The following is a 225,282-nucleotide window of genomic DNA, read 5'->3' on the forward strand; positions in this document are numbered from 1 at the left end:
CTGACGCTCAAGAGTGAACCCAAGTCCAATTGTCCAGAAGCGAATGGCTTCTTCCAATGAACTGACTGCGAAGCCAATATGATCGACGGCATGCACCATGTGGTTAGAATTCATCAAATGATCCTTTAAAGGTTCACGGGCCAAATAGGGAGGTGAGCTTGCGCATCCAGCTGTTACGGCCAAAACACAGAAAATAAATGTGTGAGAGGTACGCATAATCAGGCCAATCCAAGAGAAGCAACATTTGCGATTTTTAGACATTGAGTATTCCTCTGACCGGTCTTATTCTCCATTAGGCATTCAGGATATGGCTACCTCGGATATGACATTGGATAACGTAAACCAGCCATGAACCGCGCGCTTATGCCACTGTTGGCGATAGAGCAACGCGACCGGGCGATCCGCGAAACGGCGCCTCACACTCATACGACAGGCCAACTAATCGCAAGCCTTGCCGGCCTGCTTTCCGTCAGCACTGACGGCGGCTCATGGGTAGTGCCGGCTACCCATGCCATTTGGATACCTCCCCGTGTCGCACACGCGATGATGTCACATGGCGCTTTTGCAGGAGCGATGGTCTATATCGCGGAGCAAGAGTGCGGGATCCTGCATCAAATGCCATGCACATTTAGGGTCAGCAGTTTGCTGCGCGAAGCGGTAAGCCGCGCTGCGTCGTGGGGACAACCCCCCCGCAACGAAATGGAGTCGCGGGTTGCAGCAGTCATCTTGGATGAAATTGCTACCTCACCCGCTGAACCCATCGGTCTGACGCACCCCAATGACCCGCGCTTGAGGCGTATCACCGATGCGATACTTGCTCAGCTTGATGACAATAGATCACTTGAGGATTGGGCTGCTTGGTCAGGTATGGCACCTAGAACACTTGCCCGGCGTCTGGTCGCTGAAACCGGTTTTAGTTTTTCTGAATGGCGACAACGTGCACGCACGTTGCGCGCTATTCAACTATTGGTCGAGGGGATGTCAGTGACGACAACGGCGATTGAGCTTGGCTACGAAAATATTAGTGCTTTCATTGCCATGTTCCGTCGGATAATGGGTGTTACGCCAGGACAATATGTGCGAGCGCAGACACTGATTAGCAAAGAGGCAATTTCTAGATCAAGTTGATGGGTGTACGCGAAGTCCATGCTTCGCCTAATTGTGCGGCGCCAAGTGCTAAGGTGCTTTTGTAGAGAGCGCTGCGCGCACCACGCGATAGCCTTGCGTACGCCGCAATGATGTCCATTGGGAAAAGAGAACAGATTTATTTCTCTGTTCTAAACGTCCGCTTCTGGCCGATTACTGCCGCTCGTGACGGGCAGCTATCGGCCAAGAGCCGCCAGTCGACGTCCCTTAAATAAGCGCTAAGCAGGGTAAATTTCGCGATGAAAAGCGGGATAGCTCATACGAAAATTAATGCGCTGTTAGGGGCTAGCACCTATACGTGAGGCCGAGCGCGCAGGGTTCGGGGATCGGCTCGGTTGTACTCGCACAGATTTTCGAAGCAGCGGATGCAGCTGCACTGCCGATCACAGTAGGTGCCCTCAAAGAAAGTGCCTGGAACCGTTTTACATCCGCCATGGCTTCGTGTTCGTCGAAAGCAGTGAATTCGACAATTATTATGACCGTCAGCACCTTACGCCGCGCTGTGCACCTTGCCAGCCAGGTGAAATGATTTGAATCCAGCGCCCGCCTTCTAGACAATCCCCGCCTTTGGCTCGAAAGGATGCGTGCGATGAAGTTCGAAGGGACTTTCCAATACATGGGCAATCACGGGATCGTGTTCAACGTCTCGCAGATCACCCTCACTGACAGCGAACGCGGGCGGCTGCGCGAGCTGCATTTTGGTGAGGCGAAGAGCGCGCACTACGAGGTCAACCGCAAGGTCGTCGAGGTGTACGACAAGATGCTGGCCAAGAACCTGCCGTGCCTGATGATGATCGGCATCTCCAAGCCGCTGACCCGGCAGCAGGGCGATGTGCTCAACGCCCAGCGCACCAGAATCGCCAACCTGGCGGCCTCGGCGTTCGCGGGCGCCACCTCTTACGTTGCCTCCCCCTACGTGGGGGCCCCCGTCGGCGCCGGTGTGCGCATGTACGTGAATGAAACCCTGCCCACCTATCATGCAGGCGACATACTGGTGAGCATCGAGGCGCAGGTGAACGGCGGTATCGGCCCGCAACGTACCGCCTCGACACTGATCATCAAGACCTGACGGGAGAAACCCATGTCTGACATTACCCAACTGGTCGCTGCTCTGGTGCTGTTCTTTCTGCTCGATCGGTTTCTGAAGTCGTACCCGCTTCGCAAGTGGTTAGGGGTACTGCTGGTGGCGATGGGGGCGGTCGGCTGCGTTGCGGCGAGCCACATCCGCTTGCTTGGATTTGACCTGGGGTTGCTGTCGATCTTTGCCGTTGCACTGGGGGTGGGGTTGTTCCTAAAGCGGCGGCGGTTCGAACAGATGGGTTGAAGGTGGCAGGGGTTCTCCGCGGTTTAGTGCTCCAATGCCTGTCATACAGGAAGCAGCGGCGCAAACATTTGTTGTGATGCTTACGGCAGCGCTCTCTCTGCGACAGCCCTCCAGCGCCCAACCCATGATCGTTCCCAAGCACCGCGTGGGAACGATCAGCATGGCGTTACGCCGTGGCGTGTGCTCCATCCACAACGACGTTATACGGCGCTTGCTCACGATCCCGCAGGCCGTAGTCACGAATGACCGAAGTCACGCGAACGCGGTAATCGTCGAAGATCTTGTCGCGCCCGGCGCGTTGTGCAGACAGGTGCGCGGTGACGTTGCGCCACTGCACCACGGCTTCCTCATCGCGCCAGGTGGTCACCGACATCACCTTCTTGGGGTTCAGCGTACTCTGAAAACACTCGACGGAGATAAACCCGTCCATGGGTTCCAGCAACGGGGTCAGCTTATTGACCAGGTCCACATAGGTCTCGCCCTGACCGGGCAGTGCCTGCAATTCGAATAACACGACGATCATGTTTGACTCCTCATCCTTGACGGTTTTTTTCAGGTGGTCTTAAACGGCGGCGGTTGCCCGCCGCCAGTGGGTTAACGGGGGCCCAGGTTGTTCAGCCAGGCGCGCATCACGTTGCCAGCGGCGCGGGTCAGGCGATCGCCCAGGCCAGCGGCCGTGGCGCGCAGTGCGACGACGTCGATGCCGGCGTGGGCGAGTTCGCTGGCGTGGCCAACCAGCCACTGTTCGATGTGGGGGGTGTTGGCTTCGAGATGAAACTGCAGGCCCAGAATCGTGCGGCCCACGGCAAACGCCTGGTGGGCGCCCACTGGTGTGCTGGCCAGCAATACGGCACCGTCGGGCACATCGAACTGGTCGCCGTGCCAGTGCAACACGGGCGTGTCCATCAGCGCGGCGAGCGGTGAGTCCTGGCCGGCCGGAGTCAAGGTCAACGCGGAAAAACCGATCTCCTTGACGCCCATCGGGTAGACCTTGGCATGCATGGCGCGGGCGATCAGCTGTGCGCCCAGGCAGATGCCCAACAACGGTTTGCCGGACGCCACGCGCTGGCGCACCAGCTCCAGTTCGTCGTGCAGAAACGGGTACAGGTCCTCGTCATACGCGCCAATCGGGCCGCCGAGCACAATCAGCAAGTCGGCCTGCAGCACCTGCTCCCTGTAGATGGTGTCCACGGTGGGGTCGAGGTAAATCAGGGTGTAGCCTTCATCGGCCAGCACCACATCCAGGGTGCCCACGTCTTCAAAATGAATGTGGCGCAGTGCAATAGCAGTTTTCATGGAAACACTCAGCGGTTGAAATAAGGGCCTGACGGTTTATGCAGTGGGGTTGAGGTCGACCTTGATCGTCCCCGATTGCGGGAAGGTGCAGCAGGCCAACGCAAAGCCTTCGCCCTTGTCCTTATCGGTCAGGCAAAAGTCGGGCTCGAGGGTGTATTCGCCCTCGGACAATTTGATCCGACAGTGGCCGCAGATCCCGGCGCGGCACAGGCTGCGCACTGCAATGCCGCTGGATTCGAGCATCTCCAGCAGGCTCTTGCCGGCGGGCGGTTCCAGCAACTCGTCGGTGTGGCTTATGTGCAGGCGCAGCGCAGCGCTGGTCGCAGGTTGCGCCTGCGCGGCCCTGACCGGCGGGGTGAAGGATTCGATCAGCAATTGGCTGTCCGGAAACAGCGCCAGCGTCTGGTCGCGCAAGCCTTGGGCAAAACGATGACTGCCGCAGATCACCACCGTGTCCGGGTTACCCAGCAGGTTCAGGTCGGCGGCGGTGGGGCGGCCGGCCCTGAAATGGCCGTTGCTGCGCACCGCTTCGCGGGTAATGAAGACCTGCAGCGAAAACCAGCGGGTGTTCAGTTCCAGGTCCAGCAACTCATGCAGGAAGGGAATGTCGGCCACCGTCGGCACACATAACAGCAGGCTTACCTCGGGCACCGCCAGGCCGCGTCGTGCGCGTTCCAGCAGGCCGCGCAGCAAGGCGATTGGCAAGGTGATGCCGATGCCGCCAGCGAGCATGCCGACGTGCTTGCAGCCGATGATCGACCCCAGGCTGATGTCCCCGGCCACAAACTCCACCGCGACCTGCGAGCCCTCCTGCAAGGTAGCGTGCAACTGGTCCGAGACCCCGCCATGGCCTTCGCGCTTGACCGCAATCTCGAACCCGTCGGCGCCTTGCCTGCGAGTGATCGAATACAGCCGTTGCTGCGGCGTGCCCGTAGTGTCCGGAAAGCGCAGCGCCACGTGCTTGCCGGGTTCCAGGCGGTCAAGGAACTCGGCGTGGGCGCCCACGGCGCGCAGGCTGAAGACGTTGATCGCAGCGGTTTCAATGGTCACGCGTTCGCAACGGGCCTGCAGTGGGGTCATGGCGTTCATGCGCGGGCCTTCTCGCTCAAGGTTTCGATGGCGTGTTCGGCGCTGCTAAGGCCTTTGCCGGTCAGGCCGATACGGTCGATCAGGGCCTGGAGCGAGTCGGTGTATACGCTGATTTCGTTGTTGTCGCCCACGTCATGCAGGATCTCGCTGGCATGCGGCATCTGCAGTATCGAGAACACCTTGGCCCATGCGCCCATTTCGTTGTTGGCGAACATCTGCACGGTGCACAGGATGATTGAGCGCAGGTACTCGCGCTCGGTGCGGCTCAGGCCATGAACGATGTCGGAGGCGACGAAACTGAACACGCTGGAATGGCTCCATTCATCGATGGCGTGGGTGCGTGTGACCTCGTGGCACACCGCCTGGATGCTGGTGTCTTCGGCCATGGTCTTGAGGTAATCGGTGATCAGCGTTTCACTCGCGCACGCCACACCAAAACGGGTCAGGCGGCGCTCCCATTCGGCCGTGCAGTTGGCCAGCAGGGCTTCGCGCCAGGTCACCAGGTTGAACGCGCTGAAATCCAGCGGGGTCAGTTTGCGCATGTCGTAGATGTAGTTGCAGGCCATGCTCGACATGCGCGTGTGCAGGGCTTCGTCCAGCAGTGCCTGGGACATCACGTCCTGCAGCAGGGCGCGGTTCTGGCTGTGTGGCGGGGTCTTGATGATGTCCTCGCAGGCGGGCACCACCACGTCGCATTCGATGTAGATCGTCTTGAGGTTGTAGATGCCCCACGCGTAGGACAGGCACTTGGATTGCAGGTCCTGCGGTGCTTCGAGCCAGGCCTGGTGATGACGGAACGGCAGCAGCGACAGGCTGAAATCCTGCTTCTTCGGGTCAAAGGCCAGGCCCCAGTAATCCGGTTGCGGATTGTTCACGGCAGCGCGGGTTTTCCAGAGCCCGGACAACTTGGCGAGCATGTTTTGTACCACGTCATCGGTACCACAATTCAAACGGTCCATGTTTTAACTCCAAAGAAAACAGCTATTGGTGTTCGGGTTATGAGTGCAGTCCTTTGCAAACATGACGGGGCCGCACAAGCGGGTTGCCGCGTAATAAATGCGGGACGTTGCCCTTCAAGTTTGCGCCAAAAAAAGCGGGGGATATTGCTCCAGGTCAGTTGAATTGCGGGTGTAATGCGGGCATTTTCCGGGCTTTGGCCAAGTGCCGTTCTTGCATCAGGGTCAGCGCGACCGTCAGGCCCATAAAGGCAGCAATGGCCCAGAAAATCGAGTTGTGGTGGCCTTGGTCGAGTAGCCAGGCGAACCCGACCGGGCCGAGGGTGCCGCCGATATTGAAGCCGGTGGAGACAATGCCGAAAGTCTTGCCTTCCGCGCCTTTCGGCGACGCTGCGCGCACCAGCATGTCGCGGGACGGCGCGATCACCCCGGTCAGGAAACCCGCTACACCGAGTACCAGCAGCAGTGCCAGCTCGCTCAAGTGCGCCGTGGCGACCAACAGTATCAACCCGCAGGCCAGGGCAAACGCGCTGGCGGCCACCACGCCATGGCGGCGGGTGCGGTCGGCCAGTGCGCCGCCTGCCAGCACGCCAAAGGCGCTGGCAAACAGGAACGCGGTGAGTGCCGAGTTGGCCCAGGTCAAGGCCACGCCCTGGCCTTGCATAAGGGCCGCGACCGAGAATTTTTCAATTGCGCCGGTGCTCAGGTTCAGCAGCACGAATAACAACGTCAGGCTCAGCACCATGGGCGACAGCAACGGGCGCCGACGCGTGTCGAGGGGCGCCGGGTCGGCCGCTGGCGACACATAATTGACTTGGGCCAGTGCCGCGCCAGGTATCGACAACACCGCCAGCGCGACAAACCCTACGCCTGCGGCGGCGGCAAACGCCATGGCCGGCGTGCTCGCCACGGCGATGCTCAACAAAAACACCGGGGCCACGGCGGCGCCGAGGAAGCCGGCGAAGGTGTGCACGGAGAATGCTTTGCCAATGTGGGCAGGGTCAATATGGCGGGACAGCAGGGCATAGTCGGCCGGGTGGTAAACCGCGTTGGCGACGCCGGCCAGCGCCATGCCGATCAGCAAGCAAAGGTAGTTGGGCACGAGTGCAATCAACAGGAAACTGCTACTGCCCACTGCCAGCGCGGCTAACAGAAGGCGCCGTGCGCCGAAACGGTCCACGGCAAATCCCATCGGCGCCTGCACCAGCGCGGTGACGATGTTGAACAGGCTCAGGGCCAGGCCCAACTGCACGTAATCGACGTCGAAAAAAGCCGCGAGGAGGGGAAACAACGCCGCCAGCACCATGATGTGCAGATGACTGACAAAGTGCGCGGCTGAGACCTGCGGCAGCAGTCCGATACGAAAAGACGTCATGGCAGAACCTGTGGAAATGGGGGTGACAAAACCGGCGCAGAGCTTAGTGGGGCGTTGGTCTTGCGGGATAGTCCAATGTTCAAAGGTTCACCAGACCACTTTGCAGCGCTACTGGTCTCGCGCCGTGGCGCCGCGCCGCGCAGTGGTCTGCAACGCTGGCGCAAACTGGTATACCGGCGCGGGCCGTGTGCCGCTAGGGTAGACGCCGTTTGCCAATCGACGTTTTCACAGGGAGTGACCATGCCGCATTTCGCTTATCGAGACGGGCACGCGCTGCCGGTGCTCAGTGGCGTCGCACTGGCCCAGGCGGACGGGGATGTGTGGCGTGCCATCGACGCCGAGCGCCAGCGCCAGATGCAGTCAATCGAGCTGATTGCTGCCGAGAATTTTGTCAGCCGTGCAGTGCTTGAAGCCCAGGGCTCGGTGCTCACCAACAAGCATGCCGAAGGGTATCCGGGGCGCCGTTATTACGCCGGCTGCTGCAACGTCGACGCGGTAGAAGAGCTGGCCAACGAGCGCGCCCGGCGGTTGTTCAACTGTGCCTACGCCAACCTGCAACCCCACTCGGGCAGCCAGGCCAATCAGGCGGTGTTTCTGGCGCTGCTGGCACCGGGCGACAAGATCCTCGGCCTGGACCTCAAGTCCGGCGGGCACCTGTCCCACGGTGCGGCGTTCAATATGTCCGGGCGCTGGTTTCAGGCCCTCAGTTATGGCGTGCATCCGCTGACCCATCGGGTCGACATGGACCAGGTCGAGCAGATGGCCCGCCAGGAACGCCCGCGATTGATCATCGTCGGCGCTTCGGCCTATTCACGGGCGCTGGACTTCGCGCGCTTTCGCGCAATTGCCGACGAAGTCGGGGCCTTCCTGATGGCCGACATTGCCCACGTCGCCGGACTGGTAGCGGGCGGTGCGTACCCGTCGCCGGTGCCGTTCGCCCACGTCACCACCATCAGCACCCACACCACACTGCGCGGGCCGCGCGGCGGGATGATCCTGTGCAACGAGCCGGGCATTGCGCAGAAAATCAATGCGGCGGTGTTTCCCGGCCTGCAAGGCGCGCCGCTGATGCACACGCTGGCGGCCAAGGCAGTGGCGCTCGGCGAAGCCTTGCAACCGGCGTTCAGCACCTACGCGCATGCGGTGATTGCGAACGCCCAGGCCTTGTGCGGGCGTTTGGCCGAAGGCGGGTTGTCGGTGGTCTCGGGCGGCACCGACTGTCACCTTGGCGTGATTGACCTGCGGCCGTGGGGCCTGGTCGGCAATGTCGCCGAACAGGCGCTGGAAGCGATCGGGATTACCGTGAACAAAAATATCGTGCCGGGCGACGAGGTCAAACCCAGTGTCACCTCCGGCATTCGCATCGGCAGCGCGGCCTGCACGTCGCGGGGCATGGGCGTGGATGAATTTCGCGAGATCGGCGACATGATCCTCGCCATGCTCGGCGGCGTGCGCAGCGGCGCCCTCGACAGTCGCACCGAGCGCTCGATTCGCGAAGGCATCGGCGAACTGACCAAGCGTTTCAAGCTGCCTTACTGAGCGGCTGCCTCTAGATTTTCAGCGCATTGGCCAGGCGCAGCATGGCGGCTTCGATTTCATACGCGGTCAACGACGAGTAGCCCAGCAGCCAGCCGTATTGCTGCGGTTCGCCTGCGTACAGCTTGCTGAGTCCGGACAATTGCACGCCGGCGGTGGCCGCCTGGCGGATGGTTTTTTCTTCGCTCCAGCCCGCTTTCAGCAGACAGGGAATCTGCAACCCGCCCGGCGGAAACTGGGCGGTGACGACCTCGCCCAGGTACTTGCCAATGGCGTCATGCATGATCGAGCGGCGCCCGGCATAGAGCTTGCGCATGGCCCGCACGTGGGCGTTGTAATGGCCGTCTTCCATAAACCGCGCCAGGGTCAGTTGCAGCACTTGCGGCGTATGCCCGTCCATCATGCTGCGTGCGTAGGCAAAGGGCTTGACCAGTTCGTGGGGCAGCACCATGTAGCCCATGCGCAAGCCGGGGTAGAGCGTCTTGCTGAACGTGCCGATGTAGAGCGTGCGCTGATACTTGTCCAGACCCTGCACGCAGGCGGTGGGTTGTCCGTCGTAATGGAACTCGCTGTCGTAGTCGTCCTCGATCAGCCACTTGCTTTTTTCCGCTGCCCAGTTGATCAACTCAAGGCGCCGTTCCAGCGGCAGCGTCACGCCGGTGGGGTATTGGTGCGACGGTGTGACGTACACGCAGTTGGCGCCGCTGCGGTCGGCGTACAACAGGTCGGTGCGGATGCCGCGTTCATCGACATCGATGGGCAGCACCTTGGCTTCAGCGATCTCGAAGGCTTTGCGTGCGCCGTAATAGCCAGGGTTTTCCAGCAGGATCGGCTTGCCGGCATCCACCAGCAGCTGCGCGCAGAGGTACAAGGCCTGGCGCGTGCTGCTCAGCACCAGCACCTGATCGGGCGAACACTTGGCCCCGCGCTCTAGGTTCAGGTAGGTGGCAATCGCCTTGCGCAGCGGCTCGGCGCCTTGCGGGTCGCCGTGCAAGAGCACGTTGGCGCGATAGTCCTTCATCACCTGGCGTTGCAGGCGTTCCCAGACATCCGTGGGGAAACTGCGGGTTTCCGGCAAACCGGTGGCGAAGGCCTTGATGACTTGCTGGTCGCTGACGCCGCCCGTTTCGAAGATCATCCGCCCTCGCTGGCTCAGCTCGGCGCCGGGTGCGGCGGCGTTGCTGCGCACTTCCTGGGCCTTGATGCGCCGGCGTGTGGCGCCGCGCAATTCGACGCCGACCGTGTCGCAGACGTAACTGCCAGCACCCTCGCGGCGTACGATAAACCCGTCCCGATGCAACTGCACGTAGGCGTTCTCGACGGTGTCGCGGGCGCACCCCAGTGACGTTGCCAAGACCCGTGTGGCAGGCAGTTTCAGGCCGGGGCCGAGGGCGCCGTCGAGGATCAGTGCGCGCAACGCCCGCTGGATGCGCTGGTGCAAGTCCAGCAGCTGAAACTCCACGTCGTTGAGGCGCATTTTCAGGGTTTCGAGCTCGAAGGTTTTTGCCATGCGGTCTGCTCCGTCCTTTGGAATTGGCCTGTAATGGCAGGCCAGTCTATCCGTAGAATCCAGCCCTCGCCAGCCCGGCCCCGGCGCGTGGCAAGCCCGCACGATGCGAGTGTTCTTGAACAGGAGTTACGCGACGATGGCCAGATCCCACAACTTCAGCGCCGGCCCCACGGCGGTGCCGCTGGAAGTGCTCACCCAGGCACACGAAGAATTTTTTGATTTTGCCGGCACCGGTATGTCGGTGATGGAGATCAGCCATCGCTCCCGCGTGTTCATGGACGTTGCCCGCCAGGCGGAGCAGGACCTGCGCAACATTCTCGGCGTGCCGGACGCATACAAAGTGTTGTTTTTGCAAGGCGGCGCCTCGCTGCAGTTCGCCCAGGTGCCGATGAACCTGTTGGGCGACAAAGGCACGGCGGACTACCTGCACACCGGCCTCTGGTCGGGTAAGGCGATTGAAGCGGCGCGGCGTTATTGCGATGTGCGAATCGCGGCCAGTGCCCGCGCAACCGGCTTCGACCGCGTGCCTGACGCAGCGAGCTGGCACCTCAATCCTGACGCCGCCTACCTGCATTACACCGAGAATGAGACGGTCCACGGCGTGCAATTCATCGCCCCGCCCGACAGCGCCGCGCCGCTGGTGTGTGATGCCTGTTCAAGCCTTTTGTCCAAGCCGATGGACGTCGCCCGGCACGACCTGGTGTATGCCGCCGCGCAGAAAAACATGGGGGTGGCCGGGTTGACGGTGGTCATCGTCGACTCCGCATTACTGGAACGCTCCCATGCCTTCACTCCGGACATTCTCAACTACGCCCACATCAGCGATGCGCAGTCGATGCTCAATACCCCGGCGACGTTTCCCTGGTACCTCACCGGCCTGACGCTCAAGTGGATCAAGCACAACGGCGGCCTGCCGGCCTTGCATGAGCGTAACCAGGCCAAGGCGCACCGGCTCTATCGCGCCATCGACGAGAGCGGCGGGTTCTACCGCAATCGGGTGCAGCCGGCGTACCGCTCGATCAACAACGTGCCGTTCGTGCTGGCGGATTCGACGCTGGAGAAGACCTTCTTGCGCCGCGCCGAAGCCGCCGGCCTTAACGGCTTGAAAGGCCACGCCAGTGTCGGCGGCCTGCGCGCCAGCCTCTACAACGCCGTCTCGTTAACCGCAGTCGAGGCGCTGACTGACTTTATGGCTGACTTCGCACGCGCACATGGGTAACCGCTCCTGCGCGAAAAGTGGTCTGGTCTGCTGCGCACAAGCGTAGGGGCAAACCCCACCATTCAACGGCTATAAATGACCGCCTGGCCACGGCCTGATCCATTGTCCAGCAAGGAGCCAAGACTTATGCCCTCTACTCAATCCCAGTCGTCCCTGCGTCTGCGGGATGTGCTGCACCCGGTGGTTGCCGGGCTGATTTCGGTGATCGTCAATTACGGCGGCACCTTCATTCTAGTGTTCCAGGCCGCCAAGGTTGCCGGCCTCAGCCCTGAGCTGACGGCGTCGTGGGTCTGGTCGGTGTCGATTGGCGTCGGTGTGACAGGGTTGTTCCTCAGTTGGGTGAGCCGCGAGCCGATCATCACCGCCTGGTCGACCCCGGCGGCGGCGTTCTTGATCGTTGCCCTGGCGACCACGCCCTACGCCGAGGCGATTGGTGCGTATTTGATTTCAGCGGCGGCGTTCGTGCTGCTGGGGGTATCCGGCTATTTTGAAAGGGCTGTGCGCCTGATCCCGCCTGGCGTTGCGGCGGGCCTGCTGGGCGGCATTCTCTTGCAGTTCGGCATCGGTGCATTCGCGAGCATGACGGTCGACCCGCTGTTGGTGGGGCTGCTCATCGGCGCCTACATCGTGTTCAAACGCTTGAGCGCACGCTACGCGGTGGTCGGCATTCTGGTACTGGGGCTGGGCTTTTTGCTGATGCAGGGGCGAGTGGATTTTTCCGGACTGGCGCTGGCGTTCGCCACACCGGTATTCACGCGGCCCGAGTTCTCGCTCAATGCGTTGCTGAGCGTGGCGTTGCCGCTTTTTTTGATTACCCTCACGGGGCAGTACATGCCGGGCATGCTGGTGCTGCGCAATGACGGCTTCAAGACCAGTGCCAACCCGATTCTCAGCGTGACCGGGCTGGGTTCGCTGCTGATGGCGCCGTTCGGCTCCCATGCGTTCAATATCGCGGCAATCACGGCGGCGATCTGCACCGGCAAGGAAGCGTCCGAAGACCCTTCCAAACGCTGGATCGCCGGGGTAGCGGCAGGGGTGTTCTACATCCTGGTGGGGATTTTTGGCGTAACCCTGGCGGCGGTGTTCATGGCCTTTCCGGCGACGTTCATTACCACCCTGGCCGGGCTGGCGCTGCTCGGCACCATCGGCGGCAGCCTGGCCAATGCCATGGCGGACGTCAAATCCCGTGAAGCCTCGCTGATCACCTTTCTGGCGTGCGCCGCCAACATCACCTTGCTTGGCATTGGCGGCGCGTTCTGGGGCTTGCTCATCGGCCTCGCGGCGTATGCGGTACTCAATGGGCAACTGCCACGTCGTGAAAAAACCACTGCGGTGACCACCAAGGGAGCGACCCGCTGATGACTGGGCAAGCCGAACACCTCACCACGCTCCACGCCGACCATGGTCGCTATCCGCAGGCGGTCAGCGTCGAGGACTTTCGTCGCAATCTTGCCGCTGTGCAGCAACGCATCATTGATGCCTGCCACCGCGTCGGGCGTGACCCGGCCACCGTGCGGTTGCTGCCGGTCAGCAAGACCTTCGACGAAGCCCATCTGCGCCTGGCCTATGCCGCCGGTTGCCGCCTGCTCGGCGAAAACAAGGTGCAGGAGGCCCAGCGCAAGGCGCAAGCCATGAGCGACCTGCACGACCTGCAATGGTCAGTCATCGGCCACCTGCAAACCAACAAGGCCAAGCAGGTTGCGCGTTTTGCCAGCGAATTCCAGGCGCTCGACAGCCTGCGCGTGGCCGAAGTGCTGAACCATCGCCTGCAGCTCGAAGGTCGGCAGATGGATGTGTTCGTGCAGGTCAACACCTCGGGCGAAGCCAGCAAGTACGGCCTGGCTCCCGAGGATGTGGCGGCGTTCATCGCGGCGCTGCCGGCATTCCCGGCGCTACGGGTTCGCGGGCTGATGACCCTGGCGCTGTTTTGCGCCGACGTGGTGCGGGTGCGCCCCTGCTTCGTGCGCTTGCGTGAATTGCGCGACCGCTTGCTCGCGCAGGTGCCCGAGGGCGTGTCGCTGCAGGAGTTGTCGATGGGTATGTCGGGCGACTTTGAAATTGCCATTGAAGAGGGTGCAACCGTGGTACGCGTCGGCCAAGCCATCTTCGGTGCCCGCGCCATGCCAGATGCCTATTACTGGCCCACGGCCGACGCCAGACCGCGCAACGACGACGAGTTGCCGGCGCTCGCCCCTTAACGTTGATTGATCTCTATAGGAGGCCTGCAATGTCCGCAGCACCCGCTTACCTGATGCACACCTCGTCCCGTCAGCCGGTCTCGTTCAGCCGAGGCCTGGGCGCTCGCCTGTGGGACACCGACGGCGTTGAATACCTGGATGCCATCGCCGGCGTGGCCGTGACGAGCCTGGGGCATGCCAACCCGGAAATTGCCACCGCCATCGCCGAGCAGTCCACGCAGTTGCTGCACACCACCAACATGTTTCGCATCCCGTGGCAGGAGCAACTGGGCGAGCGGTTGTGCCTGTTGTCCGGCATGGAGCGCGCGTTTTTCTGCAACTCCGGCGCCGAGGCCAATGAAGCCGCGCTGAAGCTGGCGCGGTTGCACGCCCATGCCCGAGGCGTGGCCCAGCCGCAGGTGCTGGTGATGGACAACAGCTTCCACGGGCGCACTCTCGCCACGCTGGCGGCCACCGGCAACCCGGCGGTGCACGCCGGTTTCGAACCGTTGATGCCCGGCTTTGTGCGCGTGCCGTACAACGACATCGAGGCGATTCGGGCGGTTGCGGCGCAGTCACCCAACATCGTTGCCGTGCTGGTCGAACCGGTGCAGGGCGAGGGTGGGGTGCATGCGGCGTTCGCGGGCTACCTGCAAGGGTTGCGCGCCCTGTGCGATGAACACGACTGGCTGATGATGATTGATGAAGTGCAAACCGGCATGGGCCGCACCGGCGCCTGGTTTGGCTTTCAACACGCGGGCATCGAGCCGGATGTCATCACCCTGGCCAAGGCACTTGGCAACGGCTACCCGATAGGCGCATGCCTGGCGCGGGGCAAGGCCGCCGAGCTGTTTTCCCCCGGTCACCATGCGTCCACGTTTGGCGGTAACCCGCTGGCCTGCCGCGTGGGGTGCACGGTGCTGGACATCATGCAGCGTGAGCACCTGCCACAACGCGCCGCCGCCAGCGGCCGACGCCTGCTGGCCGCGCTCAAGCTGGCGCTGGGCAACCATCCCGAGGTGGTGGCCATTCGTGGTATCGGCTTGATGGTCGGCGTCGAACTCAACCGCCCGTGCGGCGAGCTGGTCGACCGCGCCCGTGAAGAACAACGCCTGCTGATCACCGTCACCCGTGGCACCACCATGCGCCTGTTGCCCGCACTGATCTGCGATGACACACAGATCGACGAGATCGCCGCACGTGTCATTCGCCTGCTGTCGCCCGCTGTTTGAATTTGTTAACCAAGGACGCCCCCACCATGTATGACTCAACGCTCACCCTGGATGCTTTCGACCCTGAACTGCGTGAGGCGATTCATAACGAAGCGCATCGCCAGGAAGACCACATTGAGCTGATCGCGTCGGAGAACTACGCCAGCCCGCTGGTCATGCAGACCCAGAGCACGGTACTCACCAACAAGTACGCCGAGGGCTATCCCGGCAAGCGCTACTACAGTGGTTGTGAATACGTCGATGTAGCCGAGCGGCTGGCGATTGAGCGGGTCAAGACCCTGTTCAACTGCGACTACGCCAACGTGCAGCCTCACGCGGGTGCGCAGGCCAACGCGGCGGTGTTCCTCGCGTTGATCAACCCCGGTGACACGGTGATGGGCATGAACCTGGCCCAGGGCGGCCACCTGACCCACGGTAACCCGGCGAACTTTTCGGGCCGGCATTACAAGATCGTGCCCTACGGGCTGGACCCGAAAACCGGTTTTCTCGACTACGACGAGATGGAACGAATTGCCCTGCAGACGCGCCCGAAAATGTTGATCGGCGGCTTCTCGGCGTACTCGCGCTACAAGGACTGGGCACGCATGCGCACCATCGCCGACAAGGTCGGCGCCATATTCTGGGTCGACATGGCCCACGTCGCCGGGTTGGTCGCCGCCGGCGAATACCCGGACCCGCTGCCCCATGCGCATGTGGTCACCAGCACCACGCACAAAACCCTGCGCGGCCCACGGGGCGGTTTGATTCTGTCGAAGGGCCAGGACGAAGCCTTCTACAAAAAACTCGATTCGGCAGTGTTTCCCGGCGTGCAGGGCGGCCCGCTTATGCACCAGATTGCAGCCAAGGCCGTAGCGTTCAAGGAAGCGCTGACGCCTGAGTTCCGCGTCTACCAGGCCCAAGTGGTGATCAACGCCCGCGCCATGGCGGCGGTGCTGCAAAAGCGCGGCTACAAGATCGTCTCGGGCGGAACCGACAACCACATGATGCTGATCGACCTGTCCGACAAGCCCTACACCGGCAAGGACGCCGATGCGGCATTGAGCAGCGCCTACATCACCGCGAATAAAAACTCGGTGCCGAATGACCCACGCTCACCCTTCGTGACCTCCGGCCTGCGCATCGGCAGCCCGGCGGTGACGACGCGGGGCTTCGGTGTCGAGGCCTGCGAGCAAGTGGCAGGGTGGTTGTGCGACGTACTCGACACCCTGGAATATGGCGACAGTGACAAGGTCGGCCACCACGTGCGCGAACAGGTTGTCGCACTGTGCCGGCGTTATCCGGTTTATCGCTGAATGGGTTTGGGGGGGGGCCGTGTGGACGGCCCCTGATTCACGCCTTTACCCGAAAAGGACGCTCATGCAGCCTGCTTCCAGCGTTATCAGGCGTTCGATCTGGGGGAGTGGGTGCGTCGTGATGATCTGCCGAAGACTGATCCCGGTGAGCCCGAAAGTCACAGCCCAGGGCACGCCCCAAAAAATGATCTCGATTTGCTGGCTCACCGGGTCCTGCCGCTTCAACTGCGTGTTGGAAGTGGAATCAACTTTTCATGTGATCGTAATGGCGGGTGGTCAGGGTTACATCGTGCACGTTCGTAACGGACTGCTCTTAAAGCACTTCGGTGGTGATATTGAGAATTTGATCCGCATCCCGGAGCTGCGTAGCACCCTCGTTTCACATGGGCTGTGGCTTAGGCTTTTCAAAGGAGAGGCTGAGGTCTGGTGCACTGAGCGTTAGTCTTTAGATGGGATTAGGAATATCCAAGTCTCGCTCGCGGATGGGTTATTACGGGGGAGGGGTGGTACTCACCCAAAAAAGTAGTCAGGAATGACGGGCAGTAAGCGGCCAAAAAGAGACGGTGGCCATGTGGGCTGTGGGCACGATTTCAGCCTCAATGTAAGCAATGAGGCTAGCGCGCAGCCCCTGCAAATGTGGTGTCCATCGTATGTCGGTCGTATTCCAGCAGGTATGTATGATGCAGACGATACAACTGTGAAAGCAGATTTTTGTTGGGGCCGACCACATCCATACCTCTGTCGTCGTAGGGAAAAACCATAACGTGCCTCTTCAAATTGAAGAGGTATAAAACGCAGTTGGGTTTAGGCTGAATTGCGGCAAAGTCCCTAGCCAAAGCACACCAAAGAAATGCTTGAAGCAGAGTCGCAGGCGCTTCAAATGCGATGTTGATCCAATATTCCGGCTCCCTTTCGCAAAACCATTCCTCCGGATCTATTTCCTCACTCCAGACTGAGCACTCCGTGGGTATGTTAATGCCGGCAGATCGAAGGGCGTGAATCAGGGGCCGATGAGCAAATCGGTTGCTGCCAGAATGAATGCGCAGACAAGCAACAAGCGTCGCGTCCTCAAGAAAGATATCGCTGCAGATCTTTGTTGATTTTCGTAGTGCTGATAGAAATTGCTCAATCACTCCACCAGTTTCAGAGAGCTCAAAACGCAGACCTCCTGGATAGGAATAGAAAAGTGGCCTGTCAAATGCTTTACCCCCAAAGATCCTCTCAATTTCAAGTTGTAGATTCACTTGATCCCTTCATGGCTAATAGCCCGGCTCCATAGTTTGGGCGGTGCAGACGGATATTACTGTATACGTAAAATCTGAGCTAAGCCGCGAGCGTCCGCTTTTGGCCGTTTTCTACCTGTGGCTACTGGTTGAAAACGACCCATAGCGTCCGGTTAGCATTTACTGAAATCGAGCGGCTATTGCCTGTCGCTGCTATGCAATCTGCTGCTAAGCGAATTTGCCGACCGTCGTCAAGCTAGCCCAAGCACACACAGGTTCACGTCGCGAGCGCACTGCCAGCAAGCGTAGAGGTTCGCAAAGTCGTAAACCCCGTACTCCATTTTAATTTACCATTCGCAGGCGTTCCGTTCCGGCGCCGCTCAGCCTACGTCTGCACTCCGAATTTCCAATGGAAGGATCCCGCTTCATGTCCAATACTTTGTTCCGTACACTCGCCTTATCCAGCCTGTTAGTCCTCGCCAGCTGCTCCACTGCAACACCAAGCGTATCGACGCCTGTCACCTCCAAGGCGATCGAAGCCTTCGTCGAAATTTGTCTGAAGACCGCCCCCTCGTTCGCCGGTTCTGCTGAAGCGGCCAAGCGCTTCGGCATCAACGACCTCCAGGACATGGGTTTCACGCGCATCGGCTTCACCGCGGACAAAAACCTCTCCGTGCAACTTTCCGAAAAGGAATGCGTCGTTACCACTCCGAAGCAACCCGACGACAGTCTGACCCGCCAACTGCTGAGCGCCGCGCAGACTTACTCGCAAACGTCGGTAGCAGATCGCGTGCCATCGAAGGTGCGCATCCAGGACAACAACTTTATTCTTCAGCATGATCGCAACGGCGGTGAAGCGTATGTGCTACTGCGGAACAAGTAATTAGCACTTTTACCCCGCGTACGAAAGGGCCCGCAAAGGGGCTTTTCTCGAAGAAGAACAGGGGTCAGACCACAGAAGAACAGGGGTCAGACCACTATTATTAATCGTGGTCTGATCCCATTTTCACAGGCGGTTACCTTGGCTAAGCGAGTACGATTTTTCAGCAGAATCGGCCAAGAGCGGTCAGTCGACTGATTAGGTGGAGACGGCCCACAGGCGGACATAACATCAGGAGGATAAATAACGCTCGACTCTCGCTTCCAGCAGCTTGATCAAAGCAGGTGCCATATATTCGTAATCATCCGAAATATTCAGACAGATGATACGTTTATTGGCCAATGCCGAGGTGAAGCGAGCAGTCAGTTTCTTTCGATGGATTTGCTCCATAACAAAAATGAGATCGGCCCACCCTAGAAGCTCCTGGCTTACAGGCACATCCGCATCGTTATTGACACCAGCCGATGCTGTATCAACTCCCGACCAATCAGCAAAAATTTGCTCGGCGGTCGGACTACGTAGGCGGTTTTTGCCGCAGATGAACAACACATTCAAAGTGGGTTAGCTCCAAACTGTTCCGGAGATCCGAAGCTCAGGTTCGGATACGTTGGCGTACTCACAGCGTAGCTTCTGGGAATAAAAGGAATGTGTCCGTTCTGGCCGATTATTGCCTGACAACAAGGGCTGCTATCGACGTTCTCTGCCAGTCGCGCGAGATAGAAAGCGATCCAATATAGATAGTCCACGTCGAGCGCAACAAACTGTCGGGATGAATTACTCCCCGGATTGCAAGCGCTCGATAGCTTCGAGAAGCTGGCCGTCGAAGTACTCGGTTTCATCTCGTTCCTGATCTTTCATGTGGCGCTTCGCTTCAATCAGCAAGTGTTCCGTCGCGATATTCTGATTCAAAAAAGTAGCGACCATAAGATCATTCAAACTCTCTAAAGGTGTGTCCCATGCCTCCCTGCAACGCTGAATGATTCCTGTGGGGGTATCGCCACTCCATGGACCTAAAATATCCGACACTGCCAGGGTAGAGGTCATGAGGCTGCCTTTGAGAGAAATTGCAGAGCTGGTAATTTCGCACGCTCGGGAGATTGATGAATAGCGAAATCGGCCAGAAGCAGCCCTCCGATGCGTCTGCAAAACTCGAAGCCATTCCAGCGGCGATTGCGTATATCCAGAATATTTGCGAAAACCTCAGTAGATTGAACGCGGAGAAATGTATCTTCGCGCCACATTGCTATTTGATGGACGGACGTAATGCAGCACCTGGATCACTTATCCTTGCACTTGTTCATTCTGGTCTGTGAAGAGGGCACGATTGCAAGCGCCAGTGAGCGAGCATTTATGGCGCCCTCGGCGGTCAGCAAACGTATTTCCGACATTGAGGCGCGATTTGGTACGGCGCTACTAAAGCGCAGCAAACGCGGGGTTGAACCGACCCCGGCGGGGTTGGCGCTGCTTCGGCATGCTCGGTCTCTGACACGGGCGATGGAGCGGCTCGATAGCGAGCTTGGCGAATACGCTGAAGGCGCCCGAGGGCATGTACGGGTGTTGGCAAACATCTCGTCAATTATGGAGTTTCTACCCGAAGAGCTGTCTGACTTCATGCTTAAGCACCCTGGAATCCAGGCCGACATCGAAGAACGTTTCAGTCCCGATGTGGTACGAGGTGTGGCTGAAGGCAATGCCGATTTGGGCATTTGTCGACGATCAATGGCCATGGGCGATCTGGAGTTTCTACCTTATCGTCGGGATCATCTGGCCGTCGTCGTAGGCTCGAACCATTCCTTGGCCAATCGCCCCCGTATTGCGTTCGCAGAGACCCTGGCCTTTGATCATTTGGGGTTGTCCGCTTTCGCCACGTTGAATAACTTCATGCGTAATGAAGCGACTAAGGACGGACATGAGCTGCGGTTTCGCTCCTATGTTTCGTCGTTCGACGCCGCATTCCGCCTGGTGCAATTCGGCTTGGGACTTGCTGTATTTCCACTGGAGGCCGTGGCGCGGTATGCCCAGTTGTTTGACTTGCGCATTATTCCGCTGACCGACGATTGGGCACTGGGTGAGTTTGTTATCTGTGTGCGTGATCGGGATGCACTGTCGCTGTCCGCACGGCGCTTGCTGGATCATCTGCTTTTGCGCGCAAACACCGGTTGAGCCTTGGGGCTGATTGAATCCATCGCGGTTGACGATGGATCACCGCGTAAATGACGTCTTTTTGCTAAGCCAGCGGCTCTTTAATCTGAAGTTGCGCTTCAGCCTGTGAGAGCTTTTTCATGACAACAATAACAATCAATGAAGTCGGCATGCGTGATGGTTTGCAAAGCCTTCAAACCGTAATGCCTACCTCTGCCAAACGACAATGGATCGATGCCGCCTATGCTGCCGGCATGCGTTATATGGAAGTCGCGTCCTTTGTTCCCGCCAAACTGCTGCCGCAGATGGCCGATGCAAAGGAAGTCGTCGCCCACGCCTTGAGTTTTCCAGATCTGGTCGTAACGGTCCTGGCGCCTAACCTGCGCGGCTGTCGTGATGCGCTGGAGTCCGGCGCTCACCGTATCATTGCGCCTGTCTCCGTCAGCGCTGCCCATAGCCTGGCCAATGTGCGGCGTACGCCGCTGGAAATGGTCGAGGAACTGGCGCGGATGTGCGAACTACGGACCCAAATGGGTTTGCACAACGTTCAAATAATCGCCGGGATGTCGGTTGCATTTGGCTGCACCCGCCAGGGCGATGTGCCATTGAGCGACCTCTGCGAATTGACCGGTCGGGTGCTGGAAGCCGGCTGCGATCTGGTTTCGCTTGGCGACACCACTGGCTATGCCAATCCCGGCCAAGTGGCGACCACGTTGCAGGCGGTTCGCGCTATTGCCGGTGACAAACTCCGGGCTGCGCATTTTCATGACACCCGAGGTCTGGCGCTGGCCAACAGCCTGGTGGCGGTGCAGCAAGGCATCACCGAGCTTGATTCTTCCCTGGCAGGGCTGGGTGGTTGCCCGTTCGCGCCGGGCGCGTCCGGCAACACCGTGACCGAAGACCTGGTGTTCATGCTGCAAAGCATGGGCTATGACACCGGCATTGATCTGCCCGCACTGATCGCTTCAAGGGATCTGCTGCGCGCCGCCTTACCGGACGAAACGCTTTACGGCTGCATTGCCCGCGCAGGCCTTCCACTCAATTACACGCCAGTCGCCAACCGCGCTTGAGCCTGCTTGATCGAGGAAAACGCTAATGTCCAGACTTCCATTGGACGGCATTCGTGTCGTCGAAATTTCTCATATGGTGATGGGGCCGACCTGCGGGATGATCCTGGGTGACCTCGGTGCCGAGGTGATCAAGATCGAGCCGATCCAGGGCGACGGCACGCGCCGCCTGCTGGGCGCGGGTGCCGGTTTTTTTCGCACCTTCAACCGCAACAAACAGTGCATCGCCATTGACGTCAACACCCCTCAGGGGCGCGACGCTGTGCTGGAACTTATCGACACCGCCGACGTATTCATCGAGAACTTCAAACCTGGCCGCATGCAAGCGCTCGGCTTTGGCTACGCTGCGATTCGGGAGCGTAACCCGCGCATTATTTATGCCTCACACAAAGGCTTTCTGAACGGTCCTTACGACAATCGCCTGGCCCTGGATGAAGTGGTGCAGATGATGGCCGGTCTGGCCTACATGACAGGCCCTGTCGGTAGACCGCTACGTGCTGGCAGTTCCGTGAACGACATCATGGGCGGGATGTTCGGTGCCATCGGCGTGCTTGCCGCGCTCAACGAGCGCAACGTCACTGGGGCCGGTCGTGAGGTGCAAAGCGCGCTTTACGAAAACTGCGTATTGCTCGCCGCCCAACATATGCAGCAATACGCGGTGACCGGGCAGGCAGCCGCGCCGATGCCGAACCGCATCAGCGCCTGGGCCATCTATGACGTGTTCGAGTTCGCTGGCGGTGAGCAGATGTTCGTTGCTGCCACCGGTGAAGGCCAGTGGAACGCCTTGTGCCAGCTGCTGGGCCAGACGGTGTTGCTCGACGATCAGACTCTTGCCACCAACAACGACCGCGTTCTACAACGACCACGGCTGCTGGCCCATCTGGCTGAAGTCTTCGCGACCATGGATGCTCAGGCTCTGGCGCTACAACTCGAAGCCCACGGCATTCCATTCGCGCCGATTCGTCGTCCGGAAGAGTTGTTTGAAGATCCTCACCTGCTGAAAAGCGGTGGACTGGCAAATCTTGAACTCGAAGACGGATCGTTCACCGCCATGCCACTGCTGCCGTTGTCCCTGGATGGCGAGCGTCTTCAACCCCGTCGATCAATTCCACGCATCGGCGAGCACACCCACAAAGTCATGTGCGAACTGGGCTACAGCGACGAACACATTGCCGAGCTGTGTGCTGCCGGTGTGCTGAAAACTGATGCTCAGGCCTGAGGAGGAGCTGCCGTGGCTATCTATCAATATGACACGCTTATCCCCGCCATCCACGCCGAAACCTTCGTCGCGCAAGACGCTACCGTCATCGGCAATGTCACGCTGCAGCAGGGCGTCAGTATCTGGCCACATGCTGTTCTGCGCGGTGACAACGAGCCGATTTTCATCGGTCAGCACAGCAATGTGCAGGAAGGTGCGGTGCTGCATGCCGATCCGGGATTTGCGCTGACGGTAGGCAAGGGCGTCACCATCGGCCACCAGGCCATGTTGCATGGCTGCACCATTGGCGATGGTGCGCTTATCGGGATTCAGGCGGTTGTCCTCAATGGTGCGGTCATCGGCAAGAACTGCCTGGTTGGCGCCGGTGCGATTGTCACCGAAGGCAAGGTGTTCCCGGATAACTCCCTGATCCTGGGCGCACCTGCCAAAGTCGTGCGCGAACTGACGCCTGAAGCGATTGCCGGCATGCACCGAAACGCCGAGGACTATGTCGTCAAGGGTCAGGTTTACAAGGAAAAACTGATCCTGATCAGCTAAACCCGTTGAGCAAAGTTCCTGAAGGAACTTGCCTCTCTCCAATAATTACAAGAATGGAGAAACATCATGGTTGCCATGACTGGCGAAATCGCCCTTGCGCGCAGCGAAGAAACGATCAACGAATTGCTGCTGTATCGGCGCGTGGCCTGGCGCATCATGCCGCTGGCCATTATCTGCTTTCTGTTTTCCTATTTTGATCGGATCAACATCAGCTTCGCCAAGACCCAAATGCAGCATGAATTGGGTCTGAGCGACGCGGCATACGGTTTGGCCGCGAGCATGTTTTTTTTCGGCTACGTGCTATTCGAAGTGCCTAGCAGTCTTGGTCTCAAACGCTACGGGGCGCCGGCCTGGATCTGTCGGATCATGATCTCCTGGGGACTGGCGACGGCGGCTTTGATGTTCGCCTACACGCAATACACCCTGTACTTCCTGCGTTTTCTGATCGGCGTGATGGAAGCCGGTTTTGGCCCGGCGATCCTGTTCTACCTGGCGTGCTGGTTTCCCAAGAAGCACCTGGCAAAGATGAATGGCCTTTGGTTCCTGGCGGTACCTCTGGCAGGCGCCGTCGGTGGGCCGGCGGCGGGGATCCTGTTGGGCACGATGGACGGGGTGTTCGGGCTGGCAGGTTGGCACTGGCTGTTCCTGATGTCCGGACTCCCCTGTGTGGTACTCGGCCTGCTGGTGTTGTGGAAACTGGACCGAGACATCGAATCGGCCAAATGGCTAAGCCGTAGCGAGAAGGACCTGCTGGCGGCCAACCTGGCGCATGACAAAGTCAACCAGAAGCCGGTATTGGGATCGTTGTGGCGTGTGTTGCTGACCCGGGAAGTGGCGCTCATGGCGTTCATCTACTTTGTGATCAAGACCGCTGCTTATGGCCTCAACTTCTGGATGCCACACCTGATCAAATCCTCCGGTGTGCAGAGTCTATTCTGGATAGGGATGCTTTCGGCGTTGCCTTACATCGTGGCCTGTATCGGCATGATATGGCTGACCCGGCGTTCTGATCGTACAGGTGAACGCAAGACTTACCTTGTGTGGTGCCTGGTGGCGGCGGCAGTAGGCTACGTGTTGGCCTGCCTGTTCTCCGACTCGTCATGGGCGATGATGGCAGCACTCGTACTCGCTACTGCGGGCACCTTTATTGCGATCCCGATTTTCTGGACCATCCCGCAGTCGACCTTCTCCGGCCTGGCTATCGCTACCGGGACAGCAGCAATCAACTCCATCGGCCAATTGAGCGGCATGGTTGCACCTGTGATGGTGGGCAAAATCAACGATCTGTCCGGCTCTACCTACATGGGCATGCTCTCCATTGCACCGCTGATTCTAGTCGCTTGTTTCGTCGTCATGCGCTACGTCAAGAATCCCAGGTCCTGACGAAATTCTCACGAATGACCGGACTTGCTGATTGTTGAAGGGCTTGAATCGCGCAAGCGCTCTTGAACCGCTTTCACCCGTGGGGGCCTCTTTCCATTCCGAGAGCGTTCGTCGTTACAGACGCATAGGGCAAAGTCTATTTCGGCCGAAAGCGCCCCCTTTCTTTCACAACCGGTCTACCATGCCACCCCCGGCAGTGGTTCACGCGCTACCGACCTCATTCTTAAAAGGTACCGCAATGTCCATCGACCAAATCTCCCTTCCCAAAGGCGTAGGCCCTCACGCCATCAAGCTCCTCGAAGCCATCACTGGCGCTTCAACCCATGAAGAGCTCAATCGCGCCGGTGGCAAAGCTGAGGGGTTTGTGTTGGGGCTTGAGTCCACCAAAGCCATCAAGAGCCAAATCGCCGAGTCGTTGTATGTGGCCTACGACGATGCGGCGAGTAACCGGGCGGGTGAGTTGAAGGGCTAACCATCAGCCGGGGCAGGGTGCTTCGCGGTCAAGGAGTTTGGCCGTGAGCAACACGCCCAGTTCGCTCAGTTGGTGGATCGCCAGGGCGACGTCGCGGTGTTTGCCGGACAGGTCGAGCAGCAGCGTGTTTTGGGCTGCTGCGCAGCCCAACGGGAGCAAGCTCCCTCGCCACAGGGGTTAGGGGCGTTAGTAGCCTTGGCTCACGCTCACGCCGCGCATGATCGAGAAGCGCGGGTCGAGCAGTTTCAAGCCTTGTTCACCTTTCACCCGGCCCACGGTCACGTGGTAAGTCTTCGGCACGTCGGAGAGGTTTTCCGGGTTGCGCGCCAGTTTTTCTATCGCTGGGGTTTTGGCCCAGGCGGCGATGGGTTTCTGGCGGATGTCCACCGTCACGATCCAGGATTTATCCACGGCGGCGCCCATTGGGCCGGTGTTGGGGGCGATGTCCTTGATTTTGGCGATTTCATAGCCTTGTGAGTAACAAAAGCCAGATGCTTGTTCCACGTAGGCGGCGCGGCCAGGGTCGGTGAGGCTGTAGGTCTTGTCGCTTTTGGCGAGCAGGCCGGCGTCTGTCAGCGCATCGAAGGCGGGCGCGTTGCCGCTGGAGACGCCGGTGCTGAAGGTTGAGCTCAGCGTGACCGGGAAGCTTTTGAACATCGCTGCTGTCACGCAGGAAGCCCCTTCCAGCCGGGGTTGCAGTGCGGCGTGGATGTCGGTGTCCGAAGGGCTGTCGCTGCAAGCGGTGAGCAGCAGGGCGCTGGTGGCGGCGAGGGCCAGGGCGTTGATTCGCATCGTTTTATCCTTGACGATTGGGAGGGGGTGGCACTGAGACATTAACGTCGAGCAGATGTTTCCAGGCTGATGCCTTTGCCTTACCTTGACCTGCATCTGCCCACCTTGGGCATGGGGATGACGAACCAGGCGCGAGCAATGGGAGGCGTTTTTCCCGCGTTCAGGATCAGAACCGCCCTCCAATACGCTATAGAATTGCCTCCTGGAACAGGCCTCACAACGAAGGATTGAGCATGACATTGACTGTCGAAACCCTACTCCAACTGGCCATGGCCAACCCCATCAACGCCGAAATCACCGCACGCCTGCCCGACCTCGGCGTGGACCAATGCATGCTCACCGCCGGCTGTCTGTTCCAGGCAGTGTGGAACCATCAAGCGAATCTTCCCGCCGCTCAGGGCGTGAAAGACTACGACGTCTTTTACTTCGACACAGACATGTCCTACGAGGCGGAAGATGTGGTGATTCGTTCGGCCGAGGCGCTGTTCCAGGACCTGGGCGTGAATGTGGAGGTGAAGAACCAGGCGCGGGTGCACCTTTGGTACGGCGAGCGGTTTGGTCGGCCCTATCCGCAGTTGCACTCGGCCAAGCAGGGCGTGGATCGTTACCTGGTGGCAGGTACGTGCATCGGCTTGGATATCGCGACGGGCGAGGTGTACGCGCCCTATGGGTTGGATGACGTGGAGCACGGCGTGCTGCGCATCAACCCGCAGCATGCGGAGCCGGCCTTGTTCATGCACAAGGCCAAGAGTTATCAAGCGCGTTGGCCGTGGCTGAAGATTGTGGCGCCGGGTTCAGCCCAGTAACCCTCCCAGCACAGCGCTGGCGGCCACCACCAACCAGGGCGGCAGCTTCCAGACCATCAGCGCCACCAAAGCGGCCAGTGCCAAGCTGAAGTCCAGCGCAGTGAAGATCGCGCTGGTCCACACCGGCTGATACAGCGCCGCCAGCAGTAACCCCACCACTGCCGCGTTCACTCCGGCCAGCGCGGCCTGGGTGCGTGGGCTGCGGCGCAGGGTTGCCCAGAACGGCAGTGCACCCATCACCAGCAAAAAGGACGGGGCAAATATAGCCAGCAGGGCAATCACGCCACCCAGCCAGCCGTTCGGGGCATGGTTCATCGAGGCGCCAAGGAACGCGGCAAAGGTGAACAGCGGGCCGGGCACGGCTTGCGTGGCGCCATAGCCCGCGAGGAATACGTCATTGTTCACCCAGTGCGGTGGCACGACTTTGGCTTGCAGCAACGGCAGCACCACATGGCCGCCGCCGAACACCAGCGAGCCGGTGCGGTAGAAGGCATCTACCAAGGCCAGCGTGGGATTGGGCAGCCAGCCGGCCAGAATCGGCAGGCCCGCCAACAACACGAGGAACAGCCCCAGCCACAGGGCGCCCGCGCGGCGGCTGATGGCGACCGGCAGCGCGTCAGGCTCGGCGCTCGGCTCACGTTTGAACAGCAGCAGGCCGGCCACGCCTGCGGTGCAGATCACCCCGACCTGGGCCCAGGCGGACGGTTCCAGCAGCGCCAAACACGCCGCAATCAGCATCAGTATCACACGCGCCAGGCCTTGGCACAGGGAACGCGCCATGCCCCAGACGGCTTGGGCGACCACGGCCACGGCGACGACTTTGAGGCCATGCAGCGCGCCGTCGGGGAGGGCGCTGCCATAGTGGGACAGGCCCAGGGCGAACAGGATCAGCGCGATGGCTGACGGCAGTGTAAACCCGGCCCAGGCAGCAGCGGCGCCACGGTAACCGGCGCGGGACAGGCCCAGCGCGATGCCGACCTGGCTGCTGGCCGGGCCAGGGAGGAATTGGCACAACGCGACCAATTCCGCGTAACTGCGCTCGCTCAGCCAGCGTCGCCGTGTGACGAACTCCTCGCGAAAATAACCCAGGTGCGCAATCGGGCCGCCGAACGAGGTGAGGCCCAGGCGCAGGAAGATCAGGAATACCGACCAGGGGTTGCCGGGATGATCAGCACAGGAATGGGCCAAGGGGTGAGGTCTCATGAGGGGTTGCGCCACCTTAGCGAATTTTGATGACGTGAAGAAGAGGCCTCTGTTTACGCCAATTGCAACGCGTGATGGAATTTTTGCGCGCGCATTTGAGTCATTGAAAGATGCACGGAGAAAGCCTTCCCATCACTGATACTGACGACAGCAAGGACAGACGATGACCTTTTTTATTTTCCTGCTGGCCTGCGCGGCGGCTGCCAGCACCGGCATCATTTTCAAACCAGGCGCCTGGTACGAATCCCTCGTGAAACCCAGCTTCACACCGCCCAATTGGTTGTTCCCGGTGGCGTGGACCATCATATACCTGCTGCTGGCCTGGGCCGGTTACCGCCTCAGCCTGATCCCAGGCAGCGAAATGGTGTTGGCCCTGTGGGCGGCGCAGATTGCGTTGAACACGTTGTGGACGCCGGTGTTCTTCGGCGCCCATCGCATCTTGGCCGGGATGGTGATTATTACCGTGCTGTGGCTCACCGTAGCGGCGATGGTGGTGTTGGCGGTGCGCCTGGACTTGATCACCGGCTTGATCCTGTTCCCCTACTTGGCGTGGCTGTGTGTCGCGGCGGCGTTGAATTTCTCGATCCTGCGGAATAACCGCTGATGGCCCATACGCTCTGGCCCGCCAGTGAGCCTGAACTGGCCGAGATGCGCCGTTTCAATCAAAAGCTCGCGTGGATGCCGCGCTTTAAAATCCGCAATCGGGTTACACCGCGTCTGATTCAGGCGCTGTTGCGCGTCAGCCAAAAGGTCAGGAAAGGGCCGGATGCTGAGTGCAAGGTGGTCGATTCAGTGCCCGTGCGCATCCTGCGGCCGAGCGGCAAACCCAAAGGCGTGGTGCTGGATATCCACGGCGGCGGCTGGGTGATTGGCAATGCGCAGATGGATGACGACCTCAATCTGGGTATGGTCAACGCGTGTGACGTGGCGGTGGTGTCGGTGGATTATCGGCTGGCGGTCGACACACCGGTCGAAGGGCTGATGGACGACTGCCTCGCGGCCGCGCGATGGTTGCTGGCCACGGATGAGTTTACCGACCTGCCGGTGTTCGTCGTCGGCGAATCGGCGGGCGGGCACTTGGCGGCGGCGACACTACTGGCGTTGAAGCAGTGGCCCGATTTGCTCAAACGGGTAAGCGGGGCGGTGTTGTACTACGGCGTTTACGATTTGGCCGGCACCCCCAGCGTGCGCGCGGCGGGGCCCGAAACCTTGTTGCTGGATGGGCCTGGCATGGTCGAGGCGCTGCGCATGCTGACGCCGGGGTTGAGTGATGACGAGCGTCGGCAGGCGCCGTTGTCACCGCTGTATGGCGACTTCGGCGGGTTGCCGCCGGCGTTGATGTTTGTGGGCGAGTTGGACCCGTTGAAAGATGACACCTTGTTGATCGCTGAGCAGTGGCCGGGGGCTGAGGCGCATCTGTTGCCGGAGTCGGCCCATGGGTTTATCCATTTTCCGGTGGTGATGGGGGCGGGCGTGCTTGCCTACAGCCGCCAGTGGATCAGTCAAAGAATGGGCGGGGGAGTACTCAATCTTTCTTCGTCCGGGTAACCTTGCGCTCCCCCCATTCAAGCCAAGGACAGCACGTGAAGGTTCTTCAAGGATTCATCGGGTTATCGACGCTGTATCTGCTGGCCGGCTGTGAGCAAGTCACCGAGAAGACACTGCGCTTCGACGTGCCCTACGGCTACTACGAGACGGCCTTCCGCCAGGACGTCACGGGCAAAGGCCAGTTGACCTGCAAGGTCGCCACCGACACCCAGGACCGTGGCGAAAAGTGGATGCCTTCGGTCATTCTTGCGGCCGCCGAGGATGCTGCGGAAGACGATACGCTGTTCCTGTCCAGCTATACGCCCGCCGACAGCGACCAGCGGCTATTCGAGCTGCGCACGTTCAACAAGGCAAAGCCAGTCATCGATACCTTCTTCCATCGAGCTCCCGACCATAACGGCGTGTACACCCTACGGCTGACCTGGCAAGCAGATGGCACGATCGGCTATCAAGTCGAAAACGGCGGTGTCTGGGAAGAGAAGAAGCTTGTCGAGAAACCAGGGTTTGCCGTACGCCACGTGAGCGTGCATGCGTCGGGGATGAAGGGCGGTGCAGTCTGTGAGTTGCGCCAGTGAGTGGTACCTGTGACTTGGGGCCGTTGAAAGGCTGATTCATTGAACTAAAAACTTGATCAATGAGTCAGGTTAATCAGCTGCTCTTCTCTCATCATGAGGACTCCACCATGCGCCAATACACGCTCAACTACCGATTCAACGAAGAATTGCGCACCCATGTGTTCGAATTCAAGCAGCCCGAATTGCCGGTGCATGAGGCGGCGTTGCACTTGCTGCAATTGCATTTCGGCGATGCCGAGAATGGTTTGATCCTGCCCCCTGCGGATGCGACGCCGGAGGAGATTCTGGAACAGGCGCAGGTGGTGGGAATCACGCAGATTGAGGTTGTATGAGCGAAAACCCTCGGATTCAGGCGGTCACGACTGCGGATATTCCTGACGTACTGAGGTTTGTGCTGCAGGCCCGCGCCGAGCTGTTCCCGAAGCTCAGTGCGGCGGGAATGCCAGCGGACCTGGCGCAATTCGAGGCGATCTATCTACAGGGCGATGGGCAGTTTCTAATCGCTCGGGAGGCGGGCCGGATTGTTGCGGCCATTGGTTACTTGCCTTACGACGGGCGTTTTGCGCAGTTGAATTACCAGGGCCGCAATACGGTGGAAGTGGTGCGTCTGTTTGTGCTGCCGGCCTATCGCCGCTTTGGTCTGGCGGGGGCGTTGTATGGGGCGCTGGAGGCAATGGCGAAAGCGGAGGGGGTTGAGGTGGTTTACCTGCATACCCACCCGTTTTTGCCGGGGGCGATTGATTTTTGGGTGCGGCAGGGGTTCGAAGTGGTGGATGTAGACGCGGACCCGGTGTGGCAGACGACGCACATGCAGCGACTGTTGTAGACGTGAAACGCCGCAAATCAATGTGGGAGCAGGCAAGCCAGCTCCCACATGTGTATTGTGTGAAGCCTCTAGTTCGGGCGCAACCGCAGTATCTGCACGCCATCAAACGGGTCTGTCAGGTAGTGCGCCTGCACCCCAAACGTCTCCTGCAAGCGCTGCGGCGTCAGCACTTCCATCGGCTTGCCCAGCGCCACCAACTGTCCACGATCCAGTACCGCCAGCCGATCACAGGTCAGCGCTTGATTCAGGTCATGCAGCGCAATCAATGTGGTCACCGGCAGCCCTTGCACCCCCTTCAAGATCGCCAACTGGTGCTGGATATCCAAATGATTGGTCGGCTCATCCAGTAGTAATATCTGTGGCCGTTGCGCCAATGCGCGGGCGATGTGCACGCGTTGGCGTTCACCGCCCGAGAGGCTGCGCCAGGCGCGTTTGCTCAGGTGAGTGGCGTCGACGTCATGCAAGGCCTGGTTCACGATGGCATCGTCTTCGCTGGACCACGGGCTCAGCGCCGACAACCAAGGCGTACGGCCCAGCGCCACGGCGTCGAACACGCGGATGGCATCGTCCGTGTCAGCCTGTTGCTCAACCACGGCCAGTTGCTGTGCGATGGCGCGGCGGGACAGGTCGCCCAAAGGCTGGCCGCCCAACAATACTTCGCCAGATGCCGGCGCGCGCAAGCCTGCCAGCAGTTTGAGCAAGGTGGATTTACCGGAACCGTTTGGCCCGACAATCCCCAAGGTTTCACCCAGCTGCACGTCCAGGTGAATATCGCGTAATAACTCAGCCTCACGTACCTTGAAGCCCAACCCCGTGCAGCTTAAAACGCTCATCGCGCGTTCCTCCGGCCAATGAGGATCAGCGCAAACACCGGCGCACCGACCAGCGCCGTGACCACGCCGACCGGAATCACCTGGCCTTTGATCAGCGTGCGCGACAGCACATCCGCTGCAATCAAAAACAGCGCGCCGCCGAGCGCGCTGGCCGGCAGCAAGCGTGAGTGCCCGGTGCCGAGCAACAGACGCACGGCGTGGGGGATCACCAGCCCGACAAAGCCGATGGCGCCGACAATCGACACCATCACCGCCGTCACCAGTGCCGCGCAGCCCACCAACACAAACTGCACGCGGCGCACGGGGATACCGAGTGACGCCGCCGAGTCACTGCCAAAGGTGAACGCATCCAGCGCCCGACGATGCCACAGGCACACCGCCAAGCCCACGACCGCCACCGGCACCGCCAACCACACCGACGGCCAGCGCACGCCGCTGAGGTTGCCCAACAGCCAGAACATGATGCCGCGCGCCTGTTCGGAGCTGGCCGACTTGGTGATCAGGAACGCGGTAAGCGCATTGAACAGCTGCGATCCGGCAATGCCGGCGAGGATGATCTGGCCGGTGCCGCTCGACGAACCGCTGGCGCGCGCCAGCATAATCACCAGGGCAAACGCCGCCACCGCGCCGACAAACGCACCCGCCGACAACGAAATCAGCCCGCCGCCCACGCCCATCAACGCCACCAGCACCGCGCCAGTCGAGGCGCCCGCGCTGATGCCCAGCAGGTACGGATCGGCCAATGGGTTGCGCAATAACGACTGCAGGATCACCCCGCACGTCGCCAGCCCCGCCCCGCACGCGGCAGCGACCAAAGCGCGCGTGAGGCGGTAGTTCCACACCACGCCCTCATCGATCGGGTCCAGCACATAGCCGGCCGCCCACAGTTTGTTGGCGAGTACCTGGAGCACGACCTGCGGCGAGATGGCGGTTTCACCGATGGCCACGCCGGCGAGCACGGCGATCAGTAGCAAGGCCAGGGCAACTAGGGTCCGGATCACGCTGGCAGTCATTTGTGCAGGTCGTAGCCGTCGATGGCGGCCGCCAGTTGTTCAAGGCCGTCGAACGTACGAATGCTGGCCTGCAGCGCCATGGCATCAAGGATGATGATGCGGTTGTTTTTCACCGCGTCCATGTTGCGCGTGACCGGGTCGCTGCGCAAAAAGGCCAGTTTCTTTTCATGGTCGTCAGCCGGGTAACGGCGCCGGTCCATGCGTGCGATGACCAAAAAGGTCGGGTTGGCCTTGGCGATGGTTTCCCAGCCGACGGCGGGCCACTCTTCATCGGACTGCACCACGTTGGAAAGGCCGAGGGTTTGCAGCATGAACTCGGGAATGCCTTTGTGGCCGGCCACGTACGGGTCGCTGGCCATCTCGGAACTGGAGAACCACACCAACGCGCTGGCGTGCTTGAGGCCTTTGCTTTGCACAGTGGCGACCGACTTGGCCAGGCGCGCCTTGAGTTCGTCGTTCAATTGTTCGCCGCGGTCCTGTACGTCGAAAATCTGCGCCAGTTGGCTGATGCTTTTATAGATCGTCGCGATGCGGAAAGGCTCCAGCCGCGTGCCATCGGCGCCCACCAGGTTGTCTTTGCCTTCGCAGTCGGAGGGCAGCAGGTAGGTAGGGATCTTCAGCTCATGGAATTGCTCGCGGGTGCCGACCACGCCTTGTGGCCCGACCACCCATTCCAGCTCGGCGGCTACCAGTTGCGGGCGCTTGGCGATCACCGCTTCGAAGCTCGGCTCGTTGTTGGCCAGGCGCTCGATGCTGTCGTTCTGCGCCTTGAACTGCGGCAATACGCTGTTGAACCACAACGAAGTGCCCACCACCTTATCGCCCACGCCCAGCGCGTAAAGCATCTCGGTAGCCGCCTGGCCAATCGTCACGCTGCGCGCGGGAGCCTGCTGGAAGGTCAGGCGGCTGCCGCAGTTTTCCACGGTCAGTGGGTAGTGGGTGGGCGCGGCTTGGGCCAGGGCACAGAAGCTGACGCCGGCGAGCAGGGCGGTGACGCGTGGCAGCATGGGGCAATCTCCGAGTGAACCGTCGTGGAACTGGGGAGGTACGGTTCGGAAACACACCCTTGGGCACTGTGGTGGAGACAGGCAAGCGTGTCCTTCCCGGACACCCCGCCGGTTAGTGATTGAGCTTAAGCCGGCAGGTCTCCTGACTGATGCGTCGTCGCCACGCTCCAGCCTTCCCGGACGTGATCCAGTGGCATTAAGGAGCAGGCTCAGCACCTACAGTTGCGGGGGCAGTTCCGATTGGCGCGGGTGTAGCGCGCTTCGGATTCCCTATTAGTCCCGTTTGGGAACCGGCGCGGTATGGTAGTCGATCAGGCACCTTAGCGGGAGCTCCAAATACTCGAGGCGTGAACACGGTGGTAGCTCTCGCGGAGTTCGTCATCCTATGATGCGCATCCCATGGATAGTCTTCACACAAGGAAAGCACAGTGAAATCATTAATCGTCCTCGCCCTTATCGCCACGCTCGCCGGTTGCGCCACGCAGGGCAAATCTGAAAAGCAGATTCTTGACGAGGCCGCCACTGCGTACGTCAAGTCGATGCCCGCCGGGTCGGACAAGCTCCGTTTGCACACGATGAGCATCCCAAAAACCGGTTTGTTTGGCGATACGCTGGCAATTGCCATGGCCAGTGATCAAAACGCCGCCCACCTCAGGGGCGAATTGCTGAATGCAAAACGCATGGGCGATGTGTTCTTTTTGATTATCGGCGCCGGCAGCCCGGTCGACGTTGCTGTGATCAGCAAAGCGGTCGAAGGGCAGGATTTGAAAGGGATGCAGATTTACTACTCGGGCACCGACGCGCAGAAAGACACAGTGCGGGCGGCGGTCGAGAAATCGCAGGCGCAATTTCATTACATCAATGCGCAATGATTGCTCGCACTTTGAGCCGTCTGGGTGAACTGGCGATGTTGTTCCGCGTGTAGGCCGATGTTGGACGGAGTCGGCCAATTACCGCAGATCAAAATGTGGGCGCTGGCTTGTCGAACCGCTGCGACAGCCAGAAGTATCCACACATCTTGAGCGAGCGCTCTGCGTAGCAGCTGTCGAGCCCTGGCGAGGCTGCGTCAGCGGTGTGTCAGACAGACCGCAAACGCAGCCTCGCCAGGGCTCGACAGCTGCTACGCACTTTCACATTGAAAATATGTAGATACCTGTGCCGCCGTCTTCGCAGGCAAGCCAGCTCCCACACTTGATGTACGTCGTCCGTTCGGTCAGAGACGAATGTCTTCCGGACCTTGTATCAGCGCTTCAATCCGCGTGCCGGTGGCGCGTTCTTCGTTGCTGAAGCCGTCGTAGTCGGCGAGGTTGGCAAAACGGAGGCCGGTCAGCCGTTCTATCTGGACCACACTGCGTTGGTAGGTCCTGAGCTGGCCAAACACCAGCTCGAGCTGGCCCAATTCGCGGTTCTGGTCAATCATGTAGGCACTCGTGCGAGGCTTGCCGTCGTCGCCGAGGTAGGCGACGACTTTCCAGAAGGCCTTGGGGATTTTAACGCCCCGGTACACTCGGTCGTCGTCGGCAAACACCGGCCCGGTAAACACGGTGGCGCGGGCTTTCCAGCGTTGGGTGTTATCGAGAATATAGTCTTCGAGCTCCAGCCAGGTCTTCTGGTTGAACCCACTCATCTGCGGCGAGCAGTTGGTGAAGTGGAATGTGTCGAAGTTGGCGATTTTCGCCTCGTCGCCCCAATTGGGGTCCTGTCGGCGTACCAGGTGGCCGCGATCAAGGCCATTGCTGGCGTAGAGGTCTTCGCCCACCTGCGCGTCGATGGGCAGGCGGCCATCGTAGGCCCAGATGTCGTTGCTACGGGCAACGTCCACATGCAGCCCCCCGTCGATATTGGCGCCCACGTACAGCGCGAGGCGCCTTGAGCGTGACATCGTCACCGAGAAGTGCGTGTAGTCCAGGCGGTCGCCGCCCTCTTTCAGCGTCTGTACATCATCCGCAATCGCGTCCTCAACGGTGGGCCAGGGCACCACGAAGCTGCCGAGAAAATCCTCGGCGTAGCCGCTCCGGTCCTTGAGATCCTTGGCCGCAGTGACGCGTGGCGTCGCCGCCCTGGCCTCCAGCAGAGTGGGGCTCGGCGCGAGCAGCGGGCGCAGGTCGGCGAGCCGTGGGCGGTACGAAAGGTCGATTTTGGTTTTGCGTGCGGGCATCGTTCAGTCCTCCATGGATAAACACGACTGCAACATAGGTTAATGACAATTGATGACACGCGTTAACCCCAGGGGGCTATCCTGAGTCGATACCCGGACGTTGTCACATGCCAAATGGAGCCAGCCAATGTGTGTTCGCCAGCAGCATCGCAATCCGATTTTCTGCCTGATCCCGCCCTACATGCTCGACCAGATCGCCCGCAACGGTGATAAAGCGCAGCGGGAAATCGCGTTGCGCACCCGCGCCAAAGACAGCACGTTTCGCTCGCTGCGTATGGTCGCGGTGCCCGCCAAAGGGCCCGCTCACATGGCCCTGGCCATGGGCGCAGGCAAGCGGCGTTCGATCTACAGCGCCGAGGGCACCGACAGCCTGCCGGGAACGCTGGTCCGTGGCGAAGGGCAGCCCGCCAGCGGTGATGCGGCGGTGGACGAGGCCTACGATGGCTTGGGCGCCACCTTTGATTTTTTCGAGCAGGTCTTCGACCGCAACTCCATCGATGATGCCGGCATGGCATTGGACGCGACCGTTCATTTTGGCCAGAACTACAACAATGCGTTCTGGAACTCGGCCCAGATGGTGTTTGGTGATGGCGATGAGCAGTTGTTCAATCGCTTCACAGTGGCGCTCGACGTGATTGGCCATGAGTTGGCCCATGGCGTCACCGAGGATGAGGCCAAGCTGATGTACTTCAATCAGTCCGGCGCGTTGAACGAGTCGCTGTCGGACGTGTTCGGCTCACTGATCAAGCAATATGCACTGCAGCAATCGGCACAAGACGCCGACTGGCTGATCGGCAAGGGGCTGTTTACGCCAAAGATCAAAGGCACCGCCCTGCGCTCGATGAAAGCCCCCGGTACCGCGTTTGACGACGAACTGCTGGGCAAGGACCCTCAGCCTGGGCACATGGATGATTTTGTGCAGACCTACGAGGACAATGGTGGGGTGCATATCAATTCCGGCATCCCCAACCATGCGTTCTACCAAGTGGCGACGAAGTTGGGCGGGTTTGCCTGGGAGCGCGCCGGGCGTATCTGGTATGACGCGTTGCGCGATGCGCGGCTGCGGCCCAACTCGGGGTTTCTGCGCTTTGCGCGCATCACCTACGATATTGCCGGCCGACTCTACGGCGCGAACAAGGATGAGCAGAAGGCGGTCAAGGAAGGTTGGAAAGCGGTCGGCATTTCGGTCTGACGTGAGGAACAACCATGCAGATTTCGATCAAGGAAAACGGCGGACCGGCGTTTTTTCCCGGCTTGGCCCAGCCTCGTACGGTAAAGCTGGACGCTCTGCCTGAGCAGGATCAGCAGGAGTTGCGGCAACTGATCGCGGCTTCAGACTTTTTTCAGTTGCCGCAGAGCACCGTTCCGGAGTCCGGGAAGCCAGGCCAGGTGCATTACACCCTGACCGTGACAGAGGGCCAGCGCGAGCACACGGTGTGCGTGCTGGCGCCGGTGAAGTCCCAGGCACTGGACGGGCTGGTGCAGTGCGTGCGCAGGCATATTCGGTGTTGAGGCCGTTTTAGGTCTGCTGCGCAGTCCAGCGGGAGCAAGCGCCTTCGCCACAGGGAGTGCTCGGCTTATTTGCGGTCCAGCCACACGGTTTGCGCGTTGCAGAATTCGCGTACGCCGAAGTGCGACAATTCGCGGCCGAACCCACTTTTTTTCACGCCGCCGAACGCCACCCGAGGGTCGGAAACGCTGAAGGCGTTGACGAAGATCCCGCCGGTTTCCAACTGGTTGGCGATATCGCGTGCCTTCGCCGGGTCGGTGGTGAAGATGCTGGCGGTGAGGCCGAACTCGCTGTCATTGGCCAGGGCCACGGCGTGGTCGGCGTCGCGGGCGGTGATGATCGAGGCCACGGGGCCGAACAGTTCCTGCTTGAACGAGGTCATCTGGTCGGTGACGTCAGCCAGTACGGTCGGTTCGTAGAAGTTGCCGGCGCCGGGTACTTTGTGACCGCCCAGCAATAGGGTTGCGCCTTCTTCCAGGGTGGCCTGGACCTGGCCGTGCAGCTCGTCGCGCAAGTCAAAGCGGGCCATCGGGCCAATATAAGTGGCGGCTGAGGTGGGGTCGCCCATCGCCAAGGCGCGGCTGGCCTCCAGGAATTTGGCGGTGAATGTTTCCACCACGCCGGCCTCGATGATCAGGCGCTTGGCGGCGGCGCAGACTTGGCCGCTGTTCTGGAAGCGGCCGATCAGGGCGGCTTGCACGGCGGCGTCGAGGTCGGCGTCGTTGAGTACGATGAACGGGTCGGAGCCGCCGAGTTCCAGCACGCATTTTTTCAGTGCAGCGCCGGCCTGGGAGCCAATGGCGATGCCGGCACGCACGCTGCCGGTCAGGGTAACGGCGGCGATGCGTGGGTCGGCGATGGCTTTGGACACGCCTTCGTTGGCCACGTTGATCACTTCGAACAGCCCTTCGGCGAAGCCAGCCTTTTTAAACGCTTGTTGGATCAGATAGGCGCTGCCCATTACGTTCGGTGCGTGTTTGAGCACGTAGGTGTTGCCGGCAAGCATGGTCGGCACGGCGCCGCGCAGCACTTGCCATACGGGGAAGTTCCACGGCATGACGGCCAGGATAGGGCCGAGCGGGCGGTATTCGATCTGGGCGCTGCCGTTGTCCACCAACGTCGGTTCCGGGGCGAGCATGGCCGGACCGTGGGCGGCGTACCATTCGCTGAGTTGCGCGCATTTTTCGATTTCGGCACGGGCTTGGGCGATGGGTTTGCCCATTTCCAGGGTGATGGTCTGGGCCATTTCTTCGGCTTGGTCACGCAGGGCGTTGGCCAGGCTCAGCAGCAACTCGGCGCGCTGGCTCACTGGCTGGCGGCGCCAGGTGCGGAACGCGCTGGTGGCCCGATCGAGGGCGGCGTCCAGTTGCTGATGGGTTTCGTAGGGATAGCTGCCAACGGTTTCGCCGTTGGCCGGGTTAATCGAGAGGGCATGTGTGGTTGCGTTCATGGCGCCGTCCTGCTGAATGAATACGTTGAGTTCAGCCTACGGGGCTATCTCTTTTCTTGAAACTGAATAATATTAAGCAATACGTTCACGATTGGAGAATGATGTGGATCTGGTGCAGCTGGAAATCTTCAAGGCCGTTGCCGAGCAAGGCAGCATCAGCGCCGCCGCGCAGTTGATTCATCGGGTGCCGTCGAACCTGACCACGCGCATCAAGCAACTGGAGCAGGACCTGGGCGTGGAATTGTTTATCCGCGAGAAAAGCCGCTTGCGCCTGTCGCCGGCCGGCTGGAATTTCCTCGGCTATACGCGGCGCATCCTCGACCTGGTGCAGGAAGCCCGCGCGACGGTGGCGGGGGAGGAGCCCCAGGGCGCGTTTGCCCTCGGCTCGCTGGAGAGCACCGCGGCGGTGCGTATCCCGGCGTTGCTGGCGGCGTATAACCAGAAGCACACCAAGGTTGAGTTGGACCTGAGCACCGGGCCATCGGGCACGATGATTGAAGGCGTGCTGTCGGGACGGCTGACGGCGGCGTTTGTTGATGGCCCGGTGCTGCACAGCACCCTTGAGGGCGTAGCGGTATTTGAAGAAGAGATGGTGGTGATTGCGCCGCTGCATCACGCGCCGATTACCCGGGGGCAAGAGGTGAACGGCGAGAACATCTACACCTTTCGCTCGAACTGCTCGTACCGACACCACTTTGAGCGCTGGTTCTCACAGGACGGCGCGGTACCGGGCAAGATCTTCGAGATCGAGTCCTACCACGGCATGCTTGCCTGCGTCAGCGCCGGGGCCGGGGTGGCGCTGATGCCGCGCAGCATGCTGGAAAGCATGCCGGGGTTTGCGGCGGTGAGTGTGTGGCCGCTGACGGAGAGTTTCCGGATCTTGCACACCTGGCTGATCTGGCGCCGGGGCACGGTGTCGCAGAGTTTGAACAGCTTTGTGAAGTTGCTGGAGGAACGCGCTTTGGTAACGCAGTAGATCGAATGTGGGAGCTGGCTTGCCTGCGATAGCCACAGATATCTACACATTTTCAATGTGATAGTGCGTAGCAGCTGTCGAGCCCTGGCGAGGCTGCGTTTGCGGTCTGTCTGACACACCGCTGACGCAGCCTCGCCAGGGCTCGACAGCTGCTACGCAGAGGGCTCGCTCAAGATGTGTAGATACTTATGCTGCGATAGCATCAACTCGTTTTGCCTGATACACCGAGGTGCTGGCATCGCAGGCAAGCCAGCTCCCACATTTGATCGCTATCAGCCGCCGAATTGCAGGGTGCCCATCGCCAGTTTTGCCATTAACGCGGTCGCACCCAATTGCACCAGCCACAGTGCCAGGCCTCCGAGGAACACGCCGAGCGCTACCTGCAACACCAAGCTCTTCTGGCGCTTGGCTTGCGGCGCGCGTGGGGTGAAGTGGTCCAGCTCGTCGCGGTCGGCACGCAGGTCCAGGTCATCGTTTCTCATAAGGCTCTCACAGCAAAGGGGCAATCAGGGTTCAGTCTAGGGGAGCAGGGCATTTTCTGACAGGCATTAAAAAGGGAAGCCGTAGCTTCCCTTCTTGCGGCGCCGCCAGGTTATAGAACCTGAACAATCGCCTTTGTGACCGCATCAATGTTCGACTGGTTCAGCGCCGCCACACAGATACGCCCGGTATCCAGTGCGTAGATCCCAAACTCGGTGCGCAAGCGGGTGACTTGCTCAACGGTCAGGCCGGAGTAGGAGAACATCCCGCGCTGGCGGCCGACAAAGCTGAAGTCCTGGCCCGGAGCAGCCTTGGCCAGCTCGGCGACCATCTGCTCGCGCATGCCACGGATGCGCAGGCGCATTTCCGCCAGTTCGGCTTCCCACTGGGCGCGCAACTCAGGGTTGTTCAACACCGCTGCAACAATGGCCGCGCCGTGGGTCGGCGGGTTGGAGTAGTTGGTGCGGATCACACGCTTGACCTGGGACAGGATGCGCGCGCTTTCTTCCTTGGAGTCGCCAACGATGGACAGCGCGCCCACACGTTCGCCGTACAGCGAGAACGACTTGGAGAACGAGCTGGACACAAAGAAGGTCAGGCCCGACTCAGCGAACAGACGTACGGCAGCGGCGTCTTCGTGGATGCCGTCGCCAAAGCCCTGGTAGGCCATGTCGAGGAACGGCACCAGGTTCTTGGCCTTGACCACGTCCAGCACGTTCTGCCAGTCGGCCGGGCTCAGGTCGACGCCGGTCGGGTTGTGGCAGCAGGCGTGCAGCACCACGATGGACTGTGGCGGCAGGGCGTTGAGGTCTTCGAGCAGGCCGGCACGGTTTACGTCGTGGGTGGCGGCGTCGTAGTAGCGGTAGTTCTGCACCGGGAAACCTGCGGTTTCGAACAGGGCGCGGTGGTTTTCCCAGCTTGGGTCGCTGATGGCGACAACGGCGTCTGGCAGCAGTTGCTTGAGGAAGTCGGCGCCAATTTTCAGGGCGCCGGTGCCGCCAACGGCCTGGACGGTCACAACGCGACCCGCAGCCAGCAGTGGCGACTCAGCACCAAACAGCAGGGTTTGCACGGCCTTGTCATACGCCGCGATGCCGTCGATCGGCAAGTAGCCACGGGCGGCGTGTTGCGCCACGCGAATGGCTTCCGCTTCGGCAACGGCACGCAAGAGTGGAATCTTCCCCTCTTCGTTGCAGTAAACGCCCACGCCAAGGTTGACCTTGGTGGTTCGTGTATCGGCGTTGAATGCTTCGTTGAGGCCCAGGATAGGATCGCGTGGTGCCATTTCGACAGCGGAGAACAGGCTCATTTTGCGGCAGCTCTATGGGGGAAGGGAGGGACGTGTCGCGCTCCAGCCGAATGCACTAGAGCGGTGCACAAACGGGGAGCTAGTATAGAGGCCATCACGGCTGAGGGCGACAGCCGAAACGGCTTTTCGGCCAAGTTTTTCGGTTTATTTGCTGACCGTTAGTCTTATTGCAACAGGGATCGGAAGGGTCGCGTAGGACGATTGCCTTGAAACCCGGCGCACTCGCCACCACTTCTATGGCTATCATGGTTTTTTCCTACTATCCGCTCTGAATCTTCGCGGGTGGTGGTCTATTTCGTCCTCGACGGGTTTACAGTCTGGGGTGACTACACGAGGTATGTTATGTCGGATTTCCAACTCGTCACCCGCTTTGAACCCGCTGGCGATCAGCCGGAAGCCATCCGCCAGATGGTCGAGGGCATCGAAGCCGGCCTGGCCCACCAGACGCTGCTCGGGGTGACAGGTTCGGGCAAGACCTTCAGCATCGCCAACGTGATCGCGCAGATCAACCGGCCCACCCTGGTACTGGCGCCCAACAAGACCCTGGCCGCGCAGTTGTATGGCGAGTTCAAGGCGTTCTTCCCGAATAACGCGGTGGAATACTTCGTTTCCTACTACGACTACTACCAGCCCGAAGCCTATGTGCCGTCCTCCGATACCTTTATCGAGAAGGACGCGTCTATCAACGACCACATTGAGCAGATGCGGCTCTCGGCGACCAAGGCGCTGCTGGAGCGCAAAGACGCGATCATCGTCACCACGGTGTCGTGCATCTACGGCCTGGGCAGCCCGGAAACCTATTTGAAGATGGTGTTGCACGTTGATCGCGGCGACAAACTCGACCAGCGCGAGTTGCTGCGTCGCCTGACGAGCCTGCAATACACGCGCAACGACATGGACTTTGCCCGTGCCACCTTCCGCGTGCGCGGCGATGTGATCGATATTTACCCGGCGGAATCCGACCTGGAAGCGATCCGCATCGAACTGTTTGACGATGAAGTCGAGAGCCTGTCGGCCTTCGATCCGTTGACCGGCGAGGTAATCCGCAAGCTGCCGCGCTTCACGTTCTATCCGAAAAGCCACTACGTGACCCCGCGCGAAACCCTGATGGGCGCCATCGAGGGCATCAAGACCGAGTTGGCCGAGCGCCTGGAGTACCTGCGTTCCAATAACAAGCTGGTGGAAGCCCAGCGTCTTGAGCAGCGCACCCGCTTCGACCTGGAGATGATCCTGGAGCTGGGCTACTGCAATGGTATCGAAAACTACTCGCGCTATCTCTCGGGTCGTGATTCCGGGCAGGCGCCGCCCACACTATTTGATTACTTGCCGGACGACGCGCTGTTGGTGATCGATGAGTCGCACGTCAGCGTGCCGCAGGTCGGCGCGATGTACAAAGGTGACCGCTCGCGTAAAGAAACCTTGGTGGAATACGGTTTCCGTCTGCCGTCGGCGCTGGATAACCGGCCAATGCGTTTTGACGAGTTTGAGAGCATCAGCCCGCAGACGATTTTTGTCTCGGCCACGCCGGGTAATTACGAGGCCGAGCATGCGGGCCGTGTGGTTGAGCAGTTGGTGCGCCCGACGGGGCTCGTCGACCCGCAAATCGAAATCCGCCCGGCGCTGACCCAGGTCGATGACTTGCTCTCGGAGATCGGCAAACGTGTGGCCCTGGAAGAGCGGGTGCTGGTCACCACGTTGACCAAGCGCATGTCTGAAGACTTGACCGACTACCTGGCTGACCACGGCGTGCGCGTGCGTTACCTGCACTCGGACATCGATACGGTGGAGCGCGTGGAGATCATCCGCGACCTGCGCCTGGGCACCTTTGATGTGCTGGTGGGGATCAACCTGCTGCGTGAAGGTCTGGACATGCCGGAAGTGTCGCTGGTGGCGATCCTCGATGCGGACAAGGAGGGCTTCCTGCGTTCCGAACGCTCGCTGATCCAGACCATCGGCCGCGCGGCACGTAACCTCAATGGGCGGGCGATTCTCTACGCGGACCGCATTACCGGTTCCATGGAGCGGGCGATTGGCGAGACCGAGCGCCGCCGCGACAAACAGATTGCTTTTAACCTGGAGCATGGCATCACGCCCAAGGGCGTGTTCAAGGACGTTGCCGACATCATGGAAGGCGCCGTGGTACCGGGCTCGCGCAGCAAGAAGCGCAAGGGCATGGCCAAGGCTGCCGAGGAAAGCGCCAAGTACGAGAACGAACTGCGCTCGCCGAGTGAGATCACCAAGCGCATTCGGCAATTGGAAGAGAAGATGTACCAGTTGGCGCGGGACCTGGAGTTTGAGGCGGCGGCGCAGATGCGGGATGAGATTGGTAAGTTGCGTGAGCGTCTTTTGGCTGTTTGATCTGCGCTGACAGGACTGGCCTCATCGCAGGCAAGCCAGCTCCCATATTTTGATTTGTGAATACAGTCAAATGTGGGAGCTGGCTTGCCTGCGATGGCCGCGCCTCGGTCTCCCGGATTCACCCAGGCTGGAGCCCAACCACCCCAGGCTGTTACCATTCCCCCCTTGTTTCAATTTTCAGCTTTATCGCCCATTCGAGACCTGCCATGACCACCGTCCGCACGCGCATTGCGCCATCGCCTACTGGGGATCCCCACGTCGGCACTGCTTACATCGCCTTGTTCAACTACTGCTTTGCCAAGCAGCACGGCGGTGAATTCATCCTGCGGATCGAAGACACCGATCAACTGCGCTCTACCCGTGAGTCGGAACAGCAGATTTTCGATGCCCTGCGCTGGTTGGGCATTACCTGGGCGGAAGGCCCGGACGTTGGCGGCCCCCATGGCCCGTATCGCCAGAGCGAGCGCAGCGACATCTACAAGCAGTACACCCAGCAATTGGTCGACATGGGTCATGCGTTCCCGTGCTTCTGCACCGCCGAAGAACTGGACCAGATGCGCGCCGAGCAACAGGCCCGCGGCGAAACCCCGCGCTACGACGGCCGTGCGCTGCTGCTGTCGAAAGAAGAAGTCGCCCGCCGCCTGGCCGCTGGCGAACCGCACGTTATCCGCATGAAAGTGCCGAGCGAAGGCGTGTGCGTGGTGCCGGACATGCTGCGCGGTGACGTCGAAATCCCGTGGGACCGCATGGACATGCAAGTGCTGATGAAGACCGACGGCTTGCCGACGTACTTCCTCGCAAACGTGGTCGACGACCACCTGATGGGCATCACTCACGTGCTGCGCGGTGAAGAATGGCTGCCGTCGGCGCCGAAACTGATCCTGCTCTACGAGTACTTCGGCTGGGAACAGCCGCAGCTGTGCTACATGCCGCTGCTGCGTAACCCGGACAAGAGCAAGCTGTCCAAGCGCAAGAACCCGACCTCGGTGACCTTCTACGAGCGCATGGGCTTCATGCCGGAAGCCATGCTCAACTACTTGGGTCGCATGGGCTGGTCGATGCCGGACGAGCGCGAGAAGTTCTCGCTGCAGGAAATGGTCGACAACTTCGACCTTTCCCGCGTGTCTCTGGGCGGGCCGATCTTCGATATCGAGAAGCTGTCGTGGCTCAATGGCCAATGGCTGCGTGACTTGCCGGTGGAAGAGTTCGCCAGCCGCGTGCAGCAGTGGGCGTTGAACCCTGAGTACATGATGAAGATCGCGCCGCTGGTGCAGGGCAGGGTGGAAACATTCAGCCAGGTCGCACCGTTGGCCAGCTTCTTTTTCGCGGGTGGCGTGAACCCGGATGCCAAGCTGTTTGAGTCCAAGAAACTCTCCGGTGATCAGGTTCGCCAGTTGATGCAATTAATCCTGTGGAAGCTCGAAAGCCTGCGCCAATGGGAGAAGGATGCGATCACCGCGACCATCCAGGCGGTGGTGGAGTCCCTGGAATTGAAGCTGCGCGACGCCATGCCTTTGATGTTTGCCGCGATCACCGGGCAGGCCAGTTCGGTGTCGGTACTCGATGCGATGGAAATTCTCGGCCCGGACCTGACGCGTTTCCGTCTACGCCAAGCCCTTGATTTGCTTGGTGGTGTGTCGAAGAAAGAAAACAAAGAGTGGGAAAAACTGCTGGCTGCTATCGCCTAAGCAGGCTGCTGCAACGGTGAAACCCCGGTTTTCCGGGGTTTCACCGGTAAGTGATTGTTATCCCGGCAAAAAACTTTGGAAATTGTTGAAAATAAATTTGACACACTTCTAAACCGCCATTAAGATTCGCCCCGTCCTCACCGATGAGGGGCTATAGCTCAGCTGGGAGAGCGCTTGCATGGCATGCAAGAGGTCAACGGTTCGATCCCGTTTAGCTCCACCAATTTACAGGTTCAAGGTCTGGCCACACCGTCCTTGAGTTGATGTACAGAAGGTTTTGTCCCCTTCGTCTAGTGGCCTAGGACACCGCCCTTTCACGGCGGTAACAGGGGTTCGAGTCCCCTAGGGGACGCCAGTTTCAACAAGCAGTTCGAAAGGTCTGCTGCGTCGAGAGACGAAAAATCCGGGGCTATAGCTCAGCTGGGAGAGCGCTTGCATGGCATGCAAGAGGTCAACGGTTCGATCCCGTTTAGCTCCACCAATTTTACAGGTTCAAGGTTGCGGTCACTCGGTCCTTGAATCGATCAGTTCTCAGCGCTGATCAGTGTATAGAAGGTTTGTGTCCCCTTCGTCTAGTGGCCTAGGACACCGCCCTTTCACGGCGGTAACAGGGGTTCGAGTCCCCTAGGGGACGCCACGATTACCCGCTCTGCGGGATTTTTAAGGGTCATTCAATTATTGAATGGCCCTTTTGTTTGTCTGGCGTTTGGCCAATTCCTCTCTCAATTCCCTTTATATCTTCTGACCAATGGTCACGCCTGTCGCTTGCCAAATATTATTATGGTAATAATATTCAACCCATGAACATCGGAGGCAATGATGAGCGATAAAAAAGCGCAAACCCGCGAACGCATTCTGCAGGCTGCCAGCGCCGCGTTGATCCAGCGTGGCCCGGCAGAACCAAGTGTGGGTGAGGTCATGGGGGCCGCGGGGCTGACCGTCGGTGGTTTCTACGCGCACTTCGAAAGCAAGGACGCGCTGATGCTGGAGGCCTTTACACAGTTGCTGGCCAAGCGTCGCGCCTCGATCGACGACATCGATCCACAGCTGACCGGGGAAGAGCGCAGAAGCCTGGTGGCGGCGTTCTATTTGTCGCGCAAGCACCGTGACTCAACCGCCCAGGCATGCCCGATCCCGGCCACGGTGGGCGAAATGAGCCGTCTGCCGGATGAGTTCCGCCAGGCACTTAATGAGCACTGCGAGTTGATGGCTGCGCAGCTCGCCGCCAGCCCTGAAGACACTGACAAAGGCCTGGCTGACATGGCGCTGATGATCGGTGGCCTGGCCCTGGCCCGCGCGCTGGGTCCTGGTGAATTGTCTGACCGTGTGCTGCGCGCCGCCAAGTCGGCGGTGCGCTAGAAGAGGGCTCTCATGATGGGCACGCTAACCTGGACTCGTCGCTTCAACGGTACGCTGGGACACCTCGCTCCGCAAATGGTGGCCAACAAGATGCGTCGCGCCTTCATGACGCCGCGCCATCTACCGCCGCGCGATTGGGAGCTGCCGCTGCTGGCGCAATCGGAGCGCATTACCTTGCGTTTCGGTTTGTCTGCCTTGCGTTGGGGCCAGGGGCCTGCGGCGTTGTTGATGCACGGTTGGGAAGGGCGGCCCACTCAGTTCGCGAGCCTGATCACTGCGTTGGTCGACAATGGTTATTCGGTGATTGCCCTGGACGGTCCCGCCCATGGCCGTTCGCCGGGGCGCGAAGCCCATGTGCTGCTCTTTGCTCGCGCCATGCTTGAGGCGGCGGCAGAGTTGCCGCCGCTGCATGCCGTGATCGGCCATTCAATGGGCGGTGCCAGTGCGATGCTGGCAGTGCAGTTGGGCTTGCGTACCGAGGCGTTGGTGAGTATTGCCGCGCCGTCACGCTTTCTGGATGCGCTACGCGGCTTTACCAAGATGGTCGGTTTGCCAGCGCGGGCGCGTTCGGCGTTTATCCAGGAGGTCGAGTTGACGTTCGGCATGCCGCTCAAACACTTGGATGTGGCCCACTACCAGATGAATATCCCCGGCCTGATCGTGCATGCCGAAGACGATACGTTCGTCCCGGTCAAGGCGTCGCAAGCCATTCACGAAGCCTGGTTCGACAGCCGCCTGCTGCGCCTGGAGCAGGGCGGTCACCAGAAAGTGCTGGCCGATCCACGGGTGATCGACGGTGTGCTGGCATTGCTGGCCGGCTGCTGTCTACAGGAGCGGCAAAGCGCCTGATACACTCCTCCCGCCGACATTAATCGACTGGAGCAAGGCATGGGCTGGGATTTGGCAACGCCGTTTATCATCGATCTGCAGGTCGCCCCTGAAGACATCGACGGCCTGGGGCACGCCAATAACGCGGTGTATGTGTCTTGGCTGGAGCGCTGCGCCTGGCGCCATTCCCAGCGCCTGGGGCTGGACCTGACCGAATATCGTCGACTTGACCGCGCCATGGCCGTGGTGCGGCACGAGATCGATTACCTGGCCGCAGGCTACGAAGGCGATGAGCTGCAACTGGCCACCTGGATCGTCGACTGGGACCAACGCCTGAAGATGACCCGGCGCTTCCAACTGGTACGCCCGCGTGACGGCGTCACTTTGTTGCGCGCACACACCACCTTTGTCTGCATCGAGCTGTCCAGCGGCAAGCCCAAGCGCATGCCCGCGGAGTTTCTCGACGGTTATGGCCCCGCCCTGACAGGGGGTTAACGGTTGCTGTGGGAAACCCAGTAAACTGCGCCACGATTTTTGTTGAGTGTTTTCCATGCAAATTGCTTTGGCGCCCATGGAGGGGTTGGTCGACAACATCCTGCGGGACGTGCTGACCCGAGTCGGCGGTATTGACTGGTGCGTGACCGAGTTCATCCGCGTCAATGACCGCCTGCTCACCCCTGCGTATTTCCACAAGCTCGCCCCGGAACTGCTGCACGGTGCCCACACCGCCGCGGGCGTACCGCTGCGCGTGCAATTGCTCGGCTCCGACCCGGTGTGCCTGGCCGAAAATGCGGCCTTGGCCTGCGAATTGGGTTCGCAGGTCATCGACCTGAATTTCGGCTGCCCAGCCAAGACCGTCAACAAGTCGCGCGGTGGTGCGGTGCTGCTCAAGGAGCCGGAGCTGCTCAACCAGATTGTCGAACACGTCCGTCGCGCTGTGCCTGCCCATATCCCGGTAACCGCCAAGATGCGCCTGGGCTTCGACAGCCCGGACGGCGCCCTGGTTTGCGCCACGGCCCTGGCGGAAGGCGGCGCTGCGCATATCGTGGTGCATGCACGCACCAAGACCGATGGCTACAAACCGCCCGCCCACTGGGAGTGGATCCCGCGGGTGCAGGACGTGGTCAAGGTGCCGGTGTTCGCCAATGGCGATATCTGGAGTGTCGACGACTGGAAGCGTTGCCGCGAAATCAGCGGCGCCGAAGACATCATGCTGGGCCGCGGCCTGGTCGCGCGTCCTGACCTGGCACGGCAGATCGCTGCGGCGCGGGCGGGCGAGGACGTGGTTGAGATGACTTGGGCAGACATGCAGCCCATGCTCCAAGACTTCTGGACCCAGTCAGTGGCGCAACTGACCGAGCGCCAAGCGCCGGGGCGTTTGAAGCAATGGCTAGCGATGCTCACCCGCAATTACCCTGAAGCGGTGGAGTTGTTTACGTTGATGCGTAGGGAAACTGATCTGGAGCAGGTCGGACGTTTGCTGGGTATGCCCAGCCAGCGTGAGCGGTCGATGGCGTTGCAAGATTAGGTTTACATATATAAGTGTTTCATCTTTTGCTGTAAGGGGCGCCGAAAGGCGCCTTTTTTTGTCTGAAAAATAACGGTGTAGCGACAATGCGCCCTGTTCAGGGCAGTGTTCAGCCTGGATGGCGCTTGGAGGGTTGCCATGTTGTCGCGAGATATATGCAAATAAGCATGAGTGTCGGGTTCGACTGCTACGAGGTTTTAACAGGTTGGCCTTGATGGAAGGGTGTTGAAGTACTTGCGTGCGCGTTAGTTAGCATAAGTTGCGCGCGTCAAAAAGGTTTGTTGTTTTCCTGAAGTTACTTTCTGTCAGGGTGTTGCCTTTAGTGTCATATCTTGAGGCGCGCAGGCCGTACACCTTCGCGGTTTTATACTGGATGTCCATAGGCTAAATGCTCGACTGGTTATTTGGTTTCCTTATATAAGCCTCGATTTTTCGGAACTCGTTGCCGTTTCGCCCCACGAATCTTTCGAGTTTGTCGAACTCACCGTTGATTCACACTCCACATCAATAACTCGCTCTCCTGTCAGCGCAGGGTTGAGCGTGGTCTAAGGAATAGAAATATGTCTAATGTATCGACCAAACCGTTTGTGCCAATGAACGCAGAATATGCACACCTTAGTCAGCCGTCCGTACAGGTGAATAAACCGCTCGAACTATCTCCGGCGGCGGATAATGTAAGTAAGTTTCTGAAAGACAGCAGCCCGGCGCCCAAAGAAAATAATCTGACCGTTAATAAAGAATCGCTGGAAAAGTTGTTCGCCATGTTTGAGTTTGCGGTCAAGGCGATGCGAAGCATGCTTGCGGGTATGGGCGTACTGCCCAAGATGCCCGGTGAACTGGATGCTCAATCCCAACTGAAGCCTGGCCCTGATCCAAAGGTCGTTGCAGATACAAATGGTAAACCCAAGATGGAACCGCAAACGGATGCCAGGACGCCGGTGAAGCCTGGCTCTGATCCTAAAGTCATTGCAGATACAAGCGTTAAACCCAAGATGGAACCGCAAACGGATGCCAGGACGCCGGTGAAGCCTAGCTCTGATTCTAAAGTCATTGCAGATAAAAGCGTTAAACCCAAGATGGAAACGCAAGTGGATGCCAGGACGCCGGTGAAGCCTGGTCCTGATCTTAAAGTCGTTGCGGATACGAACGTTAAACCTGGGATCGAGCCGCTTGCGGATGCCAAGACACCGGTCAAGCCGGGCCCGGACGTGAAGGTAAAGCCGGATGGGCAGACCCAGATGACCATGACACCTGACGGCAAGCTCGCCGCAAAACCGACTATGACTTCAGTCACTGATACTGCGCAAAATAATAAGTTGTCTTCCGAAATCAACGTGACGGTGCAGGTCCAGGGCTGTCACTGCCCCCATACAGGCGAAAAAATTGCGCCACAGCCCGTGCTCACCCCTAAGGTCGATGTGCAGCCCGCGCTACCGGCATTGGTTACGCCAAAGGTCGATGCCCAACCCCAGCCGCCAACAGTGGTGAACCCGAAGGTCGATAAACAACCGTCGCTGACATCAACGGTCATTCCGAAGCTCGATACCTCGCCGTTGCTACAGCCTCAAGTCACTCCGGCGACCGTTAACAAACCCGAACCCAAAGCGCCTGCAACGCCGGTCGAACCTAACACGACCACGGCTGATCCGAAGCCTGAGACCCGGCCTGCTCCGGACCTTACAGCCCCCGCACCGGATGACTTGGTGAACGATTCCAGCAGGCACTCCCGGAGCCGATTCGACGACCATCGCGCTGCCAGGCCAAGCCTGCGTTCACGTTTCTGAGCCTGCTGTCTTGAAGCGTTGAACATAAATGTCCGTTCCCTGACCCGTTAGGTCAGGGAACACTCAAAGAGATTTGAAGCATGTCATCAATAAGCCATAGCCACGCTACGCAACCCACTATCAATCCTTACCGGGCACCTGACTATTCTGTTCGTGCCTCGTGTGATTCAGGGCTCCAGAATAACGTTCGTACCGCACCACCAGCCCCCCGCACAGAGATCAAGCCCGGTAGCTTCGCAAATAACCCCACCCCAATTGCCTTGATGGGCATGCTGACCGAACTGTTCAAGCAGCTCTTCAGCCAATTGCAGAGTCTTCTGCAGGGAGAAGTGCGCCCGCCGGAGCCAAAAAGCAACGACTTACCTCTACCTCAGCCGCGTGTGCAGCCCGCTCCCGATACGACACCCGTCAACAAGCCAAAAGAGCCCATTCCCGAACTGTCTAATAAGCGTAACGGTGCAAAACCCAACAACATCTGGAATGGCTTTAGGCAGGGAAGCAAAGGTAACTGCGTAACGGTCTCGGCGATCAAGGCGGCGATGGCGAAGTTTGGCCAAAGCCCAACGGACATCTATAAGTCTGTTGAGAAGGTTGCAGACGCTTATAAAGTTGTTATGCGCGATGGGTTCGCGTTGACGTTGAAAGAATCTGAGTTGGACAGCGCTATTCGCGGTGCCGACTTTGTTCGCATGAATGATCGGGAAATGCTCAAGGATGCACACTTCCTTTTTGCGTGCTCTGCCAAGCGTGCGCAAATAGAGAATAACGATGGATTCGCGAACAGAAGCTTTGATGCAGCCATAAGAAGTCTTAACGATCGAGAGGATGAAAGTGGGCCGGGGGAGGGCCTTAAGCGTTTGGGGTTAAAGGATCATATGCAACGCGTGTCGGCGCGTGACTTGGCCGACAGGTCGTTGATCGGTATGGTCAACAGACGCGGGCACTCGGTTGCGGTGGTGGATGGAAGTGAAGAGTATTACGGGCGCAGAGGTGGCCGGCCCACCGGTGGGCAGGCGATTGCGCTGGTCTGATAACGCCGATAACTGTCCGATTTGACCCATGTAGCCGCAAAGGGCTCACCACGGAATGTTCGCATGGATGCCACTTTAACTGTAGTTCGTGGTTTAGCACGTTGACCTGTATGCACGCTTTGAAAGGTTGAACGACTACGCACTTGTGAAGGCTTAGTTGTGTGATTCAACTGGCCGATTAATCTGCCGCAGGATCAACGTGCTTTTTTATTTCAGACACTGCTTTATAAAGTTTTAGCGTTTTTCGCTGTGGACGCGTCCACCTATTTCATTAAGCGTTAATGATATGAGTACGTCTGCCATTGAACCTTCTCCTCGCTTAATGCCCATGGTCACGACGAGTGTCCGCCCCCAGGCCGCCGCGGTGTTGCAGGGTTTCACTGAAACTGGTTTAAACCCGACCCTTGTCGGCGATCAACAGCTCCCTGAATCCGATCATCGGCAGTGGTCGGCTGTGCCAATAGCCTTGGTACAGATGGCAACCCAAGCCCTGCAGAAATGTCAGTTGATCCTGGGTTTCCACACCCTCGGCGATCACCACCAGGTTCAGGCTGCGAGCCATCGCCACAATGGCGCGGATGATCTCGGCGTCGTTGGGGTCGTGAGTGGCGTCACGCACAAAGGATTGGTCGATCTTCAGCGCATCCACCGGCAGGCGCTTGAGGTAAGTGAGCGATGAGTAACCGGTGCCGAAGTCATCCATCGCAAAGCTCACGCCGAGTTTTTTCAGGCGGCGCATTTTGCTGATGGTGTCGTCCAGGTTCTGAATCACGATGCCTTCGGTGATTTCCAGTTTCAGCAGGCTGAACGGCAATTGGTGCTGCTTGAGGCTGCGCTCCACCCGCTCCACAAAATCGTTCTGGCGAAACTGCCGAGGGCTGATGTTCACGCATAGGCTGAAGTTCAACGGGTCTACCAGGCCTTCCGCGATCAGTTGTTGAAAGGCCGCGCAGGCTTCATCAAGGATCCAGGTGCCAACTTCAAGGATCAGGCCGCTGTCCTCCAGTACCTTGATGAATTCGGACGGCGACTGCGCGCCCAGCTGCGGGTGCTGCCAGCGCACCAGCGCCTCGGCGCCGACGATCTTGTTGCCGCGTGCATCCACTTGCGGCTGGTAATGCACGCTGAACTCACCGCGCGACAGCGCCAGGCGCAAGTCGGTCTCCATGCGCAGGCGTTCGCTGGCGGTTTTTTGCATGCTGTTATGGAACATCTGCGTGGTGTTGCGCCCTGAGTCCTTGGCGCGATACAGGGCGATGTCGGCGCGCTTGAGCAAGTCCGCCGGCGTGGTGCCATGGTCGGGAATCAGCGCCACGCCAATACTCGGCGTGACCTGCAAACGATGGCCATCGAGGAACATCGGCTCCGAGAGTAATTCGCGCAGGGTGTCGGCCAGTTCTTGCACCTGATTGCTGACTTCCATGCGCGAACCGTCCAGCCCACTGAGCAGCACCACGAACTCATCGCCGCCCAGGCGCGCCACGGTGTCTTCCATGCGCACGCTGGCCTCCAGGCGTGCGGTGACGATCTTCAGCACCGAGTCGCCGACCGGATGGCCGAGGGAGTCGTTGATGTGCTTGAAGTGGTCAAGGTCCAGGAACAGCAGCGCACCGCGCAAATTGTGGCGCTTGAGCAGGGCAATCTGCTGGCTCAGGCGGTCCATCAGTAGGGCGCGATTGGGCAGGTTGGTCAACGGGTCGTGGTAGGCCAGGTGGCGGATCTGTGCCTGGGCGTTTTTCAGCAGGCTCACGTCCCGCGCCGTCAGCAGCAGGCACGGGGTTTCATTCAGGGTGATGGGCTCCACCGAGACTTCCACCGCCAGCAACTCGCCGCGCTTGTTGTGCCAGAGCATTTCCAGGTGGTGGATGCGCCCTTTGATCTGCAATTCGGCCAATAGCGCCGCGCGTTGGTTTTCATCGGCCCAGATACCGATCTGGTAAAGGGTCAGGCCTATGGCGTCCTCGGCGCGATAGCCGGTCAGGCGGCAGAAACCGTCGTTGACCTCCACATAACGGCCGGTGTCGCGCTCGGTGATGGAAATCGCGTCGGGGCTGGAGTGGAAGGCCTTGGCGAACTTCTCCTCGCTGGCTTTGAGTGCAGCTTCCGAGCGTTGTTGCTGAGTGATGTCCCGCAGCGTGGTGACGATGCATGGCTGGTCGCCGACCTTGATCAAACGGCTGGAAATCACGCACGTCAGGCTCTGTCCGTTTTTGTGATGCGCCACAATCGCCACATTGCTCAGCGTTTGCTCGCGGATTACCCGCTCGATTCGCTGCAGGCGTTTGCTCGACTCGTCCCACAGGCCGATCTGCTCGGCACTTTTGTCGATCACCTCGGCGGCGGTCCAGCCAAAGGTCTGGGTAAAGGCAGGGTTGATCTCCATAAACACGCCGCTGTCCAGGCAGGTCACGCAGATGGGGTCCGGGCTGGCCTGGAACAGGCTGGCGAATTTTTCTTCGGAGGCGGTCAGGCGTTGTTCGCGTTCCACTTGGTCGGTGATGTCCAGCAAGGTGCCGGCCATCCGCAGCGGCGCGCCTTTATCATCGCGGTACAGGCGGGCACGGCTTTCAAGGTAGCGCGAGCTGCCGTCTTCCATGGGCACGCGGTAGGTCAGTTGATAGTTGCCGGCCGGCCCCTCGCGCAGGGTGCGGTAGGCGTTGCGCATGCTTTCGCGTTCTTCATTGGGCATGCCTTCGAAAAACGCGTCGAAAGACTCATGGAACGGTTCGGGCGGCAGGCCGTGCAGTTGGGCGGCGCGCGCCGAGCCATAGAGCATGCCGGTGGGGATGTGCCAGTCCCAGGTGCCCAGTTGCGCCGAGTCCAGCGCGAGGTCGAGGCGTTCCTGGCTGTCCTTGAGGGCTTGCTCGGCGTTTTTGCGCTCGGTGGTATCGAGAAAGGTGCTGAGTAAATACGCCTCACCCTCCAGCTCGACCTTTTGCGCGCTGAGGGTGCCATCGTGGACCTGGCCGTTGCTGGCACAAAATTGCACCTCCATGGTGATGGGCCGGCCCTTGCGCTGCGTGGCCTTGACCAGCAACGCACGTTGCTCCGGGTGGCGCCACAGGCCGAGCTCCAGGGTGCTGCGGCCGATGGCATCGGCCAGCGGCCAGCCAAAGAGCATTTCGAAATACTGGTTGGCCTCGCTGATCAAGCCGTCGGACTGGCGGGTCAGCAATACCATGTTGGGGCACAGGTGGAACAAGGTGGCAAAGCGTTTTTCGGAGTGGCTGAGCGCGTGCTCGCGTTCGCGCTGGCGGGTGGTCTCGCGGATCACCCCGATCATGCGGCGCCGACCGGCTTTGTCTGGCGCCAGGCTGCCGTTGATCTCCAGCCAGTGATGGGTGCCGTCCGGCCACTGGATGTGGTGGTGCATGGCCTGCTCGAATGGCTCGCCGGCCAGTACGGCGTGAAAGGCCCGCACTACACGGGCGCGATCCTGCGGCGCCAGCAGGTCGAGATAGTCCAGGTCCTTGGCCAACGGTTGGCGCGGGTCAAAGCCGAACAGCGCCTGGGTGCCCCGCGACCAGCTTATCCTGCCGCTGTCGATCTCCCAGCACCATGCACCCAGCCTGGCGGCATTGAGCGCTGCCAGCAGTTGTGGGGCACTGTCCCAGCTTTGCTCCGCCTCTTGAGGATCAAGGGCGTAGATGCGGGGCAGGGGTGGCAGGGAATCGACGGGGTTGCGCATTATCAAAGGGCCTTGGCTCGATGGGCGTATAAGCGCGGTTTCTTTCAGACCTTGAGGCCGCACAGTGTCATGCCGGTATCCCTGGCAGATCGACCTGTGCATCCAATAGGCTCATGAAAGCCCGCGCAGCGTTCGACAGCGTCCTTTCGGTGTGCACGATATAGCCTAGCTGGCGACTGAGCTGTATGCCCGGCAAAGCGATACTTGCCACCTGCTCATCGAGCATGGTGCGCGGTAAAACGCTCCAGGCCAGGCCGATCGACACCATCATCTTGATAGTTTCCAAATAGTTAGTGCTCATTGCGATATTCGGCGTGAGGCCCTGGGCCTCGAATAGCCGGCTGACAATATGGTGAGTAAAGGTGTTGCCGCCCGGGAAAACCGCGGGGTGGCCGGCGATATCGGCCAGGTTGACGCGGCCATTGCTGATCAGGCTGTGCTCCGGCGCCACCACGAAATCCAGCGGGTCGTCCCACACCGGGGTAGCACGTACGAGATTGTGCGGATCCGGCGCCAGGGTAATGACCGCCACTTCGGCGCGGCCGTGGAGGATTTCTTCGTAGGCCACTTCCGAATCGAGGAACTGAATATCCAGCGCCACATTCGGGTATTCCCGGGTAAAGGTGCGCAGCACAGGCGGCAGGCGGTGCAGGCCGATATGGTGACTGGTGGCCAGGGTCAGGCGGCCGCTGACTTCGCCGGTCAGGTTAGTGAGTGCGCGGCGCGTGTCGTCCAGCACATTGAGGATCTGATAGGCGCGCGGCAGCAGGGCCCGTCCAGCTTCCGTCAGGCCGACTTCTCGGCCCAGGCGGTCGAACAATCGTACCTTTAGTTGTTGCTCCAGGCCGGCAATGCGTTTGCTGATGGCGGGTTGGGTCAGGTGCAGGCGTTCACCGGCGCCGGAGAAACTGCCAGTCTCGGCGATGGCGATAAAAGCATTGAGGTTGGCCAGGTCCATGGTGGTATTCCAGTTGGTAATCCAAAGCATAAAAAATATGAATTTGAGTTATTTAATGTAGCGCCATACCATCAGCCTCACAAGCCAAAGGGTTATTGAAAAGCCCGGCGTATAGAAGCACCGATGATGAGGACCGACTGATGGCCGGCAAAACGCTTTACGACAAGCTTTGGGATTCCCATGAAGTGAAACGGCGCGACGATGGTTCGTCGCTGATCTATATCGACCGTCACATCATCCATGAAGTGACCTCGCCCCAAGCGTTCGAAGGCCTGCGACTGGCCGGGCGCAAGCCCTGGCGCGTCGACTCGATCATCGCTACCCCGGACCACAACGTACCGACCACCCCTGAGCGCAAGGGCGGCATCGACGCCATCGTCGACACCGTGTCGCGTTTGCAGGTGCAGACCCTCGACGATTACTGCGACGAATATGGCATCACCGAATTCAAGATGAATGACGTGCGTCAAGGCATCGTCCACGTGATCGGCCCGGAGCAGGGCGCGACCTTGCCGGGCATGACCGTGGTTTGCGGCGACTCCCATACCTCCACTCACGGCGCGTTTGGCGCCCTGGCCCACGGCATCGGCACGTCCGAGGTGGAGCATGTGTTCGCCACCCAGTGCCTGGTCGCCAAAAAGATGAAGAACATGCTGGTGCGCGTTGAGGGCAAATTGCCGTTCGGCGTGACCGCTAAAGACATCGTGCTGGCGGTAATCGGCAAGATCGGCACCGCCGGCGGTAACGGCCATGCCATCGAGTTCGCTGGCAGTGCGATTCGCGACCTGTCCATCGAAGGCCGCATGACCATCTGCAACATGTCCATCGAAGCCGGTGCCCGCGTGGGCATGGTGGCGGCGGACGAGAAGACCGTCGAATACGTCAAAGGCCGTCCGTTCGCACCAGCAGGTGCTGATTGGGACGCTGCGGTCGAAGCCTGGAAAGACCTGGTGTCCGACGCCGATGCAGTGTTCGACACTGTGGTTGAGCTCGACGCAGCCCAGATCAAGCCGCAAGTCAGCTGGGGCACTTCGCCGGAAATGGTCCTGGCCGTCGACCAGAACGTGCCAGACCCGGCTAAAGAAACCGACCTGGTCAAGCGCGGCTCCATCGAGCGCGCCTTGAAGTACATGGGTTTGAAAGCCAACCAGGCGATTACCGACATCCAGCTGGATCGCGTATTCATCGGTTCCTGCACTAACTCGCGGATCGAAGACCTGCGCGCTGCAGCGGTGATCGCCAAGGGCCGCAAAGTTGCTTCGACCATCAAGCAAGCCATCGTGGTGCCAGGTTCGGGCCTGGTGAAGGCGCAAGCCGAGGCGGAAGGCCTGGACAAGATCTTCCTCGAAGCCGGTTTTGAATGGCGTGAGCCGGGCTGCTCGATGTGCCTGGCGATGAACCCGGACCGTTTGGAGTCGGGCGAGCATTGCGCGTCCACCTCCAACCGTAACTTCGAAGGGCGCCAGGGCGCCGGTGGGCGTACCCACTTGGTCAGCCCGGCCATGGCCGCTGCGGCTGCCGTCAACGGTCGTTTCATCGACGTTCGCGAATTGATCTGAGGAATACCCGATGCGTGCTTTTACACAACACACAGGTTTAGTCGCGCCGTTGGACCGTGCCAACGTGGACACCGACCAGATCATCCCCAAGCAGTTCTTGAAGTCGATCAAGCGCACCGGTTTCGGCCCGAACCTGTTCGACGAGTGGCGCTACCTGGACGTGGGCTACGCCTACCAGGACAACTCCAAGCGCCCGTTGAACAAGGATTTTGTGCTCAACGCCGAGCGTTACCAGGGCGCCAGCGTATTGCTCGCCCGGGAAAACTTCGGCTGCGGCTCCAGCCGTGAGCACGCGCCGTGGGCCCTGGAAGAATATGGCTTTCGCAGCATCATCGCGCCGAGCTATGCCGACATCTTCTTCAACAACAGCTTCAAGAACGGTTTGTTGCCGATCATCCTGACTGACGAAGAAGTCGACGAGCTGTTCAAGCAGGTTGAGGCTGATGTGGGCTACCAACTGACCGTCGACCTGGCCGCGCAAACCGTGACCCGTCCGGACGGTAAGGTGTATCACTTTGAAGTCGACGCGTTCCGTAAGCACTGCCTGATCAACGGCCTGGATGACATTGGCCTGACCTTGCAGGACGGGGATGCGATTGCGGCGTTTGAGGCCAAGCACCGGGCTAGCCAGCCTTGGTTGTTTCGTGATGCTTGATGTGAGGTAGGCCGTGCGGGCCCCATCGCGGGCAAGCCCGCTCCCACATTTTGACCTGTGAACACGGTCAAGTGTGGGAGCTGGCTTGTCGGGTCGCCGCATCGCTGCGATAGCGCCCGTACCAACACCCCAAAACCCAAGGAAAACCACCATGACCACCACCGCCCACACCCAAGTCGTGCAAAAACAATTCGGCGAGCAAGCCTCGGCCTACCTGAGCAGTGCCGTGCACGCCCAAGGCACCGAATTCGCGCTGCTCCAGGCCGAACTGGCCGGGCAGGGCAGTGCGCGACTGCTGGATTTGGGCTGCGGCGCCGGTCATGTGAGTTTCAATGTGGCGCCGCTGGTCAAAGAAGTCGTGGCCTACGACCTTTCCCAGCAGATGCTCGACGTAGTTGCCGGCGCAGCTGTAGAACGCGGCCTGGACAACATCCGCACCGTACAGGGCGCCGCTGAACGCCTGCCGTTCGCCGACGGCGAGTTCGACTTCGTGTTCAGCCGCTATTCGGCCCACCACTGGAGCGACCTTGGCCTGGCCCTGCGTGAAGTGCGCAGGGTGCTCAAGCCAGGCGGCGTGGTGGCCTTCGTGGACGTCTTGTCACCGGGCAGCCCGCTGTTGGACACTTACCTGCAAACCGTCGAAGTACTGCGCGACACCAGCCACGTGCGCGATTACTCCGCCGCCGAATGGATGCGCCAGCTCAGCGAAGCCGGTTTGCACGTACGCAACAGCAGCCGTCAGCGCCTGCGCCTGGAATACACCTCGTGGGTCGAGCGCATGCGCACGCCAGAGGTATTGCGCGCCGCAATCCTTGAGCTGCAAACGGCGATGGGCCAGGAAGTGCGCGACTATTACGAAATTCAAGCCGACGGCACCTTCAGCACCGATGTGCTGGTGGTCTGGGCTGAACGCTGATTGATTTTTCCCGACCTGCCCACGGGCGGGTCGCTTGATGAAATGAGGAACGCATGAGCAAGCAGATTCTGATTCTCCCTGGCGACGGTATTGGTCCGGAAATCATGGCCGAAGCGGTCAAGGTCCTGGAACTCGCCAACAGCAAGTACAGCCTGGGCTTTGAGCTGAGCCACGACGTGATCGGCGGCGCGGCCATCGACAAGCACGGCGTGCCGCTGGCCGACGAAACCCTGGACCGCGCCCGCGCGGCTGACGCCGTACTGCTCGGCGCCGTGGGTGGCCCGAAATGGGACAAGATCGAACGTGACATCCGCCCTGAGCGCGGCCTGCTGAAAATTCGCGCGCAACTGGGCCTGTTCGGCAACCTGCGCCCGGCGATCCTCTATCCGCAACTGGCCGATGCCTCGAGCCTCAAACCGGAAGTGGTGGCGGGCCTGGATATCCTGATCGTGCGTGAGCTGACCGGCGGTATCTATTTCGGCTCGCCACGCGGCGTGCGTGAGTTGGAGAATGGTGAGCGCCAGGCCTACGACACACTGCCGTACAGCGAGAGCGAAATCCGCCGTATCGCCCGTGTCGGCTTCGACATGGCCCGCGTGCGTGGCAAAAAGGTTTGCTCGGTGGATAAAGCCAACGTATTGGCTTCCAGCCAGCTGTGGCGCGAAATCGTCGAAGAAGTGGCCAAGGACTACCCGGACGTCGAACTGAGCCACATGTACGTCGACAACGCCGCCATGCAACTGGTGCGCGCGCCGAAGCAGTTCGACGTGATCGTCACCGACAACCTGTTCGGCGACATCCTGTCCGACCAGGCGTCGATGCTCACCGGTTCCATCGGCATGCTGCCGTCGGCGTCCCTGGACACCAACAACAAGGGCATGTACGAGCCTTGCCACGGCTCGGCGCCGGACATCGCGGGCCAGGGCATTGCCAACCCGCTGGCGACGATTCTGTCAGTGTCGATGATGCTGCGTTACAGCTTCAACCTGGGCGACGCCGCAGACGCCATCGAGAAAGCCGTGAGCCTGGTGCTGGACCAGGGTTTACGCACTGGCGACATCTGGTCGCAGGGTTGCACCAAGGTCGGTACGCAAGAAATGGGCGACGCAGTAGTCGCCGCGCTGCGGAATCTGTAATCTCTCGGGCCCGCTTGCAGTTGTTGCTGCAAGGCGGCCCACTTTTTAACAAGGTGTAGTTGCGATGAAACGTGTAGGTCTGATCGGTTGGCGCGGTATGGTCGGTTCCGTGCTCATGCAGCGGATGCTGGAGGAGCAGGATTTCGATCTTATTGAGCCGGTGTTTTTCACCACTTCGAACGTGGGTGGCCAAGGGCCGTCCGTGGGCAAGGATATTGCCCCGCTCAAAGACGCCTACAACATTGAAGAGCTGAAGACCCTCGACGTGATTCTGACCTGTCAGGGTGGCGACTACACCAGCGAAGTCTTCCCCAAGCTGCGCGAAGCCGGCTGGCAGGGTTACTGGATCGACGCCGCCTCGAGCCTGCGCATGCAGGATGATGCGGTAATCGTTCTGGACCCAGTGAACCGCAAGGTCATCGACCAGCAACTGGACGCCGGCACCAAGAACTACATCGGCGGCAATTGCACCGTCAGCCTGATGCTGATGGGCCTGGGCGGTTTGTTTGAAGCCGGCCTGGTCGAGTGGATGAGTGCCATGACCTATCAGGCGGCCTCCGGTGCCGGCGCGCAGAACATGCGTGAACTGATCAAGCAAATGGGCTCCACCCACGCAGCCGTCGCCGATCAACTGGCGGACCCGGCCAGTGCGATCCTCGATATCGACCGTCGTGTGGCCGAAGCCATGCGCAGCGATGCGTACCCGACCGAGAACTTCGGCGTGCCATTGGCTGGCAGCCTGATCCCATGGATCGACAAAGAACTGCCGAACGGCCAGAGCCGCGAAGAGTGGAAGGCCCAGGCCGAGACCAACAAGATCCTCGGTCGCTTCAAGAGCCCGATCCCGGTGGATGGCATCTGCGTGCGTATCGGCGCGATGCGCTGCCACAGCCAGGCGCTGACCATCAAACTGAACAAAGACGTGCCGATTGCCGATATCGAAGGGCTGATCAGCCAGCACAACCCATGGGTCAAGCTGGTGCCGAACAACCGTGATATCAGCATGCAGGAGCTGAGCCCGACCAAGGTCACCGGCACCCTGAATGTACCGGTGGGGCGTCTGCGTAAGCTGAACATGGGTACCCAGTACCTGGGCGCGTTCACCGTTGGTGACCAACTGCTGTGGGGCGCGGCTGAGCCGTTGCGTCGTATGTTGCGGATTTTGCTGGAGCGTTGATCGCTTGAGGCAAGATGAGAAACCCGCGTTCTGGTGACAGGCGCGGGTTTTTTATTGTTCTTTCGGGCGCTATCGCAGGCAAGCCAGCTCCCACATTTGATTGCATTTCAACTGACGAAACTCGGTCGAATGTTGGAGCGGGCTTGCTCGCGAAGGGGCCATCAGCCACACCACAAAAGCTGGGTTAATTGCCTCACCCCCCACCACCCGGTAAAGTGCCGCTCCCCCGCAATGCCCGAGGCAGCCCCCATGACCCAGACCTTTGATATCGCCGTAATCGGCGCCACCGGCACCGTTGGCGAAACCCTGGTGCAGATCCTTGAAGAGTTGAGCTTCCCGGTGGGCACCCTGCATTTGCTGGCGGGCAACAACTCGGCTGGCGCGTCCGTGCCGTTTCGCGGCAAGAACGTGCGGGTGAGGGAGGTCGATGAGTTCGACTTCAGCAAAGTGCAGCTGGCGTTTTTTGCGGCGGGGCCGGCGGTGACCTTGAGTTTCGCCCCGCGTGCCACGGCGGCGGGTTGCTCGGTGATCGACTTGTCTGGCGCCTTGCCGGCCGCGCAAGCGCCGCAAGTGGTGCAGGAAGCCAACGCCCATGTGCTTGATGGCCTGGTAAAACCGTTCCAACTCGGCAGCCCAAGCCCGTCGGCGACCAACCTGGCGGTGGTCCTGACGCCCTTGCGTGGCCTGCTGGATATCCAGCGCGTGAGCGTCACCGCCAACCTGGCGATGTCGGCCCAGGGGCGTGAGGCGGTCAGCGAGCTGGCACGGCAAACCGCCGAGCTGCTGAACATGCGCCCGCTGGAACCGACGTTCTTTGATCGTCAGGTGGCCTTCAATGTGTTGGCGCAAGTCGGCACGCCAGACGCCCAGGGTCATACAGCCTTGGAAAAGCGCCTGGTCCATGAACTGCGTGCAGTGCTGGAATTACCTTTGCTAAAGATTTCCGCAACGTGCGTTCAAGCCCCGGTGTTTTTTGGCGATAGCCTGACTGTGTCTCTGCAACTGGGCGCAGCGGTCGATCTCGCCGCCGTGACCCGCGCACTCGACGCAGCGCCAGGTATAGAGCTTGTGGACGAGGGCGACTATCCCACCGCAGTGGGCGACGCAGTAGGCCAGGATGTTATTTATGTAGGGCGGGTCCGCAGGGGCGTGGATGACCCGGCGGAACTAAATCTGTGGCTGACGTCAGATAACGTACGCAAAGGCGCCGCACTGAACGCCGTACAGCTGGCGCAGTTGTTGATAAAAGACCTTGTGTAAAAGATACTTGGCGGCAATTTGTAGATTGATTCTAGCCAGGCGCTATGCTTGGCCCAAAGCAGAACAGAAGCGCGTCGGTAACCTATCGGCTCGCCATGCCTTATGGCAGCGGTTACCAACCTTCTCGCAGGCCGGGGAGTGTTCAAACAAAGGATGAGGCTATGGTTCAAGTTCGCAAACTGGTGTTAGCAATAGCGGCCGCCTCGGCGCTGTCCTCCGGTATGGCGCAGGCGCTGCAGCTGGGGGAGATGACCCTCAAGTCGAAGTTGAACCAGCCGTTGGCGGTGGAGATCGAATTGCTCGATGTCGGTGGCCTCACGGCTTCCGAGATCACGCCGAGCCTGGCCTCATCCCAGGCGTTTGTGGATGCGGGCGTCGATCGCCAGGCGTTCCTCAATGACCTGACGTTTACCCCGGTGGTCAATCCCAACGGCCGCAGCGTGGTGCGTGTCACCTCAAGCAAGCCGCTGCCGGACTCCTACGTACGCTTCCTGCTGCAGGTGCAATGGCCCAATGGCCGTTTGATGCGCGATTACAGCGTATTGCTCGACCCGGCCAAGTTCGACCAGCCGGCACCGACGGCCGCCGCGCCTGCCCCGCGTGTGGCGGCGCCGGCCAGCACCGCGCCAGCCGTGAGCAAAGCGGCGCAGCACACCACCACCCCCCGCGACACCTTGTGGGAAATTGCCGCGAAGAATCGCAATGGCGGCTCGGTCCAGCAGACCATGCTGGCGATCCAGGCGCTCAACCCGGACGCGTTTATCGACGGCAATATCAACCGCCTGAAAACCGGCCAGGTCCTGCGCCTGCCGGATACCGTAGAAAGCACCGCGCTGCCACAACCTCAGGCGATAGCCGAAGTCCGCGCGCAGAATGCCGCCTGGCGCCAGGGCCGGCGCGTCGCCACCAACCCTGCGGCGGGCAAGCAGCAACTGGACGCCACCAAGCGCACCCAAGCTGGCAACGCGCCAGCGAGTACCAACGCTAAGGACAACCTGAGCCTGGTTTCGGCCGAAGCGGCCAAGAAGGGCGCCAAAGGCAAGGCTGGCGACAGCGCGGTACTGAGCGACAAACTGGCGATGACCCAGGAGCAACTGGACACTACCCGTCGCGACAACGAAGAGCTGAAAAGCCGCGCGGCCGACCTGCAAAGCCAGTTGGACAAGCTGCAAAAACTGATTCAACTGAAAAACGATCAGCTTGCCCGTTTACAGGCTGAAAAGGGCGCTCCGGTCGCTCCGGCCACTGCAGCAATGCCCGCTCAGTTGGCAGGTGAGCCGGCTGCTGCCCCGGCAGTGCCCGATGCAGCGACAGCAGCGCCTGTGCCAGCGGCTGAACCAGTCAAGACGGATGCTGCGCCTGCCACCACCGAGGGCAAATTCAACGACTTGCTGACGAACCCTGTCGTGCTCGGCGTGCTCGGCGGTGCGGCTATTTTGTTGGTGCTGTTGCTTCTGCTGCTGTGGGCGCGCCATCGCAATGCTCGCCGCGAAGAGGAAAAGCACCTGCGCATGGCGCGGGCCCTGGCTGAAGAGCCGGAGTTCACCTCCAACATTGACCACGACCTGCCGCCGGACAGTTTCGAAGGCCTGGAAGTGCCGCCGCCAAGCGTCAAGTTGGCCGCTGCTCCAGCGGCGGCCCCAGTCGTTGAGCCGGCAGTTGTTGTGCCGACCGTTGCCTCTGTACTTGCGCCGCTGGCTGTTGCTGTCGCCCCGGCAAACTCCAGCGATTCGCTGGCCCAGGCCCAATCCCATATCGACCGTGGCCACCTGAACCAGGCCGCCGATGTGCTGCAGCAGGCAATCAAGCATGAGCCCAAGCGCAGCGACCTGCGTTTGAAGCTGATGGAAGTCTACGGCCTGCAAAACGACAAGGACGGCTTCGTCACCCAAGAGCGTCAGCTGGTAGCCAATGGTGAAAACCACGCCCAGGTCGAGCAGCTCAAAAGCCGCTTCCCGGCCATGGCCGTGTTGGCGGCGGGCGTCAGCGCTGCGGTTGCCGCCGCCGCTCTGGACGCTCAATACGTCAAGGATTTGCTCGAAGACAAGCCGACTGAGCCTGCGCCAGAGGCCTTCGACACCGATTTCGATTTGAGCCTGGACGATCTGGAAGAGGCATCCCCGGCTGAGGTCAAGGGCGATCAGCAGACATTCGAGTCGCTTCTGCAGCAACAGACCGAAGCCAACGCCGCTCCGGATGACCTTTCGGACTTTGACCTGGACCTGCAACCTGATGCACCGGCTTCGGCGCAATCCGATGATGACTTCCTCTCGGGCCTGGAAGAGCAGATGAAGGACGTGCCTGCTGTCGAGCCGCCGACCCTGACCCCTGCGGCGCTGGACGATTTCGATCTGCCGGAAGATTTCGACCTGTCCCTGGCCGATGAGCCGCAAGCAAGCGCCAAGCCTGATGCTTTTGCGTCGGAGCTCGATGATGTCAATGCCGAGCTGGATCGCCTGTCCCAGAGCCTGGAACATCCGTCCATCGAGCCGTCCTTTACTGCGGAAGACGCTGCGCTGGGCGACGATGAGCCGGAATTCGACTTCCTCTCCGGCACGGATGAGGTGGCGACCAAGCTCGACCTGGCCCAAGCCTATATCGACATGGGCGATGCGGACGGCGCGCGGGACATCCTCTCTGAAGTGCTGACCGAAGGTGATGAGACCCAGCGTGGCGAGGCCAAGGAAATGCTCGGCCGGCTGGCGTGATCGTCAATTGTTAAAGCAGCGGCGCCCTTCGGGGCGCCGTTTTGCTTTTGTGGGCTCCCGCACAAACCGGCATAATGACCCCCTCTGCGCAACTCATCAGGCTCTCAGTTCTTGGCAAATATAGATAACGCGGCCGCCGAAATGGCGGCCGCAGGCTTTTACCGCATCGCCCTTGGCGTGGAATACAAAGGCTCGCGCTATCGCGGCTGGCAGCGCCAGGCCTCCGGTGTGCTGACGGTGCAGGAAACCCTGGAAAAGGCCCTGTCCAAAGTCGCCGATTCACCGGTATCGCTGATGTGCGCCGGGCGCACCGACGCAGGCGTGCACGCCTGCGGCCAGGTGGTGCACTTCGACACCCAGGCTGAACGGTCAATGAAAGCGTGGGTGATGGGCGCCAACATCAATCTGCCCCATGACGTCAGTGTCAGCTGGGCCAAGGTGATGCCGGCGCACTTTCATGCGCGCTTCAAGGCGATCGCCCGGCGTTATCGCTACGTGATCTACAACGACCAGATTCGCCCGGCGCACCTCAACGAAGAAATTACCTGGAACCACCGCCCGCTGGACGCTGAGCGCATGGCCGAAGCTGCGCAGCACCTGGTGGGCGTGCATGACTTCAGTGCCTTTCGTGCCGGCCAGTGCCAGGCCAAGTCGCCGATCAAGGAAGTCCACCACCTGCGGGTGACCCGACACGGCAAGATGATTGTGCTGGATATCCGCGCCGGGGCCTTCCTGCACCATATGGTTCGAAACATTGCCGGGGTGCTGATGACCATCGGCACGGGCGAGCGCCCGGTGGAGTGGGCCAAGGAAGTACTGGAAAGCCGCATCCGCCGCACGGGCGGGGTCACGGCACATCCGTTCGGCCTGTACCTGGTGGATGTGGAGTACCGCGACGAGTTCGAATTGCCGGAACGTTTCATCGGGCCACACTTCCTCACAGGTTTCAGCGAACTTGGCGGCTGACGCCCGGAAAAGCTTTTGTTACCATCCGGGACTTTCTGGTTCCAACCCCGAGGTTTTCACGACATGTCAGCCGTTCGCAGCAAGATTTGCGGGATTACCCGCATAGAAGACGCGCTGGCGGCAGTCGAGGCAGGCGCGGATGCCATCGGTTTCGTGTTTTACGCCAAGAGCCCGCGGGCGGTGAATGTGTTGCAGGCGCGGGCGATCATTGCCGCATTGCCGCCGTTCGTGACCACCGTGGGTCTGTTCGTCAACGCCAGCCGGTGTGAGCTCAACGAAACCCTGGATGCCGTACCGTTGGACATGTTGCAGTTCCATGGCGACGAAACGGCGGAAGAATGTGAAAGCTACCAGCGCCCGTATATCAAGGCGTTGCGGGTCAAGGCCGGGGATGACATCGCGGCGGCGTGTGCCGACTATGATGGCGCTCGCGGGATTCTGCTCGACACCTACGTCGAAGGCGTGCCCGGCGGTACCGGCGAAGCGTTTGATTGGTCGCTGATTCCCGAAGGTTTGAGCAAGCCGATCATCCTGGCTGGCGGGCTCAACCCTGCGAATATCGCGGCCGCGATCGAACAGGTTCGGCCTTATGCCGTGGATGTCAGTGGTGGGGTAGAGCAGGCCAAGGGCATCAAGGATCACAACAAGATTCGCGCATTCATGCGGGCCGTGCGCAACAGCGGTGGTGGGATGTGACGGCTGGCAGTCTGCCGCCGTCCATAACTACCACTGTGTAAAACAGCCCGGCGCCGCCTGTGGGTGGCTCGGAAATAAAGTGGCAACCCTGCGCTGGCAGGTTGTCTGGAAGGCTGAGGGTACATGCAGGAAATGGCCGGTCGAACGTCTGACCCCGTCCAGCATGTGTCATCGCCACATATGAATTTAGCTCAAGGGCATACGCGGGGCTGTGTTCAAGCCACCGGTACTGGAGAAAGAAAGCATGAGCAACTGGTTAGTAGACAAACTGATCCCTTCGATCATGCGTTCCGAGGTGAAGAAAAGCTCGGTTCCTGAAGGTCTGTGGCACAAGTGCCCATCCTGCGACGCGGTGCTGTATCGCCCCGAGCTTGAAAAGACCCTGGACGTTTGCCCCAAGTGCAACCACCACATGCGTATCGGCGCGCGCGCCCGCATCGACATTTTCCTGGATGCTGATGGCCGCAACGAGCTGGGCGCTGACCTGGAGCCGGTTGACCGTCTCAAGTTCCGTGACAGCAAGAAGTACAAGGACCGCTTGGTCGGTGCGCAGAAGCAGACCGGCGAGAAAGACGCGCTGATTTCCGTCAGCGGCAAATTGCTCGGCATGCCAGTCGTGGTGTCGGCGTTTGAGTTCTCCTTCATGGGCGGGTCCATGGGTGCCATCGTCGGTGAGCGCTTTGTCCGCGCGGCCAACTATGCCCTGGAAAACCGTTGCCCGATGATCTGCTTCGCCGCCTCCGGTGGGGCTCGTATGCAGGAAGCCTTGATTTCTCTGATGCAAATGGCCAAGACCTCCGCGGTACTGGCGCGTCTTCGCGAAGAAGGCATCCCGTTCATCTCCGTGCTCACTGACCCGGTCTATGGCGGTGTTTCCGCCAGCCTGGCAATGCTGGGTGATGTGATCGTTGGCGAGCCAAAGGCCCTGATCGGCTTTGCCGGCCCGCGCGTGATCGAGCAAACCGTACGCGAAAAGCTGCCGGAAGGTTTCCAGCGCAGCGAGTTCCTGCTGGAGCACGGTGCTATCGACCTGATCATCCCACGCAGTGAGCTGCGCCCGCGCCTGGGCAACCTGCTGGCGCAAATGATGGGCCTGCCGACGCCTGTCTACGTCGCGCCTAAAGTCGAGCCGATCGTGGTGCCGCCGGTGCCAGCAAACCTATGACCCAGCGCACCCTGGGCGAATGGCTTGCCTACCTTGAGCAGTTGCATCCGTCCGCCATCGACATGGGTCTGGGGCGCTCGCAACAGGTAGCGGCCCGCCTCGGGTTGGGCCGTCCGGCACCGCGCGTGATTACGGTAACCGGCACCAACGGCAAAGGCTCTACCTGTGCCTTTGTCGCGGCGCTGCTGCAGGCCCAAGGGCTGAAAGTCGGCGTCTACAGTTCCCCGCACCTGCTGCGTTACAACGAGCGGGTGCAACTCAATGGCGTCGAAGCCACTGATGCGCAACTCTGCGAAGCCTTCGCTGCACTCGATGCGGGCCGAGGCGAAACTTCCCTGACTTACTTCGAGATGGGCACCCTGGCGGCGTTCTGGCTGTTTGAGCGTGCGCAACTGGATGTGGTGGTGCTGGAAGTCGGTCTGGGCGGGCGTCTGGACACGGTTAACGTGGTGGATGCTGACCTGGCGCTGGTTACCAGCATTGGCGTGGATCACGCCGACTACCTGGGAAACACTCGTGAGTCTGTGGCTTATGAAAAAGCCGGGATCTTCCGCCAGGGCAAGCCTGCGCTGTGTGGTGACCTGGATCCGCCGCACACCTTGCTGGACAAGGTGCGCGAGCTGGATTGCCCGTTCTTCCTGTGCGGCCGCGAATTCAATCTTGAGATCGGTGAACAGCACTGGCAATGGCGTGGGCGCGATGCCCGTGGCCAGGCGGTGGAACTGCGTGACCTGCCGCTATTGAACCTGCCAATGGAAAACGCCGCGCTCGCGCTGCAAGCCTATCTGCTGCTGGATCTGCCGTGGAATGCCGAGCAGATTGCTGCCACATTGCTGGCTACCCGCGTGGTAGGGCGCCTGGATCGTCGTGCGTTCGAATGGCAGGGCAAGCGCCTGAACTTGCTGTTGGATGTGGGACATAACCCCCATGCGGCCGAGTACCTGGCGCGGCGCCTGTCACGCACGCCGCCGGTCGGTCGTCGCCTTGCCGTATTCGGTCTGCTGGCGGATAAGGACCTGGATGGCGTGGTCGCGCCCTTGTTGGGCAGTGTCCAGGCCTGGGCTGTGGCGCCGCTGGATACTTCGCGCAGTCGCCCGGCTGCTGAGCTGGAACTGGCCTTGCAGAACCTTGGTGCACCTGTGGCGTCATATGCAAGCGTCACCGAGGCCCTTGAAGCGCAGTGCGCCGTTGCCACACCCGACGATGAAATTCTATTGTTCGGGTCATTTTATTGCGTTGCCGAGGCGCTTGAGTGGTTAGCCCGGCGCTCCACGGAGGAAGCTGCACATGGCATTACTGGATAGCGCATACAAGCAGCGAATGGTCGGAGCCTTGGTTCTGGTAGCGCTGGCGGTGATTTTCCTGCCGATGCTGTTTTCTCGCCAGGACGAAGAGCGTCAGGTGGTGGTTGAGGCTCCGGCCGCGCCACAAGCCCCGGCGGTGCCGCAGGTTCAGGTTGAGCCGGTGGTCGTGCCTGAGCCTCAGGCGTTGCCGGAAGAAGAACCTGTGCCGACGGATGATGAAGTAGCTGCGCAGCAAGCACCGTCAATGCCGGTGCAACCCAGCGTGCCAGTGGTCAAGCCAGCACCCGCTGCGCCGGTCGCGGCTGCCAAGCCCGTCGCGCCTGCACCCGCGCCCAAGCCGGTAGCACCGCAACCCGCCGCACCAGGCAAGCCTGATGTGGGCCAGAGTCGTATCGACCCGAATGGCTTGCCGATCAGTTGGTCGATTCAAGTGGCCAGCCTGGGCAACCGCGAAGGCGCCGACGCGTTGCAAAAAAAGCTGCGTAGCCAGGGCTATAACGCCTATATCCGCAGCGCCGACGGCAAGAACCGCGTGTTTATCGGGCCGCTGATCGAGCGTGCAGAGGCGGATCGCCTGCGGGACTTGCTGGATCGCCAGCAGAACCTGAAGGGTTTTGTCACCCGTTTCCAGCCTGAGCGCGGCTGATACCGCCAGCCTCTGGTTGGAATGCAAGCCAAGTGTGGGGGCTGGCTTGCCTGCGATGACGGTGGGCTAATCAACAGAGATGTTGAATGTGCCGGCCCCATCGCAGGCAAGCCAGCTCCCACATTTGTTTTGTGGTGGCTTGAAATCGCGTTGGCTTGCCACAAACTATTGATTTGCAAAGCAGCCGCAATCACAGCTTACCGACAGCCCAGCGCTCTGCTAAAATGCGCCGCCTCATCTGTCCGTAGGCTGCACTGTGCCATTTACCTGGGTTGATTGGGCGATTGTTGCAATTGTCGCCATCTCCGCTTTGATCAGTCTAAGCCGCGGCTTCGTAAAAGAAGCACTGTCGTTGCTGACCTGGATCATCGCAGGAGTCGTAGCCTGGATGTTCGGCGGCTCATTGTCGGTCTACCTGGCCGGATACATCGAGACACCTTCGGCTCGCGTCATCGCGGGCTGCGCCATCATGTTCATCGCCACGCTGCTGGTGGGGGCAATGGTCAATTATCTTATTGGCGAGTTGATACGTGTCACCGGCCTCTCCGGGACCGATCGATTTCTCGGCATGGCCTTCGGCGCTGCGCGTGGCGCGTTGCTGGTGGTCGTGGCGGTCGGGCTGTTGAGCCTGGGGCCGGTACAGCAGGATGCATGGTGGCAGGAGTCGGTACTCGTGCCAAAATTTCTATTGGTTGCAGATTGGTCCAAGAACCTCATTCTGGGGTGGAGCAGTCAGTGGCTGGCCAGCGGAATCAGCGTACCCGCTGATCTTCCGTTCAAGGAACACCTCTTACCGGCCAAAACGCCTCAGTAAGTTGTGTTCAGTCAAGATTCATTAAGTAGGGGTTGCGTCGCATGTGTGGCATCGTCGGTATCGTCGGTAAGTCGAACGTCAATCAGGCGCTGTATGACGCGCTAACCGTCCTCCAGCACCGCGGCCAGGACGCTGCCGGTATTGTGACCAGCCACGACGGCCGGTTATTCCTGCGCAAGGACAATGGCCTGGTACGTGACGTGTTCCACCAGCGTCACATGCAGCGCCTGGTCGGGCACATGGGCATTGGCCATGTGCGTTACCCGACTGCCGGCAGCTCGACGTCGGCCGAAGCTCAGCCGTTTTACGTCAACTCGCCTTACGGCATCACGCTGGCGCACAACGGTAACCTGACCAACGTTGAACAGTTGGCCAAGGAGATTTACGAATCTGACCTGCGCCACGTCAACACCAACTCCGACTCGGAAGTGCTGCTCAACGTGTTTGCCCACGAGCTGGCCCAGCGTGGCAAGCTGCAGCCGACCGAAGAAGATGTGTTCGCTGCCGTGACTGACGTGCACAACCGTTGCGTCGGTGGTTACGCCGTGGTCGCCATGATCACCGGTTATGGCATCGTCGGCTTCCGCGACCCGCACGGCATTCGCCCGATTGTGTTCGGCCAGCGTCACACCGACGAAGGCGTCGAGTACATGATCGCCTCCGAAAGCGTGTCCCTGGATGTGCTGGGCTTCACCTTGATTCGCGACCTCGCGCCAGGTGAAGCGGTGTACATCACCGAAGACGGCAAGCTGCACACCCGCCAGTGCGCCGTGGCGCCGAAACTCACCCCGTGCATTTTCGAACACGTCTACCTGGCGCGTCCGGACTCGATCATCGACGGTGTTTCGGTGTACAAGGCACGCCTGCGCATGGGCGAGAAGCTCGCCGAGAAGATCCTGCGCGAGCGTCCTGAGCATGACATCGACGTGGTAATCCCGATTCCGGACACCAGCCGTACCGCTGCGCTGGAATTGGCCAACCACCTGGGCGTCAAGTTCCGCGAAGGCTTCGTGAAAAACCGCTACATCGGCCGTACCTTCATCATGCCGGGCCAGGCGGCGCGCAAGAAGTCGGTTCGCCAGAAGCTCAATGCGATCGAGCTGGAGTTCCGCGGCAAGAACGTGATGCTGGTGGATGACTCCATCGTGCGTGGCACCACCTGCAAGCAGATCATCCAGATGGCCCGCGAAGCCGGCGCGAAGAACGTGTACTTCTGTTCCGCCGCGCCTGCCGTGCGTTACCCGAACGTGTACGGTATCGACATGCCGAGCGCCCATGAATTGATCGCCCACAACCGTTCGACCCAGGACGTTGCCGACCTGATCGGCGCGGATTGGCTGATCTATCAGGACCTGCCGGACCTGATCGAAGCGGTCGGCGGTGGCAAGATCAAGATCGACCAGTTCGACTGCGCCGTGTTCGACGGCAAGTACGTGACCGGGGATGTCGACGAGGCCTACCTGAACAAGATCGAGCAGGCGCGTAATGACTCGTCGAAGATCAAGACGCAGGCGGTCAGCGCGATCATCGATCTGTACAACAACTGAGTGACAACCGGCCCTGAGGGGCCGGTTTTGTATCTTAAATAAAGAATTGAGTAAGGAGTGGCAGCATGAGTCAGGAATGGGATGCCGGTCGGTTGGACAGCGACCTCGATGGCGTAGCTTTCGATACCCTGGCTGTGCGCGCCGGCCAACACCGCACGCCGGAAGGTGAGCACGGTGATCCGATGTTTTTCACGTCCAGCTACGTGTTCCGCACGGCGGCCGACGCCGCTGCGCGCTTTGCTGGCGAAGTGCCGGGTAACGTCTATTCGCGTTACACCAACCCGACCGTGCGCGCGTTCGAAGAACGTATCGCGGCGCTTGAAGGTGCTGAGCAGGCGGTGGCCACGGCGACCGGCATGGCGGCAATCCTGGCGGTGGTGATGAGCCTGTGCAGTGCTGGCGACCACGTGCTGGTGTCGCGCAGCGTGTTTGGCTCGACCATCAGCCTGTTCGAAAAGTACTTCAAACGTTTTGGCATCGAAGTGGACTACGTGCCTCTGGCGGACCTGTCCGGCTGGGACGCGGCGATCAAGGCCAACACCAAGTTGCTGTTCGTCGAGTCGCCATCCAACCCTTTGGCTGAGCTGGTGGATATCGCCGCGTTGGCCGAAGTCGCTCACGCCAAGGGCGCGATGCTGGTGGTCGACAATTGCTTCTGCACCCCGGCGTTGCAACAGCCGTTGAAGCTGGGCGCGGACATTGTCGTGCACTCGGCCACCAAGTTCATCGACGGCCAGGGTCGTTGCATGGGCGGTGTGGTCGCCGGTCGCAGTGAGCAGATGAAAGAAGTCGTCGGCTTCCTGCGCACCGCTGGCCCGACCTTGAGCCCGTTCAATGCCTGGATCTTCCTCAAAGGCCTGGAAACCCTCAGCCTGCGTATGAAGGCCCATTGCGCCAACGCCCAAGCGCTGGCCGAGTGGCTGGAGCAACAGGACGGTATCGAGAAAGTGCACTACGCCGGTCTCAAGAGCCACCCGCAACACGAGTTGGCCCAGCGCCAGCAGCGTGGTTTCGGTGCCGTGGTGAGCTTCGAAGTGAAGGGCGGCAAAGACGGCGCCTGGCGCTTTATCGATGCCACTCGCCTGATCTCCATCACTGCCAACCTGGGTGACAGCAAGACCACCATTACTCACCCGAGCACCACCTCCCATGGGCGCCTGGCGCCACAGGAGCGCGAGGCGGCGGGTATCCGTGACAGCCTGATCCGCGTTGCGGTGGGCCTGGAAGACGTTGCCGACTTGCAGGCTGACCTGGCTCGCGGGCTGGCGGCCTTGTGATCGAGTGGTCCATGGACACGGCGGCAGCCAGTAACGGGCGTGTCGCGCTGGTGACAGGCGCGGCGCGGGGCATTGGCCTCGGGATTGCCGCGTGGCTGATCAGCGAAGGCTGGCAAGTCGTGTTGACCGACCTGGACCGCGAGCGTGGTTCCAGGGTGTCCAAGGTGCTGGGCGAAAACGCCTGGTTTATCACCATGGATGTGGCCGACGAGAAGCAAGTGGCCCAAGGCGTCGCCGAAGTGCTCGGGCAGTTCGGGCGCCTGGACGCACTGGTGTGCAATGCGGCGGTCGCCGACCCGCGCAACATTACCCTGGAAAGCCTGGATCTGGCCTACTGGAATCGAGTGTTGGCCGTGAATCTCAGTGGGCCGATGCTGTTGGCCAAGCACTGCGCTCCGTATCTTCGTGCGCATGGTGGCGCCATCGTCAACCTGGCGTCGACCCGGGCGCGTCAATCGGAGCCGGACACCGAAGCCTATGCGGCGAGCAAGGGTGGCCTGCTGGCGCTGACTCACGCCCTGGCCATGAGCCTTGGGCCGGAAGTGCGGGTCAATGCGGTCAGCCCAGGCTGGATCGATGCGCGTGATCCCGCAGCCCGTCGCGCCGAGCCGCTGAGTGATACCGATCACGCCCAGCATCCGGCGGGCAGGGTGGGTACGGTCGAGGACGTGGCGGCGATGGTGGCATGGTTGCTGTCGCGCCAAGCGGGGTTTGTCACCGGGCAAGAGTTTGTGGTGGACGGTGGCATGAGCAAGAAGATGATTTACAGCGAGTAGGGCCGGTAGCTGTCTTGAAGCAATTTTGTCTTTTTCAGAAAAACTTCAAGCGGGCTATTGACTTAGGTCCGCTATCTGCGTAAATTTCGCGGCCTCAACGAAGCAAAGGGTGATTAGCTCAGCTGGGAGAGCATCTGCCTTACAAGCAGAGGGTCGGCGGTTCGATCCCGTCATCACCCACCACTTCTTGAGAGTTTTGCCCCAGGGCAAGACGCAACGTTAAAGGTTGCACCGACGCGCAGCGGTAGTTCAGTCGGTTAGAATACCGGCCTGTCACGCCGGGGGTCGCGGGTTCGAGTCCCGTCCGCTGCGCCATATTTCCAGGCTTGATTTATCAGGCTTGAGATTGAACAGCCAAGGCTGATCGATCAGATGTTTAAAGACAGTTGAGGGTTTACGTTCAACTGGTCAAGCGATACGCAGCGGTAGTTCAGTCGGTTAGAATACCGGCCTGTCACGCCGGGGGTCGCGGGTTCGAGTCCCGTCCGCTGCGCCATATCTGCCTCAAGGCCCACTGAACGCCTTGGAGCACAAAGAAAGCCTCTGGCTACTTTGATCCGATAGCAAAGACCCTGGTCGAAAGGCCGGGGTTTTTTGTGTCTGGGATTTGGCTTATGTGGGAAGCGGGCTTGCTCGCGAAGGCGGTTCGTCAGTCAATATTTCCAGTGACTGAACCACCGCATTCGCGAGCAAGCCCGCTCCCACAGTTGGATAGCGTTAGAAGCCCAACTTGTCGCGCAGCCCGTAATACCAGGCCCCGAGCGCCGCAAACGGCGTGCGTAACAGTTGCCCACCCGGGAACGGGTAGTGCGGCAGGTCCGCAAACGCATCAAAACGCTCTGCCTGGCCTCTCAGCGCCTCCGCCAGTACCTTGCCCGCCAGGTGCGTGTACGTCACGCCATGGCCGCTGCAGCCTTGCGAGTAGTAAATGTTGTCACCCAGCCGACCGACTTGCGGCAAGCGCGATAAGGTCAGCAGGAAATTGCCGGTCCAGGCGTAATCGATTTTCACGTCTTTGAGCTGCGGAAAGGCCTTGAGCATCTTCGGACGGATGATTGCCTCGATGTTTGCCGGGTCGCGTGCGCCATACACCACGCCACCCCCGAAGATCAGGCGCTTGTCGCGGGTGAGGCGGTAGTAGTCGAGCAGATAGTTACAGTCTTCGACGCAGTAATCCTGTGGCAGCAACGTCTTCGCCAAGTCATCGCCCAGCGGCGCCGTGGTGATGACTTGCGTGCCACATGGCATTGATTTGGCGGCCAGTTCCGGTACCAGGTTGCCCAGGTAGGCATTGCCCGCGACGATGATGAACTTGGCCCTGACCTTGCCCTCGGCGGTATGCACCACTGGGTTTGCGCCGCGCTCGATGCGCACTGCTGCCGATTGCTCGTAGATCGTTCCGCCCAGCGATTCAACCGCTGCTGCTTCGCCCAAGGCCAGGTTGAGCGGGTGGATGTGCCCGCCACTCATGTCCAGCAAACCGCCGACGTAGTTGTCACAGGCCACCACTTCGCGGATGCGGCGTTCGTCCAGCAACTCCAGCTGCGTGTGGCCGTAGCGTTCCCACAGGCGCTTTTGCGACTCCAGGTGGCCCATGTGCTTGCTGTTAAGCGCGGCGAATACCCCGCCGTCCTTCAGGTCGCACTGGATCTGATACTTGGCGACGCGTTCACGAATGATCCTGCCGCCCTCAAACGCCATCTGCCCCAGCAATTGCGCCTGCTGCGGCCCGACGCTACGCTCGATCACGTCGATATCACGGCTGTAGCTGTTAACGATCTGCCCGCCGTTGCGGCCCGAGGCGCCAAACCCCACCTTGGCGGCTTCCAGTACCGTCACGCGAAAACCGTTCTCCAGCAGAAACAGCGCGCTGGAAAGGCCGGTATAGCCGGCGCCAATCACGCACACATCGGTTTCGACTTCGCCTTGCAGTGCCGGGCGAGGTGGAACGGTATTCGCGGAAGCGGCGTAATACGACTGGGGATAGGGGGTGTTCGCCATCCTGGAACCTCTGTTTTATATTTTTTACGAGTGCGCCGATCCTACCTGAGTTGAAAATTGCCTGCCAGCCACCCGAAATTCACGGGTGGGCTCCACGCCAATAAAAAATTCGCATATTCATAGGGTTAGCTGCAAAAAAGATGTTGACACCCCTCCGGAATTCCGTAGAATGTCGCCTCACAGCAGGCACGTAGCTCAGTTGGTTAGAGCACCACCTTGACATGGTGGGGGTCGTTGGTTCGAGTCCAATCGCGCCTACCAAACAAAATCCGCTCTGCTGGGCGGTCTAGAAGGGCTCACCGAAAGGTGGGCCCTTTTTTGTTGCCTGTGATTTTTGCCCATGGCCGTGCAGGACGCGTCCCGCTGCGTGAAGGACGAAGGGAAGCTGGAAAACGGAGCGCTAGCGTCAGGCGCTACCGCCAAGGAAATCTGAAGCAGCAACAGGTCAGTCACCCACAAAATTTATTGGTTTGCAGCAACAATTTTTCTTGTTGGACACCTCCCGCCCCAGGCAGCAAAGTTGCCGCCACTGACGCTCGACCTTCCGGGTCAACAATAAAAAACCGAGCCGACTGCACGCCGCTTCTTGCTGTGAACCCTTTGTTCACATCCTGCTGTAATGGCGCCGCAGCGCGCACTAAAGGACCTCCTCGCCATGCAAACTGTTGTGAACTTATGGCCGTTGATCGGCGTACTTGTGATCGTGGTTGGCTTTGTCTTGCGCATCAACCCTCTGCTGGTGGTCACCGCCGCCGCTATCGCCACCGGTTTCGCCGCCCATTTCCCACTGGAAAAAATCCTTGCCACCATGGGCGATGGCTTTCTTCAGACCCGAGCCCTGCAGTTGATTCTGTTGTTGCCCCTGGCGGTCATCGGCCTATTGGAGCGCCATGGGCTGCGCCTGCATGCGCAGAACTGGATTGCACGGTTCGAGCGCGCCACGGTCGGGCGCTTGTTGATCATCTACCTGTTTGTGCGCGAATCCACCGCCGCCATGGGCTTGACCAGTCTGGGCGGGCACCCGCAGATGGTGCGCCCGTTACTGGCTCCAATGGCCGAGGGTGCCGCCGAAAAACGCTACGGCAAGCTACCAGACAAATTGCGCCACAAAGTGTTAGCTATGTGCGCCGCGACAGACAACGTCGGGCTGTTTTTTGGTGAAGACATCTTTGTCGCCTTTGGCGCCATCGCATTGATGCACACCTTCCTGCTCGGCTCAGGGATTGATGTGGAACCTCTGCACATCGCGGTGTGGGGCATTCCTACGGCGATCTGCGCGTTTATCATCCATGCGATCCGCCTGCACCGGTTTGACCGAAGGCTCACCCGTGAGATGACGCCTGCCGCCACACCCGTGGAGGTCGCGCAATGATCATTTCCATTCAATACCTCTACTGGCTGGCCGGCGTTCTGCTGCTGATCACGGCGGGCATGATCGTGATGGACAAAACCCATCCCAAGCGCTGGTCCAGTGCATTGTTCTGGTTGTTGTTCGCCATTCCGTTCCTGATCGGTGAGCGTTTGCCGTCGGTGGTTATCGGTGTCGGCGTCGTGGTCATGGCATTGATCGCCGGCATGGGCGGCGTCGGCCGTGGCAAGCATGCCGAGCTGCATGACAAGGCTTCGCGTGCCAGTGCCGGTCGGCTGGGTCACAAACTGTTTATCCCGGCGCTGGCCATCCCCTTGACCACGGTGATCGGCTCGGTGTTGCTCAAACACACCGAAATCGGCGGCGTACCGCTGCTGGACCCGAAAAACACCACCTTCGTCTCCCTCGGTATCGGCTGCCTGATCGCCCTTGGCCTTGCCTGCTGGCTGACCCGCGATACGCCAGTACAAGCCTTGCGCGAATCCCGCCGCCTCACAGAAGCCCTGGGCTGGGCCATGGTGCTGCCGCAAATGCTGGCGATGCTCGGCTTGCTGTTTAACGAAGCTGGGGTCGGCACGGCTGTAGCGCATGTCACTACCACCTATATCAACCTGGATTTCAAGTTGGTGGCGGTGATGGTCTACGTGTTGGGCATGGCCTTGTTTACGGTGATCATGGGGAACGGCTTTGCGGCGTTCCCGGTGATGACCGGCGGCGTCGGCGTGCCGGTACTGGTGGGAATCTACGGCGGTAACCCGGCGGTGATGGCAGCGATCGGCATGTTCTCCGGCTACTGCGGGACCTTGATGACGCCCATGGCCGCCAACTTCAATATTGTGCCGGCTGCGTTACTGGAGTTGCCGGACAAGAACGCTGTAATCAAGGCCCAGTTGCCGACCGCGTTGATGATGCTGGTGGTCAATATCGTACTGCTTTACCTGTTGATGTGAGGTCGAGATGCAAACTGTACTGCTGACGGGCTTCGAGCCCTTTGATCAAGACCCGGTGAATCCGTCCTGGGAAGCTGTGCGCCAACTGGATGGCGTGCTGCTGGAAGGCGATGTGCAGATTGTTGCGCGCCGCCTGCCTTGCGCGTTTGCGACCGCTGGCGAGTGCCTGACCCAGTTGATCGATGAGCTGCACCCAGTGATGGTGATCGCCACCGGCCTGGCGCCGGGGCGTAGCACTATCTCGATGGAGCGGGTGGCGATCAACATCAACGATGCACGCATCCCCGATAATCTGGGTGAGCAGCCAATTGATACGGCAGTCGTGGCTGGCGGCCCGGCAGCCTACTTCACGACGCTGCCGATCAAGGCGATGGTCAAGGCTGTGGGCAAAGCGGGAATTGCGGCATCGGTATCGCAAACGGCGGGCACCTTTGTGTGCAACCAGGTGTTCTATCGGTTGCAACACCAGTTGGCGGGATCGGGCGTGCGCAGTGGCTTTATTCACGTCCCCGATGTTTACGGGGCATGCCAGCCGCCGATGGTGCTGTCGACCCTGGTCGAGGGGTTGCGCATCGCGGTGTCTGCGGCATGGCAAACCCCGATGGATATCGTCGAAGTGGGCGGTCAGGTCAGTTGAGGGCAGGGCGTGAGCGCCAACCTTCAACTACAGTTCAGGGACACCCATTCTACGGTAATTGCGATGATCAACTCTCTGAAGTGCGTGTCTGTCGTGCTTTCGCTTGTCTTGTTTGCTGGCAGTGGTATGGCCCTGGCCGATCCTGGTAATGGCAAGGGGCAGGGCAACGATAAAGGCAACGGCAACGGCAACGGAAACGGCTCGGGCGGGCAGGGGCATGACAAACCCAAAGGCAAAGGCGCATCGGGTAATCACGGCCCCAGCGTCGATCGCGGCAGGGTACTGAATGTATTGGGTGGCTACCGCAACTACTGGAGCCCGGGGCCAGCGTTGCCCCCTGGTATCCAGAAGAACCTCGCACGCGGTAAGCCATTGCCGCCGGGCATCGCCAAAAAGCTGGATGGCCGTTTATTGGGCCAGTTGCCCCGTTATGATGGGTATGAATGGCAGCAAGCAGGTACCGATCTGATATTGGTGACCATCGCGTCGGGCATCATTTACGAAGTACTCAGTGGGGCCTTTGACTGACGGGGCAAACGTTACGCCACGCGTCCTGGGAAAAACAGCTCAAAGCAGGTCACGCCGTCGTGGCTGCTCACGCTGTACCGCCCGGTGTGCAACTGCATGATGGTCGCCACAATCGACAAGCCCAACCCATTGGACTGCGCCGAGCGTTCCCGTGACTCATCCACCCGGTAAAACCGTTCGAACAGTCGCGGCAGATGTTCGGCCGCTATGGTTTCGCCCTGGTTGCTGACCCTCAGGTAAATGCCCTCGGCATCAGGAACCGCCTGAATCACCAACTCAGTCCCCGGCGCACCATATTTGATGGCATTGGCGCATAGGTTCGCCAGGGCCCTGCGCAACAACATTGGCTCAGCCCAGATCACCCCTTCACCTCTAGCCTGAATGCTGATGTCCACATCGCCCGCCAAGCCTTCAAAGTACTCGGCAATGCGTTCAACCTCATCCGTGGCACTGAGCTCCTGGCGTTGGCGCAGGGCGCTGGCCGGGTCGGTGCGGGCCAGGAACAGCATGTTGTCGAGCATCCGCGCCAGGCGTTCAAGTTCTTCGACATTGGACGCCAGCAGTTGCTGATAGCTTTCGATGCTGCGGTTCTGTTGCAGGGCGACTTGGGTTTCGCCCAGTAGGTTATTGATCGGCGTGCGCAGTTCGTGGGCCATGTCGGTGGACACCTGGCCCAGTTGCACAAAGCCCTTGGCCAGCCGCTCAAGCATGGTGTTGAACGAATCAATCATCGGCAGCAGTTCTTTCGGTGCGCCATGGCTGTCGAGGCGTTCGGCGAGGTTGCCGACACCAATGCCCTGGGCGTGCCGGGCCAGGCGGCGCAACGGTAAAAGCCCGCGATGAACAAGCAGGTAACCGACCACTGCCAGGAGGATTGCGGCAATACTCGCCAAGATATAAACGCTCAAGCGATAGCTGGCGAGCACCGCGGTGCGCTCGGTCATCAGGCGCCCGCTGGTGACTTGCAGGCTGCCCAGGTCGCCGGAGTCGATGGAGGCGGCGACGGTGGAGAAGGGCACGCCATTGACGCCAGGCAGATGGTGCACGTCGGCGAGTCCCAGCGCGTGATCCTTCGCGACGGGGGGCACGGACGGCAAATCGATATTACCCGGGTTCACCAGCAGCAGCGGTTTCTGTCCCGGCGCGGCGATGCTCAATACCGACTCGTGGTTACCCAGCATGTTCTGGAACAGTTCCGGCTTGGTCTTGATCAGGTCGAGCGTGTTGCTGTCGTTGAGCAAGTTACGCAGTTGATCGACACGGGAAATCAATGCGGCATCGTCGCGCATGATCAGTTCCCGTTCGAGCTCGCGGTACAGCGCCACGCCCAGGGTAGCCAGCAGGGCGAAGGCGAGCAGCGCGAAGATCAGCGCCAGGCGCAGGGTCAAGGAATAATGACTGCGCCAGCTCATGGCTGGGTATCGAAGCGGTAGCCGATGCCCCGCACACTGTGGATCAGCTTGAGCTGGAACGGGTCGTCGATTTTCAAGCGCAGGCGCCGCACGGCCACGTCGACTACGTTGGTGTCGCTGTCGAAGTTCATGTCCCACACGCGCGAGGCGATCAGCGAACGGGACAGCACCTGGTCCTGATGGGTCGCGAACAGGTGCAGCAGGGCGAACTCTTTGTTGGTCAGGGTGATGCGTGTGCCGGCGCGGGTGACGCGGCGCTTCAGTACGTCGATGTGCAGGTCGGCGATCTGTAGCTGCTCCTCTTCCCGGCTCGGGCCGCGGCGCGTCAGGGTACGCAAGCGTGCCACCAGTTCAGCGAAGGAAAACGGCTTGATCAGGTAATCATCGGCGCCCAGTTCCAGGCCTTTGATACGGTCGGCAATGTCGTCGCGGGCTGTAAGAAAAAGCACCGGTGTGTCGGCTTCCTTGCGCAGGCGGCGTAGCACTTCCCAGCCGTCCATTTTCGGCATCATCACATCCAGCACGATGACGTCGAACGGCGTCTCCAGGGCCTGGTGCAGGCCGTCCACGCCATCACGGGCAAGGCTGACGGAGTAACCCAATTCCTGAAGGCCATTGAGCAAGTAATTGCCGGCTTTGGGTTCGTCTTCGACTACAAGAATGTTCATGGGAAGTGCCTTGTCTCTATGCGTGGCGCAAGTGTAGCCCGATCAATTATCACTGGGGCAACCGATGGCCTGGACTTGGTAGTCCAACACGTGTTCACGGCCTTGGCTGTCCAGGTAGTTGAGTTGCGCCGGGACGATGCCGCATTGGCCGTAGGTGTCGGTGCTTGACAGTACTTTGGCCACATCCAGGTGCACGAAGAAGCCGGTTTTGTCGTGGATCACGGGTTCGGCGGCAAACACGGAACCGGTTGCGAGCAGAGCGGCAAAGCCGAGGATAAACAGTTTCATGACGGTATCTCTCTAAAAGGGTTGGCTGTCACGTCGTGGCAGTGGGTACACGGTAACCAGCCGTCCCGAACAGCCCACCAACAGGATGATGACAAGTTTGTAATGCGGGGCTCAGGGTTGGCGGCCGGAGGCCTCGAGGATCAGGTCGGTGATTTCCTTGGCGTGGGACACCAGTGACAAGTGGCTCGAAGGCAACTCGATGGTGGTGGCGTTCATACGTTTGGCAAGAAAGCGCTCAAGATCCGGGTTGATGGTCTGGTCATTCGTCGACACCGCGTACCAGGACGGCTTGGTGTGCCAGGCGGCATTGACGGTGCGACCGTTGAACAGGGTTTTAGTGATGGGTTGCTGCACGGCATACAGCTCAAGGGCCTTGGCGTGTGGCACATCGGCGGCGAAGTACTTGAGGAAGGCGTCCTGGCTCAGGGTGAGGTAACCGTCGTGGTCTTCGACACCGGACCGTACCGGCATGGTCGGGAACTTGGCCGAAAGTGCGACGAAGTCTTCATTGGCGTCCGGCGCGCGCGCGGCGACGTACACCAGCGAGCTGACCTTCGGGTTGACCCCGGCGTCGCTGACCACCGTGCCAGCGTAGGAATGACCGACCAGCACGGTAGGGCCGTCTTGTTGGTCCAGCACGCGGTTGGTGGCGGCGACGTCGTCGGCCACCGAGGTCAGCGGGTTCTGCACGGCGGTGACGTGCAAACCGGCGGCCTGAAGCCGGGTGATTACCTCGGACCAGCTCGAACCGTCAGCCCATGAGCCGTGTACCAGCACCACGTTATTGGCTTTGATCGGTGCGACCGTGCCGGCCATGGCGGTGCCAGTACCCAGCATCAGCAGGCTGGCGGCGATCAGGCAGAGTTTGCTTGCAGGTTTCATGGTGGGACCCTTTTCATCAGTAGGAAGTGGCGTCATCCGGCGTGGGTGACTGACGACTTCACTGTATGAAGTGAGGGTGCTGCCAACACTTACGGCTGCATTACAAACCTGTAATGCATTCGACGTCGGTTGCGTTTACAAGCGCCGAGGTGATCCGTAGATTGCATTGGGCCGATATTTGTTAAAACCGATGAGGAAACCAAGCAGTGTCCATCCGAGGTTCAGCTGTATTCAACCGCCGTTACCGTGCCTTTCTGTTTGATATGGATGGGACGTTGCTCAATTCCATTGCCGCTGCCGAACGGGTGTGGAGCATCTGGGCTGAACGCCATGGCCTGGATGTGGCAGCGTTTTTGAAGACCATTCACGGTGCTCGAGCGATCGATACCATCACACGCCAGGCATTGCCCGGCGTCGATCCTGAGGTGGAGGCGCAATGGATTACCGAGGCTGAAATCAATGATGTGGACGGTGTTGTTGCGATTCCCGGCGCGGTCACGTTTTTGAACAGCCTGCCGGGTGATCAGTGGGCGCTGGTCACCTCCGCACCCAGGGAACTGGCGTTGCGTCGGCTGCAAGCGGCAGGTATTGCGCCGCCGGCGGTGCTGGTGACGGCTGAAGATGTTGCCCTCGGCAAGCCGAACCCCGCGTGTTACGTGCTGGGCGCGCAACGCCTGGGTGTGCCGGTGAAGGATTGCCTGGTATTTGAAGACGCGACGGTAGGCATCCGGGCGGCAGAGGCAGCAGGGGCGGATGTGATGGTCGTGACGTCGACACATCACACGCCTATGGTCACCGAGCATCCTTCGATTGACGGGTATGAACCGTTGAAGGTGCAGTGCGACACGGACGGCTTGTTGTATGTGCAGAGCGGGGCGGCCTGATATAAAAAAAGCCGAGCCCGTTAACGGCCTCGGCCTTGTTCGGCATTGGCTTGATCGGGGGGCTGCATCCGATTATTCCTCATGCCTTGGCGTGACAGCACCATCTCCCGAAGAATTTCATTGGCCAGCCGCGCGATTGCCTCGGCGCCCCGATAATGGGCGCGCACGATCCCGGTAATTGCAAAGTGGTCGGTTTCCGGGCCGCTGAGCACTGCCGAAAGCGTTCCGTCCGCGTGCAGCGTGCAGGTCACCTGGTAGCTGGGCAGACGGGCTGCCAGTGCGGACTCGATTTGCGATTTACTCAGGGTGTCCATCTTGCTTCAGGCCCTTTTACTGATCATGCACGCCCAAGCATAGGTCGAGTTGTGGCGCTGTAAATACCGGCGATCTGATAGCAAGGAATGCGGTATCAGCGTGTCATTTGTCGGCACAACCGACGTTGCACGGCCCGCTGGATAGGTTTGAGGCAGAACAGGAACAGGTAGCCGCCGAGCAGCAGCGTCAGGTCCAGCCACGAATGGGGATCGGTGGAGCCAGTGCCTTCGATTGCGTACCTCAAGCCATAGGCCAGCCCGACGAAGACCAACCCTATCAATAGGGCGATCAACCAAGACCTGTAGGCAAATGGGTGTGTGGTCGTAGGCCTCATCGACGTGCTCCTGAATGCACACGAATGGCTGAGAGTCAGTCAGGAGATTCGGCCGTGAATGAAACAACAAGTTCCAAGCGTGAAGACAGTTTCATCTTTCCACGAAGATGAACACATTGGCGACGTCACTCACGCAATAAAGACAAAAGCAGTTCCAAGGAGTTTTCGCCAGCCGTTACAGTGAACGAAAGGGCTGGCTACTGGAGGCACTTCAAGGCGTCTGGTTTTTGTCCGGAGCCGTCAGGCCGGCCTGGATGCGCTGGTAGATCTCCTCGCGATGCACGGCAACATCCTTAGGGGCGTTGATGCCGATTCGTACTTGCTGGCCGCTGACGCCCAGGATGGTGATCGTGATGTCATCACCGATGTTTATGCTTTCACCAACTTTGCGGGTGAGTATAAGCATGGACTTCTCCTTGATTACTTTTAAGGACACATGTTTCAGACAGGGCAGGTGTCGGATGTGTGTAGCGTACTGCTTAGCGCTTCCCTGTGACTGCCTCTTTTTAGGACGCATAGAGGCGACATTAATTCCCATGGCGGCATCATACAGGTCTGCGATACATCATTCGCATTGTTTAAGCCAATGTTTATGACGGCCAGAATAGACAGTGAATGATAAAGTCGCCTCTTTATCTTTAAAGGAGCAGGGCAGTGCGTAAAGTAGCGATGGCAATTGCGGTGTTGGCATTGGCCGGTTGCGGTGAAGGCAAAAGCGTCGATGCGCCCAAGGCCAAGCCTGTCGTGACCGAAAGCCAGCCCCAGACCGGCGCGATTGCCGCCCAGGAATGGGACGTGCGGGTTGGCCCGCCGGACCACAAGTTGCAGGCGATCACCGACCTCACCGCCTGGTTGCTGGAACATGGTTTCAATTTTTATATCGTGAAGGTCGACGGCAAGGACGAAGTCCTGTTGGGGCCGTTCGCAACCAAGGCTGAGGCTGAGGCCAAGCAAACGTTGCTCAACGAGAAAATGGCCCGTGCCAAGAAAACCGATACTGTTTCAGAAATCATTGAACACAAGGCTGCGCAGTAACAACTTGGATGGGCGGGGTTTCCGCCCTTTTTCAACCGCAGGCTTTAAGGTTCACCGGGCCGACAAACTCATTGCCGCGTCCCATTACGCATGCCACGGTCTGGTTACGCTGACGTTCCCAGGCCTGTACCGGGTAGGTCTTGTTCCAGGCTTCGTATAACTGGCGATCCTGTTTCGACAGGCGCAAGCCGTATCGCTTGCTCATGTAGAAGTACGTGCGAGCGATCATTCCCCGAATAGAAGGGCGTGGCATCACCTTCTTTGCTTTGAAGTCCACCTGGGTCAAGCATGAGCCGTACTGCCCGCTTTGCACGGGCAGCCAGCCAAAACTGAAGTTATTACGGTCACCATTGACCTCGCCGATGCTCGGTACCAGGTTGTGCAGGTCGGCTTCGGCGCGTTTGAACACGTCATCATGGCGCGTGCAGTTCTTGCGCCCGCCGTCCTGCCAGCACTGGCGCTGATGCCCGATTTGCCAGGCCGGAACGATGTGCTCCCACTCGATCCGCGCGGCACGGTTGGCGTTCTTGCGTGGGATGTAGCCACAGGCTTTCAGGTCCACGCGGTTGCCGGTGTATTTGCAGCCGCAATAAAACTCGGTGGATTGTGGGGCGTACAGTTTCCACGCGACTTTCTTGGCTTCGCTGAAGGTTCGAGGCGCTTGGGCGTGGGCGGTAACGGCGAAAAACAGGCAACACACAGCGATAAAACGGACACTCATTGAATCAATCTTCCTTCGGCACAACCCAGAAAATCTGCACACCGCCATCGTCGCGATAGGCGAGGGTGACGTTGTCGTTCTCCGCGATTTCCTCCAGCAAGCGCGCCCACTCATCCTCCGGCTCTTCCGGCAAACGAAAAATCAAAGCCGCCTTGGCTTTCTGGGCGTTGGTCGAATTGATGATTTTTTGCACACGAATGGCCAGGCGTTCGTAGGCACCAGGTGGGGTTGGCACTGCAGGAGAGGACTTTGCCACGGAATATTCCTTAGTTTGCTGTACGCACATACAGTATTTAACTGTAGGCGATTTCGCAACTGCTTAAACTTCAAGAAGTCCGTCTGACAGCAGTTCAGGCAATTTGGTGTAGGGCGCAGGTATTTTTATCGAAGGGTTTTGCGAGGAGGCAGGGGCGGGCAAACCGACCCTGCCGAGGTATCACCGGGAATCAATACTCCCAGAACATCCGTTGCAGCTCTTTGCTGTCCTGAGTCTTGGTCAGGGCGACCATCGCCAGGATGCGCGCTTTCTGCGGGTTCAGGTCGAGTGCTGCGACCCAGTCGTACTTGTCGTCAGGCTGTTCGGCGTTACGCAAAACCATGCCGCCGGCATTGACGTGGGAAGAGCGAATGATCTGCACGCCTTGCTTGCGCAGCTCCACCAGTGCAGGTACGACTTTGGACGATACCGAGCCGTTGCCGGTACCGGCGTGGATGATGGCTTTGGCGCCCGCTTGAGCCAGGGCCTTGTAGGCGGTGTCGCTCACATTGCCATAGCCATAGGCGATCTCAACATCGGGCAGGCTCTTGATGTTTTTGATATCGAATTCCGAATCCATGGTGTGACGCTTGGCTGGCAAGCGGAACCAGTAGGATTTGCCTTCAACCACCATGCCCAGTGGACCCCATGGGCTCTTGAACGCTTCTGTCTTGATATTGATCATCTTGCTGACGTCGCGACCCGACTGGATCTCGTCGTTCATGGTTACCAGCACGCCTTTACCGCGTGCCTCTTTGCTGCTGGCCACGGCCACGGCGTTGTACAGGTTGAGCATGCCGTCTGCCGACATCGCGGTGCCTGGACGCATGGAGCCGACCACCACGATGGGCTTGTCGGTTTTTTCTACCAGGTTCAGGAAGTAAGCGGTTTCTTCCAAGGTGTCGGTACCGTGAGTGATCACGATGCCATCCACGTCCTTGCTGTCCGCCAGTTCGGCGACGCGACGACCCAGTTGCAGCAGGTTTTCGTTGTTGATGCTTTCGGACGCAATTTGCATTACTTGCTCGCCGCGTACATTGGCGATCTGGCTAAGCTCAGGAACACCGGCGATCAATTGCTCGATGCCGACCTTGGCGGCCTGGTAGGTGGCGCTGTTGGCGGCGGAGGCGCCAGCACCGGCAATCGTGCCGCCGGTGGCGAGGATCACCACGTTGGACAGTTTGGTCTTGGTTTCAACTTCCTTTGCCTGGACGGCAACGGGGAACAGCAGCAGGAGGGCCAACGCGCCCGGAACAAAAGTCTTCAGTACAGATTTCATTATTTTTCTCTCTGGTTTTTGATGAGTGCTGTAGCAGGTTCATCTAGAACACCCGGGCAGTTCTGAATGCCACGAGGTGGTTGAGTAGAGCAGGATCTGTACCAGGCCGATTGTGCGCGCGAACATAAAATAACTTATTGATTTATAACGATTTATATTATTTTTGTAGCCTGTTATGCCCAAGTGCGCGTCCGGCTTTCCGAACATCGGGCTGTATTGCGTTCGGTTGTCCGAAAAAAGTTGGCGGTCGGGCCTTTGAGTTGGTAGGCGTGGCGCGGCACGGCCTGTCGTTTTAGAGAACGGCCGGGGGAGAGCGATGTTTAATCACATCCTTTGTCAGGCGCGAGCGAGGTGCTGTATGGCTTGAATGAAAGGCTGCTTTCAACCGTTGACAAATCTCGACAAGGTTCTCATAGTTTGGATAACGCAAACGTTTGCGAGATGTTTCACGTAACACGCCTGAAGTGTCGTGACAGCTCGTATCAGCCACCCGGGTGGGAAGGCTGCCGAAGCACTCTTCGGTGCAAGCGTTGCTCACAATAATCATAAGATCGGAGTGAACCCATGAAGCTGCCATTCGCTGGACGTCTTCTTGCTGTCGCTGTGCTTGCTGCCGCATCCGCCGCTTTGCCTCTTTCCTCTGCATTTGCTGATGACGCCGCCGCCAAACCCAAGGTCGGCCTGGTGATGAAGTCCCTCGCCAACGAATTTTTCGTGACCATGCAAGATGGCGCCAAGGCCTATCAGAAAGATCACGCCGCCGAGTTCGACATGATCACCAACGGCATCAAGAACGAAACCGACACCAGCGCGCAGATCGACATCGTCAACCAGATGATCCTCGCCAAGGTCAACGCTATCGTCATCGCACCCGCCGACTCCAAGGCGTTGGTGACCGTGCTGAAGAAGGCTTCGGATGCCGGTATCAAGGTCGTCAACATCGACAACCGCCTGGACCCGGACGTGCTCAAAAGCAAAAACCTCAATATTCCATTCGTAGGCCCGGACAACCGCAAAGGTTCCAAGCTGGTGGGCGACTACCTGGCCAAGCAACTGGCCTCGGGTGACAAGGTCGGCATCATTGAAGGTGTACCGACCACCACCAACGCCCAGCAACGTACCGCGGGCTACAAGGACGCGATGGATGCTGCCGGCATGAAGATCGTCTCCACCCAATCCGGCAACTGGGAAATCGACCAGGGCCAGAAAGTGGCGTCCGCCATGCTGAGCGAGTACCCGGACCTCAAGGCCCTGTTGGCCGGTAACGACAACATGGCCCTGGGCGCTGTCTCCGCCGTACGTGCGGCAGGCAAGGCCGGCAAGGTGTTGGTCGTGGGTTACGACAATATCGAAGCCATCAAGCCGATGCTGCAGGACGGTCGTGTGCTGGCGACCGCTGACCAGGCCGCTGCTCAGCAAGCCGTGTTCGGTATCCAGAACGCGCTCAAGCTGGTCAAGGGTGAGAAAGTCGATTCCAAAGACGGCGTGATCGAAACCCCGGTCGAACTCGTCCTCAAGAAGTAATCCTGGCAGCACCCAACAGCGTCCGCTCGTCCTGAGCGGGCGCCTGGAGATTTTCCTATGTCATCTTCCGCCCCGAACGCTGTCCTCTCGGTCAGCGGTATCGGCAAGACCTATGCCCAACCGGTTCTGTCCGACATCACCCTGACGCTCAATCGCGGCGAAGTGCTGGCGCTGACCGGTGAAAACGGCGCAGGCAAAAGTACCTTGTCGAAGATCATCGGCGGGCTGGTCACACCCACCACCGGGCACATGCAGTTCAATGGCCAGGACTACCGTCCAGGCAGCCGCACCCAGGCCGAAGAGCTGGGCGTGCGCATGGTTATGCAGGAACTCAACCTGCTGCCCACGTTGACCGTGGCCGAAAATCTTTTTCTGGATAACCTGCCCAGCCAGTGTGGCTGGATCAGCCGCAAGCAACTGCGCAAGGCTGCGATTGAGGCCATGGCCCAGGTCGGCCTGGACGCCATCGACCCGGATACCTTGGTCGGCACCCTGGGCATTGGCCATCAGCAAATGGTCGAGATCGCCCGCAACCTGATCGGCGATTGCCACGTATTGATCCTCGACGAACCCACGGCGATGCTTACCGCCCGTGAAGTCGAGATGCTGTTTGAACAAATCACCCGTCTGCAGGCCCGGGGCGTGGCGATCATTTACATTTCACACCGGCTGGAAGAGCTGGCCCGTGTCGCCCAGCGCATCGCGGTATTGCGCGACGGCAAGCTGGTGTGTGTCGAGCCGATGGCCAACTACAACAGCGAGCAACTGGTCACCTTGATGGTCGGCCGTGAGTTGGGCGAACACATTGACCTGGGCCCACGCACCATAGGTGGCCCGGCCCTGACGGTAAAAGGCTTGACCCGCTCGGACAAAGTCCGCGACGTGTCCTTTGAAGTGCGCGCAGGTGAGATTTACGGCATCTCCGGCCTGATCGGCGCCGGTCGTACCGAATTGCTGCGTCTGATCTTCGGCGCCGACCTGGCCGACAGCGGCACTGTGGCACTCGGTTCGCCGGCTCAAGTGGTGAGCATCCGCTCGCCGGCGGACGCGGTGGGCCATGGCATTGCTTTGATCACCGAGGACCGCAAGGGCGAAGGCCTGCTGCTGACCCAGTCCATCAGCGCCAACATTGCCCTGGGCAACATGCCGGAAATTTCCGGTGGCGGCGTGGTCAACAGCCGCAACGAAACCGCACTGGCCAAGCGCCAGATCGATGCCATGCGCATTCGCAGTTCCAGCCCGGCGCAGTTGGTGTCCGAGTTGTCTGGCGGTAACCAGCAGAAAGTGGTGATTGGCCGCTGGCTGGAGCGCGATTGCTCGGTAATGCTGTTCGATGAGCCGACTCGCGGTATCGATGTCGGTGCCAAATTCGACATCTATGCCTTGCTCGGCGAATTGACCCGCCAGGGCAAAGCGCTGGTGGTGGTGTCCAGCGATCTGCGTGAACTCATGCTGATCTGTGATCGTATCGGTGTGTTGTCCGCCGGGCGTCTGATCGACACCTTCGAGCGTGACAGCTGGACTCAGGACGAATTGCTCGCCGCCGCCTTTGCCGGCTATCAAAAACGTGATGCGCTGCTCAACGACGCAGTGCTTAGGGATACCCCATGAAAACCACCACTTCACCCGGTAAAACCGGCGGCAACTTCTATGGTCTGGGCACTTACCTGGGCCTGGCGGGTGCTTTGCTGGCGATGATTGCGCTGTTTTCGGTGCTCAGCGACCACTTCCTGTCCTACGACACCTTCAGCACCCTGGCCAACCAGATTCCGGACCTGATGGTTCTGGCGGTGGGCATGACCTTCATCCTGATCATCGGCGGTATCGACCTGTCAGTGGGCTCGGTGCTGGCACTGGCGGCATCGGCCGTCAGCGTGGCAATTCTCAGTTGGGGCTGGAGTGTATTGCCGGCCGCTGTGCTGGGCATGGGCTGCGCGGCATTGGCCGGCACCATCACCGGCTCGATCACCGTGGCCTGGCGTATTCCTTCATTTATCGTATCCCTCGGCGTGTTGGAAATGGCCCGTGGTGTGGCGTACCAGATGACCGGATCGCGCACGGCTTACATCGGTGATTCGTTTGCCTGGCTGTCCAACCCGATTGCCTTTGGTATCTCGCCGTCGTTCATCATTGCCTTGCTGGTGATCATCGCCGCGCAGCTTGTACTGACGCGTACTGTGTTTGGTCGCTACCTGATCGGTATCGGCACCAACGAAGAAGCCGTACGCCTGGCCGGGATCAATCCCAAGCCCTACAAGATCCTGGTGTTCAGCCTTATGGGCCTGCTGGCCGGTGTGGCGGCGTTGTTCCAGATCTCGCGCCTTGAAGCGGCGGACCCGAACGCGGGTTCCGGCCTGGAGCTGCAAGTGATCGCTGCGGTAGTCATCGGTGGTACCAGCCTGATGGGTGGACGTGGTTCGGTGATCAGTACTTTTTTTGGTGTGTTGATTATTTCGGTATTGGCCGCTGGCCTGGCGCAGATCGGTGCCACGGAACCCACTAAGCGCATTATCACCGGTGCCGTGATCGTGATTGCCGTGGTTCTGGATACCTACCGCAGCCAGCGCGCCAGTCGACGAGGCTGAACCATGGCAACGATCAAGGATGTGGCCGCGCTTGCCGGTATTTCCTACACCACGGTGTCCCATGTGGTGAACAAGACTCGCCCGGTCAGCGAGCCGGTACGCATCAAGGTCGAGGCGGCCATCAAGCAGCTCGACTATGTGCCCAGCGCTGTCGCGCGTTCGCTCAAAGCCAAGACCACGGCCACCATCGGTTTGCTGGTGCCCAATAGCCTTAACCCCTATTTTGCGGAGCTGGCCCGGGGCATCGAGGATTACTGCGAGCGCAATGGCTATTGCGTGATCCTCTGTAACTCCGACGACAACGCTGAAAAGCAGCGCAGCTATCTGCGCGTGTTGCTGGAGAAGCGTATCGACGGCTTGATCGTGACGTCGGTGGGTGGCGACGACAGTGGCCTCGCCGCAGGCTTGAGCGCGGTGCGTACGCCCATGGTGATTGTTGACCGGGCGCTGGATGGCATTGACGTGGACTTGGTGCGTATCGATCACGAGGAGGGCGCCTACCTGGCGACCCGGCACTTGCTCGAGCTGGGCCATCGCGATATCGCCTGCATCGGCGGCCCGGCCCATACCCGCGTCGCGCAGATGCGTCTGGCGGGTTATCACCGCGCGTTGAGCGAGGCGGGCGTGGCGGTGGCGGCCAATCGCACCCAAGAAAGTGATTTCACCAGCACTGGCGGTTATGCCGCCGCCGTGCAATTACTGGCGCAAAATCCGCCCAGCGCCATTTTTGCCAGCAACGACATGATTGGTTTCGGCGTGTTGCGCGCAGCGGCGGAGCGTAATATCCGCGTGCCGGGCGAGCTGTCGGTAATCGGTTTCGATGACATTCAAATGGGCCGCTACGTCTATCCGGCGCTGACCACGGTGGGGCAATCGATCGTGCAACTGGGCGAAACAGCGGCCGAGCTTTTACTGCAAAGAATTGCAACACCCCAACTGCCGATCGATCAACGGATCGTGACGCCGAGCATCGTATTGCGTGAGTCGACGGCGCCCGTCGCCGGTACGTTCGCGCAATACCGCTGAACCGAATTGATGAGTACTGATGTATGCCAGCAAAAGTAGTGGTAGTGGGCAGTTTGAACATGGACCTGGTCACCCGCGCCAGCCGGTTGCCGCGTGCCGGTGAAACACTCATCGGCCAAACGTTTTCCACAGTGCCTGGCGGTAAGGGTGCGAACCAGGCTGTAGCGTCGGCGCGACTGGGCGCCGATGTTTCGATGATAGGTTGTGTCGGTACCGATGCCTATGGCGCCCAATTGCGTGACGCGCTGTTGGTGGAAGGCATCGACTGCCAGGCCGTCAGCAGCGTGGACGGCTCCAGTGGCGTGGCGTTGATCGTGGTGGATGACAGCAGCCAGAACGCGATTGTGATTGTCGCGGGCAGTAACGGCGAAATCACGCCGGCCTCGTTACAGGCGTTCGACGCGGTCCTGCAAGCGGCCGAAGTGATCATCTGCCAGCTGGAAGTGCCGATGGACACTGTGGGCTATACCCTCAAGCGCGGGCATGAATTGGGCAAGACGGTGATCCTCAACCCAGCTCCGGCCAGCGGCCCATTGCCGGCTGAGTGGTATGCCTCGATCGACTACCTGATCCCCAATGAAAGCGAAGCCACCGCTCTGAGCGGTGTGACGGTCGACTCCATTGAGAGTGCCAGGGTGGCGGCGACCCGGCTGATTCAGGCGGGCGCCGGCAAGGTCATCATTACGCTGGGCTCTCAGGGCGCGCTGTTTGCCGACGGCCAGGGCTTTGAGCATCTGCTGGCGCCGAAGGTCAAGGCGGTGGATACCACGGCGGCTGGCGATACCTTTGTCGGTGGTTTTGCCGCGGCGTTGGCCAGTGGCAAAAGCGAGGCCGAGGCGATTCGTTTTGGTCAGGTCGCGGCGGCGTTGTCGGTCACCCGCGCCGGTGCGCAACCCTCTATTCCAACGCTGCACGACGTACAAGGTTTTGTACCCTCATGAAAAAGACACCTCTGCTGAATATCGCACTGTCGCGTGTGATCGCCTCCCTGGGGCATGGCGACATCCTGGTGATTGGCGATGCCGGCCTGCCGGTGCCGCCGGGCGTCGAACTGATTGACCTGGCGTTGACCCAGGGCATCCCGGACTTCATCAGCACCTTGCGTATCGTGCTCAGCGAAATGCAGGTGGAAAGCCATGTGCTGGCCGAAGAAATCCTGCTCAAGCAGCCGCCGGCGCTGGCCGACCTCAATGCGCTCACAGAGCAGGCAGCCCTTGGTGAGCGGCGCCTGGCCAGCCATGAAGAATTCAAGCTGCTCAGCCGCAAGGCGCGCGCCGTGGTGCGCACCGGCGAATGCCAGCCTTACTGCAATATCGCGCTGGTGTCCGGCGTAACCTTCTAGAGTTCCCAACGACAAGGAGTGTTTTATGCAACGTGGTCTCCCAACCCTGAAAAATCTGTTCCGGAGTGTCCTGCTTTTGTCCGCACTCACAGCCGCCAGCGCCCACGCGGCGGAAAAAATCGACCTGATCATCGACACCGACCCAGGCGCCGATGATGTGGTGGCATTGCTCTTCGCCATGGCTTCGCCGGAGGAGCTGAACATTCGTGCGCTGACCACCGTCGCTGGTAACGTGCGCCTGGACAAGACCTCCCGCAACGCACGCCTGGCCCGCGAGTGGGCAGGGCGCGAGGAAATCCCGGTCTACGCCGGTGCGCCAGCGCCGCTGCTGCGTACGCCGATCTACGCTGAGAATATCCATGGCAAGGAAGGTATTTCCGGCGTCACCGTGCACGAGCCCAAAAAAGGCCTGGCTGACGGCAATGCCGTTGATTACCTGATCAAGACCCTGAGCACTGCCAAGCCTCACAGCATCACTATCGCCATGCTCGGCCCGCAGACCAACCTGGCGCTGGCACTGACCCAGGCGCCGGAAATCACCCAAGGCATCAAGGAAGTAGTGGTGATGGGCGGGGCGCACTTCAATGGCGGCAATATCACGCCGGTGGCGGAGTTCAACCTGTTCGCTGACCCGGTCGCGGCCGAGATTGTGCTCAAAAGTGGCGTCAAGCTGACCTACCTGCCGCTGGACGTGACTCACAAGGTACTGACCAGCGAGGCGCGCCTGAAAAAGATTGCCGACATCAATAACAACGCGAGCAAGGTTGTCGGCGACATTCTTAACGAGTACGTCAAGGGCGACATGGAGCACTACGGCATCCCAGGCGGCCCGGTGCATGACGCTACCGTCATTGCGTACCTGCTCAAGCCTTCGCTGTTCAGCGGTCGTCAGGCCAATGTGGTGGTGGACAGCCGAGAAGGCCCGACCTTCGGCCAGACCATCGTCGACTGGTACGACGGCCTGAAGCAGGAGAAGAACGTGTTCTGGGTTGAGAACGGTGATGCGCAGGGCTTTTTCGATCTGTTGACCGAGCGTCTCGCGCGTCTGAAGTAATGTGTTGACTGGTCGGCGTTCGGCGGCCGGTTCTTATTCACGTTCGGGGTTGTGTGCCCCCATGTGGTCGGCCGGGTATTTCTCGAATACCTGGCCGATGAACGCTTGCGCCGCTTGTGTGCCCAGTTCCTTGACCAGCAGGTCGATACCGATGATCGCCAATTCCTCCGGGCTGCCGGGGCTGTAGGAGCTCTGTCCCTGGGGCCACTTGGCTTTGATGTCGGCTTGGAGCGTTACGGTGGTCATGACTATCTCGCGGGGCTGAAAGTGCTGTGTAGTGCGCTAGAACGCGGTTCTTAGCGGGGCAGTTAACCATTTTACGTTGCGTTTGGCACTGATACTTAGGCATGAGGCGCCTCGGAATGAGGTCGGCGTTGTGCGACACTGTCGGCCTGTTTAATTGCCGGGGAACACCACGTGCAGATCGACCTGAACAACCCCGAGAACCTGACCCTGGCGAATGTGCGCCAACTGCTCGCCAGTGCCAGTGACGACGAGCATACCCAGTTGCGGGTGACCAAAGCCGGAATCGCTTTTATCTCTTCAGGCAGCGCTGTAGGCGGTGCGGATATCGACGGGCTGCTGTTTCGCCTGGAGACCTGGGCCAAAGGCTCCGGATACGTAGGCAATGTGGCCGCCAGCGACGAGGTCTGGGTGACGCAGATTTTCAACGCGTTAAAACAGAACTGGCCAGAGCCAGAATTCGCCTACATCGACATCTACTGATTTCATTCATATCTGGTCACGATTGACCGGGCGAATGCCTGTCGAGACTCAGGCAGACTTGCCTGGCGGCGGTTTACGTCTTGAAACCAATCCGCCCAATCGCTGTCGCACGATCTCTGTCCATTTTTTATCATAGGAGGCTTCATGCCTTGGAAGCTCGCATCATTCGGTACTTTGTTGGCAGCACTCGCGTTGGCGGGTTGCAGCACCCCGGGTGCCTCTGAGCCAGCCAAAGACGCCGCCGTGGCCGATGCCGGTCACAGCCGCTGTGAGTCGAAGGCCGCCGAATTCACCGTAGGCCAGAAAGCCTCGCCCCAGTTGCTGGAGCAGGCGCGTACCCGTGCCGGTGCGCAGAACGCACGAATCCTCAAGCCGAACGACATGATTACCCTGGAATACCGCTCCGACCGCTTGAACCTGAACACCGACGACAACCTGGTGATCACACGGGTCAATTGCGGCTAAGCCTCTCCTGGTTTTTGCAGCGCCCACAAAAAACCCCGTCACATGGACGGGGTTTTTTTAGCTCAGCGGAGAATTACTCGCCGCGAACTTGTGCTGCTTGCATACCCTTTTGGCCTTTCTCAGCCACGAAGGAAACGGTTTGGCCTTCTTTCAGGCTTTTGAAACCGTCGCTTTCGATAGCTTTGAAGTGTACGAACAGGTCGTCACCGCCACCTTGAGGAGTGATGAAGCCGAAGCCTTTTTCATCGTTGAACCATTTAACGGTGCCGGTTTGGCGATTAGACATGGTGTATCTCCAAGAAACATATATTTTCAGTAGTGCTGTGCTGCTCAGGCCAACTGGGCACACAGGGCTATCATAGTCGAAATGTTCGGCTTGGGAGCCCCCCCAAGGCATTGTTTGCTAATCAATAGCGTTACGTTTGATGCTCTGATCGGCTGAAAGCCCCGGTTTACGGGGCTTTAGCTCGAAATATCAGCTCGTAAAAAAAGCCGTAAAAGCTGCGTAATTTGTGAGAAACGGCAGTTTTCGGGCCGTTTTTCCGGCAAAACAGGCATGTGATCGGACGAAAATCTTACTTTTTCTTCACGACTTTGCAGGACGAAATAGCCGCGACTGCTTTGTTTTTGAGCTCCGGGCTGGCGTTCTGGTTGGTCATGAGTTCCTTGATCTCTGCAGTGCTCAATTCGGCGTTGATCTTGTCAGCGCCACATTCGCAATGGGCTTTGGCAGTTTTGGCATCCACGTTCTGGCTGGCAGCTGCGCTGCAATCGCTGACGAAGCTGTCGCGAGCACCGGCTGGCCAGTTCGACGGGGCAGCTGCCTGTGCGCCGAGGGAAAGGAGGGTCAGGGAAGCGGCGAGAGCGAGGGTAGAGGTGAAACGCATCATGAGGATGCTCCTTTGGGTCGAGGACGAACGGCGATTCTCAGTGGGTTTGAGGCATTGCGTACAGCTCAAGTTCACTTTTGCAGCTATAAAGGCTGGAATTTGTGTTTAGGCAAGATGGCGGCGGCGCGATGACCGTTCATCTGTGCTAGCATCCTCGTCCTGGCTATTTCCAGGCGCGCCATTTGCCGTCTTGCCATGTTCTTTTTAGCTCACTCCAGTCACTCTGGTCTGATTATCGGTTGGCCGAAAGGCTCCTGCCGCTGTAAGGCAGGCGTTCATTATTGAACGGCCTGGTGTTGGATCTTGTACTGGCTCATCCCAACCCACGTGACCTTTGGTAGGGGTCACCACTAGGAGAGGAGGCGCCATGCCAACTATTACTCTTCCCGATGGCAGTCAACGTTCTTTCGATCATTCGGTATCCGTAGCCGAGGTCGCCGCATCCATTGGTGCTGGCCTGGCCAAGGCCACTGTGGCCGGTAAAGTCGACGGCAAGCTGGTTGACGCCAGCGACCTGATCACCTCCGATGCCAGCCTGCAAATCATCACGCCCAAGGACCAAGAGGGGCTCGAGATCATTCGCCACTCTTGCGCTCACCTGATTGGCCATGCGGTCAAGCAGCTGTACCCCACCGCGAAAATGGTGATCGGCCCGGTCATTGACGAAGGTTTCTATTACGACATCGCCTACGAGCGTCCTTTTACGCCGGACGACCTGGCGGCCATCGAGCAGCGTATGCACGCGCTGATCGAAAAAGATTACGACGTGATCAAGAAGGTCACGCCGCGCGCCGAAGTGATCGACGTGTTCACCGCCCGTGGCGAGGACTACAAGCTGCGTCTGGTGGAAGACATGCCGGACGAGCAGGCCATGGGCCTGTACTACCACGAAGAATATGTCGACATGTGCCGCGGCCCGCACGTGCCGAACACGCGCTTCCTCAAGTCGTTCAAGCTGACCAAGCTGTCCGGCGCCTACTGGCGCGGCGACGCGAAGAACGAGCAACTGCAGCGGATCTACGGCACCGCTTGGGCTGACAAGAAGCAGCTGGCTGCCTACATTCAGCGCATCGAGGAAGCCGAAAAACGTGACCACCGTAAGATTGGCAAGCGCCTGAACCTGTTCCACCTCCAGGAAGAAGCGCCGGGGATGGTGTTCTGGCACCCGAACGGCTGGACCCTGTACCAAGTGCTTGAGCAGTACATGCGCAAGGTGCAGCGCGAGAACGGCTACCTGGAGATCAAGACGCCTCAGGTTGTTGACCGTAGCCTGTGGGAGAAATCCGGGCACTGGGCCAACTATGCCGACAATATGTTCACCACCCAGTCGGAAAACCGCGACTACGCCATCAAGCCAATGAACTGCCCATGCCACGTGCAGGTGTTCAACCAGGGCCTGAAGAGCTACCGCGAGTTGCCAATGCGCCTGGCCGAGTTCGGTGCCTGCCACCGTAACGAGCCATCGGGTGCGCTGCACGGCATCATGCGCGTGCGCGGCTTCACTCAGGACGATGCCCACATCTTCTGCACCGAAGAGCAGATGCAGGCTGAATCCGCTGCTTTCATCAAGCTGACCATGGACGTTTACCGCGATTTCGGCTTCACCGAAGTCGAAATGAAGCTGTCCACTCGTCCGGAAAAACGCGTTGGCTCCGACGAACTATGGGATCGCGCCGAAGCTGCACTGGCCGCAGCGCTCGACAGCGCGGGCCTTGCGTACGATCTGCAGCCGGGTGAGGGGGCGTTCTACGGTCCGAAGATCGAGTTCTCACTGAAAGATTGCCTTGGCCGCGTCTGGCAGTGTGGTACCCTGCAGCTCGATTTTAACCTGCCGATCCGTCTGGGAGCCGAATATGTCTCCGAAGACAACAGCCGTAAACACCCGGTTATGCTGCACCGGGCGATCCTCGGCTCGTTCGAGCGGTTCGTCGGGATCCTGATCGAGCACTACGAGGGTGCATTCCCCGCGTGGTTGGCTCCGACCCAGGCAGTGATCATGAATATCACTGATAAACAGGCAGATTTTGCCGCTGAAGTTGAAAAAACTCTCAACGAAAGCGGATTTCGTGCCAAGTCCGACTTGAGAAATGAAAAGATCGGCTTTAAAATCCGCGAGCATACTTTGCTCAAGGTTCCCTATCTTTTGGTTATTGGAGATCGGGAAGTCGAGATGCAGACTGTCGCTGTGCGTACTCGTGAAGGTGCTGACCTGGGCTCGATGCCCGTCGCCCAGTTCGCTGAGTTCCTCGCGCAAGCGGTTTCCCGGCGTGGTCGCCCAGATTCGGAGTAATTATTATTAAGCGTGAAATGAGACAAGATAAACGAGCTGCACCGAAAGCCCCGATCAACGAGAATATCTCGGCACGCGAGGTTCGGTTAATTGGCGCTGATGGCGAGCAGATTGGCATCGTCTCGATTGATGAAGCGCTTCGTATTGCAGAAGAGTCCAAGCTGGACCTGGTGGAAATTTCCGCCGATGCAATCCCACCTGTTTGTCGGGTGATGGACTACGGCAAATCTATCTTCGAAAAGAAGAAGCAGGTTGCCGCAGCGAAGAAGAACCAGAAGCAGATTCAAGTAAAAGAAATCAAGTTTCGTCCAGGGACGGAGGAAGGGGATTACCAGGTAAAACTGCGCAACCTGGTACGTTTCCTGAGTGATGGGGACAGGGCCAAGGTATCCTTGCGATTCCGCGGCCGTGAGATGGCCCACCAGGAGCTGGGGATGGAACTCCTCAAGCGGGTTGAAGCTGACCTGCTCGAGTACGGTTCGGTCGAACAGCATCCTAAGATGGAAGGACGCCAACTGATCATGGTCATCGCCCCGAAAAAGAAGAAGTAATCAACAGGGCACGGCAGGCCTTCTGATTATGTTTATCAACTGAATGCGGAGTATCCGAACATGCCAAAGATGAAGACTAAAAGTGGTGCTGCTAAGCGGTTTCTGAAAACTGCTAACGGTATTAAGCACAAGCACGCTTTCAAGAGCCACATCCTGACCAAAATGTCGACCAAGCGTAAGCGTCAACTGCGCGGTAGCAGCTTGCTGCATCCGTCTGACGTGGCAAAAGTCGAGCGCATGCTGCGCCTTCGTTAATTTTTGGATCAAGATAGAGGAAGTAACTCATGGCTCGTGTAAAGCGTGGCGTCATTGCCCGTAAACGTCACAAAAAAATTCTGAAACTCGCTAAAGGTTACTACGGCGCGCGTTCACGCGTATTCCGTGTTGCCAAGCAAGCGGTAATCAAGGCAGGCCAATACGCCTACCGTGACCGTCGTCAGAAAAAACGTCAGTTCCGCGCTCTGTGGATCGCTCGTATCAACGCTGGTGCACGTGTTAACGGTCTGTCCTACAGCCGTTTCATCGCTGGCCTGAAAAAAGCGTCCATCGAAATCGACCGTAAGGTTCTGGCTGAACTGGCCGTGAACGAAAAAGCGGTGTTTGCTGCGATTGTCGAGAAAGCTAAAGCCACCTTGGCTTAAGTACCCCCGACAGTCACCCTGGGTTGCTCCTGCAGCCCTAGGTGGTAAACGTCATAAATAGGGGAAGAGCCTTCAAGCTCTTCCCCTATTTTGTATCTGGAGTCTGTACATGGAAAACCTGGACGCGCTCGTCGCTCAAGCTCTCGAGGCTGTGCAAAGCGCTGAACATATCAATGCCCTGGAGCAAATCCGGGTTCACTACCTTGGCAAAAAGGGTGAATTGACTCAGGTGATGAAGACCCTGGGGAATTTGCCGGCAGAAGAGCGTCCGCAAGTCGGTGCGCTGATCAACGTCGCCAAGGAGCGTGTCACAGAGGTTCTCAATGCGCGCAAGGCGTCGCTCGAGGAGGCCGATCTTGCGGCCAAGCTCGCGGCCGAGTCCATTGACGTAACCCTGCCTGGCCGTGGCCAGACCTCGGGCGGTCTGCACCCGATCACCCGGACTCTGGAACGTATCGAGCAGTTCTTCACCCACATCGGCTACGGCATCGCCGAAGGCCCTGAGGTCGAAGACGACTATCACAACTTCGAGGCGCTCAACATCCCAGGTCATCACCCGGCCCGGTCGATGCACGACACCTTCTATTTCAACGCGAACATGCTGTTGCGCACCCATACCTCGCCGGTACAGGTCCGCACCATGGAAGCGAACAAGCCGCCGATCCGCATTGTCTGCCCAGGCCGTGTGTACCGCAGCGACTCGGATATCACCCACTCGCCGATGTTCCACCAGGTCGAAGGCCTGCTGGTTGATCGCGACATCAACTTCGCCGACCTCAAAGGCACCATCGAAGAATTCCTCCGCGTGTTCTTCGAGAAGGAGTTGGCGGTGCGTTTCCGTCCATCGTTTTTCCCGTTCACCGAGCCGTCCGCTGAAGTCGACATGGAATGCGTAATGTGCAGCGGTAAAGGCTGCCGCGTCTGCAAGCAGACTGGCTGGCTGGAAGTGATGGGCTGCGGCATGGTTCACCCCAACGTGCTGCGCATGTCCGGCATCGATCCGGAAGAGTTCTCGGGCTTTGCCTTCGGCATGGGCGTTGAGCGTCTGGCCATGCTGCGTTACGGCGTGAACGACTTGCGTCTGTTCTTCGACAACGACTTGCGGTTCCTCGCGCAATTTCGCTAGTCGTAACGAATCTTTAGGAGAGCAGGATGAAATTCAGTGAACAATGGCTGCGCGGCTGGGTAAGCCCGCAGGTAGATCGCGACGAGCTGGTTGCTCGTCTGTCGATGGCCGGTCTTGAGGTCGATAGCGTCACTCCGGCCGCCGGTGTTTTCAGCGGCGTCGTAGTGGGCGAGGTGCTGAGCACCGAGCAGCACCCTGATGCTGACAAGTTGCGTGTGTGCCAGGTCAGCAATGGCGCGGAAACCTTCCAGGTCGTGTGCGGAGCGCCTAACGTGCGCCCGGGCCTGAAGATCCCATTCGCCATGATCGGTGCCGAGCTGCCAGGCGACTTCAAGATCAAGAAAGCCAAGCTGCGTGGTGTCGAGTCCAACGGCATGCTGTGCTCCCAGGCGGAGCTGCAGGTCGGCGAGGGCAATGATGGCCTGATGGAATTGCCGGCCGACGCACCAGTGGGCGAGGACATCCGCGTTTACCTGGAACTGGAAGACGCCAGCATCGAGGTCGACCTGACCCCGAACCGTGGCGACTGCCTGTCCCTGGCCGGCCTGGCCCGTGAAGTGGGCGCGTTGTACAACGCTCCGGTCACCCGCCCTGTGGTTGCCGCTGTGCCTGCGGTACACGATGAAGTACGCCCGATCGACGTGCTGGCGCCAAACGCCTGCCCGCGTTACCTGGGTCGTGTGATCCGTAACGTCGACCTGTCCAAGCCAACCCCGTTGTGGATGGTTGAACGCCTGCGCCGTGCTGACGTGCGCAGCATCGACGCGGCTGTCGACATTACCAACTACGTGATGCTGGAGCTGGGCCAACCGCTGCATGCGTTCGACCTCGCCGAAATCAACGGCGGCATCCGCGTACGCATGGCGGAAGAAGGTGAGAAGCTGGTGCTGCTCGACGGCCAGGAAGTCAGCCTGCGTGCCGACACCCTGGTCATCGCCGACCACTCCCGCGCCCTGGCGATTGCCGGCGTGATGGGTGGCGAGCACAGCGGTGTGTCCGAGACCACCCGCGACGTATTCCTTGAGAGTGCCTTCTTCGACCAGATCGCCATCGCCGGCAAGGCCCGTTCCTACGGCCTGCACACCGATGCCTCGCACCGCTACGAGCGTGGTGTGGACTGGAAACTCGCCCGTGAAGCCATGGAGCGCGCCACGGGCCTGCTGCTGGAAATCACCGGCGGCGAAGCGGGTCCGATCACCGAAACCGTCAACGAACAGTACCTGCCGTCCGTTGCCCCGATCACCCTGCGCGCGAAGAGCGTTGAGCAAATGCTCGGCCTGGTGATCGCGCCGGCTGAAATCGAACAACTGCTGTCGGCCCTCGGCCTGGGTATTTCCTCGAGCGGGGAAGGGCAGTGGAACGTTGAGGTGCCAAGTCACCGCTTCGACATCAGCCTGGAAGTCGACCTTATCGAAGAACTGGCCCGCCTTTACGGCTACAACCGTCTGCCGGTTCGTTACCCGCAAGCGCGCCTGGCACCGCAACCCAAGGCTGAGGCGCGTGCGCACCTGCCTGAGCTGCGCCGCCTGCTGGTTGCCCGTGGCTACCAGGAAGCGGTGACCTACAGCTTCATCGATCCAAAGCAGTTCGAACTGTTCAATCCCGGTGTCGAGCCGCTGCTGCTGGCCAATCCGATCTCCAATGACATGGCCGCCATGCGCTCGTCATTGTGGCCAGGCCTGGTGAAAGCCCTTTCCCATAACCTGAACCGTCAGCAAGACCGCGTGCGCATGTTCGAAAGCGGCCTGCGTTTTGTCGGCCAACTCGACGGCCTGAAACAAGAGCCAATGCTCGCTGGCGTGGTGTGCGGTAGCCGTCTGCCGGAAGGCTGGGCGCAGGGCCGCGATGCCGTGGACTTCTTCGACGTCAAGGCTGACGTAGAAGCGGTGCTGGGCTTTGCCGGTGCTCTGGATACCTTCACCTTCGTTCCTGGTAGCCATCCGGCATTGCACCCGGGCCAGACGGCACGTATCGAGCGCGACGGGCGTTTGGTGGGCTTCGTCGGTGCCATTCACCCTGAACTGTCGAAAACCCTCGGTCTCGACCGTCCGGTCTTCGTGTTCGAACTGGTCCTGGCTGAAGTCGCCTCGGGCAAAATGCCTAAATTCAGCGAGCTGTCGCGCTTCCCTGAAGTGCGCCGCGACCTGGCTCTGATTGCCGACCGTGAAGTGGCCGCCACTGCGGTTCTGGATGTAATCCTTGAAAATGCAGGGGAATGGCTGACAGACCTCAGGCTATTTGACGTCTATCAGGGTAAAGGTATTGATCCGCATAGAAAAAGCCTAGCAGTTGGCTTGACCTGGCAGCATCCATCGCGCACTCTTAATGACGATGAGGTGAATACCACGACACAAAATATCCTCACCTCGCTCGAACAAAGGTTGAACGCCACGTTAAGGAAGTGACGTATGGGGGCTTTGACGAAAGCTGAGATGGCGGAACGTCTGTACGAAGAGTTGGGTCTGAACAAGCGCGAGGCCAAGGAATTGGTCGAGCTGTTTTTTGAAGAAATCAGACACGCTCTGGAAGACAACGAACAGGTCAAATTGTCCGGTTTCGGCAATTTTGACCTGCGGGACAAACGCCAGCGGCCTGGCCGCAATCCAAAAACGGGAGAAGAAATCCCGATCACGGCTCGCCGTGTGGTCACCTTTCGTCCAGGGCAGAAGTTGAAGGCCCGAGTTGAGGCTTATGCTGGAACCAAGTCATAACGACGAGCTACCCGTCATCCCAGGCAAACGCTACTTCACCATTGGTGAAGTCAGCGAGCTCTGTGCGGTAAAACCGCACGTGTTGCGCTATTGGGAGCAGGAGTTTCCTCAACTCAACCCCGTCAAACGCACCGGGAACCGTCGGTATTATCAGCGCCAGGATGTGCTGATGATCCGACAGATCCGCGCATTGCTGTACGACCAGGGGTTCACCATCAGCGGTGCGCGCCAGCGTATGTCCGGTGATGAAGCCAAAGACGACACGACCCAATACAAGCAAATGATCCGCCAGATGATCTCCGAACTCGAAGATGTACTGGTGGTTTTGAAGAAGTGATTCCGGCTTTTAAAATACTTCCACATTTCAAAAGCTTGCGGTATATTCCGGTTCGCTTCGTTAAGAAGCGAACCCAGTAACACGCCTAGTCGGGGCGTAGCGCAGTCCGGTAGCGCACTAGCATGGGGTGCTAGGGGTCGAGTGTTCGAATCACTCCGTCCCGACCATATAATTCAAAGGGGTCGCGAGATTAATCTCGCGGCCCCTTTTTGTTTTTAACGTGTTTACCTTTACAAGCCATTCCGGGCCTCTTGAATCTTTCGAGTCGGATGATTATGCCCCTGAGGTTGATCCTTCAGGACCTGTGCGTCGTCAGCGTGCCCGATGACACGGCTATGGCGCTTGTTTTCTCGGCTTACGGTTAAGATGACGCAGGTAAAACATCACAGGGGAAGGCACTCGCGATGGCAGCTCGTTTTGATCCATGGGTCCATATCGATTGGAAAACCCCCGGCGGCGAGTTGCTTGTGCTGCTCCAGCATTACTATCCCGATATCAGTGTGTTTTCCGGCGCGCCATTCGAGGCGCTGTTGGATGAGCTCTCCAACGAAATGCCGGAGGTCTGCTTTGAGGCGTTGGCAGCCGTGTTGGCGCGCCACGGCTTCGACCTGTGGAATCTGGACGCCGGTGGCGATGATTATCGACCGGTCATTTTTCCGACTGATCAGCGCCAGGCTTTTGCACAGCATTGGCAACAACAAAACGCAGAACCACAATTCACCCCAACGTTGATTGGGCTGAAAAAGCCTCCTGCCACTGAACGCAAACCCACCAAGCCCAAGCGCAGCAAATTGAAATGGCTGCAGGACGTCCATGACTATCCCGGGCCCACCTATGTGGATGAATACAACTATCGCAACGGTTGGGCCGCCATTACCGAGCAGGACGAAGACCAGTGGCTGTGCTTTCTGATTGATTACAATCGATGGCCGCCCACCGAGCAGGACATGCTTGAGCGCCGGAGCGACGGTGTAGACGGCGCTGACTTGCAACTCATCGATGCCAACGCTCAGCGCAGCCTGTGGAAGCGTCGGGCTACAAGCGGTGCTTACCCTTCGGATGATCGTTACCGGTACGAAATTCATCAAGGCGATGACATTCAGGGCTTCGGCGCCGCCGAGATGGAATGGCCGGAATTCGAAGACCCCTGCGTGGTGGTCGATGCGCAGGTTTTCGAACGTCAACGCCTCTACCAGCCCGAGCAGTTGACGCGGATCTGGCGGATCACGATGCATGCCAGCGAGGTCATTTTCGAGCACTCGGATGAACTGACAATCCTGCCCATCGGCCCGCGCCGTTTGCTGTTCATGCAGCACAACGGTGCGCTGTGCTGGATTTGGAATCAAGACGCAGCACACCAGGCTGTTGCTGCCCAACCGATGCCGGCTCATGCTTATAAATTACGGGCGTCTACTGCGTACCTGGGAGGTGACGAGGTCCTGTTGTTCAGCGAAGGCGAGCGGCAGAACCCTGAGCACACGGGCTACCAGGAGACTGTGCTGTTGGCGTGGCGCTTCAACTTCATTACGGGTGCCACGACAAAGGCGGTGTTGGACGGCTTTGGCAGCGAGCTGTGCCAGGACACCCACCTGTTCGTCACACAGCCCAAGCAGGTCATCACGTTGCGTACGTTTCATGGGCAGCTTCAGGTTGCCCGTGGACATGGGGATTGGTGGGTGTGGAATTACCGGACTCATAGTTTTGGCACGCAGACGTTGGCGTGGTTTTGGAATCAGGTCAGCAATGAAGTGGTGAAACTGTCTTCCAAGGATATTGTGCGGGTGAAACCGCAGATTCGTTACCTCAGGGCGCAGGATCGGTATCTGGCGTTTGAAACAGCGTTTGTAGCGCGGATGCCGGAGTTTGCGCAGATCATTGAGGCTAAGGGGTGTGAGGTTTTGGTTTTTGAGTGAGGGCGGGCACCTGACCATAAACCTGGCGCCTGCTACCCGAGCATCGCCTCAACCTCTGCAAGCGTGACCTGCGGGACCACACTGTCCGGAATTCTTGAAATGTCAGACAGGTTATAAACCATGAAGTCCTCGCCCATGACCTTTTTGGACATCAACTCAAGCGACGGCAGTATGCGTGTGAAGTAGTGTTGGTCCAGTCCGCAGGGAGAGTTTTTCGATTCCTGGGTCTCGTAAAACCTTCCAGCGTTTTGGTCCAGATCCACCCCGACAAGAAAAACCTTGTTGAATCCAACGTGGAATGCCAACTGTATCGCCAGATAGGCCACGGTTCGTGCATCAAAAAAGCCCTGGCTCATGTCTTTACTGAATCCCAGCGGTCTTTTGCGATGGGGCAGCAAGGGATGATTGACGACCAGCGTGCGGCGTCTACCCAGTATCGAATCCAGCCAGGAAGGTCTTTTAGCTTTGGTCAGCGGGTATAACCGTCCTGCTGGGGGAGCACGCGACGATCGCGCGTGGTCTTCCCAAAGCGCGACCCTCTGGCTGATCGCCATGGCGTGTTTGAATAACTCCGGCTGCTGTTCGGAAAAACTTCTATCCGTGCAGGCATAAAAATACGGTTTGACGTCGGTGTCCTGAAACATGGAGATAGCGCCATTCATCGTGATCATCGGCACGTGCGCAAATTTTTCGAGAGGAAACGACTTTGCCGATGCGCCTGAAGCAATGATGAAAACGGCACCTGTCTCAATGTGCCGACAAGAACCGAAATCCTGCGTAGTCAGGCAACGTTTGTTTGAACGCTGTCGCGCTGAATCTGGCGTGTGCAAAGCCTGCTTGATGTTGCCCACAGGCTTCGCATTGACGAGGGACGTCTGTTTCATCGGGCCCTACCTTGCGGCTAAATGTAAGTACGTATATCAGCCGACCCGATGACGGCTACTGAGTTCCCTTTACACCGTGCCCACCTCTCAGAACACTGAGGTGCGCACCGATTTGTTGTCCTTGATACGGCACCGGAAATACGTTTCCGTGCCACCGGTGATCAGGATGTTGCCATCCAACCGTACGTGTTACTTGTGCCCACGGATGGGGCGTTCATGAGCCATTTCGTAGCAATTTCCTACGTAAGCCTTCCTTTTATCCTTCGGCATTTCCAATCTATTCATTCTGAATCAATCACTTGGCTCATCTCGGCAAAGTTGGCACACATTCTGCTTTTTTGTATCCGTGGATAATTGGATACAAAAATTCAAAAGGTGCTGCCGATGCAATTTGCCCCTGCTTATGTTGACCGTCAGCCTCTCACCGCGGAGGAGGAGGCCTACAACTTCCTGCTCGATGCTATTTGTGGTGGTCGCTATCGCAAAGGCGACCGGCTGATCGCCGAAGACATCGCCAGCGAGATCGGCATGAGCCGCATGCCGGTACGCGAAGCCTTCCGCCGCCTGGATGCACAGGGCCTGGTGACGTTGCGACCGAACCGTGGCGCCATCGTCAGCGGGCTGGATATCGACGAATTGCACGAGGTCTTCGAAATGCGCAGTGCCCTCGAAGGCCTGGCAGTGCGCGTCGCGGTGGGTCGTATCGGCGAGCGCCAGTTGGCGGCGCTGGAGCGCATGCTCGATGAGATGGACGACTACCGCGACGAAAGCGCCGCGTGGGTCAGCCGCCACCGCGCCTTCCACGAATACCTGTGCAGCCTCAGCGGCCGGCCGCGCCTGTTAAAGCAGATATCGGCGCTCTATTCCCTGGTGGAAGCGCCCATGCGCCTGTGGCTGCAACACGGCGAAAAACCCCTCAGCGCACGCCAGGAACACGCGGTGATCCTCGATGCGATTCGCGCCGGTGACGCCGCCCGCGCCGAAGCCGTGGTGCGCGAGCACATCGAAGGCACCGTGCCGGCGCTGATCCAGTTCCTGCAAGCCGAAAAATAACAAAGACCTGCTGTGTTTTGACGTTGAGTCCTGCCCCCCGTTGTACCCACGAACTGGAGTGTCTGGTCATGCATAAACGCCGCGCCTTGCTGGTGGCTGTCTCCCTCGGTCTCTGTACCCAATGGGCCTGCGCTGCACCGCAGGTGCCGGATCGCCTGTTAACGGTCGACAAACTCACCTACTGCTCGGGGATGGATTCACCGCCCCTGGTGTCCTTCGACGAAGCGCAGAAACCGCGTGGGCTCACGGTCGATCTCGGCCTGGAGATCGCCAAGCGCCTGGGCGATAAAAAGGTGCAGTGGCGGGTCATCCCTTTCTCCGGGCTGGTGCCGGCGCTGCTCGCCCAGCAGTGCGACATGATCGTCGACCAGCTGTTCGACAAGCCCGAACGCCGCCAAGTGATCGACATCGTCAACTACATGTATTCCAGCCAGTCGGTAGTGGTGCCCAAGGGTAATCCCAAAGGCATCAAGACCCTCGATGACCTGTCCGGGCACAAGGTTGCCGTACTCAACGGTTCTACCATCAAGACCCTGCTGGACACGCAAAACGACAACCTGGCCAAGGCCGGCAAGCCGCCGATGAAACTGGTGGTCTACAACACCGACACCGATGCGTTCCAGGCCCTGCGCATCAGCCAAGTGGACGCCTACGGCACCACCGTGGAAACGGCCGGCTACTACGCCGCGATGGCCCCGGACCTGTTCCAGGAAGGCGTGCCGGCGTTCAGCCGGATCCTCACCGGCCTGGGCATGCGCAAGGACGACCCGCAACTGACCGCCGCCGTGCAGCAAGTGATCAGCGACATGCGCAGCGATGGCAGCTACGTCGCGTTGCTGAATAAATGGCATGTCAGCAGCGACACTCTCGACTGAGGTTTCCCGCAATGAACTTCAATTGGGATGTGTTCTGGCAGTACCTGTTGCAGCCCAGCGGTGTGTACCTCACCGGGCTTTGGCTGACCTGCCTGATCGCCGTGTCGGCGATGCTGCTGGGCTGCGCGCTGGGGCTGGCGGCGGCGTTGTTGCGCTTGTCAAAGAACCCGCTGCTGCACCTGCCGGTGCGTTTTTATGTGTGGCTGATGCGCGGCACGCCGTTGCTGGTGCAGATTGTGTTCCTGTACACGGCGCTGGCGGCGGGCGGGATTTTCCGCTTTGAGGATATCGATCTGTTTGGCCTGGTTGTCCCCGGCAACATCCAGGCGGCGATCATTGCGTTGGGCCTGAATGAAGGAGCGTACATGGCTGAGATCATCCGGGCCGGCATCGGCGCGGTGGACAAGGGCCAATACGAGGCCGGACGTTCACTCGGCATGGGTTTCGCCAAGCTGATGCGGCGCATTGTGCTGCCCCAGGCGTTCCGGGTGATCGTGCCGCCGCTGGGCAACGAGTTCAACGTGATGCTCAAGAACACCACCCTGGTCAGCGTGATCGGCGTGCAGGAGTTGCTGCTCAGCACCCAAATGGTCACCTCGGCAACGTTCCGCGTGTTCGAGCTGTACCTGGTGGTGGCGATCTACTTCCTGATGCTCACCACGCTGTGGGGCTTTTTCCAGCGCTGGCTGGAGGCGCGTTTTGGCCAGTCCGATCGGCCTTCCGCGCCACCGCCGGCAGCCAGCCGCATGTTCGGGCGCAACACCCTTAAATTGCTGAGGGGACGCTAACCATGGCGCACCAAAGTGAAGAACTGATCATTGAAGCGCTGGATATCCACAAGTCGTTTGGCACGCTGCAGATCCTCAAGGGCATCTCGCTGCAAGTACGGCGCGGCGAAGTGGTAGTGCTGATCGGCGCCTCGGGCTCTGGCAAGACCACCTTTATCCGTTGCATCAACCTGCTGGAAGACATCCAGGGCGGGCGCATCCGCGTCAACGGCCGCGCCATGGGCTATCGCGAGCGCAGCGACGGCAGCCTGGTACGCGATTCGGAGCGCAACATTGCCCGCCAGCGCCGGGACATTGGCATGGTATTCCAGCGCTTCAACTTGTTCCCCCATATGACTGCGCTGGAAAACATCATCGAAGCGCCGATCCAGGTCCTCGGCACGCCACGTGCCGAAGCGCTGGAACAGGCGCGTGGCCTGCTGGCGCGAGTCGGCTTGGCGGACAAGGCCAGCCACTACCCATCGATGCTTTCCGGCGGCCAGCAGCAACGGGTCGCCATCGCCCGCGCCCTGGCGATGAAACCCCAGGCCATGTTGTTCGACGAACCCACCAGCGCCCTCGACCCTGAAACCGTCGGCGAAGTGCTGCAGGTGATGAAGGAGCTTGCCGAGGAGGGCATGACCATGGTGGTGGTCACCCATGAAATGGGCTTTGCCCGTGAAGTGGCGGACCGCGTGGTGGTGCTCGACCAGGGCGAACTCATCGAACAAGGGCCGCCGGAACAGATTTTCAGCCACCCCAGCCACCCCCGTACCCGGGCCTTTCTCAGCCGCGTGTTATGAGCCCGCTAATAAACCTTTGTGTTGAAGAGCCTTTGCCATGTTGAAATTCTCCGCTCACGAGTACCCCTATCCCTCGCAACGCCAAAGCGTGTTTGCCAAGCGTGGCATGGTCGCGGCGTCCCAGCCCCTGGCCGCCCAGGCCGGCATCGAGATCATGCAAAAGGGCGGCAACGCTATTGATGCCGCCATCGCCACGGCGGCCGCGTTGACGGTGGTCGAGCCCACTGGCTGCGGCCTGGGCGGCGATGCGTTTGCCCTGGTCTGGTGCAAAGGCCAGTTGCACGGCCTGAACGGCAACGGCCATGCGCCGGCGGCCCTGAGTATCGAGACGGTCAAGGCGGCGGGGCACGATCAAATGCCGCTGTACGGGTGGACCCCCGTCACCGTACCGGGCTGCCCATCGGCTTGGGCCGAGCTGTCGCAACGCTTCGGCAAGTTACCGTTTGCCGAGTTGCTGCAACCGGCGATCAGCCTGGCGCGGGACGGTTTCCCGCTGTCGCCGGTGGTTGCTCATCAATGGCAGATTGCGCTGGATGAGTTCACGCCTCATCGCGACCCAGTGCTGGCTGCCTGGTTCGACACTTTCCTGATCGACGGTTGCGCGCCGCGAGCGGGGGAGATTTTCCGCAACCCGGCCCAGGCCCGCACCCTGGAAGAACTCGCCGCCACTCGCTGCGAAAGCCTGTATCGCGGCGCCCTGGCCGAACGCCTGGACGCCCACTCCCGCGCCAGCGGCGGCTACCTGCGCGCCAGCGACCTCAAGGACTACCGCGCCCAGTGGGTGGAGCCGATCCACATCAACTACCGGGGCGTGGATGTCTGGGAAATCCCACCCAGCGGCCAGGGCCTTGTGGCGCTGATGGCGCTGAATATCCTCGAAGGCTTCTGCTTCGATCACCGCGACAGTCAACAAACCTGGCACCGCCAGTTGGAGGCGATGAAACTCGCCTACAGCGACGGCCTGCACTACATCACCGACCCGCTGCACATGCGCTTGGCCGTCGCCGATCTGCTCAGCGATGACTACAGCACCCGTCGCCGTAGCCAGATCGGTGAACAAGCCCAGCCCCCGAAACCCGGTGACCCCCACGCCAGTGGCACGGTCTATCTGGCCACGGCGGACGCCGAAGGCAATATGGTCTCGTTCATCCAGAGCAACTACCACGGCTTTGGCTCCGGTGTGGTGCTGCCCGACAGCGGCATCGCCCTGCAGAACCGTGGCCAGGAATTCAGCCTCGATCCTGCCCACGCCAACTGCCTGGCGCCGGGCAAGAAAACCTTCCACACCATCATTCCCGGCTTCCTCACCAAGGACGGCCAGGCGCTCGGCCCGTTCGGTGTGATGGGCGGCTATATGCAGCCCCAGGGCCATGTGCAGATGGTGATGAACCTGGTGGACTTCGGCCTCAACCCGCAAGCGGCCTTGGACGCGCCGCGCTGGCAATGGCTGGGCGACATGAAAGTCGGCATCGAGCAGGGCGCCTCCCGCGACCTGGCCAATGCCCTGGCGCGGCGTGGGCATCAGGTACAAGTCGCCAGCGACCTCACCGACTTCGGGCGCGGGCAGATCATCCTGCGTGATCCGGTCAGTGGTGTATTGTGCGGCGGCACCGAGCCCAGGGCGGATTCAACGATCGCAGTGTGGTAAGCGAAAAAAATTGGCGGAGCTTGTCCCTTTTTTTCATCTCGCCTGTCATTCCAGGCAAGTGAACAATATTGAGAGCTTCCGCCAATGCCTGTAGTCCGCCCCTTGCTGAAACTGAGCCTGCTGCTGAGCCTCAGTGCCAGCCCGTTATTCGCTGCCGTCAGCTATGCCGAAGACACTGCCGCCCGCCGCAGCTACCAGGTGCCGGCCGGCAGCCTGAGCGCGGCACTCACCCGGTTTGCCGGGTTGGCAGGCGTCAACCTGTCGGTAGACCCGGCCCTGGTCAGCGGTCGCACCAGCAGTGGTTTGTCCGGTGAGTACGCCGTAGAGGAGGGCTTCGCCCGCTTGCTGCAAGGCTCCGGCCTGCAACTGCAACCCATGGGGGCACAGGCCTACATGTTGGTGCCGGTGCCGGATGGCAGCAGCCTGGAACTGGCGCCGACCTCAATCCTTGGCACCACCGGCCTGTATGACGGCGACACTTACGCCGGTGGGCAAGTGGCGCGCCGTGGCTCGCAGGGTTTGCTGGGCACGCGGGACTTTATGGAAACCCCGTTCAGCATGACCACCTACACCGCTGACGCGGTGAAAAACCAGCAGGCGCGCACCTTGGGCGACCTGATCGCCAGCGACCCGTCGGTACGCGCCACCAACCCGGCCGGTGGGCGTTATGAGCAGTTCACCATTCGCGGTTTCAGCCTGTTCAACAGCGATGTGTCGTACAACGGTCTCTATGGCGTACTGCCGACCTACACCATCGACATGGAAATGGCCGACCGCGTCGACATCTTCAAAGGCCCCACCCAGTTGATCAACGGCATCTCACCGCGCGGCAGCGTCGGTGGCGGCATCAACGTAGTGCCCAAGCGCGCCACCGACAAGGACATCAACTCGTTTACCGGCAACTGGGCCTCCGACAGCCAGGCTGGCGGCGCAGTGGATGTGGGCAGACGCTTCGGTGAGGACAACAAGTTCGGCATCCGCTTCAACGGCGTGAAGCAGTCCGGCGACACCGAGTGGGACCACCAGAGCGTCGACCGCGAAATGGCTGTGTTGGGCCTGGACTTTCGCGGCGAGCGCCTGCGCCTTTCCACCGATATCGGCCACACCGAACGCGACACCGATGCACCGCAAGAGCGCGTGCAGGTGGCGGCCGCAGCGCCGGTGCCCAGCGCCAACGATGTGCGCCGCAACTACGCGCAATCCTGGAGCAAGGCCAGCACCAACGACACCTTCGGCACGGTCAACGCTGAGTACGACCTCAGCGATAACGTGATGCTGTATGGCGGCATGGGCGCGCGTAAAAGCAACCACGACTTCCTGCGTCATGCGGTGTCCGTCACCAATGCGGCTGGCGCGTTCACTGTGCAGCCGCGGGATTTCACCCGCGATGAAAACGTACGCACCTACACCGCCGGCGTGCGCAACTGGTTCCATACCGGGCCGGTGAGCCATGAGGTCAACCTGGCGGCCAGCTACTTCGACATGGACTTCACCAACGGCGGCGCCCGCTACGGGACGGCGACGAGCAACCTCTACAACCCGGTGCAAACGCCGACGCCGTCCACGGCGATACGCCAGGACGCCAAGGTCTACACCGAAAACAAATTCAGCGGCGTGGCCTTGTCCGACACCCTGGGGTTCTTCGACGACCGCCTGCTGCTGACCCTCGGCGCGCGTTGGCAGCGCGTCAAGGTGGATGACTGGAGCGACGGCGTCAAAGGCAAGACCGGCTACGACGAAGAAAAGGTCTCGCCGTCCGGTGGCCTCCTGTTCAAGGCCACCGACAAGCTGTCGCTGTACGCCAACTACATGGAAGGCCTGAGCCAGGGCAAGATCGCGCCGTCGACCTCGAGCAACGAGGACGAAATCTTCCCGCCGTTCATCAGCCGCCAGGTGGAAGTGGGCGCCAAATACGACGCCGGCGCCTTTGCCGTGACCGCCGCTGTGTTTCGCATCAAGCAGCCGGCCTATGAAACCAACGCCACCTCGCGGTTGTTCGGCCCCAACGGCAAGCGTCAGAACTCCGGTGTGGAGCTGAGTGTATTCGGCGAGCCGCTCAAGGGCGTGCGTCTGCTGGGCGGGGTGATGTACATCGACAGCGAGCTGAAGGACACCACCAACGGCGCCTGGGACGGCAACCGCGCCCCGGCGACGCCTAAATACAACGTTAACCTGGGCGCCGAATGGGATGTGCCGGGCCTTGAAGGCCTGACGTTGACCAGCCGTGGCATCTATTCCAGCTCGCAGTACCTGGACCAGTCCAACGTCAAGGAAATCGATGCGTGGAACCGCGTCGATGTCGGCGCGCGGTATGGGTTCAAAGTGGATGACAAGCACATCACCTTGCGGGCGAATGTGGAGAACGTCGCCGATAAGCGCTACTGGAGCTCGGCCGGGGCGTCGGATGACAGTGAGCCGGGGTTGACCTTGTCGACACCGCGTACCTACCTGCTGTCAGCCACCGTCGACTTCTAGCGGGTGTACACCGATCAAAATGTGGGAGCGGGCTTGCTCGCGAAAGCGGTGGCCCAGTTGGAACATCTTCGACTGACCCTCCGTATTCGCGAGCAAGCCCGCTCCCACATTTGATCGGCGGTGTCGGCGGGGATCACCTTAATGAGAATGTTTTTTGATCGCGCCGCCCCAATATGGAATAGTACCCGCCGTTTTCCCCAACAGGTCTAGCTGGGGTGTTCCAACGCCGAGGTCCTTGTCATGCGAATGTTGCGCTCCATCCCCACCGTTGCCGCCTGCCTCTTGGCGTTCTCTTCAAGCCTGCTGAGCGCCGCCCCGATCGACCTCAATGACGGCCAGCACGCGGTGCATCTGCCGGACGCGCCCAAGCGTGTGGTGGTGCTGGAGTTTTCCTTTCTCGACAGTTTGGCTGCCGTTGACGTAACGCCCGTTGGCGCCGCCGATGATGGTGATGCCAACCGCGTGTTGCCCCGTGTGCGCCAGGCTATCGGTGAGTGGAAGTCCGTAGGCCTGCGCTCGCAGCCGAGCATCGAGGAAATCGCCCGGCTCAAGCCCGACCTGATCGTCGCCGACCTCAATCGCCACCAGGCGTTGTACAGCGACTTGGCGAGCATCGCGCCGACGCTGTTGTTGCCCTCGCGTGGTGAGGATTACCAAGGCAGCCTGAAATCTGCCGAGCTGATCGGCAAGGCGCTAGGCAAGAGCGCGCAGATGGAAGCGCGTATCCAGAAGAACCGTGAAAACCTCAAAGCCATCGCGCAACAGATTCCCGCTGGCGCCAGCGTGCTGTTTGGCGTCGCCCGTGAAGACAGCTTCTCCGTGCACGGCCCAGACTCCTACGCAGGCAGCGTGTTGCAGGCCATCGGCCTGAAAGTCCCATCGGTACGCGCCAACGCCGCGCCCACCGAATTTGTCAGCCTGGAGCAACTGCTCGCCCTCGACCCGGGCTGGTTGCTGGTCGGCCATTACCGTCGCCCCAGCATCGTCGACAGCTGGAGCAAGCAGCCGTTGTGGCAAGTGCTCAGCGCCGTGCGTAACAAGCAGGTAGCCGAAGTCGATGGCGACAGCTGGGCGCGCAACCGTGGCGTGCTGGTCTCGGAGCAGATCGCCGAAGATGCGTTGGCGATTCTTAAAGGCGGCAAAGCTGTGTTGAGCCAGTAAGCGTGCAACGCGGTTTTGCGGCGGCAGGCATTGTATTGCTGGGCGCGTTGTTGTTCTGGCTCTCGCTGTACAGCTGGTCGCCGTTCACGCTCACGGCGGCGGACGCGTGGAATGGGCTGTTCCATCAAGGCAGCGTAGGCGGCAACATGGCGTATATCGTCGCCCAGTTGCGCGTGCCGCGTGCCGTGTGTGCCGCCTTGGTCGGCGCCTGCCTGGGCCTGGCCGGCGCGCTGATGCAGGGCATTACGCGCAACCGTCTGGCCTCGCCGTCCTTGTTTGGTGTGACAGCGGGCGCGGCGTTGGGCTTGGCCCTATTTTCCACCGGCCTGGTCGCGCCGCCGTTTGCCGGTGGTGCATTGTTGATGACCTGCCTGGGCGGCGCGTTGGCCTGGATCACGGTATTCAGCCTTGGCGGCGCCTGGTCGCCGACCACGGCCCAGGGTCGTCTGGTCTTGGCCGGCGTTGCGGTAGCGGCATTGTGTGCGGCACTGACCCGGCTCACGGTGATTCTGGTCGAGGCCCAGGCGCAAAGCGTGCTCAACTGGCTGGCCGGCTCCCTGGCCAATGTGGGCGCCGCGCAAGTGCAGTTGCTCTGGCCGTGCACCTTGATTGGCGGGCTGTGGGCGCTCTGGTGTGCACCGCGCCTGAACCTGATCAACCTTGGCGAAGACGCCGCACGTTCGTTGGGCGTGGGCATCGCCAGCCTGCGTTTGCAGGTGTTTATCGCCAGCCTGTTGCTGGTGGGGGCGAGTGTCTGTGCCGTGGGGCCGATCGGTTTTGTCGGGTTGATCGCGCCGAATATTCTTCGCCAGTTCCTCGGTAATGACTACCGCTGGCTGATCCCGCTGAGCGCAGCGTTGGGCGCGGTGATCGTGCTGGGGGCTGACCTGCTCAGCCGCGCCGTGGCTTTCCCGGTGGAAACGCCGGCTGGCGTGGTCACCGCGTTGATCGGCGCACCGTTCTTTCTCTTTCTTGCCAGGCGCGCCTTATGATCCGGCCACGATTACGCCTATGGCTGCTGCTCGGCCTGTTGCTGCTGGCGACCTTCGTCAGCCTCAGCGCCGGCACCCTGTGGCTCACGCTCGACACCGTGCTGGACCGCCTGCTGGCCCACGATGCACTCGACTTCGAAGTATGGAACCACCGCCTGCCACGCAGCCTGATCGCGATCCTCGCAGGTGCAGCCTTTGGCCTGGCCGGGGCGATTGTGCAGGGCGTGATCCGCAACCCGCTGGCTTCGCCGGAAATTCTCGGCGTGACCCAGGGCGCGGGGCTGGCGCTGACCGTGGTGATCATCAGCTGGCCGCACTTGCCAATTGCCTGGCTGCCGCTGGTGGCCTGTTTGGGCGGGGCGGCTGGCGCGTTGCTGCTCGCGCTTTACAACACCGGGGTGAGTTTTTCCGGGGTGCGCTTTGCGTTGTCCGGGGTGGCGATTGCGGTGACCTTATCCAGCGTCACCGAGTTTCTGATCCTGTCCCACCCGCTGGATATCAACACCGCATTGCTCGCGCTGACCGGTAGCCTGTGGAGCCGCAATTGGCACCATGTGGCGCTGCTGCTGCCGTTCCTGGTGTTGATCCCCGTGGGCCTGTGCCTGGCCAAGCCGCTGAACCTGGTCGCCCTCGGCGATGAGGCCGCCCACAGCCTCGGCACGGCACTGAACCGCACGCGCTGGCTGGCAATGGCCTGCGCGGTGCTGCTGACCAGCCTGGGCGTGGGCGTGATCGGGCCGATTGGGTTTATCGGCCTGGTCGCACCGCATATGGCGCGGCGGTTGGTGGGCGGGCATCACCAGTACCTGCTGCCGGCGTCGATGCTGATCGGTGCACTGTTACTGGTGCTGGCCGACACGTTGGGACGCACGTTGATCGCGCCCAGCGAAATTCCCGCCGGGGTGCTCACGGCGGTGATTGGCGCGCCGTATTTTCTTTGGTTGCTGGCACGGTTCAAGGGCTGATGACATGAGTATTCTTCAAGCACATCAACTCGATATTGGCTACGGCGCGACACGCATCGTGCAAGGGTTGTCATTCACGCCACCCGCCGGAAAGGTCACTGCGCTGATCGGGCCGAACGGCTGCGGCAAATCCACCTTGCTCAAGGCCTTTGCGCGAATCCTCAAACCGACCCAGGGCGAATTGACCCTGGATGGCCAGGCCTACGCCGGCCTGTCCGCCCGCCAATTGGCGCGGCAGATTGCGTTTTTGCCTCAAGTATTGCCGGTGCCGGAAGGTGTCAGCGTGCGCCAATTGGTCGCCTATGGTCGCAGCCCGCACAACTCATTGTGGGGGCGCCTGAGCGGCAACGATCAATCCCATGTGACCCAGGCCATGCAACGCCTGGAACTGGACAGCCTGGCCGACCGCGCCCTGGCGGATCTATCCGGTGGTCAACGCCAACGTGCCTGGCTGGCCATGGTGTTGGCGCAGAACGCGCCGGTGGTGTTGCTGGATGAGCCCACGACCTACCTGGACATCAGCCACCAGGTTGAACTGCTCGACTTGATGGGCGAACTGGCCGCTGAAGGGAAGACGGTGATTACCGTGCTGCACGATATCAACCAGGCTTGCCGTTATGCCGACCACCTGGCGGTGATGCACGGTGGCAAGCTGGTGGCCGACGGCGCGCCGGGGGACGTGATCAGTGCCGAGCTGATGCGGCAGGTGTTTGAGGTGCAGGTGCAGATCATGAACGAACCGGTGTCGGGCACGCCCATGTGCGTGGTCGAAAAAAGCACCCGCCATTCCGCCTGACGCAAGGGTGAGGTGCAGCGCTTGAACCTGTTGGGCTGCCGCTTGATCGAACGGGAGAGCACCTGAGCTTTATTTGCGGCTCAGGGCCGATTTGGATACGGTGCAAGCCTGCCCACAAGGACGTCCTCATGAAAGAACCCGCCCCCAAGACCCGTCGCGCACCCAAAGGTGAAAAACGCCGCGAAGAACTGCTGGACGCAGCCTTGCAGGTGTTTTCCCTGGAAGGTTACAGCGGCGCCTCGATGGCCCAGGTGGCAGCGATTGTCGGCATTTCAGTGGCCGGCCTGCTGCACCACTTTCCCAGCAAAATTTCGCTATTGATGGGCGTGTTGCAGCGTCGCGACGAGGTCAATCAACGGATTGCCGACGAAGTGCGAGCTGAAAAAACCCTCAATGGCTTGCTCGGCAGCCTGCGTGCCATTAACCGCTCGAACGCCACGGCACCGGGGGTGGTGCGGGCGTTTACGATTCTGAATGCCGAAAGTTTGCTGGACACCCACCCGGCGTGGACGTGGTTCCAGGAGCGCTATGCGGCGATTCATCAGCGGATGCAGGGGCAGTTTGCCGACCTGGTGGCGGCGGGGGAGGTGCGCGGTGATGTGGACATCGCCGGGCTGGTGGAAGAGATTCTGGCCATGATGGATGGGTTGCAAGTCCAATGGCTGCGCTTTCCCGAGCGGGTGGACCTGGTGGCGCGTTTCGATACCTACATTGCGCGGGTCGAAGCGGCCATCAGAACCTGAGTCTCATGCGCCTGATGTATGAAGATCCAAATGTGGGAGCTGGCTTGCCTGCGATAGCGGTAAGTCAGGCAGCAAATGTACCGACTGAAACTCCGCCATCGCGGGCAAGCCCGCTCCCACAAAAAGCACTCCTCTTATCTGTTAGTTAGCGGTGGCACTGCCCTGGCTGCTGTCATCGCTCATGTCATAGCCATCACCGTCGCTGGTGCCGCTGTCACCTTCATTCTGATGCAGCACGCCACCGGTCTTCACCGTCGATTCACGCAGCGTCGAATTGAGCGCTGAGCGCGGCAGCGGGTTGCTGGTGGTGGTCGACAGTTCCTGGCGGAACGGGTTGACCAGCTTGGCGTTCAGGCGAATATCCTGGGACGACGCCCCCACCGACAGGTTGAAACTGTCCGCATCCACCACCCATTGCTTGCTCGCCACGTCGTAGTAGGCCAGCGAGCGGTCGTTGAGCTCGATGGTCACGCGCTTGCTCTCGCCGGGCTTCAAGAACACCTTCTTGTAGCCCTTGAGTTCCTTGATGGCGCGCTCCACTTTCGGGTTGTTCTGGCCCACGTACAACTCGGCGACCTCGGCGCCTGCCACCTTGCCGGTGTTGGCCAGGTCGAACGACACCTTGATCGGTGCACCGGCCACCGCCACCCCAGGGGTCACGCTGATGTTGCTGTAGCCGAAGGTGGTGTACGACAAGCCATAACCGAATGGGTAGAGCGGCTTGATGCCTTTTTTCTCATAGCCGCGATAGCCCAGGAACAGGTCATCCTTGTAGCTCATCTCGGCCAGGGTTTCCTGGTTGTCGAATTTTGGGAAGGTCGCGTAGATCGGGTTGTCTTCGATGTTGCGTTCGATACTGATCGGCAGCTTGGCCGACGGGTTGACCTTGCCCAGCAGAATCTCCGCCAGGGCCTGGCCGCCGTTTTGCCCAGGGTAGAACGCATGCAGCGCGGCCGGTACCTGGTCGATCCAGTCGCTCATCTTCAAACCGGTACCGCCGTGCAGCGTGACCACGGTGTTCGGGTTGACCTTGGCGATGCTCTGGATCAGCAGGTTCTGGTACTCCGGCAAATCGAAGCTGTGGTCGAAGCCTTCACCCTCGTATTCGTTGCTGTTACCGGCTGCCACCAGCACGGCGTCGTACTGCGCCAGATCCTTGGGCGCGACCAGCGAGGCCCAGCTCATTTGCACGCCGACCAGGCCGCCCATGGTCGAGAGGTAGCCGTTGCGACGCGAGTATTCCAGCTTGATATCGACGGGTTTGCCGGCCTCCAGGTTGACCTTGGCAAACACCGGGATGGTCGGCGGGATGCTGTTGTTTGGCAGCGGCTTGCCGTCGCCGTTATCGAGGACTTTCTTGCCGTTGACATAGAGGCGCACCGCACCGTCGGCGCGGATCTTGAACACCTGTTCGCCGCTGACGGCTGGGGTGATCTGGCCGCTGTAGCGAATCGAAGTGGCGGCGGTATCGCCGTTCACCGGCAGGCTGTCGGTGGACCAGTCCAGGTCGACATGCGTGTCAGTGCGGCTGGCGGCCGGGTCACCGGACCAGTTGGTGTTGCTGAAGAACTCGGTCTTCAAGCCTTTGGCGCTGTTGCCATTGCTGTCGGCATGGGTCCAGGTCGAAGTGGCCGGGTCCAGGGACAGCCCGTCGATGAACTCGACCTTGGCGCCCGGCGCCAGTTGCTGCAGGCCGCTCAGCTCGCTGATGTAGTTAGCGGCCATGACGTTGGCACTGCCAAAACCGGTGGGTGGCGCGTACTTGGCCAGGGTGCCGACCACAGCGATGCGCTTGACCTTTTTCGCGTCCAGCGGCAGCAGGTTGTTCTGGTTTTTCAGCAGCACGATGCCTTCACGGGCGGCGTTCAGCGCTACGCGATTGCTGGTGGCGCTGTTCATGTTGTGGCTGGTCAGCGGTGCCTTGCTGTCGAACTTGTACAGGTAGATCTGCTTGAGAATGCGGCGCACCTTGTCATCGATGGTCGCGCTGCTCAGCTCGCCGCTGTCCAGGTACGGCTTGAGGATGGTGCTGTTCATCTGGTAGCCCATCATGTCCAGGTCGGTGCCGGCCTGTGCCGCTGGCAAACCGCTGACCACAGCGTTGTAGTCACTCTGCACGAAGCCCGGGTAGCCCCATTCGGTTTTCAGAATGTCGCGCATCAGGTGCTTGTTCTGGCAGGCGAACTCGCCGTTCACCTTCTGGAACGCGCACATCATCATCGCGACTTTGCTGTTCTTCGAGGCGGACTCGAACGGCGGCAAGGTCATTTCGCGCAGCACGCGCTCGCTGATGATTTCATCAAGGTGGAAGCGGTTGCTTTCCTGGTCGTTGGCGGCGAAATGCTTGGCATTGGCCCACACCCCGCGTGACTGAATACCGTTGATCAACGCCGGCCCGAGGCTGGCGCCGAGGAACGGGTCTTCACCGGACAAATACTCGAACGCACGGCCGCTGTATGGCATGCGATACAGGTTCACGCCGGGGCCGGTGACAAACTGATAACCGCCGCTGGCAGTGTCATAACCCAGGGCACGGCCCAGGTCGATGGCGCGGCGCGGGTTCCAGCTGGCGGCCAGGTTTGGCCCGGACGGGTAGACCACGCCTTGTGCGTTGCCTTCGCTGGTGTAGCGCACACCCACGCCGCCATCGGCGCCGTGAATCTGCGGGACACCGTACTGGGTCAGCGGCTTGACATCCCAGCCACCGGTGCCGCCGATGTAGGCGAGTTTTTCTTCCATGGTCATCTTGGCCAGGGTTTTGTCTGCGGCTTTTTCCGCACGGCTCACACGACCTTCATCCAGGGCAGGGCTGGTCGCCGCGTGCACCTGGGACACGGCCAGTGCCAGCAGGGCGAATGCCGACTGTGCACCGATCATTTTGCGTTTATTCATGGGTCTCTCCGACAACTGTTCAGTAAACATGGCGCGCCGAGAAGTGCGGGTTGCTGTGCACGCTCGTCACTTTTTTCTGGGCAATAGTTGCCCGTGATCGCAATTTTTAACCGATGGCTAATTGCAACTATTTGGCGAATTACGCAGTTTTATAAGTGTAATAATTGTAGTGGTTATTGTTGTAAGTAGTGTCTAAGCGATATCACGAGATGGCATTTTGAACCGCGAAAACCGCATAATTAAGGCAATTCTTGCGGTTATAAGTCAAACGAAAGCTAATTTTTGCGTGAAATAAGAAATAATTTCTTACGTTTTGGAACTTGTGTTAAACCTACTAGTCGATTGGTTTAAGGAAATATGTCGTGGCATGGCTAACTAGTGGCATTGCTCGGTAGTTCTAAAGTGCCATGTCTTATACAAGCTGTAATACACACTGCTTTGGTGTAGGGTCTTGATCGAGTTCAAGGCGCCACTTGGGCTATCTGCTGTTTTTGATCTGGAGAAAGTTGATGAAGATTTCCTTGCTGGGTGCCGGTGTTGTACTGAGCGTCGCGCTGAGTGGCGCGGCGATGGCGGCTGAGTCCACGGACGCTGATGCGACATCCGGGGCCACCGATTCCACCGTGCTGACCCAGGCCCACGACGCCAAGGCGGCAAAAAAACAGAAGGCTGAAACCACCAAGGGTGGCCGGCCGCTGAACAGCAGCCAGACGACCGCGCCGAAAACGTCCAACTGACGGGAAAACGCGGACTCCTGTGGGAGCGGGCTTGCCCGCGATAGCGGTGTATCAGCCAGCATATTCGGCCCTGATCCACTGCCATCGCGGGCAAGCCCGCTCCCACAAGGGGTTTACACAGCCCTTTAGCACATCGCCCCTCAGATTTTTACCCATGTCCCAGCCCAGCCTTTCAACGCCCATCAATGCCTGCCAACTGCATATCCCGAACACCGAACAGGTGTGCGCGTGGTTGATGCAACAGGCCGGCTTGAAAACCGTCGACCTGGAGCGCGCCCGACGCCTGTCCCAGGAAGGCGGCGACAGCGAGTTGCTCGGCTTGCTGACGCGCCTCGGGCTGGTCTCCGAAGTGGAATTGGCCCGCGCCTGGGCAGACTTGCTCGGCGCACCGCTGCTGCTGGCGGATGCCGCGCCGCCGCTGCTGGACCCGTTGCCACAACTGACCGAGCGTTTCATGCGCCACTACCAGGTGGTGCCCGTGGGCTGGAGCCAGGGCGGCCTGCGGGTGCTGGCGGCGAACCCGTCGCTGGTGTACCCGTTCCAGGCTGTGGCCTATGCCTGTGGTGTGCCGGTGTGGTTGGCCGTGGGGCCGCGCAATGAAGTCGAGACGCTGATCGAGCGCTACTACGGCCAGGGCCGCTCAGCCATGGGCACCTTGATCGAAAACCTCGATGAGCAGGGCGGTGCACTGGAAGACATCGAACACCTCAAGGACATGGCCTCCGAGGCGCCGGTGATTCGCCTGGTCAACCTGATCCTGCAGCGCGCGGTGGAACAGCGCGCCTCGGACATTCATATCGAGCCGTTCGAAAACCAGTTGAAGGTGCGCTATCGCATCGACGGCGTGCTGCACGAAGCCGAGGCGCCGCCGTCGAGTTCCTCAGCGGCGGTGATTTCGCGGGTGAAAATCATGGCGCGCCTGGACATTGCCGAGCGGCGCCTGCCGCAGGACGGGCGGATCATGCTGCGTATCCAGGGCAAGGAGCTGGACTTACGGGTGTCCACGGTGCCCACCAGTTTTGGCGAGTCGGTGGTTATGCGCCTGCTCGACCGGCAGACCGTGCAGTTCGATTTCCAGAGCCTGGGCTTCGATGGCCAGCGCCTGGAAACCTTCCTGGAAGTGCTCGAACGGCCCCACGGCATCCTGCTCGTCACCGGGCCCACTGGCTCGGGCAAGACCACCACGTTGTACACCGCGCTGTCGCGCCTCAACACCGCCGAGCGCAAGATCATCACGGTCGAAGACCCGGTGGAATACCAGCTTGAAGGCATCAACCAGATCCAGGTCAAACCCGCCATCGGCCTGGACTTTGCCGGCGCGCTGCGCTCCATCGTGCGTCAGGACCCGGACGTGATCATGATCGGTGAAATCCGCGACCTGGAAACCTGCCGCATCGCGATCCAATCGTCCCTCACCGGCCACCTGGTGCTGTCGACCCTGCACACGAATAGCGCGGCGGCGAGTATCACGCGGCTGCTGGATATGGGCGTCGAGAGCTACCTGATCGCCTCGACGGTCAATGGCATCCTCGCCCAGCGTCTGGTGCGGCGCCTGGACCCGACCACGCGCGAAGCGTTCGAAGCACCCGCGGAGTTGATCGCCGAACATGGCCTGGATCGGTTTACCGAGCAGCGCCCGATCATGCTCTATCGCCCCCGCGCCGATGCAGCGGGCGGTGGCTACCACGGTCGCAGCGCAATCACCGAACTGCTGGTGATGAACGACGAACTGCGCAGCCTGTTGATGCGCCAGGCCGACGCCGCCACCCTTGAACAGGCCGCCCGCCGTGGCGGCCTGCGGACCTTGCACGAAGAGGGCCTGCGCCAGGCCGTGGCGGGTGTCACCTCGCTCGAAGAAGTGCTGCGCGTCACCCGTGGGGAGGGCGCGTGAGCCTGTTCAAATACCGCGCCCTCGACAGCCAGGGCCAGGCGCAAAACGGCACCCTGGAAGCCAAGGACCACGCCGCTGCCGTCGCCGCCTTGCACAAGCGCGGCTTGCTGTTGTTGCAGATCGATGCGGCGGGGGGCCAGGGGCTGCGCAAGGCCTTTGGCCGTGGCCAGTTGAACGGCGCGGCACTGGTCAGTTTCACCCAGCAACTGGCCACGCTGTTGGGCGCCGGCCAACCGTTGGAGCGCTCGCTGGGCATCCTGCTCAAGCAGCCTGGCCAGCCGCAGACCCGCGCGTTGATCGAGCGCATCCGCGAACACGTCAAGGCCGGCCAACCGTTATCCAAGGCGCTGGAGGAGGAGGGCGGCCAGTTCTCGCCGTTGTACCTGAGCATGGTGCGTGCGGGTGAGGCGGGCGGCGCCCTGGAGGACACCCTGCGCCAGCTCAGCGATTACCTGGAGCGCAGCCAGTTGCTCAGGGGCGAGGTGATCAACGCCCTGATCTACCCGGCCTTCCTGGTCGTGGGCGTGCTCGGTTCGCTGGCCCTGTTGCTGGCCTACGTGGTGCCGCAGTTCGTGCCGATCTTCAAGGACCTGGGCGTGCCGATTCCGCTGATCACTGAAGTGATTCTGGCGCTTGGCCAATTCCTCGGTGCCTATGGCCTGGCGGTGTTGGCCGGTTTGATCGTGACGATCTGGACACTCGCCGCCCGCCTGCGCGACCCGCAGCGTCGCGAAAAATACGACCGCCGCGTGTTGGGCATTCGCATCATCGGCCCGCTGCTGCAACGGGTCGAAGCCGCGCGACTGGCCCGCACCCTTGGCACCTTGCTCAGCAACGGCGTGGCCCTGCTGCAAGCGCTGGTGATCGCCCGGCAGGTGTGCACCAACCGCGCGCTGCAGGCGCAAGTCGCCCAGGCCGCCGAATCCGTCAAAGGCGGCGGCACGTTGGCCAGCGCCTTCGGCAGCGAACCCTTGCTGCCGGACCTGGCGTTGCAAATGATTGAAGTCGGCGAACAGGCCGGCGAACTCGACAGCATGCTGCTCAAGGTCGCCGATGTGTTCGACGTCGAAGCCAAGCGCGGCATCGACCGCTTGCTGGCCGCCCTTGTGCCATCCCTGACCGTGGTCATGGCGGTGCTGGTGGCGGTGATCATGCTGGCGATCATGCTGCCGCTGATGAGCTTGACCAGCAATATATGAACCCTTGAGGACTGCACCTATGCGCCATACCCGATTCAAACCCGCCCGCCGCCAGGGCGGTTTTACCTTGCTGGAAATGCTCGCGGTGATCGTGCTGCTGGGCATCGTCGCGACCATCGTGGTGCGCCAGGTCGGCGGCAATGTGGACAAGGGCAAATACGGCGCGGGCAAGGCGCAACTCGCCAGCCTGAGCATGAAGATCGAAAGCTATGGCCTGGACGTCGGTTCGCCGCCCAAGACCCTGCAGCAATTGGTCGACAAACCCGGCAACAGCGCCGGCTGGGCCGGGCCGTACGCCAAGCCATCAGACCTCAAAGACCCGTTCGGCCATGCCTTCGGCTACCGCTTCCCCGGTGAACACGGCGCCTTTGACCTGATCTTCTACGGTCAGGACGGCCAACCCGGCGGCGAAGGCTACAGCGCCGACCTGGGCAACTGGGAATAACCCGCTAACATGATCAGCCCCCAACGCGGCTTTACCCTCCTGGAAATGCTGGTGGTGATCGTTTTGATCAGCATCGCGGCCGGGTTGGTGGGGTTTGGCCTGCAACAAGGCCTGCGTGCGGCGAAAGAGCGCCAGGCCGTGGGGCAGATGGTCGAGGCCTTGCGGGCCACGCGGGCGCGGGCGATTGTCAGCGGCAGTACAGAACAAACCCTGTTCGACCTGCACGCGTTGAGCTTCCAGGCGCCGGGTCGACCGTTGAAACACTGGCCGGCCGACCTGCAAGTGACCCTGCACACCGCTGAGCACGCAGGCGCCGCGATCGAGTTCTACCCCGATGGCAGTTCCACCGGCGGCAACCTGCTGCTGACCAATGGCAGCCGGCGTTGGCGCATCGATATCGGCTGGCTGACCGGCAGCGTGCAGTCCAAGGCGCTGCCATGAAGCACCAGGGCGGTTTCACGTTGCTGGAGATGCTCGCCGCGCTGACGCTCATGGCGATCTGCAGCAGCGTGCTGCTGGTTGCGTTCGGCCAGAGCGCGCGGTCGCTGTTGCAGGTTGCCCATAGCGACCGGCTTACCCACGCCGCCGTCAGCGTGCTGGACCAGGAAGCGGCGGGGCCGCTGGCCAATGGTGTGCGCCACGGCGATCTGGACGGCGTCGCCTGGCAATTGCGCATTGCCCAGCAGCCCACCCGTATCGGCCAGCCACAGCTGTTTCGCCTCGACCTCAGCGTCAGTGAAGGCCCGCGCAACGCCAGTTTCAGTACCTTGAAACTGCGCGCAGCCAGCGACAAGGCAGGCCTGTGAAGCCGCGTCAGCAGGGCTTCACCTTGCTCGAGATCATGATCGTGCTGAGCTTGCTGGGCGTCTTGCTGGTGCTGGTCGGCGGCGCGTTGCTGGGGGCCAATCGTGCGGTGCTCAAGGCGCAGCGCTACACGGTCAGCCTGGATGAAATGCGCGCCGCGCAGCAGTTTTTGCGTACCTCCATCAGCGAGGCGCTGCCCTTGGACGTCACCGAGGACGACAGCCAGACCGATGGGTTTTTCGCCGGTGGCCCGCAGCGCATGCAGTTTGTCGCGACCTTGCCCGGCGTGCTCGGTGGCGGGATCCAGCGCTTCACCTTGCAGTTGGCCGGCGCCGAGGCGCAGCGCGATTTGCAGGTGGCGTTCGCGCAGTTTGAGTCTGCGGCGCAGGTCAGCGTGCCGGCCTCGCGCAGTGAGCCGCAGGTGTTGTTGAAGGGGGTCGAGGACCTGCAATTCAGCTACCGCGGCCTGTCGCCCAAGGGCCAGGCCACCGGCTGGATCAGCGAGTGGCCGTGGACCAAGCGCTTGCCGTATGCGGTGCGCATCGCGGCCCGTGTGAATGGACCGGTGCCCTGGGTGACCCAAGTGGTTGCGTTGCGCTTGAACCTGTCGGGCGGGGCACCGGAATGATCAGGCATCAGCGTGGCGTGGCCCTGTTGCTGGTGCTGTGGGTGCTGGCGTTGCTCAGCCTGTTGCTGGGCGGCCTGGCCGGCTGGGTGCAACTGGAAACGCGCCAGGCCGCCTGGCACCGCCAGCACACCCAGGCCGTGTTGGCCGCCGAGGCAGGCGTGGCGCTTGCGATGCAAGGGCTGGCCGACCCGATGCAACGTAAGCAGTGGGTGGCCGACGGGCGAGAAATCCCGCTGGTGTTTGACGATGCACAGCTGCACGTGAGCCTGCACAGCGAGCGCGGCAAGTTGTACTTGAACAGCGCCGAGGTCGCCGACTTCGCCCGCCTGGCCCTGGCCTGCGGTGCCACCCAAACCCAGGCCAACCAGCTCGCCAGGGACTTGGACGTGCGGCGCAACCAAGGCCTGGCGCCGTTTCGGGTAGTCGAAGAACTGCGGCAACTGCCGGGCATGACCCAGGCGCTGTACAGCGCACTGGTGCCCGAGATCAGCCTGTGGAGCGGCCTGGATCGGCCTGATCCGGCGTTCGCCAGTGCTTTGATGCGCCGCGCGCTGAACCTGCCGCACCAGAGCGCGGTAGGAGCCGACCCCGGCGAAGTGCTGGTGGTCAGCAGCCGCGCGCAACGGCCCGGCGGTTACCACGCCCGATTGCAAGCCACGGTGTTATTGAGCCCCGCGCAAGGCAGCGCACAACCTTATCGAGTCCTACGTTGGCAAGAATGAACGATCACTTAACCGCACGGCTTCAATGGCTGACGGAGCCCATCACCCAACGCTGGCGCGGCAGCCTGCTGCAACTGGGCTGGCGCCTGTGGCTCAAGGAACTGCGTGGCTGCCTGCCGGCGTGGCTGTCGCTGCAGGACATTCCCGAGCACTGCTATCGCTGGCCGTTGACCGCACCCGTGGCAAAACCCGCTGGCGAAGCACGCCAGGTGTTGCTGCTCGCACCCGATGCGGTGCTGGTGCAAACCCTGCAATTGCCCCCGGCGGCAGCGCGCAACCTGGCGACGGTGGTCGGTTATGAGCTGGACCGCTATACCCCGTTCGACGCCGCCCAACTGTACTTCGTCGCGCGCCAGGAACGCCGTACACCCACGCACGTGCACGTCACGCTGGTGGCGATCCTGCGTGAGCGCCTGGACCCGATTCTCAATGAGTGTGCGGCCCTCGGATTGCACCCCCACGCGGTGGATGTGGACGCAGGCACAGGCACGCCCATGGGCATCGACTTGCTGCCGGCCCCCTTGCGCCCGCGCCAGCGCCCACAGGGCAAGGGCTTGCAGCGCAGCCTGCCGTGGCTGTGCGGTGCCTTGCTGATTGCCGCGATGCTGCTGTGGCTCAACGACCGCCAGCGCGTGCTGGAGGCCATGCAGCACAGCGTGCGCGAGCAGAAAGCCCAGGTTGCCGAGGTCCAGGCCCTGCGCCAGCAACTGCTCACTACACGTGGCGCGGCACAGTACCTGATCCGCCGCAAGGCAGCCCAACCGCCGTTGTCGGCGCTGCTCAACGAGCTGACCGCTTGCCTGCCATCCGACACCTGGATCGACCAGTTGGAGGTCAACGACGGCGCCGACGTGTCCTTCTCCGGGCAAAGCGCCAAGGCCAGCGCCTTGATCACACGGATCAAGAACTGCCACAGCCTGGAAAACGCCCAGTTCGAAGGGGTGATTCAACCCGATGCGCAAACCGGCAAGGATCAGTTTTCCTTGCGCGCCCACCTGCACCAGGAGGCCGCCGATGCGCCGACCACTGACACCCCGTGAACGCCGTGGCGCCGCCCTGATCGGCCTGGCCCTGGTGCTCGGCCTCGGTTATTGGCTGTTGATCGACAGCTGGTTCGCCGGTCCCTTGCGCGACATGGGCGAGCAGGCCGAGCAGCTACGTGAGCAACAACAACGCTACGCCGGCGTGTTGCGCCAGGGCGCCAGCCTGCGCCAACAGCTTGAGCTCGCACGGCAGGACCCGGCCAGCAGCACCAGCCTGTTGCCCGGCGATGACCCCAGCGCCGTCGCGGCCGACCTGATGCAGCGCATCGCCGACCTGATCAACAGCCGCGCCGGCCTCGGTGGCGGCTGCAGCCTGACCCAACGCATGCCCATCACCCCGGAGCAGGATGACGCCGAGCCGTATCGCCAGGTCAAAGTCAGCCTGACCCTCAACTGCGCCATCGAACCCTTGACCGCGATCCTGCATGAACTGGAGTACCAGCGGCCGTTCCTGTTTGTCGATGAGATGAGTATCCGCCGCCCGCCCAACGCACCTGCCAGTGGCGGTGCCGGCCAGCTGATCGTGCATTTGCTGGTGCGCGGCTACCTGCAGCCGGCCGCCGCACAGCAGGTGCGCCAATGATCCCTGCATTGCGTCCTCTGGAATGGCTGTTGCTCGGTATGTCCGCGCTGCTGGGCCTGTTGATGGTCGGCATCCTCAGCAGCATTGGCGATGCGCCGCAGTGGTTGCCGCCGCCTGACCCTGATGCGCGCGCCAACACCTCGGCCAACGCGCTGGTGGCCCCGAGTGCGACCCTGGAGAGTCTCGCCGGCACCTGGCAAGCCCCCTTGTTCAGCCCCGACCGCAGCCCTGATCGCGCGGTCGGCCAGGCGGCCGTCTCCAGCCTGTCGAGCCTGACCCTGACCGGCATCGTCCTAGAGGGCAACCTGCGCGTTGCACTGCTCAAACGCAGCGACGGCCCGCCGCTGAAAGTCCACCAGGACCAGACCCTGCCCAACGGCTGGCGCCTGGAACAACTGACACCCCGCGAAGCGCGCTTTGTGCTTGACGGCCGCACGCAGACCCTGAGCCTGCGCGCGCCGCGTTTGCCCGCGCCGTCCACGACACCCCCGATTACCCTTCCTCACGAGTCCGCCCCTTGATCGATACCTTCCCCGGCGCTTTGCGCACCACCGTGTTTTGCCTGGCTACCGCCGTTTCCCTCGGTGGCTGCGGGACATTTCCTGAGCACCTCGACCCGGACGAAGCCCTGTTGCACGAGGCGATGCAAGGCACTGGTTCGCAACGCCCGCCAGTGGACCCGGCCAGCGAACAGGCCCCGGTCGACAGCGGCCAACCCCAGGCGAAGACGCCCCCTCAACGCCAGTTGATTCGTGGCAATCAGCAGTTCGTGCGCGCGCCGGCAGCAGCGCCGGCAAGGAAGGAGGAGGGCAGCGGTGACATCGTGTTCAACTTCGCCGACCAGCCGATCGAAGCGGTGATCAACAGCGTGATGGGCGACCTGCTGCACGAAAACTACAGCATCGCCCAGGGTGTGAAAGGCAACGTCAGCTTTTCCACCTCCAAACCGGTGAACAAGCAACAGGCCTTGTCGATTCTGGAAACCCTGTTGTCGTGGACCGACAACGCGATGATCAAGCAAGGCAACCGCTACGTGATCCTGCCCGCCAACCAGGCGGTGGCGGGCAAGCTGGTGCCAGAGATGCGCGTGTCGCAGCCGTCCAGCGGCCTGTCGGCGCGGCTGTTTCCGCTGCGCTATATCTCGGCCACCGAGATGCAGAAACTGCTCAAGCCGTTCGCCCGCGAAAATGCATTCTTGTTGGTCGACCCGGCGCGCAATGTGCTGAGCCTGGCCGGCACCCCGGAGGAGCTGGCCAACTACCAGGACACCATCGACACCTTTGATGTGGACTGGCTCAAGGGCATGTCGGTGGGCGTGTTCGGCCTGCAACGTGCGTCGGTGGCCGAGCTGATGCCCGAGCTGCAGAAAATGTTCGGGCCCGACAGCGGCATGCCCCTGGCGGGCATGGTGCGGTTCCTGCCGATCGAGCGGACCAACTCGGTGGTCGCGATCTCGTCACAGCCGCAGTACCTCAGTGAAGTGGGTGACTGGATTCACACCATCGATGAAGGCGGCGGCAACGAGCCGCAGATGTACGTCTACGATGTGCGCAATATGAAGGCCACCGACCTCGCCAAGTACCTGCGACAGATCTACGGCACGGGCGCGATCAAGGATGACACGCCGGCCAAGGTTGCCCCCGGTTTGCGCACGGCGACCCTGTCTTCGCCGGGCACCAACAGCACGTCCGGCAGCACGCCTGGTGGCCTGAGTAACAACCTGAATAACAGCCAGCCCGCCGCTGATGACGAGGATCAGGAGCCGGAAGCCGAGCAGGACAGCGCCGAGCAGGGCATGGGCGAAGACGCTCCGGCCAAAAGCCTCGACGCCGGCACCCGCATCACCGCGCAGAAAAGCAGTAACCAACTGCTGGTACGCACGCGCCCGGTGCAGTGGAAAGAGATTGAATCGGCGATCAAACGTCTGGACAACCCGCCGCTGCAAGTGCAGATCGAGACGCGCATCCTCGAAGTCAAGCTTACCGGCGAACTGGACCTTGGCGTGCAGTGGTACCTGGGCCGCCTGGCCGGCAATTCCACCAGCACCACTGTGGGCAACACCGCCGGCAGCCAGGGCGCCCTTGGCGGTGGCGGCGCGGGCCTGGGGGCAGCGGACTCGTTGTTCTACTCCTTTGTCAGCTCCAACCTGCAAGTCGCCTTGCACGCCCTCGAAACCAACGGCCGCACCCAAGTGCTGTCGGCGCCGTCGCTGGTGGTGATGAACAACCAGCCGGCGCAGATTCAGGTGGGCGACAACATTCCCATCAGCCAGACCACGGTCAACACCGGCACCTCCGACACCACCTTGAGCAGCGTTGAATATGTGCAGACCGGGGTGATCCTCGACGTCGTGCCGCGGATCAATCCGGGTGGCCTGGTGTACATGGATATTCAGCAGCAGGTCAGTGATGCGCAGGATCAGGCGTCGTCGAGTAATGACACGCAGACTAATCCGCGTATTTCCACGCGGTCGGTGTCGACTCAGGTGGCCGTGCAGAGTGGGCAGACGGTGCTGCTGGGGGGGTTGATCAAGCAGGACAATGCGGAGTCGGTGAGTGCGGTGCCGTATCTGGGGAAGATTCCGGGGTTGCGGTGGTTGTTTGGGAATACCAGTAAGTCCAAGGATCGGACCGAGTTGATTGTGCTTATTACTCCGCGGGTCATCACCAGTAGCAGCCAGGCGCGGCAGGTGACGGATGATTATCGGCAGCAGATGCAGTTGTTGAAGCCGGCTAACTGAAGGAACGTGATCAATTGACTGAAAATCATCGACTCTTGGCAATCACTTCGCCCATGTATTGATTCAAATCGCGGAAATCGTTAACCCTCCAAGTGAACGGCGGTAGCTTTACGCCGTTCTCTCGCAACGTTCTGGGGATCAAGTCTCCATTGGGGCGAAGTATGATCGAAGAGACGATCACGCCCGGATAATCATGCAGTCGCTTTTTGAAAGCGGCTGTTGTCAGGTCGGGTGTAGGCGGGTTGCTTTTATTCGCCAGTGGCCCAGTACCTTTGATATCCGCTCCGTGGCACATCGCACAGCGCTGCACATAGAGATTTCGTCCGTTGGTGTTATCTGCGAAGGCCAGGGATGTGTGTGCCAGCGATAAAATGCCGAGCGAAGCGATGAACACTATTTTCATTTCCATATGGCCTTGTTGTGTCGAATGGCGAACAACTCATTGAACAAATAGTACACCTGCCTGTTGTTATTTTTATGAGAAAAATCCTACAGATAGGCGGGATTTTTCATTCTTCTAGTCGATATTTTTCCTCCTAGGATGGCGCGCTCGCTTGATCGCAAGCGAGACGGCAAGGGCCGCTCCATCGGTCCTGCAGCCATAAGAACATGCTTAGGAGTCAACACATGAAGATGACCAGTGTGAGCAAACGCCTGCGCCGCTCGGCCTGGGCCGTGATCGTCGCCGGTGCATTGGCAGGCTGTGCTACGCCGCAGCCGCCTGCGGCAAAAATCTCCCTGGCGCGTGATTCGGTTGGGCGCGCCTTGGCGGCGCAAGCGACCCAGTTCGCCCCGCTGGAGATGAAAACTGCCCAGGACAAACTGGCACGCATGGAGCAAGCCCTTGGCGAAAAAAATTACATCCAGGTCGACGCCTTGGCCGATCAGATCGAAGCCGATGCCGGCCTGGCCGAAGCCAAGGCCACTGCGGTGCGTAAACAACAAGTCTTGAAGCAAGCGCGGGAGGGCATCCAGGTGCTCAAGCAGGAAATGCTCAACGCCCCCGCGACTACCCACTGAGGATCTTGCCATGCGTGCCACTCTCGTCATTCCTGTTCTTTCGGCCCTGGGCCTGGCCTTGGCCGGCTGCGCTACGCCACCGGAAAACCCGCAACTTCTGCAAGCGCGCAGCCAGTTCTCCAGCCTGCAGCAAAAGCCTGAGTCCAACACCCTGGCGGCGGTTGAAACGCGCATCGCCTCCAACGCACTGGACCGCGCCAACCAGTTGTCACTGCACAGCCGTACTGACCCGCAGATCGATCAGCTCGCGTACCTCGCGACGCAGAAAATCGCCCTGGCTGAGCAGACCATCGTCGGTCGCAAAACCGATGCTCAACTCGACAACATCGCGGTCGACCGTACCCAGGTGCAGCTCGACGTCCGCACTGCGCAACTCAAAGCCTTGCAGGCGATGAAAGCGCAGCCTACCGAGCGTGGCCAGGTCGTCACCTTTGGCGATGTGCTGTTCGATACCGGCAAGGCTGAGTTGAAGCCGGGCAGCCAACGGGATTTCCAGGGGCTGGCGAACTTCCTGTTGCAGAACCCGGAGCGCCAGGTACGCGTTGAAGGTTTTACCGACAGCACCGGTGGCGATGCTTACAACCAGAGCTTGTCCGAGCGCCGTGCCCAAGCGGTTGCCCGTGGCCTGCAACGCCTCGGCGTCGGGGCTGAACGTATTGCAGTGATGGGCTACGGCAAGCAGTTCCCGGTCGCCGATAACCTCAGCGCGCCGTCACGCCAGTTGAATCGCCGTGTGGAAGTGATTGTGTCCAACGATGCGTCGGCGGTCAGCGCTCGTCGCTAAGCGGGCGGGTTGTTCGATGTGGCAGTTGTCGCGCCCCGGCGCGGCATGCCCATGAACCGGGAGCGGCACTGCCGCTCCCGGACTTCACGCTTGCCAGTCGGTAACGTGTATCAGCCGAAGCCAACGATGGCTTTGGTTTCCAGGTATTCCTCAAAACCATAGAGACCGTACTCGCGCCCATTTCCCGAGCGCTTGTAACCGCCGAAGGGCGCCATGGGGTTCCAGGCCGGGTAGTTCAGGTGCACTTGCCCGGCGCGAATGCGCGAGGCGACGGCACGCGCAAGCTCAAGGTCTTGCCCCTGAACATGGGCACCCAGCCCGTAAACCGTGTCGTTGGCGATAGCGACTGCTTCATCGACTGTGTCATACGCAATGATGCAGAGCACCGGGCCGAATATTTCCTCTTGAGCAATGCGCATGGCAGTGGCCACTTCAGAGAACACAGTCGGTCGGGTATAGAAGCCCTTTGCAAAACCCCGCACGCGCCCTGGCCCACCGCACAGCAGTTTTGCACCCTCGTCGAGGCCAGCGGCGATCATTGCTTGCACGCGATCGAATTGTGCGCGGTTGGCGATGGGGCCCAGTTGCGTCTCTTCCAATTGCGGGTCACCCACGATGAGTGCATTGGCAGTCTGCGCGGCCAGTGCCTCGACCTCCGCCAGGCGGTTTCTGGGCACAATCATTCGGGTCGGTGCGCTGCACGATTGCCCGACATTGCGAAACGCTGACATCACGCCCAGCGGCACAGCCTTGGCGAAATCTGCATCGGGCAATAGCAGGTTCGGCGACTTGCCGCCCAATTCCTGTGTGACCCGTTTCACTGTAGGCGCGGCGGCTTGTGCAACCAGTGCGCCGGCGCGGTTTGAGCCGGTGATTGAAATCATGTCGATATCGGGGTGGGCCGCGATGGCTGCACCCACGTCGGGACCGCTGCCGTTGACCAGGTTGAACACACCGGGCGGCAAGCCGGCGTCGTGCAATAGTTGTGCAAAGAGCAGGGCGCTCAGGGGGGACAGTTCGCTGGGTTTCAAGACCACGGTGCACCCGGCGGCGATGGCCGGGGCGACTTTTGCGGTGATTTGATACAGCGGCCAATTCCACGGCGTGATGAGACCGCACACCCCGATAGGTTCGCGTTCGATCGCCGTGCCGTCTTCCACCGTCCGAAAGCGGTAGCTGGCCAGCAGGTCACGTGCGACGCGAACGTGCTCGGCCGCCAGCGGCACCTGCATGGCCCGCGCAAAACTGATGGCAGCGCCCATCTCCAGAGAAAGCGCCTGCGCCAGCGCTTCTTTGCGCTCAAGGATCAATTCATGGACTTTTCCGAGGATTTGCGCGCGCGACTCGACGGAGCGCGCCGACCACGCGGGGAACGCTGCACGCGCCGCCGCGACCGCACGGTCGACATCCTCGGCCGAGCCGCGCGCTACCTCGGCTACCACCTCTTCAGTGGCCGGGTTGACCACCGGCAAACTGGCCGGGACGGCAGGGGGCGTCCAACGGCCGTTGATATAAAACTGCTGAGACGTTGGCAGATCAACGCGGTCGTTATTCGAAGAGTGTGTGGTCATCCAACGAGCTCCTTGGAGCGGTGATAAGCGCTGCGAGCAGCGGGGCCGGGCGTCTGGATACGCTACCAAAACGGCCCAGGCAAAAGATGCCGTTGTTCAAGCCTGCAAGGAATAATCTGCCGTATCCGGCGGGCTGGCCTTGCATCATGCTGAGCCCTAGCCGATCGCTTGAGTCACCAGCGCAAACTGTTGGATCCCGTCGCGCGATTGCGGCGGCACGCCCAGTACCATCCGCGGCGCCCGATCAACGCACGGCAGCCCCAGGCTTTCCAACCAGTCGGCCAACCCGCACTCGCTGAGAATGTCGAAGCGCACAAACGCACCAGGAATCAACTGCAGCAGGTGGCTGATCAACTGTCGGGCCTGGTCCAGGTCCTGCGCGACCACCGGACCAATGATATGGCCGCGACCAAAGCGACGGAGCAGGGCGCAACCCGTCAGGTGCCCGTCTATATCGATGCCGACGACGTGCTCGGCCGTTGGCAGCAGATCGTTGAGGACTGCGGTACGGTCCAGTCCACTGCCGGCATTGGCCAATTCAATCACCTGAGGGTAATCGGCCAGGTTTAACGCACGACATTTTGCAAAGGGCGCCGGCGTTTGCGGGACCCCTTGGTGTTGCTGAATACGCGCGAAGTCAACGAACCCCATGCTTGCATACAGCGGCGCGCCTGACTCGGTGGCATTGAGGATCGGCGTGCGCGGCGCCGCGGCGTCCAGGCACCGCTGCATCAACTGGCGGCCGATGCCTTTGCCTTGATGTTGATCGCTCACGATCACCAGGCCGATGGAGGAATAGGCCCCCTGGTGGCAAGCGAACGCTACGCCCACCAACTGCCCCGCATGCTCGGCGACAAAGCCTTCCGACGTGCGCTGCACCATGGCCCAGTCTTCCTCGCGGTGCGGCCATTTAAGGTGCACCGAGAGCGCGTGGGCGGCGGGCATGTCTGCCGCGGTAGCCGTGCGGTACGCATAGGCGTGGGTCATATGAGTTTTCCTGTGCTGAGAAGGCTTGTGGACAGCTGCGCTGTAAGCGATGGCTGCGTGAACCGGCGGATATCGAAGGGACTGATCAAGGTGCTGGTACTGCCGGTGCTGATCAATTCGGCCATGACATCGCCGACGCCGGGGCCGAGCTGGAAGCCATGGCCGCAGAAACCAAACGCATAAAACAGCCCGTCCACCATGCCGCTTGGGCCCATCACCGGCAGCGAGTCCGGTGTGTAGCTCTCGATGCCGCTCCACACGCGGATGATGTTGAGATTCTCGGCGCCTGGCAAAAGTCGGCGCATCTGCCGCATTTGGTTAAGCAAACTTTCCGGCTTGAAAAACGCCCGTCGGTTGACCATATCCGGGGCGCAACGGTTACCACCCCCGATGATGATGTTGCCACGTGGGATCTGCCGGAAGTAGATCACCTCTTCCTTGATTTTGGTGAACACGCCAATCACGGTCGGTAAGGCGTAGGGCACTGGTTCAGTGACGGACATCTGCGGGCCGTTGGGTTCCAGCGGCACCGGCTCACCGAATTGCTCGGACAACCGGGCTGCCCAGGCGCCGGCGGTAATCAGCAATTGCTCGGCGGCGAACAACTGCCCATCGGTGGTGGTGACGTGGAACAGGCCGTTGACCTTCTGCACGTCGGCCACTTCGGTTCTTTCCTCGATTCGCGCCCCTAGGCGACGCGCCGCACGGGCAAACGCCGGGGCGGCCAGGCGTGGGTTGGCGTGACCGTCGTGGGGCGCGTAGGAACCGCCCTTGACCTCCGGGCCAAGGAAGCCGAAGCGTTGATGCAGCTCGGCGCCGCGATAGATTTTCAAGTCCAGTTGCACCGCTTCCGGCGCGGCGGCATAGGCCTCCAACTCGGCGATTTCGTCTTCGCGGTAACACACGCGCATGTGCCCACTGGGGATGAATTCGAGGTCATCGTCGATCAGTTCCGGCAGGCGCTTCCACAGCGCCCAGGAACGGTTGGCCAATTCAAGCTGCCCCAGGTAGCGCCCCTGGCGACGGACGTTGCCGAAGTTGACGCCGCTGGCGTATTGACCAATCTGATCGCGCTCCAGCAGCGTCACCGCACGGCCGCGCCGGCTCAGGAAAAACGCCGATGAGGCGCCCATGATGCCGCCGCCAATGATCAAGACATCACTTTTTTGCGCGTTCATGAAGGCTCCTCTTGTGCGCCTCGGGCCACGGCTTCGATTTCGATCAGGTAACCATGGTGCAACATCGGGACCGGTACCACGGCGCGGGCTGGCCGGTGCTCGCCCAAATAGTGTGCATAAATGCGGTCAAACGCCGGCCAATGTTCTATCCCGACCACATACACCGTCACTTTGAGCAGGTCGCGGGGGCTCAGCCTGGCTTCCCTGAGGATCGCTATCAGGTTGTCGAGGGCAATCGACGCCTGAATCTCAAACGGTTGATCGGCGCTGTGCTCGCCATTGGCGCGTACCGGCAATTGCCCGGACACGTACATCACGCCGGCGTGGACCACCGCCTGCGAATAGTGCCCGCCCGGCGCTGCCGCGTCTGCGGTATGAATCACCTCTGGATTACCAGCCATGCAAGCGACTCCATGTATGCACCGCGCCGTCGGCGTCGAGGGCGTGATAGTCCGGGAACTGCGCGCCGGTGGCGCAGGCATGGTTGGGCAGGATGCGCAGGCGACTGCCGATAGGGAAGCGCGCGGCAAGCGCGTCACTGTTGGCGGCGCCCAGGGTGATGATGCCATGTTCCTGGTTGGCGCCCGTGACCAGCGCCCCGTCGATCCAGTCGCCCGCTTCGGTACACACTTGGCCATAGCCAAAGTCCTGGCGCTGACGCTGCGTGCCGCGGTCACGGCTCATGGCCATCCAGCCGGCGTCCGTGATGATCCAGCCTTTGTCCGGCTGATGGCCGATCACCGTGGTCAGCACGCTCAACGCCAATTCGTCCGCCCGGCATACGCCAATGTTGTGCATGACCAGGTCGAAGAACACATAGACGCCTGCGCGCACTTCGGTGACGCCGTCGAGGTTGAGCGCCGAGAGCGCAGTGGGCGTGGAACCGATGCTGACTTCCGGGCACGCCAACCCGGCTGCGCGGATGCGCTCGGCGGCGCGGACGCAGAGGGCGCGTTCCTGTTCGGCCAGCGTTTGCAGGGCTTCCAGGGTGTCCAGCTCATAACTGGAACCGGCGTGGGTCATCACACCACGCAGGCGCATACCGCCACTGCTGAGGATGGACGCGACGTCTATAAGCGCAGGGTCTTCAGCGGCCAGGCCGGAGCGATGGCCGTCGCAGTCAATTTCAATCCACACGTCAAAATGTTCAGCGTGCTGCTGTGCAAACGCGACGATGGCCTGGGCACCCTGGACGCTGTCGGTGAGCACGCTCAGGTCGCAGCCTTTGCGCCGCAGTGCCAACGCCTGGGGTAACTTGCCCGGTGCGATGGCAACGGCGTAGAACACATTGCGCAGGCCTTGGGTGAAGCAATGCTCCGCTTCTTTCAACGTGGACACCGTGACGCCGCTGGCCCCCGCAGCGAGCTGCGCCTCGATCACAGGCAGGCACTTGCTGGTTTTGATGTGGGGGCGCAACCGCACGCCGAGGCTGTCCATGCGTTGCTGCATACGCTGGATATTGCGCTGCATTCGCGGGACATCAATGAGCGCTGCTGGCGTGTCGAGAGAGGCAATCGGCGTGGGCATGACGGGTCTCGGATGGCTGGGTACGGCAACACTCTACTCAGGCAACCTTAAGGTGTGGTTCAATCCAGGCTCATCAATCATTAAGTAAAAGTGAATGATCTCCATCGAAGACCTGCGCCTCGCCGTGACGCTTGCACGGTCGGAGTCGCTGAGTGCAGCGGCCAGGGCGCTGAATGTCTCGCCGCCAGCGCTCTCCATGCGCCTGCGTAAGTTGGAGACGCTGCTGGGGCTGACCCTGGCCAATCGCGATGCGCGGCGTCTCAGCCTTACCGCCGATGGCGAGCGGTTTTCGCGTGAAAGCGCGCTGCTGCTGGAACAGCTTGAGGCGCTCCCAGAGTCGTTCAGGCAAAAGGACGAGAGGCTGGTGGGCACGTTGCGGCTGGCGGCGCCGTTTGGCTTTGGTCGACAGCGACTCGCGCCGTTGCTGGCGCGCTTCATACGCCTGCATCCGCAGCTTTGCCTGCACTTGGATTTGCGTGAGACCCCCTGGCCTGATCGGCATGACAGCGACGCAGTGATTCACATCGGCCACCTCAATGACAGCCTGTGGACGGCGCGGCAACTGTCGCCGAACGAACGCTGGCTATGCGCGAGCCCGGCTTATCTGCAAGCGCAGGGCGTGCCGTCGACACCGGACGAGCTCACGGCGCATCGCTGCATTTGCATTCGTGAAAACGATGAAGACGTCACGCTGTGGCATCTGCGCAAGGGCCAGGGGCGCAAGACGCTGCGCATCGAGCCCGTCTTGTTGAGCAACGATGGCAGCGTCGCCCGGCGCTGGGCCGAGCAAGGGCTGGGGTTGGTGCTGCGTTCGCAGTGGGACGTGAGTGACGCCATCGCCAGCGGCAGCCTGGTACGGGTATTGGCCGATTGGCGTTTTGACAGCGCGCCGGTCAACCTGCTGGTGCCGTCGCGCAAGCTTCGCAGCCCGCGCGTGCAGGCGTTGGTGGCGTTTCTGGAAGAGGCATTGAAGGTGTGATCAGCTCGCGCTGATCATTGTTATTTCACCGCATACACCTTGCGTACATAAACCGTGCTGGTCCAGGCGCAGGGGGCGCCTTTGGCGACGAATACGGTGTCGCCGGTGTTGACGGTCACGTCGATACTTTTGTCGTCCTGCAGCGTGACACTGCCCTCGAGCAGGTGCATCAACTCGTGCAGTTTGTGCGGGCGGCCGTGGCGGGCGTAAGGCGTCGAGTCCCAGACGCCGATGCGCAACTCGGTGGCCGCGTCGTCGAACAGGTTGAGTGCGCGGCACTGCGGCGTGGGGCCGATCAGGATCGCAGGTTCCGGGGCGGCCGAGGGGTTGAGCAGGGTGTACGGGTCGAGGAAGGTCAGGCCGGGGCAGGCAGGGGCGTCGGACAGGTCGAGGGCGCAAAACGCCCATTCACTGTTGGCACTCGCCTGTACGGTGAGGTGGGTGCCACGGCCGATCACGGCACTGGCGCCGACACCCAGTTTCAGTGTTTGTCCTGCGCTGCTGAGTACCACTTGGCCGGCGTGCACCACCAGCGTCTCGCTATGGGGGAAGTCTTCGATCACGGCTTCACCGCTGAACTGCACCCGGCCTGCGGACACACCGTCGTCGCCCCGCCAGGCGAGTTGGCGGCTGTCGCCGAAGGGGTCAAGTGCGCTCAACGCTGCGTTGTTGAAAGACGTGGCAACGCTACTGCCGTCGGCGCGAGCCAACAGCAGGATTTGGGGAGATGACATGTGGAGTGCTCCGGGAGGAAAGTCAGCCGATCGCCTGGGTGATCAGGGCAAACGGGTATACGCCTTGGCTGGCCTGGGGCGGCGTGCCCAGGGCCATCTGTGCGACGGTGTCGATGTTTTTCAGGTCGGCGCTCTCGAGCCAGTCGCTGAGGCCGCAGACTACGGGGATGTCGATGCGCACAAAGGTGTCGGGGACCTGCGCCAATAACGCCGCGATCAGGTGCTTGGCCTGGTTGAGGTTCTCGGCGACCACCGGGCCGATGCAGCGGCCACGGCCAAACGGGCGCAGCAGGGCGAAGCCGCGTAACTGGCCGTCGCGCTCGATGCCCACGGCGTGCTCGACCTGCAGGTCGCGCAGCACTTCGCGGCGGTCCAGGCCGCTGGCGGCCTTGGCCAGGGCCAGCAGCGTGGCGTGGTCATCGGCGCCCAGCGCACGGCAGCTTTCGCCGGGTGCCAAGGCCACAAGGTCGGGCACCAACGCCTGGCCTTGATGCTGCTGGACCCGGCCGAACTCGACGAAGCCCTGGCTGGCATACAGCGGCGCGCCGGCGAGGGTGGCGTTGAGCAGGGGCGTGCGTGAATCGCAGGCGGCGAGGGCCTTTTCCATCAAACGACGGCCGATGCCTTGGCCTTGATAGTCATTGCTGACGATTACCAGGCCGATGGTCGCGTAATCGCCTTGGGGGCAGGTGAAAGCGCTGCCGATCAGGCGTTCGCCGTCCATCACCACGAAGCCGTCGCTGACCCGTTGCAACATCGCCCAGTCTTCCAGGCGGTGGGGCCATTTGAGTTGCACTGACAAGGCATGGGCGGCGGGGAGGTCGGCCACTGTCATCGGGCGGTAGGTATAAGCGGGGTGTGGCAGGGTGGACATGGCGAGCCTCCAGGGAACGTGGTTTTTAGCACGGCGAGGGTGCTTGTATCCCACCTGTCCTGGAGGCTGGCAAGAGGGGCGGGCACATTCGGTAGATTCCCCGAGCTGTTCAAGGCGGGACCACAGTTGCTACTTAATTGGTGCAGGTGCGCAGCAGCAAATGCTTCCTGTAGTGAGCGGGCTTGCCCCGCGCTGGGTGGCGACGCCGCCCCAAACCAGGCGACCTGGATTTATCCTGATACTCGGTGGTGTCCTTATTGGGGCGGCTTCGCCACCCGCGCGAGGCAAGCCGCTCACTACAGGTGGCGGGTCAATCAGCCCGCCACACTTTCTGCCGCCCACACCCCCTATTCTTGAGGCCCTGGCCCTGGAAATCCCCATAAAAGCGCACAAACAAAGGCCCTGCCCAAGCCTGGCGCGCACCGCAAACTCTGCTGAGCCCAACCCCCAAAACGGTGGTTTGTATTGAGCGCGGGTCGTTTTAGACGGCATATGCTGATTTCACAGTGGTGTAATGAACCTGTGCTGCAACGAGGCCGACGCGCCGCCAGGGCAGCGAACGCTTGTCACATTCAACTGACTCCAGGACCGCACTCAATGAGCTTTCTTCGCCCCAAATTCATTACGTTCGACTGCTACGGCACGCTCACCAACTTTCATATGGGCACCATGACCCGCGAGCTGTTCGCTGACCGCATCACCCCTGAGCAGATGGACCAGTTCGTCAAGGACTTCTCGGCCTACCGTCTTGACCAGGTCATGGGCGACTGGCGCCCGTACGATGAAATTCTCAAGACCGCCCTGGCCCGTACCTGCAAGCGCTGGGGTATCGACTACCGCGAAGAAGGCCAGCTGTATTACGACGCTGTGCCGACCTGGGGGCCCCATGCGGACGTGCCGGCCGGTCTGTCGAAGATTGCCGACAAGATCCCCTTGGTGATCTTCTCCAATGCCATGGACAGTCAAATCATGTCCAACGTCGACAAGCTCGGCGCGCCGTTCCATAAAGTGTTCACGGCTCAACAGGCCCAGGCCTACAAGCCGCGGCTGGCGGCGTTTGAATTCATGCTCGACAACCTCGGGTGCGGTCCGGAAGACATCTTGCATGTATCTTCCAGCTTCCGTTATGACCTGATGTCGGCCCATGACATGAAGATCAAGAACAAGGCCTTTGTTGCCCGTGGCCACGAAGTGCCGGCCAATGCGTTCTACGGTTACCAGCAGATCACCGATATCGGTGGGTTGCCGGCGTTGGTCGGTCTGTAAACGCGCACCTTGAGGGTAAGACATGGGCAGTGAATCCTATTGGCTCGACACCGCACCGGCGTTTACCGGTGCCCAGCTGGGCGGCTTGCCCAAGCAGGTCGACGTGGCCGTGGTCGGCGGTGGGTTTACCGGCCTGGCGGCGGCGCGGGCCTTGGCGCTCAAGGGCGCCAGCGTCGTGGTGCTGGACGCCGGGCGCGTGATCGGTGAAGCCTCGGGGCGTAACGGTGGGCAGTGCAACACTGGCGTGGCCCAGGATTACGCCGGGCTGCACGCCAGCCTCGGTGCCGCCAAGGCGCGCGCTTATTACCAGGCGTATGAGCGCGCGGTACAGAGCGTGGTGTCGCTGGTCGAGCAGGAAGGGATTGCCTGCGACATGGTGCGCAACGGCAAGCTCAAGCTAGCGGCCAAGCCCATGCATTACGAAGGCCTGGCCCGCACGTGCGAGCTGATCCGCCAGGAGGTGGATGCCGATGTCGAGCTGCTCAGCGCCGAACAGACCCACGCCGAAGTCAACTCGGCGCAGTTCCATGGCGGTTTGCTGCAACGCAACGGCGTGCAGATGCATGTCGGGCGCTTTGGCGTCGGGTTGGCCGAAGCGGCGGCGCGGCGTGGTGCGATGATTTACGAGCACACGGCCGTCAAGGATTGGAAGGCCCAGGCCGGCGGTTATCAGGTCAATACCGCCAAGGGGTCGCTGCACGCCGGGCAAGTCTTGCTGGCCACCGGCGCCTGTCAGCATGGCGACCTTGGCTGGTACCGCCGGCGCATCGTGCCGGTGGGTAGCTTCGTGATTGCTACCGAAGTCTTGCCCCAGGCGTTGATCGACCAATTGTTGCCGCAGCACCGTGCGTACGTCACCAGCCGCATGATCGGCAACTACTTTCGCCTGACCCCGGACAACCGCCTGCTGTTTGGTGGGCGTGCGCGGTTTGCCATGTCCGACAGCGTCTCCGACGCCAAGAGCGGCAAGGTGCTGCAAGCGGCGATGCTGAACATATTCCCGCAGTTGGCGGGGGTAAAAATCGACTACTGCTGGGGTGGGCTCGTGGACATGACGTCCGACCGCCTGCCCCGCGCCGGCCAGCATGGCGGCGTGTTCCATTCCATGGGCTACAGCGGCCATGGCGTGCAGATGTCGGTGCACATGGGCCAGGTCATGGCCGACGTCATGGCTGGCAACACGGCGGCCAATCCGTGGCGTGAACTCGAATGGCCGGCGATTCCCGGGCATTTCGGCAAACCTTGGTTCCTGCCGTTCGTGGGCGCCTATTACCGTTTCCAGGACTATTTGCACTGAGTTGCCGTTGTTGCGTCACCGTCGTTTGCGTTTCCAGGACGCTCCGGACATCCGTGAGCACTCGATTCTTCCGATTATCGACAGGTAGCCTTGCTATGACTGACAAAAAAAACACACCCGAGCTCATTTCCGGCCAGGAAAGCCTGCGGGTGTTTGAAAGTCTCAACCGCGGCATGTCACGCCGCAACGCTTTGCAAATGCTCGGCGTTGCCGGTGTGGCCGCCGCCGGTGCGGGCAGCCTGTTCGGCAGCGCCGGTCAGTTGTTCGCCGATGAAGCCGCCGTTGAGGGCAAAGGCAAGCCCGGTGGCAAGATCCGTGTCGCCGGCATGTCCAGCTCCACCGCCGATACCCTCGACCCGGCCAAGGGCGCACTGTCCACCGACTACGCACGCCACTACATGTTCTACAACGGCCTGACCCGTTTCGATAAGCACCTGGTGCCGCAACTGGAACTGGCTGAGCGCATCGACAATACCGACGCGACCGTGTGGACGATCACCCTGCGCAAAGACGTGACCTTCCACAACGGCAAGGCCCTGACGGCCGCCGACGTGGTGTTCTCGCTGAACCGCCACAAAGACCCGCTCACCGGCTCCAAAGTCATGCCGCTGATGGAGCAGTTCGCCGAGATCAAGGCCAGCGGCCCGAACGAAGTGCAGATTCGCCTCAGCGCGCCAAACGCCGAGCTGCCGTCGATCCTGGCGGTGTCGCACCTGCTGATCGTGCCCGAAGGCACCACCGATTTCGGTAAAGGCATCGGCACCGGACCGTTCACCGTGGGCGAGTTCAAGCCGGGTGTGCGCTCGATTGCCGTGCGCAACAAGAACTACTGGAAACCGGGCCTGCCGTACCTCGACGAGATCGAATTCATCGCCATCGCCGACGAACCGTCGCGGGTCAACGCGCTGTTGTCGGGCGACGTGCACATGATCAACGAGGTCAACCCGCGCTCCACCACGCGCATCGCCGCGAGTGCCAAACACCGGGTCGTGGATGCGCCGTCGGGCAACTACACTGACTTGATCATTCGCCAGGACCAGTTGCCCGGCAAAAGTCCGGAATTCACTCAGGCCATGAAGCTGCTGCTCGACCGTGAGCAGGTCAAGTCCGCGGTGTTCCGTGGGTTTGCCGTGGTCGGCAACGATCATCCGATTGCGCCGGGTTCGCGTTACTTCAACACCGACTTGCCGCAGACGGTCTACGACCCGGAAAAAGCCAAGTTCCTGTTGAAGAAAGCCGGCATGGAAAGCATCACCATGCCCGTCATGGCATCGCCTGCCGCCACCGGTTCGGTGGACATTGCTGTGCTGTTGCAGCAATCGGCCAAACAGGCCGGGCTCAAGCTCGACGTGAACCGCTTGCCGAGCGATGGCTACTGGTCCAACCACTGGATGAAACACCCGCTGAGCTTCGGCAACATCAACCCACGGCCGAATGCCGACGTGATGTTCTCGCAGTTCTTCCAGTCCAAGGCGCCGTGGAACGAGTCCGGCTGGCAGAACGACCAGTTTGACCAACTGCTGATGCTCGCCCGTGGCGAAACCGATGACGCCAAGCGCGCCAAAATGTATGGCGACATGCAGGCGCTGGTGCACGACCACTGCGGTATCGGCGTGCCGGTGTTCATCAGCAACATCGACGGCGTGGACCAGCGCGTCAAAGGCTACGGCACCAACCCGTTGGGCGGTTTCATGGGCTACATGTTTGCCGAGCAGGTGTGGTTGGACGCGTGAGGAGGGCGGTACGATGAATAGCAATACACTGTGGTTGATCGCCCGGCGCGTCGGCGCCGGGGCCGTGACCTTGTTGATCGTGTCCATGGTCGTGTTTGCGATCACGGCGGTACTGCCGGGGGACGCGGCGCAACAATCCCTCGGCCAGTTCGCGACCCCTGAACAGGTGGCGGCACTGCGCCTGAAGCTGGGGTTGGACCAGCCCGGTGTATTGCGGTACCTGCACTGGTTGATGAGCCTGCTCACCGGCGACATGGGCGTGTCGGTCTCCAACGCGATGCCGGTGGGTGAACTGATGGCCGGTCGCGTGCCTAACACCCTGATGCTGGCGGGCGCCACGGCACTGGTCTCGGTGCCGGTGGCGCTGGTACTCGGTATCGGCTCGGCGATGGGCCGGGGCGGGCGCATTGACAGCTGCCTGAGCTTTGTCACCCTGGCCATGGTCGCGGTGCCGGAGTTCCTGGTGGCGACCCTGGCGGTGCTGATCTTCGCGGTCAACCTGGGTTGGTTGTCGGCACTGTCTTACGCCAGCGACATCACCTCGCCGCTGCAATTCATGCGTACCTATGCGTTGCCGGTGATGACGCTGTGCTGCGTGATCGTCGCGCAAATGGCGCGCATGACCCGCGCCGCCGTGATCGACCAGCTCGACAGCCCCTACGTGGAAATGGCCCGGCTCAAAGGCGTCAGCCCCATACGCATCGTGCTGCGCCATGCCCTGCCCAATGCGATCGGGCCGATTGCCAATGCCATCGCCCTGAGCCTGTCGTACCTGTTGGGCGGGGTGGTGATCGTCGAAACCATCTTTAACTACCCCGGCATTGCCAGCTTGATGGTCGATGCCGTGACCAACCGTGACATGGCGCTGGTGCAAGCGTGCACCATGTTGTTCTGCGCGGCCTACCTGGCGTTGGTGCTGCTCGCCGACCTGTGCGCAATCCTGTCCAATCCGAGGCTGAGAAACCAATGAACCCGCTCATTGCGAAATCCAAGCCCGCGTCCTCCGCCCTGGCCCTCGCCAAGGTTTCCAGCGGCCCGTCGTGGCTGGGCCTTTTGGGCGCCGTTGTGTGCGTCGCCTGGTTGCTGGTGGCGCTGTTGGGCCCCTGGCTGGCGCCACACCCCGTGGGTGAAGTGGTGTCCGATAACATCTTCGAAGGCTTCAGCCTCACTCATCCGTTCGGCACTGATTACCTGGGCCGCGACATGCTCAGCCGGGTATTGGTGGGTGCGCGATTCACGGTCGGGCTGGCGTTGGTGGCGGCGTTGTTGGCCAGTACCTTTGGCACCGGGTGTGCGCTGCTGTCGGTGGTGTCGCCCAAGTGGCTGGACGAGATCATCAGCCGCATCATGGATGCCTTTATCTCGATCCCAAGCAAAATGCTTGCACTGATCATGGTCTCGGCGTTTGGCTCGTCAGTCACGCTGCTGATCTGCACGGCGGTGATCAGTTATATCCCCGGCTCGTTCCGCGTTGCCCGCAGCATGGCGGTCAATATCGAGGCCCTGGAATATGTGCAGGTGGCGCGTACGCGCGGCGAAGGCCGTTTGTACGTGGCGTGCATGGAAATCCTGCCGAATATGCTCAACCCGGTGCTGACCGACCTGGGGCTGCGTTTCGGCTACATCGTGCTGTTGCTCAGTGGCATGAGTTTTCTCGGCCTGGGCGTGCAACCGCCAGACGCCGACCTTGGCTCGCTGGTGCGCGAAAACATCGGCGGCCTCAATCAGGGCGCGCTGGCCATCATTATTCCAGCGTTGGCCATTGGCACACTGACCATCGGTGTAAATCTGTTGATCGACTACCTGTCCTCACGACGCAGTCGACGCACGGGAGGCCATTGAAATGACCCAATTGATTCGCGTCGAAGACCTGCGCGTCGTTGCTGGCGACGAAGGCAGCGAGGTAGAAATCGTCAAAGGCGTGAGCTTTTCCCTGGAAAAAGGTGAAGTGCTGGCGCTGATCGGCGAGTCCGGCTCAGGCAAGACCACCATCGCCCTGGCATTGCTCGGCTATGCACGGCGTGGCTGTCGCTTGTCCGGCGGGGTGGTGCAGGTGGGTGAACACGACATGCTCGCCCTGAGTGAAAAACAGCTGCAGGGCCTGCGTGGAAACCGCGTGTCCTATATCGCCCAAAGCGCCGCCGCCGCGTTCAACCCGGCGAAAAAACTCATCGACCAAGTGGTAGAGGGCGCGTTGATCCATGGCCTGGGCACCCGGTCCGAGTTGCAAGCCAAGGCGATCGGCTTGTTTCGTGACCTGGCCCTGCCCAATCCCGAGCGCATCGGCCGGCGTTACCCGCACCAGGTCTCCGGCGGGCAACTGCAACGGGTGATGGCGGCGATGGCGCTGATCAGCGACCCGCTGCTGGTGGTGCTCGACGAGCCGACCACCGCGCTGGACGTGACCACCCAGATCGACGTGCTGCGCGCATTCAAACGCGTGGTGCGCGAGCGTGGCGCGACGGCGGTGTACGTGTCCCACGACCTGGCCGTGGTTGCGCAAATGGCCGACCAGATTGTGGTGCTCAACGGTGGGCAAATCCTCGAGCAGAGCGCCACCGCGCCGCTGCTCAAGACCCCGGCCCATGAGTACACACTCAGTCTGCTGGCCGCCGCGCGGCCGGATACCACCATTCGCCCGCCTTGCGGGATTGCCGAAGACGTACCGCTGCTGACCATCAGCGGCCTCACCGCCGGTTACGGCAACAAGAACATGCAGGGCATGCCAGCGATTCGGGTGCTGGAAGACATCGACCTGACGGTGCGTCGCGGCCAGGCCATCGGTGTGATCGGTGAGTCGGGCTCCGGCAAATCCACGCTGGCGCGTGTGGTCGCGGGGCTGTTGACCCCGGCCATCGGTGGGCTGACGTTTGACGGCCAGCCGCTGGGCGGCAGCCTGTCTGAGCGTACCCCGGAGCAATTTCGGCGCATCCAGATGGTGTTCCAGAACGCCGACACCGCCCTCAACCCGATGCACAGTGTGGCGACCATCCTCAGCCGCCCGCTGAAGATGTATTTCGGCCTCAAAGGCGCAGCGCTACAGGCGCGTATCGGCGAACTGCTCGACCTGGTGCGGCTGCCGCGCACCCTGGCTGAACGTCGGCCCAATGAACTTTCCGGCGGGCAAAAACAACGGGTCAACCTGGCCCGCGCGCTCGCCGCCAAGCCTGACCTGATCCTGTGCGATGAAGTCACCTCGGCCCTCGACACCGTGGTCGGCGCGGCGATCCTCGAACTGCTGCGCGACCTGCGACAGCAACTGGGTGTGTCCTACCTGTTTATCAGCCACGACATCTCCACCGTGCGCGCGCTGTGCGATGACATCGTGGTGATGTACAGCGGCCACAAGGTGCAGGCCGGCAGCCGGCAGTCGTTCGCCGAACCACCGTTCCATCCGTATACCGACCTGTTGATTCACTCGGTACCCGAGTTGCGTCAGGGCTGGCTGGAAAGCTGCGCCACCACCTGCGCGACACTGCCGCCGATTGGCGAGCGGGCCAACGTGCCGGAACTCTGCACCTTCCTCAGTCGCTGCCCGGTACGGGTCGACGGCCTGTGCAACCGCACCGCGCCGAACCGCCGCACCCTGGACAACGGCGGTGAAATTCTCTGCCACCACGACAGCGCCCAGCTGCTGAACACCCAGCAGGGCGTCACGACCATGACCTTGGGAGCGTATGCATGAAAGGGCGTTTTGTGAGGCTGGCCGAGCAGGGCCGGCCGACGGTCAGCCTGACCGTGGATGGCGCACCGGTCGAAGCCTTGCAAGGCGATACCTTGATGGTCGCGCTGCTGACCCAGGGCAACGCCTTGCGCCAATCGGAATTCGACAGCGGGCGCCGCGCCGGCTTCTGCCTGATGGGCGCGTGCCAGGATTGCTGGGTGTGGACCCGCAGCGGCGAACGCCTGCGGGCTTGCTCCAATGAGGTCCGTGACGGACTGGACATTGTCACCACACAACCGGAGGCGACATGGCCACTGCACGGGTAATTATTGTCGGCGCCGGGCCGGCCGGCGTTCGCTGCGCGGAAACCTTGCTGGCGGCCGGCATCAAGCCGATCGTGATCGATGAAAATCGCCGCGACGGCGGGCAGATCTACCGTCGCCAGCCAGACGGCTTTACCCGCGATTACACGACGCTGTACGGCACTGAAGCTGCCAAGGCCCAGGACCTGCACCAGAGTTTCGACCGCCTGCGCGGCGCCATCGACTACCGCCCCGACACCCTGGTGTGGAACCTCACGCCGGGGCAGTTGTGCTGCGTGAGCCAGGGCCGCCACAGCACGGTGGATTACGACGCGCTGATTCTTTGCACCGGCGCCACCGACCGCTTGATGCCCATCGAGGGTTGGCAGTTGGCGGGCACCTACAGCCTGGGCGGCGCGCAGATCGCGCTGAAAAACCAGGCCGTGTCCATTGGTCATCGCGTGGTGTTCATGGGCAGCGGGCCGTTGCTGTACCTGGTCGCGAGCCAATACGTCAAAGCCGGCGCCGAAGTGGCAGCGGTGCTCGACACTTCGCCGCTGAGCCTGCGCCTCAAAGCCTTGCCCAAACTGCTGGCGCGCCCGGCGGTGCTGTTCACCGGGATCAAGCTGCTGGCACAACTGTATCGGGCCAAGGTCGCGGTGCACCTGGGGATCAAGCCGCTGCAAGTCTTGGGCGATGCGGCCAATGGCGTGATGGGCGTGCGGTTCACCACGGGCAGCGGGCGGACTGAGACGGTGCAAGCCGATGCCGTCGCGCTGGGTTACCACCTGCGCCCGGAAACCCAACTGGGCGACCTTGCCGGGTGCGCCATGGCGTTTGATCATGCGTCCAGCCAGTGGTGGCTGGCGACCGATGAGGCCGGGCGCACGTCGGTAAAGGGCGTGTATGCGGCTGGCGACGGTTCGAAAATTCGTGGTGCGGATGCCGCTGAGCACGCCGGGCGCCTGGTGGCGTTGGCACTGCTGGAAGACCTGCAGCAACCGATCAATGCCGGCCTGCGTGATGAACAACAGCAGGCCCTGGCCGTGATGGATCAATTCCGCCTTGGCTTGGCCGAAGCGTTCCCGTGGCCCAGCGAACAGGCCAAGGCGCTGCCGGACAGCGCCATTGTGTGCCGCTGCGAAATGATCAGCGCCGGTGAACTGCGCCGCACGGTGAGCGAGAAGGGCGCCTGCGAGGTTAACCGCGCCAAGGCGTTCAGCCGCGTGGGCATGGGCCGTTGCCAGGGGCGCTATTGCTCCCAGGCCGGCGCAGAAGTGATCGCCGCCGCCGCCGGTGTGCAGGTCCAGGAAGTCGGCCGCCAGCGCGGCCAGGCACCGGTCAAGCCGTTGTCGATGCTCACCGAGGAGGTGTCGCCATGAGCGTGCAAAAAGCCGATGTGGTGATTGTCGGCGGTGGCCTGATGGGCTCGGCGACCGCGTTTTTCCTGCGGCGTCGCGGGCAGTCGGTGATCCTGCTGGAGCGCGACCAGATCGGTCAGTACGCCAGCGGCGTCAATTTTGGCAATGTGCGCCGGCAAGGGCGGTTTCTCGGCCAACTGGCCCTGGCCAACCGTTCCTGGGCCTTGTGGAAACGCTTACCGGAGCTGATCGACGATGATCTGGAGTTCATCCGCAGCGGGCATATGCGCGTGTGTTATCGCGACGATGAAATCGCCGAGTTGGAGGCCTATGCCGCCGCGCCGGAAGCCGCGCAACTGGACCTGAAAATCTATCGTGGCGCCGAGTTGCGTCAACGTTTCGGTTTTCTGGGGCCGGACGTCAAGGGTGGCTCCTACGCGCCCCACGACGGCCACGCCAACCCACGGCTGGCTGCACCGGCGTTTGCCCGGGCCGCCAAGCGCCTGGGCGCGCAGATCGAAGAGCGCACCGAAGTGGCCGAGGTTCAGAAAGTCGGCGCCGACTTCCATATCACCACCATCGACGGCCGCCAGTTCCAGGCCGCGCAACTGCTGATCACCGCCGGCGCCTGGGGCCAGAAACTCTCGGCGCAGTTCGGCGAGCCGGTACCGCTGGACACCCACGGCCCGCAAATGGCGGTGACTGAGCCGGTGCCCTATGCATTGCCAACAGTGATCGGCGTGTACACCAAGATTCCCGAGGAAGTGATCTACTTCCGCCAGATCCCCCGAGGCAATATCGTCATTGGCGGCGGCTACCGCAGCAAACCCGACATGCTTAACCGCCGCGCCTATGTGGAACCGCGCAGCATCCTCAATCAGGTCAACCAGATGCGCCGCCTGCTGCCGGGCGTAGGCAACCTGAGCATCATCCGCGTGTGGAGCGGCATCGAAGGCTACCTGCCGGATTCGTTGCCGATAATGGGTCCCAGCGGCACCGTCGACGGGCTGTTCTATGCCTTCGGTTTTTGCGGCCACGGCTTCCAGCTCGGCCCTGGCGTGGGGGATGTGATGGCCGAACTGCTCAGCACCGGCAGCACCAGCACGCCCATCGAGCCGTTCTCCATCACCCGCTTTGCGGTCCCTGCCGAACAACGGAGCCAGGCCTCATGAAACCCCGCGTCCTCGAGATTCTCAAACAACTGATGGCCTTCGACACGGTGTCATCGGAATCGAACATGGCCCTGATCGACTACGTGCGCGGCCTGCTGCTGGGCAAAGGCATCGAGTCGTTGATCGTCAAGGACCAGAGCGGCAAGAAGGCCAACCTGTTCGCCAGCACCGGGCCCAAGGATCAGCCTGGCGTGTTGCTGTCCGGGCACACCGACGTAGTGCCGGCGGCAGGGCAGGCGTGGACCTTTCCCGCCTTTGCCGCCACCGTGCAGGACGGGCGCATCTATGGTCGGGGCAGTTGCGACATGAAAGGTTTTATCGCCCTGGCCATCGACGCCATGCTCGATGCCGCCGACCACAACCTGAACCGCCCCCTGCAACTGGCCCTGTCCCATGACGAAGAGATCGGTTGCGTCGGGGTGCGGCGCTTGCTCGACGTGTTGCACCTGGCACCGATGCGACCCTTTTTGTGCGTGATTGGTGAACCGACCAATATGCAGTTTGTACTCGGCCACAAGGGCAAGGGGTCCTACCGCACTTATTGCCGTGGGCAGGAGGCGCATTCTTCGCTGGCGCCGCGTTCTGTCAACGCGATCCATGTCGCCTGCGACTTTATCGCCGCCCTGCGTGAGAGCCAGCAGCAGCTGCAACAACAGGGCGCCCAGGACCATGACTACGACGTGCCCTACAGCACGGTGCATGTCGGGCAGATTGTCGGCGGCAAGGCGCTGAACATCGTGCCCAACCTGTGCACCTTGGATTTCGAGGTCCGCAACCTGCCGGCCGACGATCTGGATCAGTTTCTTGAGCAGATGCGCGAGCGTGCCGAGGTGATCGTGCGTGAGGCGCAGAAGCTGTCCAGCGTGGCCGCCATCGAGATTGAAACCGTCAACGTCTACCCTGGCCTCGACACGCATCCCAGCGTCGAAGCGGTGCGCTTCCTCAAACAGTTCGCGGCGCCGGACACCGGCACCTCCAAGGTCTCGTTCGGCACCGAAGGCGGCCTGTTCAAGCAGCGTCTGGATGTGCCAGTGGTGGTGTGTGGGCCAGGCTCTATCGAGCAGGCGCACAAGCCCGATGAGTTTATCGAGATCAGCCAGATGGACGCCGGCGAGCGCTTTTTGCAAGGCTTGCTAGGCTCGCTCAAGGCCTAGCAGAGCCTGCCGTCCTGGGGTGAATTTCAGCACGGCACGCTGCTGTAACCGCACTTTCGGCATCCTCATCCGTGGCAGCTCCCTAGACTGGAACCTGTCTCGGATCAGGACTCGACCATGCTCAAGAATCGCTTGCAAGACCCCAGCCTGCTGGCTGAACTCGCCTACGTGGATGGCCAATGGATTGCTGCCGACAGCGGCGCCACCCTGAACGTCCGCGACCCCGCTACTGGCGGCCTGCTCGCGCAGGTCCCGGCGATGGATGCGGTAGATACCCGCCGTGCCATCGAAGCTGCCGAAAGCGCCTGGCCCGCCTGGCGTGCGCGCCCGGCGGCAGAGCGCGCGGCGCTGCTGGATCGCTGGTACCAGGCGATGCTCGACAACCTCGACGACCTCGCACTGATCATGACCAGCGAGCAGGGCAAGCCGCTCAACGAAGCGCGCGGCGAGGTGCGCTACGGTGCCGGTTTCGTCAAATGGTTCGCCGAGGAAGCGCGCCGGGTCTACGGCGAAACCATGCCGGCGCCCAGTGGCGATCGCCGCCTGCTGACCCTCAAGCAACCGGTGGGCGTATGCGCCGCCATCACCCCGTGGAATTTCCCCAACGCGATGATCACCCGCAAATGCGCACCCGCGCTGGCGGCCGGGTGCCCGATCATCGTCAAACCGTCGGACCTTACACCGCTGTCGGCCCTGGCCCTGGCGGTGCTGGCTGAGCGCGTCGGCATTCCTGCAGGGGTGTTCAATGTGATCACCGGGCTGCCCGCCGACATCGGCGCAGAGCTGACCGGCAACCCGGCGGTGCGCAAGATTTCCTTCACCGGCTCCACGGCGGTGGGCCGCTTGTTGATGCGCCAGAGCGCCGAGCACATCAAGCGCCTGAGCCTGGAATTGGGCGGCAATGCGCCGTTTGTTGTGTTCGATGACGCCGACCTGGAACAGGCGGTGGCCGGCGTGATGATCAGCAAATTCCGCAACGCCGGGCAAACCTGCGTGTGCGCCAACCGCATCCTCGTGCAAGACGGCATCTACGAGCGTTTTGCCGCGCGCCTGGTGGAAGAGGTGGGCAAGCTCAAGGTGGGCAACGGCCTGGAAGACGGCGTGACCATCGGCCCGCTGATCAACCCCGCTGCGGTAAACAAAGTGGCGCGGCATATCGACGATGCCCTCAGCCAGGGCGCTCGATTGTTGTGTGGTGCGATCCCTGCTGGCGACAACCAGTTTGTGCAGCCCACGGTACTGGGGGACGCCCATGCCGGGATGTTGCTGGCCAATGAAGAAACCTTCGGTCCGGTGGCGCCGCTGATGCGCTTTACCGATGAAGCCGACGCGCTGGCCCTGGCCAACGCGACGCCGTACGGCCTGGGTGCCTACTATTTCACCCAGGACTTGAAGCGTTCGTGGCGCTTTGGCGAGGCCCTTGAGTTCGGCATGGTCGGGCTCAATACCGGGATTATCTCGATGGAAGTCGCGCCATTTGGCGGCATCAAGCAATCGGGGCTGGGGCGCGAGGGCAGCAAGTACGGCCTGGACGAGTACCTTGAAGTCAAAGCCTTCCACATCGGCGGCTTGAACTGACAGTCAGTGAGGAGTGGTTCATGAACAAGGCATTCAGGATTGCCGCGATTGCCGGCGATGGCATTGGCAAGGAAGTGTTGCCCGAAGGGCTACGGGTACTGGAACAGGCCGCGAAGATCTGGGACCTGAACCTGAGCATTGAGGTGCTTGATTGGGCGCACTGCGATTACTACCTGGCGCACGGGCAGATGATGCCCGAGGACTGGTTTGAGCAACTCAAGGGCTTTGACGCTATCTACTTCGGCGCGGTCGGCTGGCCGGAAAAAGTCCCGGACCATATTTCCCTGTGGGGCTCGCTACTCAAATTTCGCCGCGATTTCGACCAGTACGTGAACATCCGCCCGGTGCGGCTGTTCCCCGGCGTGCCGTGCCCGCTGGCCGGGCGCGAGCCTGGGGATATTGATTTTGTGGTGATCCGTGAGAACACCGAGGGCGAGTATTCGTCGGTCGGCGGCAAGATGTTTGAGGGCACCGAGCATGAGTTTGTGTTGCAGGAGTCCGTGTTTACCCGGCGTGGGGTCGACCGCATTCTCAAATTTGCCTTCGACCTGGCCCAGACCCGCCCGCGCAAGCGGTTGACGGCGGCGACCAAGTCCAACGGGATTTCCATCAGCATGCCGTACTGGGATGAGCGCACGGCGTTGATGGCGGCGAACTACCCCGACGTGACGTGGGACAAGCAGCACATCGACATCCTGTGTGCGCGGTTTGTGTTGCAGCCGGACCGGTTTGACGTAGTGGTGGCGTCGAATCTGTTTGGCGACATCCTGTCTGACCTGGGGCCGGCGTGTGCGGGCACGATCGGGATTGCGCCGTCGGCGAACCTGGACCCGCAGCGGCGGTTTCCCTCGTTGTTCGAGCCGGTGCATGGCTCGGCGCCGGATATTTATGGGCAGAACATTGCCAACCCGATTGCGATGATCTGGTCGGGGGCGCTGATGCTGGATTTCCTGGGGAATGGGGATGAGCGCTATCGCGCGGCGCATGATGGGATTTTGCGGGCGATTGAACAGGTGATTGCCGAAGGGCCGATTACGCCGGATCTGGGCGGGCAGGGCTCGACGCAGGATGTCGGGCTGGCGATCACTGAAAGGCTCGATTTCTAAGCAGAGCACGGTCAAAAATGTGGGAGCGGGCTTGCTCGCGAATGCGGTGTATCAGTCAAAGATGTACTGACTGAATCACCGCATTCGCGAGCAAGCCCGCTCCCACATTTTGATCTTCATACATCAGTAGCCCAGTGAACGATCCACTTCGCCGACCATGCGCTCGCCGCGCTCAAACCGGCGGATATTTTCCAACAACACCCCAAACGCACTCGCCGGCTGGGTCATCGCCGCAATATGCGGCGTCAGCACAATCTGCGGATGATCCCAAAACGGATGACTCGCCGGTGCAGGCTCCTCCTGCAACACATCCAACACAGCGCCACTCAACCGGCCGCTGCCCAATGCCTCCAGCAAATCCGCTTCAACCAGATGCCCCCCACGGCCCATATTGATCAACGCCGCCCCCTGTGGCAGTTGCGCAAACACGCGCCGATTGAGGATGCCCTGCGTCTGCTCGGTCAGCGGCAGCACACACAGCAGAATGTCGCACTGACTGAGAAACGCCGGCAGTTGCGCTTCTCCTGCATAACACTCCACCCCTGAAACCTGGTGCGCGCTGCGTGCCCATCCCGACAACGCAAACCCCAGCGGCGCCAACGTCGCTAGAATCTCTCGCGCCTGGGCGCCCAGCCCCATCACCCCAACCCGCCGATTCACCGCCGGTTGCAACAGGTGCGCCTGCCAGCAGCGCGCAACCTGCTGCTGGCGATAACGCAACATATCCCGGTGCAGGCTGAGCACGGCCCAGCTGGCGTATTCGCACATGCCACGGGTGATGCCCGGGTCGAGCAGGCGCACCACCGGCAGCGCCGGCGGCAAGCGAGACAGGTCCAGTTGATCGACACCGGCCGACAGCGCAAACAGCACTTTGAGGTTGGGCAGCAATTGCGCCACATCCTCCGGGGCTGTCCAGGCGGCGAGGTACTCGACCTCTTCGGGGTTGCCGATGTCTGGCCAGGCACGCCATTCGATATCCGGGGCATGGTGGGCAAAGAGCGCCTGCCACTGTTGGCCGCGCACCGGATCAGCTTTGTAGAGCAAGGCCATGGGCATTTCCTGCTGGATAAAGGGAAGCCTCATCATCGCCCATACCCCGGCGCAGGATCTGTTGAAAGGCGGGGGCAAAACAGTTGATCCGAATTTCTCACGGGGCAAGTTCGGCTGAGTGCGTTGCCCGCAGGCCGTAATCTGAACAGCATCGCAACCACCTCCAGGTTGCCGGACTCACGATGGGAAATGCCATGAATAGCAAAGTCGACGAAACCCCTCATTTGCTCCGTCAGCGCGAGCAGTTCGTGCCCCGTGGGCTGGTGACCGCGCATCCGCTGGTGATCGACCGCGCCCAAGGCGCTGAGTTGTGGGACGTGGATGGCAAGCGTTACCTGGACTTCGTTGGCGGCATTGGCGTGCTGAATATCGGCCACAACCACCCTAAAGTCGTGGCGGCTGTGCAGGCCCAATTGCAGAAGGTGTCCCACGCGTGTTTCCAGGTTGTGGCTTACCAGCCTTATCTCGACCTGGCCCAGCGCTTGTGTGAAATGGTTGGCGGTGAGGAGGCCTATAAAGCCGCGTTCTTCACCTCCGGCGCCGAAGCGGTAGAAAATGCGGTGAAGATCGCCCGCGCCCACACCAATCGTTCGGCGGTGATCGCCTTTCGTGGCGGCTTCCATGGCCGTACGTTGCTGGGCACTACGCTCACGGGGATGAGCCAGCCTTACAAACAAAACTTCGGCCCGTTCGCGCCGGAGGTATTCCACACCCCCTACCCGAACGCTTATCGCGGGGTGACCAGCGAGGTCGCGCTCAAGGCGCTGGATGAGTTGCTGGCAACCCAGGTCGCGCCGGAGCGCGTTGCGGCGATCATCATTGAACCCGTGCAGGGCGACGGTGGTTTCCTCACGGCGCCGCCGGAGTTTCTGCAGGCGCTGCGCGCGTTGGCCGACAAGCACGGCATTGTATTGATCCTCGACGAGATCCAGACCGGCTTCGGTCGCACCGGCACCTGGTTCGGTTTCCAGCACGCCGGCATCAGGCCCGACCTGGTCACCGTGGCCAAGAGCCTGGCCGGAGGCTTGCCGTTGTCCGGCGTGGTCGGCAAGGCGCACATCATGGATGCGCCGCTGCCCGGCGGCCTCGGCGGTACCTATGGCGGTAACGCCCTGGCCTGTGCGGCGGCGCTGGCGGTCATCGAAGCGTTTGAGCACGAGCAGTTGCTGGCGCGCAGCCAAGTGCTGGGCGAGCGTTTGCGTCAGGGTTTACTCGGTTTGCAGGCGCGCTTCGCGAACATCGGCGACGTACGCGGCACCGGTTTTATGCTGGCCATCGAGCTGATCAAGAATGACCCTGAGCGCACCCCGGATGCCGACCTCAATCAACGGGTGATCGACGCCGCCCGCGCCGGTGGTTTGCTGGTGATCAAGTGCGGCGTACACCGCAACGTACTGCGCTTCCTCGCGCCGTTGGTGACCACCGAGGCGCAGGTCGACGAAGCCTTGCAGATTCTCGACGCGGCCTTGGCACGGGTCTTGAACTGAGGCTGTGCCCGCTAGGGGCGAAATGCATCAAGGGAGGCTTGACCCACCATGGGGCTGACAGATTATCGGGCGTTGCTGATTGACTGCGATGAAGTGCTGGTGGATCGGGATTCGGGGGTGTGGGCGGCGTTGCAACCGCTGCTCGACAGCCGTGGTGGGCAGCCAACCCGGGAGGCCGTGCTGGCCGAATACGACGCGGTCGTTGCCGCGCTCTATCCGCGGTTTGCTGAGCTAGGCTTCAGTGGCGTGTTGTGTTTCGCTCATCGCCAGATGGCTGAAAAGTGGGGCCTGCATGCCAGTTGGGAGGAGGGCATGAGCTTTGCCCGTTCCGCGGGCAATTGGTCGCTGTTCGAGGATGCGCCGGGGGCGATGCTGTACCTGCGTAAGTTTTATCGCCTGCTGGTGCGTGGCGACCGCGATGCCGAGGATCGCGGGATGTTGTGCGAGCGCCTGGGGATTGCACCGGAAGATTTCATTTCCCTGGCCGATGACCCGCAATGGCACAATCCTCAAGCCTTTGATGAGCAGCCGATTCTGCACGTGACGCGTCCGTCGGTCGGCGCAGAGCACGCGCTGGACCGCTGTTTGATCGGCCGCCAACGGGCCAGACAGCCTTCGCCTTGCGCGGCGGAGTACTGCATCAACAGCATGGCGGATCTGGTGGCGCAGCATCAGCTGTCTTTACGGCGCTGATTTTGCTAGAAGATTGTCTTACAAACGGCAGTCAAGAGGTACGCAATGGAAGGGCAAGTCAAGCTGGACCGGATCGACATCAGCATTCTGGTTGAACTGCAAAAGGACGGCCGGATGACCAATGTCAGCCTTGCCGACGCCGTGGGCCTGTCTGCCAGCCCCTGCCTGCAACGGGTCAAGCGGTTGGAGTCGGCCGGGTATATTTCCAGCTACAAGGCGCATTTGAACCTGGCCAAGATCACCGACTCGGTCACGGTATTCACCGAGATCACCCTCAGCGACCACAAACGCGAGGATTTCGCCAAGTTCGAATCCAACATCCGCCTGGTTGACGAAGTGCTTGAATGCCACCTGATCAGCGGCGGCTACGACTACCTGGTGCGCTTCATGACGCGCAGCATCCAGCACTATCAGGAAGTGGTCGAGAGTTTGCTGGACAAGAATATCGGGATTTCCAAGTACTTCAGCTACATCGTGATCAAGTCGCCGGTGCTCAAGGACGGTGTGCCGCTGCGCAAGTTGCTGCGGCACTGAATCGGGTTTGCGTGGGCTGTACTCGGTTAACAGTGTGGGAGCAAGCCCGCTCCCACAGTTTTTGCTCTGCGGTGTGTCACATGCCCGCGCTACTTGTCGGTGCGCGCATCCAGGGTCTTCTGATGCTCCGCCAGAAACGGCTGTTCCGCCGGATCAAAGCGGTCGATCCCGGCGGTAAAACGATGCCAGTACGGGTACAACGGCTGGCGACGCGTCACCGCCTCGATGCGCAAAGACTGCTCTTCGGTGAGTTTCAGTTCAGTCGCCGCAAGGTTGTCACGCAGGTGCTCTTCGGTGCGCGCGCCGACAATCAGCGAGGTGATCCCCGGTCGATCCTTGAGCCATGCCAGGCACGTGCGGGCAACCGAGACGCCGTGTTCATCACCGACAGCCGCGAGGGTTTCAATAATGTCCAGGGCGCGCTCCTGGTCGTGCACATAAGGTTCCGGCCAATCGCTGCCCTGACGGGTGTTGGCAGGCGGTTTTTGCCCGCGACGGGTGGAACCGGTCAGCAAACCCTCGCCCATCGGGCCCCATACCAGGGTGCCCACCGACTGATCCAGCGCCAGTGGCAGCAGCTCATACTCGGCTTCGCGGGATTCCGGGGTGTAGTAGATCTGCTGGGTGATGGGCTTGAGCATGCCGTGCAGCTCGGCCTTGCCCAGGGTTTTCATCATCTGCCAGGCGGTGAAGTTGCTGGTGCCGAAGTAGCGGATTTTGCCCGAGCCCACCAGCAACCGCAGCGCTTCGAGGGTTTCCTCGATGGGCGTCATACCGTCCCAATTGTGCAATTGGTAAAGGTCGATATGGTCGGTACCCAAGCGTTTTAAACTGGCCTCGCACGCACGGATCAAGTGATAGCGCGAGGAACCGGAGTTGTTCGGGTTCTTGTCCACGGGGCTGCGGCCCTTAGTGGCCAGGAGGATGTCGTGGCGCTTGTCGCCCAGGGCTTTACCGACCACTTTTTCGGCCAGCCCGTGGGAGTAAAGATCGGCGGTGTCGACCATGTTCACACCCGCGTCGAACGCGATATCGAACATGCGCTTGGCCTGGGGCACGTCCACCGATCCGCATTTTTCAAACTCTGCGCGACCGCCAAAAGGCACGGTGCCCAGGATGATTTCGGACACCAGCAGGCCGGAATGGCCCAGTTGTCGGTATTGCATGTTGCCTCCTACTAAACGTTGCACGTGAAGGTGTGAACGACGTGGATGGCGATAGTTTGAATTTTTTCATGAAAAAATCGTGCGTCTGCATCTGTGGTGTTGGCTGGAATTCGGTCTTGGCTACGGGCGCAATTTCAGCAGTGACGAAGATCCCCTGTGGGAGCTGTCGAGCCCCAGCGAGGCTGCGAAGGCGGCAGTACTGCCAGCATGTTCGTCGCCTGACACTCCGCTTTCGCAGCCTCGCTAAAGCTCGACAGCTCCCACAGGGGATCAGTGTTGTTGGGAGGCCTGCATTCCTGGATCAGGCACGCCGAAATCCAACACCACCTTCATCGCCTGCTTCTTGTCCGCTGCCAGTTCAAACGCCTGCGCCGCCTGCTCAAATGGCACCGTATGGGATATCACGGGGCGCACGTCGATGATCCGGCGGTTGAGCAAGTCCACCGCCTGGGCGAATTCCGGGTGGAAGCGGAAGGTGCCGCGCAGGTCGATCTCGCGGCTCACCAGCAGATTGAGCGGCAGCGACACGTCGCCGCCCAAGCCCACGGTGACCAGCACGCCTCGCGGCGCGATGCATTCCAGGCCGTTGCGCAGGGCCTGGGCGCTGCCGGAGACTTCGAACATGACGTCGAAATAGCCTTTTTCAGTGGTGTAGCGTTTGAGCGCATCAGCACCGCTGGCGAGGTTGTGGGTGCGCGTGGCACCCATTTTTTCAGCGCAGGCGAGGGCGCTGGTGGACAGGTCTACGGCGACAATTTCAGCGGCTCCAGCAGCGCGCAGGCTACCGATCAACAGGTTGCCGATGGGACCGCAGCCGGTCACCAGCACGCGCTTGCCGAACACCGCGCCGGCCCGTTGGATCGCGTGCAAACCCACCGACAAGGGTTCGGCCAACGCACCTTCGGCCAGGCTGACATCATCGGCCAGCAGATGGGCTTGGTGGGTCTCGATCACCAGGCTTTGGCGAAACGCGCCCTGGATATGCGGGAAAGGCATGGCGCTGCCGTAGAAGCGCATGTTCAGGCAATGGTTGGGCAAACCCTGATGACAGTAACGGCAACCGCCGCAGGGGCGCGACGGGGACACCGCCACGCGTTGCCCTACCTTGAACAACCCGGCATCGCTGCCCACCGCGTCGATCACCGCCGACACTTCATGGCCGAGCACCATCGGCTCGCGCAGACGCACGGTGCCGAAGCCGCCGTGCTGGTAGTAGTGCAAATCGGAGCCGCAGATACCGCCCCGTGCGATGCGTACCCGCAGTTGGGCGGGGGCGAGGGTCTGTGGTTCGTCCAGGCGGTCGACTCGCAAGTCTTTCGAGGCATGGCAGACAATGGCGTGCATACAATTCTCCAGGGTTACAGCGACGCGGTGATGCCACCGTCGACGTAAAGAATATGACCGTTGACGAAGCTGGCGGCGTCACTGGCGAGGAATACGGCGGCGCCGGCCAGCTCGTCCACCTCACCCCAGCGGCGGCTGGGTGTGCGTTGCACCAGCCAGTCGCTGAATTCCGGATTGGCGACCAGATTGGCGTTCAGATCGGTCTTGAAATACCCAGGCCCGATCCCGTTGACCGTCAGCCCATGGGGGCCCCAATCGATGGCCATGCCCTTGGTAAGCATTTTCAGCGCGCCCTTGCTCGCCGCGTACGGCGCAATACCCGGGCGGCCCAACTCACTTTGCACCGAGCAGATATTAATGATGCGCCCACGCTTGCGCGGGATCATCGCCCGCGCCACGGCCTGGCCGACCAAAAAGGCGCTGTCGAGGTTGGTGCTGATCAGTTCGCGCCAGTGCTGCTCGCTGTAGTCTTCCAACGGCCCACGGCGTTGCATGCCGGCGTTGTTCACCAGGATATCCAGCGGGCCGAGGCGTTCTTCGATGTTCGCTACGGCGGCCTGGATGGCCGCGCTGTCGGTCACATCAAACGCCTGTGTGTGCACGTCGAGGCCTTCCAGCGTCAACAGTGCGGCGGTGTCGCGCAAGGTACTGCGGTTGCGCCCGTTGAGCACCACCCGCGCACCGGCCTGGGCCAGGCCGCGGGCGATCGCCAGGCCGATACCGGCGCTGGAGCCAGTGACCAGCGCAAGCCGGCCATCCAGGCGAAAGTGGTCTAAAACGTTGTGCATGGGGCCGTTGCTCCTGGCGCGCTCATTGTTATAAGCAAAATCCGATGATGTCCTGCTTGGTTGGCCTAAGTTCACTCCGGTACAGGCAGTGGGTCCAATGTTCATTTATGATCGGGTGATCAACATTTGTGATAACCGGGGAGGCCTGATGGAGCTAAAGCACTTGCGCGCCTTTGTGGTGCTCGCCCAGGAGCTGCATTTCGGCAGGGCGGCGGCGCAGCTGTCGATTGTGCAACCGGCGTTGAGCATGCAGATCAAATTGCTGGAAAGTGGCCTGGGCGTACGCCTGCTGGATCGCAATCGCCATTCGGTGACCCTGACCGATGCGGGTCGCGTGTTTCTGCCTGAGGCCCAGGCCACTTTGCATCAGGCGGCGCGTGCAGCGGATGCGGCGCGGGCGTCCAATCGCGGCGAAATCGGCCGGGTGCGCCTGGGGTTTGTGTCGTCGGTGCTGCCGCAGCTGTTGCCGGAATTGATTCGCACGGTGCACCAGCGATACCCGCGTATCGAGCTGGAGCTCAAGGACATGCCCGGGCCCGACCAGGCTGCCGCGCTGAAGAACGGCCTGCTGGACTTCGGCCTGATGCGCCTGCCCGCCAGTCACCCCGGCGTACAGACCCGTGCGGTGTTGCACGAGCATTTCTGTGTGGCGTTGCCGATGGATCATCCCTTGGCATTGAAAACGTCGATCCACCCCACCGATCTGCTCCGGGTGCCGGTGTACATTCTCGCGCGACGCTATGCGCCGGGTTTCTACGACGAATTTATCCAAGCCGTGGGCATGCCCCTGGAGATCGCTTCTGAGCTGGGCGAATTTACCACCATGCTCGCGCTGGTCTCCGCGGGGCTGGGTGTTGGGGTGCTGCCGCAGCAGGCGGCACGGGCGCTGCCGTCCAATTGCGTGTCGCGGCATATGGAGCTGGGCGCCTTTCAGGCCACTACTGGTTTGGCTTGGACCGAGCTGGACAGCGCGGTGAAGACCACCTTGTTCAACCTAATCGTGGAATTGTCCGGCGAGTGATTGTTTCGCCAGATGAAATGCTGGATTGTAAATCCTGGTGATTCCAACGCTCGGGGCAGGGGTAGAACATGCAGAGCGTCGACCCCATTCTTCTGGAGCTTCTCATGATCAAACTCTACGGTTTCCCGTTGTCCGGCCACTCCCACCGGGTCGAGCTGATGCTGTCCCTGCTGGGGCTGCCCACCGACTACATCCTCGTGGACCTCAAGCAAGGCGCCCACAAAGCCCCCGACTTTATTGCCAAGGTCAACAGCTTCGGCCAAGTGCCAGCGATTGATGACAACGGCACTGTGTTGGCCGATTCCAACGCAATCCTGGTCTACCTGGCGACCCAATACGGCAACGGAAAATGGCTGCCGAGCGACCCCCGGGGGCAGGCCCGCGTGCAGCGTTGGCTTTCGGCCGCCGCCGGTCAACTTCACGCCGGGCCCGCCACCGCACGCCTGGCCCTGGTGTTTGGTGCCGAGGTCGACACTGTCACGGCCATTACCAAATCCCACGCTTTGCTGACGTTGATCGAAGCGCAACTGAGCCAAAGCCGGTTCCTGGCCAGTGAGCAACCGACCATTGCCGATATCGCCTTTTACACCTACGTGTCCCACGCGCCGGAAGGCAATGTATCGCTGGCCGACTACCCTCATGTGCGTGCGTGGCTCGCCAGCATCGAGGCGTTGCCGGGCTTTGTCGGCATGCCGCGCACGGCGGTAGGTTTGCAGTCACAGTAACGTTCAAGAGGGCCACCGATGGATCGATTTCATGAAATGCAGGTGTTCCTGGCGGTGGCCGAGGAGGAGGGCTTTGCCGCCGCCGCGCGCCGCCTGAAAACCTCACCCCCGAGCGTGACCCGGGCCATCGCCGCGATGGAGGCGCGCATCGGCACTCAACTGCTGGCGCGCACCACCCGCAGCCTGCACCTGACTGAAGCCGGCCAGGGTTACCTGGAAGATTGTCGGCGCATCCTGGCGGAACTCAATGAAGCCGAGGAAGCGGCGGCGGGCAGTTATTCCATCCCTTGTGGCCACCTGACGGTGACCGCGCCGGTGCTATTTGGCGAGCTGTATGTGGCGCCGGTGCTGGGGGAGTACCTCGACCGGTTTCCCTTGGTCAACATCAACGCCTTGCTGGTCGACCGCGTGGTCAACATGACCGACGAAGGCGTCGATGTGGCGGTGCGTATTGGCGATCTGCACGAGCCGGGGCAACAGGCGATCAAGGTCGGCGAAGTACGTCGGGTGGTGTGTGCAGCGCCGGCCTATCTCGACCGGCACGGGCGGCCCCGGCATCCGTCGCACTTGCGTGAGGCCAAGATTGCCACGTCGTCGTCCAGCCAATTGGTGAGCGAGTGGAATTTTGTCGACGCGGATCAGCCGCTGACGGTGCCTATTGAGCCGCGCCTGGTCGTCTCGGCGAACAATGCCGCGATCAACCTGGCGAGGCTGGGCTGGGGCATGACGCGGGTGCTGTCCTATCAGGTCGCAGCCTCGGTGGCCGCCGGGGAGCTGGAAATTGTCCTGGAAGCCTTCGAACCGGCACCCCTGCCCATCCAGGTGGTGTTCCAGAAAAGCGGCCGCGTGCCTGCCAAGATCAACACCTTTGTCGACTTTCTCAGCCATCGCCTGAGCCAGGACGCCGCCCTGAACCCGGCGATGAAACGGCGCAGCTGATGGAGCGTTATCGCGATATGCAACTGTTCGCCGCGCTGGCCGGACAACCGAGCCTGGCCTCGGCAGCGCGGGATGCGCAGGTGTCGGGGCCGACCCTGGTGCGGGCGATTGCACGCCTGGAAGCGCGTTTGCGCGTGCCGTTGCTTGAGCGCAGTACGCGCGGCGTTAGCCTGACCGACGCCGGCAGCGCCTACCTGGCCGACTGCGTGCGCCTGATCACCGCCGTGGACGCCGCCGAAGCGTCAGCCAAAGGGTTGCATGTGCAGGCCGAGGGCAATCTGCGGGTGTTTTTGCCATTCCTGTTCAGCCGCTATGTGATGGCGCCGGTGTTGGCCGACTACATGGACCGCTACCCTGAGGTGCGCGTCGTCGCTCATTACCATGACTATTACCCGAACCTGCATGAAGAGGGACTGGATGTGGCGATCCTCGTCGGCGAACTGCCCAGCTCATCGTTGATTGCACGGCCGGTGGGGCGGGTGCGGCATATCCTTTGTGCCAGTCCCGATTACCTTGTGGCCCACGGCGAACCCCTGCACCCGGATGACCTCAAGCAACATCGGCTGATTGCCAGCGCCGCTCAGGTGTATTGGGATTTCCATGGCTATCAGCTCAAGACCCGCGCGCGCCTGAGCTGCGCCACGGTGCAGGGCACGATCAATGCGGCCGTGCATGGGGCGGGGCTGATTCGCTGCCTGAGCTATCCGGTTCACGAGCATCTGCTCAAGGGTCACCTGCGGCAGGTGTTGCCGGACTACGAACCGCCGCCGCTGCCCGTGCACGTGGTGTATCGCGAAGGCCGCAATGCACCGATGCGTGTGCGCAGTTTTGTCGATCACTGCGTGACAGCGCTGCGCGAGCATCCAGCCTTTCAGCTGGCGTAATAGTGGATTGCCCGGCGTGGTTATTCCTTTGGTGGCTGGCAGGGCGCAGCATCGGGGTATCCAACATGAGGTGCTCGCCATGAACCCGATCGAAAAAACTCCCTGGCATGCTGGCGAACGGCAGATGCAAGCTGCGGTTGGCGTGGCCGAACGCATGGCCGTGATCGGGCCCAAGGTGATTCGTGATCACCTGCCGGAGCAGCATCGGGATTTCTATCCCTTGTTGCCTTACCTGATGCTGGGCGCGGTGGACGAGCAGGGCATTCCCTGGGCGACGATGGTGGAAGGGGCGCCGGGCTTTGCCCACTCGCCAGACCCACAGACCTTGCAGATCGACAGCCTGCCGTCTGCGGGCGATCCGGCCCGTAACGCCTTGCTCAACGGCGCGTCGGTGGGCGTGCTGGGCATCGACCTCAGCACCCGCCGTCGCAACCGCATGAATGGGCGAATCAGCAGGCTCGATCACGAGGGTTTTTCGGTCGACGTGGTGCACACCTTCGGCAATTGCCCCAAGTACATCCAACGGCGGCCGGTCGATTCCATCGCGCGCAAGCCCGGCACGCAGGTGGAACGCTTCAATGACCTGGACGACGCGGCACACACGATGATCCGCGACGCCGACACGTTTTTCGTCGCCAGCTACGTGGACCTGGACGGCCAACGCTCGGTGGACGTCTCCCATCGCGGTGGTAACACCGGGTTTGTGCGGGTTGAAGGCAACGTACTGACCATCCCCGACTTCGCCGGCAACCTGTTCTTCAACACCCTGGGCAACTTGCAGAGGAACCCGGTGGCGGGGTTGCTGTTTTTCGATTTTGCCTCGGGTGATGTGTTGCAGGTTGCCGGGCGGACCTCGCTGATCCTCGACGGCCCGCAAGTGGCCTTGTTTGAAGGCGCCCAGCGCTTGTGGACAGTGACCGTCGAACACGTGGTCCGCCGCCCGGCGGCGTTGGCGCTGAGGTGGCAGTTCGCGGAATTTTCGCCGTTCAGTCTGGCGATGGGGCGCTGGTAGGCGGGGTTGTGGAGTAGGTCGCGTTGGGGAACAACTGATTGCTCATCTCGATGATTTCCCATCGGCGCGCCGCCCCTGTAGTGAGCGGGCTTGCCCCGCGCTGGGTGGCGAAGCCGCCCCAAACCGGATCGCCGCAGTGTGTCAGTGAATCTTGCGGCGCCTGGGTTAGGGCGGCTTCGCCACCCAGCGCGGGGCAAGCCCGCTCACTACATGCGCTGTCAGAGCCAGGCAGCATCCCACAGTGAGTAATCGCCTACCCGCTCAACCAGGCCTGCTCGCAACGGGTTAGCCACGATGTAGCGCGCCATCGTACGAATATCATCCTCTACACGCACAGCCCTATCGTAATAACCAGGTTGCCAGACGCGTTCCTTGCTTCTGCGACGCCTGTTAATCGTCAGCGTACTGCGTGACTTGATGCGCCGGACAACGTCGGCCAACGTCTGCTGTTTCAACTCAAACAGCCAATGAATATGGTCAGGCATAATTACCCATGCCGTGGAATCGACCAACCCAAGTTCATGAACTTGTCGGAACTCGGCAACCAGCAGGCGACCCAGGAACAGGTCGGCGAACAAACGCTGGCGGTGGTGAACGACGATGGTAATGAGATAGCTACGTCCGTGTTCTGAGTAGCGACCGTGACGCAGGCGATGTGTTTGAGGTTTTGGGCGCAATCCGTTGCTCCTGGAATAGTGCTTAGGAACATTAACGCTAGCTCGCGATTTACAGTGAACCTCCGCGATTTGGTCACTGAATATTTGTAGTGAGCGGGCTTGCCCCGCGCTGGGTGGCGAAGCCGCCCCAAAACGGATCCCCGCGGTGTGTCAGGTGAGTTTTGCGTTGCCTTGTTTGGGGCGGCTTCGCCCCCCAGCGCGGGGCGAGCCCGCTCACTACAAGGGTCCCGGGCATGATGGTTGAAATGTTGCCAGATGTTGAATCACCAGATTGCGCCAACCCAGTGCGTTAGCCTTGTTTTCCCACCGACAACAAGGACTCGTCATGCTGCGAAAAGTCATCAATCCCACAACCGTGTTCAACTCCCTGCAATACGGCTTCAGCCAGGCCCTCGAAGTGCCGGAAGGCCGGCGCATCCTGCTTTCCGGCCAGGTGGGCGTGGATGCCCAGGAACGTAGTGTCGGCCCTGGCATCGCTGAGCAGACCGCGACCGCCCTCGACAATATTGAAAAGGTTCTGGCCGAGGTCGGCGGTGATCTATCCCATGTGGTGATATTGCGGCTGTATATCGTCGAGTCCGCCCGTGATCAGCAGGAGCCGATTGCCCAAGCGCTGCGTGAGCGCTTCCCGCACAACCCACCGCCGTCTTCGTGGATCATCGTCAGTGGGTTGTCATTGCCGGAATGGTTGATCGAGATCGAGGCTGAGGCTGTGATTCCTTTCAGTTAAGCGATCACTCTTTTGAGCACACGAGGCTCAAAGGTGGGAGCTCAATACCGAATCATCACCGATTTAAGCTCGGTGTAATCCTCGATAAACGCACTGCCAAATTCTCGCCCAACCCCCGAAGACCGACTGCCCCCAAACGGCACCGCTGGGTCGAGCAAGGTGTGCATGTTCACCCACACGGTGCCGGCATGGATGGCCGGCACCATGCGCAGGGCTTTGCCGAGGTCGTTGGTCCACAGGCTGGCGCTGAGACCGTAAGGGCCGTTGTTCATCAGTGCGAGCAGTTCTTCTTCGCTGTCGTAGGGCAGGAAGGTGGCGATGGGGCCGAAGGTTTCTTCGTTGAGCAGGGTGTCGTTGATGCTGTTGGCAAGGATCACCGTGGGCTCGACGTAGCAGCCGGGGCGGTCGATGAGGGTACCGCCGTGGATGATCGTGTTGTTTTCGGCGCGGGCCTGGGTGAAGTAGCCGAGCAGTTTGAGTTGGTGCTGATGGTGGGTGACCGGGCCGAATTCGGTGTGTTCGTCCAGCGGCGAGCCGATGTTCAGGCGACTGAGGCGAAGTTTGAGTTTCTCCAGCACTGCGTCAATCTGTGAGCGGTGCACGAAGAAGCGTTCGGCCGCTGCGCAGATTTGCCCGGAGTGCAAAAAGCCTGCTTCGATAATGCCGTCCACCGCCTTGTCCACGTCCACGTCGCGCAGGAAACCCGCGGCGTTCTTGCCGCCCAGTTCCAGCGTTGCGCGGGTCAGGCCGGCGCCCATGGCGCTGCGGCCGACGGCGATGCCGGTGGGCACGGAACCGGTGAACGACACTTTGTGAGTGCCGGGGTGTTCCACCAGGCCTTTGCCGACATGGCCGCCACCGGTGAGCACGTTGAGCACGCCGGCCGGCAACCCGGCTTCGATGGCCAGCTCGGCAATGCGCAGGAGAGTCAGCGGGGTGAATTCGCTGGGCTTGATGATGATGCTGCAGCCAGTCACCAACGCCGAGGCGAGTTTCCAGATGGCGATCATGGTGGAAAAATTCCACGGCACGATGCCCACCACCACGCCCACCGGTTCGCGCAGAGTGAACGCGGTGTAGCGCTCGCCGTTGAACGAGGGCAGCGAAGGGGTAAGGGTCTGGCCGCTGAGCTTGGTCGCCCAGCCCGCGTAATACCGCAGGAAATGCGCGGCCTGGTCGACTTCGAAGGCGCGGGAAATCTGGATGATCTTGCCCGACTGGCAGGTCTCGATCTGCGCCAGTTCTTCGCGGTTGCGTTCCAGCAGGTCGGCGAGTTTGAGCAGCACATTGCCCCGCGTCGCCGGAGCGGCTTGCGACCAGCGCTGAAAGCCCCGGTTGGCAGAATCCACTGCCGCATCGATGTCCGCCAGGTCCGCATCGGCCACTTGGGCGATCACCTGCCCCGTCGCCGGGTTGGTCACGGCGAGGGTCTGGCTGGAATGGCTGCGCACGGTGACGCCATCGATAAACAGCCCATGGGGTCGACGCAGGAAAGCTTCGACTTGAGGCAGCAGCGGGATATCACTCATGGCAGGTTCCTGGCAGTTCTGAGAAAACCCGAGGGTAACCAACGGTGGGCAGGGTCGCTTGACTGTGCCTGCCGCACGCTATGTCTGTGCCTGCCACCCTATGAAAAGTACAATCTTGCCTGCGGAACGTGCATTTCCCATCCGCGTGTCCCATTTGATACTCGCCCTGCATCAGGCGCCGCTCCTCAAACCGGAGCGCCTGCCGGACTCCCAATAATAAGCAGGGCCCTCCATGAAAAAGCCAAACCCGCTGCTCGAAGACCTCAAGCCTCTCTTGCCGACCATCGCCGCGAATGCCACGCGGGCCGAACAGATGCGCCAGGTGCCGGATGAAAATATCGCCTTGCTCAGAAGCATCGGCCTGCACCGCGCGTTTCAACCCAAGGCGTTTGGTGGCCTGGAACTGTCGCTGCCCGAGTTCGCCGACTGCATTGCTTCTCTCGCCGGCAGTTGCGCCAGCACTGCCTGGGCCATGAGCTTGTTGTGCACCCACAGCCACCAACTGGCCCTGTTTTCGGCAGAACTGCAGCAGGAAATCTGGGGCGAAAACCCGGATGCCACCGCCAGCAGCAGCATCGCGCCGTTCGGGCGCGTGGTAGAGGGCGAGGGGGGTGTGTATTTCAGCGGCGAAATGGGCTGGAGCAGCGGCTGTGACCATGGTGAATGGGCGATTGTCGGCTGCCGTCGGCAGAACGCCGAAGGCACCCAGGATTATTGTTTTGCCGTGCTGCCTCGCAGCGACTACCAGATCCGTGATGACTGGTTCGCCGCCGGTATGAAAGGCAGTGGCACCAAGACCCTGATCATCGACAACGCCTGGGTGCCCGAGCACCGTATCCAGAAAGCCAAGGACATGATGGAAGGCAGGTCCGCAGGCTTTGGCCTTTACCCCGACAGCCAGATTTTCTACGCGCCGTACCGGCCGTATTTCGCCAGTGGTTTTTCCACCGTCAGCCTTGGCGTGGCCGAACGCATGTTGGAGGTGTTCCGCGAAAAAACCAAAACTCGCGTGCGCGCCTACACCGGTGCCGCCGTCGGTGCTGCAACACCGGCATTGATGCGTCTGGCCGAATCCACCCACCAGGTGGCCGCCGCCCGCGCGTTTCTGGAAAAAACCTGGCAGGACCACGCCGAACACAGCGCCGCGCACCGTTACCCGAGCCGCGAAACCCTGGCGTTCTGGCGCACCAACCAGGCTTACGCGACCAAAATGTGCATCGAGGCTGTGGACCGGTTGTTCGCCGCAGCTGGCGGTAATGCCTGGTTTGAACACAACGAAATGCAGCGCCTGTTCCGTGATTCCCATATGACAGGCGCCCATGCCTACACCGACTACGACGTCTGCGCTCAGATCCTCGGCCGTGAGCTGATGGGCCTGGAGCCGGACCCAAGCATGGTGTGACACGTTCTTCCTCAACAACAATCAGGGCGCCCGTTCGAGGACGCCTGGGAGTCTTGCATGTCTGACAGCAGCGTTTTCGACCCACGGGCGTTTCGCCGTGCCTTGGGTAACTTCGCCACCGGGGTGACCGTGGTCACCGCCGCCACCGCGTCCGGGCGCAAGGTGGGCGTGACCGCCAACAGTTTCAACTCGGTGTCCCTCGACCCGCCGCTGGTGCTGTGGAGCATCGACAAACGCTCCAACAGCCACGAAGTATTCGAGGAGGCCAGCCACTTTGCGGTGAACGTGCTGGCGGCAGACCAGGTGCACCTGTCCAACAACTTTGCGCGCCCGCGTGAGGACCGCTTTGCCCTGGTCGAATATGAACCGGGGGAGGGTGGCTCACCGGTGTTCGCCGATTGCTCGGCGCGGTTTCATTGTGAGAAATACCAGCAGCTGGACGGTGGTGATCATTGGATCATGATCGGCAAGGTGGTGGCCTTTGATGACTTCGGCCGGGCGCCACTGCTCTACCATCAAGGGGCGTATGCCGAGGTCCAAGCGCTGCGTCCGTGCGCGCCCGAGACGATTCAGAACGGCACGGCGACCACTAACTGACTGTAGACGTTAGTGCCGTTGCCACCGACCTGGTTGCCACCGGTCTCTGCATCCTTATTCGGTTTGTAGAGGCCGAGCAGCGGCGTGATGATCAGGTGCTCGTTCACCGCCCACTCGACGTACAGGTCCAGCTCGCGGCCATCCAGGTTCAGTTGGCCACGGGTGCTGACGGTGTTGTAGTCGAAAAACAGCGCACCGAGGGTGACGTTCTCCAGCGGCTTGACCTTGAACGCCACGTGTTGCACCGCTGTATTGGTGTTGTACGGGCCGGAGTAATTGCCCGTCACTTCACCCTGCACCCAGGTGCCGTAGCCACGGTTGAAGCCGGCGAACATCGCGTCCCAGTTTTTTGAATAGCGCGCGTAACGGTAGGTCAGGTCCGGTGACCAGGGAAGGTCGGCGAAGGTGTAGCCGGCTTCGGCGTAGCCGGCGTTTTCCTGGCTGTCACGGCGGTCCTGGCGAGCCAGTTCAAACGCGAAATGCGCGTTGTCGATCCCTGCGTTACCCGCACCGCGCAGGCTGTAGAGGTTCATGCCTTTGCGCTGGCGTTGTACGTCACTGGCGAAGCGTTCATCCACATCGACCCCGTGAAGATAGGTCAGCCCCAGGGTGCCCGGCGCGGCGCTGTATTCCAGGGTGCCGACGGCCATTTCGGTCATGGCCTGGGCGGGGTTGTCAGATTTGATCCACATCAGGCTGCCGTGCACGCCATCCTTGCCCCCCAGGCGGACCACGGCGGTCTTGTCGAAGGCATGGCGTGCGGCGATGTAATAGGCGCCGCCACGGTTGAATTCACCGTCTCCCACGCCCTTGCCCAGGTTGGGCCCGTCATCGTTGACGATAAAACCGTCGCCCAGCGTGATGACCTGCCGGCCAAACGACAGGTCCACGCCATCCTTGCCCAGCACCGGGAACAGGTCGCCGGAGCGCCAGCCGGCAAAGGCTTCGTCAAACTTGGTGGTGCGCTCCTTGCCCGTGGTGACCCCAGACGCATCACCATCGCCCCAAGTCCCGGAACTCACCAGGTTGGCCGTGCCGTACACACCGCCAAAGGTGCCCAGGATTTGCTCCACGCTCAGGCCGTACTTGATAAAGGCCTCGCGCCAGGTGGAACCACCGCTGCGTCCATCGTAGTTCTTCGGGCTGTTGAACATCCCGTACACGGAGAGGAAGTTGCCGGTGACCTTAGTGTCTGCGTCGGCATACAACTCGACTGCCTGGACCTGGCCCACCAGCAGGGCAACGCCCAGGCCGACCGCCTGGCGCAGGCGGCGATTTTTCAGTGTGTGCTCCATTGTTATTGTCCCCAGCTTGGTTAAGAGTGAGGGCGCATTAGGGCGAGCACTTGGGGCCCAAGTCTTTTCTCTGCGTGCCAGGGAATTGACCGAGGCCGCCAAGCTTTACACGATGGCAGGGAGCAACAAAACCGGCGGCAGACAGGGGCAAGACGACTAACTCGAGTGGGGCGCAGAGTACTGACACATTAAAAAAACCGTCTTCGAGGACCCCACCATGTCGATCAACGACCGACTCACCGCGCACCTCAACCGTGGCACGGTAGGTTTCCCCACCGCGTTGGCCAGCACCATTGGCCTGATCATGGCCAGTCCGGTCATTCTCACCGCCACCATGGGCTTTGGCATCGGTGGCAGCGCGTTTGCCCTGGCGATGTTGATTGCTGTCGTGATGATGCTGGCCCAAGCGACCACTTTCGCCGAGGCCGCGTCGATCCTGCCTACCACTGGCTCGGTGTACGACTACATCAACTGCGGCATGGGGCGGTTTTTCGCGATTACCGGCACCCTATCGGCCTACCTGATCGTGCATGTATTTGCCGGAACCGCCGAAACTATCCTGGCCGGGGTCATGGCCCTGGTGAACTTCGAACACCTCAATACCCTGGCTGAATCCGCTGGCGGCTCGTGGCTGCTCGGCGTGGGTTTTGTAATCGTATTCGGTGTGCTGAATGCGTTTGGCGTCAGTGCGTTCGGCCGCGCGGAAATCATCCTCACCTTTGGCATGTGGACCACCCTGATGGTGTTTGGCGTGCTGGGCTTGATCGCCGCGCCCGCCGTGCAGTTGGACGGCTGGTTCGGTGAGTCGCTGGTGGGCACCGACCTGATCACCGTGTTGTCGTTGGTGGGCATGGCAATGTTCATGTTTGTCGGCTGCGAATTTGTCACGCCACTGGCGCCGGACCTGCGCCAATCGGCCAAGGTGATGCCGCGTGCAATGATGCTGGGGCTGCTGGGCGTGGCCACGTGCATGTTCATCTACGGTGCGGCGATGAAACGCCAGGTGGAAAACGTGCTGCTTGACGCCGCTTCGGGTGTGCACTTGCTGGACACGCCCATGGCCATCCCCAAGTTCGCCGAGCAGGTGATGGGGCATATCGGCCCGCTGTGGCTGGGCATTGGTTTTCTATTTGCCGGTGCGGCCACTATCAATACCTTGATGGCGGGCGTGCCGCGCATTCTGTACGGCATGGCCGTGGACGGCGCGCTGCCCAAGGTGTTCACCTACCTGCACCCGCGCTTCAAGACGCCGCTGCTGTGCATCCTGGTGGCGATGCTGATTCCGTGCCTGCACGCGCTGTACCTGGGCGGCAACACTGACAACATCATGCACCTGGTGCTGGCGGCGGTGTGTGCGTGGAGTTTCGCCTACCTGCTGGTGACGATCTCGGTGGTGAGCCTGCGTATTCGTCGGCCGGATTTGCCACGGGCCTACCGTTCGCCGTGGTTTCCGCTGCCGCAGATCGTCTCGAGCATCGGCATTCTGCTGGGCATGTGGTTTATCACGCCTCCGGGCATGAACCCGGCAGACATCTATGTGCCGTTTGGCGTGATGTTGGGCGGCACGGCTGCGTATGCGTTGTTCTGGACCCTGGTGGTGCAGAAGGTCAGCCCCTTCAAGCCGGCCTCCGTGGAGGAGGTGTTGGCAAAGGAATTCAGCAACTATCCGGAGCAGGCCGACCATGTCTACGGCGACTTTGCGGCAAAAACTGTTTGAGCTGTTTCGCGCTGATCGTGCCCCGGCGGGCTATCGACCGGGGGTGACCCTGGAGCGTTTGCGGCGCAACCTCGGGCTGGCGAAGCTGGAAGTGGAGGGCGTGGCGTTTGAGATTGTCGAGCGCACCGAGTCGCAGTTGTTGATGCACGTGGTGATGACCGAATTTGTGCTGCACGTACCTGCTCTCGCAGGAAGCACAGGTAGCTTCGAGGTGCACCATGGCGGCGCGATTCGCCGCCATGGCATTCGTGTGCGCCGCCGTTGCGGCAACCAGGCGTTGGGCCATGAATTGCACGCGCGCATCCTGGCAGACGACGCGCTATTCCAGGCGCTGATGCCGCTGGACTTCAAGCGCCTGCGCATCGAGCTGCAAGGCCAGCAATGGTGCGTGCGGCTAGAGCACATGGGCGGTAGCGAGGTGGTCAATCGCCTGCCGGCCTTTCGGCGTTACATTGCCCTGAGCCCTATGCAGCGCAGCCATTTGCTTGCGACGCTGGCGGGCTTGAAACGGGTGTTGTCAGACCTCTGATTGGCATCATTAGTGCTTCTGTAAAGGGCAAACAGGTTGTTGTTGCGTGCATATAGATAACATGTTAACTATTGCACCAGAACAACAAAAAGAAGCCATTGCGGAGACACCCCATGAGCATCCCACAGCATGCGCACGACGGGCTGGACACTTGGAACCGCGAGCTACGCGCCGCGTGCGGTCACTTCGATACGGAACTGGCGTTCAACCGCTCGCTGTTTATCGGCGAGATCAGAGACTTGCCGCGCGGCGTGGCCCTCCTGCGCACCAATGCCGGGCTGATCAAACGCCCGGCGCACCACGCCGACCACGATAACGACCAGGACTGTTTCCTGGTGAGCCAGCGCAGCGGTTACTCGCAAATCGTGCAGAACGGCCAGACGCTGCAACTGGCCCCCGGCGAAATGTTGTTGATGGACTCTGTGGGTTCCATCGAAATCACACCCTTCGGCCTGATCGAGCACGCCTCGTTGTCACTGTCGCGCCTGCAGGTGTGCAAGCACCTGGGCGGCGACGCACGGGCTTTCGGCAAGATATCCTCGACCAAAGCCTGCGGGCGTATGTTGCATGTGCTGATGGATCAGCTGTGCAAGGACGACACCGAAGACGGCGCGGGGGAAGTGGAGGCGCTGCAAACGGCCTTCGTTTCGTTGCTGGGTTCGGCCCTGGAACAGGGAGATGAGTGCCGCGAAGGCATGGCGTCGTTGCAGGGCAACAACCTGCGCAGCTATGTGCAGAAGATTATTGATGAATCGCTGAGTCAGCCTGGGCTTAGCCCGATCGGCCTGGCCAATCGGCTGAATATTTCAGTGCGGCACCTGTATCGCTTGTTCGAAGAGCAGGACGACAGCGTCTGCCGCTATATCCAGCGGGCGCGGCTCAAACGCAGTGCGGATGACTTGACCAACCCGTTCCTGCGCAGCGAGTCGATCACCTCGATTGCCTACAAATGGGGCTTTACCGATTCGGCGCATTTCAGCCGTTCGTTCAAGAAGCAATTCGAGGTGTCGCCCAAGGATTTCCGCTCCAGCCGGATGCAGGCGGTCGGTGCGTAGCCACATTTGAATCGATTTTCAGACTTCTGGCAGGGTGGACCCACCGTCCACCACCAGGGTCTGCCCGGTGATGTAGCTGGCCAGGTCAGATGCCAGGAACAACATGGCTCCGGCGATATCCACCGCCGCGCCCAAACGACCCAGGGGCACACGGCTGGCGATCGTGTCATTCAGCGCGGCGTCACCCAGGTTGCCCATCGCCGGGGTTGCGATCATGCCCGGCTCCACACCATTCACCCGCACATTCAACGCTGCCAGTTCCAGGGCCGCATTGCGGATAAAGCCATTGACCCCGGCCTTGGACGCTGCGTAATGGCTGAGCCCCGGATAACCGACCCGGTTGCCGGTCACCGAAGACGTCACCAGCACGCAACCCCGACCCTGTTCGCGAAACGTCGGCAATGCAGCCTGGGTCAGCCAGAACAACGCCGACAGGTTGACCGCCAACGTGCGCTGCAGGATCTGCGGGGTGATGTCTTCAAACGCCGTCAGCGGAAAATACCCGGCGTTGTGCACCAGGATATCCAGTTGTGGCAGCCCTTGAACGCAGTCAAAAATAGCCTGTGCCTCTGCCAGATCGACACCCACGGCTTCAACCCAATACCCCTGCGCCGATAGCGCTGCGGCCACGTCCTGGGCCTGCGCCAGCAGACGGTCGGCGATCACCACCCGTGCGCCACGCTGGGCAAACGCCTCGACGATGCCCCGGCCAATGCCCTGGGCGCCGCCGGTAACAAGCACCACTTGCCCGCTGAAATCCAGATCATTCGGCATACGTGGGCTCCAGGCGCGTGAAAGCCAATGTTGGCACATCGACGATGCTTGAACCGCCGTCCGCCACCAGCGTTGCTCCGGTAATGATCGATGCCTCACTGGAGGCCAGGAATCGACAGACCTTGGCGATCTCTTCGGCACGCGCGGCACGGCGCAGCGGCACATCGGCACAGACCCGCGCATAGGCCTGCTGCAACGTGTCGCCATAAGCGTCCATCAGCGGCTGCATCTCCGAATCGGCCATGGGTGTGTGCACCCAGCCCGGGCAGACCGTGTTTACCCGCACGCCGCGCGGCCCGAAATCCCGCGCGAGCGAGCGATTAAGCCCGAGCAACGCATGCTTGGCCGTGGTGTAGCTGCACACCTCAGGGCCCGCCGCGAGGGAGGCGATGGAGCCGATCAACACGATATTCCCGGCGCTTTCCTGCAAAAGCGGCAGGCAAGCACGGGCACTGTAGAACGCGCTGTCCAGATTGCTGCGCAGCGCGCCTTCCCACGTGGCCGGGCTGGTCTGGGTTGCGCTGCCCAGGCCATGGCCGCCGGCACAGGCCAGCAGCACATCGAGGCGCCCGTAATGCTCGTGGATCTGGCGGATAAACCCGTCCCACGTAGTCGGACAGGCGGCGTCACCCACCAAAATCAGCCCGCCGGTGTCCCGCGCCACCTGCTCCAGTGGCTCACGCCGCCGGCCGATCAGCACCAGACGCGCGCCTTCCTGCGCATACAGCCGAGCACACGCGGCACCTATGCCCGTGCCGGCCCCGGTGATCACCACCGTGCGCGGCTCAGTCACGGGGGTATTCCGTGCGGTTGAGTACCTGGCAGTACGAGCTGATCGGGAAGTTTGACAGCGCGTCAAAGGACGCCCCCGCATAACCGAAGATCTTGCCGTCACTGCGGTGTTGTTGCAGGTCGATCAGCACCAAACCGAGCGTGGGCACGATCTTCTCCTGCCACACGAACAGGTACAGCTGCTCGGCGATTTTGTAGTAATGGCAGCGGTCGGTGTCGCACAAGCCTTGCTCCACACCCTTCAAGCATTGCCAGGCGTAGAAGCGTTCGTTGAGATAGATGTGTTCGTAGACTTCGCTGGGGCTGTAGCGGTATAGGTTGCGCAGGCCGATCAGTTCATCGGTCGGTGCATGCAGGCAATGGCCGTCCTGCCATGGGCGGTCGAGGCTGCCATGCAGGAAGTCGACTTCTACCGAGGTCAGCGGTTTACCGGCGAGGGCGCGGTGGTAGAGGCCTTCGTGGGTCTCAGCCTGATCCGGCAGACGGCCGATCACGGCGGTGAATGAGGCGTGCGCGGTGTCCAGCACCAGGCTGATCGACCAGCTGTGCCCGGCCTCATGCTTGACGAAGTCGACCAGGTACAGGCCTGGGCGAATCGAGGTGGCACGGTACGCCGCGCTGCCGCTGGAGTGGCCATCCGCGGCGTGCCAGGCCAGGCGGTCCTGCTCGAAACGATGCTCGATCTGCCAGCCATTGGCGAAGTGCAGGGTGAAGGCCTGGCCTGCCAGCTCGGCGAGGTTGGGCAGGATGAACGCTTCTGGGGCAAAACCGTCGGCGAGGGCGCCCACGGTGATCCAATCGGACGAACTCGTCATGGCAATGCCTCCTTACACGACGGCGAAGTAGTGTTTGACGAAGCTTTCGCTGACCACTTCCCACAGCACCGGCGTGCCTTTGGTCACGAACCAGCTGTCACCGGCCTTGTAGCGCGTGGTTTTGCCTGTGGATTCGTCGGTCAGCAGCACTTCACCGGTGACCACGGTGGCCTGTTCGGCGAACGGGTAGACCATGCGGAATTTGCCTTGGGTGGTGCCGAAGTAGGCGCTGCTGACGGCATCGGTGGGTGCGCCAAAGGTCATCTTGCCGAAAGCGCGGACTTCACCTTCGAGAATCTCGGAACCGAGGTCGGCCACGGTGCCCCAGGCGTCGAGTTCCGACAGCTGGATATTGTGCTTGAGGGTGGTAAGGGTCATGGCAGTTGCTCCTGATGAGAAAAAATGGGGTTAACGGCGCCCGTTCCAGTAACCGGATAGCTGGTGCCAGGATTTACCCGCCGTCAGCAACAAGGGGCGGATCGCGTCCTTGCCGATGATGGACGGGCGATGAATAGCGCTGATCAGGTCATAGCGCGCCGAGCCTTCGCTCATGCCCTCGGCCAAAACCTTGCAGATGATGTGGCTGGGGGTCACGCCGAAGCCCGAATAACCCTGCACGAAAAATGCATTGCTGCGCCCCGGCAGGGTGCCGATCTGCGGGAACAGGTTGGGGCTGCACGCCATGGGGCCGCCCCAGGCCAGGTCGATTTTCACGTCCTTGAGGTAGGGGAAGATCTTCAGCATGAGGTGGCGGTTCCAGGCTTTCAGGTCGCCGGGAATATGCTCCACCAGCGGCGTAGCAGCGCCGAACAACAGGCGGTTCTCGTTGGTGACGCGGTAGTAATCGATCACTGGGCGAATATCGCTGTAGGCGCCGCGAATCGGGCTGATGCGCTGGATAAGCTCCTCGGACAACGGCTCGGTCATCATCTGGAACGCGTAGGTGTTGATGGTTGAGCGGTGCAGCTCCGGCTCCAGCTTGTTTAGGAAGCTGTCGCAGGCCCACAGCAACTTGCTGGCGCGTACCGAGCCACGGCCGGTGCGCACGGTGATGCGCTCGCCGTAGCTGACTTCCAGCGCCGGGCTGTTCTCGAAAATCCGCACGCCATGGCTGGCCAACGCAGTGGCTTCGCCCAATAGCAGGTTCAGCGAGTGCACATGCCCGCCGCCCATGTGCAGGAGGGCGCTGCTATAGGCTTTGGAGCCGATGATTTGCTGCACGTCGGAGCCGCCAAGAAAGCGGATCTCGTGCTGGCTGTTGACCGACTTGAAGTCCTTTTCCCAGGCGCGCAGGGTTTTCTCTTGGCGCGCATTGAAGCCCATATAGCCGTAGCCGTGGCAGAAGTCCGCGTCGATGTTGTACTTGGCGATGCGGTTCTTGATGATGTCGGCGCCCAGGTCGCTGATCTCGAACACCTGGCGCAGGCCGTCTTCGCCGACGTCTTTCTTGATTTTCTCAAGGTCATGGCCGATGCCCGCCATGATCTGGCCGCCGTTGCGGCCTGTGCCGCCAAAGCCCAGGTAGCGTGCTTCGAGCACGACGATATTGGTGATGCCCGTTTCCGCCAGTTCCAGGGCCGTGTTGATGCCGGAGAAACCGCCGCCGATCACCACGACGTCGGCGTCGATGTCCTGCTCCAGGGTGGGGAAGCTGAGGTTGTATTTCTTGGTGGCGGTGTAATACGTGGGGGTTTCGATGTTGATCATGGCGCAGCCTGAAAAGGTGAAGGAAGGCTCTAAAGCGGATGCCTCCATTAGGGGCCCTGACGGGATGGAAGTCTTGATCCTGCGTGCCCAGGCTTTTGATTCAGCGCGCCATGGGCGGTGCGATCAACAAGTTATAGCGCGCTCGCTGGCAGGGAATGCTAGAGTTTCGTTAAATTATTAACTAAATACGTCGTGACCCTGATTCCTATGCTCAAACCTCGCCAGTCCCTGACCTTGACCCTGCTGCAAGCCCGCGAAGCCGCGATGAGTTTCTTCCGCCCGTCCTTGAACGAACACGGCCTGACCGAGCAGCAATGGCGGATCATCCGCATCCTCGAGCAGCACGGTGAACTGGAGATTTACCAACTGGCGGAACTGGCGTGCATCCTCAAGCCGAGCATGACTGGCGTGCTGGTGCGCATGGAAACCGCCGGCATGGTGCATCGGCGCAAGGCCGAGCAGGACCAGCGCCGGGTGTTGGTGACGTTGGCCGATAAGGGCAAGGCGAGTTTCGAGTCGATGAGCCATTGCATGGAGGCCAACTACCAGCGGTTGCAGGAACAGTTGGGAGAAGAGAAGTTGCAGACGTTGCTGGGCCTGTTGGATGACCTGAAGAACATCAACCTCAAGCGCTGAATCAATGCATGGCCCACTACAGGCCAAAGGTGGGAGCTGGCAAGCCAGCTCCCACAGGAGATCTCAGTAGACTCCTCCTCCTGGGGTGGCCTCGGGAATGCCTTTGAATTTCCCCGCCAGCGCCTGCAACCCACGCATCAACACCGTGGTATCCACTCCCACTGCCACAAACGTCGCACCCAGCTCGATATAACGGCGCGCCAGGCTTTCATCAGCACTGAGAATCCCCGCCGCCTTGCCCGACTGCACGATGCGCGCGATTGCCTGTTCAATCGCCACCTGCACCTCCGGATGCCCAGGATTGCCCCGATGCCCCATCGACGCACTCAAATCCGCCGGGCCGATGAACACGCCGTCCACCCCCTCAATGGCGGCAATCTCATCCAGATTCGCCAGGCCTTCACGGTTTTCAATCTGCACCAGCAGGCACATCTGTGCATCCGCCTGATCGAGGTAACCGGGAATGCTGTTCCAGCGCGAAGCCCGGGCCAGGGCGCTGCCCACACCGCGAATACCCTGTGGCGGATAACGCATGGCGCGTACCAGTTCGCGGGCCTGGGCGGCGCTTTCCACCATGGGCACCAGCAGTGTCTGGGCGCCGATATCCAACAGCTGCTTGATGAGCGCGCTGTCACCAATCACCGGACGAATCAACGCCTGGCTAGGGTAGGGCGCTACCGCCTGCAACTGGCCGAGCATGCCGTGCAGGTGATTGGGCGCGTGTTCGCCGTCGATCAGCAGCCAGTCGAAACCGGCGTTGGCGGCCAATTCCGCACTGTAAGCGTTGGCGAGGCCGAGCCACAGGCCGATCTGTACCTCGCCCTTGTGCAGGCGTTGTTTGAAGTGGTTGACGGGCATGTCCATGACGATCCTCCAGGGTTCAGACGAAGCGGCAGGCAATCGAGCCGAGCATGTCGTAGTCGACATGAAAGGTGTCGCCAGGCCTGGCCGCGACCGGCCGGGTGAAAGAGCCGCCAAGAATGATTTGCCCCGGCAACAGCGTCACGTCATAGGCTGCCAGCTTGTTTGCCAGCCAGGCGACGCCTTTTGCCGGGTGATTCAGCACCGCCGCCGATACACCAGATTCTTCGATTACGCCATTGCGGTACAGCACAGCGGGTACTTTGCGCAGGTCGATCTCGGTAGGCCGCACGGCGCGGCCGCCCAGCACCACACCGGCATTGGCGGCGTTGTCGGAGATGGTGTCGAAGACTTTGCGGGTAGCGTTGGTCTGCGGGTCGACCTGCTGGATGCGCGCGTCAATGATTTCCAGCGCCGGGATCACCCATTCGGTCGCGTCGAGCACATCGAACACCGTGCAGTTCGGGCCCTTGAGCGGTTTGCCGAGGATAAACGCGAGTTCCACCTCCACCCGCGGCACGATGAAGCGTTCGAAGGGAATGTCGCTGCCTTCGTCGAAAAACATGTCATCAAGCAGAGCCCCGTAGTCGGGCTCGGTGATGTTCGACGACACTTGCATGGCCCGCGACGTGAGGCCGATCTTGTGGCCCTTCAACGTACGCCCGTCCTTGATCTTCTGCGCCACCCAGGCGCGCTGGATGGCGTAGGCGTCGTCAATCGTGATGCCCGGATAGTCGAGGGAAAACTGGCGGACCTGTTCGCGGCTGCGTTCGGCGCGGTCCAGGTTGGCAGCGGCCTGGAGGATTTGCTGGGAGTCGAGCATGGCAAGCGTCCTTAGTGTGGGTTAACGATGGCAGCGTGGGTGCGCAGCACCAGCAGGCCGCCGAGGGCGATAAACAGGGCGAGTACGTAAAGGGCCAGGCTGGCGCTATGGGTGGCGTCGCGCATCCAGCCGATCAGATACGGCGCGAGGAACGCGGCGATGCTGCCGAACGAGCTGATCATGGCGATGCCGGCCGCTTGGGTCGTGTTGGACAGAAACGCCGGCGGCAGTTGCCAGAACATCGGCAACGCTGCACTGGCGCCCATGCCGGCGACCACCAGCCCGCCCATCACCAGCAATGGATTTCCCGGCGCCAGGCCGGCCACGGCGATGCCGACGGCGGCCATCAGCAGCGGCACACACAGGTGCCAGCGGCGTTCGCGATGGCGGTCGGATGAACGCCCGCAGCCGATCATGAAGAAACACCCGGCCAGGTACGGCACGGCGCTGAGCAGGCCGACCTGGCTGTCGCGGCCAATGCCGGCGCCGTGGATCAGGGTGGGCATCCAGAACGCGAGCGTGTTGACCGCCAGCATCACGGCGAAATACACCGCCACCAGCAACCACACCTGCGGGTCGCGCAGGATGCCGCCGAACGAGGTGATGGTCTTGCGCTGTTCTTCGCTGCGCAGTTGGGCGTACAGTTGTTGTTTCTGCTCAGGCGTAAGCCAGCGCGCCGAGTCAAAGCTATCCGGCAGCCACTTGAGCACCACCAGCCCCAGCAACACCACGGGCAGGCCTTCGATCAAGAACATCCACTGCCAGCCGCGCATGCCGCCCACATTATGGAAATGTTCGAGGATCGCCCCGGACAAGGGCCCGCCCAACACACCGGCCATCGGTACCGCAATCGCAAACAACGCCGTGACCTGGGCCCTGCGCCGCGCAGGGTACCAACGGTTGAGAAACACCAGGATCCCGGGGAAAAAACCGGCCTCGGCGACCCCCAGCAAAAAGCGCAGTACATAGAAACCACGCGCGCTCTCCACCCACAGCATGCCGGTGGACAACACGCCCCACACCACCATCAGGCTGGCGATCCAACGCCTGGGGCCGACGCGGTCGAGTGCGATATTGCTCGGCACGCCAAACAGCGCGTAGGCGATAAAGAACAGTCCGGCGCCGAAACCGTAGACCGTGTCGCTGAAATGCAGGTCGCTGCTCATCTGCATCTTGGCGAAGCCGATGTTGATGCGGTCCAGATGGGCGAACAGGTAACACACCAGCAACAGCGGCATCAGGCGCCACGTCACCAAACGATGGGTGCGGTCGTGCTCGGCCAGCGCGCGGCTGGCAGTGGATTGGGCTGTGCTCATGATGTTGTACTTTTTGTCTGAGTGGCCGTGAGGGGAGCGGCGGGATTCAGCCCGCCGGGTTGTTCAGGAACGCATGCACATTGTTCAGCTTGTAGTTGAGCTGCGGATGTAACTCGACCATCTCGAATGACAGTGCCAGCAAGCGTTGCGCCTGCAACGGGGCGAAGTGTTCGGTGATCAGCGCAAACAACGCCTCGGCCACCGCCTGGCGCGTGGCCAGGTCGCGGCCATGGCCGACCTTGAGGGTCATGTGCACAAAGGCGTAGTCGTGCTTGCCATCGGCCATGCGCCAGGTGTCCAGGCGCACGCCGCGGCTGCGAATACCGCCCAAGGGAAACACGTCACTGTCTCCCAACACGCGGTGAACCTTTTCAAACAGGCCAGGCAGGTCGGCCTGCTGTTCAATGTTGTCGGTGTACTCGGCGATAAAATGCGGCATGGGTTTCTCCCAGTTCTATAGCGGGAAAATCGCGTTGATCTGGCCGGTGCCCGAACTGCCGAACGGCGGCGTAATGATCTCCGCCGGCTGGGCATATTCCGGCCCGCCGAGCAGGCCCAGGAGCATGGCGGTGTCGTGCATCTTGCCTTCGCCAAAGCAGTGTTCGGCGTAGTCCGGCAGCATCGCGCAGAACTCTTTGAAACGGCCTTGCTTCCACATTTCCACCACGTGCAGGTCCATCTGTTTGTCGAACTCGCGGGTCCAGTTGTGGATATTCGCCTCGGCCTCGCGGTCGTCCGAAAACCGGTGGGACAGCGAGCCGGACGCCAGCACCAGCACCTTGCGATCGCTCTTCTCGATCGCCCGGCGTACGGCGGCACCGAAGGCAAAGCTGTCTTCCAGGCGGTGCCAGGCGCACCACGCGGCGATCGAAATGACCTTGAATTTCTCATCCTCCGGCACGCCCATGTGCATGTAGCGCATGGGCACCAGCGTGCCGTATTCCAGCTCCAGGCTCGGGATGTTATGGGCCATGCTGCGCACGCCGGCCAGGTTGGCCTCGGCGGCGATCAGCTCGCCCAGTTCCGGGCAACCGGGGTAGGCGTAGTCCATGTTCTTGATGAAATGCGGCAGCTCGTTGCTGGTGTAGGTGCCCTGGAATTGCTCGCCGCAATTGATGTGATAACCGCTGTTGACCAGCCAGTGCACGTCAAACACCACCGCCGTGTCGGCGCCCAGCTCGCGGGCGCGGCGGCCGATTTCCTTGTGCCCGGCAATCGCCGCGTCGCGACAGCCGTGATGCTTGCCGGGCAGTTCCGACAGGTACATCGACGGTACGTGGCAGATCTTCGCCGCCAGGACCACTTCGCCCATGATGATTCTCCTGAATAATTATTCTTGTAATGACAATGAGATCCCTGTGGGAGCTGGCTCGCCTGCGATGGCATCGACGCGTTCTCCTGAGGCACCGCATCGCGGGCAAGCCCGGCTCCCACAGGACAGCTAGCATGTCCCGAATTACACGCCCCAACGCGGGATGTGATGACTGCCCATGGAAATGCACACGTTCTTGATCTCGGCAAACACTTCAAAGCTGTACTGGCCACCTTCGCGACCGGTACCTGAACCTTTCACCCCACCGAACGGCTGACGCAAATCGCGCACGTTCTGGCTGTTGATAAATACCATGCCGGCTTCAATACCGCGCGCCAGGCGATGGGCCTTGCCGATGTCCTGGGTCCAGATGTAGGAGGCCAGGCCGTACTCGGTGTCGTTGGCCAGTTGCAGGGCCTCGGCCTCGTCCTTGAAGGGAATGAGGCACACCACCGGGCCGAAGATTTCTTCCTGAGCGATGCGCATGTTGTTGTTCACGTCGGCAAATACCGTCGGCTGGATAAACTGGCCGCGGCTCAAGTGCGCCGGCAAGTTGGCTGGCCGTTCCAGGCCACCGGCGAGCAGGGTCGCACCTTCCTCGATACCAATCCTGATGTAGCCGGTGACCTTGTCGTAATGCGCCTGGGTGATCATCGAGCCGACCTGGGTCTTCGGGTCTTGCGGGTCCCCTACGATCAGGCGTTTCGCGCGGGCGGCGAATTCGGCGACAAACTGCGGGTAGACGCTTTCCTGGATAAAAATGCGGCTGCCGGCGGTGCAACGTTCGCCGTTCAGCGAAAAGATCGTGAACAGCGCCGCGTCGAGGGCCCGCTCCAGATCAGCGTCTTCAAAGATCAGCACCGGCGACTTGCCGCCCAGCTCCATGGAGTACTTTTTCAGGCCTGCGGTCTGCATGATTTTCTTGCCGGTGGCGGTGCCGCCGGTAAAGGAAATAGCGCGCACATCCGGGTGACGTACCAAGGCATCGCCCGCCGTGGCGCCATAACCCTGGATCACGTTGAGCACGCCGTTGGGAATCCCGGCTTCTAGCGCCAGGCGCCCCAGTTCATTGGCGGTCAGCGGCGACAGTTCCGACATCTTCAACACCGCCGTATTGCCCAGGGCAAGGCACGGCGCGGTCTTCCAGGTGGCGGTCATGAACGGCACGTTCCACGGCGACACCAACCCGCACACGCCCACCGGTTGGTACAGGGTGTAGTTGAGCATCTGGTCGTCCACCGGATAACTGTGGCCGTCCATACGTGTGCAGACTTCGGCGAAGAAGTCGAAGTTGTGCGAGGCGCGCGGAATCAATACGTTTTTGGTCTGGTGGATCGGCAGCCCGGTGTCGAGGGTTTCCAGTTCGGCCAGGTGCGGCACGTTCTGCTCGATCAGCTCACCGAGCTTGCGCATCAGGCGTGCACGTTCCTTGGCTGGGGTGTTGGCCCACTTGGGGAACGCTGCCTTGGCTGCCGCTACGGCTTGCGCGACTTCCTCCGGGCCGCCGCTGGCGACTTCACCAATCGCCTCGCCAGTGGCCGGGTTGTAATTGATGAAGGTGTCTTTGCTTTCGACTTCACGGCCGTTGATCCAGTGTTTGATCATGTCTCTCACGCCTCTTTACGGACGGAGAAGAATTCCGTCTCGCTGACAATTCGGTTGACCAGCCGGCCCACGCCTTCGACTTCCACCACCACTTCATCGCCGGGCACCACATCGGCCAGGCCCTCGGGCGTGCCGGTGGCGATCATGTCGCCGGGTTGCAGAGTCATGAAGCTGGACAGGTATTCGATGAGGTAGGGGATATCGAAAATCATGTCGCGGGTGCTGCCTTCCTGGCGCAGTTCACCGTTGATCCACGTGCGCAGCTTCAGGTTGCTCGGGTCGGGTACGTCTGCGACATCGACGATCCACGGGCCGACCGGGGTGGTGGCGTCGCGGTTTTTTACGCGCAGGTTGGGGCGGTAGTAGTTTTCCAGGTAGTCGCGGATCGCGTAGTCGTTGCACACCGTATAGCCGGCCAGGTAATCCAGGGCGCCGGCGCGCTTGACGTTGCGTGCGACCTTGCCGATCACTGCCACGAGCTCGCACTCGTAGTGCATGTAGGCGACGTTGTCCGGGCGCCAGGTGAGTTGGCGGTGGCCGGTGTAGGTGCCGACGGACTTGATAAAGGCCAGCGGTTCCGTGGGTGGGGTGAAGGCCAGCTCGGCGGCGTGGTCGGCGTAGTTCAAACCGAGGGCGAACATGGTGCCGGTGGCCGGTGGCAGCCATTCCACCTGATCCTCGGCGAGCAGGCGACCATCGCTCAGGCGCACGGCGTTATCGGCCTCGACCTGCACAGCGTGGACATTATCTTCAAAGCGGATGCGGGCGTGTTTCATGCTTGAGTCTCCGCTTGAATATGGCTAAAAAGGCGGCCCACGCCGCTGATCTCGACCTCAACCTTGTCGCCAGGCAGCACATCCACGCGGCCTTCAGGGGTGCCTGTGATCAGCACATCGCCGGGATGCAGGGTCATGAATTCGCTGATCTCGGCGATCAATTGCGGGATATCGCGGACCCAATTGGCGGTGGAGTTTTCCTGGCGCAGTTCGCCGTTGACCGACAGTTTGAGGCTCAGCTTGTTTGGGTTGGCAATCTGATCCCGCGGGACAAGGTGTGGCCCGAGGACGCAAAAGCCATCGCGGCATTTGGCTTTGACGGCGGGGCGGTAGTAGCTGTCTTCCGGCAGGCTGAACTCGTTGACCACCACGTAGCCCGCCACATGAGCCATGGCATTTTCCAGGCTGACGCGGCTCGCACGCTGGCCGATCACCACACCCAGGGCGGGGCCGGGTTGCAGGCGTTCACCCTGTGGATGCAGCACCACGGCGTTGTGCCCGTTGCGCGTATTCGGGGTTTTGATAAACAGCACGGGCTTGGTCGGCGGCTTCTGGTAGGGCGCCTGCTGGAAGGCGGCGAGATGCTGGTCCAGCAGGCCCCGGTAGTTCAGCGCAACGCCGAACAGGGTGCCGCTGGCAACATCATGCAGGGTACGGCTCATGCGTTTCTCCTGACGGTGGCGACTGCTGCATAGGCAGTTCGTTAAGTTGTTAACGTTATAATTAATATGTTAACTACCGTCAAGCGTGGCAAAATCCAACGGCACTCAAACAAGAATCAGGTGACAACGTGCAGCCGATTCCCAACATCAACATCGGGCAGGTCTACGACCAGCGTTACAGCGATGCCGAGGTGCATTACGACAAGCTCGGCAACCTGGCGGGTTTTTTCGGGCGCAACATGCCCGTGCATCGGCATGACCGTTTTTTCCAGGTGCATTACGTGAAGAGCGGTGCGGTGCGGGTGTATCTGGATGACCGCCAGTACGTGGAGTCCGGGCCGATGTTTTTCCTCACTCCGCCCACGGTGCCGCACGCTTTTGTTACCGAAGCGGATGCCGACGGACATGTGCTGACCGTGCGCCAGCAACTTGTGTGGGGAGTGATTGACGCCGACCCCAGCCTTGCCTCTGGCGCAGCCTGTGTGGCGCTGACGGCGGGTGACCACGGCCTGGATCAACTGTTTGAAGACTTGAACGATGAGATCAACGCTGAACGGGCAGGGCGCGCCGCTGCGCTGGAGAGCCTCACGCGGCTGATCATGATTCGCTTGCTGCGCCTGTGCGCGCACTCGTTACCCGCGCGCCCGACCCGCCATGAGGACCTGCGCATCTTCCATCGCTTCAACGAATTGATCGAGGCCCACTATCTGGAGCACTGGCCGCTGGTGCGGTATGCCGAGGGGATTGGCGTGACCGAGGCACGCCTGAATGAAGTCTGTCGACGCCTGGCTGATCTACCGTCCAAGCGCCTGATCCTGGAACGCGTGATGCAGGAAGCCAAGCGCCTACTGCTCTTTACCGGCAGCTCCGCGAACGAAATCTGCTACCAGTTGGGTTTCAAGGACCCGGCGTATTTCAGCCGGTTTTTCCTTCGTTATGCGCAGCTGACGCCGGGAGAGTATCGGCTGCGACAGTCGGGTTTGCGCTGACACTTCAGGCGCCTACCCTCGCGAATGCGCTCAATTTATTCATCAAACACCGATCATCCATTTGGCCAAACCATGTCGCCCACTGACGCCCAACTTCGCAGCAGCGCGCTTGAGGTAGGTTTCGATGGAGCTGTTCTTCACGCTGAGTTTTTCCGCCATCTGCGGCACGGTGCCGCCCGTCAGTAGACCGAGGCACACCTCCTGCTCGCGTGCCGAGAGGGTGATGTCGCCGAGGGACAGGCGCTTGTAGAACTCACGCTGCAATTGCGATTGTTCCAGCAACGTGTGGGCCGGTTCGACTTCGGCGTGCGGTGCCTGGCGCAGGCTCTGCGCATGGAACTCGATCAGTGGCAGCAGGGTGTCCGACAGGCACTTGAGAAACGACAACTCGGCCAGGGAGAACCCGCGCTGGTTGGGCGGGCGATAAAACGAAATCACACAGCGCCGTTTGCCCTGGCGCGACACCAGGTTGCACTGGTGCGAGGTGCCGCGTGGGTACGCGCTTTTGGCCTTGGCCTTTAGCTGGATCAGCAGCGGGTCCTGCATGCCGAGCATTTCCCGCAGCAACGGGTGGTCGTCCATGGAGTTCAGCGGCTGGGGCGGCGGCAGGTCCTGCGTCTGGCCAGCGCTGCCGAGCAACGTGATATCGAGCACGCGGTCGCGTAGCTCGTCGAGGGTCCATTCGCTGAGGTCCACCAGGTGGATCGGTACCCATTTGTCCACCAGGTGCAGCATGTGCGCGGCGAAGTCGGCGTGCCCACTGTTGGCAATCAACTCGCCCATTTCGGCATAGAAATTCGGGCTCTGGGTGTTCGCAATAGTGCGGGTCAAGCTCATTGCCATCTCATCCTTGATGTCGAAAACCGTCTGCAAATTCTCTGGCCTCTGCGGGGCGATCCGTGGCTCACACACCAGAGTTGGTACTCGAAATTGTAGTTAGCTAGGGGATTCGTCCTACGCATGTAGCAGAAACGATGGACACAAAGTGCCATAAAAACAACGTCATTAATTCGACGTTTCTGAGAGGCAATTCCGGATGCAAAAAACCAAAGGTTTTTTTGATTTTCGTTAACTTGTTGATAATTAAGCAATAATTACTATTTTTAGGCGACCATGAAATCCAATAGCGGCCAAACATAGCCAATGTCCTACAACTCTTTAATCGTTTCAGCGGATCGCCGTCAGCCAAGCGCTCAACGAGCTGCTGACAAGGGCCTTATAACTCAAAATATTTTTGATATGCGATTCAGCTATTGGATTGTTCATGAGGTAATGCATTTAATTTGGTGCCTAACTCATTGTTGTTTTGCATAAATCAGCGCCCTGGCGCGTTGCAATGAGTCATTGTTCCGCCTTAGAGATTAGCCATGAGCAACCCCGTTGCCCCCGAGCCGCTGGTCCGCCTGCTTGGCCTGTGCAAGCGCTTTGGCGCCCAATGGGCACTGGATCAGATCAACCTGGATATCTACCCGGGGGAGGGCGTGGCGCTGCTCGGCGCTGCGGGGGCGGGAAAATCTACCCTGGTCAACATCCTCAGCGGCATCCTAGCGCCGGATGCTGGCGAACTGTGGGTGGATGGGCAACGCCAACGCTTTACCTCGCCCTTGTCGGCACGCCGAGTCGGCATTGTGGCCGTGCACCAACAGCCCGACGACGCCATCGCCCCTGGCCTGAGCGTGGCTGAGAACCTGTTGCTCGATGAGTTGGGGCAGCCTGACGTGGATTTTCTGCTCAACCGCAAGAGCCTGTTACAACGCGCCGAAGCCATCGCTGCCGGCCTGGGCCTGGACCTGCCGCTGCAATACCCGGTCGAACGCCTCGGCCAGGCGGATCGCCAACTGCTGGTACTGGCCCGCGCTTTTGCCCTGCAACCCAGGCTCCTGATCCTCGACGAACCCACCGCGGCCTTGCCGGAACCCGACACCGAACGCCTGCTTGGCCTGATCGACAGCCAGCGCGCACAAGGCGTGGCCATCCTCTACATATCCCAGCGCCTGTCCGACCTGCAACGGGTCACCAACCGCGCGATCGTATTGCAGGAAGGGCGGCTGACCAGCGACCTCAACACCCGGCACTTGCCGAGTGCGGCTTACACCTTGTTTGGGGATGTGGCCGAGCATTCTGCGATAACCCCTGACAAAGCGTTGCCGGTGCCGTTTCTGGAACGGTTCACTCGGGCTGGGTTTATTCGCAATCGGGCCGAGGGGCGGGCCGTGCAGGCGCAGGTGAGGGGATTGCCAGTCCACAAGACTAGCTCGCTACTAAACGACGAAGCGGAGTCAAGTTAGGGTTGCATATCTGTTCGGGCGCGCGATATGAGTTGTGCCATTTGTCGGATTGTTTTATGCATGCTTGTAGGAATAATCCTCATCCTACAAAAAATATCTGAGTTGGCGCTTTCTGGTTTTACGCGTTTGTAGCGTCAAGTGTGGCGCTATTTGGTCTGGCGTTTTACATAGTGGGTCGGAGGGAAAGTGGCTTTCTGCGATCATTCGTTTATACGGGCCGAACAAGAATTATCTTTCTTATTGGGCAGTTTCTCGCGTATTCGGTTGTTGCAGTACTGTATTGCACTGTCTTCTATGTGCTCGCGCGTCATTCTTTTGGCGTTTTTAACGGCGCTGAGTACTTAGTTGTGGTTGCGCGGTTTTATATATGTTTTCTTATTTTTTCCATACCTTCGCTATTGCTGACGCTGGTGCCGCTGGGCTTCAAGAATGCGAGTACTGTCTTTTCCATGTTGTCGTTGGCGATGCTGGCGCTTGGGATTATGAGTTCTGGTTCTTCCAGTCCAGCCTTTGTCATTGTCAGTTTTTTTAATCCGATGGGGTGGGCAAACAAGGTTATGTTAGTCGGGGTGGCGGAGTGTTGGTTGGTTGTTCTACTGGTTGTCGTGTTGTTGGTAGTTTCGTTCTTTTTGATGTTTCGCTTTTTACGTATTAACCCCGTATGGAGTCGTTATTGATGAAACGGCTTATCGTAAACGCTCTTGACGTCAGGTATGCCTCTCACATTTTGTTGCAGCATGCGACTCTGACAATTGAGGCGGGTTCAATTTCAGGGTTGTTAGGACCAAATGGCTCCGGAAAAACCACGTTTTCGATGTGATTTGTGGCCTGAAGAAGATAGCGGGCGGTGAGATAAACAACTCTTTTCCAAACTGCTTTATCTGTCGCAAATCATCAACACACCCCCTGTGTTTCGCATGTTCGACATCTTCAAAATGACCATGCTCTTTTGCTCTGAAACACAGGTCACTCAACAACACGCTTTGGAGAGGATCGGAAAATGGAGCCCCGGCATTGCAGAAAGGTATTGCGACATTTGGAACAAAAAATCCTCCCTCTGTAGCTACGGAGAAAAGCGTTTGTAGACCCTGAGTTTCGTTATCACATTTGGCGATGCCTGGAGGGGGCGGCGGCGGAAGGTGTCGCGGTGTTGGTTTCATCGCACAACGTCGATGAGATCGTCACGCATTGCGATGACTTTTACATGCTTAGCCAGCGGCGATTCAACCCTTTCACTGACGCGCAAAGCTTCATGAGCACGTACGGTGGTAACAGCCTGGATGAGGCATTTATCCATGCCGCCAGCCTGCCAAAGGGATAGACCACGCCCAGTAACAGCAGCAGGATCACCGCGTTCAGTTATCCAGAATGCCGCCCTCAGGCCGATTTCGGGTAGATGATCAGTTCCAGGCAACCCTTGTAGTAGCGTTTGCCCCCAGGCGGCAGTTGCCCCGCTTCGCGCATTTCACTGGTGCTGTTGACCCGCATCAGCACGCCTACCGAGCCGTGCTGGCGCGCGTCCTTGAGCCAGGTTTTTACTTCCTCCAATTCGACTTTGCGATGTACCGACCCCGCGTATTGCAAGCCGTAGCGCAGTTCGCCTTCGGTGTCATACAGCGCCACTTCCGGGCGTTTCAGGCGCCAGGCCAGGGCGCTGGCATTGCTCAGTTCATTGCTCAACAGCGCGTTGGTCTGCTGCAGTTCTTCAAGGTGTTCGAGCACGAACTGGTCGGGCATTTCGTTATCTGCGATCCACGCCGGCATGCTCGCTGGCAGCAGGGTCACCAGCAGGCCGATGCCCAGCACCGGCATTGCCCACAACGTCAGCGGGCGAAACGCTTGCAACAAGTTGGCGAGGATCCACACCAGTAACACGATAAAAGCCAGGGACAGGCTGAACATCTCGGCGTGGCTGTTGCTGTACAGCGGCCGAGCGATCTGCAGATAGATCAAGCCGATCATGGCGACCATGCCGATCACGAAGTTGAGCAGGCCATTGAGGCAGATTGTGCGGGCGCGGCCGGTGCGGATCAGGTCGACCAGGGTATGCCCCATCAGCAATGCCAGGGGCAGCAGGCACGGCATGATATAAGTCGGCAGCTTGCCGTTGCTCAGGCTGAAGAAGCCCAGCGGCAGCAGCAACCACAGGGCCAGGAAGGTGATCGCCGGCTGGCGCTTTTCCTGCCAGGTCTTGCGCAGGGTGGCGGGTAGCAGACCTGCCCACGGCAGGCAAGACACCGCGATGATCGGCAGAAAGAACCACCACGGACGCACGTGTTGCGCGTTGTCGGCGCTGAAGCGGCGGATGTGTTCATTCCAGAAAAAGAAGCGCCAGAAGTCGGGTTCCTGAAGGTGGATCGCCAGCGCCCACGGCAGGCACACCAACACCGCAACCGCCATGGCCAGCGGGCCATAGCGCAGCAACTCGCCCAGCCGGCGTTGCCAGAGCATGTAGGGCACGGCAATCAACACCGGCAGGGCCCAGGCCAGGAAGCCTTTGGTCAGGAAACCCAGGCCGCAGGCCAGGCCCAGCACGCCCCAGGCGCATAGGCGAGCACGCGTCGTGGCGCTTTCAAGTGCAAACCACAGGGCGACCAGGCTCAGGTTGACCCACAAGGTGAATTGCGGATCGAGGTTGGAGTAGCCCGCTTGCCCGGCCACCAGCCCGAAACTCAGGTAGAGCAGGGCGCAGGCGAAACTTTTGCGCGGATCATTCCACAGACGGCGGGCAATCAGGTAGGCAAGCAGCACGCTCAGGCCGCTGGTCACGGCTGAGGCGATGCGCACACCGAACAGGTTTTGGCCAAACACTGCCTGGCCCAGGGCGATCAACCAGTAGCCGCCGGCGGGTTTTTCGAAATAGCGGATACCCATGAAGTGCGGCGCCAACCAGTTGCCGCTTTGCAGCATCTCCTGGCTGATCTGGGCGTAACGGGTTTCGTCCGGGGTCCACAAGCCGTGCAGGCCCAGGGGCAACAGGTAAAACGCGACAAACGCCAGCAACACTACCGGCAGGGGTTTTAATCGATTCATGAAAACGTCGCTCCTTGACGTTTAGTGGCGGACGTTTGAAGTAATGAACTAATAACGGGAATAGTCACAGCATTCGCTGAATTGCGGGAAATAGTCATGACGTCCTTAATTAAAAGGCGCAACTAAACATGCCAGAACAGGGCTGTCTTTTTGCTGAACAGGCCGAAGGGTGAGTTAATAGAGTTGTTTAAGAGCGGCGGGCCAGTCGGGATTGTTGACGATGCCCAAGGTCTTGAATTTGCCGTGGGGCAATACCTGTACGAACAGCGCACTGCCGTACTGGGGGAACGTGGCGTGGGGAAAGCCGAGGGTGGCTTCGAAGTCGGCAATGCAGCCGCTGTGGGTGACGAAAACCAAGTTGCGTCCCGGGGTTTTGTGGCTGAGCAGCTCTTCACCCATGGCCGCGCCGCAGACGGCTTGCTGGCCGGAGGTCACTTCGTTTTTGCCAAACATGAAGCGCAGCGTCTGAGCCGTGCGGATCGCGGGGCTGGCCAGTACGTCGCTGCCCTCCATGCCCAGTGTTTTAAAGGCGTTGCCCAGGGTTTCCGCCTGCTGGCTACCGTTGATCGTCAAGCCTTCCACGGGGCCCAGGCAAGGGTTGGCCGAGCGGTCGCAGCGCTCTTCGTGGCGCACCAGTACGATCAGGTCACCGTCGCGCCAGAGGGGCAGCACGTGGGAAGTCAGCAGGCGATCACTGACGCCCAGGTCGCGTGGCGAGGCGTGCCAGAGCAGGTTGCCGGCGACCAGCAGGCCGACCACGAATAGCCCCAACCATAGCGGTCGCAGGCGCTTGCTCAAGGCTCGGCGCGAGCGCGGTTTGGTCAGGGTAAGGTCAACCACTTCATTCACCATGGGCATTGTTGGCAGTGTCGTGTTAGTTGATCGCAACGTGTTGGCGGATGCCCGTAGTGGTGCCAGAGGCTGTCACAGGCGGGCTGTCTTTTCGCTGAACATGTTGTGGTTAAAAGTTGTCAGGCGTGGCAACTAACAAGTTGCCGACGAATGACCCATGGCCGGCAATTTAAAGTGCAGTGAGTGGGCAGCCGGTGAAATCAATGTGAAAAATTTGCGTGGTTGGGAGCAGCAGCCGTTATTCTCGATTGCCGCCCATCAAACGAGTGTTGCCATGTTGCAGGTGCAAGGAGTGTTTAAAAGCTATGCCACCCCCCAGGGTTCGTTAGCGGTGTTGGCCGGCGTCGATCTGCTCCTGGCCGAGCGCAGCAGCCTGGCGTTGATGGGCGAATCGGGCAGCGGCAAGAGCACCCTGTTACACCTGGTGGCCGGGCTGGATCGGGTGGATGGCGGCAGTATCCAGGTGGGTGAGCAGCGCCTCGATCAGCTCAGCGAGGCGCAACTGGCGCATTGGCGGCGTACGCAAATCGGCCTGGTATTCCAGCAGTTCAACCTGATCGGCAGCTTGCGGGTCGAGGACAACCTGGCGTTCCAGGCGCGGCTGGCGGGGCGGTTTGACCCCCAGTGGCAGGCGCAACTGGTGGAACGCCTGGGCCTGGGTGATCTGCTCAAGCGCTACCCGGAACAACTCTCCGGTGGTCAGCAGCAACGGGTCGCGGTGGGGCGGGCTTTGGCGTCACGACCGGGCCTGTTGTTGGCCGATGAACCCACCGGCAACCTTGACGAAGCCACCAGCGATGAAGTCCTGCAACTGCTGCTCGATTTGCTGCGCGACAGCCCCACCAGCCTGTTGATGGTCACCCACAGCCCGCGCATTGCCGCACGGCTGGACCGGCAGGTGGTGCTGCACCGCGGCCGTGTCGTACCGGCAGGCGCTGCTTGAGATGGCGGTGTTTTATTGGACATTACGCGCGCTGCTCAGCCACTGGCGGCGGCATCCCGTGCAGTTCTTCAGCGTGCTCACCGGCCTGTGGCTGGCCACCGCGCTGTTGATTGGCGTGCAAGCGCTCAACAGCCAGGCGCGCGACAGCTACGCCCGCGCCAGCCAATTGATCGGGGGTGAGCCGCAGGCCAGCCTCAGTGCGCCGGACGAGGCCGCTTTCCCACAGGCGGTGTTTGCCCAACTGCGTCGTGCCGGTTGGCCGGTGTCGCCGGTGGTGCAGGGGCGCGTGCAGCTCAAGGGGCTGGAGGATGTTCGCTTGCAGTTGATGGGCATCGACCCGGTGTCGTTGCCCGGCAGTGGCGCGGTGGCGGGTCAGCGCTTGAGCCAGGCGCAGATGCTGGCGTTTTTCGAACCGCCGGGGCGCACGTGGATCGCGCCGCAGACCTTGCAGGTCCTGGGGCTGCACGAAGGCCAGCAGCCGACTACCCTGAGCGGCCATACACTGCCGCCGCTGCAAGCCCAACCGGATATGGCGCCCGGCGTGTTGCTCACCGATATTGGTTTTGCCCAACCTGTGCTGGAGCTGCCCGAGCGCCTGTCGCGCCTGCTGGTGGACAAGGCTTTTGCCGCCGGCCAGCCCACGCCGCCCGCCGGGTTGCAACTCAAGCAGGGCGAGGACAATAACCTCGCGCGCCTCACCGAAAGCTTTCACCTGAACCTCGATGCGCTGGGCTTCCTGTCGTTTGTGGTGGGGCTGTTTATTGTGCACGCCGCCATCGGCCTGGCCCTGGAGCAGCGGCGCGGGCTGTTGCGCACCTTGCGTGCCTGCGGGGTCAGCGTGCGGATGTTGATCGTCAGCCTGAGTGTTGAACTGGGCGTGTTGTCATTGCTGGGTGGCGTGCTTGGTGTGGCGAGCGGCTACCTGTTGGCCAGTCTGTTGCTGCCGGATGTGGCGGCCAGCCTGCGCGGCTTGTATGGCGCCGAGGTGGCGGGGCAGTTAAGCCTGAGCCCGTGGTGGTGGGGCGCGGGGTTGGGCTTGAGTTTGGTCGGCGCTTTGCTCGCTGGTGCCAGCAGCTTATGGCGGGCGGCGCGCCTGCCATTGCTGGCGCTGGCCAACGCCCAGGCCTGGCATGAGGCGCATGGGCGCTGGTTGCGCCGTCAAGGCTGGGTGGCCGGTGCGGCGCTGCTGATCGCGGTGCTGGCGCTGTGGTTGGGCAACAGCCTGGCCGCCGGCTTTGTGCTGATGGCCGCCTTGTTGCTTGGCGCTGCCCTCGGTTTGCCGGTGGTGCTCAATGGCCTGCTCAAAGCCGTGTTGGGGCGCAGCCGTTCGGTGCTTGGCCAATGGTTTCTGGCGGACTGCCGCCAGCAGTTGCCGGCGTTGAGCCTTGCGCTGATGGCTTTGCTATTGGCCCTGGCCGCGAATATTGGCGCGGGTTCCATGACCTCGGGTTTTCGTCACACATTCAATAACTGGCTGGAGCAGCGTCTCACCGCCGAGCTGTACCTCAACCCGCAAAACCCGGCGCAGGCGCAGCAGCTCAGTCATTGGCTGGCGCAACAACCGTTGGTAAAAACGGTGCTGCCCACCTGGCAGGTCGCGGTGCAATTGCAGGGCTGGCCAGCGGACCTGTTTGGCGTGGTCGACGACCCGACCTATCGCCAGCACTGGCCGTTGCTTGAGGCGACGAATGAACCGTGGGACCAGTTGCAGCAAGGCGACACCTTGATGCTCAGCGAGCAACTCGCGCGCAGGCTCGGTGTGCAGCTCGGTGATAGCGTGAGCATCCCCACGCCACACGGCGTGTGGGCGCCCAAACTGGTGGGGATCTACGCCGATTACGGCAACCCCAAGGGCCACGTGCTGGTCAATGCCCAGCACCTGTTGGCCCACTGGCCGACGCTGTCACCGGCGCGTTTCAACCTGCGGGTTTCACCGTCGGACGTGGCGCCGCTGGTGCGTGAGGTGCAACGCGCCTTTGCCCTGGAAGACAGTCGCATCGTCGACCAACAGCAACTCAAGGGCTGGTCGAGCCAAGTGTTCGAACGTACGTTCGCCGCCACTGCCGCGTTGAACAGCCTGACGTTGGGTGTGGCCGGTGTCGCGCTGTTTATCAGCCTGTTGACCCAGAGCCAGAGCCGCCTTGGCCAACTTGCACCGCTGTGGGCATTGGGTGTCACGCGCCGGCAATTGATGCTGCTCAACTTGGGCCAGACTTGGCTGTTGGCGGTGCTCACGCTGGTGCTGGCGTTGCCGCTTGGCCTGCTGTTGGCCTGGTGCCTGGACGCCGTGATCAATGTGCAGGCCTTTGGTTGGCGCCTGCCGTTGCAGGTGTTCCCGTGGCAGCTCGCTCAATTGCTCGGGTTGGCGATGCTCGCGACCTTGCTGGCCTCGGCCTGGCCGTTGTGGCAGTTATACCGCAGCCGTCCTGCGGATTTGTTGAGGACGTTTGCCAATGAAGATTAAGTGCCTGTTGTGGGCGTTTTTATTGTTACTGGGCGCTTGCGACAAAGTCCCAGAGCCGCAGGAAAGCTTCGCCGGGTTGGGCAGTGACGCAGCAGATTTCGCCCAAGTGGTGCCCGGCAAGGTCTTCAGCTTTCCCGAGGACCACGGCCCGCACGCAGGCTTTCGCATTGAGTGGTGGTACGTCACCGCTAACCTGAAGGATGAACAAGGCAATGTATTCGGCGTGCAATGGACGTTGTTTCGCAACGCCCTCAAGGCCGGGCCGACGCAAGCGGGCTGGCGCGACTCGACCATTTGGCTTGGGCACGCCGCTGTCACTTCCGCCACTCACCACTACGCTGCGGAGCGCTACGCCCGAAGCGGGGTCGGCCAGGCCGGCGTCCAAGCAGTGCCGTTCAACGCCTGGATTGACGACTGGAGTTTCGCCACCCGCCCCGGTGCCGCGAGCGCGTTGGCGGACATGCAGCTCAAGGCCAGCGGCGCGCAATTCGCCTATGACTTGAACCTCACCTCCAGCCGCCCGTTGGTGCTGCAGGGCGACGGCGGCTACAGCCGCAAATCCGAGCAGGGCCAGGCCTCGTATTACTACAGCCAGCCGTTTTTCAACGCCAAGGGCAGCGTCAGCATCGACGGCAAGGCCTACCAAGTCACCGGCCCGGCTTGGCTCGACCGCGAGTGGAGCAGCCAACCGCTGACCGCCAACCAGACCGGCTGGGACTGGTTCTCCCTGCACCTGGACCGGGGCGAGCAGTTGATGCTGTTCCGCGTGCGACAAACCGATGGCGCGTCGTATATGACCGGCACTTGGATTGATCACGAGGGGCGTACGCAAACCCTGCACAACGCGGATATCGAGCTGAAACCGCTGGAAACCACCGACATTGACGGCCGCAAGATTCCCACACGCTGGTCGCTGAAAATTCCTGGAAAACAGCTGGATATCACCCCCCTGGCCGTCAACCCAAACGCCTGGATGAACCTGAGTATTCCGTACTGGGAAGGGCCGGTACAGTTTGACGGTGGGGTGGGGTATCTGGAGATGACGGGGTATTAGGCGAAAAGATCCCTGTAAAAATACTGGACATGCATACAGTTGTTGGCTAGATTCCATCCCAGGTGACCGGATGTCACCTGAGCTTCACTTTTTAACTATGGATGGATAAAAAATGAAATCGAAAAAAGCCTTTATGTTGGGCGCGGCCATGGCGGCCTCCTGCTTCGTTTCGGCCTTTGCCCTGGCCGAGCAATACCCTCACCTCGCTGCGCAAGCCGTTAAACCTGACATCAAGCAAAGCCTGAAAGCCGCTGGCAAAGTCCCGGCCACCAAGGCTTCGGCGGCGCTGAAAAAGCAACTGAACGCAGGCGCCCAACTGAAAAAGCCGGTGTTCGCCGCGAAGGCCAAGGCCGACTCGGTGGTGGAAGACCATAGCGCACCTGCCCCGGTAACCCAGGTCAAGAAAGCCGGCGCTCAGCCAGCCACCGCCGTGCAAGCGGCGCTGGTCCAAGGCTGTGAAACCACGCTGGACGTGAATGAGTTGTACACGGTCAATGGTGTGCAAACCGGTGACCTGCTGTGCTACCACTTCAACCTGCCGCAGACGGCCCGGATCAATGCGCTGCTGGTCGGCCAGACAGCCGGTACCGACATGTCCTTGACCCTGTTCCAGGACGATGGCCAAGGCAATCCGATCCCGCTGGGCACTTCCAATAACCCCGGTACCGGTGACGAAAGCCTCAGCGGCGTATTGCCGGCGGGTGACTACTACTGGTTCATGGAAGCCAATGCGGCTGTCTCGGGTTCGAGCTTCCAGTTCGGTGTGGCGGTCAATGCCAATATCGATGCCTTCGAACCGAATGACACGCCGGACACGGCCTTTCAACTGCCGGACACCCTGAACTACATCAGCGGCAACGCCGACAGCCTCGATGATGTCGATTACTTCGACTTCACCGCCGTGCGTGGCCAGAGCGTGGGCATTGCCCTGTCGGCCGATGCCGGCAGCGGCAGCACCCGTGGCAAATGGATCCTTGAGCGCTTCGATGGCAGCCAGTGGGTCACCGTAGGTGCCAATATCGTCTCGACGTCGATCCCGAGTCCGGGTGTGGGCGGTGTGGTCAAGGTGCGGGTGCGCCCGAACCAGCACCCGAACGAGCCGTGGAGCGCGACGGGTAAATACACCCTGTCCTTTGGTTCCAACCCACGTGTCGACAACCCGGATATGAAAGGCGAGGCCAACGTGTTGCGCATCCCGTATTCCGCGTCTGATGTGGGCTACGGTTACATGACCACCCAGGCTTATCGAAACCTGACCTGGAAAATGAACCTGTCCGACAGCACCGGCGCGCCACTGGTGGGGCTGCACCCGATTGTTTATCTCGACCAGCACATCAACCCGGACACCGGCAATATCGTCTACAAGGCGTATTCGGCGGCGACCGACAGCTCCGGCCAAGCCGGTGGCACGATCAACGTGGGCACGTGCGCCGGTGACTTCCAGACTACCTTTGTCGATTACTCCCAGGGCTACAACAACACCTGGCGTACCGACTTCAACTACGGCGTGTGGCGTATGGAGGTGCTGGAATACCCAGGCATTGGCGTCGGCGGTGAAAACACCGAGTTCGTCAGCTTTGGTCACCTGTGCAAGCAAACCTTGCTCAGCAGCACCAAGAGCTAAACGCGTGTAGCCGCAAGCAATGAGGGCATACAGGCCGAGCGCCTGTGTGCCCTTTTTGCGTCAGGGCGCCAACGCCAGCGCCAATGGCACGCGCGCCATGCTCGTGCTTTTCAACGAACCCAGGTACAACCAGTTGCCATACTCCCGGGCCGTGGTGATGGGCGAGTAATTGCCAGCACTGCCATCCTGCAGATTGGCGATGACGTTACCCTCAGTATCCAACCCCAGCACAAAAGCTTTGCGCTCGATGGGTTTGGGCACCACCAGCAGCGCCCTTACCATGACCTTGCGCAGCAGGGGGTAGCCGGCAAAGCTGTCCAACAGTGGATTGCGCGGCGAGTACAGCGCCACCCAGAAACGGTCCCTGCCGTTGAAGCTGAGGTTGTCCGGCAGGCCGGGCAGGTTGTCGATGAACAAATCATGGGTGCCGGCTCGTTCGCCTTTGAGCCAATAACGGCTGATGCGATAGGCGCCGGTCTCATTCACCAGCACATAGCTTTCATTCGGACCCAACGCCACGCCGTTGGCGAATTGCAGCTGGTCCAGTAGCACATCGGTGTTGCCGTTGCTGAAGTCATAGCGCAGCAGCCGACCATCACCGCCATGCTCGATCACCGCTTCACCGTCCTGTCCGTAACCCCAACGACTCGATGCATCGCTGAAGTAGGCATAACGTCCGCTGGCGTCCACGATAACGTCATCGGTGAAGCCAAACGGCAGGTCATTGGCGCCGGTGCTGAGGGTAGTGAGTTGGCGTTGGGCATCCAGTGCAAGCAGCCCCTTGATCCCATCGGCAATGATCAGGCGACCATCCGGGTGTAGCGCCATGCCCAGGGGGCGCCCGCCGGTATTGGCCAGCACTTCCAGGCTGCGGCTGTCGGGCGAGGTGCGGATGATGCGTCCGTCATGCAGGCCACTGATCAAAAATCCCTGGGCATCCAGCAGCAAGGCCTCGGGCCCGGTGATGTCCTGGGCGCCGATTTTCTGCACACCCTTGAGGCGCTGGTTCTCGGCGTAGGGGCCGTCTTTCATCGAGGGCGCCTTGGGCGGCGTCCAATTCACCGGTTGCACCCTGGTCGGCATCAACAGCAAAAAGGCGATCACTGCCAGAAACAGCACAAACAGCAGATGGCGCAGTTTTCTTGGGCGGGTACTCATGTGGATTCCTGGTTGTTGTGGGGAGTCGGTTCCCAGTGCTGGGTGCCGAACAGGTAGTCCATCAGGGGAAGCACGATATTGAAATTACGCCCCTGCATCAGCTCACGGCGGTGATGCAGGGCGTGCAGCCGGTGCATCTGGCGGATCCACGGCAGGCGCGCCACCGGGTGGTTGGCGGGCAAGTGCTCGCAGGCGTGAAACACTTCGTAAAGTAAATACCCAAGGATCATGCACCCGGCGAACAGCCCGGCGACGTTGGGGCTCAGTTGCTGAAGCAGCCACCAGGCGGGCAAGGTGATTGCCAGGCTGTGCAACACGATCAGCCAGGCCGGGAACAGGATGACGCGCCAGTCCCTGGGGCTGTCGAACGTCATGTGGCCGGGGGTGAAGAAGCTGTGGTGATCACCGGTGTGGCGCGCGTAGAACAAACGAGTCAAGGCATGTTTATGGTGGCCGAGGTGGCGGTGCACCAGGTAGATGCAGAGGTTGAAGAACACCAGCGTCACGGGCACGGTCAGCCATTGCAATGCGGATAGATGGGCGGTGGATGACCACGCCAGGCCGATGCAGGCAACGCCGTAGCCGAACACGAAACTGGCATGAAGCCAGGGGTTGTAGTGGCGCGCGACGTTGGCGCGGTAGCGGGCGCGAAAGGTCTCGGTGGGGTGGGCCATGGCGGGCAGCTCGGTGTTTTTATTGTTAGAACGTGAGCTTAGTTGGTGGCGGGGAATGTGCGAGTTTTCGAAGGCAAGGCCAATCAAATGTGGGAGCTGGCTTGCCTGCGATGCAGACGCCTCGGTCCTTCAGCCAGACCAAGGTGATCCCATCGCAGGCAAGCCAGTTCCCACACTTATCCGAGTTCGCTCTTGAGTGTTATCCCACCCCGACCGACCAGTGGGGGCTTGCACACGCCTAATTTCCTTGCTAGTTTCTCGCAAAATGTTAACGATAACATTTGCTCTAAAAATAAAAACAAAACAGAGACCCACGCCATGAAAATGCTTCCGAAAACCCTGTGTTTATTGGCTGTAAGCATCACCCTCGGCACCGCTTCCCCTGCGTTTGCCGACACTGCCAAGCCGATCCGCATCGGCGCGTCCTTCCAGGAAATCAACAACCCCTATTTCGTCACCATGAAAAACGCCCTGGAAGAAGCCGGGGGAACCATCGGCGCGAAATTGATCATCACCGACGCCCGCCATGACGTGTCCAAGCAGGTCAGTGACGTCGAAGACATGCTGCAAAAAGGCATCGATATCCTGCTGATCAACCCCACCGATTCGGTGGGCGTGCAGTCGGCCGTCAAATCTGCCCACGCCGCCGGTGTGGTGGTTGTCGCGGTAGACGCCCAGGCGGATGGCCCGCTCGACTCTTTCGTCGGTTCGAAAAACTTCGACGCCGGCTTCCAGGCCTGTGAATACCTGGCCAAGAACATTGGCAACAAAGGCAATATCGCCATTCTAGATGGCATCGCCGTGGTGCCGATCCTGGAGCGTGTGCGCGGTTGCAAAGAGGCGGTGGCCAAGCACCCGGACATCAAGATTGTCAGCATCCAGAACGGCAAGCAGGAGCGTGACCAGGCACTGACCGTCACCGAGAACATGCTGCAGGCCCAGCCCACCCTCAAGGGTATTTTCAGCGTGAATGACAACGGCTCCCTCGGCGCTCTGTCGGCCATCGAAGCCAGCGGCCTGGACGTGAAGCTGGTCAGCGTCGACGGCGCGCCGGAGGCGATCAAGGCGATCCAGAAACCCGGCAGCAAATTCATCGCAACCTCGGCCCAATACCCCCGCGACCAGATCCGCCTCGCCCTGGGCATTGCCCTGGCGAAGAAGTGGGGCTCGCAAGTGCCGGCCACCATTCCAGTCGACATCACCCTGATCGACCAGGCCAAAGCCAAGGATTTCAGCTGGTAAATCGCCCAGGCCCCACGCCAGCCGTGGGGCTTAAGGTTTCCTTCTGAATACGAGGTCGCGGCATGAGCAGTCTTCTGAAGCTGGAAAACATCTGTAAGCGGTACCCGGGCGTACAAGCCCTCAAGTCCATCAACCTGCAAGTCGAGCGCGGCGAAATCCACGCCCTGCTCGGCGAAAACGGCGCGGGCAAATCGACCTTGATGAAGATCCTCGGCGGCGTCGAGCATCAAGACGAAGGCCAGATCCTGATCGACGGCCAGGCGCAGCAGTTCGCGACCTATCGCGATGCGATTGCCGCCGGTATCGGTATCGTTTTCCAGGAATTCAGCCTGATTCCCTACCTCACGGCGGTGGAAAACATCTTCCTCGGCCATGAGCTGAGCAACCGCTTCGGCCTGTTGCGCAAGCGCGAGATGGTCGAGGCCAGCGAGGCCTTGTTCAAGCGCCTGGGCGTGACCATCGACCTGCAATGCGCGGTCAAGCACCTGAGCGTGGCCGAGCAGCAGTTTGTCGAAATCGCCAAGGCCCTGGCCCTGGATGCGCGCCTGCTGGTGCTTGATGAACCCACCGCAACCCTTACGCCCAGCGAAGCCGAGCTGTTGTTCGAGATCATGCGCGAACTCAAGCGCCAGGGCGTGGCGGTGATTTTTATCTCGCATCACCTGGAAGAGATTTTCCAGGTGTGCGACCGCATCAGCGTGCTGCGTGACGGCGGCAATGTCGGCGTCACCGATGTGGCCGACAGCGACATCGACCGCCTGGTCGAGATGATGGTAGGCCGTCGCCTGGAATGCAGTTTTCCGCCCAAACCGACCACCGCACGCGGCCCGCTGTTGCTGGAGGTCAAGGACATCCAGTTGGTGCGCAACGGCCCCCACAACAGCTTCCAATTGCACAAGGGCGAAATTCTCGGCTTTGCCGGCTTGGTCGGCTCCGGCCGTACCGAACTGGCCCTGGGCATGATGGGCGCGCTGCCGTCAGTGAGCAAAGAGGTGTGGCTGCGCGGTGAAAAAATCACCCTCGATGACCCGGCCCAAGCGTTGGCCCACGGGATCGGCCTGCTCCCGGAAAGCCGCAAGAGCGAAGGGCTGATCACCGATTTCAGCATTCGCGAAAACATCTCGCTGAACAACCTGCCCAAATACCAGAACGCCTCCGGCCTGATCGACAAAAGCCGCGAATGTGCGAGCGTCGAAGGCCTGATGAAACAGCTGTCGATCAAAGCCCCGAGCAGCGAAAGCCGGGTATTCAACCTCAGTGGCGGCAACCAGCAGAAAGTCGTGATCGCCCGCTGGATCAACCACCACTGCGACGTGCTGGTGTTCGACGAACCCACCCGTGGCATCGACGTGGGGGCCAAGGCGCAGATCTACGCGCTGATGCGCAGCCTCACCGAACAGGGCTACGCAATCATCATGATTTCCTCCGAATTGCCGGAAGTCATCGGCATGTGCGACCGCGTCGCAGTGTTCCACAAGGGCGCCATCGTCAAGGTACTCGAAGCGTCTGCCGTCAATCCTCAAGAGGTCATGCGCCATGCAACAGGGGGCTCAAGTGAATACGTCCATTAGCAGCGGCGACAGCAACCGGCTGCGCCTGAACCTGGCGCGGCTGGTACGTTCGCCGGCGTTTTATCCGTTTGTGGGGCTGGTGGTGGTGACCCTGGTGATGATCCTCGCCAGCGACACGTTCCTCACCGCCAGCAACCTGTCGAACATCGCCCGCCAGGTGTCGATCAACGCGATTATCGCGGTGGGCATGACCTGCGTGATTCTCACTGGCGGCATCGATTTGTCGGTGGGGCCGGTGATGGCCTTGTCCGGCACGCTTACCGCCGGGTTGATGGTCGCGGGGCTGCCACCAGGTTTGGCGATTGGCGCGGGCATGTTGATCGGTGTGGCCTTCGGCATTGGCAACGGCCTGTTCGTGGCCTACCTGCACATGCCGCCGATCATCGTCACCCTGGCGACCATGGGCATCGCCCGTGGCCTGGGCCTGATGTACACCGACGGCTACCCGATTTCCGGGTTGCCGGAGTGGTTCGGCTTCTTCGGCCGCCAGAGTCTGTTCGGCATAGAAGTGCCGATCCTGATCATGCTGATTACCTACGCCGCCGCCTATGTGCTGCTGCAACACACGCGCATCGGCCGCTACATCTACGCCATCGGCGGCAATGAAGAAGCGGTGCGTTTGTCCGGCGTGCGCGCCGCGCGCTTCAAGTTGCTGGTGTACGGCATCAGCGGCCTCACGGCGGCGATTGCCGGGCTGGTGCTGACCTCACGCTTGATGAGCGGCCAGCCGAATGCCGGCGTGTCGTTCGAGCTCGATGCGATCGCTGCCGTGGTCCTTGGCGGCGCGTCGATTGCCGGCGGGCGTGGGGTAATCGTCGGCACGTTGCTCGGCGCCATGCTGCTCGGCGTATTGAACAACGGCCTGAACATGCTCGGCGTTTCGCCCTACGTCCAAAGCGTGATCAAGGGCGGGATCATTTTGCTGGCGATTTTTATCAGCCGTCAGCGCCATAAATAAACTCCTAACAAGAACGGGATCAGACACCATGGATAAGCACACCGAAATGCAAGCCGTCGTCTGCCACGGCCCCAAAGACTACCGCCTGGAACGCATCGGCAAACCTCAGGCACGCGCCAATGAACTGGTGATTCGCATCGCCGCCTGTGGCATCTGCGCCAGTGACTGCAAGTGCCACTCGGGCGCGGCCATGTTCTGGGGGGGCGACAACCCGTGGGTCAAGGCACCGGTGGTGCCGGGCCACGAGTTTTTTGGCTATGTGGTGGAGGTCGGCGAGGGCGGCGAGGAGCACTTCGACGTCGCGGTAGGCGACAAGGTGATTGCCGAACAGATCGTGCCCTGCGGCAAGTGCCGCTTCTGCAAATCCGGCAAGTATTGGATGTGCGAAGTGCACAACATCTTCGGCTTCCAGCGTGAAGTGGCCGAAGGCGGCATGGCCCAGTACATGCGCATTCCCAAGACCGCCATCGTGCACAAGATCCCTGAATCGGTGTCGCTGGAAGACTCGGCTCTGGTGGAGCCAATGGCCTGCTCGATCCACACCGTCAACCGTGGCGATGTCCAGCTTGACGACGTGGTGGTCATCGCCGGTGCCGGCACCCTTGGCTTGTGCATGGTCCAGGTTGCCGCGTTGAAAACCCCGAAGAAACTGGTGGTGATCGACATGGTCGACGAGCGTCTGGAACTGGCGAAAAAATTCGGCGCCGACGTGGTGATCAACCCGTCACGCGACAACGCCCGCGAGATCATCAATGGCCTCACCGACAATTACGGTTGCGACGTGTACATCGAAACCACCGGCGTACCGGCCGGCGTCACCCAGGGCCTGGACTTGATCCGCAAGCTCGGGCGCTTCGTCGAGTTCAGCGTGTTTGGCGCCGAAACCACGGTCGACTGGTCGATCATCGGCGACCGCAAGGAGCTGGACGTGCGCGGTGCCCACCTCGGGCCTTACTGCTACCCGATTGCCATCGACCTGTTCGAACGTGGCCTGGTCACTTCCAAGGGCATCGTTACCCACGATTTCCCGTTGGATGACTACGCCGAAGCGTTTGAGCTGGCCAACTCGACCAAGTCAATCAAGGTGCTGTTGAAGCCGGTGGCCTGAGCATGAACTACGTGATGGGTGTCGACATAGGAACCCAGAGCACCAAGGCGCTGCTGGTGGATGGTCAAGGCACGATCATCGCCCAGCACAGCCAGGGGTATCGCGTAGATACCCCGAAAGTGCGCTGGGCCGAACAATGGCCGCAGGTCTGGCTGGACGCCGTCGAAGCCTGTGTCGCGCAGTGCATGGGCAAGGCGGGCGTGGCGGCGCAGCAGGTCAAGGCGCTGTGCATCAGCAGCCTGTATGGCGGTTCGGGAATTGCGGTGGATGCACAGATCACACCGCTGCACCCGTGCCTGATCTGGATGGACCGCCGCGCCGGCGAGCAGGTGGCCTGGGTGCGCGAGCAGGTGGACCTGGAGCGTTTGTTCGAGGTCACCGGCAACTCGGTGGACAGCTACTACGGTTTCACCAAGATGCTCTGGCTCAAGCAGCACCAGCCTCAGGTGTGGGCGAAAACCCGCTACCTGCTGCCGCCCAACAGCTATATCAACTGGTGCCTCACGGGTGAGTTGGCGGTGGACCATAGCAGCGCCGGCAACATCGGTGGTGTCTACGATGTGAAAGCGCGTGATTGGTCCGGTGAGATGCTTGATGCACTGGGCATACCGCAGGCGATGATGCCTGAACGCCTGGTGTATTCCGGTGAAGTGGTCGGTGGCTTGTTGCAAGACTGGGCATTGCGCCTGGGCCTGCAGGCCGGCACGCCGATCCTGGCCGGTGGTGTCGATGCGGCCATGGCCACCTTGGCAGCGGGCGTGACTCAGCCGGGCAATCACGTGGCGATGATCGGCACCAGCATGTGCTGGGGTTACCTGAACCAACAGGTGGATGCACACCACGGCTTGGTGAGCATGCCCCACGTCTATAACGGCCACCGGGACCTGTACATATTCGGCGGTGCGATCACGGCCGGTGCCTCGGTCAGCTGGTTTCGCGAGCAGTTCTGCCAGGCTGAAGAGCTACAGGCCAAGGCCACCAGCCAGGACAGCCTGGCGCTGCTGGAACAGAGCGCGATGAGCATTCCGGCGGGCAGTGAGGGCCTGTTGTTCCTGCCATACCTGATGGGCGAGCGCAGCCCGGTGTGGGATGACCGCGCGAGTGGCAGTTTTGTCGGCTTGAACCTGTATCACAGCCGCATTCACCTGTACCGCGCGGTGCTGGAGGGGGTGAGTTTTGCCCTGCGGCATAACATCGAAGCGGGCACGCGCGGGGCGCATTCCCTGGACCCGCGTTTGATCGTGGTGGGTGGCGCGAGCCATTCGGATTTGTGGATGCAGATCATCGCGGATATCACGCAGTACCCGGTGTACACCATCGTTCAGGAGGTAGAAGCTGCGTTGGGTGCGGCGTTGTTGGCGGCGCATACGGTGGGATTGGTAAGTGATGGGGAGATGGATAAAGGGTGGGTGCAGCTGGCGCTGCGGGCGGAGCCAAAGGTTGAAAACGTCGGGGTTTATGACCGGGCGTTTGCCGAGTATTTGAAGCTGTATCCCGCCCTGAAACCGATCATGCATAACCTGCAAACGAACTGATTCAACACAGTCCAAATGTGGGAGCAGGCAAGCCAGCTCCCACATTGGATCTTCATTGTTTTTGAGATCTCTATTCATGAACGCAGCCTTTGACTTCACCCACCACCGCATCCTCGTCACCGGCGCCAGCAGTGGCATCGGCCGCGAGATCGCGCTGCAGCTGATTGCCAGCGGCGCCGACGTCTTTGCCCTCGGCCGCGACGCCCAAGCCCTGGCCCAACTCGGCTGCCACACCCTCTGCCTGGACATCGCCGACAGCACCGCCCTCGACAAAGCCCTGCAAGACCTGCCGCCGCTGCACGGCCTGGTCAACTGCGCCGGCATCTCGCGCCTGGAACCCGCCGCCGCGATCAGCGCCGACGCGTTCGACCAAGTGATGAACGTCAACGCTCGCGCCGCCGCGCAAGTCGCCAGCCGCGTGGCCGCCAAAATGATCGAGGCACACATCGCCGGTAGCATCGTCAACGTCTCCAGCCAGGCCTCGCTGGTGGCCCTGGACGATCACCTCGGCTACTGCGCGTCCAAGGCCGCGCTGGATGCGATCACCCGCGTGCAATGCGCCGAGTGGGGCCGTTTTGGGATTCGCGTCAACAGCGTCAATCCTACGGTCACGCTCACACCGATGGCGACCATGGCCTGGTCCGAGCCGGCCAAGCGCGATCCGGCGCTGGCGGCTATTCCCTTGGGACGCTTCGCTGAAACCGTGGAAGTTGCGCTGCCGGTGCTGTTCCTGCTGAGCCGCGCCGCCAGCATGATCAGCGGCGTCAGCCTGCCCATCGACGGTGGCTACACCAGCCGCTAGCCGTTTTCCAACCGGCCGGCTATCACCACCTTGTCCCGTGGTTTGAACGGGTCTTCGAGGCGGTCGAGCAACAGGCGTACCGCGCTGCTGCCGGCCAAGGACGCGTCGTGGGCCACACAGGCGATGGGCACGCCGAAGATATCGGCGAAGGGCAGGCGATCGATGCCGCAAATGGTCAGGCTGTCGTGGGGGATGTTGTGCATGCGCAACGCGCGCAGGGCACCGAGGGTGATCAACTGGTTGAAGCCCATGATCGCATCCGGCGCCGAGTGTTCGGCCAGGTAGTCGAGGGTGTGCAGGTACGACGGCATCAGCGTGTAGTCGCCGGCCTGCACCTCGACCTGCACCTGGGGATGTTCGGCCAGCACTTCACGCAGGCCCTTGAGGCGTTCGACGGTGATGCGTGAGTGTTCGGGCCCCGTCAGCACCAGCAGGCGCTTGAGCTCGGGTGTCTGGCGCAGCAGGTAGTGCGCGGCCTGGATGCCGCTGTGATAGTTGTCCAGCACTACGCGGCTGAACGGGCTGTCGTGAATCGTGCGATCGAGCAGCACCACCGGGGTCTTGCCGTTGCCCAGGCGTTCAAGGTAGTCGGGCTGGTAGCTTGGCTCGTCCGAGACCGGCGACAGGATGATCCCCGCCACGCGGTAGCCCAACAGGGTGTCCACGGCTTTGCTTTCCAGTTCTTCCAGTTCGTCGGTGTCTACCAGCATGATGGTGTAGCCGTGCTGCTTGGCCTCGCGGGAAATCGCCTTGATCATTTCGCTGTAGAACGGGTTGTCCACTGAGGCGGTGATCACGCCGATGATCAGGCTTTCGCTGCGCTTGAGCCCGCGCGCGAAGGCGTTGGGCACGTAGTCCAGCTCCCGCGCTACTTCGAGGATGCGCGCCAAGGTGGCCGGTTTGACCAAGTCGGGTTTGCTCAGCGCGCGGGACACCGTGATGGTGGTCATGCCGACCCGTTTGGCGATGTCGCTGATGGTGACGGACTTTTTCTTGTTCATCGGTAAGGCTGCAAAAGGAAACACCCGCAGGCTAGCATGCGCGCGGGGATAGGGTGATTCAAATCAATGGGTCCCAGCGCTGCGACCAGTCAGTTTCAGCCTTGACCACTTCGCGCAACAACCCCAGTGCCTGTTGCAACACCGCCGAATCCCGCGCCCGTGAATACACCAGGTAAGTGGGGAAGCTGAACTCCGGCGCCTTGGGCACGCGCTGCATCACGCCACTGTCCAGGTAGCTCTGCACCACGCGAGTACGGAAGTAGCCGGCGCCGCCGTTTTCCAGGATGTACTGCAACGCCAGCGGGCCGAGGTTGAAACTCAGCGCGGCGCGGGCCTTGTCGGGCAGGGCGGCATCGTGTTGTTGGCGAAAGCCCGGGCCCCAGTCGATATACACGTAGGGGGCCGGATTGCTCACCAACTGCACCAGGATCAGTTTTTCTTCCAGCACCTGCTCCACCTGCAACCCCGGCCAGTATTGCGGCTGGAACACCAGCGCGGCGTCGAGCACGCCCAGTTCCAGCTGGCGCAACAGGTACTCGCCTTCGCGGATTTCGGTACGCAGCGCATGGCCCGGAATATGTTGGCGCAGCGCCTGGGCCCAGCCGAGCATCAACGGGTTGCACAGGCTGACCTCGCCGCCGATATGCAGCACATTGCGATAGCCATCCGGCAGCGGCAGGTCGCGGCGCGCGGCTTCCCAGGTTTGCAGCAATTGGTTGGCGTACACCACGAAGGCTTCGCCGTCGGCGGTCAGGCGTGCGCCGGCGCGGTTGCGGATGAACAGCGTGCTGCCCAATTGGCTTTCGAGGCTCTTGACCCGCGCGGTGATAGCGGTTTGGGTGACATGCAGTTTCTCGGCCGTCGCAGCCAGGCTGCCGCAGCGGGTGATTTCGAGGAAAGTGCGTGCCAGTTCGATGTCCATGAAGCCCCCGGGGATGAATGGGGGGCATTGTAATGGAATGTGGTCAAACCTGTGGGAGCAGGCTTGTCGAGTCGTCGAACCGCTGCGATAGCCATAAGTATCTACACATCTTCAACGTGAAATTGCGTAGCAGCTGTCGAGCCCTGGCGAGGCTGCGTCAGCGGTGTGTCAGACAGCCCGCAAACGCAGCCTCGCCAGGGCTCGACAGCTGCTACGCAGAGGGGGCCCCCAAGATGTGTAGATACCTATGCTGCGATGGCGGTGATTCAGTCAATCCAGTTGTCACTGATGCACGGCTATCGCAGGCAAATCAGCTCCCACAGTAGATTGCATTTCAGACTGGGTTTTTTGGTGCCTGCAAGTGCGGGGTAGGGAATGCTTTGGCGTACACCTGGCACACCCGCAAAACCTTTTCATCCGCAAACCGCGCGCCCACCACGTGCAACCCCACTGGCAAGCCATTCGCCGACAACCCGCACGGCACCGAAGCTGCCGGTTGCTGCGTCAGGTTGAAGGGGTAGGTGAACGGCGTCCACTGCGTCCATTCCTGCAAACCCGAACCCGGTGGCACGTCGTGCCCGGCGTCGAACGCGGTGATCGGCATCATCGGCGACACCAGCACGTCGTAATGCTCATGGAATGCGGCCATGCGCGCCACCAGGGCTGCGCGCGCTTCGAGGGCCGCGTTGAAGTCATCCAGGCTCAAGCGTTCGCCGCGTTGTGCGATGCGCAGCAAACCAGGATCGAGCAGCTGCTTTTGCGCCTCGCTCATGCTCCCGGTCAGGCGTGCGGCGCCGGCGGCCCACAGGGTGCTGAAGACTTCCAGCGGGTCACTGAAGCCGGGGTCGATTTGCTCGACATGGGCGCCCAGTTGCACCAGCCCTTCCACCGCCTGCGCGACCACCTTGGCCACTTGCGGGTCGACGTCCACGTAACCGAAGGTCGGGCTATAGGCGACGCGCAAACCTTTCAGATCCGTACCCGGCGTCAGCCACGGTGTGCTCCGTGGCGCACCGATCAAGCCATCGCGCGCATCCGGCTGGGCGATGGTCTGCAGCATCAACACGCTGTCTTCCACCGTGCGGGTCATCGGCCCCAGGTGCGAGAGGATGGTCATGGAGCTGGCCGGCCATTGCGGCACATAACCGAAGGTCGGCTTGATCCCGAAGGTGCCCGTGAATGCACAGGGAATCCGGATCGAACCGCCCGCATCGCTGCCCTGGTGCAACACACCGAGGTTCAATGCGGCCGCTGCCCCTGCGCCGCCGGACGAACCGCCGGCCGTGGTGCGTGTGTCCCAGGGGTTGCGGGTGACGCCGTAGAGCGGGTTGTCGGTGACGCCTTTCCAGCCGAATTCCGGGGTGGTGGTCTTGCCCAGCAGCACCGCGCCGGCCTTGCGCATAAAGGCGGTGAAGGGCGCGTCGATGTCCCATGGGCCCTCGGCGGATGTGGTGCGCGAGCCCTTGCGGGTGGGCATGCCGATCGTCAGCGTGAGGTCTTTAATCGACGCCGGCACGCCGTCCAACGCGCCGCAGGGTTGGCCGTCGAGCCAGCGTTGTTCGGAAGCGCGAGCTGCGTACAGCGCGCCTTCGGGGTCCACGTGGCAGTAGGCGTTTACCACTGGGTTATAGCGTTCGATACGCAGCAAGGCATCCTCGGTGACTTCCACCGGCGACAGGCTCTTGTCGCGAAAATGCTGCAGCAGTTGCACTGCCGTCAGTTCGCCGATCTCACTCATGCCACATCCCCCTGAGCCGCATTGACCATGGCCCGCAGCAATACCGCGCAGCCCGCCGCCAGGTCATCCGGCGCGGCGTTTTCGATTTCGTTATGGCTGATGCCGCCCTCGCACGGCACAAAGATCATCCCGGCAGGGCCCAACTCAGCGACGAAAATCGCGTCGTGCCCGGCGCCGCTGACGATATCCATATGGCTCAAGCCCAACACACCCGCCGCGTCGCGCACCGCGTTGACGCAGGCCGGGTTGAAGTCCAGCGGCGGGAAGTCGGCCGTCGGCGTCAGCTCAAAGGTGAGGCCGTGTGTTTTGGCGGTGGCTTCGATCACGCCGCGCACTTCATCGACCATGGCTTGCAGCGTGTCCGCATGCAGGTGGCGCAGGTCGATGGTCATGTGCACTTGGCCAGGAATCACGTTGCGTGAACCGGGGTGCAGGCTCAGGCAACCGACCGTGCCACAGGCGTGCGGTTGTTGTTGATGGGCGATACGGTTCACCGCGCTGACCACCTCTGCAGCGCCCACCAGGGCATCCTTGCGCAGGTGCATTGGCGTCGGGCCGGCGTGGGCTTCGACGCCAGTGAAGGTCAGGTCGAACCACTTCTGGCCCAGGCAGCCCATGACCACGCCAATCGTCGTGGCCTGGTCTTCCAGCACCGGGCCTTGTTCGATATGGGCTTCGAAATACGCGCCTACCGGATGGCCCAGCACCGTGCGGGCACCGGCATAGCCGATGCGCTGCAACTCAGCGCCCACGGACAGGCCTTGGTCGTCGAGCTTGTCGAGGGTGTCCTGTAAATCGAATTTACCGGCAAACACACCCGAACCCATCATGCACGGCGGGAAGCGCGAGCCTTCTTCGTTGGTCCATACCACCACTTCAATCGGCGCTTCGGTTTCGATGTTCAAATCATTGAGGGTGCGGATCACTTCCAGCCCGGCCATCACCCCGTAGCAACCGTCGAACTTGCCGCCGGTGGGCTGGGTGTCGATATGGCTGCCGGTCATCACCGGGGGCAGGGCAGGATTGCGCCCGGCGCGGCGCGCGAAAATATTGCCGATGGCGTCGACACTGACGCTGCACTCGGCCGCCTCACACCATTGCACAAACAGGTTGCGGGACTGGCGGTCCAGGTCGGTGAGGGCCAGGCGGCACACGCCGCCCTTGGCCGTGGCGCCAAGCTGGGCCAGGTCCATCAAGGATTGCCACAAGCGGTCGCGATTGATCAGCGGGGCGTTGCTCTTGAGCGGTTGCGCAAAACTATTCATGTGCAATCTCCGGTCAGGCACTCAGGGCCAGGTAGCGGTTCTTGATGGTCGGGTCGGCGCGGAAAGCGGCGGCGCTGCCCTCGTAGACCACGCGGCCTTGTTCGAGTACGTAATGGCGGTCGGCGAGCTTGTCGCAGACCATCAGGTTCTGTTCCACCAGCAACACCGGCAGGCCGTCGTCCTTGACCTTGCGCAGGATCTTCACCAACTCGTCGACGATCACCGGGGCCAGGCCTTCGGTGGGCTCATCAAGGATCAGCAACTTTGGATCGTTGAGCAGCGCACGGGCGATGGCGAGCATTTGTTGCTCGCCGCCAGACAGTGCGTGGCCGGCGTTTTTACGCCGCTCCTTGAGGCGCGGGAACATGCCGTAGACGTCTTCGAGCTGCCAGCGGCTGGTCTTGCGTGCGGCGATGCGCAGGTTTTCTTCGACGGTCAGCAGGCGGAAAATTCCGCGGTTCTCCGGTACCAGCGCCAGGCCCTGGCGAGCAATTTCAAAGATCTTCTGGCCCACCAGTGCCTGGCCGTTGAAATGGATCTGGCCCTGGCGTGGGCAAATAATCCCGAGGATGCTGCGCAGCGTCGTGGTCTTGCCGGCGCCGTTGCGGCCCAGCAGCGTCACCAGCTCGCCAGGGTTTACGGTCAGCGACACGCCTTCCAGCACGTGGCTCTTGTCGTAGTAGGAATGGATATTCTCGACGATCAGCATCAGGCAGCCTCCCCAAGGTACGCACTGCGCACACGTTCATCGGCCCGCACGAATTCCGGCGTGCCTTCCACCAGGATCTGCCCGTGGCTCATCACCGTGATGCGTTGGCTGATGGACATGACAATGCTCATGTTGTGTTCGATCAACAGCACCGTGTGGTCGCGGCCGAGGTCGCTGATCAGTTGGGTCATGATCGGGATGTCGTCGATGCCCATGCCCGAGGTGGGCTCGTCGAGCATCAACAGTTTGGGTTTGGAGCAGATCGACATGCCCACCTCCAGCACGCGTTGCTGGCCGTGGGACAACTCGCCGGCCAGGGTGTCGGCGCGGGCGGTGAGTTGCAGGCGTTCCAGCACGTGGTCGGCCATCTCCAGGTGTTCGCGCTTGCTGTCCACGCGGCGCCAGAAATTCAGGGCGCGCACACCATCGCGGCCTTGGGCGGCCAGGCGCAGGTTTTCGCGCACGCTGAGGTTCTGGAACAGGCTGGTAAGCTGGAACGAGCGCGCCATGCCCAGGCCGACACGGGCATGAGCCGGTTTGCGCATCAGGTTCCTGCCGTCGAAATGAATCGCCCCGGCGGTGGCCTGGCGCTCACCGGTGAGGCAGTGGAACAGGCTGGTCTTGCCCGCGCCGTTGGGGCCAATGATGGTGTGGATGGTGCCGGCTTCGACCTTGAGGTTTACGCCATTCACCGCATGAAAGGCACCGTAGGCCAGTTCCAAGTCTTTGGTTTCCAGCAGGATGCTCATAGCACGTCCTCCTTGGCGACAGCGGCGGCCTTGCGACTGCCTCGCACCCGTTCAAACAGCGACACCAGGCCGCCCCACAAACCACCGCGCATGAAGATCACCACCAGGATCAAAATCACCCCCAGCAGCATCAGCCAGCGCGGCCACAGGTCGGAGAGGAAATCTCCCAGCAACACGATGGAACCGGCGCCCAGCAACGAGCCGAACAACGAGCCCGTGCCGCCGACGATGGTCATGATCAGGATGTTCTCGGACATCATCAGGTCGATATTCGACAGGGGCACAAAGTGCAGCAGCATGGCGTACAGCGCGCCGGCAATCCCGGTGACCGCGCCAGACAACACAAACACCAGGATCTTGAAATGCCGCGTGTCGTAGCCGATGGCCGAGGCACGGGTTTCGTTTTCGCGGATCGCCATCAGCGTGCTGCCGAACGGTGAAGCGATCACCCGGCGTGCGCCGATAAAGATCAGCAGGAACAGCACCGCGACAAAGCCGTAGAAGGCGCGGGCGTCGGCCAGCGACAGCAACACGGTGTCACCGAGGCGGATTTCCGGGCGTGGCACGCTGAGCAGGCCGTTGTCGCCGCCGGTCCAGTCACTGAGGGTATAGGCGACGAAGTAAGCCATTTGGCTGAACGCCAGGGTCAGCATCACGAAGTAGATGCCGGTACGGCGGATCGCCAGGGCGCCCACCAACAAGGCCAGGAACCCACCGGCGACGGCGGCGCCGAGCAGCGCCGTGAACAAACCCATTTGCAGGTGGATCATCAGCAACGCCGCGCAATACGCGCCGGCACCAAAGAAGATGCCTTGGCCGAACGACAGTAGCCCGGTGTAACCCAGCAGCAAGTTGCAGGCGAGGGCGGCCATGGCAAAGATCAGGATCTCGGTGGCCAGGGTCGCCGAGGGCAGTATCAAGGGCAGGCCAATCAGCACTGCCAATACCCACAGCAACATCGCGCGCGATTGCGTCTTGGCAAACGGCAGGGGGTTTTTCTCGCTCATGTCAGGCTCTCCCAAACAGGCCGTAAGGACGTACCAGAATCACCACGGCCATTGCGCCGTAGATCATCAGGCTCGCGCCCTGGGGCCAAAGTGTGGTCATCAGGCTTTGCACCACGCCCACCAGCAAACCGCCGACCAGCGCACCGCTGAACGAACCCATGCCGCCGATCACCACGACCACAAACGCCACCCCGAGAATTTCCGGGCCGACGAAGGGCTGGGCGCCGCGCAACGGCGCGAACAGCACACCGGCCATGCCGGCCAGGGCAACGCCAAGTGCGAAGGTCATGGAGAACAGGCGGAAAATATTGGTGCCCAGCAACGAGACGGTTTCGGTGCTCTCACTGCCTGCCCGTACCAGGGCGCCGAAGCGCGTGCGTTCCAACAGCAGCCACAGGCCCAGGCCGACCAGCCCGGAAAACACGATGAGGAATAGGCGGTAATAGGGGTAGACGAAGTCACCCACCACCAGCACGCCGCGCAGCAGCTCAGGCACGGCGACGCTCTTGCCCACCGGCCCCCAGATCATCACGCTGGCTTCCTGGATGATCAGCGCGATGCCCAAGGTCACCAGGATCTGGAACATGTGCGGCAAGTGGTAAATCCGCTGGATCAATAATCGCTCGATGGCCCAGGCCAACGCGGCCACCACCAGCGGGGCGATCAACAGCGCCAGCCAGAAATTGCCGGTGAGGCTCACGGCGGTGTAGCAGATGTAGGCGCCCAGCAAGAAGAACGCGCCGTGGGCGAAGTTGACGAAGTTGAGCAGGCCGAAAATGATCGTCAGCCCGACCGCGATCAGGAAGTAGATCATCCCCAATCCAAGGCCGTTGAGTATCTGGAACAGGTAAAGATTAAGCATGCAGGAACCCTCTGCAGGAGGCCGCTCGCACGGCCCTGCGCTACCAAATTCAGGGGATCAGCCGAGCGTGCAGCCCGTGGCTTCCACTGGCGGGAACGACTGGCCGGCGCTGAGCACTTTGGCCAGGTCGTCCTTGTCGGCCATGTCGCCGGTGGCCTTGCCGATCAGCAGGTAGTAATCCTTGATCACTTGGTGGTCGCCAGCGCGGATCGATTCCTTGCCGGTCGGGCCTTCAAAACTCAAGCCCTGCATGGCCTTGGCCACGGTTTTGCCGTCAAAGCTGCCGGTGGACATGATGGTGTCGAGCATGACCTTGGTGCTGATGTAATCGGCGGCCAGCGGGTAGGTGGGGTTGATGCCGTACTTGGCCTGGGTCAGCTTGACCAGTTCGCGGTTGAGCGGGGTGTCGACCTGGTGCCAGTACTGCGCGCCGAGGTACACGCCTTCAAGCACATCGCTGCCCAACTCCTGGAATTGGTCGAGGCCGGCGGACCATACCAGCAGCACTTTCATGCGCTCCTTGATGCCGAAGTTCACCGCCTGGCGCAGGGTGTTGGACGACTGGCTGCCGAAGTTGAGCAGCACCAGTACATCGGGCTTGGCGGCGATGGCGTTGGTCAGGTAGCCGGAGAATTCTTGTTCTTGCAGTGAGTGGTAGCTGTTGCCGATGTGTTCCAGGCCGTTTTCCTTGAGCACTGTTTTTGCGCCTTCAAGCAGCGCTTCGCCGAACACGTATTGCGGGGTGATGGTGTACCAGCGCTTGGCGTCCGGCAGCAGTTTGATCAGCGGCACCATGGTTTCGCGGATCGCACCGTAGGTGGGCACCGACCAGCGGAAGGTCGCGAGGTTGCAATCCTTGCCGGTGACTTCGTCGGCGCCGACCGGGGTCATGAACACACCGCCGACTTTGTCGACTTCCTTGGCCACCGCCAGTGCCGACGACGACAGCGTGCAGCCCTGGAAGAACCGCGCGCCGTCCTGCTGGATGGCTTCCTGCACCTTGCGCACGGCCTTGCCGGCGTTGCCTTCGGTGTCGATGACTTTGTAGTTCAGTGGCCGGCCGAGCAGTTCGGGGTGCTGTTCCACCGCCAGGCGCGAACCCATGTCGGCAAATTTGCCATAGCTGGCAAAGGCGCCAGACATGGACTTGAGGCCGTAAAAGGTAAAGGGCTCGGCGGCGAATGCCGACCGGATACTCAGCGGGAGGCTGAGGGCGGCGGCTGCGGTGAGACTGGCTTTCAACAACGTACGACGCTGCATGGGGTGACTCCCTGGTTTAGTTATTGGCAGGAGTGGCAAGGGCGATACGGTGGAGCAAGGGCCTGTGGGCAGGCCTGTTATTGAATTGGGTGAAACGGTCTGAGGGTTGGAACCCGGTCAACTGTGGGAGCTGGCTTGCCTGCGATCGCATCGACTCGGTGTAACTGAACACCGAGGTGCCTGCATCGCAGGCAAGCCAGCTCCCACATTGATCGGGTTTCCACAGTAGGTACCGCGGTGTTTTCAGTGGTTGTGATCGAACTCCAGCAGAAAATGCGGGCTGACTTCACCTTCCAGCGCCGTCATATGGTGTTCCGCATCGCACATGTGCTCATGCATCAAACCGCGCACCGCGCGTTCATCCCCGGCACGAAAGGCGATCAGCAACTGTTTGTGATAATCCAGGTTGGCCGCGTCGAACTGCTTGCGCTTGGGCTTGTAGGCCTTTTTCAACACCACCAGGTCGCGCAGCAGGTCGTTGAGAAACTGCGCCATGAAACTCAGCAACGGATTGGGGCAGGCCTTGGCCAGCAGGTTATGGAACTCCAGTTCCGCCAGGCGTTGCTCGCGCTGGCCGGCCTCGCTGTCTTCCGGGGCGCTGCAGAAATCCACGTTGTCTTGCAGGGCCTGGTAGTCGTCTTCGCTCAAGCGCCCGAGCACCGACACCGCGAGTTCCACTTCGATGACTTTGCGCAGTTGGTACACCTGCTCGCCATCCAAATGCTGGAAGTGCAGGTAGTTGCGCAGCGCGCGGCTGGCGGGCTCAGTGCCGGCCTGGTTCAGGTAAGCACCACCGCTGGGGCCGGTGCGTGTGCTCACCAGGCCTTCCACTTCCAGGGCCTTGAGCGCTTCGCGGGCCGAGCCCTTGGAGCACTGGAAGCTTTCCATCAGCTCACGTTCAGTGGGTAGACGGTCGCCGGGCTTCAAGGCGTCGGTGACGATGGAGCGCTTGACCGACTCGAC

The 225,282-nt window shown here is 61.0% G+C and carries 220 protein-coding genes, 9 tRNA genes, 4 pseudogenes and 1 riboswitch (2 of these 234 cut by a window edge); of the genes and pseudogenes, 152 read left to right on the forward strand and 81 right to left on the reverse strand.

What is annotated here, in order from left to right; all coding sequences use genetic code 11:
- Positions 1-261 carry the beginning of a VOC family protein gene (locus tag BFP95_RS25325; protein WP_256530441.1) on the reverse strand. The gene continues 345 nt to the left of window position 1, outside the view, so 261 of the gene's 606 nt are visible here — the first part of the coding sequence; its start codon is at positions 259-261; its stop codon lies beyond the left edge, outside the window.
- 87 nt (positions 262-348) lie between these two features.
- Between BFP95_RS25325 and BFP95_RS25330 the strand changes: the two genes are divergently transcribed.
- The 4 genes and pseudogenes from BFP95_RS25330 to BFP95_RS25340 all read left to right on the forward strand — a co-directional run bounded on the left by BFP95_RS25330 (position 349) and on the right by BFP95_RS25340 (position 2,470).
- Positions 349-1,128, forward strand: a complete 780-nt coding sequence (locus BFP95_RS25330; RefSeq protein WP_225930642.1) for an AraC family transcriptional regulator — start codon at positions 349-351, stop codon at positions 1,126-1,128.
- A 307-nt stretch (positions 1,129-1,435) separates the two neighbouring features.
- Positions 1,436-1,680 (forward strand): annotated as a pseudogene (locus BFP95_RS30115) (GNAT family N-acetyltransferase); the annotation flags it as partial.
- A 55-nt stretch (positions 1,681-1,735) separates the two neighbouring features.
- Complete coding sequence (locus tag BFP95_RS25335; RefSeq protein ID WP_065874198.1) at positions 1,736-2,215, forward strand: hypothetical protein; 480 nt, start codon at positions 1,736-1,738, stop codon at positions 2,213-2,215.
- A gap of 12 nt (positions 2,216-2,227) precedes the next feature.
- Positions 2,228-2,470, forward strand: a complete 243-nt coding sequence (locus BFP95_RS25340) for a hypothetical protein (RefSeq protein WP_065874196.1) — start codon at positions 2,228-2,230, stop codon at positions 2,468-2,470.
- A 166-nt stretch (positions 2,471-2,636) separates the two neighbouring features.
- On the opposite strand, the gene BFP95_RS25345 is transcribed toward BFP95_RS25340, so the two are convergent.
- The 5 genes from BFP95_RS25345 to BFP95_RS25365 all read right to left on the reverse strand — a co-directional run bounded on the left by BFP95_RS25345 (position 2,637) and on the right by BFP95_RS25365 (position 7,186).
- Positions 2,637-2,993, reverse strand: coding sequence for an antibiotic biosynthesis monooxygenase family protein (locus tag BFP95_RS25345; protein ID WP_065880860.1), 357 nt, complete (start codon positions 2,991-2,993; stop codon positions 2,637-2,639).
- A gap of 71 nt (positions 2,994-3,064) precedes the next feature.
- Positions 3,065-3,766: a glutamine amidotransferase gene (locus BFP95_RS25350; protein WP_065874192.1), complete on the reverse strand. Its 702-nt coding sequence runs from the start codon at positions 3,764-3,766 to the stop codon at positions 3,065-3,067.
- A 36-nt stretch (positions 3,767-3,802) separates the two neighbouring features.
- Positions 3,803-4,855, reverse strand: a complete 1,053-nt coding sequence (locus BFP95_RS25355; protein WP_065910869.1) for a 2Fe-2S iron-sulfur cluster-binding protein — start codon at positions 4,853-4,855, stop codon at positions 3,803-3,805.
- Entirely contained in the window at positions 4,852-5,814 is a 963-nt protein-coding gene (locus BFP95_RS25360) for an AurF N-oxygenase family protein (protein ID WP_065910870.1), read from the reverse strand. The genes BFP95_RS25355 and BFP95_RS25360 overlap by 4 nt, the downstream gene beginning before the upstream one ends.
- Positions 5,815-5,968: 154 nt before the next feature.
- Positions 5,969-7,186, reverse strand: coding sequence for an MFS transporter (locus BFP95_RS25365; RefSeq protein ID WP_065910871.1), 1,218 nt, complete (start codon positions 7,184-7,186; stop codon positions 5,969-5,971).
- Positions 7,187-7,426: 240 nt separating this feature from the next.
- On the opposite strand from BFP95_RS25365, the gene BFP95_RS25370 reads away from it, so the two are divergent.
- A complete protein-coding gene (locus BFP95_RS25370; protein WP_065874184.1) occupies positions 7,427-8,725 on the forward strand; it encodes a serine hydroxymethyltransferase in 1,299 nt (432 codons plus the stop codon).
- A gap of 10 nt (positions 8,726-8,735) precedes the next feature.
- Here BFP95_RS25370 and BFP95_RS25375 read toward each other — a convergent pair whose 3' ends face one another.
- Positions 8,736-10,232 (reverse strand): MocR-like pyridoxine biosynthesis transcription factor PdxR, encoded by a 1,497-nt coding sequence (locus BFP95_RS25375; protein WP_065910872.1) that lies wholly within the window; start codon positions 10,230-10,232, stop codon positions 8,736-8,738.
- A 136-nt stretch (positions 10,233-10,368) separates the two neighbouring features.
- Between BFP95_RS25375 and serC the strand changes: the two genes are divergently transcribed.
- From serC to BFP95_RS30120, 6 genes are all read left to right on the forward strand, one after another.
- Entirely contained in the window at positions 10,369-11,451 is a 1,083-nt protein-coding gene (serC, locus tag BFP95_RS25380; RefSeq protein ID WP_065874180.1) for a 3-phosphoserine/phosphohydroxythreonine transaminase, read from the forward strand.
- A gap of 126 nt (positions 11,452-11,577) precedes the next feature.
- Positions 11,578-12,810, forward strand: coding sequence for a benzoate/H(+) symporter BenE family transporter (locus tag BFP95_RS25385; RefSeq protein ID WP_065874178.1), 1,233 nt, complete (start codon positions 11,578-11,580; stop codon positions 12,808-12,810).
- A complete protein-coding gene (locus BFP95_RS25390) occupies positions 12,810-13,649 on the forward strand; it encodes a YggS family pyridoxal phosphate-dependent enzyme (RefSeq protein ID WP_065874177.1) in 840 nt (279 codons plus the stop codon). Before BFP95_RS25385 ends, BFP95_RS25390 begins: the two co-directional genes overlap by 1 nt.
- 29 nt (positions 13,650-13,678) lie before the next feature.
- A complete protein-coding gene (locus BFP95_RS25395) occupies positions 13,679-14,860 on the forward strand; it encodes an aspartate aminotransferase family protein (RefSeq protein WP_065890593.1) in 1,182 nt (393 codons plus the stop codon).
- Between the two features lie 26 nt (positions 14,861-14,886).
- Positions 14,887-16,152: a serine hydroxymethyltransferase gene (glyA, locus tag BFP95_RS25400; protein ID WP_065910873.1), complete on the forward strand. Its 1,266-nt coding sequence runs from the start codon at positions 14,887-14,889 to the stop codon at positions 16,150-16,152.
- A gap of 64 nt (positions 16,153-16,216) precedes the next feature.
- Positions 16,217-16,594: a hypothetical protein gene (locus BFP95_RS30120; protein ID WP_256534317.1), complete on the forward strand. Its 378-nt coding sequence runs from the start codon at positions 16,217-16,219 to the stop codon at positions 16,592-16,594.
- Between the two features lie 172 nt (positions 16,595-16,766).
- On the opposite strand, the gene BFP95_RS25410 is transcribed toward BFP95_RS30120, so the two are convergent.
- Positions 16,767-17,396: a DUF3885 domain-containing protein gene (locus BFP95_RS25410; protein WP_065874167.1), complete on the reverse strand. Its 630-nt coding sequence runs from the start codon at positions 17,394-17,396 to the stop codon at positions 16,767-16,769.
- Positions 17,397-17,802: 406 nt separating this feature from the next.
- Between BFP95_RS25410 and BFP95_RS25415 the strand changes: the two genes are divergently transcribed.
- Positions 17,803-18,258: a hypothetical protein gene (locus BFP95_RS25415; RefSeq protein WP_065890594.1), complete on the forward strand. Its 456-nt coding sequence runs from the start codon at positions 17,803-17,805 to the stop codon at positions 18,256-18,258.
- Positions 18,259-18,486: 228 nt separating this feature from the next.
- Here BFP95_RS25415 and BFP95_RS25420 read toward each other — a convergent pair whose 3' ends face one another.
- Positions 18,487-18,810, reverse strand: a complete 324-nt coding sequence (locus BFP95_RS25420; RefSeq protein WP_065874164.1) for a low molecular weight protein tyrosine phosphatase family protein — start codon at positions 18,808-18,810, stop codon at positions 18,487-18,489.
- A gap of 219 nt (positions 18,811-19,029) precedes the next feature.
- Positions 19,030-19,299 carry a hypothetical protein gene (locus tag BFP95_RS29645; RefSeq protein ID WP_065946353.1) on the reverse strand — a complete coding sequence of 90 codons (270 nt, stop codon included), beginning with the start codon at positions 19,297-19,299 and terminating at the stop codon, positions 19,030-19,032.
- Positions 19,300-19,518: 219 nt separating this feature from the next.
- On the opposite strand from BFP95_RS29645, the gene BFP95_RS25425 reads away from it, so the two are divergent.
- The 6 genes from BFP95_RS25425 (at position 19,519) to BFP95_RS25450 (ending at position 25,075) form a co-directional block, all read left to right on the forward strand.
- Positions 19,519-20,418, forward strand: a complete 900-nt coding sequence (locus BFP95_RS25425) for a LysR family transcriptional regulator (RefSeq protein WP_065874163.1) — start codon at positions 19,519-19,521, stop codon at positions 20,416-20,418.
- Positions 20,419-20,537: 119 nt separating this feature from the next.
- Positions 20,538-21,467, forward strand: coding sequence for a hydroxymethylglutaryl-CoA lyase (locus BFP95_RS25430; RefSeq protein ID WP_065874162.1), 930 nt, complete (start codon positions 20,538-20,540; stop codon positions 21,465-21,467).
- A 25-nt stretch (positions 21,468-21,492) separates the two neighbouring features.
- Entirely contained in the window at positions 21,493-22,683 is a 1,191-nt protein-coding gene (locus BFP95_RS25435) for a CaiB/BaiF CoA transferase family protein (protein ID WP_065874160.1), read from the forward strand.
- Between the two features lie 12 nt (positions 22,684-22,695).
- A complete protein-coding gene (locus BFP95_RS25440; RefSeq protein ID WP_065874159.1) occupies positions 22,696-23,220 on the forward strand; it encodes a gamma carbonic anhydrase family protein in 525 nt (174 codons plus the stop codon).
- A 66-nt stretch (positions 23,221-23,286) separates the two neighbouring features.
- Positions 23,287-24,603 carry an MFS transporter gene (locus BFP95_RS25445; protein ID WP_065874158.1) on the forward strand — a complete coding sequence of 439 codons (1,317 nt, stop codon included), beginning with the start codon at positions 23,287-23,289 and terminating at the stop codon, positions 24,601-24,603.
- Positions 24,604-24,841: 238 nt separating this feature from the next.
- Positions 24,842-25,075, forward strand: a complete 234-nt coding sequence (locus BFP95_RS25450; RefSeq protein ID WP_065874155.1) for a hypothetical protein — start codon at positions 24,842-24,844, stop codon at positions 25,073-25,075.
- 3 nt (positions 25,076-25,078) lie between these two features.
- On the opposite strand, the pseudogene BFP95_RS29850 reads toward BFP95_RS25450, so the two are convergent.
- A pseudogene (locus BFP95_RS29850) lies at positions 25,079-25,204 on the reverse strand (DUF6124 family protein); the annotation flags it as partial.
- Positions 25,205-25,261: 57 nt separating this feature from the next.
- Positions 25,262-25,867, reverse strand: coding sequence for a hypothetical protein (locus BFP95_RS25455; RefSeq protein WP_065874154.1), 606 nt, complete (start codon positions 25,865-25,867; stop codon positions 25,262-25,264).
- 233 nt (positions 25,868-26,100) lie between these two features.
- Here BFP95_RS25455 and BFP95_RS25460 point away from each other — a divergent pair, with 233 nt between their 5' ends.
- Complete coding sequence (locus BFP95_RS25460; protein WP_065910874.1) at positions 26,101-26,673, forward strand: nucleotidyltransferase family protein; 573 nt, start codon at positions 26,101-26,103, stop codon at positions 26,671-26,673.
- Here the strand turns inward: BFP95_RS25460 and chrA are convergent.
- Positions 26,662-27,861 carry a chromate efflux transporter gene (gene chrA, locus BFP95_RS25465; protein ID WP_256534318.1) on the reverse strand — a complete coding sequence of 400 codons (1,200 nt, stop codon included), beginning with the start codon at positions 27,859-27,861 and terminating at the stop codon, positions 26,662-26,664. The two genes, BFP95_RS25460 and chrA, sit on opposite strands and share 12 nt — an antisense overlap.
- Before the next feature lie 178 nt (positions 27,862-28,039).
- Between chrA and BFP95_RS25470 the strand changes: the two genes are divergently transcribed.
- From BFP95_RS25470 to BFP95_RS25490, 5 genes are all read left to right on the forward strand, one after another.
- On the forward strand, positions 28,040-28,480 hold the full coding sequence (locus tag BFP95_RS25470; protein WP_065874148.1) for a tryptophan-rich sensory protein TspO: 441 nt from the start codon (positions 28,040-28,042) through the stop codon (positions 28,478-28,480).
- The gene (locus BFP95_RS25475) at positions 28,480-29,424 is read left to right on the forward strand and encodes an alpha/beta hydrolase fold domain-containing protein (RefSeq protein ID WP_065910876.1); all 945 of its coding nucleotides are present in this window, start codon (positions 28,480-28,482) and stop codon (positions 29,422-29,424) included. The genes BFP95_RS25470 and BFP95_RS25475 overlap by 1 nt, the downstream gene beginning before the upstream one ends.
- A 35-nt stretch (positions 29,425-29,459) precedes the next feature.
- Entirely contained in the window at positions 29,460-29,999 is a 540-nt protein-coding gene (locus BFP95_RS25480; RefSeq protein WP_256534319.1) for a hypothetical protein, read from the forward strand.
- Between the two features lie 107 nt (positions 30,000-30,106).
- Positions 30,107-30,331 (forward strand): hypothetical protein, encoded by a 225-nt coding sequence (locus BFP95_RS25485; protein ID WP_065874145.1) that lies wholly within the window; start codon positions 30,107-30,109, stop codon positions 30,329-30,331.
- On the forward strand, positions 30,328-30,825 hold the full coding sequence (locus BFP95_RS25490) for a GNAT family N-acetyltransferase (RefSeq protein ID WP_065880870.1): 498 nt from the start codon (positions 30,328-30,330) through the stop codon (positions 30,823-30,825). Before BFP95_RS25485 ends, BFP95_RS25490 begins: the two co-directional genes overlap by 4 nt.
- Positions 30,826-30,893: 68 nt before the next feature.
- Here the strand turns inward: BFP95_RS25490 and BFP95_RS25495 are convergent, their stop codons facing one another.
- The 3 genes from BFP95_RS25495 to BFP95_RS25505 are packed head-to-tail and all read right to left on the reverse strand — an operon-like array spanning position 30,894 to position 33,678.
- Positions 30,894-31,658, reverse strand: a complete 765-nt coding sequence (locus BFP95_RS25495) for an ABC transporter ATP-binding protein (protein WP_065880871.1) — start codon at positions 31,656-31,658, stop codon at positions 30,894-30,896.
- Positions 31,655-32,659: a FecCD family ABC transporter permease gene (locus BFP95_RS25500; RefSeq protein WP_175405996.1), complete on the reverse strand. Its 1,005-nt coding sequence runs from the start codon at positions 32,657-32,659 to the stop codon at positions 31,655-31,657. The genes BFP95_RS25495 and BFP95_RS25500 overlap by 4 nt, the downstream gene beginning before the upstream one ends.
- An 8-nt stretch (positions 32,660-32,667) precedes the next feature.
- The gene (locus BFP95_RS25505) at positions 32,668-33,678 is read right to left on the reverse strand and encodes an ABC transporter substrate-binding protein (protein ID WP_065874138.1); all 1,011 of its coding nucleotides are present in this window, start codon (positions 33,676-33,678) and stop codon (positions 32,668-32,670) included.
- A 114-nt stretch (positions 33,679-33,792) separates the two neighbouring features.
- Positions 33,793-33,988, reverse strand: a riboswitch (cobalamin riboswitch).
- Positions 33,989-34,106: 118 nt separating this feature from the next.
- On the opposite strand from BFP95_RS25505, the gene BFP95_RS25510 reads away from it, so the two are divergent.
- Positions 34,107-34,550 (forward strand): hypothetical protein, encoded by a 444-nt coding sequence (locus BFP95_RS25510; RefSeq protein ID WP_065910878.1) that lies wholly within the window; start codon positions 34,107-34,109, stop codon positions 34,548-34,550.
- Positions 34,551-34,891: 341 nt separating this feature from the next.
- Here the strand turns inward: BFP95_RS25510 and BFP95_RS25515 are convergent, their stop codons facing one another.
- Entirely contained in the window at positions 34,892-35,836 is a 945-nt protein-coding gene (locus BFP95_RS25515) for a DNA/RNA non-specific endonuclease (RefSeq protein WP_065874136.1), read from the reverse strand.
- A gap of 127 nt (positions 35,837-35,963) precedes the next feature.
- On the opposite strand from BFP95_RS25515, the gene BFP95_RS25520 reads away from it, so the two are divergent.
- Positions 35,964-37,028, forward strand: a complete 1,065-nt coding sequence (locus BFP95_RS25520; protein ID WP_065880875.1) for a M4 family metallopeptidase — start codon at positions 35,964-35,966, stop codon at positions 37,026-37,028.
- Positions 37,029-37,042: 14 nt separating this feature from the next.
- Complete coding sequence (locus BFP95_RS25525; protein ID WP_065880876.1) at positions 37,043-37,348, forward strand: protealysin inhibitor emfourin; 306 nt, start codon at positions 37,043-37,045, stop codon at positions 37,346-37,348.
- A gap of 65 nt (positions 37,349-37,413) precedes the next feature.
- On the opposite strand, the gene BFP95_RS25530 is transcribed toward BFP95_RS25525, so the two are convergent.
- Entirely contained in the window at positions 37,414-38,796 is a 1,383-nt protein-coding gene (locus BFP95_RS25530; protein ID WP_065874132.1) for an aldehyde dehydrogenase family protein, read from the reverse strand.
- A gap of 103 nt (positions 38,797-38,899) precedes the next feature.
- Here BFP95_RS25530 and BFP95_RS25535 point away from each other — a divergent pair, with 103 nt between their 5' ends.
- Positions 38,900-39,772: a putrescine utilization regulator PtrR gene (locus tag BFP95_RS25535; RefSeq protein WP_065874131.1), complete on the forward strand. Its 873-nt coding sequence runs from the start codon at positions 38,900-38,902 to the stop codon at positions 39,770-39,772.
- A 272-nt stretch (positions 39,773-40,044) separates the two neighbouring features.
- On the opposite strand, the gene BFP95_RS25540 is transcribed toward BFP95_RS25535, so the two are convergent.
- A complete protein-coding gene (locus BFP95_RS25540) occupies positions 40,045-40,254 on the reverse strand; it encodes a hypothetical protein (RefSeq protein WP_038442076.1) in 210 nt (69 codons plus the stop codon).
- A 110-nt stretch (positions 40,255-40,364) separates the two neighbouring features.
- Positions 40,365-41,561, reverse strand: a complete 1,197-nt coding sequence (locus BFP95_RS25545; protein WP_065890604.1) for an amino acid aminotransferase — start codon at positions 41,559-41,561, stop codon at positions 40,365-40,367.
- 342 nt (positions 41,562-41,903) lie between these two features.
- Here BFP95_RS25545 and uvrB point away from each other — a divergent pair, with 342 nt between their 5' ends.
- The 12 genes from uvrB (at position 41,904) to BFP95_RS25605 (ending at position 52,137) form a co-directional block, all read left to right on the forward strand.
- Positions 41,904-43,919: an excinuclease ABC subunit UvrB gene (gene uvrB / locus BFP95_RS25550; RefSeq protein ID WP_065880879.1), complete on the forward strand. Its 2,016-nt coding sequence runs from the start codon at positions 41,904-41,906 to the stop codon at positions 43,917-43,919.
- A gap of 206 nt (positions 43,920-44,125) precedes the next feature.
- A complete protein-coding gene (gltX, locus tag BFP95_RS25555; RefSeq protein WP_065874127.1) occupies positions 44,126-45,607 on the forward strand; it encodes a glutamate--tRNA ligase in 1,482 nt (493 codons plus the stop codon).
- Between the two features lie 147 nt (positions 45,608-45,754).
- A tRNA-Ala gene (locus BFP95_RS25560) sits at positions 45,755-45,830 on the forward strand.
- A gap of 56 nt (positions 45,831-45,886) precedes the next feature.
- Positions 45,887-45,962, forward strand: a tRNA-Glu gene (locus BFP95_RS25565).
- A gap of 50 nt (positions 45,963-46,012) precedes the next feature.
- Positions 46,013-46,088, forward strand: a tRNA-Ala gene (locus tag BFP95_RS25570).
- Positions 46,089-46,168: 80 nt separating this feature from the next.
- Positions 46,169-46,244: transfer RNA gene (locus BFP95_RS25575), tRNA-Glu, on the forward strand.
- A gap of 182 nt (positions 46,245-46,426) precedes the next feature.
- Positions 46,427-46,966 carry a TetR/AcrR family transcriptional regulator gene (locus BFP95_RS25580; RefSeq protein WP_065911055.1) on the forward strand — a complete coding sequence of 180 codons (540 nt, stop codon included), beginning with the start codon at positions 46,427-46,429 and terminating at the stop codon, positions 46,964-46,966.
- 15 nt (positions 46,967-46,981) lie between these two features.
- Positions 46,982-47,815, forward strand: coding sequence for an alpha/beta hydrolase (locus BFP95_RS25585; RefSeq protein WP_065874237.1), 834 nt, complete (start codon positions 46,982-46,984; stop codon positions 47,813-47,815).
- Between the two features lie 39 nt (positions 47,816-47,854).
- Positions 47,855-48,289, forward strand: coding sequence for an acyl-CoA thioesterase (locus BFP95_RS25590; protein ID WP_015884984.1), 435 nt, complete (start codon positions 47,855-47,857; stop codon positions 48,287-48,289).
- 55 nt (positions 48,290-48,344) lie between these two features.
- On the forward strand, positions 48,345-49,322 hold the full coding sequence (locus BFP95_RS25595) for a tRNA dihydrouridine synthase (RefSeq protein ID WP_065874123.1): 978 nt from the start codon (positions 48,345-48,347) through the stop codon (positions 49,320-49,322).
- A 560-nt stretch (positions 49,323-49,882) separates the two neighbouring features.
- On the forward strand, positions 49,883-51,106 hold the full coding sequence (locus tag BFP95_RS25600; protein WP_065910879.1) for a hypothetical protein: 1,224 nt from the start codon (positions 49,883-49,885) through the stop codon (positions 51,104-51,106).
- A 269-nt stretch (positions 51,107-51,375) separates the two neighbouring features.
- Entirely contained in the window at positions 51,376-52,137 is a 762-nt protein-coding gene (locus BFP95_RS25605) for a hypothetical protein (RefSeq protein WP_371914464.1), read from the forward strand.
- A 391-nt stretch (positions 52,138-52,528) separates the two neighbouring features.
- Here BFP95_RS25605 and BFP95_RS25610 read toward each other — a convergent pair whose 3' ends face one another.
- Positions 52,529-55,825 carry an EAL domain-containing protein gene (locus BFP95_RS25610; RefSeq protein ID WP_065910882.1) on the reverse strand — a complete coding sequence of 1,099 codons (3,297 nt, stop codon included), beginning with the start codon at positions 55,823-55,825 and terminating at the stop codon, positions 52,529-52,531.
- Between the two features lie 67 nt (positions 55,826-55,892).
- Positions 55,893-56,783: a LysR family transcriptional regulator gene (locus BFP95_RS25615; protein ID WP_065874116.1), complete on the reverse strand. Its 891-nt coding sequence runs from the start codon at positions 56,781-56,783 to the stop codon at positions 55,893-55,895.
- Positions 56,784-56,923: 140 nt separating this feature from the next.
- Here BFP95_RS25615 and leuC point away from each other — a divergent pair, with 140 nt between their 5' ends.
- From leuC to BFP95_RS25710, 19 genes are all read left to right on the forward strand, one after another.
- Complete coding sequence (gene leuC / locus BFP95_RS25620; protein WP_065910884.1) at positions 56,924-58,342, forward strand: 3-isopropylmalate dehydratase large subunit; 1,419 nt, start codon at positions 56,924-56,926, stop codon at positions 58,340-58,342.
- A gap of 10 nt (positions 58,343-58,352) precedes the next feature.
- Positions 58,353-58,997 carry a 3-isopropylmalate dehydratase small subunit gene (gene leuD, locus BFP95_RS25625; RefSeq protein ID WP_032888286.1) on the forward strand — a complete coding sequence of 215 codons (645 nt, stop codon included), beginning with the start codon at positions 58,353-58,355 and terminating at the stop codon, positions 58,995-58,997.
- 151 nt (positions 58,998-59,148) lie between these two features.
- Positions 59,149-59,913, forward strand: a complete 765-nt coding sequence (locus tag BFP95_RS25630; protein WP_065910885.1) for a class I SAM-dependent methyltransferase — start codon at positions 59,149-59,151, stop codon at positions 59,911-59,913.
- Between the two features lie 53 nt (positions 59,914-59,966).
- Positions 59,967-61,049: a 3-isopropylmalate dehydrogenase gene (leuB, locus tag BFP95_RS25635; RefSeq protein ID WP_003192555.1), complete on the forward strand. Its 1,083-nt coding sequence runs from the start codon at positions 59,967-59,969 to the stop codon at positions 61,047-61,049.
- Between the two features lie 64 nt (positions 61,050-61,113).
- Positions 61,114-62,226: an aspartate-semialdehyde dehydrogenase gene (gene asd / locus BFP95_RS25640; RefSeq protein WP_065910886.1), complete on the forward strand. Its 1,113-nt coding sequence runs from the start codon at positions 61,114-61,116 to the stop codon at positions 62,224-62,226.
- Between the two features lie 249 nt (positions 62,227-62,475).
- Positions 62,476-63,486, forward strand: coding sequence for an aspartate-semialdehyde dehydrogenase (locus BFP95_RS25645; RefSeq protein WP_065910888.1), 1,011 nt, complete (start codon positions 62,476-62,478; stop codon positions 63,484-63,486).
- Positions 63,487-63,647: 161 nt separating this feature from the next.
- Entirely contained in the window at positions 63,648-66,194 is a 2,547-nt protein-coding gene (locus tag BFP95_RS25650; RefSeq protein ID WP_065910889.1) for a FimV/HubP family polar landmark protein, read from the forward strand.
- Positions 66,195-66,335: 141 nt separating this feature from the next.
- Positions 66,336-67,160, forward strand: a complete 825-nt coding sequence (truA, locus tag BFP95_RS25655) for a tRNA pseudouridine(38-40) synthase TruA (protein WP_065874106.1) — start codon at positions 66,336-66,338, stop codon at positions 67,158-67,160.
- A 63-nt stretch (positions 67,161-67,223) separates the two neighbouring features.
- Positions 67,224-67,856, forward strand: a complete 633-nt coding sequence (locus BFP95_RS25660; RefSeq protein ID WP_065880885.1) for a phosphoribosylanthranilate isomerase — start codon at positions 67,224-67,226, stop codon at positions 67,854-67,856.
- A 244-nt stretch (positions 67,857-68,100) separates the two neighbouring features.
- Positions 68,101-69,021, forward strand: a complete 921-nt coding sequence (gene accD, locus BFP95_RS25665; RefSeq protein ID WP_065880886.1) for an acetyl-CoA carboxylase, carboxyltransferase subunit beta — start codon at positions 68,101-68,103, stop codon at positions 69,019-69,021.
- Entirely contained in the window at positions 69,018-70,325 is a 1,308-nt protein-coding gene (folC, locus tag BFP95_RS25670; protein WP_065880887.1) for a bifunctional tetrahydrofolate synthase/dihydrofolate synthase, read from the forward strand. Before accD ends, folC begins: the two co-directional genes overlap by 4 nt.
- Positions 70,309-70,971 (forward strand): SPOR domain-containing protein, encoded by a 663-nt coding sequence (locus BFP95_RS25675; RefSeq protein WP_065874102.1) that lies wholly within the window; start codon positions 70,309-70,311, stop codon positions 70,969-70,971. Before folC ends, BFP95_RS25675 begins: the two co-directional genes overlap by 17 nt.
- A 256-nt stretch (positions 70,972-71,227) precedes the next feature.
- Positions 71,228-71,785 (forward strand): CvpA family protein, encoded by a 558-nt coding sequence (locus BFP95_RS25680; RefSeq protein WP_003234314.1) that lies wholly within the window; start codon positions 71,228-71,230, stop codon positions 71,783-71,785.
- Between the two features lie 41 nt (positions 71,786-71,826).
- On the forward strand, positions 71,827-73,332 hold the full coding sequence (purF, locus tag BFP95_RS25685; RefSeq protein WP_049712337.1) for an amidophosphoribosyltransferase: 1,506 nt from the start codon (positions 71,827-71,829) through the stop codon (positions 73,330-73,332).
- A gap of 65 nt (positions 73,333-73,397) precedes the next feature.
- Positions 73,398-74,609, forward strand: a complete 1,212-nt coding sequence (locus BFP95_RS25690; RefSeq protein ID WP_065880888.1) for an O-succinylhomoserine sulfhydrylase — start codon at positions 73,398-73,400, stop codon at positions 74,607-74,609.
- 11 nt (positions 74,610-74,620) lie between these two features.
- The gene (locus tag BFP95_RS25695) at positions 74,621-75,385 is read left to right on the forward strand and encodes an SDR family oxidoreductase (RefSeq protein ID WP_065874099.1); all 765 of its coding nucleotides are present in this window, start codon (positions 74,621-74,623) and stop codon (positions 75,383-75,385) included.
- Positions 75,386-75,492: 107 nt separating this feature from the next.
- Positions 75,493-75,568 (forward strand) — tRNA-Val (locus BFP95_RS25700).
- A 55-nt stretch (positions 75,569-75,623) separates the two neighbouring features.
- A tRNA-Asp gene (locus BFP95_RS25705) sits at positions 75,624-75,700 on the forward strand.
- A 104-nt stretch (positions 75,701-75,804) separates the two neighbouring features.
- Positions 75,805-75,881, forward strand: a tRNA-Asp gene (locus tag BFP95_RS25710).
- Positions 75,882-76,102: 221 nt separating this feature from the next.
- Here the strand turns inward: BFP95_RS25710 and BFP95_RS25715 are convergent.
- Positions 76,103-77,386 (reverse strand): NAD(P)/FAD-dependent oxidoreductase, encoded by a 1,284-nt coding sequence (locus BFP95_RS25715; protein ID WP_065880889.1) that lies wholly within the window; start codon positions 77,384-77,386, stop codon positions 76,103-76,105.
- A 184-nt stretch (positions 77,387-77,570) separates the two neighbouring features.
- Here BFP95_RS25715 and BFP95_RS25720 point away from each other — a divergent pair.
- The 5 genes from BFP95_RS25720 to BFP95_RS25740 all read left to right on the forward strand — a co-directional run bounded on the left by BFP95_RS25720 (position 77,571) and on the right by BFP95_RS25740 (position 80,870).
- A tRNA-Val gene (locus BFP95_RS25720) sits at positions 77,571-77,647 on the forward strand.
- Between the two features lie 394 nt (positions 77,648-78,041).
- Positions 78,042-78,758 carry a DUF969 domain-containing protein gene (locus BFP95_RS25725; RefSeq protein ID WP_065874096.1) on the forward strand — a complete coding sequence of 239 codons (717 nt, stop codon included), beginning with the start codon at positions 78,042-78,044 and terminating at the stop codon, positions 78,756-78,758.
- The gene (locus tag BFP95_RS25730; protein WP_065874095.1) at positions 78,755-79,705 is read left to right on the forward strand and encodes a DUF979 domain-containing protein; all 951 of its coding nucleotides are present in this window, start codon (positions 78,755-78,757) and stop codon (positions 79,703-79,705) included. Before BFP95_RS25725 ends, BFP95_RS25730 begins: the two co-directional genes overlap by 4 nt.
- A gap of 7 nt (positions 79,706-79,712) precedes the next feature.
- Positions 79,713-80,342, forward strand: coding sequence for a pyroglutamyl-peptidase I (pcp, locus tag BFP95_RS25735; protein WP_065874094.1), 630 nt, complete (start codon positions 79,713-79,715; stop codon positions 80,340-80,342).
- A 63-nt stretch (positions 80,343-80,405) separates the two neighbouring features.
- Positions 80,406-80,870: an anti-virulence regulator CigR family protein gene (locus BFP95_RS25740; protein ID WP_065910890.1), complete on the forward strand. Its 465-nt coding sequence runs from the start codon at positions 80,406-80,408 to the stop codon at positions 80,868-80,870.
- Positions 80,871-80,881: 11 nt separating this feature from the next.
- Here BFP95_RS25740 and BFP95_RS25745 read toward each other — a convergent pair whose 3' ends face one another.
- The 4 genes from BFP95_RS25745 to BFP95_RS25760 form a co-directional block, all read right to left on the reverse strand.
- Complete coding sequence (locus tag BFP95_RS25745; protein ID WP_065910891.1) at positions 80,882-82,282, reverse strand: heavy metal sensor histidine kinase; 1,401 nt, start codon at positions 82,280-82,282, stop codon at positions 80,882-80,884.
- A complete protein-coding gene (locus tag BFP95_RS25750; protein WP_049712399.1) occupies positions 82,279-82,950 on the reverse strand; it encodes a heavy metal response regulator transcription factor in 672 nt (223 codons plus the stop codon). The genes BFP95_RS25745 and BFP95_RS25750 overlap by 4 nt, the downstream gene beginning before the upstream one ends.
- Positions 82,951-82,992: 42 nt before the next feature.
- Positions 82,993-83,238, reverse strand: a complete 246-nt coding sequence (locus BFP95_RS25755; RefSeq protein WP_049712400.1) for a DUF2790 domain-containing protein — start codon at positions 83,236-83,238, stop codon at positions 82,993-82,995.
- A 111-nt stretch (positions 83,239-83,349) separates the two neighbouring features.
- Positions 83,350-84,120, reverse strand: coding sequence for an alpha/beta fold hydrolase (locus tag BFP95_RS25760; protein ID WP_065874089.1), 771 nt, complete (start codon positions 84,118-84,120; stop codon positions 83,350-83,352).
- 206 nt (positions 84,121-84,326) lie between these two features.
- Here BFP95_RS25760 and BFP95_RS25765 point away from each other — a divergent pair, with 206 nt between their 5' ends.
- Complete coding sequence (locus tag BFP95_RS25765) at positions 84,327-85,004, forward strand: HAD family hydrolase (protein WP_065874088.1); 678 nt, start codon at positions 84,327-84,329, stop codon at positions 85,002-85,004.
- 20 nt (positions 85,005-85,024) lie between these two features.
- Here BFP95_RS25765 and BFP95_RS25770 read toward each other — a convergent pair whose 3' ends face one another.
- From BFP95_RS25770 to csrA, 3 genes are all read right to left on the reverse strand, one after another.
- Positions 85,025-85,318 carry a hypothetical protein gene (locus BFP95_RS25770; protein WP_065874086.1) on the reverse strand — a complete coding sequence of 98 codons (294 nt, stop codon included), beginning with the start codon at positions 85,316-85,318 and terminating at the stop codon, positions 85,025-85,027.
- A gap of 95 nt (positions 85,319-85,413) precedes the next feature.
- Complete coding sequence (locus BFP95_RS25775; protein WP_065874085.1) at positions 85,414-85,653, reverse strand: hypothetical protein; 240 nt, start codon at positions 85,651-85,653, stop codon at positions 85,414-85,416.
- Positions 85,654-85,864: 211 nt separating this feature from the next.
- Entirely contained in the window at positions 85,865-86,059 is a 195-nt protein-coding gene (csrA, locus tag BFP95_RS25780; protein WP_003192511.1) for a carbon storage regulator CsrA, read from the reverse strand.
- Positions 86,060-86,322: 263 nt separating this feature from the next.
- Here csrA and BFP95_RS25785 point away from each other — a divergent pair, with 263 nt between their 5' ends.
- A complete protein-coding gene (locus tag BFP95_RS25785) occupies positions 86,323-86,688 on the forward strand; it encodes an SPOR domain-containing protein (protein ID WP_065874083.1) in 366 nt (121 codons plus the stop codon).
- A 31-nt stretch (positions 86,689-86,719) separates the two neighbouring features.
- Here BFP95_RS25785 and BFP95_RS25790 read toward each other — a convergent pair whose 3' ends face one another.
- The 3 genes from BFP95_RS25790 to BFP95_RS25800 form a co-directional block, all read right to left on the reverse strand.
- Positions 86,720-87,409 carry an endonuclease gene (locus BFP95_RS25790; protein ID WP_065874081.1) on the reverse strand — a complete coding sequence of 230 codons (690 nt, stop codon included), beginning with the start codon at positions 87,407-87,409 and terminating at the stop codon, positions 86,720-86,722.
- Positions 87,410-87,413: 4 nt separating this feature from the next.
- Entirely contained in the window at positions 87,414-87,665 is a 252-nt protein-coding gene (locus tag BFP95_RS25795) for a DUF1654 domain-containing protein (RefSeq protein WP_082224448.1), read from the reverse strand.
- A 190-nt stretch (positions 87,666-87,855) separates the two neighbouring features.
- On the reverse strand, positions 87,856-88,944 hold the full coding sequence (locus tag BFP95_RS25800) for an asparaginase (RefSeq protein WP_065880891.1): 1,089 nt from the start codon (positions 88,942-88,944) through the stop codon (positions 87,856-87,858).
- A gap of 564 nt (positions 88,945-89,508) precedes the next feature.
- Between BFP95_RS25800 and BFP95_RS25805 the strand changes: the two genes are divergently transcribed.
- The 7 genes from BFP95_RS25805 to BFP95_RS25835 are packed head-to-tail and all read left to right on the forward strand — an operon-like array spanning position 89,509 to position 96,475.
- Entirely contained in the window at positions 89,509-90,468 is a 960-nt protein-coding gene (locus BFP95_RS25805; RefSeq protein WP_065874076.1) for a sugar ABC transporter substrate-binding protein, read from the forward strand.
- Between the two features lie 57 nt (positions 90,469-90,525).
- A complete protein-coding gene (locus tag BFP95_RS25810) occupies positions 90,526-92,079 on the forward strand; it encodes a sugar ABC transporter ATP-binding protein (RefSeq protein WP_065880892.1) in 1,554 nt (517 codons plus the stop codon).
- Positions 92,076-93,053: an ABC transporter permease gene (locus tag BFP95_RS25815; RefSeq protein ID WP_015884943.1), complete on the forward strand. Its 978-nt coding sequence runs from the start codon at positions 92,076-92,078 to the stop codon at positions 93,051-93,053. Before BFP95_RS25810 ends, BFP95_RS25815 begins: the two co-directional genes overlap by 4 nt.
- Positions 93,054-93,056: 3 nt before the next feature.
- Positions 93,057-94,079 carry a LacI family DNA-binding transcriptional regulator gene (locus tag BFP95_RS25820; protein ID WP_065874073.1) on the forward strand — a complete coding sequence of 341 codons (1,023 nt, stop codon included), beginning with the start codon at positions 93,057-93,059 and terminating at the stop codon, positions 94,077-94,079.
- 23 nt (positions 94,080-94,102) lie between these two features.
- Complete coding sequence (gene rbsK / locus BFP95_RS25825) at positions 94,103-95,020, forward strand: ribokinase (RefSeq protein WP_065910892.1); 918 nt, start codon at positions 94,103-94,105, stop codon at positions 95,018-95,020.
- Positions 95,017-95,421: a D-ribose pyranase gene (gene rbsD, locus BFP95_RS25830; RefSeq protein WP_065874070.1), complete on the forward strand. Its 405-nt coding sequence runs from the start codon at positions 95,017-95,019 to the stop codon at positions 95,419-95,421. The genes rbsK and rbsD overlap by 4 nt, the downstream gene beginning before the upstream one ends.
- 25 nt (positions 95,422-95,446) lie before the next feature.
- Positions 95,447-96,475, forward strand: coding sequence for a nucleoside hydrolase (locus BFP95_RS25835; protein WP_049712414.1), 1,029 nt, complete (start codon positions 95,447-95,449; stop codon positions 96,473-96,475).
- 33 nt (positions 96,476-96,508) lie between these two features.
- Here BFP95_RS25835 and BFP95_RS25840 read toward each other — a convergent pair whose 3' ends face one another.
- Positions 96,509-96,721 carry a hypothetical protein gene (locus BFP95_RS25840; protein WP_032886978.1) on the reverse strand — a complete coding sequence of 71 codons (213 nt, stop codon included), beginning with the start codon at positions 96,719-96,721 and terminating at the stop codon, positions 96,509-96,511.
- 171 nt (positions 96,722-96,892) lie between these two features.
- On the opposite strand from BFP95_RS25840, the gene BFP95_RS25845 reads away from it, so the two are divergent.
- Together BFP95_RS25845 and BFP95_RS25850 are read left to right on the forward strand one after the other, a co-directional pair.
- Complete coding sequence (locus tag BFP95_RS25845) at positions 96,893-97,201, forward strand: hypothetical protein (protein WP_065874069.1); 309 nt, start codon at positions 96,893-96,895, stop codon at positions 97,199-97,201.
- Between the two features lie 144 nt (positions 97,202-97,345).
- The gene (locus tag BFP95_RS25850) at positions 97,346-97,666 is read left to right on the forward strand and encodes an I78 family peptidase inhibitor (protein WP_065874067.1); all 321 of its coding nucleotides are present in this window, start codon (positions 97,346-97,348) and stop codon (positions 97,664-97,666) included.
- Positions 97,667-97,739: 73 nt separating this feature from the next.
- On the opposite strand, the gene BFP95_RS25855 is transcribed toward BFP95_RS25850, so the two are convergent.
- A complete protein-coding gene (locus BFP95_RS25855; RefSeq protein ID WP_003234260.1) occupies positions 97,740-97,952 on the reverse strand; it encodes a cold-shock protein in 213 nt (70 codons plus the stop codon).
- Positions 97,953-98,241: 289 nt separating this feature from the next.
- Positions 98,242-98,556, reverse strand: coding sequence for a hypothetical protein (locus BFP95_RS25860; RefSeq protein WP_015884935.1), 315 nt, complete (start codon positions 98,554-98,556; stop codon positions 98,242-98,244).
- Between the two features lie 367 nt (positions 98,557-98,923).
- Between BFP95_RS25860 and thrS the strand changes: the two genes are divergently transcribed.
- The 10 genes from thrS to BFP95_RS25910 all read left to right on the forward strand — a co-directional run bounded on the left by thrS (position 98,924) and on the right by BFP95_RS25910 (position 108,125).
- Entirely contained in the window at positions 98,924-100,846 is a 1,923-nt protein-coding gene (gene thrS, locus BFP95_RS25865) for a threonine--tRNA ligase (protein WP_024076468.1), read from the forward strand.
- Complete coding sequence (gene infC / locus BFP95_RS25870) at positions 100,846-101,397, forward strand: translation initiation factor IF-3 (protein WP_015884933.1); 552 nt, start codon at positions 100,846-100,848, stop codon at positions 101,395-101,397. The genes thrS and infC overlap by 1 nt, the downstream gene beginning before the upstream one ends.
- 60 nt (positions 101,398-101,457) lie before the next feature.
- Positions 101,458-101,652, forward strand: coding sequence for a 50S ribosomal protein L35 (gene rpmI / locus BFP95_RS25875; protein ID WP_002553160.1), 195 nt, complete (start codon positions 101,458-101,460; stop codon positions 101,650-101,652).
- Between the two features lie 29 nt (positions 101,653-101,681).
- A complete protein-coding gene (gene rplT, locus BFP95_RS25880) occupies positions 101,682-102,038 on the forward strand; it encodes a 50S ribosomal protein L20 (RefSeq protein WP_003174975.1) in 357 nt (118 codons plus the stop codon).
- 109 nt (positions 102,039-102,147) lie between these two features.
- The gene (gene pheS / locus BFP95_RS25885) at positions 102,148-103,164 is read left to right on the forward strand and encodes a phenylalanine--tRNA ligase subunit alpha (RefSeq protein ID WP_065910893.1); all 1,017 of its coding nucleotides are present in this window, start codon (positions 102,148-102,150) and stop codon (positions 103,162-103,164) included.
- 26 nt (positions 103,165-103,190) lie between these two features.
- Complete coding sequence (gene pheT / locus BFP95_RS25890; protein ID WP_065910894.1) at positions 103,191-105,569, forward strand: phenylalanine--tRNA ligase subunit beta; 2,379 nt, start codon at positions 103,191-103,193, stop codon at positions 105,567-105,569.
- Positions 105,570-105,572: 3 nt separating this feature from the next.
- A complete protein-coding gene (ihfA, locus tag BFP95_RS25895; RefSeq protein ID WP_002553164.1) occupies positions 105,573-105,875 on the forward strand; it encodes an integration host factor subunit alpha in 303 nt (100 codons plus the stop codon).
- Positions 105,856-106,212: a MerR family transcriptional regulator gene (locus BFP95_RS25900; protein ID WP_003219935.1), complete on the forward strand. Its 357-nt coding sequence runs from the start codon at positions 105,856-105,858 to the stop codon at positions 106,210-106,212. Before ihfA ends, BFP95_RS25900 begins: the two co-directional genes overlap by 20 nt.
- Before the next feature lie 90 nt (positions 106,213-106,302).
- Positions 106,303-106,379 (forward strand) — tRNA-Pro (locus BFP95_RS25905).
- A 333-nt stretch (positions 106,380-106,712) separates the two neighbouring features.
- Positions 106,713-108,125, forward strand: coding sequence for a hypothetical protein (locus BFP95_RS25910; protein WP_256534320.1), 1,413 nt, complete (start codon positions 106,713-106,715; stop codon positions 108,123-108,125).
- A 32-nt stretch (positions 108,126-108,157) separates the two neighbouring features.
- Here BFP95_RS25910 and BFP95_RS25915 read toward each other — a convergent pair whose 3' ends face one another.
- Positions 108,158-109,009 carry a lipopolysaccharide biosynthesis protein gene (locus BFP95_RS25915; RefSeq protein WP_065910897.1) on the reverse strand — a complete coding sequence of 284 codons (852 nt, stop codon included), beginning with the start codon at positions 109,007-109,009 and terminating at the stop codon, positions 108,158-108,160.
- Between the two features lie 384 nt (positions 109,010-109,393).
- Here BFP95_RS25915 and BFP95_RS25920 point away from each other — a divergent pair, with 384 nt between their 5' ends.
- The 11 genes from BFP95_RS25920 (at position 109,394) to BFP95_RS25970 (ending at position 121,287) form a co-directional block, all read left to right on the forward strand.
- Positions 109,394-110,062 (forward strand): GntR family transcriptional regulator, encoded by a 669-nt coding sequence (locus tag BFP95_RS25920; protein ID WP_065874059.1) that lies wholly within the window; start codon positions 109,394-109,396, stop codon positions 110,060-110,062.
- A 68-nt stretch (positions 110,063-110,130) separates the two neighbouring features.
- Positions 110,131-110,937 (forward strand): ABC transporter substrate-binding protein, encoded by an 807-nt coding sequence (locus BFP95_RS25925; protein WP_065880894.1) that lies wholly within the window; start codon positions 110,131-110,133, stop codon positions 110,935-110,937.
- An 11-nt stretch (positions 110,938-110,948) separates the two neighbouring features.
- Positions 110,949-111,725, forward strand: a complete 777-nt coding sequence (locus BFP95_RS25930; protein WP_065874057.1) for an amino acid ABC transporter permease — start codon at positions 110,949-110,951, stop codon at positions 111,723-111,725.
- A 2-nt stretch (positions 111,726-111,727) separates the two neighbouring features.
- Entirely contained in the window at positions 111,728-112,507 is a 780-nt protein-coding gene (locus tag BFP95_RS25935) for an amino acid ABC transporter ATP-binding protein (protein WP_015884888.1), read from the forward strand.
- A 37-nt stretch (positions 112,508-112,544) separates the two neighbouring features.
- Entirely contained in the window at positions 112,545-114,155 is a 1,611-nt protein-coding gene (locus tag BFP95_RS25940; protein ID WP_065880895.1) for a gamma-glutamyltransferase family protein, read from the forward strand.
- A gap of 84 nt (positions 114,156-114,239) precedes the next feature.
- The gene (locus tag BFP95_RS25945; RefSeq protein ID WP_065880896.1) at positions 114,240-116,630 is read left to right on the forward strand and encodes a TonB-dependent receptor; all 2,391 of its coding nucleotides are present in this window, start codon (positions 114,240-114,242) and stop codon (positions 116,628-116,630) included.
- Positions 116,631-116,876: 246 nt separating this feature from the next.
- Complete coding sequence (locus BFP95_RS25950; RefSeq protein WP_371914470.1) at positions 116,877-117,791, forward strand: Fe(3+) dicitrate ABC transporter substrate-binding protein; 915 nt, start codon at positions 116,877-116,879, stop codon at positions 117,789-117,791.
- Positions 117,792-117,793: 2 nt separating this feature from the next.
- Positions 117,794-118,783 (forward strand): iron-dicitrate ABC transporter permease FecC, encoded by a 990-nt coding sequence (gene fecC / locus BFP95_RS25955; RefSeq protein WP_065910899.1) that lies wholly within the window; start codon positions 117,794-117,796, stop codon positions 118,781-118,783.
- Positions 118,780-119,748 carry an iron chelate uptake ABC transporter family permease subunit gene (locus tag BFP95_RS25960; protein ID WP_065874050.1) on the forward strand — a complete coding sequence of 323 codons (969 nt, stop codon included), beginning with the start codon at positions 118,780-118,782 and terminating at the stop codon, positions 119,746-119,748. Before fecC ends, BFP95_RS25960 begins: the two co-directional genes overlap by 4 nt.
- A gap of 4 nt (positions 119,749-119,752) precedes the next feature.
- Positions 119,753-120,544 carry a Fe(3+) dicitrate ABC transporter ATP-binding protein FecE gene (gene fecE / locus BFP95_RS25965; protein WP_065874048.1) on the forward strand — a complete coding sequence of 264 codons (792 nt, stop codon included), beginning with the start codon at positions 119,753-119,755 and terminating at the stop codon, positions 120,542-120,544.
- A 128-nt stretch (positions 120,545-120,672) separates the two neighbouring features.
- A complete protein-coding gene (locus tag BFP95_RS25970; protein WP_065874047.1) occupies positions 120,673-121,287 on the forward strand; it encodes a TetR/AcrR family transcriptional regulator in 615 nt (204 codons plus the stop codon).
- A gap of 141 nt (positions 121,288-121,428) precedes the next feature.
- Here the strand turns inward: BFP95_RS25970 and BFP95_RS25975 are convergent, their stop codons facing one another.
- Complete coding sequence (locus tag BFP95_RS25975; RefSeq protein WP_065910900.1) at positions 121,429-124,179, reverse strand: beta-glucosidase; 2,751 nt, start codon at positions 124,177-124,179, stop codon at positions 121,429-121,431.
- Between the two features lie 509 nt (positions 124,180-124,688).
- Here BFP95_RS25975 and BFP95_RS25980 point away from each other — a divergent pair.
- The 12 genes from BFP95_RS25980 to gspD all read left to right on the forward strand — a co-directional run bounded on the left by BFP95_RS25980 (position 124,689) and on the right by gspD (position 134,971).
- Positions 124,689-124,916 (forward strand): hypothetical protein, encoded by a 228-nt coding sequence (locus BFP95_RS25980; RefSeq protein ID WP_049712459.1) that lies wholly within the window; start codon positions 124,689-124,691, stop codon positions 124,914-124,916.
- Positions 124,917-125,070: 154 nt separating this feature from the next.
- On the forward strand, positions 125,071-126,807 hold the full coding sequence (gene gspE, locus BFP95_RS25985) for a type II secretion system ATPase GspE (RefSeq protein WP_065874043.1): 1,737 nt from the start codon (positions 125,071-125,073) through the stop codon (positions 126,805-126,807).
- Complete coding sequence (gspF, locus tag BFP95_RS25990; RefSeq protein ID WP_065874042.1) at positions 126,804-128,006, forward strand: type II secretion system inner membrane protein GspF; 1,203 nt, start codon at positions 126,804-126,806, stop codon at positions 128,004-128,006. Before gspE ends, gspF begins: the two co-directional genes overlap by 4 nt.
- A gap of 19 nt (positions 128,007-128,025) precedes the next feature.
- The gene (gene gspG / locus BFP95_RS25995) at positions 128,026-128,451 is read left to right on the forward strand and encodes a type II secretion system major pseudopilin GspG (RefSeq protein ID WP_024076412.1); all 426 of its coding nucleotides are present in this window, start codon (positions 128,026-128,028) and stop codon (positions 128,449-128,451) included.
- Between the two features lie 9 nt (positions 128,452-128,460).
- Entirely contained in the window at positions 128,461-128,892 is a 432-nt protein-coding gene (locus BFP95_RS26000; protein WP_065890680.1) for a type II secretion system protein, read from the forward strand.
- Positions 128,889-129,257 (forward strand): type II secretion system protein, encoded by a 369-nt coding sequence (locus tag BFP95_RS26005; RefSeq protein WP_065890681.1) that lies wholly within the window; start codon positions 128,889-128,891, stop codon positions 129,255-129,257. Before BFP95_RS26000 ends, BFP95_RS26005 begins: the two co-directional genes overlap by 4 nt.
- A complete protein-coding gene (locus BFP95_RS26010; protein ID WP_065874038.1) occupies positions 129,254-129,883 on the forward strand; it encodes a prepilin-type N-terminal cleavage/methylation domain-containing protein in 630 nt (209 codons plus the stop codon). Before BFP95_RS26005 ends, BFP95_RS26010 begins: the two co-directional genes overlap by 4 nt.
- A complete protein-coding gene (locus tag BFP95_RS26015; protein WP_065880898.1) occupies positions 129,880-130,605 on the forward strand; it encodes a type II secretion system protein GspK in 726 nt (241 codons plus the stop codon). The genes BFP95_RS26010 and BFP95_RS26015 overlap by 4 nt, the downstream gene beginning before the upstream one ends.
- Positions 130,602-131,645 carry a type II secretion system protein GspL gene (locus BFP95_RS26020; RefSeq protein ID WP_065910901.1) on the forward strand — a complete coding sequence of 348 codons (1,044 nt, stop codon included), beginning with the start codon at positions 130,602-130,604 and terminating at the stop codon, positions 131,643-131,645. Before BFP95_RS26015 ends, BFP95_RS26020 begins: the two co-directional genes overlap by 4 nt.
- Positions 131,620-132,231, forward strand: a complete 612-nt coding sequence (gene gspM, locus BFP95_RS26025; protein WP_065874035.1) for a type II secretion system protein GspM — start codon at positions 131,620-131,622, stop codon at positions 132,229-132,231. Before BFP95_RS26020 ends, gspM begins: the two co-directional genes overlap by 26 nt.
- Positions 132,228-132,752, forward strand: a complete 525-nt coding sequence (locus BFP95_RS26030) for a general secretion pathway protein GspN (RefSeq protein ID WP_065874034.1) — start codon at positions 132,228-132,230, stop codon at positions 132,750-132,752. The genes gspM and BFP95_RS26030 overlap by 4 nt, the downstream gene beginning before the upstream one ends.
- Positions 132,749-134,971, forward strand: coding sequence for a type II secretion system secretin GspD (gene gspD / locus BFP95_RS26035; RefSeq protein ID WP_065874033.1), 2,223 nt, complete (start codon positions 132,749-132,751; stop codon positions 134,969-134,971). Before BFP95_RS26030 ends, gspD begins: the two co-directional genes overlap by 4 nt.
- A 25-nt stretch (positions 134,972-134,996) precedes the next feature.
- Here gspD and BFP95_RS26040 read toward each other — a convergent pair whose 3' ends face one another.
- A complete protein-coding gene (locus BFP95_RS26040; RefSeq protein WP_139113221.1) occupies positions 134,997-135,374 on the reverse strand; it encodes a c-type cytochrome in 378 nt (125 codons plus the stop codon).
- Positions 135,375-135,598: 224 nt separating this feature from the next.
- On the opposite strand from BFP95_RS26040, the gene BFP95_RS26045 reads away from it, so the two are divergent.
- Both BFP95_RS26045 and BFP95_RS26050 read left to right on the forward strand, forming a co-directional pair.
- Positions 135,599-135,991, forward strand: coding sequence for a DUF4398 domain-containing protein (locus tag BFP95_RS26045; protein ID WP_065874031.1), 393 nt, complete (start codon positions 135,599-135,601; stop codon positions 135,989-135,991).
- Positions 135,992-136,001: 10 nt separating this feature from the next.
- On the forward strand, positions 136,002-136,775 hold the full coding sequence (locus BFP95_RS26050; RefSeq protein ID WP_065874030.1) for an OmpA family protein: 774 nt from the start codon (positions 136,002-136,004) through the stop codon (positions 136,773-136,775).
- Between the two features lie 110 nt (positions 136,776-136,885).
- Here the strand turns inward: BFP95_RS26050 and BFP95_RS26055 are convergent, their stop codons facing one another.
- The 5 genes from BFP95_RS26055 to BFP95_RS26075 all read right to left on the reverse strand — a co-directional run bounded on the left by BFP95_RS26055 (position 136,886) and on the right by BFP95_RS26075 (position 142,038).
- On the reverse strand, positions 136,886-138,346 hold the full coding sequence (locus BFP95_RS26055; RefSeq protein WP_065874029.1) for an aldehyde dehydrogenase family protein: 1,461 nt from the start codon (positions 138,344-138,346) through the stop codon (positions 136,886-136,888).
- A 156-nt stretch (positions 138,347-138,502) separates the two neighbouring features.
- Positions 138,503-139,333 (reverse strand): GNAT family N-acetyltransferase, encoded by an 831-nt coding sequence (locus BFP95_RS26060; RefSeq protein ID WP_065874028.1) that lies wholly within the window; start codon positions 139,331-139,333, stop codon positions 138,503-138,505.
- Positions 139,330-140,511, reverse strand: coding sequence for an NAD(P)/FAD-dependent oxidoreductase (locus BFP95_RS26065; RefSeq protein ID WP_065874027.1), 1,182 nt, complete (start codon positions 140,509-140,511; stop codon positions 139,330-139,332). The genes BFP95_RS26060 and BFP95_RS26065 overlap by 4 nt, the downstream gene beginning before the upstream one ends.
- Positions 140,508-140,912 carry a RidA family protein gene (locus BFP95_RS26070; protein ID WP_065874026.1) on the reverse strand — a complete coding sequence of 135 codons (405 nt, stop codon included), beginning with the start codon at positions 140,910-140,912 and terminating at the stop codon, positions 140,508-140,510. Before BFP95_RS26070 ends, BFP95_RS26065 begins: the two co-directional genes overlap by 4 nt.
- Complete coding sequence (locus BFP95_RS26075) at positions 140,902-142,038, reverse strand: DSD1 family PLP-dependent enzyme (protein ID WP_065874025.1); 1,137 nt, start codon at positions 142,036-142,038, stop codon at positions 140,902-140,904. The genes BFP95_RS26070 and BFP95_RS26075 overlap by 11 nt, the downstream gene beginning before the upstream one ends.
- A 94-nt stretch (positions 142,039-142,132) precedes the next feature.
- On the opposite strand from BFP95_RS26075, the gene BFP95_RS26080 reads away from it, so the two are divergent.
- Positions 142,133-143,017: a LysR family transcriptional regulator gene (locus BFP95_RS26080; protein ID WP_065874024.1), complete on the forward strand. Its 885-nt coding sequence runs from the start codon at positions 142,133-142,135 to the stop codon at positions 143,015-143,017.
- Between the two features lie 20 nt (positions 143,018-143,037).
- Here BFP95_RS26080 and BFP95_RS26085 read toward each other — a convergent pair whose 3' ends face one another.
- Positions 143,038-143,751: a cupin domain-containing protein gene (locus BFP95_RS26085; protein ID WP_065874023.1), complete on the reverse strand. Its 714-nt coding sequence runs from the start codon at positions 143,749-143,751 to the stop codon at positions 143,038-143,040.
- 22 nt (positions 143,752-143,773) lie between these two features.
- Positions 143,774-144,625, reverse strand: a complete 852-nt coding sequence (locus BFP95_RS26090; RefSeq protein WP_065910902.1) for a GNAT family N-acetyltransferase — start codon at positions 144,623-144,625, stop codon at positions 143,774-143,776.
- Between the two features lie 597 nt (positions 144,626-145,222).
- Here BFP95_RS26090 and BFP95_RS26095 point away from each other — a divergent pair.
- The 12 genes from BFP95_RS26095 to BFP95_RS26150 all read left to right on the forward strand — a co-directional run bounded on the left by BFP95_RS26095 (position 145,223) and on the right by BFP95_RS26150 (position 159,258).
- Positions 145,223-145,891, forward strand: coding sequence for a haloacid dehalogenase type II (locus BFP95_RS26095; protein WP_065875916.1), 669 nt, complete (start codon positions 145,223-145,225; stop codon positions 145,889-145,891).
- A 22-nt stretch (positions 145,892-145,913) separates the two neighbouring features.
- Positions 145,914-147,188, forward strand: coding sequence for an NAD(P)/FAD-dependent oxidoreductase (locus tag BFP95_RS26100; RefSeq protein WP_065875918.1), 1,275 nt, complete (start codon positions 145,914-145,916; stop codon positions 147,186-147,188).
- Between the two features lie 95 nt (positions 147,189-147,283).
- On the forward strand, positions 147,284-148,921 hold the full coding sequence (locus BFP95_RS26105) for an ABC transporter substrate-binding protein (protein ID WP_065875920.1): 1,638 nt from the start codon (positions 147,284-147,286) through the stop codon (positions 148,919-148,921).
- 13 nt (positions 148,922-148,934) lie between these two features.
- Complete coding sequence (locus BFP95_RS26110; RefSeq protein WP_049712489.1) at positions 148,935-149,891, forward strand: ABC transporter permease; 957 nt, start codon at positions 148,935-148,937, stop codon at positions 149,889-149,891.
- Positions 149,888-150,763, forward strand: a complete 876-nt coding sequence (locus BFP95_RS26115; RefSeq protein WP_065875922.1) for an ABC transporter permease — start codon at positions 149,888-149,890, stop codon at positions 150,761-150,763. Before BFP95_RS26110 ends, BFP95_RS26115 begins: the two co-directional genes overlap by 4 nt.
- Before the next feature lies 1 nt (position 150,764).
- The gene (locus BFP95_RS26120; protein ID WP_065875924.1) at positions 150,765-152,606 is read left to right on the forward strand and encodes an ABC transporter ATP-binding protein; all 1,842 of its coding nucleotides are present in this window, start codon (positions 150,765-150,767) and stop codon (positions 152,604-152,606) included.
- Positions 152,603-152,911 (forward strand): (2Fe-2S)-binding protein, encoded by a 309-nt coding sequence (locus tag BFP95_RS26125; RefSeq protein ID WP_065875926.1) that lies wholly within the window; start codon positions 152,603-152,605, stop codon positions 152,909-152,911. The genes BFP95_RS26120 and BFP95_RS26125 overlap by 4 nt, the downstream gene beginning before the upstream one ends.
- A complete protein-coding gene (locus BFP95_RS26130) occupies positions 152,893-154,269 on the forward strand; it encodes an FAD/NAD(P)-dependent oxidoreductase (RefSeq protein ID WP_065875927.1) in 1,377 nt (458 codons plus the stop codon). The genes BFP95_RS26125 and BFP95_RS26130 overlap by 19 nt, the downstream gene beginning before the upstream one ends.
- Positions 154,266-155,420: an NAD(P)/FAD-dependent oxidoreductase gene (locus BFP95_RS26135; RefSeq protein WP_065875929.1), complete on the forward strand. Its 1,155-nt coding sequence runs from the start codon at positions 154,266-154,268 to the stop codon at positions 155,418-155,420. The genes BFP95_RS26130 and BFP95_RS26135 overlap by 4 nt, the downstream gene beginning before the upstream one ends.
- Positions 155,417-156,574 (forward strand): acetylornithine deacetylase, encoded by a 1,158-nt coding sequence (argE, locus tag BFP95_RS26140; RefSeq protein WP_065910903.1) that lies wholly within the window; start codon positions 155,417-155,419, stop codon positions 156,572-156,574. The genes BFP95_RS26135 and argE overlap by 4 nt, the downstream gene beginning before the upstream one ends.
- 117 nt (positions 156,575-156,691) lie before the next feature.
- Complete coding sequence (locus tag BFP95_RS26145) at positions 156,692-158,152, forward strand: NAD-dependent succinate-semialdehyde dehydrogenase (RefSeq protein WP_065910904.1); 1,461 nt, start codon at positions 156,692-156,694, stop codon at positions 158,150-158,152.
- Between the two features lie 20 nt (positions 158,153-158,172).
- The gene (locus BFP95_RS26150; protein WP_065875934.1) at positions 158,173-159,258 is read left to right on the forward strand and encodes a tartrate dehydrogenase; all 1,086 of its coding nucleotides are present in this window, start codon (positions 158,173-158,175) and stop codon (positions 159,256-159,258) included.
- Between the two features lie 123 nt (positions 159,259-159,381).
- Here BFP95_RS26150 and BFP95_RS26155 read toward each other — a convergent pair whose 3' ends face one another.
- On the reverse strand, positions 159,382-160,308 hold the full coding sequence (locus tag BFP95_RS26155) for a 2-hydroxyacid dehydrogenase (protein ID WP_065875935.1): 927 nt from the start codon (positions 160,306-160,308) through the stop codon (positions 159,382-159,384).
- A gap of 194 nt (positions 160,309-160,502) precedes the next feature.
- On the opposite strand from BFP95_RS26155, the gene gabT reads away from it, so the two are divergent.
- The 3 genes from gabT to BFP95_RS26170 are packed head-to-tail and all read left to right on the forward strand — an operon-like array spanning position 160,503 to position 163,022.
- Complete coding sequence (gene gabT / locus BFP95_RS26160; RefSeq protein ID WP_065875936.1) at positions 160,503-161,795, forward strand: 4-aminobutyrate--2-oxoglutarate transaminase; 1,293 nt, start codon at positions 160,503-160,505, stop codon at positions 161,793-161,795.
- A gap of 48 nt (positions 161,796-161,843) precedes the next feature.
- Positions 161,844-162,488: a 2-haloalkanoic acid dehalogenase gene (locus tag BFP95_RS26165; protein WP_065910905.1), complete on the forward strand. Its 645-nt coding sequence runs from the start codon at positions 161,844-161,846 to the stop codon at positions 162,486-162,488.
- A gap of 45 nt (positions 162,489-162,533) precedes the next feature.
- Positions 162,534-163,022: an Lrp/AsnC family transcriptional regulator gene (locus BFP95_RS26170; RefSeq protein ID WP_010449292.1), complete on the forward strand. Its 489-nt coding sequence runs from the start codon at positions 162,534-162,536 to the stop codon at positions 163,020-163,022.
- An 89-nt stretch (positions 163,023-163,111) separates the two neighbouring features.
- Here the strand turns inward: BFP95_RS26170 and BFP95_RS26175 are convergent, their stop codons facing one another.
- The 3 genes from BFP95_RS26175 to BFP95_RS26185 form a co-directional block, all read right to left on the reverse strand.
- Positions 163,112-164,188 (reverse strand): aldo/keto reductase, encoded by a 1,077-nt coding sequence (locus BFP95_RS26175; RefSeq protein WP_065875938.1) that lies wholly within the window; start codon positions 164,186-164,188, stop codon positions 163,112-163,114.
- Positions 164,189-164,458: 270 nt separating this feature from the next.
- Positions 164,459-165,532 (reverse strand): L-idonate 5-dehydrogenase, encoded by a 1,074-nt coding sequence (locus BFP95_RS26180; protein ID WP_065875939.1) that lies wholly within the window; start codon positions 165,530-165,532, stop codon positions 164,459-164,461.
- 14 nt (positions 165,533-165,546) lie between these two features.
- Positions 165,547-166,320 carry a glucose 1-dehydrogenase gene (locus BFP95_RS26185; protein ID WP_065875940.1) on the reverse strand — a complete coding sequence of 258 codons (774 nt, stop codon included), beginning with the start codon at positions 166,318-166,320 and terminating at the stop codon, positions 165,547-165,549.
- Positions 166,321-166,468: 148 nt separating this feature from the next.
- Between BFP95_RS26185 and BFP95_RS26190 the strand changes: the two genes are divergently transcribed.
- The 5 genes from BFP95_RS26190 to BFP95_RS26210 all read left to right on the forward strand — a co-directional run bounded on the left by BFP95_RS26190 (position 166,469) and on the right by BFP95_RS26210 (position 170,901).
- Positions 166,469-167,341, forward strand: a complete 873-nt coding sequence (locus tag BFP95_RS26190) for a LysR family transcriptional regulator (protein ID WP_065876018.1) — start codon at positions 166,469-166,471, stop codon at positions 167,339-167,341.
- A 104-nt stretch (positions 167,342-167,445) separates the two neighbouring features.
- Complete coding sequence (locus BFP95_RS26195; protein WP_065875941.1) at positions 167,446-168,066, forward strand: glutathione S-transferase family protein; 621 nt, start codon at positions 167,446-167,448, stop codon at positions 168,064-168,066.
- A gap of 18 nt (positions 168,067-168,084) precedes the next feature.
- On the forward strand, positions 168,085-169,005 hold the full coding sequence (locus tag BFP95_RS26200) for a LysR family transcriptional regulator (protein WP_065875942.1): 921 nt from the start codon (positions 168,085-168,087) through the stop codon (positions 169,003-169,005).
- On the forward strand, positions 169,005-169,889 hold the full coding sequence (locus BFP95_RS26205) for a LysR family transcriptional regulator (RefSeq protein WP_065875943.1): 885 nt from the start codon (positions 169,005-169,007) through the stop codon (positions 169,887-169,889). Before BFP95_RS26200 ends, BFP95_RS26205 begins: the two co-directional genes overlap by 1 nt.
- 79 nt (positions 169,890-169,968) lie before the next feature.
- Positions 169,969-170,901: a pyridoxamine 5'-phosphate oxidase family protein gene (locus tag BFP95_RS26210; protein WP_065875944.1), complete on the forward strand. Its 933-nt coding sequence runs from the start codon at positions 169,969-169,971 to the stop codon at positions 170,899-170,901.
- A 218-nt stretch (positions 170,902-171,119) separates the two neighbouring features.
- Here BFP95_RS26210 and BFP95_RS26215 read toward each other — a convergent pair whose 3' ends face one another.
- Positions 171,120-171,578 (reverse strand): REP-associated tyrosine transposase, encoded by a 459-nt coding sequence (locus BFP95_RS26215; protein ID WP_065875945.1) that lies wholly within the window; start codon positions 171,576-171,578, stop codon positions 171,120-171,122.
- A 325-nt stretch (positions 171,579-171,903) separates the two neighbouring features.
- Between BFP95_RS26215 and BFP95_RS26220 the strand changes: the two genes are divergently transcribed.
- Positions 171,904-172,308, forward strand: coding sequence for a RidA family protein (locus tag BFP95_RS26220; RefSeq protein ID WP_065875946.1), 405 nt, complete (start codon positions 171,904-171,906; stop codon positions 172,306-172,308).
- Positions 172,309-172,349: 41 nt separating this feature from the next.
- Here BFP95_RS26220 and BFP95_RS26225 read toward each other — a convergent pair whose 3' ends face one another.
- Positions 172,350-173,837, reverse strand: a complete 1,488-nt coding sequence (locus BFP95_RS26225; RefSeq protein WP_065875947.1) for an aldehyde dehydrogenase family protein — start codon at positions 173,835-173,837, stop codon at positions 172,350-172,352.
- Positions 173,838-174,069: 232 nt separating this feature from the next.
- Between BFP95_RS26225 and BFP95_RS26230 the strand changes: the two genes are divergently transcribed.
- Entirely contained in the window at positions 174,070-175,239 is a 1,170-nt protein-coding gene (locus BFP95_RS26230; protein ID WP_065875948.1) for a p-hydroxyphenylacetate 3-hydroxylase oxygenase component, read from the forward strand.
- Between the two features lie 57 nt (positions 175,240-175,296).
- Positions 175,297-175,776 (forward strand): annotated as a pseudogene (locus BFP95_RS26235) (flavin reductase family protein); the annotation flags it as partial.
- Positions 175,777-175,808: 32 nt separating this feature from the next.
- On the opposite strand, the gene BFP95_RS26240 reads toward BFP95_RS26235, so the two are convergent.
- Positions 175,809-177,131, reverse strand: a complete 1,323-nt coding sequence (locus BFP95_RS26240) for a hypothetical protein (protein ID WP_065875950.1) — start codon at positions 177,129-177,131, stop codon at positions 175,809-175,811.
- Between the two features lie 217 nt (positions 177,132-177,348).
- Between BFP95_RS26240 and BFP95_RS26245 the strand changes: the two genes are divergently transcribed.
- The 3 genes from BFP95_RS26245 (at position 177,349) to feaR (ending at position 180,432) form a co-directional block, all read left to right on the forward strand.
- Positions 177,349-178,848 carry an APC family permease gene (locus tag BFP95_RS26245; RefSeq protein WP_065875951.1) on the forward strand — a complete coding sequence of 500 codons (1,500 nt, stop codon included), beginning with the start codon at positions 177,349-177,351 and terminating at the stop codon, positions 178,846-178,848.
- Positions 178,814-179,377: a DUF3156 family protein gene (locus BFP95_RS26250; RefSeq protein WP_065875952.1), complete on the forward strand. Its 564-nt coding sequence runs from the start codon at positions 178,814-178,816 to the stop codon at positions 179,375-179,377. Before BFP95_RS26245 ends, BFP95_RS26250 begins: the two co-directional genes overlap by 35 nt.
- 113 nt (positions 179,378-179,490) lie before the next feature.
- Positions 179,491-180,432 carry a transcriptional regulator FeaR gene (gene feaR, locus BFP95_RS26255; protein ID WP_065875953.1) on the forward strand — a complete coding sequence of 314 codons (942 nt, stop codon included), beginning with the start codon at positions 179,491-179,493 and terminating at the stop codon, positions 180,430-180,432.
- Positions 180,433-180,450: 18 nt separating this feature from the next.
- On the opposite strand, the gene BFP95_RS26260 is transcribed toward feaR, so the two are convergent.
- The 5 genes from BFP95_RS26260 to BFP95_RS26280 are packed head-to-tail and all read right to left on the reverse strand — an operon-like array spanning position 180,451 to position 184,520.
- The gene (locus tag BFP95_RS26260) at positions 180,451-181,206 is read right to left on the reverse strand and encodes an SDR family oxidoreductase (RefSeq protein ID WP_065875954.1); all 756 of its coding nucleotides are present in this window, start codon (positions 181,204-181,206) and stop codon (positions 180,451-180,453) included.
- Positions 181,196-181,999: an SDR family NAD(P)-dependent oxidoreductase gene (locus tag BFP95_RS26265; RefSeq protein WP_065910906.1), complete on the reverse strand. Its 804-nt coding sequence runs from the start codon at positions 181,997-181,999 to the stop codon at positions 181,196-181,198. Before BFP95_RS26265 ends, BFP95_RS26260 begins: the two co-directional genes overlap by 11 nt.
- Positions 181,992-182,813, reverse strand: a complete 822-nt coding sequence (locus BFP95_RS26270; protein WP_065880937.1) for a molybdenum cofactor biosynthesis F family protein — start codon at positions 182,811-182,813, stop codon at positions 181,992-181,994. The genes BFP95_RS26265 and BFP95_RS26270 overlap by 8 nt, the downstream gene beginning before the upstream one ends.
- 12 nt (positions 182,814-182,825) lie before the next feature.
- A complete protein-coding gene (locus tag BFP95_RS26275; RefSeq protein WP_065910907.1) occupies positions 182,826-183,191 on the reverse strand; it encodes a cupin domain-containing protein in 366 nt (121 codons plus the stop codon).
- Between the two features lie 30 nt (positions 183,192-183,221).
- The gene (locus BFP95_RS26280; RefSeq protein ID WP_065910908.1) at positions 183,222-184,520 is read right to left on the reverse strand and encodes an NAD(P)/FAD-dependent oxidoreductase; all 1,299 of its coding nucleotides are present in this window, start codon (positions 184,518-184,520) and stop codon (positions 183,222-183,224) included.
- Positions 184,521-184,727: 207 nt separating this feature from the next.
- Between BFP95_RS26280 and hpaR the strand changes: the two genes are divergently transcribed.
- The gene (gene hpaR, locus BFP95_RS26285) at positions 184,728-185,156 is read left to right on the forward strand and encodes a homoprotocatechuate degradation operon regulator HpaR (RefSeq protein WP_065875959.1); all 429 of its coding nucleotides are present in this window, start codon (positions 184,728-184,730) and stop codon (positions 185,154-185,156) included.
- Positions 185,157-185,219: 63 nt separating this feature from the next.
- On the opposite strand, the gene hpaI is transcribed toward hpaR, so the two are convergent.
- From hpaI to BFP95_RS26325, 8 genes are all read right to left on the reverse strand, one after another.
- On the reverse strand, positions 185,220-186,020 hold the full coding sequence (gene hpaI, locus BFP95_RS26290; protein WP_065875960.1) for a 4-hydroxy-2-oxoheptanedioate aldolase: 801 nt from the start codon (positions 186,018-186,020) through the stop codon (positions 185,220-185,222).
- A 16-nt stretch (positions 186,021-186,036) separates the two neighbouring features.
- A complete protein-coding gene (gene hpaH / locus BFP95_RS26295; RefSeq protein WP_049712532.1) occupies positions 186,037-186,840 on the reverse strand; it encodes a 2-oxo-hept-4-ene-1,7-dioate hydratase in 804 nt (267 codons plus the stop codon).
- An 11-nt stretch (positions 186,841-186,851) separates the two neighbouring features.
- Positions 186,852-188,156, reverse strand: a complete 1,305-nt coding sequence (locus BFP95_RS26300; protein WP_065890700.1) for an MFS transporter — start codon at positions 188,154-188,156, stop codon at positions 186,852-186,854.
- Positions 188,157-188,202: 46 nt separating this feature from the next.
- Positions 188,203-188,595, reverse strand: a complete 393-nt coding sequence (locus BFP95_RS26305; RefSeq protein ID WP_065875962.1) for a 5-carboxymethyl-2-hydroxymuconate Delta-isomerase — start codon at positions 188,593-188,595, stop codon at positions 188,203-188,205.
- Between the two features lie 15 nt (positions 188,596-188,610).
- Entirely contained in the window at positions 188,611-189,468 is an 858-nt protein-coding gene (gene hpaD, locus BFP95_RS26310) for a 3,4-dihydroxyphenylacetate 2,3-dioxygenase (RefSeq protein WP_065880940.1), read from the reverse strand.
- A gap of 144 nt (positions 189,469-189,612) precedes the next feature.
- Positions 189,613-191,073: a 5-carboxymethyl-2-hydroxymuconate semialdehyde dehydrogenase gene (gene hpaE, locus BFP95_RS26315; protein WP_065875964.1), complete on the reverse strand. Its 1,461-nt coding sequence runs from the start codon at positions 191,071-191,073 to the stop codon at positions 189,613-189,615.
- A gap of 5 nt (positions 191,074-191,078) precedes the next feature.
- Positions 191,079-191,849 (reverse strand): fumarylacetoacetate hydrolase family protein, encoded by a 771-nt coding sequence (locus tag BFP95_RS26320; RefSeq protein ID WP_065875965.1) that lies wholly within the window; start codon positions 191,847-191,849, stop codon positions 191,079-191,081.
- Entirely contained in the window at positions 191,846-192,511 is a 666-nt protein-coding gene (locus BFP95_RS26325; RefSeq protein WP_065875966.1) for a fumarylacetoacetate hydrolase family protein, read from the reverse strand. The genes BFP95_RS26320 and BFP95_RS26325 overlap by 4 nt, the downstream gene beginning before the upstream one ends.
- Positions 192,512-192,639: 128 nt before the next feature.
- On the opposite strand from BFP95_RS26325, the gene hpaA reads away from it, so the two are divergent.
- Positions 192,640-193,500, forward strand: a complete 861-nt coding sequence (hpaA, locus tag BFP95_RS26330; protein WP_065875967.1) for a 4-hydroxyphenylacetate catabolism regulatory protein HpaA — start codon at positions 192,640-192,642, stop codon at positions 193,498-193,500.
- Positions 193,501-193,542: 42 nt separating this feature from the next.
- Here the strand turns inward: hpaA and BFP95_RS26335 are convergent, their stop codons facing one another.
- Positions 193,543-194,337 (reverse strand): helix-turn-helix transcriptional regulator, encoded by a 795-nt coding sequence (locus BFP95_RS26335; RefSeq protein WP_065875968.1) that lies wholly within the window; start codon positions 194,335-194,337, stop codon positions 193,543-193,545.
- 530 nt (positions 194,338-194,867) lie between these two features.
- Here BFP95_RS26335 and BFP95_RS26340 point away from each other — a divergent pair.
- The 3 genes and pseudogenes from BFP95_RS26340 (at position 194,868) to BFP95_RS26350 (ending at position 197,109) form a co-directional block, all read left to right on the forward strand.
- Positions 194,868-195,788, forward strand: coding sequence for an ATP-binding cassette domain-containing protein (locus BFP95_RS26340; protein WP_065875969.1), 921 nt, complete (start codon positions 194,868-194,870; stop codon positions 195,786-195,788).
- Positions 195,789-196,084: 296 nt separating this feature from the next.
- On the forward strand, positions 196,085-196,465 hold the full coding sequence (locus tag BFP95_RS26345) for a hypothetical protein (protein ID WP_309304241.1): 381 nt from the start codon (positions 196,085-196,087) through the stop codon (positions 196,463-196,465).
- Positions 196,465-197,109: pseudogene (locus tag BFP95_RS26350) on the forward strand (ATP-binding cassette domain-containing protein). The gene BFP95_RS26345 and the pseudogene BFP95_RS26350 overlap by 1 nt, the downstream one beginning before the upstream one ends.
- Before the next feature lie 56 nt (positions 197,110-197,165).
- Here the strand turns inward: BFP95_RS26350 and arnT are convergent.
- Positions 197,166-198,821 (reverse strand): lipid IV(A) 4-amino-4-deoxy-L-arabinosyltransferase, encoded by a 1,656-nt coding sequence (arnT, locus tag BFP95_RS26355; protein ID WP_065910909.1) that lies wholly within the window; start codon positions 198,819-198,821, stop codon positions 197,166-197,168.
- A gap of 174 nt (positions 198,822-198,995) precedes the next feature.
- Entirely contained in the window at positions 198,996-199,673 is a 678-nt protein-coding gene (locus tag BFP95_RS26360) for a lipopolysaccharide core heptose(II)-phosphate phosphatase PmrG (RefSeq protein ID WP_065876019.1), read from the reverse strand.
- A gap of 274 nt (positions 199,674-199,947) precedes the next feature.
- On the opposite strand from BFP95_RS26360, the gene BFP95_RS26365 reads away from it, so the two are divergent.
- The 4 genes from BFP95_RS26365 to BFP95_RS26380 all read left to right on the forward strand — a co-directional run bounded on the left by BFP95_RS26365 (position 199,948) and on the right by BFP95_RS26380 (position 205,758).
- A complete protein-coding gene (locus tag BFP95_RS26365; RefSeq protein WP_065880970.1) occupies positions 199,948-200,616 on the forward strand; it encodes an ABC transporter ATP-binding protein in 669 nt (222 codons plus the stop codon).
- 1 nt (position 200,617) lies between these two features.
- Entirely contained in the window at positions 200,618-203,080 is a 2,463-nt protein-coding gene (locus BFP95_RS26370) for an ABC transporter permease (RefSeq protein ID WP_065910910.1), read from the forward strand.
- Positions 203,070-204,134 (forward strand): lipocalin-like domain-containing protein, encoded by a 1,065-nt coding sequence (locus tag BFP95_RS26375; RefSeq protein WP_065910911.1) that lies wholly within the window; start codon positions 203,070-203,072, stop codon positions 204,132-204,134. The genes BFP95_RS26370 and BFP95_RS26375 overlap by 11 nt, the downstream gene beginning before the upstream one ends.
- 112 nt (positions 204,135-204,246) lie before the next feature.
- Complete coding sequence (locus BFP95_RS26380; RefSeq protein ID WP_065910912.1) at positions 204,247-205,758, forward strand: hypothetical protein; 1,512 nt, start codon at positions 204,247-204,249, stop codon at positions 205,756-205,758.
- Between the two features lie 60 nt (positions 205,759-205,818).
- Here BFP95_RS26380 and BFP95_RS26385 read toward each other — a convergent pair whose 3' ends face one another.
- Both BFP95_RS26385 and BFP95_RS26390 read right to left on the reverse strand, forming a co-directional pair.
- Positions 205,819-206,916 (reverse strand): SMP-30/gluconolactonase/LRE family protein, encoded by a 1,098-nt coding sequence (locus BFP95_RS26385; RefSeq protein ID WP_065890708.1) that lies wholly within the window; start codon positions 206,914-206,916, stop codon positions 205,819-205,821.
- Positions 206,913-207,590 carry a sterol desaturase family protein gene (locus tag BFP95_RS26390; protein ID WP_065910913.1) on the reverse strand — a complete coding sequence of 226 codons (678 nt, stop codon included), beginning with the start codon at positions 207,588-207,590 and terminating at the stop codon, positions 206,913-206,915. The genes BFP95_RS26385 and BFP95_RS26390 overlap by 4 nt, the downstream gene beginning before the upstream one ends.
- Before the next feature lie 318 nt (positions 207,591-207,908).
- Here BFP95_RS26390 and BFP95_RS26395 point away from each other — a divergent pair, with 318 nt between their 5' ends.
- From BFP95_RS26395 to BFP95_RS26420, 6 genes are all read left to right on the forward strand, one after another.
- Complete coding sequence (locus BFP95_RS26395) at positions 207,909-208,832, forward strand: substrate-binding domain-containing protein (RefSeq protein WP_065890709.1); 924 nt, start codon at positions 207,909-207,911, stop codon at positions 208,830-208,832.
- Positions 208,833-208,894: 62 nt separating this feature from the next.
- Positions 208,895-210,403, forward strand: coding sequence for a sugar ABC transporter ATP-binding protein (locus BFP95_RS26400; RefSeq protein WP_065875977.1), 1,509 nt, complete (start codon positions 208,895-208,897; stop codon positions 210,401-210,403).
- A complete protein-coding gene (locus tag BFP95_RS26405; protein WP_065890830.1) occupies positions 210,369-211,361 on the forward strand; it encodes an ABC transporter permease in 993 nt (330 codons plus the stop codon). The genes BFP95_RS26400 and BFP95_RS26405 overlap by 35 nt, the downstream gene beginning before the upstream one ends.
- A 28-nt stretch (positions 211,362-211,389) precedes the next feature.
- Positions 211,390-212,469, forward strand: a complete 1,080-nt coding sequence (locus BFP95_RS26410) for an alcohol dehydrogenase catalytic domain-containing protein (protein WP_065875978.1) — start codon at positions 211,390-211,392, stop codon at positions 212,467-212,469.
- Between the two features lie 2 nt (positions 212,470-212,471).
- Entirely contained in the window at positions 212,472-214,004 is a 1,533-nt protein-coding gene (locus tag BFP95_RS26415; protein WP_065875979.1) for an FGGY-family carbohydrate kinase, read from the forward strand.
- Positions 214,005-214,080: 76 nt separating this feature from the next.
- Positions 214,081-214,806, forward strand: coding sequence for an SDR family oxidoreductase (locus BFP95_RS26420; RefSeq protein WP_065880948.1), 726 nt, complete (start codon positions 214,081-214,083; stop codon positions 214,804-214,806).
- Here the strand turns inward: BFP95_RS26420 and BFP95_RS26425 are convergent.
- The 10 genes from BFP95_RS26425 to BFP95_RS26470 all read right to left on the reverse strand — a co-directional run.
- Positions 214,803-215,807, reverse strand: a complete 1,005-nt coding sequence (locus tag BFP95_RS26425) for a LacI family DNA-binding transcriptional regulator (RefSeq protein ID WP_065880949.1) — start codon at positions 215,805-215,807, stop codon at positions 214,803-214,805. The two genes, BFP95_RS26420 and BFP95_RS26425, sit on opposite strands and share 4 nt — an antisense overlap.
- 58 nt (positions 215,808-215,865) lie before the next feature.
- Positions 215,866-216,729, reverse strand: a complete 864-nt coding sequence (locus tag BFP95_RS26430; protein WP_065910914.1) for a LysR family transcriptional regulator — start codon at positions 216,727-216,729, stop codon at positions 215,866-215,868.
- Between the two features lie 334 nt (positions 216,730-217,063).
- Positions 217,064-218,467: an amidase gene (locus BFP95_RS26435; protein WP_065910915.1), complete on the reverse strand. Its 1,404-nt coding sequence runs from the start codon at positions 218,465-218,467 to the stop codon at positions 217,064-217,066.
- Positions 218,464-219,732 (reverse strand): Zn-dependent hydrolase, encoded by a 1,269-nt coding sequence (locus BFP95_RS26440; RefSeq protein WP_065880952.1) that lies wholly within the window; start codon positions 219,730-219,732, stop codon positions 218,464-218,466. Before BFP95_RS26440 ends, BFP95_RS26435 begins: the two co-directional genes overlap by 4 nt.
- 13 nt (positions 219,733-219,745) lie before the next feature.
- Complete coding sequence (locus BFP95_RS26445) at positions 219,746-220,441, reverse strand: ABC transporter ATP-binding protein (protein ID WP_048719438.1); 696 nt, start codon at positions 220,439-220,441, stop codon at positions 219,746-219,748.
- Positions 220,441-221,190, reverse strand: a complete 750-nt coding sequence (locus BFP95_RS26450) for an ABC transporter ATP-binding protein (protein ID WP_065880953.1) — start codon at positions 221,188-221,190, stop codon at positions 220,441-220,443. The genes BFP95_RS26445 and BFP95_RS26450 overlap by 1 nt, the downstream gene beginning before the upstream one ends.
- Positions 221,187-222,197: a branched-chain amino acid ABC transporter permease gene (locus BFP95_RS26455; protein ID WP_065880954.1), complete on the reverse strand. Its 1,011-nt coding sequence runs from the start codon at positions 222,195-222,197 to the stop codon at positions 221,187-221,189. The genes BFP95_RS26450 and BFP95_RS26455 overlap by 4 nt, the downstream gene beginning before the upstream one ends.
- A gap of 1 nt (position 222,198) precedes the next feature.
- Positions 222,199-223,059: a branched-chain amino acid ABC transporter permease gene (locus BFP95_RS26460; RefSeq protein ID WP_049712559.1), complete on the reverse strand. Its 861-nt coding sequence runs from the start codon at positions 223,057-223,059 to the stop codon at positions 222,199-222,201.
- Between the two features lie 57 nt (positions 223,060-223,116).
- Complete coding sequence (locus BFP95_RS26465; protein WP_065875987.1) at positions 223,117-224,319, reverse strand: ABC transporter substrate-binding protein; 1,203 nt, start codon at positions 224,317-224,319, stop codon at positions 223,117-223,119.
- Positions 224,320-224,562: 243 nt separating this feature from the next.
- Positions 224,563-225,282, reverse strand: the 3' portion of a protein-coding gene (locus tag BFP95_RS26470; RefSeq protein ID WP_065875988.1) for a FadR/GntR family transcriptional regulator. It continues 51 nt past the right edge of the window; only the last 720 of its 771 coding nucleotides appear in the window; its start codon lies off the right edge, out of view; its stop codon occupies positions 224,563-224,565.

The organism is Pseudomonas sp. 58 R 12 (genome assembly GCF_900005865.1).
Taxonomy (GTDB): Bacteria; Pseudomonadota; Gammaproteobacteria; order Pseudomonadales; family Pseudomonadaceae; genus Aquipseudomonas; species Aquipseudomonas tritici.

Bases quoted from the DNA above. Each gene is read 5' to 3' on its own strand.
- BFP95_RS26100 (WP_065875918.1), top strand. From the start codon at position 145,914: ATGGGCAGTGAATCCTATTGGCTCGACACCGCACCGGCGTTTACCGGT.
- BFP95_RS26155 (WP_065875935.1), bottom strand. From the start codon at position 160,308: ATGGCCTTGCTCTACAAAGCTGATCCGGTGCGCGGCCAACAGTGGCAG.
- BFP95_RS26440 (WP_065880952.1), bottom strand. From the start codon at position 219,732: ATGAATAGTTTTGCGCAACCGCTCAAGAGCAACGCCCCGCTGATCAAT.
- BFP95_RS25515 (WP_065874136.1), bottom strand. From the start codon at position 35,836: ATGCCCGCACGCAAAACCAAAATCGACCTTTCGTACCGCCCACGGCTC.
- BFP95_RS25580 (WP_065911055.1), top strand. From the start codon at position 46,427: ATGAGCGATAAAAAAGCGCAAACCCGCGAACGCATTCTGCAGGCTGCC.
- BFP95_RS26005 (WP_065890681.1), top strand. From the start codon at position 128,889: ATGAAGCACCAGGGCGGTTTCACGTTGCTGGAGATGCTCGCCGCGCTG.
- BFP95_RS25970 (WP_065874047.1), top strand. From the start codon at position 120,673: ATGAAAGAACCCGCCCCCAAGACCCGTCGCGCACCCAAAGGTGAAAAA.
- pheT (WP_065910894.1), top strand. From the start codon at position 103,191: ATGAAATTCAGTGAACAATGGCTGCGCGGCTGGGTAAGCCCGCAGGTA.
- csrA (WP_003192511.1), bottom strand. From the start codon at position 86,059: ATGCTTATACTCACCCGCAAAGTTGGTGAAAGCATAAACATCGGTGAT.
- BFP95_RS26150 (WP_065875934.1), top strand. From the start codon at position 158,173: ATGAACAAGGCATTCAGGATTGCCGCGATTGCCGGCGATGGCATTGGC.
- BFP95_RS26325 (WP_065875966.1), bottom strand. From the start codon at position 192,511: ATGAGCCGTACCCTGCATGATGTTGCCAGCGGCACCCTGTTCGGCGTT.
- BFP95_RS25750 (WP_049712399.1), bottom strand. From the start codon at position 82,950: ATGAACATTCTTGTAGTCGAAGACGAACCCAAAGCCGGCAATTACTTG.
- BFP95_RS25355 (WP_065910869.1), bottom strand. From the start codon at position 4,855: ATGAACGCCATGACCCCACTGCAGGCCCGTTGCGAACGCGTGACCATT.
- BFP95_RS25595 (WP_065874123.1), top strand. From the start codon at position 48,345: ATGCAAATTGCTTTGGCGCCCATGGAGGGGTTGGTCGACAACATCCTG.
- BFP95_RS25790 (WP_065874081.1), bottom strand. From the start codon at position 87,409: ATGAGTGTCCGTTTTATCGCTGTGTGTTGCCTGTTTTTCGCCGTTACC.
- BFP95_RS25350 (WP_065874192.1), bottom strand. From the start codon at position 3,766: ATGAAAACTGCTATTGCACTGCGCCACATTCATTTTGAAGACGTGGGC.
- BFP95_RS25540 (WP_038442076.1), bottom strand. From the start codon at position 40,254: ATGAGAAACGATGACCTGGACCTGCGTGCCGACCGCGACGAGCTGGAC.
- BFP95_RS26170 (WP_010449292.1), top strand. From the start codon at position 162,534: ATGGAAGGGCAAGTCAAGCTGGACCGGATCGACATCAGCATTCTGGTT.
- BFP95_RS25725 (WP_065874096.1), top strand. From the start codon at position 78,042: ATGCAAACTGTTGTGAACTTATGGCCGTTGATCGGCGTACTTGTGATC.
- purF (WP_049712337.1), top strand. From the start codon at position 71,827: ATGTGTGGCATCGTCGGTATCGTCGGTAAGTCGAACGTCAATCAGGCG.
- BFP95_RS25785 (WP_065874083.1), top strand. From the start codon at position 86,323: ATGGCAATTGCGGTGTTGGCATTGGCCGGTTGCGGTGAAGGCAAAAGC.
- BFP95_RS25675 (WP_065874102.1), top strand. From the start codon at position 70,309: ATGGCATTACTGGATAGCGCATACAAGCAGCGAATGGTCGGAGCCTTG.
- BFP95_RS26425 (WP_065880949.1), bottom strand. From the start codon at position 215,807: ATGAACAAGAAAAAGTCCGTCACCATCAGCGACATCGCCAAACGGGTC.
- BFP95_RS26015 (WP_065880898.1), top strand. From the start codon at position 129,880: ATGATCAGGCATCAGCGTGGCGTGGCCCTGTTGCTGGTGCTGTGGGTG.
- BFP95_RS26180 (WP_065875939.1), bottom strand. From the start codon at position 165,532: ATGCACGCCATTGTCTGCCATGCCTCGAAAGACTTGCGAGTCGACCGC.
- BFP95_RS26240 (WP_065875950.1), bottom strand. From the start codon at position 177,131: ATGGAGCACACACTGAAAAATCGCCGCCTGCGCCAGGCGGTCGGCCTG.
- BFP95_RS25800 (WP_065880891.1), bottom strand. From the start codon at position 88,944: ATGAAATCTGTACTGAAGACTTTTGTTCCGGGCGCGTTGGCCCTCCTG.
- leuD (WP_032888286.1), top strand. From the start codon at position 58,353: ATGCGTGCTTTTACACAACACACAGGTTTAGTCGCGCCGTTGGACCGT.
- BFP95_RS26205 (WP_065875943.1), top strand. From the start codon at position 169,005: ATGGAGCGTTATCGCGATATGCAACTGTTCGCCGCGCTGGCCGGACAA.
- BFP95_RS25815 (WP_015884943.1), top strand. From the start codon at position 92,076: ATGAAAACCACCACTTCACCCGGTAAAACCGGCGGCAACTTCTATGGT.
- BFP95_RS25860 (WP_015884935.1), bottom strand. From the start codon at position 98,556: ATGATGCGTTTCACCTCTACCCTCGCTCTCGCCGCTTCCCTGACCCTC.
- BFP95_RS25370 (WP_065874184.1), top strand. From the start codon at position 7,427: ATGCCGCATTTCGCTTATCGAGACGGGCACGCGCTGCCGGTGCTCAGT.
- BFP95_RS26135 (WP_065875929.1), top strand. From the start codon at position 154,266: ATGAGCGTGCAAAAAGCCGATGTGGTGATTGTCGGCGGTGGCCTGATG.
- BFP95_RS26260 (WP_065875954.1), bottom strand. From the start codon at position 181,206: ATGCCGAATGATCTGGATTTCAGCGGGCAAGTGGTGCTTGTTACCGGC.
- BFP95_RS26020 (WP_065910901.1), top strand. From the start codon at position 130,602: ATGAACGATCACTTAACCGCACGGCTTCAATGGCTGACGGAGCCCATC.
- feaR (WP_065875953.1), top strand. From the start codon at position 179,491: ATGAGCATCCCACAGCATGCGCACGACGGGCTGGACACTTGGAACCGC.
- BFP95_RS26230 (WP_065875948.1), top strand. From the start codon at position 174,070: ATGAAAAAGCCAAACCCGCTGCTCGAAGACCTCAAGCCTCTCTTGCCG.
- BFP95_RS25930 (WP_065874057.1), top strand. From the start codon at position 110,949: ATGAACTTCAATTGGGATGTGTTCTGGCAGTACCTGTTGCAGCCCAGC.
- BFP95_RS26110 (WP_049712489.1), top strand. From the start codon at position 148,935: ATGAATAGCAATACACTGTGGTTGATCGCCCGGCGCGTCGGCGCCGGG.
- BFP95_RS26395 (WP_065890709.1), top strand. From the start codon at position 207,909: ATGAAAATGCTTCCGAAAACCCTGTGTTTATTGGCTGTAAGCATCACC.
- BFP95_RS26130 (WP_065875927.1), top strand. From the start codon at position 152,893: ATGGCCACTGCACGGGTAATTATTGTCGGCGCCGGGCCGGCCGGCGTT.
- BFP95_RS25935 (WP_015884888.1), top strand. From the start codon at position 111,728: ATGGCGCACCAAAGTGAAGAACTGATCATTGAAGCGCTGGATATCCAC.
- BFP95_RS26400 (WP_065875977.1), top strand. From the start codon at position 208,895: ATGAGCAGTCTTCTGAAGCTGGAAAACATCTGTAAGCGGTACCCGGGC.
- BFP95_RS25690 (WP_065880888.1), top strand. From the start codon at position 73,398: ATGAGTCAGGAATGGGATGCCGGTCGGTTGGACAGCGACCTCGATGGC.
- BFP95_RS26105 (WP_065875920.1), top strand. From the start codon at position 147,284: ATGACTGACAAAAAAAACACACCCGAGCTCATTTCCGGCCAGGAAAGC.
- BFP95_RS25950 (WP_371914470.1), top strand. From the start codon at position 116,877: ATGTTGCGCTCCATCCCCACCGTTGCCGCCTGCCTCTTGGCGTTCTCT.
- BFP95_RS26305 (WP_065875962.1), bottom strand. From the start codon at position 188,595: ATGCCGCATTTTATCGCCGAGTACACCGACAACATTGAACAGCAGGCC.
- BFP95_RS25980 (WP_049712459.1), top strand. From the start codon at position 124,689: ATGAAGATTTCCTTGCTGGGTGCCGGTGTTGTACTGAGCGTCGCGCTG.
- BFP95_RS26410 (WP_065875978.1), top strand. From the start codon at position 211,390: ATGGATAAGCACACCGAAATGCAAGCCGTCGTCTGCCACGGCCCCAAA.
- BFP95_RS25740 (WP_065910890.1), top strand. From the start codon at position 80,406: ATGATCAACTCTCTGAAGTGCGTGTCTGTCGTGCTTTCGCTTGTCTTG.
- BFP95_RS26415 (WP_065875979.1), top strand. From the start codon at position 212,472: ATGAACTACGTGATGGGTGTCGACATAGGAACCCAGAGCACCAAGGCG.
- BFP95_RS26465 (WP_065875987.1), bottom strand. From the start codon at position 224,319: ATGCAGCGTCGTACGTTGTTGAAAGCCAGTCTCACCGCAGCCGCCGCC.
- rbsK (WP_065910892.1), top strand. From the start codon at position 94,103: ATGCCAGCAAAAGTAGTGGTAGTGGGCAGTTTGAACATGGACCTGGTC.
- BFP95_RS25745 (WP_065910891.1), bottom strand. From the start codon at position 82,282: ATGAGCTGGCGCAGTCATTATTCCTTGACCCTGCGCCTGGCGCTGATC.
- BFP95_RS26320 (WP_065875965.1), bottom strand. From the start codon at position 191,849: ATGAAACACGCCCGCATCCGCTTTGAAGATAATGTCCACGCTGTGCAG.
- gltX (WP_065874127.1), top strand. From the start codon at position 44,126: ATGACCACCGTCCGCACGCGCATTGCGCCATCGCCTACTGGGGATCCC.
- BFP95_RS26165 (WP_065910905.1), top strand. From the start codon at position 161,844: ATGGGGCTGACAGATTATCGGGCGTTGCTGATTGACTGCGATGAAGTG.
- BFP95_RS26145 (WP_065910904.1), top strand. From the start codon at position 156,692: ATGCTCAAGAATCGCTTGCAAGACCCCAGCCTGCTGGCTGAACTCGCC.
- BFP95_RS25530 (WP_065874132.1), bottom strand. From the start codon at position 38,796: ATGAACGCAACCACACATGCCCTCTCGATTAACCCGGCCAACGGCGAA.
- BFP95_RS26000 (WP_065890680.1), top strand. From the start codon at position 128,461: ATGATCAGCCCCCAACGCGGCTTTACCCTCCTGGAAATGCTGGTGGTG.
- BFP95_RS25545 (WP_065890604.1), bottom strand. From the start codon at position 41,561: ATGAGCCTGTTCTCCGCTGTCGAAATGGCACCACGCGATCCTATCCTG.
- BFP95_RS25335 (WP_065874198.1), top strand. From the start codon at position 1,736: ATGAAGTTCGAAGGGACTTTCCAATACATGGGCAATCACGGGATCGTG.
- BFP95_RS25805 (WP_065874076.1), top strand. From the start codon at position 89,509: ATGAAGCTGCCATTCGCTGGACGTCTTCTTGCTGTCGCTGTGCTTGCT.
- BFP95_RS26175 (WP_065875938.1), bottom strand. From the start codon at position 164,188: ATGCAATACCGACAACTGGGCCATTCCGGCCTGCTGGTGTCCGAAATC.
- BFP95_RS25610 (WP_065910882.1), bottom strand. From the start codon at position 55,825: ATGCGCAACCCCGTCGATTCCCTGCCACCCCTGCCCCGCATCTACGCC.
- BFP95_RS25855 (WP_003234260.1), bottom strand. From the start codon at position 97,952: ATGTCTAATCGCCAAACCGGCACCGTTAAATGGTTCAACGATGAAAAA.
- hpaH (WP_049712532.1), bottom strand. From the start codon at position 186,840: ATGCTCGACTCCCAGCAAATCCTCCAGGCCGCTGCCAACCTGGACCGC.
- BFP95_RS25615 (WP_065874116.1), bottom strand. From the start codon at position 56,783: ATGGACCTGGCCAACCTCAATGCTTTTATCGCCATCGCCGAGACTGGC.
- hpaE (WP_065875964.1), bottom strand. From the start codon at position 191,073: ATGATCAAACACTGGATCAACGGCCGTGAAGTCGAAAGCAAAGACACC.
- BFP95_RS26060 (WP_065874028.1), bottom strand. From the start codon at position 139,333: ATGACCCACGCCTATGCGTACCGCACGGCTACCGCGGCAGACATGCCC.
- thrS (WP_024076468.1), top strand. From the start codon at position 98,924: ATGCCAACTATTACTCTTCCCGATGGCAGTCAACGTTCTTTCGATCAT.
- BFP95_RS25770 (WP_065874086.1), bottom strand. From the start codon at position 85,318: ATGGACACCCTGAGTAAATCGCAAATCGAGTCCGCACTGGCAGCCCGT.
- BFP95_RS25385 (WP_065874178.1), top strand. From the start codon at position 11,578: ATGCCCTCTACTCAATCCCAGTCGTCCCTGCGTCTGCGGGATGTGCTG.
- BFP95_RS25715 (WP_065880889.1), bottom strand. From the start codon at position 77,386: ATGGCGAACACCCCCTATCCCCAGTCGTATTACGCCGCTTCCGCGAAT.
- BFP95_RS29645 (WP_065946353.1), bottom strand. From the start codon at position 19,299: ATGACCTCTACCCTGGCAGTGTCGGATATTTTAGGTCCATGGAGTGGC.
- BFP95_RS26435 (WP_065910915.1), bottom strand. From the start codon at position 218,467: ATGAGTGAGATCGGCGAACTGACGGCAGTGCAACTGCTGCAGCATTTT.
- rplT (WP_003174975.1), top strand. From the start codon at position 101,682: ATGGCTCGTGTAAAGCGTGGCGTCATTGCCCGTAAACGTCACAAAAAA.
- BFP95_RS25375 (WP_065910872.1), bottom strand. From the start codon at position 10,232: ATGGCAAAAACCTTCGAGCTCGAAACCCTGAAAATGCGCCTCAACGAC.
- BFP95_RS25470 (WP_065874148.1), top strand. From the start codon at position 28,040: ATGACCTTTTTTATTTTCCTGCTGGCCTGCGCGGCGGCTGCCAGCACC.
- BFP95_RS25365 (WP_065910871.1), bottom strand. From the start codon at position 7,186: ATGACGTCTTTTCGTATCGGACTGCTGCCGCAGGTCTCAGCCGCGCAC.
- BFP95_RS25915 (WP_065910897.1), bottom strand. From the start codon at position 109,009: ATGAAACAGACGTCCCTCGTCAATGCGAAGCCTGTGGGCAACATCAAG.
- BFP95_RS25520 (WP_065880875.1), top strand. From the start codon at position 35,964: ATGTGTGTTCGCCAGCAGCATCGCAATCCGATTTTCTGCCTGATCCCG.
- BFP95_RS25460 (WP_065910874.1), top strand. From the start codon at position 26,101: ATGACATTGACTGTCGAAACCCTACTCCAACTGGCCATGGCCAACCCC.
- BFP95_RS26065 (WP_065874027.1), bottom strand. From the start codon at position 140,511: ATGAACGCGCAAAAAAGTGATGTCTTGATCATTGGCGGCGGCATCATG.
- BFP95_RS26445 (WP_048719438.1), bottom strand. From the start codon at position 220,441: ATGCTGATCGTCGAGAATATCCATTCCTACTACGACAAGAGCCACGTG.
- BFP95_RS25475 (WP_065910876.1), top strand. From the start codon at position 28,480: ATGGCCCATACGCTCTGGCCCGCCAGTGAGCCTGAACTGGCCGAGATG.
- BFP95_RS25645 (WP_065910888.1), top strand. From the start codon at position 62,476: ATGACCCAGACCTTTGATATCGCCGTAATCGGCGCCACCGGCACCGTT.
- BFP95_RS26430 (WP_065910914.1), bottom strand. From the start codon at position 216,729: ATGGACATCGAACTGGCACGCACTTTCCTCGAAATCACCCGCTGCGGC.
- BFP95_RS25455 (WP_065874154.1), bottom strand. From the start codon at position 25,867: ATGCGAATCAACGCCCTGGCCCTCGCCGCCACCAGCGCCCTGCTGCTC.
- BFP95_RS25430 (WP_065874162.1), top strand. From the start codon at position 20,538: ATGACAACAATAACAATCAATGAAGTCGGCATGCGTGATGGTTTGCAA.
- BFP95_RS26195 (WP_065875941.1), top strand. From the start codon at position 167,446: ATGATCAAACTCTACGGTTTCCCGTTGTCCGGCCACTCCCACCGGGTC.
- BFP95_RS25360 (WP_065910870.1), bottom strand. From the start codon at position 5,814: ATGGACCGTTTGAATTGTGGTACCGATGACGTGGTACAAAACATGCTC.
- BFP95_RS26115 (WP_065875922.1), top strand. From the start codon at position 149,888: ATGAACCCGCTCATTGCGAAATCCAAGCCCGCGTCCTCCGCCCTGGCC.
- BFP95_RS25755 (WP_049712400.1), bottom strand. From the start codon at position 83,238: ATGAAACTGTTTATCCTCGGCTTTGCCGCTCTGCTCGCAACCGGTTCC.
- BFP95_RS25345 (WP_065880860.1), bottom strand. From the start codon at position 2,993: ATGATCGTCGTGTTATTCGAATTGCAGGCACTGCCCGGTCAGGGCGAG.
- BFP95_RS25435 (WP_065874160.1), top strand. From the start codon at position 21,493: ATGTCCAGACTTCCATTGGACGGCATTCGTGTCGTCGAAATTTCTCAT.
- gspM (WP_065874035.1), top strand. From the start codon at position 131,620: ATGCGCCGACCACTGACACCCCGTGAACGCCGTGGCGCCGCCCTGATC.
- BFP95_RS25330 (WP_225930642.1), top strand. From the start codon at position 349: ATGAACCGCGCGCTTATGCCACTGTTGGCGATAGAGCAACGCGACCGG.
- leuC (WP_065910884.1), top strand. From the start codon at position 56,924: ATGGCCGGCAAAACGCTTTACGACAAGCTTTGGGATTCCCATGAAGTG.
- argE (WP_065910903.1), top strand. From the start codon at position 155,417: ATGAAACCCCGCGTCCTCGAGATTCTCAAACAACTGATGGCCTTCGAC.
- BFP95_RS25525 (WP_065880876.1), top strand. From the start codon at position 37,043: ATGCAGATTTCGATCAAGGAAAACGGCGGACCGGCGTTTTTTCCCGGC.
- BFP95_RS25850 (WP_065874067.1), top strand. From the start codon at position 97,346: ATGCCTTGGAAGCTCGCATCATTCGGTACTTTGTTGGCAGCACTCGCG.
- ihfA (WP_002553164.1), top strand. From the start codon at position 105,573: ATGGGGGCTTTGACGAAAGCTGAGATGGCGGAACGTCTGTACGAAGAG.
- BFP95_RS26245 (WP_065875951.1), top strand. From the start codon at position 177,349: ATGTCGATCAACGACCGACTCACCGCGCACCTCAACCGTGGCACGGTA.
- BFP95_RS26335 (WP_065875968.1), bottom strand. From the start codon at position 194,337: ATGAGCTTGACCCGCACTATTGCGAACACCCAGAGCCCGAATTTCTAT.
- BFP95_RS26405 (WP_065890830.1), top strand. From the start codon at position 210,369: ATGCAACAGGGGGCTCAAGTGAATACGTCCATTAGCAGCGGCGACAGC.
- hpaI (WP_065875960.1), bottom strand. From the start codon at position 186,020: ATGGACATGCCCGTCAACCACTTCAAACAACGCCTGCACAAGGGCGAG.
- BFP95_RS26045 (WP_065874031.1), top strand. From the start codon at position 135,599: ATGAAGATGACCAGTGTGAGCAAACGCCTGCGCCGCTCGGCCTGGGCC.
- BFP95_RS26455 (WP_065880954.1), bottom strand. From the start codon at position 222,197: ATGAGCGAGAAAAACCCCCTGCCGTTTGCCAAGACGCAATCGCGCGCG.
- BFP95_RS25760 (WP_065874089.1), bottom strand. From the start codon at position 84,120: ATGAAACCTGCAAGCAAACTCTGCCTGATCGCCGCCAGCCTGCTGATG.
- BFP95_RS26340 (WP_065875969.1), top strand. From the start codon at position 194,868: ATGAGCAACCCCGTTGCCCCCGAGCCGCTGGTCCGCCTGCTTGGCCTG.
- BFP95_RS25415 (WP_065890594.1), top strand. From the start codon at position 17,803: ATGTCCAATACTTTGTTCCGTACACTCGCCTTATCCAGCCTGTTAGTC.
- BFP95_RS26085 (WP_065874023.1), bottom strand. From the start codon at position 143,751: ATGTCATCTCCCCAAATCCTGCTGTTGGCTCGCGCCGACGGCAGTAGC.
- truA (WP_065874106.1), top strand. From the start codon at position 66,336: ATGGCGGCCGCAGGCTTTTACCGCATCGCCCTTGGCGTGGAATACAAA.
- BFP95_RS25600 (WP_065910879.1), top strand. From the start codon at position 49,883: ATGTCTAATGTATCGACCAAACCGTTTGTGCCAATGAACGCAGAATAT.
- BFP95_RS25650 (WP_065910889.1), top strand. From the start codon at position 63,648: ATGGTTCAAGTTCGCAAACTGGTGTTAGCAATAGCGGCCGCCTCGGCG.
- glyA (WP_065910873.1), top strand. From the start codon at position 14,887: ATGTATGACTCAACGCTCACCCTGGATGCTTTCGACCCTGAACTGCGT.
- BFP95_RS25505 (WP_065874138.1), bottom strand. From the start codon at position 33,678: ATGCTGCCACGCGTCACCGCCCTGCTCGCCGGCGTCAGCTTCTGTGCC.
- BFP95_RS25490 (WP_065880870.1), top strand. From the start codon at position 30,328: ATGAGCGAAAACCCTCGGATTCAGGCGGTCACGACTGCGGATATTCCT.
- BFP95_RS26055 (WP_065874029.1), bottom strand. From the start codon at position 138,346: ATGACCACACACTCTTCGAATAACGACCGCGTTGATCTGCCAACGTCT.
- BFP95_RS26300 (WP_065890700.1), bottom strand. From the start codon at position 188,156: ATGAGCACAGCCCAATCCACTGCCAGCCGCGCGCTGGCCGAGCACGAC.
- BFP95_RS26420 (WP_065880948.1), top strand. From the start codon at position 214,081: ATGAACGCAGCCTTTGACTTCACCCACCACCGCATCCTCGTCACCGGC.
- BFP95_RS26220 (WP_065875946.1), top strand. From the start codon at position 171,904: ATGCTGCGAAAAGTCATCAATCCCACAACCGTGTTCAACTCCCTGCAA.
- hpaR (WP_065875959.1), top strand. From the start codon at position 184,728: ATGCTCAAACCTCGCCAGTCCCTGACCTTGACCCTGCTGCAAGCCCGC.
- BFP95_RS25590 (WP_015884984.1), top strand. From the start codon at position 47,855: ATGGGCTGGGATTTGGCAACGCCGTTTATCATCGATCTGCAGGTCGCC.
- BFP95_RS26200 (WP_065875942.1), top strand. From the start codon at position 168,085: ATGGATCGATTTCATGAAATGCAGGTGTTCCTGGCGGTGGCCGAGGAG.
- BFP95_RS26125 (WP_065875926.1), top strand. From the start codon at position 152,603: ATGAAAGGGCGTTTTGTGAGGCTGGCCGAGCAGGGCCGGCCGACGGTC.
- BFP95_RS26385 (WP_065890708.1), bottom strand. From the start codon at position 206,916: ATGAGTACCCGCCCAAGAAAACTGCGCCATCTGCTGTTTGTGCTGTTT.
- BFP95_RS25975 (WP_065910900.1), bottom strand. From the start codon at position 124,179: ATGAATAAACGCAAAATGATCGGTGCACAGTCGGCATTCGCCCTGCTG.
- BFP95_RS26030 (WP_065874034.1), top strand. From the start codon at position 132,228: ATGATCCCTGCATTGCGTCCTCTGGAATGGCTGTTGCTCGGTATGTCC.
- BFP95_RS26225 (WP_065875947.1), bottom strand. From the start codon at position 173,837: ATGAGTGATATCCCGCTGCTGCCTCAAGTCGAAGCTTTCCTGCGTCGA.
- BFP95_RS25940 (WP_065880895.1), top strand. From the start codon at position 112,545: ATGTTGAAATTCTCCGCTCACGAGTACCCCTATCCCTCGCAACGCCAA.
- BFP95_RS25730 (WP_065874095.1), top strand. From the start codon at position 78,755: ATGATCATTTCCATTCAATACCTCTACTGGCTGGCCGGCGTTCTGCTG.
- hpaD (WP_065880940.1), bottom strand. From the start codon at position 189,468: ATGGGCGAAGTGGTCCTGGCGGCGAAGATCTGCCACGTACCGTCGATG.
- BFP95_RS26040 (WP_139113221.1), bottom strand. From the start codon at position 135,374: ATGAAAATAGTGTTCATCGCTTCGCTCGGCATTTTATCGCTGGCACAC.
- BFP95_RS26070 (WP_065874026.1), bottom strand. From the start codon at position 140,912: ATGGCTGGTAATCCAGAGGTGATTCATACCGCAGACGCGGCAGCGCCG.
- BFP95_RS25445 (WP_065874158.1), top strand. From the start codon at position 23,287: ATGGTTGCCATGACTGGCGAAATCGCCCTTGCGCGCAGCGAAGAAACG.
- accD (WP_065880886.1), top strand. From the start codon at position 68,101: ATGAGCAACTGGTTAGTAGACAAACTGATCCCTTCGATCATGCGTTCC.
- BFP95_RS25605 (WP_371914464.1), top strand. From the start codon at position 51,376: ATGCTGACCGAACTGTTCAAGCAGCTCTTCAGCCAATTGCAGAGTCTT.
- BFP95_RS26210 (WP_065875944.1), top strand. From the start codon at position 169,969: ATGAACCCGATCGAAAAAACTCCCTGGCATGCTGGCGAACGGCAGATG.
- fecE (WP_065874048.1), top strand. From the start codon at position 119,753: ATGAGTATTCTTCAAGCACATCAACTCGATATTGGCTACGGCGCGACA.
- gspE (WP_065874043.1), top strand. From the start codon at position 125,071: ATGTCCCAGCCCAGCCTTTCAACGCCCATCAATGCCTGCCAACTGCAT.
- serC (WP_065874180.1), top strand. From the start codon at position 10,369: ATGGCCAGATCCCACAACTTCAGCGCCGGCCCCACGGCGGTGCCGCTG.
- BFP95_RS26075 (WP_065874025.1), bottom strand. From the start codon at position 142,038: ATGCCCACGCCGATTGCCTCTCTCGACACGCCAGCAGCGCTCATTGAT.
- BFP95_RS25925 (WP_065880894.1), top strand. From the start codon at position 110,131: ATGCATAAACGCCGCGCCTTGCTGGTGGCTGTCTCCCTCGGTCTCTGT.
- BFP95_RS25920 (WP_065874059.1), top strand. From the start codon at position 109,394: ATGCAATTTGCCCCTGCTTATGTTGACCGTCAGCCTCTCACCGCGGAG.
- BFP95_RS26090 (WP_065910902.1), bottom strand. From the start codon at position 144,625: ATGTCCACCCTGCCACACCCCGCTTATACCTACCGCCCGATGACAGTG.
- BFP95_RS25630 (WP_065910885.1), top strand. From the start codon at position 59,149: ATGACCACCACCGCCCACACCCAAGTCGTGCAAAAACAATTCGGCGAG.
- BFP95_RS26365 (WP_065880970.1), top strand. From the start codon at position 199,948: ATGTTGCAGGTGCAAGGAGTGTTTAAAAGCTATGCCACCCCCCAGGGT.
- BFP95_RS26360 (WP_065876019.1), bottom strand. From the start codon at position 199,673: ATGGTGAATGAAGTGGTTGACCTTACCCTGACCAAACCGCGCTCGCGC.
- BFP95_RS25340 (WP_065874196.1), top strand. From the start codon at position 2,228: ATGTCTGACATTACCCAACTGGTCGCTGCTCTGGTGCTGTTCTTTCTG.
- BFP95_RS25495 (WP_065880871.1), bottom strand. From the start codon at position 31,658: ATGAGCGTTTTAAGCTGCACGGGGTTGGGCTTCAAGGTACGTGAGGCT.
- rpmI (WP_002553160.1), top strand. From the start codon at position 101,458: ATGCCAAAGATGAAGACTAAAAGTGGTGCTGCTAAGCGGTTTCTGAAA.
- BFP95_RS26280 (WP_065910908.1), bottom strand. From the start codon at position 184,520: ATGATCAACATCGAAACCCCCACGTATTACACCGCCACCAAGAAATAC.
- BFP95_RS25775 (WP_065874085.1), bottom strand. From the start codon at position 85,653: ATGAGGCCTACGACCACACACCCATTTGCCTACAGGTCTTGGTTGATC.
- BFP95_RS26120 (WP_065875924.1), top strand. From the start codon at position 150,765: ATGACCCAATTGATTCGCGTCGAAGACCTGCGCGTCGTTGCTGGCGAC.
- gspG (WP_024076412.1), top strand. From the start codon at position 128,026: ATGCGCCATACCCGATTCAAACCCGCCCGCCGCCAGGGCGGTTTTACC.
- BFP95_RS26250 (WP_065875952.1), top strand. From the start codon at position 178,814: ATGTCTACGGCGACTTTGCGGCAAAAACTGTTTGAGCTGTTTCGCGCT.
- BFP95_RS26080 (WP_065874024.1), top strand. From the start codon at position 142,133: ATGATCTCCATCGAAGACCTGCGCCTCGCCGTGACGCTTGCACGGTCG.
- BFP95_RS26370 (WP_065910910.1), top strand. From the start codon at position 200,618: ATGGCGGTGTTTTATTGGACATTACGCGCGCTGCTCAGCCACTGGCGG.
- BFP95_RS30120 (WP_256534317.1), top strand. From the start codon at position 16,217: ATGCAGCCTGCTTCCAGCGTTATCAGGCGTTCGATCTGGGGGAGTGGG.
- BFP95_RS25425 (WP_065874163.1), top strand. From the start codon at position 19,519: ATGCAGCACCTGGATCACTTATCCTTGCACTTGTTCATTCTGGTCTGT.
- folC (WP_065880887.1), top strand. From the start codon at position 69,018: ATGACCCAGCGCACCCTGGGCGAATGGCTTGCCTACCTTGAGCAGTTG.
- BFP95_RS26375 (WP_065910911.1), top strand. From the start codon at position 203,070: ATGAAGATTAAGTGCCTGTTGTGGGCGTTTTTATTGTTACTGGGCGCT.
- BFP95_RS25660 (WP_065880885.1), top strand. From the start codon at position 67,224: ATGTCAGCCGTTCGCAGCAAGATTTGCGGGATTACCCGCATAGAAGAC.
- BFP95_RS25900 (WP_003219935.1), top strand. From the start codon at position 105,856: ATGCTGGAACCAAGTCATAACGACGAGCTACCCGTCATCCCAGGCAAA.
- BFP95_RS25945 (WP_065880896.1), top strand. From the start codon at position 114,240: ATGCCTGTAGTCCGCCCCTTGCTGAAACTGAGCCTGCTGCTGAGCCTC.
- BFP95_RS26190 (WP_065876018.1), top strand. From the start codon at position 166,469: ATGGAGCTAAAGCACTTGCGCGCCTTTGTGGTGCTCGCCCAGGAGCTG.
- BFP95_RS26380 (WP_065910912.1), top strand. From the start codon at position 204,247: ATGAAATCGAAAAAAGCCTTTATGTTGGGCGCGGCCATGGCGGCCTCC.
- leuB (WP_003192555.1), top strand. From the start codon at position 59,967: ATGAGCAAGCAGATTCTGATTCTCCCTGGCGACGGTATTGGTCCGGAA.
- BFP95_RS25820 (WP_065874073.1), top strand. From the start codon at position 93,057: ATGGCAACGATCAAGGATGTGGCCGCGCTTGCCGGTATTTCCTACACC.
- asd (WP_065910886.1), top strand. From the start codon at position 61,114: ATGAAACGTGTAGGTCTGATCGGTTGGCGCGGTATGGTCGGTTCCGTG.
- BFP95_RS25835 (WP_049712414.1), top strand. From the start codon at position 95,447: ATGCAACGTGGTCTCCCAACCCTGAAAAATCTGTTCCGGAGTGTCCTG.
- pheS (WP_065910893.1), top strand. From the start codon at position 102,148: ATGGAAAACCTGGACGCGCTCGTCGCTCAAGCTCTCGAGGCTGTGCAA.
- rbsD (WP_065874070.1), top strand. From the start codon at position 95,017: ATGAAAAAGACACCTCTGCTGAATATCGCACTGTCGCGTGTGATCGCC.
- BFP95_RS26185 (WP_065875940.1), bottom strand. From the start codon at position 166,320: ATGCACAACGTTTTAGACCACTTTCGCCTGGATGGCCGGCTTGCGCTG.
- BFP95_RS25585 (WP_065874237.1), top strand. From the start codon at position 46,982: ATGGGCACGCTAACCTGGACTCGTCGCTTCAACGGTACGCTGGGACAC.
- BFP95_RS25695 (WP_065874099.1), top strand. From the start codon at position 74,621: ATGGACACGGCGGCAGCCAGTAACGGGCGTGTCGCGCTGGTGACAGGC.
- BFP95_RS26050 (WP_065874030.1), top strand. From the start codon at position 136,002: ATGCGTGCCACTCTCGTCATTCCTGTTCTTTCGGCCCTGGGCCTGGCC.
- BFP95_RS25840 (WP_032886978.1), bottom strand. From the start codon at position 96,721: ATGACCACCGTAACGCTCCAAGCCGACATCAAAGCCAAGTGGCCCCAG.
- uvrB (WP_065880879.1), top strand. From the start codon at position 41,904: ATGTCGGATTTCCAACTCGTCACCCGCTTTGAACCCGCTGGCGATCAG.
- BFP95_RS25485 (WP_065874145.1), top strand. From the start codon at position 30,107: ATGCGCCAATACACGCTCAACTACCGATTCAACGAAGAATTGCGCACC.
- BFP95_RS26390 (WP_065910913.1), bottom strand. From the start codon at position 207,590: ATGGCCCACCCCACCGAGACCTTTCGCGCCCGCTACCGCGCCAACGTC.
- BFP95_RS25810 (WP_065880892.1), top strand. From the start codon at position 90,526: ATGTCATCTTCCGCCCCGAACGCTGTCCTCTCGGTCAGCGGTATCGGC.
- BFP95_RS26450 (WP_065880953.1), bottom strand. From the start codon at position 221,190: ATGAGCATCCTGCTGGAAACCAAAGACTTGGAACTGGCCTACGGTGCC.
- BFP95_RS26275 (WP_065910907.1), bottom strand. From the start codon at position 183,191: ATGACCCTTACCACCCTCAAGCACAATATCCAGCTGTCGGAACTCGAC.
- BFP95_RS25395 (WP_065890593.1), top strand. From the start codon at position 13,679: ATGTCCGCAGCACCCGCTTACCTGATGCACACCTCGTCCCGTCAGCCG.
- gabT (WP_065875936.1), top strand. From the start codon at position 160,503: ATGAATAGCAAAGTCGACGAAACCCCTCATTTGCTCCGTCAGCGCGAG.
- BFP95_RS26270 (WP_065880937.1), bottom strand. From the start codon at position 182,813: ATGACGAGTTCGTCCGATTGGATCACCGTGGGCGCCCTCGCCGACGGT.
- arnT (WP_065910909.1), bottom strand. From the start codon at position 198,821: ATGAATCGATTAAAACCCCTGCCGGTAGTGTTGCTGGCGTTTGTCGCG.
- BFP95_RS26460 (WP_049712559.1), bottom strand. From the start codon at position 223,059: ATGCTTAATCTTTACCTGTTCCAGATACTCAACGGCCTTGGATTGGGG.
- BFP95_RS25450 (WP_065874155.1), top strand. From the start codon at position 24,842: ATGTCCATCGACCAAATCTCCCTTCCCAAAGGCGTAGGCCCTCACGCC.
- pcp (WP_065874094.1), top strand. From the start codon at position 79,713: ATGCAAACTGTACTGCTGACGGGCTTCGAGCCCTTTGATCAAGACCCG.
- BFP95_RS25390 (WP_065874177.1), top strand. From the start codon at position 12,810: ATGACTGGGCAAGCCGAACACCTCACCACGCTCCACGCCGACCATGGT.
- BFP95_RS26095 (WP_065875916.1), top strand. From the start codon at position 145,223: ATGAGCTTTCTTCGCCCCAAATTCATTACGTTCGACTGCTACGGCACG.
- BFP95_RS25960 (WP_065874050.1), top strand. From the start codon at position 118,780: ATGATCCGGCCACGATTACGCCTATGGCTGCTGCTCGGCCTGTTGCTG.